The organism is Treponema bryantii, assembly GCF_036492245.1.
GTDB classification, from domain to species: Bacteria; Spirochaetota; Spirochaetia; order Treponematales; family Treponemataceae; genus Treponema_D; species Treponema_D bryantii_C.
Genome location: NZ_AP025286.1, coordinates 2127096 through 2357781 on the forward strand (window position 1 = coordinate 2127096; position 230686 = coordinate 2357781).

General features: G+C 39.7%; 198 protein-coding genes, 3 tRNA genes and 1 pseudogene (1 of these 202 running past the window's edge). 73 read left to right on the forward strand and 129 right to left on the reverse strand.

The window, feature by feature from the left end; genetic code table 11:
* The 5 genes from AABJ44_RS09465 to AABJ44_RS09485 form a co-directional block, all read right to left on the reverse strand.
* A protein-coding gene (locus AABJ44_RS09465; protein ID WP_338368669.1) for an HD family phosphohydrolase crosses the window boundary here: on the reverse strand, positions 1–107 show its beginning. Its footprint begins 1684 nt before the window's first position; the window shows 107 of its 1791 coding nt (coding positions 1–107); its start codon is at positions 105–107; its stop codon lies off the left edge, out of view.
* Entirely contained in the window at positions 88–1029 is a 942-nt protein-coding gene (locus AABJ44_RS09470) for a PhoH family protein (protein WP_074640151.1), read from the reverse strand. The genes AABJ44_RS09465 and AABJ44_RS09470 overlap by 20 nt, the downstream gene beginning before the upstream one ends.
* Positions 1030–1181: 152 nt before the next feature.
* A complete protein-coding gene (locus tag AABJ44_RS09475; protein ID WP_338368670.1) occupies positions 1182–4535 on the reverse strand; it encodes an LPS-assembly protein LptD in 3354 nt (1117 codons plus the stop codon).
* 15 nt (positions 4536–4550) lie between these two features.
* Positions 4551–7385: an excinuclease ABC subunit UvrA gene (gene uvrA, locus AABJ44_RS09480; RefSeq protein ID WP_338368671.1), complete on the reverse strand. Its 2835-nt coding sequence runs from the start codon at positions 7383–7385 to the stop codon at positions 4551–4553.
* Positions 7386–7621: 236 nt separating this feature from the next.
* A complete protein-coding gene (locus AABJ44_RS09485) occupies positions 7622–9127 on the reverse strand; it encodes an IMP dehydrogenase (RefSeq protein ID WP_338368673.1) in 1506 nt (501 codons plus the stop codon).
* Positions 9128–9408: 281 nt separating this feature from the next.
* Between AABJ44_RS09485 and purA the strand changes: the two genes are divergently transcribed.
* The 3 genes from purA (at position 9409) to AABJ44_RS09500 (ending at position 14660) form a co-directional block, all read left to right on the forward strand.
* Positions 9409–10635, forward strand: a complete 1227-nt coding sequence (gene purA / locus AABJ44_RS09490; protein ID WP_338368675.1) for an adenylosuccinate synthase — start codon at positions 9409–9411, stop codon at positions 10633–10635.
* A 192-nt stretch (positions 10636–10827) separates the two neighbouring features.
* Positions 10828–12057, forward strand: coding sequence for a CapA family protein (locus tag AABJ44_RS09495; RefSeq protein ID WP_338368676.1), 1230 nt, complete (start codon positions 10828–10830; stop codon positions 12055–12057).
* Positions 12048–14660, forward strand: a complete 2613-nt coding sequence (locus AABJ44_RS09500; RefSeq protein ID WP_338368677.1) for a helicase-related protein — start codon at positions 12048–12050, stop codon at positions 14658–14660. Before AABJ44_RS09495 ends, AABJ44_RS09500 begins: the two co-directional genes overlap by 10 nt.
* On the opposite strand, the gene AABJ44_RS09505 is transcribed toward AABJ44_RS09500, so the two are convergent.
* The 12 genes from AABJ44_RS09505 to rpsO form a co-directional block, all read right to left on the reverse strand.
* Positions 14657–16057 (reverse strand): PP2C family protein-serine/threonine phosphatase, encoded by a 1401-nt coding sequence (locus tag AABJ44_RS09505; RefSeq protein WP_338368678.1) that lies wholly within the window; start codon positions 16055–16057, stop codon positions 14657–14659. The two genes, AABJ44_RS09500 and AABJ44_RS09505, sit on opposite strands and share 4 nt — an antisense overlap.
* Entirely contained in the window at positions 16023–17510 is a 1488-nt protein-coding gene (locus AABJ44_RS09510; protein WP_338368679.1) for a HEAT repeat domain-containing protein, read from the reverse strand. The genes AABJ44_RS09505 and AABJ44_RS09510 overlap by 35 nt, the downstream gene beginning before the upstream one ends.
* Before the next feature lie 3 nt (positions 17511–17513).
* The gene (gene tgt, locus AABJ44_RS09515) at positions 17514–18653 is read right to left on the reverse strand and encodes a tRNA guanosine(34) transglycosylase Tgt (protein ID WP_338368683.1); all 1140 of its coding nucleotides are present in this window, start codon (positions 18651–18653) and stop codon (positions 17514–17516) included.
* A gap of 9 nt (positions 18654–18662) precedes the next feature.
* The gene (locus AABJ44_RS09520; protein ID WP_074640134.1) at positions 18663–19739 is read right to left on the reverse strand and encodes an LptF/LptG family permease; all 1077 of its coding nucleotides are present in this window, start codon (positions 19737–19739) and stop codon (positions 18663–18665) included.
* 16 nt (positions 19740–19755) lie between these two features.
* Positions 19756–20976: an LptF/LptG family permease gene (locus tag AABJ44_RS09525; protein ID WP_256210221.1), complete on the reverse strand. Its 1221-nt coding sequence runs from the start codon at positions 20974–20976 to the stop codon at positions 19756–19758.
* Between the two features lies 1 nt (position 20977).
* On the reverse strand, positions 20978–21424 hold the full coding sequence (gene dut / locus AABJ44_RS09530; RefSeq protein WP_338368689.1) for a dUTP diphosphatase: 447 nt from the start codon (positions 21422–21424) through the stop codon (positions 20978–20980).
* A complete protein-coding gene (locus AABJ44_RS09535) occupies positions 21424–22314 on the reverse strand; it encodes a DUF4349 domain-containing protein (protein WP_338368692.1) in 891 nt (296 codons plus the stop codon). The genes dut and AABJ44_RS09535 overlap by 1 nt, the downstream gene beginning before the upstream one ends.
* A gap of 92 nt (positions 22315–22406) precedes the next feature.
* On the reverse strand, positions 22407–22826 hold the full coding sequence (locus AABJ44_RS09540) for a hypothetical protein (RefSeq protein ID WP_338368694.1): 420 nt from the start codon (positions 22824–22826) through the stop codon (positions 22407–22409).
* Positions 22827–22851: 25 nt separating this feature from the next.
* The gene (locus AABJ44_RS09545) at positions 22852–23760 is read right to left on the reverse strand and encodes a tetratricopeptide repeat protein (protein WP_338368695.1); all 909 of its coding nucleotides are present in this window, start codon (positions 23758–23760) and stop codon (positions 22852–22854) included.
* A 197-nt stretch (positions 23761–23957) separates the two neighbouring features.
* The gene (gene pnp / locus AABJ44_RS09550; RefSeq protein WP_338368698.1) at positions 23958–26057 is read right to left on the reverse strand and encodes a polyribonucleotide nucleotidyltransferase; all 2100 of its coding nucleotides are present in this window, start codon (positions 26055–26057) and stop codon (positions 23958–23960) included.
* A 197-nt stretch (positions 26058–26254) separates the two neighbouring features.
* The gene (locus tag AABJ44_RS09555) at positions 26255–27472 is read right to left on the reverse strand and encodes a TDE2508 family outer membrane beta-barrel protein (RefSeq protein WP_338368701.1); all 1218 of its coding nucleotides are present in this window, start codon (positions 27470–27472) and stop codon (positions 26255–26257) included.
* Positions 27473–27697: 225 nt separating this feature from the next.
* Entirely contained in the window at positions 27698–27967 is a 270-nt protein-coding gene (rpsO, locus tag AABJ44_RS09560) for a 30S ribosomal protein S15 (RefSeq protein WP_074640118.1), read from the reverse strand.
* A 235-nt stretch (positions 27968–28202) separates the two neighbouring features.
* Between rpsO and AABJ44_RS09565 the strand changes: the two genes are divergently transcribed.
* Positions 28203–29873 carry a putative bifunctional diguanylate cyclase/phosphodiesterase gene (locus AABJ44_RS09565; RefSeq protein ID WP_338368706.1) on the forward strand — a complete coding sequence of 557 codons (1671 nt, stop codon included), beginning with the start codon at positions 28203–28205 and terminating at the stop codon, positions 29871–29873.
* On the opposite strand, the gene AABJ44_RS09570 is transcribed toward AABJ44_RS09565, so the two are convergent.
* The gene (locus AABJ44_RS09570; RefSeq protein WP_338368709.1) at positions 29874–30635 is read right to left on the reverse strand and encodes an FAD synthetase family protein; all 762 of its coding nucleotides are present in this window, start codon (positions 30633–30635) and stop codon (positions 29874–29876) included.
* Positions 30636–30733: 98 nt separating this feature from the next.
* On the opposite strand from AABJ44_RS09570, the gene AABJ44_RS09575 reads away from it, so the two are divergent.
* Complete coding sequence (locus AABJ44_RS09575) at positions 30734–31759, forward strand: branched-chain amino acid aminotransferase (RefSeq protein ID WP_074640113.1); 1026 nt, start codon at positions 30734–30736, stop codon at positions 31757–31759.
* Between the two features lie 58 nt (positions 31760–31817).
* On the opposite strand, the gene AABJ44_RS09580 is transcribed toward AABJ44_RS09575, so the two are convergent.
* Together AABJ44_RS09580 and AABJ44_RS09585 are read right to left on the reverse strand one after the other, a co-directional pair.
* The gene (locus AABJ44_RS09580) at positions 31818–33488 is read right to left on the reverse strand and encodes a hypothetical protein (protein WP_338368718.1); all 1671 of its coding nucleotides are present in this window, start codon (positions 33486–33488) and stop codon (positions 31818–31820) included.
* Between the two features lie 14 nt (positions 33489–33502).
* Entirely contained in the window at positions 33503–34009 is a 507-nt protein-coding gene (locus AABJ44_RS09585) for a hypothetical protein (protein WP_074640110.1), read from the reverse strand.
* A gap of 127 nt (positions 34010–34136) precedes the next feature.
* Between AABJ44_RS09585 and AABJ44_RS09590 the strand changes: the two genes are divergently transcribed.
* Genes AABJ44_RS09590 through AABJ44_RS09610 form a run of 5 tightly spaced genes read left to right on the forward strand, consistent with a single transcriptional unit; the run spans position 34137 to position 40508 of the window.
* Positions 34137–35654, forward strand: coding sequence for a polysaccharide biosynthesis protein (locus AABJ44_RS09590; protein ID WP_338368720.1), 1518 nt, complete (start codon positions 34137–34139; stop codon positions 35652–35654).
* A gap of 9 nt (positions 35655–35663) precedes the next feature.
* Positions 35664–36905, forward strand: a complete 1242-nt coding sequence (locus AABJ44_RS09595; protein WP_338368723.1) for a DegT/DnrJ/EryC1/StrS family aminotransferase — start codon at positions 35664–35666, stop codon at positions 36903–36905.
* Positions 36905–39211 (forward strand): molybdopterin cofactor-binding domain-containing protein, encoded by a 2307-nt coding sequence (locus tag AABJ44_RS09600; RefSeq protein WP_338368724.1) that lies wholly within the window; start codon positions 36905–36907, stop codon positions 39209–39211. The genes AABJ44_RS09595 and AABJ44_RS09600 overlap by 1 nt, the downstream gene beginning before the upstream one ends.
* Entirely contained in the window at positions 39208–39684 is a 477-nt protein-coding gene (locus AABJ44_RS09605) for a (2Fe-2S)-binding protein (protein ID WP_074640104.1), read from the forward strand. The genes AABJ44_RS09600 and AABJ44_RS09605 overlap by 4 nt, the downstream gene beginning before the upstream one ends.
* A 26-nt stretch (positions 39685–39710) precedes the next feature.
* On the forward strand, positions 39711–40508 hold the full coding sequence (locus tag AABJ44_RS09610; RefSeq protein WP_074640102.1) for an FAD binding domain-containing protein: 798 nt from the start codon (positions 39711–39713) through the stop codon (positions 40506–40508).
* Between the two features lie 20 nt (positions 40509–40528).
* Here the strand turns inward: AABJ44_RS09610 and queA are convergent, their stop codons facing one another.
* Positions 40529–41602: a tRNA preQ1(34) S-adenosylmethionine ribosyltransferase-isomerase QueA gene (gene queA / locus AABJ44_RS09615; RefSeq protein ID WP_338368729.1), complete on the reverse strand. Its 1074-nt coding sequence runs from the start codon at positions 41600–41602 to the stop codon at positions 40529–40531.
* Positions 41603–41763: 161 nt separating this feature from the next.
* Here queA and AABJ44_RS09620 point away from each other — a divergent pair, with 161 nt between their 5' ends.
* Both AABJ44_RS09620 and AABJ44_RS09625 read left to right on the forward strand, forming a co-directional pair.
* Positions 41764–43110 carry a TldD/PmbA family protein gene (locus AABJ44_RS09620; RefSeq protein ID WP_338368731.1) on the forward strand — a complete coding sequence of 449 codons (1347 nt, stop codon included), beginning with the start codon at positions 41764–41766 and terminating at the stop codon, positions 43108–43110.
* Positions 43111–43122: 12 nt separating this feature from the next.
* Complete coding sequence (locus tag AABJ44_RS09625) at positions 43123–44346, forward strand: metallopeptidase TldD-related protein (protein WP_338368732.1); 1224 nt, start codon at positions 43123–43125, stop codon at positions 44344–44346.
* Here the strand turns inward: AABJ44_RS09625 and ruvB are convergent.
* A complete protein-coding gene (ruvB, locus tag AABJ44_RS09630) occupies positions 44343–45392 on the reverse strand; it encodes a Holliday junction branch migration DNA helicase RuvB (RefSeq protein WP_338368734.1) in 1050 nt (349 codons plus the stop codon). The two genes, AABJ44_RS09625 and ruvB, sit on opposite strands and share 4 nt — an antisense overlap.
* 54 nt (positions 45393–45446) lie before the next feature.
* Here ruvB and AABJ44_RS09635 point away from each other — a divergent pair, with 54 nt between their 5' ends.
* On the forward strand, positions 45447–46340 hold the full coding sequence (locus AABJ44_RS09635) for a YkvA family protein (RefSeq protein ID WP_338368737.1): 894 nt from the start codon (positions 45447–45449) through the stop codon (positions 46338–46340).
* An 18-nt stretch (positions 46341–46358) separates the two neighbouring features.
* Here AABJ44_RS09635 and ruvA read toward each other — a convergent pair whose 3' ends face one another.
* Positions 46359–46976 carry a Holliday junction branch migration protein RuvA gene (gene ruvA / locus AABJ44_RS09640; protein ID WP_338368740.1) on the reverse strand — a complete coding sequence of 206 codons (618 nt, stop codon included), beginning with the start codon at positions 46974–46976 and terminating at the stop codon, positions 46359–46361.
* Between the two features lie 282 nt (positions 46977–47258).
* On the opposite strand from ruvA, the gene AABJ44_RS09645 reads away from it, so the two are divergent.
* The 5 genes from AABJ44_RS09645 (at position 47259) to AABJ44_RS09665 (ending at position 51878) form a co-directional block, all read left to right on the forward strand.
* Positions 47259–48644, forward strand: coding sequence for a FliM/FliN family flagellar motor switch protein (locus tag AABJ44_RS09645; RefSeq protein WP_338368743.1), 1386 nt, complete (start codon positions 47259–47261; stop codon positions 48642–48644).
* A gap of 94 nt (positions 48645–48738) precedes the next feature.
* Positions 48739–49170 carry a Fur family transcriptional regulator gene (locus AABJ44_RS09650; protein ID WP_338368744.1) on the forward strand — a complete coding sequence of 144 codons (432 nt, stop codon included), beginning with the start codon at positions 48739–48741 and terminating at the stop codon, positions 49168–49170.
* Positions 49163–49462, forward strand: coding sequence for a hypothetical protein (locus AABJ44_RS09655; protein WP_338368745.1), 300 nt, complete (start codon positions 49163–49165; stop codon positions 49460–49462). Before AABJ44_RS09650 ends, AABJ44_RS09655 begins: the two co-directional genes overlap by 8 nt.
* Before the next feature lie 85 nt (positions 49463–49547).
* Complete coding sequence (locus AABJ44_RS09660) at positions 49548–50705, forward strand: CobW family GTP-binding protein (protein ID WP_338368748.1); 1158 nt, start codon at positions 49548–49550, stop codon at positions 50703–50705.
* A 114-nt stretch (positions 50706–50819) separates the two neighbouring features.
* The gene (locus AABJ44_RS09665) at positions 50820–51878 is read left to right on the forward strand and encodes a metal ABC transporter substrate-binding protein (protein ID WP_338368749.1); all 1059 of its coding nucleotides are present in this window, start codon (positions 50820–50822) and stop codon (positions 51876–51878) included.
* Positions 51879–51975: 97 nt separating this feature from the next.
* Here the strand turns inward: AABJ44_RS09665 and AABJ44_RS09670 are convergent, their stop codons facing one another.
* Both AABJ44_RS09670 and AABJ44_RS09675 read right to left on the reverse strand, forming a co-directional pair.
* The gene (locus AABJ44_RS09670; RefSeq protein WP_338368751.1) at positions 51976–54072 is read right to left on the reverse strand and encodes a methyl-accepting chemotaxis protein; all 2097 of its coding nucleotides are present in this window, start codon (positions 54070–54072) and stop codon (positions 51976–51978) included.
* 14 nt (positions 54073–54086) lie between these two features.
* Positions 54087–55625 carry an ABC transporter substrate-binding protein gene (locus AABJ44_RS09675; RefSeq protein WP_338368753.1) on the reverse strand — a complete coding sequence of 513 codons (1539 nt, stop codon included), beginning with the start codon at positions 55623–55625 and terminating at the stop codon, positions 54087–54089.
* Positions 55626–55732: 107 nt separating this feature from the next.
* Between AABJ44_RS09675 and truB the strand changes: the two genes are divergently transcribed.
* Entirely contained in the window at positions 55733–56746 is a 1014-nt protein-coding gene (gene truB / locus AABJ44_RS09680) for a tRNA pseudouridine(55) synthase TruB (protein WP_338368755.1), read from the forward strand.
* On the opposite strand, the gene ruvC is transcribed toward truB, so the two are convergent.
* Both ruvC and AABJ44_RS09690 read right to left on the reverse strand, forming a co-directional pair.
* Complete coding sequence (ruvC, locus tag AABJ44_RS09685; protein ID WP_338368756.1) at positions 56719–57339, reverse strand: crossover junction endodeoxyribonuclease RuvC; 621 nt, start codon at positions 57337–57339, stop codon at positions 56719–56721. The two genes, truB and ruvC, sit on opposite strands and share 28 nt — an antisense overlap.
* A gap of 118 nt (positions 57340–57457) precedes the next feature.
* Positions 57458–58201 (reverse strand): YebC/PmpR family DNA-binding transcriptional regulator, encoded by a 744-nt coding sequence (locus tag AABJ44_RS09690; protein WP_074931130.1) that lies wholly within the window; start codon positions 58199–58201, stop codon positions 57458–57460.
* A gap of 149 nt (positions 58202–58350) precedes the next feature.
* On the opposite strand from AABJ44_RS09690, the gene AABJ44_RS09695 reads away from it, so the two are divergent.
* Positions 58351–60018 carry a nucleoside kinase gene (locus tag AABJ44_RS09695; protein ID WP_338368760.1) on the forward strand — a complete coding sequence of 556 codons (1668 nt, stop codon included), beginning with the start codon at positions 58351–58353 and terminating at the stop codon, positions 60016–60018.
* 104 nt (positions 60019–60122) lie between these two features.
* On the opposite strand, the gene fliJ is transcribed toward AABJ44_RS09695, so the two are convergent.
* The 9 genes from fliJ to AABJ44_RS09740 form a co-directional block, all read right to left on the reverse strand.
* A complete protein-coding gene (fliJ, locus tag AABJ44_RS09700) occupies positions 60123–60557 on the reverse strand; it encodes a flagellar export protein FliJ (protein WP_338368762.1) in 435 nt (144 codons plus the stop codon).
* 66 nt (positions 60558–60623) lie between these two features.
* Positions 60624–62042: a FliI/YscN family ATPase gene (locus AABJ44_RS09705; protein WP_074640073.1), complete on the reverse strand. Its 1419-nt coding sequence runs from the start codon at positions 62040–62042 to the stop codon at positions 60624–60626.
* Positions 62043–62057: 15 nt separating this feature from the next.
* A complete protein-coding gene (fliH, locus tag AABJ44_RS09710; RefSeq protein ID WP_074640072.1) occupies positions 62058–62990 on the reverse strand; it encodes a flagellar assembly protein FliH in 933 nt (310 codons plus the stop codon).
* 19 nt (positions 62991–63009) lie between these two features.
* The gene (fliG, locus tag AABJ44_RS09715; RefSeq protein ID WP_022930906.1) at positions 63010–64122 is read right to left on the reverse strand and encodes a flagellar motor switch protein FliG; all 1113 of its coding nucleotides are present in this window, start codon (positions 64120–64122) and stop codon (positions 63010–63012) included.
* Between the two features lie 3 nt (positions 64123–64125).
* Entirely contained in the window at positions 64126–65829 is a 1704-nt protein-coding gene (gene fliF / locus AABJ44_RS09720) for a flagellar basal-body MS-ring/collar protein FliF (RefSeq protein ID WP_074640070.1), read from the reverse strand.
* Between the two features lie 115 nt (positions 65830–65944).
* Positions 65945–66325: a flagellar hook-basal body complex protein FliE gene (gene fliE, locus AABJ44_RS09725; RefSeq protein ID WP_338368766.1), complete on the reverse strand. Its 381-nt coding sequence runs from the start codon at positions 66323–66325 to the stop codon at positions 65945–65947.
* A gap of 31 nt (positions 66326–66356) precedes the next feature.
* Positions 66357–66815 carry a flagellar basal body rod protein FlgC gene (flgC, locus tag AABJ44_RS09730; protein ID WP_338368769.1) on the reverse strand — a complete coding sequence of 153 codons (459 nt, stop codon included), beginning with the start codon at positions 66813–66815 and terminating at the stop codon, positions 66357–66359.
* Between the two features lie 12 nt (positions 66816–66827).
* A complete protein-coding gene (flgB, locus tag AABJ44_RS09735) occupies positions 66828–67244 on the reverse strand; it encodes a flagellar basal body rod protein FlgB (RefSeq protein WP_338368771.1) in 417 nt (138 codons plus the stop codon).
* A 90-nt stretch (positions 67245–67334) separates the two neighbouring features.
* The gene (locus AABJ44_RS09740; protein WP_338368772.1) at positions 67335–68042 is read right to left on the reverse strand and encodes a PrsW family glutamic-type intramembrane protease; all 708 of its coding nucleotides are present in this window, start codon (positions 68040–68042) and stop codon (positions 67335–67337) included.
* A 199-nt stretch (positions 68043–68241) separates the two neighbouring features.
* On the opposite strand from AABJ44_RS09740, the gene AABJ44_RS09745 reads away from it, so the two are divergent.
* The 3 genes from AABJ44_RS09745 (at position 68242) to AABJ44_RS09755 (ending at position 71289) form a co-directional block, all read left to right on the forward strand.
* Positions 68242–69426 carry an iron-containing alcohol dehydrogenase gene (locus AABJ44_RS09745; RefSeq protein WP_338368773.1) on the forward strand — a complete coding sequence of 395 codons (1185 nt, stop codon included), beginning with the start codon at positions 68242–68244 and terminating at the stop codon, positions 69424–69426.
* Between the two features lie 103 nt (positions 69427–69529).
* On the forward strand, positions 69530–70525 hold the full coding sequence (locus AABJ44_RS09750) for an NAD-dependent epimerase/dehydratase family protein (RefSeq protein ID WP_338368774.1): 996 nt from the start codon (positions 69530–69532) through the stop codon (positions 70523–70525).
* Between the two features lie 17 nt (positions 70526–70542).
* Positions 70543–71289, forward strand: coding sequence for an SDR family NAD(P)-dependent oxidoreductase (locus tag AABJ44_RS09755; protein ID WP_074640055.1), 747 nt, complete (start codon positions 70543–70545; stop codon positions 71287–71289).
* Positions 71290–71378: 89 nt separating this feature from the next.
* On the opposite strand, the gene hslU is transcribed toward AABJ44_RS09755, so the two are convergent.
* The 19 genes from hslU to mraZ form a co-directional block, all read right to left on the reverse strand.
* Positions 71379–72908, reverse strand: a complete 1530-nt coding sequence (gene hslU, locus AABJ44_RS09760; RefSeq protein ID WP_338368777.1) for an ATP-dependent protease ATPase subunit HslU — start codon at positions 72906–72908, stop codon at positions 71379–71381.
* Positions 72909–73008: 100 nt separating this feature from the next.
* On the reverse strand, positions 73009–73554 hold the full coding sequence (gene hslV, locus AABJ44_RS09765) for an ATP-dependent protease subunit HslV (protein WP_074640051.1): 546 nt from the start codon (positions 73552–73554) through the stop codon (positions 73009–73011).
* A 64-nt stretch (positions 73555–73618) separates the two neighbouring features.
* Complete coding sequence (locus tag AABJ44_RS09770) at positions 73619–74518, reverse strand: tyrosine-type recombinase/integrase (RefSeq protein ID WP_338368779.1); 900 nt, start codon at positions 74516–74518, stop codon at positions 73619–73621.
* Between the two features lie 21 nt (positions 74519–74539).
* Positions 74540–74932 carry a DUF1667 domain-containing protein gene (locus tag AABJ44_RS09775; RefSeq protein WP_338368781.1) on the reverse strand — a complete coding sequence of 131 codons (393 nt, stop codon included), beginning with the start codon at positions 74930–74932 and terminating at the stop codon, positions 74540–74542.
* The gene (locus AABJ44_RS09780; RefSeq protein WP_338368783.1) at positions 74932–76209 is read right to left on the reverse strand and encodes an NAD(P)/FAD-dependent oxidoreductase; all 1278 of its coding nucleotides are present in this window, start codon (positions 76207–76209) and stop codon (positions 74932–74934) included. Before AABJ44_RS09780 ends, AABJ44_RS09775 begins: the two co-directional genes overlap by 1 nt.
* Positions 76210–76220: 11 nt before the next feature.
* Positions 76221–77690 (reverse strand): NAD(P)/FAD-dependent oxidoreductase, encoded by a 1470-nt coding sequence (locus AABJ44_RS09785; RefSeq protein WP_338368785.1) that lies wholly within the window; start codon positions 77688–77690, stop codon positions 76221–76223.
* An 82-nt stretch (positions 77691–77772) separates the two neighbouring features.
* The gene (glpK, locus tag AABJ44_RS09790) at positions 77773–79272 is read right to left on the reverse strand and encodes a glycerol kinase GlpK (RefSeq protein WP_338368786.1); all 1500 of its coding nucleotides are present in this window, start codon (positions 79270–79272) and stop codon (positions 77773–77775) included.
* Positions 79273–79327: 55 nt separating this feature from the next.
* Positions 79328–81454 carry a type I DNA topoisomerase gene (gene topA, locus AABJ44_RS09795; protein WP_338368788.1) on the reverse strand — a complete coding sequence of 709 codons (2127 nt, stop codon included), beginning with the start codon at positions 81452–81454 and terminating at the stop codon, positions 79328–79330.
* Positions 81455–81486: 32 nt separating this feature from the next.
* Positions 81487–82551 carry a DNA-processing protein DprA gene (locus AABJ44_RS09800; protein ID WP_338368790.1) on the reverse strand — a complete coding sequence of 355 codons (1065 nt, stop codon included), beginning with the start codon at positions 82549–82551 and terminating at the stop codon, positions 81487–81489.
* Complete coding sequence (locus AABJ44_RS09805) at positions 82532–83251, reverse strand: tetratricopeptide repeat protein (protein WP_338368791.1); 720 nt, start codon at positions 83249–83251, stop codon at positions 82532–82534. The genes AABJ44_RS09800 and AABJ44_RS09805 overlap by 20 nt, the downstream gene beginning before the upstream one ends.
* 22 nt (positions 83252–83273) lie before the next feature.
* Positions 83274–84152, reverse strand: coding sequence for a tyrosine recombinase (locus tag AABJ44_RS09810; protein WP_338368792.1), 879 nt, complete (start codon positions 84150–84152; stop codon positions 83274–83276).
* Positions 84153–84160: 8 nt separating this feature from the next.
* Positions 84161–85513 (reverse strand): cell division protein FtsZ, encoded by a 1353-nt coding sequence (gene ftsZ, locus AABJ44_RS09815; RefSeq protein ID WP_074640020.1) that lies wholly within the window; start codon positions 85511–85513, stop codon positions 84161–84163.
* A gap of 62 nt (positions 85514–85575) precedes the next feature.
* Positions 85576–86847, reverse strand: a complete 1272-nt coding sequence (gene ftsA, locus AABJ44_RS09820) for a cell division protein FtsA (RefSeq protein WP_074640018.1) — start codon at positions 86845–86847, stop codon at positions 85576–85578.
* Positions 86848–86866: 19 nt separating this feature from the next.
* Complete coding sequence (locus AABJ44_RS09825; protein WP_338368793.1) at positions 86867–87712, reverse strand: cell division protein FtsQ/DivIB; 846 nt, start codon at positions 87710–87712, stop codon at positions 86867–86869.
* 15 nt (positions 87713–87727) lie between these two features.
* Entirely contained in the window at positions 87728–88915 is a 1188-nt protein-coding gene (locus AABJ44_RS09830; RefSeq protein ID WP_338368794.1) for an FtsW/RodA/SpoVE family cell cycle protein, read from the reverse strand.
* Between the two features lie 2 nt (positions 88916–88917).
* The gene (locus tag AABJ44_RS09835) at positions 88918–90384 is read right to left on the reverse strand and encodes a UDP-N-acetylmuramoyl-tripeptide--D-alanyl-D-alanine ligase (protein WP_338368796.1); all 1467 of its coding nucleotides are present in this window, start codon (positions 90382–90384) and stop codon (positions 88918–88920) included.
* Positions 90381–90683: a septum formation initiator family protein gene (locus AABJ44_RS09840; protein WP_074640011.1), complete on the reverse strand. Its 303-nt coding sequence runs from the start codon at positions 90681–90683 to the stop codon at positions 90381–90383. Before AABJ44_RS09840 ends, AABJ44_RS09835 begins: the two co-directional genes overlap by 4 nt.
* Positions 90684–90686: 3 nt before the next feature.
* Positions 90687–91673 carry a 16S rRNA (cytosine(1402)-N(4))-methyltransferase RsmH gene (rsmH, locus tag AABJ44_RS09845; RefSeq protein WP_074640010.1) on the reverse strand — a complete coding sequence of 329 codons (987 nt, stop codon included), beginning with the start codon at positions 91671–91673 and terminating at the stop codon, positions 90687–90689.
* Between the two features lie 28 nt (positions 91674–91701).
* On the reverse strand, positions 91702–92145 hold the full coding sequence (gene mraZ / locus AABJ44_RS09850) for a division/cell wall cluster transcriptional repressor MraZ (RefSeq protein WP_083379651.1): 444 nt from the start codon (positions 92143–92145) through the stop codon (positions 91702–91704).
* A gap of 162 nt (positions 92146–92307) precedes the next feature.
* Here mraZ and AABJ44_RS09855 point away from each other — a divergent pair, with 162 nt between their 5' ends.
* The gene (locus AABJ44_RS09855; RefSeq protein WP_338368801.1) at positions 92308–93057 is read left to right on the forward strand and encodes a DUF8091 domain-containing protein; all 750 of its coding nucleotides are present in this window, start codon (positions 92308–92310) and stop codon (positions 93055–93057) included.
* 55 nt (positions 93058–93112) lie between these two features.
* On the opposite strand, the gene AABJ44_RS09860 is transcribed toward AABJ44_RS09855, so the two are convergent.
* Positions 93113–93835 (reverse strand): flagellar filament outer layer protein FlaA, encoded by a 723-nt coding sequence (locus AABJ44_RS09860; RefSeq protein ID WP_074640007.1) that lies wholly within the window; start codon positions 93833–93835, stop codon positions 93113–93115.
* Positions 93835–94593: a flagellar filament outer layer protein FlaA gene (locus tag AABJ44_RS09865; protein WP_074640005.1), complete on the reverse strand. Its 759-nt coding sequence runs from the start codon at positions 94591–94593 to the stop codon at positions 93835–93837. The genes AABJ44_RS09860 and AABJ44_RS09865 overlap by 1 nt, the downstream gene beginning before the upstream one ends.
* Before the next feature lie 339 nt (positions 94594–94932).
* Between AABJ44_RS09865 and AABJ44_RS09870 the strand changes: the two genes are divergently transcribed.
* Positions 94933–95931, forward strand: coding sequence for a class II fructose-bisphosphate aldolase (locus AABJ44_RS09870; protein ID WP_074640875.1), 999 nt, complete (start codon positions 94933–94935; stop codon positions 95929–95931).
* Positions 95932–96012: 81 nt separating this feature from the next.
* Here AABJ44_RS09870 and AABJ44_RS09875 read toward each other — a convergent pair whose 3' ends face one another.
* The 7 genes from AABJ44_RS09875 to AABJ44_RS09905 form a co-directional block, all read right to left on the reverse strand.
* The gene (locus AABJ44_RS09875; protein WP_074640003.1) at positions 96013–96591 is read right to left on the reverse strand and encodes a hypothetical protein; all 579 of its coding nucleotides are present in this window, start codon (positions 96589–96591) and stop codon (positions 96013–96015) included.
* A 99-nt stretch (positions 96592–96690) separates the two neighbouring features.
* The gene (locus AABJ44_RS09880) at positions 96691–97512 is read right to left on the reverse strand and encodes a type I phosphomannose isomerase catalytic subunit (protein ID WP_074640002.1); all 822 of its coding nucleotides are present in this window, start codon (positions 97510–97512) and stop codon (positions 96691–96693) included.
* A gap of 80 nt (positions 97513–97592) precedes the next feature.
* Positions 97593–98507 (reverse strand): hypothetical protein, encoded by a 915-nt coding sequence (locus AABJ44_RS09885; RefSeq protein WP_338368805.1) that lies wholly within the window; start codon positions 98505–98507, stop codon positions 97593–97595.
* 27 nt (positions 98508–98534) lie between these two features.
* Positions 98535–99236: a purine-nucleoside phosphorylase gene (gene deoD / locus AABJ44_RS09890; protein WP_074639998.1), complete on the reverse strand. Its 702-nt coding sequence runs from the start codon at positions 99234–99236 to the stop codon at positions 98535–98537.
* A gap of 23 nt (positions 99237–99259) precedes the next feature.
* Positions 99260–99832, reverse strand: coding sequence for a chromate transporter (locus AABJ44_RS09895; RefSeq protein ID WP_338368809.1), 573 nt, complete (start codon positions 99830–99832; stop codon positions 99260–99262).
* Entirely contained in the window at positions 99832–100416 is a 585-nt protein-coding gene (locus AABJ44_RS09900; protein WP_338368811.1) for a chromate transporter, read from the reverse strand. The genes AABJ44_RS09895 and AABJ44_RS09900 overlap by 1 nt, the downstream gene beginning before the upstream one ends.
* Complete coding sequence (locus tag AABJ44_RS09905; protein ID WP_338368814.1) at positions 100406–102499, reverse strand: substrate-binding domain-containing protein; 2094 nt, start codon at positions 102497–102499, stop codon at positions 100406–100408. Before AABJ44_RS09905 ends, AABJ44_RS09900 begins: the two co-directional genes overlap by 11 nt.
* Positions 102500–102546: 47 nt before the next feature.
* Here AABJ44_RS09905 and AABJ44_RS09910 point away from each other — a divergent pair, with 47 nt between their 5' ends.
* Both AABJ44_RS09910 and AABJ44_RS09915 read left to right on the forward strand, forming a co-directional pair.
* Complete coding sequence (locus AABJ44_RS09910; RefSeq protein WP_074639991.1) at positions 102547–103197, forward strand: response regulator transcription factor; 651 nt, start codon at positions 102547–102549, stop codon at positions 103195–103197.
* A 17-nt stretch (positions 103198–103214) separates the two neighbouring features.
* Positions 103215–103961: a hypothetical protein gene (locus AABJ44_RS09915; protein ID WP_338368817.1), complete on the forward strand. Its 747-nt coding sequence runs from the start codon at positions 103215–103217 to the stop codon at positions 103959–103961.
* 41 nt (positions 103962–104002) lie between these two features.
* Here AABJ44_RS09915 and AABJ44_RS09920 read toward each other — a convergent pair whose 3' ends face one another.
* From AABJ44_RS09920 to AABJ44_RS09935, 4 genes are all read right to left on the reverse strand, one after another.
* Complete coding sequence (locus AABJ44_RS09920) at positions 104003–104437, reverse strand: response regulator (protein ID WP_074639988.1); 435 nt, start codon at positions 104435–104437, stop codon at positions 104003–104005.
* Between the two features lie 22 nt (positions 104438–104459).
* On the reverse strand, positions 104460–104942 hold the full coding sequence (locus AABJ44_RS09925) for a chemotaxis protein CheX (RefSeq protein WP_022930957.1): 483 nt from the start codon (positions 104940–104942) through the stop codon (positions 104460–104462).
* 25 nt (positions 104943–104967) lie between these two features.
* Positions 104968–106299, reverse strand: coding sequence for a CheR family methyltransferase (locus AABJ44_RS09930; RefSeq protein ID WP_422100128.1), 1332 nt, complete (start codon positions 106297–106299; stop codon positions 104968–104970).
* A 101-nt stretch (positions 106300–106400) separates the two neighbouring features.
* The gene (locus tag AABJ44_RS09935; protein ID WP_074639984.1) at positions 106401–108875 is read right to left on the reverse strand and encodes a chemotaxis protein CheA; all 2475 of its coding nucleotides are present in this window, start codon (positions 108873–108875) and stop codon (positions 106401–106403) included.
* Between the two features lie 169 nt (positions 108876–109044).
* Between AABJ44_RS09935 and AABJ44_RS09940 the strand changes: the two genes are divergently transcribed.
* Together AABJ44_RS09940 and AABJ44_RS09945 are read left to right on the forward strand one after the other, a co-directional pair.
* The gene (locus AABJ44_RS09940) at positions 109045–110274 is read left to right on the forward strand and encodes a hypothetical protein (RefSeq protein WP_338368824.1); all 1230 of its coding nucleotides are present in this window, start codon (positions 109045–109047) and stop codon (positions 110272–110274) included.
* Between the two features lie 42 nt (positions 110275–110316).
* Entirely contained in the window at positions 110317–111612 is a 1296-nt protein-coding gene (locus tag AABJ44_RS09945; RefSeq protein ID WP_338368826.1) for an OFA family MFS transporter, read from the forward strand.
* A 98-nt stretch (positions 111613–111710) separates the two neighbouring features.
* On the opposite strand, the gene AABJ44_RS09950 is transcribed toward AABJ44_RS09945, so the two are convergent.
* From AABJ44_RS09950 to AABJ44_RS09960, 3 genes are read right to left on the reverse strand one after another with little or no spacing between them, the layout of a single operon-like run.
* Complete coding sequence (locus tag AABJ44_RS09950) at positions 111711–115145, reverse strand: EAL domain-containing protein (RefSeq protein ID WP_338368829.1); 3435 nt, start codon at positions 115143–115145, stop codon at positions 111711–111713.
* 7 nt (positions 115146–115152) lie between these two features.
* Complete coding sequence (locus AABJ44_RS09955; RefSeq protein WP_338368831.1) at positions 115153–116265, reverse strand: FIST signal transduction protein; 1113 nt, start codon at positions 116263–116265, stop codon at positions 115153–115155.
* 14 nt (positions 116266–116279) lie between these two features.
* A complete protein-coding gene (locus tag AABJ44_RS09960; protein ID WP_338368833.1) occupies positions 116280–118028 on the reverse strand; it encodes an ATP-binding response regulator in 1749 nt (582 codons plus the stop codon).
* 78 nt (positions 118029–118106) lie between these two features.
* Between AABJ44_RS09960 and AABJ44_RS09965 the strand changes: the two genes are divergently transcribed.
* Positions 118107–119393 carry a deoxyguanosinetriphosphate triphosphohydrolase family protein gene (locus AABJ44_RS09965; RefSeq protein ID WP_338368836.1) on the forward strand — a complete coding sequence of 429 codons (1287 nt, stop codon included), beginning with the start codon at positions 118107–118109 and terminating at the stop codon, positions 119391–119393.
* On the opposite strand, the gene AABJ44_RS09970 is transcribed toward AABJ44_RS09965, so the two are convergent.
* The 6 genes from AABJ44_RS09970 to mnmL form a co-directional block, all read right to left on the reverse strand.
* Positions 119390–121321, reverse strand: a complete 1932-nt coding sequence (locus AABJ44_RS09970) for an EAL domain-containing protein (protein WP_338368837.1) — start codon at positions 121319–121321, stop codon at positions 119390–119392. The genes AABJ44_RS09965 and AABJ44_RS09970 overlap by 4 nt on opposite strands.
* A 67-nt stretch (positions 121322–121388) precedes the next feature.
* Positions 121389–121658, reverse strand: coding sequence for an ACT domain-containing protein (locus AABJ44_RS09975; RefSeq protein WP_074639971.1), 270 nt, complete (start codon positions 121656–121658; stop codon positions 121389–121391).
* Positions 121659–121680: 22 nt separating this feature from the next.
* On the reverse strand, positions 121681–122673 hold the full coding sequence (gene argF / locus AABJ44_RS09980; protein ID WP_338368841.1) for an ornithine carbamoyltransferase: 993 nt from the start codon (positions 122671–122673) through the stop codon (positions 121681–121683).
* 86 nt (positions 122674–122759) lie between these two features.
* Positions 122760–123992: a condensation domain-containing protein gene (locus AABJ44_RS09985; RefSeq protein WP_338368843.1), complete on the reverse strand. Its 1233-nt coding sequence runs from the start codon at positions 123990–123992 to the stop codon at positions 122760–122762.
* A gap of 87 nt (positions 123993–124079) precedes the next feature.
* Positions 124080–126347: a toprim domain-containing protein gene (locus AABJ44_RS09990; protein WP_338368846.1), complete on the reverse strand. Its 2268-nt coding sequence runs from the start codon at positions 126345–126347 to the stop codon at positions 124080–124082.
* A gap of 141 nt (positions 126348–126488) precedes the next feature.
* Positions 126489–127421 carry a tRNA modification radical SAM protein MnmL/YtqA gene (gene mnmL / locus AABJ44_RS09995; RefSeq protein ID WP_338368849.1) on the reverse strand — a complete coding sequence of 311 codons (933 nt, stop codon included), beginning with the start codon at positions 127419–127421 and terminating at the stop codon, positions 126489–126491.
* A 37-nt stretch (positions 127422–127458) separates the two neighbouring features.
* Here mnmL and AABJ44_RS10000 point away from each other — a divergent pair, with 37 nt between their 5' ends.
* Genes AABJ44_RS10000 through AABJ44_RS10010 form a run of 3 tightly spaced genes read left to right on the forward strand, consistent with a single transcriptional unit; the run spans position 127459 to position 129372 of the window.
* Positions 127459–128466: a hypothetical protein gene (locus tag AABJ44_RS10000; protein ID WP_338368852.1), complete on the forward strand. Its 1008-nt coding sequence runs from the start codon at positions 127459–127461 to the stop codon at positions 128464–128466.
* The gene (locus tag AABJ44_RS10005; protein ID WP_338368854.1) at positions 128463–128903 is read left to right on the forward strand and encodes a LytTR family DNA-binding domain-containing protein; all 441 of its coding nucleotides are present in this window, start codon (positions 128463–128465) and stop codon (positions 128901–128903) included. Before AABJ44_RS10000 ends, AABJ44_RS10005 begins: the two co-directional genes overlap by 4 nt.
* A 1-nt stretch (position 128904) precedes the next feature.
* On the forward strand, positions 128905–129372 hold the full coding sequence (locus AABJ44_RS10010) for a hypothetical protein (protein WP_074639952.1): 468 nt from the start codon (positions 128905–128907) through the stop codon (positions 129370–129372).
* 51 nt (positions 129373–129423) lie between these two features.
* Here the strand turns inward: AABJ44_RS10010 and AABJ44_RS10015 are convergent, their stop codons facing one another.
* From AABJ44_RS10015 to AABJ44_RS10030, 4 genes are all read right to left on the reverse strand, one after another.
* A complete protein-coding gene (locus AABJ44_RS10015; RefSeq protein ID WP_338368856.1) occupies positions 129424–130233 on the reverse strand; it encodes a M28 family peptidase in 810 nt (269 codons plus the stop codon).
* A gap of 9 nt (positions 130234–130242) precedes the next feature.
* Complete coding sequence (locus tag AABJ44_RS10020) at positions 130243–131007, reverse strand: class I SAM-dependent methyltransferase (protein WP_338368859.1); 765 nt, start codon at positions 131005–131007, stop codon at positions 130243–130245.
* Between the two features lie 148 nt (positions 131008–131155).
* Positions 131156–132265: a Gfo/Idh/MocA family protein gene (locus tag AABJ44_RS10025; protein ID WP_338368862.1), complete on the reverse strand. Its 1110-nt coding sequence runs from the start codon at positions 132263–132265 to the stop codon at positions 131156–131158.
* 10 nt (positions 132266–132275) lie between these two features.
* A complete protein-coding gene (locus AABJ44_RS10030; RefSeq protein WP_338368864.1) occupies positions 132276–133097 on the reverse strand; it encodes a sugar phosphate isomerase/epimerase family protein in 822 nt (273 codons plus the stop codon).
* A 115-nt stretch (positions 133098–133212) separates the two neighbouring features.
* On the opposite strand from AABJ44_RS10030, the gene AABJ44_RS10035 reads away from it, so the two are divergent.
* The 5 genes from AABJ44_RS10035 (at position 133213) to AABJ44_RS10055 (ending at position 138336) form a co-directional block, all read left to right on the forward strand.
* A complete protein-coding gene (locus AABJ44_RS10035) occupies positions 133213–134031 on the forward strand; it encodes an AraC family transcriptional regulator (protein WP_338368866.1) in 819 nt (272 codons plus the stop codon).
* 96 nt (positions 134032–134127) lie between these two features.
* Positions 134128–135627, forward strand: a complete 1500-nt coding sequence (locus tag AABJ44_RS10040; RefSeq protein WP_338368868.1) for a glycine hydroxymethyltransferase — start codon at positions 134128–134130, stop codon at positions 135625–135627.
* A gap of 135 nt (positions 135628–135762) precedes the next feature.
* Positions 135763–136809: a lysylphosphatidylglycerol synthase transmembrane domain-containing protein gene (locus tag AABJ44_RS10045; RefSeq protein WP_338368870.1), complete on the forward strand. Its 1047-nt coding sequence runs from the start codon at positions 135763–135765 to the stop codon at positions 136807–136809.
* A complete protein-coding gene (locus AABJ44_RS10050) occupies positions 136806–137513 on the forward strand; it encodes a CDP-alcohol phosphatidyltransferase family protein (protein ID WP_338368872.1) in 708 nt (235 codons plus the stop codon). The genes AABJ44_RS10045 and AABJ44_RS10050 overlap by 4 nt, the downstream gene beginning before the upstream one ends.
* A 10-nt stretch (positions 137514–137523) precedes the next feature.
* Complete coding sequence (locus AABJ44_RS10055) at positions 137524–138336, forward strand: phosphatidylserine decarboxylase (protein ID WP_338368873.1); 813 nt, start codon at positions 137524–137526, stop codon at positions 138334–138336.
* A gap of 169 nt (positions 138337–138505) precedes the next feature.
* On the opposite strand, the gene AABJ44_RS10060 is transcribed toward AABJ44_RS10055, so the two are convergent.
* Positions 138506–139825 (reverse strand): IS4 family transposase, encoded by a 1320-nt coding sequence (locus tag AABJ44_RS10060; protein ID WP_026655762.1) that lies wholly within the window; start codon positions 139823–139825, stop codon positions 138506–138508.
* A 348-nt stretch (positions 139826–140173) separates the two neighbouring features.
* A complete protein-coding gene (locus AABJ44_RS10065) occupies positions 140174–141142 on the reverse strand; it encodes an alpha/beta fold hydrolase (protein WP_026512991.1) in 969 nt (322 codons plus the stop codon).
* Between the two features lie 456 nt (positions 141143–141598).
* Here AABJ44_RS10065 and AABJ44_RS10070 point away from each other — a divergent pair, with 456 nt between their 5' ends.
* Both AABJ44_RS10070 and AABJ44_RS10075 read left to right on the forward strand, forming a co-directional pair.
* Positions 141599–142111: a hypothetical protein gene (locus AABJ44_RS10070; protein ID WP_051563075.1), complete on the forward strand. Its 513-nt coding sequence runs from the start codon at positions 141599–141601 to the stop codon at positions 142109–142111.
* Positions 142112–142114: 3 nt separating this feature from the next.
* Positions 142115–142912: an IS4 family transposase gene (locus AABJ44_RS10075; protein WP_218141017.1), complete on the forward strand. Its 798-nt coding sequence runs from the start codon at positions 142115–142117 to the stop codon at positions 142910–142912.
* Positions 142913–143128: 216 nt separating this feature from the next.
* Here AABJ44_RS10075 and AABJ44_RS10080 read toward each other — a convergent pair whose 3' ends face one another.
* From AABJ44_RS10080 to hisIE, 9 genes are all read right to left on the reverse strand, one after another.
* Positions 143129–143557 carry a hypothetical protein gene (locus tag AABJ44_RS10080; RefSeq protein ID WP_338368882.1) on the reverse strand — a complete coding sequence of 143 codons (429 nt, stop codon included), beginning with the start codon at positions 143555–143557 and terminating at the stop codon, positions 143129–143131.
* Positions 143558–143674: 117 nt separating this feature from the next.
* Positions 143675–145048 carry an RluA family pseudouridine synthase gene (locus AABJ44_RS10085; protein ID WP_338368883.1) on the reverse strand — a complete coding sequence of 458 codons (1374 nt, stop codon included), beginning with the start codon at positions 145046–145048 and terminating at the stop codon, positions 143675–143677.
* A gap of 15 nt (positions 145049–145063) precedes the next feature.
* Positions 145064–145792: a ribose-5-phosphate isomerase RpiA gene (gene rpiA / locus AABJ44_RS10090; protein WP_338368885.1), complete on the reverse strand. Its 729-nt coding sequence runs from the start codon at positions 145790–145792 to the stop codon at positions 145064–145066.
* A 38-nt stretch (positions 145793–145830) separates the two neighbouring features.
* Complete coding sequence (locus tag AABJ44_RS10095) at positions 145831–147336, reverse strand: type I 3-dehydroquinate dehydratase (RefSeq protein ID WP_338368886.1); 1506 nt, start codon at positions 147334–147336, stop codon at positions 145831–145833.
* Positions 147337–147345: 9 nt separating this feature from the next.
* Positions 147346–148419 (reverse strand): PASTA domain-containing protein, encoded by a 1074-nt coding sequence (locus AABJ44_RS10100; protein WP_338368888.1) that lies wholly within the window; start codon positions 148417–148419, stop codon positions 147346–147348.
* 15 nt (positions 148420–148434) lie between these two features.
* Positions 148435–149382, reverse strand: coding sequence for a methionyl-tRNA formyltransferase (gene fmt / locus AABJ44_RS10105; RefSeq protein ID WP_338368891.1), 948 nt, complete (start codon positions 149380–149382; stop codon positions 148435–148437).
* A gap of 19 nt (positions 149383–149401) precedes the next feature.
* Positions 149402–149977 (reverse strand): peptide deformylase, encoded by a 576-nt coding sequence (gene def / locus AABJ44_RS10110; RefSeq protein WP_338368893.1) that lies wholly within the window; start codon positions 149975–149977, stop codon positions 149402–149404.
* Positions 149974–151341: a histidinol dehydrogenase gene (gene hisD / locus AABJ44_RS10115; protein WP_074639920.1), complete on the reverse strand. Its 1368-nt coding sequence runs from the start codon at positions 151339–151341 to the stop codon at positions 149974–149976. Before hisD ends, def begins: the two co-directional genes overlap by 4 nt.
* Before the next feature lie 116 nt (positions 151342–151457).
* The gene (gene hisIE, locus AABJ44_RS10120) at positions 151458–152753 is read right to left on the reverse strand and encodes a bifunctional phosphoribosyl-AMP cyclohydrolase/phosphoribosyl-ATP diphosphatase HisIE (protein WP_074639918.1); all 1296 of its coding nucleotides are present in this window, start codon (positions 152751–152753) and stop codon (positions 151458–151460) included.
* A 258-nt stretch (positions 152754–153011) separates the two neighbouring features.
* On the opposite strand from hisIE, the gene AABJ44_RS10125 reads away from it, so the two are divergent.
* The 3 genes from AABJ44_RS10125 to AABJ44_RS10135 are packed head-to-tail and all read left to right on the forward strand — an operon-like array spanning position 153012 to position 156799.
* Positions 153012–154862, forward strand: a complete 1851-nt coding sequence (locus AABJ44_RS10125; protein ID WP_338368894.1) for a glycoside hydrolase family 35 protein — start codon at positions 153012–153014, stop codon at positions 154860–154862.
* A gap of 60 nt (positions 154863–154922) precedes the next feature.
* Entirely contained in the window at positions 154923–155729 is an 807-nt protein-coding gene (locus tag AABJ44_RS10130) for a histidine phosphatase family protein (protein WP_338368896.1), read from the forward strand.
* A gap of 38 nt (positions 155730–155767) precedes the next feature.
* A complete protein-coding gene (locus AABJ44_RS10135) occupies positions 155768–156799 on the forward strand; it encodes a LacI family DNA-binding transcriptional regulator (protein WP_338368898.1) in 1032 nt (343 codons plus the stop codon).
* Here the strand turns inward: AABJ44_RS10135 and AABJ44_RS10140 are convergent.
* Positions 156780–157871 (reverse strand): SGNH/GDSL hydrolase family protein, encoded by a 1092-nt coding sequence (locus tag AABJ44_RS10140; protein WP_338368900.1) that lies wholly within the window; start codon positions 157869–157871, stop codon positions 156780–156782. The two genes, AABJ44_RS10135 and AABJ44_RS10140, sit on opposite strands and share 20 nt — an antisense overlap.
* Before the next feature lie 179 nt (positions 157872–158050).
* Here AABJ44_RS10140 and AABJ44_RS10145 point away from each other — a divergent pair, with 179 nt between their 5' ends.
* The 5 genes from AABJ44_RS10145 to AABJ44_RS10165 all read left to right on the forward strand — a co-directional run bounded on the left by AABJ44_RS10145 (position 158051) and on the right by AABJ44_RS10165 (position 163586).
* Complete coding sequence (locus AABJ44_RS10145; protein ID WP_074639908.1) at positions 158051–159070, forward strand: glycoside hydrolase family 130 protein; 1020 nt, start codon at positions 158051–158053, stop codon at positions 159068–159070.
* Between the two features lie 154 nt (positions 159071–159224).
* Positions 159225–160271, forward strand: coding sequence for a Gfo/Idh/MocA family protein (locus AABJ44_RS10150; RefSeq protein ID WP_338368902.1), 1047 nt, complete (start codon positions 159225–159227; stop codon positions 160269–160271).
* Between the two features lie 10 nt (positions 160272–160281).
* Positions 160282–161808 (forward strand): GH39 family glycosyl hydrolase, encoded by a 1527-nt coding sequence (locus AABJ44_RS10155; RefSeq protein ID WP_338368903.1) that lies wholly within the window; start codon positions 160282–160284, stop codon positions 161806–161808.
* A 48-nt stretch (positions 161809–161856) separates the two neighbouring features.
* Complete coding sequence (locus tag AABJ44_RS10160) at positions 161857–162741, forward strand: alpha-hydroxy acid oxidase (protein WP_338368904.1); 885 nt, start codon at positions 161857–161859, stop codon at positions 162739–162741.
* Between the two features lie 23 nt (positions 162742–162764).
* Positions 162765–163586, forward strand: coding sequence for a sugar phosphate isomerase/epimerase family protein (locus AABJ44_RS10165; RefSeq protein ID WP_338368905.1), 822 nt, complete (start codon positions 162765–162767; stop codon positions 163584–163586).
* Here AABJ44_RS10165 and AABJ44_RS10170 read toward each other — a convergent pair.
* From AABJ44_RS10170 to AABJ44_RS10180, 3 genes are read right to left on the reverse strand one after another with little or no spacing between them, the layout of a single operon-like run.
* The gene (locus tag AABJ44_RS10170; protein WP_338368907.1) at positions 163583–164218 is read right to left on the reverse strand and encodes a thiamine diphosphokinase; all 636 of its coding nucleotides are present in this window, start codon (positions 164216–164218) and stop codon (positions 163583–163585) included. The genes AABJ44_RS10165 and AABJ44_RS10170 overlap by 4 nt on opposite strands.
* 23 nt (positions 164219–164241) lie before the next feature.
* The gene (locus tag AABJ44_RS10175) at positions 164242–164853 is read right to left on the reverse strand and encodes a hypothetical protein (RefSeq protein ID WP_338368909.1); all 612 of its coding nucleotides are present in this window, start codon (positions 164851–164853) and stop codon (positions 164242–164244) included.
* A 2-nt stretch (positions 164854–164855) separates the two neighbouring features.
* Positions 164856–165275 (reverse strand): acyl-CoA thioesterase, encoded by a 420-nt coding sequence (locus AABJ44_RS10180; RefSeq protein ID WP_074640870.1) that lies wholly within the window; start codon positions 165273–165275, stop codon positions 164856–164858.
* 118 nt (positions 165276–165393) lie between these two features.
* Here AABJ44_RS10180 and sufC point away from each other — a divergent pair, with 118 nt between their 5' ends.
* Positions 165394–166131 (forward strand): Fe-S cluster assembly ATPase SufC, encoded by a 738-nt coding sequence (gene sufC, locus AABJ44_RS10185; protein WP_074640869.1) that lies wholly within the window; start codon positions 165394–165396, stop codon positions 166129–166131.
* 86 nt (positions 166132–166217) lie between these two features.
* On the forward strand, positions 166218–167630 hold the full coding sequence (gene sufB, locus AABJ44_RS10190; protein ID WP_338368912.1) for a Fe-S cluster assembly protein SufB: 1413 nt from the start codon (positions 166218–166220) through the stop codon (positions 167628–167630).
* Between the two features lie 67 nt (positions 167631–167697).
* On the opposite strand, the gene AABJ44_RS10195 is transcribed toward sufB, so the two are convergent.
* Positions 167698–170211, reverse strand: a complete 2514-nt coding sequence (locus AABJ44_RS10195; RefSeq protein ID WP_338368914.1) for a putative bifunctional diguanylate cyclase/phosphodiesterase — start codon at positions 170209–170211, stop codon at positions 167698–167700.
* 88 nt (positions 170212–170299) lie between these two features.
* Between AABJ44_RS10195 and AABJ44_RS10200 the strand changes: the two genes are divergently transcribed.
* The gene (locus AABJ44_RS10200; RefSeq protein WP_338368915.1) at positions 170300–171385 is read left to right on the forward strand and encodes a SufB/SufD family protein; all 1086 of its coding nucleotides are present in this window, start codon (positions 170300–170302) and stop codon (positions 171383–171385) included.
* 18 nt (positions 171386–171403) lie between these two features.
* The gene (locus AABJ44_RS10205; RefSeq protein ID WP_338368917.1) at positions 171404–172648 is read left to right on the forward strand and encodes an aminotransferase class V-fold PLP-dependent enzyme; all 1245 of its coding nucleotides are present in this window, start codon (positions 171404–171406) and stop codon (positions 172646–172648) included.
* On the opposite strand, the gene AABJ44_RS10210 is transcribed toward AABJ44_RS10205, so the two are convergent.
* Complete coding sequence (locus AABJ44_RS10210; RefSeq protein ID WP_338368919.1) at positions 172645–175470, reverse strand: InlB B-repeat-containing protein; 2826 nt, start codon at positions 175468–175470, stop codon at positions 172645–172647. The genes AABJ44_RS10205 and AABJ44_RS10210 overlap by 4 nt on opposite strands.
* 129 nt (positions 175471–175599) lie before the next feature.
* Here AABJ44_RS10210 and AABJ44_RS10215 point away from each other — a divergent pair, with 129 nt between their 5' ends.
* The 3 genes from AABJ44_RS10215 (at position 175600) to AABJ44_RS10225 (ending at position 176565) form a co-directional block, all read left to right on the forward strand.
* Entirely contained in the window at positions 175600–176004 is a 405-nt protein-coding gene (locus AABJ44_RS10215; RefSeq protein WP_143064132.1) for a GNAT family N-acetyltransferase, read from the forward strand.
* Positions 176005–176023: 19 nt separating this feature from the next.
* Positions 176024–176464: a Fe-S cluster assembly sulfur transfer protein SufU gene (gene sufU, locus AABJ44_RS10220; protein WP_338368920.1), complete on the forward strand. Its 441-nt coding sequence runs from the start codon at positions 176024–176026 to the stop codon at positions 176462–176464.
* A gap of 27 nt (positions 176465–176491) precedes the next feature.
* Positions 176492–176565 (forward strand) — tRNA-Arg (locus AABJ44_RS10225).
* A 39-nt stretch (positions 176566–176604) separates the two neighbouring features.
* Here AABJ44_RS10225 and AABJ44_RS10230 read toward each other — a convergent pair.
* From AABJ44_RS10230 to rpe, 14 genes and pseudogenes are all read right to left on the reverse strand, one after another.
* Positions 176605–177354 carry a hypothetical protein gene (locus tag AABJ44_RS10230; protein ID WP_338368921.1) on the reverse strand — a complete coding sequence of 250 codons (750 nt, stop codon included), beginning with the start codon at positions 177352–177354 and terminating at the stop codon, positions 176605–176607.
* A 24-nt stretch (positions 177355–177378) separates the two neighbouring features.
* Positions 177379–178053 (reverse strand): tetratricopeptide repeat protein, encoded by a 675-nt coding sequence (locus tag AABJ44_RS10235; RefSeq protein WP_338368923.1) that lies wholly within the window; start codon positions 178051–178053, stop codon positions 177379–177381.
* A gap of 28 nt (positions 178054–178081) precedes the next feature.
* Positions 178082–178984, reverse strand: a complete 903-nt coding sequence (locus tag AABJ44_RS10240; RefSeq protein WP_338368925.1) for a sigma 54-interacting transcriptional regulator — start codon at positions 178982–178984, stop codon at positions 178082–178084.
* A gap of 30 nt (positions 178985–179014) precedes the next feature.
* Positions 179015–181379, reverse strand: a pseudogene (rpsA, locus tag AABJ44_RS10245) (30S ribosomal protein S1).
* Between the two features lies 1 nt (position 181380).
* A complete protein-coding gene (locus tag AABJ44_RS10255; protein ID WP_338368929.1) occupies positions 181381–182082 on the reverse strand; it encodes a phosphatase PAP2 family protein in 702 nt (233 codons plus the stop codon).
* 1 nt (position 182083) lies between these two features.
* The gene (locus AABJ44_RS10260) at positions 182084–182830 is read right to left on the reverse strand and encodes a pseudouridine synthase (RefSeq protein ID WP_338368930.1); all 747 of its coding nucleotides are present in this window, start codon (positions 182828–182830) and stop codon (positions 182084–182086) included.
* Complete coding sequence (gene scpB, locus AABJ44_RS10265) at positions 182820–183359, reverse strand: SMC-Scp complex subunit ScpB (protein WP_074639870.1); 540 nt, start codon at positions 183357–183359, stop codon at positions 182820–182822. The genes AABJ44_RS10260 and scpB overlap by 11 nt, the downstream gene beginning before the upstream one ends.
* 8 nt (positions 183360–183367) lie before the next feature.
* Entirely contained in the window at positions 183368–184189 is an 822-nt protein-coding gene (locus AABJ44_RS10270; RefSeq protein ID WP_083379613.1) for a segregation and condensation protein A, read from the reverse strand.
* The gene (gene folK / locus AABJ44_RS10275) at positions 184167–184721 is read right to left on the reverse strand and encodes a 2-amino-4-hydroxy-6-hydroxymethyldihydropteridine diphosphokinase (protein ID WP_338368935.1); all 555 of its coding nucleotides are present in this window, start codon (positions 184719–184721) and stop codon (positions 184167–184169) included. Before folK ends, AABJ44_RS10270 begins: the two co-directional genes overlap by 23 nt.
* Positions 184722–184739: 18 nt before the next feature.
* The gene (gene recA / locus AABJ44_RS10280) at positions 184740–185867 is read right to left on the reverse strand and encodes a recombinase RecA (protein ID WP_074639866.1); all 1128 of its coding nucleotides are present in this window, start codon (positions 185865–185867) and stop codon (positions 184740–184742) included.
* 109 nt (positions 185868–185976) lie between these two features.
* Positions 185977–187068, reverse strand: coding sequence for a hypothetical protein (locus tag AABJ44_RS10285; protein WP_074639865.1), 1092 nt, complete (start codon positions 187066–187068; stop codon positions 185977–185979).
* Between the two features lie 6 nt (positions 187069–187074).
* On the reverse strand, positions 187075–188451 hold the full coding sequence (locus AABJ44_RS10290) for a hypothetical protein (RefSeq protein WP_338368937.1): 1377 nt from the start codon (positions 188449–188451) through the stop codon (positions 187075–187077).
* Positions 188448–189392: a tetratricopeptide repeat protein gene (locus tag AABJ44_RS10295; protein ID WP_074639863.1), complete on the reverse strand. Its 945-nt coding sequence runs from the start codon at positions 189390–189392 to the stop codon at positions 188448–188450. The genes AABJ44_RS10290 and AABJ44_RS10295 overlap by 4 nt, the downstream gene beginning before the upstream one ends.
* Before the next feature lie 5 nt (positions 189393–189397).
* The gene (gene rpe, locus AABJ44_RS10300) at positions 189398–190027 is read right to left on the reverse strand and encodes a ribulose-phosphate 3-epimerase (RefSeq protein WP_074639862.1); all 630 of its coding nucleotides are present in this window, start codon (positions 190025–190027) and stop codon (positions 189398–189400) included.
* A gap of 216 nt (positions 190028–190243) precedes the next feature.
* Here rpe and AABJ44_RS10305 point away from each other — a divergent pair, with 216 nt between their 5' ends.
* From AABJ44_RS10305 to AABJ44_RS10315, 3 genes are read left to right on the forward strand one after another with little or no spacing between them, the layout of a single operon-like run.
* On the forward strand, positions 190244–191176 hold the full coding sequence (locus tag AABJ44_RS10305) for a tetratricopeptide repeat protein (protein WP_074639861.1): 933 nt from the start codon (positions 190244–190246) through the stop codon (positions 191174–191176).
* Positions 191177–191202: 26 nt separating this feature from the next.
* Positions 191203–193956, forward strand: coding sequence for a transcription elongation factor GreA (gene greA / locus AABJ44_RS10310; protein ID WP_074639860.1), 2754 nt, complete (start codon positions 191203–191205; stop codon positions 193954–193956).
* 45 nt (positions 193957–194001) lie between these two features.
* The gene (locus tag AABJ44_RS10315) at positions 194002–194961 is read left to right on the forward strand and encodes an MBL fold metallo-hydrolase (protein WP_338368938.1); all 960 of its coding nucleotides are present in this window, start codon (positions 194002–194004) and stop codon (positions 194959–194961) included.
* A gap of 97 nt (positions 194962–195058) precedes the next feature.
* On the opposite strand, the gene deoC is transcribed toward AABJ44_RS10315, so the two are convergent.
* Positions 195059–195796 (reverse strand): deoxyribose-phosphate aldolase, encoded by a 738-nt coding sequence (gene deoC, locus AABJ44_RS10320; RefSeq protein WP_074639858.1) that lies wholly within the window; start codon positions 195794–195796, stop codon positions 195059–195061.
* 121 nt (positions 195797–195917) lie between these two features.
* Between deoC and AABJ44_RS10325 the strand changes: the two genes are divergently transcribed.
* The 6 genes from AABJ44_RS10325 to AABJ44_RS10350 all read left to right on the forward strand — a co-directional run bounded on the left by AABJ44_RS10325 (position 195918) and on the right by AABJ44_RS10350 (position 202272).
* A complete protein-coding gene (locus tag AABJ44_RS10325; protein WP_022931029.1) occupies positions 195918–196088 on the forward strand; it encodes a DUF362 domain-containing protein in 171 nt (56 codons plus the stop codon).
* Between the two features lies 1 nt (position 196089).
* Entirely contained in the window at positions 196090–197106 is a 1017-nt protein-coding gene (locus AABJ44_RS10330) for a M23 family metallopeptidase (protein WP_338368942.1), read from the forward strand.
* Positions 197103–198098, forward strand: a complete 996-nt coding sequence (locus tag AABJ44_RS10335) for a hypothetical protein (protein WP_338368944.1) — start codon at positions 197103–197105, stop codon at positions 198096–198098. The genes AABJ44_RS10330 and AABJ44_RS10335 overlap by 4 nt, the downstream gene beginning before the upstream one ends.
* 658 nt (positions 198099–198756) lie before the next feature.
* A complete protein-coding gene (locus AABJ44_RS10340) occupies positions 198757–201300 on the forward strand; it encodes a penicillin-binding protein 1A (RefSeq protein ID WP_338368945.1) in 2544 nt (847 codons plus the stop codon).
* Positions 201301–201320: 20 nt separating this feature from the next.
* The gene (locus tag AABJ44_RS10345) at positions 201321–201719 is read left to right on the forward strand and encodes a ParB N-terminal domain-containing protein (RefSeq protein ID WP_338368946.1); all 399 of its coding nucleotides are present in this window, start codon (positions 201321–201323) and stop codon (positions 201717–201719) included.
* Positions 201720–201729: 10 nt separating this feature from the next.
* The gene (locus tag AABJ44_RS10350) at positions 201730–202272 is read left to right on the forward strand and encodes a hypothetical protein (protein WP_338368947.1); all 543 of its coding nucleotides are present in this window, start codon (positions 201730–201732) and stop codon (positions 202270–202272) included.
* Here AABJ44_RS10350 and AABJ44_RS10355 read toward each other — a convergent pair.
* Complete coding sequence (locus AABJ44_RS10355) at positions 202232–203125, reverse strand: 23S rRNA (adenine(2030)-N(6))-methyltransferase RlmJ (protein ID WP_338368949.1); 894 nt, start codon at positions 203123–203125, stop codon at positions 202232–202234. The genes AABJ44_RS10350 and AABJ44_RS10355 overlap by 41 nt on opposite strands.
* A 69-nt stretch (positions 203126–203194) precedes the next feature.
* On the opposite strand from AABJ44_RS10355, the gene clpB reads away from it, so the two are divergent.
* Positions 203195–205783 (forward strand): ATP-dependent chaperone ClpB, encoded by a 2589-nt coding sequence (clpB, locus tag AABJ44_RS10360; RefSeq protein ID WP_338368951.1) that lies wholly within the window; start codon positions 203195–203197, stop codon positions 205781–205783.
* Positions 205784–205796: 13 nt separating this feature from the next.
* Here the strand turns inward: clpB and AABJ44_RS10365 are convergent, their stop codons facing one another.
* The 6 genes from AABJ44_RS10365 to AABJ44_RS10390 all read right to left on the reverse strand — a co-directional run bounded on the left by AABJ44_RS10365 (position 205797) and on the right by AABJ44_RS10390 (position 215235).
* Positions 205797–206972: a hypothetical protein gene (locus tag AABJ44_RS10365; protein ID WP_074639849.1), complete on the reverse strand. Its 1176-nt coding sequence runs from the start codon at positions 206970–206972 to the stop codon at positions 205797–205799.
* A 168-nt stretch (positions 206973–207140) separates the two neighbouring features.
* Positions 207141–207359, reverse strand: a complete 219-nt coding sequence (locus tag AABJ44_RS10370) for a hypothetical protein (RefSeq protein ID WP_074639848.1) — start codon at positions 207357–207359, stop codon at positions 207141–207143.
* A 42-nt stretch (positions 207360–207401) separates the two neighbouring features.
* Complete coding sequence (locus AABJ44_RS10375; RefSeq protein ID WP_338368954.1) at positions 207402–210452, reverse strand: insulinase family protein; 3051 nt, start codon at positions 210450–210452, stop codon at positions 207402–207404.
* Between the two features lie 13 nt (positions 210453–210465).
* Positions 210466–211701, reverse strand: coding sequence for a flagellar motor switch protein FliG (locus tag AABJ44_RS10380; RefSeq protein WP_338368955.1), 1236 nt, complete (start codon positions 211699–211701; stop codon positions 210466–210468).
* Between the two features lie 22 nt (positions 211702–211723).
* On the reverse strand, positions 211724–213490 hold the full coding sequence (locus tag AABJ44_RS10385; RefSeq protein WP_338368956.1) for an ABC transporter ATP-binding protein: 1767 nt from the start codon (positions 213488–213490) through the stop codon (positions 211724–211726).
* A 20-nt stretch (positions 213491–213510) separates the two neighbouring features.
* Entirely contained in the window at positions 213511–215235 is a 1725-nt protein-coding gene (locus AABJ44_RS10390) for an ABC transporter ATP-binding protein (protein WP_338368957.1), read from the reverse strand.
* A 92-nt stretch (positions 215236–215327) separates the two neighbouring features.
* Here AABJ44_RS10390 and AABJ44_RS10395 point away from each other — a divergent pair, with 92 nt between their 5' ends.
* Positions 215328–216200: an AraC family transcriptional regulator gene (locus tag AABJ44_RS10395; RefSeq protein WP_338368959.1), complete on the forward strand. Its 873-nt coding sequence runs from the start codon at positions 215328–215330 to the stop codon at positions 216198–216200.
* Positions 216201–216264: 64 nt separating this feature from the next.
* Here AABJ44_RS10395 and AABJ44_RS10400 read toward each other — a convergent pair whose 3' ends face one another.
* The 3 genes from AABJ44_RS10400 to AABJ44_RS10410 are packed head-to-tail and all read right to left on the reverse strand — an operon-like array spanning position 216265 to position 219881.
* Complete coding sequence (locus AABJ44_RS10400; protein ID WP_338368961.1) at positions 216265–217965, reverse strand: extracellular solute-binding protein; 1701 nt, start codon at positions 217963–217965, stop codon at positions 216265–216267.
* A 35-nt stretch (positions 217966–218000) separates the two neighbouring features.
* Positions 218001–218894 (reverse strand): carbohydrate ABC transporter permease, encoded by an 894-nt coding sequence (locus AABJ44_RS10405; RefSeq protein ID WP_338368963.1) that lies wholly within the window; start codon positions 218892–218894, stop codon positions 218001–218003.
* Positions 218895–218906: 12 nt separating this feature from the next.
* Positions 218907–219881 carry an ABC transporter permease gene (locus AABJ44_RS10410; protein WP_256210217.1) on the reverse strand — a complete coding sequence of 325 codons (975 nt, stop codon included), beginning with the start codon at positions 219879–219881 and terminating at the stop codon, positions 218907–218909.
* A 190-nt stretch (positions 219882–220071) separates the two neighbouring features.
* Here AABJ44_RS10410 and AABJ44_RS10415 point away from each other — a divergent pair, with 190 nt between their 5' ends.
* The 7 genes from AABJ44_RS10415 to rpsU all read left to right on the forward strand — a co-directional run bounded on the left by AABJ44_RS10415 (position 220072) and on the right by rpsU (position 224216).
* Complete coding sequence (locus AABJ44_RS10415) at positions 220072–220746, forward strand: GntR family transcriptional regulator (RefSeq protein WP_074639841.1); 675 nt, start codon at positions 220072–220074, stop codon at positions 220744–220746.
* Positions 220747–220845: 99 nt separating this feature from the next.
* On the forward strand, positions 220846–221847 hold the full coding sequence (gene dctP / locus AABJ44_RS10420; RefSeq protein ID WP_338368967.1) for a TRAP transporter substrate-binding protein DctP: 1002 nt from the start codon (positions 220846–220848) through the stop codon (positions 221845–221847).
* A 66-nt stretch (positions 221848–221913) separates the two neighbouring features.
* Entirely contained in the window at positions 221914–222405 is a 492-nt protein-coding gene (locus AABJ44_RS10425; protein ID WP_338368968.1) for a TRAP transporter small permease, read from the forward strand.
* Positions 222402–223691: a TRAP transporter large permease gene (locus AABJ44_RS10430; RefSeq protein ID WP_074639838.1), complete on the forward strand. Its 1290-nt coding sequence runs from the start codon at positions 222402–222404 to the stop codon at positions 223689–223691. Before AABJ44_RS10425 ends, AABJ44_RS10430 begins: the two co-directional genes overlap by 4 nt.
* An 81-nt stretch (positions 223692–223772) precedes the next feature.
* Positions 223773–223846 (forward strand) — tRNA-Asp (locus AABJ44_RS10435).
* A gap of 46 nt (positions 223847–223892) precedes the next feature.
* A tRNA-Pro gene (locus AABJ44_RS10440) sits at positions 223893–223965 on the forward strand.
* A gap of 44 nt (positions 223966–224009) precedes the next feature.
* A complete protein-coding gene (rpsU, locus tag AABJ44_RS10445) occupies positions 224010–224216 on the forward strand; it encodes a 30S ribosomal protein S21 (protein WP_022931060.1) in 207 nt (68 codons plus the stop codon).
* A gap of 52 nt (positions 224217–224268) precedes the next feature.
* On the opposite strand, the gene AABJ44_RS10450 is transcribed toward rpsU, so the two are convergent.
* The 6 genes from AABJ44_RS10450 to AABJ44_RS10475 form a co-directional block, all read right to left on the reverse strand.
* Positions 224269–226365 (reverse strand): methyl-accepting chemotaxis protein, encoded by a 2097-nt coding sequence (locus tag AABJ44_RS10450; protein WP_074639837.1) that lies wholly within the window; start codon positions 226363–226365, stop codon positions 224269–224271.
* A gap of 21 nt (positions 226366–226386) precedes the next feature.
* Positions 226387–228039 (reverse strand): peptide ABC transporter substrate-binding protein, encoded by a 1653-nt coding sequence (locus AABJ44_RS10455; RefSeq protein ID WP_338368971.1) that lies wholly within the window; start codon positions 228037–228039, stop codon positions 226387–226389.
* Between the two features lie 201 nt (positions 228040–228240).
* Positions 228241–228804, reverse strand: coding sequence for an elongation factor P (locus AABJ44_RS10460; protein ID WP_256210216.1), 564 nt, complete (start codon positions 228802–228804; stop codon positions 228241–228243).
* A 45-nt stretch (positions 228805–228849) separates the two neighbouring features.
* Positions 228850–229968: an elongation factor P maturation arginine rhamnosyltransferase EarP gene (gene earP / locus AABJ44_RS10465; RefSeq protein WP_338368972.1), complete on the reverse strand. Its 1119-nt coding sequence runs from the start codon at positions 229966–229968 to the stop codon at positions 228850–228852.
* A 42-nt stretch (positions 229969–230010) separates the two neighbouring features.
* Positions 230011–230481 carry a hypothetical protein gene (locus tag AABJ44_RS10470; protein ID WP_074639833.1) on the reverse strand — a complete coding sequence of 157 codons (471 nt, stop codon included), beginning with the start codon at positions 230479–230481 and terminating at the stop codon, positions 230011–230013.
* A gap of 2 nt (positions 230482–230483) precedes the next feature.
* Positions 230484–230684 (reverse strand): hypothetical protein, encoded by a 201-nt coding sequence (locus tag AABJ44_RS10475; protein WP_074639832.1) that lies wholly within the window; start codon positions 230682–230684, stop codon positions 230484–230486.
* Between the last annotated feature and the right edge of the window lie 2 nt (positions 230685–230686).

Below are 230686 nucleotides of genomic sequence, written 5' to 3' on the forward strand. Positions count from 1 at the left end.
ATGATGAGGAACGGATAATTTTTCCTCATATAGTTTCCTATTCCCTGTACAATATAGTTTGCTGAAACAGGCCTGTTATTGTCTTTTTCAGAATTGTTCTTTTTCATTTTCATACGCCTTTACTATTTTTTTTACTAATGGATTTCTAACTACATCATCTGCAGTCAGTTCCATAAATCCAATATCTTCTATTTTATTTAATATGCTGATTGAATGCATCAGCCCGGATGTTACTTTTTTAGGAAGGTCAATTTGAGACGGATCTCCGGTTACAAAGACCTTTGTATTCTCGCCCATTCGGGTAAGGAACATTTTCATCTGTGCACAGGTTGTATTCTGAGCTTCATCAAGAATTACAACTGCATTATTTAAGGTTCGTCCGCGCATATAGGCAAGCGGCGCAACCTCTACAATTCCAGCTTCAAAAAGCCGTTTTACAGATTCTGGAGGAAGAATTGTTTCCATTGCATCACGAAGAGGACGAAGATACGGGTCAATTTTATCTTCCAGATCACCTGGTAAAAAGCCCAGACTTTCACCTGCTTCTACAACAGGTCGTGTAATTATAAGCTTTGTTTTTTTATGAGTAAGAATTAAACGTAATGCTTCTGCCACTGCAAGATATGTTTTTCCACTTCCTGCAGAACCTGTACAGAACACCATATCACGATTCTGAAGTAAATCAACATATTCTGCCTGTCCCTGAGTTCTTGGATAAACCCTGCGAACCGCACCAGGAACCATAATTACCATTTCATCGGCATCTACTTTCCGCTTTGTATTGAGAACGGAAAGTATTATATCATCACTGTTTTTACCTCCAGACTGTACCTCGTCTACGATACGGTCCACTATAAACTGGAATTTCTGGCAGATTTCAGGAGCGGCATTTTCCACAGAGAGCTCGTTTCCTTTTGAAAAAACAGGAACTCCCAGATGTTCTTCTATGAGCTGTAAATTTTTATCATTAGTTCCACAAACACAGGAAAGTACATCATTGTCTGGAACTACAATAGTATATTCGTTCAAAAAAACCTCTGTATATATTATTGATTATCATATAATTATTGTCAATCTTAATTAAATCGGCTCGCATAATCTCGCCTCTGAGCCGTTTTTTCGATAATCCTAAACTGGCCCGCTGTCGCAGCCCAGTTTTTAACGGATTTTCGATTTTAGGCTTATTCCAGTTTCCATTCCCCATATTCATCAATAATAGTAGTTTTCATACTCTCCATTGGATTCCATACAACACCAATTGTTATATATGGCTTAAAGTCATAAGTCTTTTTACCGTTTTCAGAAATAATTCTCGGTTCAATCTTCATTGTCATATTAGCCTTCCAGTCATGAAGGTCATGAGAAATTGTCATATTCAGAGATTTCAGCTTAAATCCCGAGTTCTTTCGTAAATCCTCATTATCAAATCTGAAGGAATCAAACAAATCCTTAAAAATATTTCCCGGGAAGCCGCCCCACTCGCTGTACAAATCTCCCTCATTATTATGGAAATACCAGTAAAGTACAGAGTTTCGTGAAGTTGCAGAAAAGGTAATATCCAGAAACTCAAAAATCTTAAACTTTATGGAAGGAGAAAACAGGAAATAACTGTTTGTAGGACGCAGTAAATCTGCAACTATACTTGTATTCAGCCCCAATGCAAAAGAAACTCTGTTAAACCATCTGTAATAAGTCTTTGCAGGCAGAGAATACGATAGAGAGAAAGAATATGGAAGAAATTCTTTATCTGGCCGGATAGTCCAGCCTGTAGAAGAATCAAAATCATATCCCTGAACGTACGACTGAATATAAGATAACTGAACTCCAAATATAGAAGCTGAAAGTTTTAAACTGTCCGGATTATCATCTTCCAGATTATATGTGAAGGTTTCTGACAATTTCAGTTTTGAATTAAAAAGAGTAAGAGAAAAGTTTTGTGTCAGCGGTGATTTTTTCCATTTCTTGTCTTCTTCACCTGCAGTTTTAGTATCATCCTCTCTAACTTCTATAAAACCTGTACTAATTGAAGCACTTGCATAAGGAACGCCAAGGGTTAAAGTTGTTGTATACTTTTTTCTCAGCGGCGGCATAATCACATCAAAACGAAGTGACTGAGTAAACTTATTATTCAGTTCCTTTGCCTTGATATCTGCGGAAAGTGAGTTTGCCGTTACACTGTCTTCATCAGACCAGTCTGCGAAATGATCTTCCCAATCCGGATTATCAGCATCTCCTGTATATGTTCTTCTGAATAATTTTATAGAAGAATTCCAGGCAAAACTTGTATCACTGAATATCGGATAATAAATAAACGGTTTAAGCGTTACTGAGTTTGTATTTACAATATCACGAGTTTCAGATTTCATATCTGAATATTTGAGTTTTTTGATTTCATCTTCTGTATAGCCGTATTCTGAATCGTCTGAAAGGTACGGATGCTTCTGGAAAACAGGTGAATAAGAAAATTTATTCTCTACAGAAAAGAAGTTTCCGCCGTAATTCAAAAGGCTTGTAAGCGAAAGCGGAACCTTAATGTTATACATTGTAGATCTGATATTGCTCCAGTCAAAATCATCGGCTGTCTTTAAGTTTTTATCTGAATAAGCAATCTGATTTGTAAGATTCAAAGCTGCGCTGTAAGAAAGTTTATAGGTTATTCCATCATTAACAGTTTCTTTTGTGGTTGTATAATCAAGATCCGGAAGGTAATAATCAAAAACCTTATTCTCCTTATCCGTCTCACTATTGTCTGGTGTTTTATCTTCAGTTGTTTTAGAAGTTTCTTCTCCAGCTGATTTTCTTGCTTCCTCTTCTGCCTTTTTACGTTCTTCTTCGAGCTGCTTTTCTGTTTTCAATTCATCCGGCTTATTAAGAGTAATTACATAAGAAGGTGTTTTGGCTGTACTGTCTTTTTTAATTGGCCATGAAAAAATAGTTCCGCTGGCAGAAATACTCATAGAAACAGGTGTTACCAGAGAAGGATAATAAAAGCGTCTTAAAGGAGTATTATTTGTCCATCCTGAAGAAACCTCTTCTGAGTTAGATGCATAAGAAAAAACTGTACTCTTTGCCGAAATATTTACAGAGTTATTCATAGAAAAAGACAAAGAAGATACATAAGGCTTCATAAATGAAGGAAGTGTCGGCGAATAGGATGCCTGAGTTTTCCACTGAAAAGACGAAACCTCACTGATTGTTGTAGAAGTATCAGATGAAGAATCTTCATTTGCAGAATCCAGAAGATAAGAAATCCAGTCCATAGTTTCCTGACGATCTTTCAGGAAGTCATTAGAAAAGAACGGATCTGAATAAACAGGAAGCGACAGAGAAAATGAAAACGGTTTTGAAAGCTGAAATTCAATATCTCCGGCATATCGGAAAGGCATCTTAAGGCCTAAGAAGTTTGATTCATCTTTATATTTTACACCAGTTGAAGAATACGGATAATATGTAAGGCTTGAACCAGTTCCCCTAAATACCGTATTACTAAAGCCTAAATAAGTATTTACATTGAGCTTTGAAATATATTTTGGTAGAGGATTCAAAACAGAATCTACACCAACCATATATCCCAGATTTGAATACCAGTCTGCCAGAAGTTTTACATAATGAGATGAATCACCTTTAAAATCTTCATCGAGGTTATGAAGAATCAAACCTTCCCTAACCTGTTCCTTCAAGGTATTTGGTCTTACGAAATTATAAACGGCCCTTAATGATTCAGCTGATGTACTGTCTTTTGATGAATCTGAACTTGAGGAACTCGAAGAACTTGATGAGTTCTTATCCAGAGGCTTTCTTCCCCATAAATAAGTTGTAGTCTGAACTGAATAACCGCCGCGTTTTGTATAATTAAACACGGGATTAAAAATCAACTCATCTTTTGGATAATAAAAGGCCGGGAAATAAAGTACCGGCACAACACCTACATACAGCAGGGCATTAAAAAACGCAAATTCACCGCCAGGTAACAGCCAGGTTCGTGTTGCATCAATATGCCAGTGCGGAGGATCTTCATCACAAAATGTAAGACTTGAGTTTTTAAAGGTTATGACAGTTTCATTACCCTTTCCAAAAATATCAGAAAAAACTATAAGAGTTGAACCAGAAGGAAGATTCAGGGCATCCGACTGTTTTTGTACAATTCGGCCGTCATCAAAAACACCTTCAAGGGTTGATGTATTTAAAATAAGCGAAGTTGCTGTAGCAGTATCGTTTCCAGAACCGCTTTTCATTATGATTTCAACATTACCGTCGGCATAAAGCATTTCTGTACTTCGGTCATATACAATCTTATCTGCTTTAATTTCGTTTGTAGTATTTCCTTTTTGAACAGTAAGAGACACTGAACCTTCGAGAACTATACAATCATTTCCGGTATCTTCATCTTTCTTGTAAGAAGACTGTCTTGCATTATTGATTGTAATTACTGTAACTTCAGGTGCTTTTGATGCAGAGTCACTTTTCTCCTGTGCGAAAACTGAAAAAACTGAGAAACAAAAAATAACTGCTGCAAAAAAGAAACGCTTAAACATCTGAATCTGCTGCCTCTAAAGCCCCAGCTGCTTTTTAATAAACTGGCCGGTATAGCTTTCCGGCACCTGAGCAACCTGCTCCGGAGTTCCAGTTGCAATTATATTACCGCCACGGAAACCACCTTCAGGACCAAGGTCAATCAGATAATCTGCCTGACAGATTACATCAAGGTTATGTTCAATCATAACAACTGTATTACCCTGATCTACAAGGCGCTGAATTACAGTCATCAGCTGTTTAACGTCTGCAAAGTGAAGTCCTGTTGTAGGCTCATCCATTATATAGAGAGTTTTTCCTGTAGAAACACGGGCAAGCTCGTTTGCAAGCTTAACGCGCTGAGCTTCACCACCACTGAGGGTAAGCGCATTCTGTCCAAGCTGAATATAACCGAGTCCTACAGACTTCATGGTTTCAAGCTTACGGGCAATATGAGGAATGCTTGCAAAGAAATCGCAGGCTTCATCAATACTCATATTGAGAACATCGTTTATAGACTTACCCTTGTAGGTAACCTCAAGAGTCTCTTTATTAAAACGCTTACCTCCGCAGACTTCACACTGAACATATACGTCTGGCAGGAAGTTCATTTCGATTACGTTTTCACCCGCGCCCTGACACGCTTCACAACGGCCGCCTTTTACGTTAAAGCTGAAACGGCCCTTAAGATAACCACGGGCCTTACTTTCAGGAAGACTCGCAAAAAGGTCTCTTATAGAATCAAAAACACCAATATAAGTTGCAGGGTTACTGCGTGGAGAACGACCAATTGGGCTCTGATCAATATTGATTACCTTATCGATAAACTTTTCACCTTCAATACTTTCGCATTCACCAACATCATAATTTGTACGCATGATGCGATTACTGAGTGCCGGATAAAGTACATCACTCATAAGGGTAGATTTACCACTGCCACTTACACCGGTTATACAGGTAAAGGTTCCAAGAGGAATCTGAATACTTACATTTTTGAGGTTGTGCTCTGTAACGCCGTTTACCTTGATAAAGTTGCCGTTACCAGAGCGGCGTTCTGTCGGAACATCCATTTTTAGGGTTCCGGCAAGATACTGTCCTGTAAGACTTTCCTTTACCTTAGCAACCTCTTCCGGAGTTCCGGCCGCTACAACCTGCCCGCCATTAACGCCCGCGCCCGGACCGATATCTATAAGATAATCTGCAGTACGCAAGGTCTGTTCATCGTGTTCTACGACGATTACGGTGTTGCCGTTATCACGAAGGCTGAGCAGTGTATCAATAAGACGCTGATTGTCGCGCTGATGGAGACCAATTGAAGGCTCATCAAGGATATACATAACGCCACAGAGGGCTGAACCAATCTGAGTTGCAAGACGGATTCGCTGTGCTTCACCACCACTAAGGGTTTCTGCAGCACGCTCCATTGTAAGATAATCAAGTCCTACATCGCGAAGGAAGCGCAAACGGGCACGAATCTCTTTAAGAATCTGAGTTGCAATTGTCTGTTCATTTTCTGTAAGTTCCAGTTCATCAAAGAAGGTGATGGAATCAGCAACAGAAAGACAGCAGAGTTCCCATATATTTTTACCGCCCACAGTAACACCAAGGGCTTCTTTACGAAGGCGCTGTCCGTTACAGCAGGAACAGTGTCCAACCTTCATAAACTTTTCTTCTATATTAGCACGCATTGAATCGCCCCAGGCTTCTGCATGACGGCGCTTCATTTCGTTTAATACTCCAGGCCACGGACGGTTATATTCGCTGTAGCCTTCTCCGCTCTGCTTTTTATATACCCAGTGGATTTTGCGCTCAGGATCTCCGTTCCATAAGTAATCAAACTGCTCGGCAGTCAGACGGCTGATTGGTGTGTCCAATGTAAAGCCTTCTGCTTCAGCAACAGCCTGGAACATAGTGTGGTTCCATTCACTATCCGGATTAAAGAAAGGGAAAGCGCGCTCGTTGAAAGACAAAGAGCGGTCCGGAAGAATCTTATTGAAATCCCATTCCATTTTTTCGCCAAGACCTGTACATTCCGGGCAGGCACCAAACGGGTTATTAAAAGAGAAAAGACGAGGCTGCAGATCTGGAATAGAAATTCCACAATCCGGGCAGGCATTTTTCTGACTGAAGAAAACCTCTTCGTCCTTGTCGCCGACACGACGGGTAACAATTACAATTCCGTTTGCGTTTTTCAATGCAATTTCAATAGAATCTGCAAGTCGGCTTCGTACATCATCGCCTTTTATAATTCGGTCTACAACAATTTCAATTGTATGTTTTTTCTGTTTATCCAGTTTTATTGCATCATCAAGCTCTGCCATAACTCCATCAATTCGAGCACGAACAAAACCTGAAGCCTTAGCATCATCTAAAATCTTCTGATGTTCACCTTTTTTACCACGAATAACAGGGGCAAGAATCTGCATCTTTGTGCCATCTTCCCAGCCCATAACAGTATCAATAATCTGATCAACAGACTGTTCACGGATTTCACGTCCACATTCAGGACAATGTGCATGTCCGCAGCGTGCAAAAAGAAGACGATAAAAGTCATATATTTCTGTGATTGTACCAACAGTTGAGCGCGGATTCTTATTTGTTGATTTCTGTTCGATTGAAATTGCAGGTGAAAGTCCTTCTATTATATCAACATCAGGCTTGTCCATTCGTCCAAGGAACTGACGTGCATAACTAGAAAGGCTTTCCATATAACGGCGCTGACCTTCAGCAAAAAGTGTATCAAAAGCCAGCGAAGACTTTCCCGAACCCGACAAACCGGAAATTACAACCAGTTTATCTCTCGGCATAGTAACATTTATATTTTTAAGATTATGCTCCCTCGCCCCACGGATTACAATCATATTGTCGTTCATATAAAGCAAATTATATCAAAATACAGTTATTATTGAAAGATAAACGTTAAATCAAAACGAAACAGAAATTGCGGGTCCCAGCGACGGCAAAAAAAATGAGGGTCTCCCCCCATCATTCGCTTGTCGCTGTAGCTTCGCCAGCTCCTGCGCTGATGGGTCCTCCCTCATTTTTTCTTGCCTGCGTCCCACAATTTCTGTTTCGTTTTGAAAATCGTTGACGTCTAAATTATTTTAATTTAATTTGCTTTTACAGTGTTTTTAACAATAACATCATGTGCGCCGCCCTCGCGGAGAGAAGCTGCACTTACAAGTGTAATCTTTGCGTTCTTCTGCAAATCAGGGATGTTTGTAACACCACAGTTACACATAGCGTGGATTACCTTGCTTGTTGTAAGAGTTACGTTGTCGTGGAGTGAACCAGCGTATGGAACATATGAGTCTACACCCTCTTCGAATGCCATACCCTTCTTTCCACCGAGGTCATAACGCTGCCAGTTGCGGGCGCGGTTTGAACCTTCACCCCAGTATTCCTTTACGTAGTTGCCATTTACGATGAGCTTGTTTGTAGGAGACTCATCAAAACGAGCAAAGTAACGGCCAAGCATTACAAAGTCTGCACCCATTGCAAGAGCAAGAGTAACGTGATGGTCGTAAACAATACCACCATCAGAACAGATAGGAATATAAATACCAGTTTTTTCGTAGTAAGCGTCACGAGCTTTAGCAACTTCAATAGTAGCAGTAGCCTGACCACGGCCAATACCTTTCTGCTCACGTGTAATACAGATAGAACCACCGCCAATACCAATTTTTACAAAGTCTGCACCAGCTTCAGCAAGGAAGTTGAAACCATCAGCATCAACTACGTTACCTGCACCGATCTTTGCATTAGGCCACTTTGAGTGGATATCCTGCAAAGCACGGCGCTGCCATTCTGTAAAACCTTCAGACGAGTCAAGAGTCATTACATCAACACCAGCTTCAAGCAATGCTGGAACGCGGTCCATATAATCACGTGTGTTAATTCCGGCACCTACGATATAGCGTTTCTGGCTGTCGAGGAGCTCAAGAGGATGCTCTTCGTGGCTTGCAGCATCCTTACGGAATACGAGGTACAAAAGCTTTCCGTCTTTATCTACAACAGGAAGCTGATTAACCTTCTTTTCCCATATCAAATCATTTGCTTCATCAAGAGTGATTCCTTCTTTTCCCATTACAAGAGAAGAAAGAGGAGTCATGTAAGCACTTACCTTTTCACTCATTTCACAGTGACCGATGCGGAAGTCGCGCTCAGTGATAATACCAACAAGCTTACCGTTTGCAGTACCATCTTCTGTTACAGCAACAGTTGAGTGACCAGTCTTTTCAATTGCTTCAACCAGTTCACCTAAAGTCTGCTCGGGGCGGATATTTGTATCAGAAGAAACAAATCCAGCCTTGTAAGCTTTAACACGGGCAACCATAGCTGCCTGATTTTCTATAGTCTGAGAACCAAAAATAAAAGAAATGCCGCCTTCCTTAGCAAGAGCAACAGCAAGCTTATCATCAGAAACTGCCTGCATAACAGCCGAAGTCATCGGAATATTCATCGTAAGCGGACACTTTTCGCCAGCCTTCTTGTTATAGCGGACAACAGGTGTCTGCAAAGTAACATTAGCAGGAATGCAGTCAGGACCGGTGTAGCCCGGAACTAAAAGGTACTCATCAAAAGTGTGTGATGGTTCTTCAAAAATGTAAGCCATTTGGTTCTCCTAAAATTATGATATATAAACCGCCATGCGGATTTTTTATAAAAATATTAATCGGGAATTATACTATAGAATCAAAAAAATTGGAAGTACAGACAGATTTATTACTCAAAAAATCAAATTATCGGGGTTTTGAAACCCAAAACCACCGCTACACACAAAATTGGTTTTGTGATATATTATTGTAGTAAAAACTGCTGAGATGATTCGTCGGCATTTTTTATGTTCAAAAAAATCTCTTTAATCCGCGATGATTCTGCGGAAGGAAGGAAACCATGAACGTTGTTGTTATGGGTGCCCAGTGGGGCGATGAAGGCAAGGGAAAAATCGTTGACTACCTTGCACAGGATGCAAAATACGTTGTTCGTTTTGCGGGCGGCGCTAATGCAGGTCACACAATTGTAGTAGATGGAAAGAAGTACGCTCTCCATCAGGTTCCGTCTGGAATCCTCTACCCAGAGAAATCAGTTTTCCTTGGTAGTGGAATGGTAATTGACCCTGAAGCTCTTTTCAAAGAACTCCAGATGCTCAAAGACAATGGCATTAACTGGGAAGGACGCGTATTCATTTCTGACCGCGCTCACCTCACCCTTCCAGGATACCGCGAAATGGATAAGGCTCGCGACGCAGCTCGTAAGCGCCCTATCGGTACAACAGGCCGCGGAATCGGAACAACTTATTCTATGAAATCTGAACGCGACGGTATCCGTCTTGCAGACCTTGACTGGGATGAAAAGTGGAACGACCTCGACGATGCAGATAAGAAATTCCTTGAACAGTTCAAAGACAAGCTCCTCTCTATGCGCGTAAATATCGCTGCAAAGATGTATGAGTTCCGCAACGACAACATTCTTTTCGAAGGTGCTCAGGGTGCTATGCTCGACCTCGATTCAGGTACATATCCATATGTATCTTCTGGCGCTTCTTGTTCAGCTGGTGCTGCTACAGGTTCTGGAATTGGTCCTAAGGCTCTCGACAAGATTTATGGTGTATTCAAGGCTTATGAAACTCGTGTAGGAAACGGTCCTATGCCATCTGAGTTCGATGCTGATACAGAAGGCGAACTCTGTGATTACGTTCGTAACACAGGAAACGAATTCGGTGTAACAACAGGACGTCCACGCCGCTGTGGTTACCTCGACCTCGTAGCACTCCGCTATGCATGTCACGTAAACTCAATTGACAACCTCGTTCTTACTCACCTCGATATTTATGATGATATGAATGAAATTGAAGCTTGTGTTGCTTACAACATCGATGGAAAAATCGTAACAGACTTCCCTGCTTCAATTCCAGAACTCAACCGCGCAAAACCTGTTCTTCAGAAGTTTGCAGGCTGGAAGGCAGACATCACAAAGTGTACTTCTTACAAGAAGCTTCCAAAAGCTGCCCGCGAATATGTTGAGTTTATTGAAGACTTCACAGGTACAAAAGTTGGTATCGTTTCTGTAGGTGCAGACCGCAACCAGACATTTGTTCGTGAGAAGATCTGGAAAGCCTAAAATCGAAAATCCGTTAAAAACTGGACTGCGACAGCGGGGGATGTAGTAGAGCTAAAAATTGCTTTCGCAATTTTCTTAACGCTCTGCTATAGAACACCGCTCGCCAGCGAGCTTACACATTTAGGATTATCGAAAGAACGGCTCAGAGGCAAGCTGTGCTTGCCGACTTTTTTTTATTTTTCAGGAGCATGAGTGAAACTATATAAATACATCACAGTTTTCTTCATCATTCTTTTCACAGTGCTCCTTATTGCCTGTGGCACTACATCACAAATCAAAAATAAAACAGCGGAAAACACACCTCTTGAAGAATTACCACAGGAAGCCGCTTCTAAAAAGAATCACGATAAAAATACAATCAATCTCCTTTTCGCCGGCGACATTATGGCGCATTCGGTAAATTACTATATCACAACCTACTCAAAAATCTGGCGCGATGTTAAATATCTGATTGAAGAACCAGATCTTGCCTTTGCAAATATCGAAGCACCGATAGACACAACCCGTGAAGCCACTTCTTACCCGAACTTCAACATGACACAAAAATTTGTTCAGGCTGCAGTAGATGCAGGCTTTGACGTTTTTTCACTCTGCAATAATCACTCGAATGACCAGTACAAAAGTGGCATTCTTGAAACTATAAAAACAACTCAGACAATTACACAGGAAACTCTTGAACAGACCGGACATCAGGTTTATTTTTCCGGTCTTAAAGCTTCCCCCGACGCTGCCCTTACCTACAATTATTTTGAAGCAAATTCCTGGAAAATTCTTTTCCTGCCAATTACTGAACTTCTGAACAGACCAGATGCATCTGAATACATAAACTTTATAAAACCAGATGACGACTCACGCAAAAACTTTCAGAAACTTGTTACTGACCTGCGTGCAGAACACCCCTGCGATCTTTTTATAATTTCAGTCCACACAAGCGAGCCTGAATACACCCGCGTTATCACAGACAGACAGAATGAATTCTACATGAATCTGCTGGATTCAGGAGCTGATGTTGTATGGGCAAATCATGCACACATCATTAAAGACAGAAAAATCGTAGTTAACACAAAGACAGGCCGCGATAAACTTATTATGTATGCCAACGGAAACACAATAAGCGGCCAGCGAACAAAACCAGAACTTACATCAAAAAATCCAACTGGTGAACGCGAAAACACCGGAGACGGACTTTTTTACAAAGTAACTTTCACTAAAGAAAAAGACGGTTCAATCAAAATCAAAAAATGCGAACCTCAATTTATAACAACCTACATTAACACTGCAAACGAGTATGTAATAAAACCACTCAATCAGGATTTTGTAGATTATCTTTACGACGTTCCACGCACAAACTGGGCAAAATATATTGAACGCCGCATCAAAATCAATAAGGAAGCAACAAAGGATTTAATAGAATGGCAATAGATTATAAGTCTCTTCCAGTTTACGAACAGAAACAGAAAATTTTAGACTGCCTCGAAAACAATCAGGTAGTAATTGTAGAAAGCCCTACTGGCTCAGGAAAGACAACTCAAATTCCAGTAATTTTGTATGAAGCAGGTTATGCAACCAACGGAATGATTGGTGTTACTCAGCCTCGCCGTATTGCAGCCCTCAGTGTAAGTGAATTTATTTCAAAGCAGCTCGGTACAACTTATCCTGGACTTGTCGGCTACAAGATGCGTTTTGAAGATTACACAAACTCAGACACACGTATCAAAATCATGACAGACGGTATTTTGCTGCAGGAAATGAAACTTGATCCGTGGCTTTCTAAGTACAGCGTACTTATGATTGACGAGGCTCACGAGCGAAGTCTGAACATTGACTTTGTTCTTGGTCTTGTAAAACGTGTACTTCGTGAGCGCAGCGACTTCCGCGTAATCGTAAGTTCTGCAACAATGAACACTCAGGTTTTCAGCGAGTATTTTGATAACGCACCTATCGTTTCAATTGATACAGTAACATACCCGGTTGCATTAGTTTACGATCCAATTCCGGGAGGTTCAACTACAACCACAGACTCTGGCTGCGACCAGATTCTCAACAAGATTTACAATACTGTAGACCGTGTTCTCGACAACGATGAAGACGGAGCAATCCTCATCTTCCTCCCTGGTGAAAAAATCATCAAGGATTGTATGGATAAACTTTACTACTCTCCTATTGGCCGAAAACTTCATATTCTTCCGCTTTACGGCCGCCTTCCAAAAGAAGAACAGGAACGCGTTTTTGAAAAAGCACCTGAAGGAAAACGCAAAGTTGTAATTTCTACGAATATTGCTGAGACCTCGGTTACCATCAGTGACGTAACAACTGTAATAGATTCGGGCCTCTGCAAGCTGAACTTTTACAACCCGAAAAACTTTACTTCAAGTCTTATTGAATCTACAGTTTCTCGTGCTTCATGCAATCAGAGAAAAGGCCGTGCAGGACGTACTCAGCCGGGTACCTGCTATCGCCTCTACTCACGCAAAGATTTCGATACCCGTCCGGAATATACAACAGAAGAAATCTATCGTACAGACCTCAGTGAAGTTGTTCTCCGCATGAGCGAACTTGGCATTACAGATTTCTACGACTTTGATTTTATTGCAAACCCGGGCCGCGAAGGAATTATCGGTGCAGTTGATACCCTGCACATCCTCGGCGCTCTTGAAGATGACAACACACTTTCAAGTATCGGTCAGATGATGGTTAAGTTCCCGCTGGAGCCGCGCATCAGCCGTATTATTGTCGAAGCAATTATGCGATTTCCGGACGTACTTGATAAGGCACTTATTGCAGCTTCGTTCCTTAGTGCAAACTCACCTTTTGTTCTTCCGCCAAATGAAGAGATGGAAGCCCGCAAGGCCCATCACCGTTTCCAGGATATTCAGGGCGACTTCTGTACTTACCTTAATATTCTCAAAGCCTTCAAGGATACAGATAACCGTGAGAAGTTCTGTAAGAAGAATTATCTTGATGAACGCGTAATGGCCGAAATCGAAAATATCAACGAACAGCTTATAGAAATTGTAAGTGAAAAAATGGGTATTCCTGTTGTAGAAGGTAAAGGCAATATGCAGGATTATCTTTGCTGTGTTGCTGCAGGTATGATGCAGTTTGTCTGTATTCGTACCGGCCGTGAAAGTTACCGCTCACTTACAGCAGATCATATTTCAATTCACCCTGGCAGCGTAATGTTTAAAAAGGATCCGGTATTTATCGTTGCCGGAGAAATCATACGTACAAGCCGTATTTTTGCATCAAGCGTTTCACCGCTTACCCGCCCTATGCTCGATACAATCAATCCAGATTTATTTGAGCGACTCATGGCCTGTAAAAAAGAACGCGACAGCTCAAGAGAAGCCCGCATGCTTGAGCAGGAAAGAAACCGTAACGCAAAAGCACTGCGCCGTCAGGAAGCAGAACAGCAGAAAAAGAAAGGCAAAAAAGGAAAAGCCGGCGACAGCGAAGACCTCCCTGTTCCAGAAGATTCACTTTCACTCGGCGGATTCCTCTTCCCTACAAAAAAAATCAAGGGAAAGAAAACTGCCCTGCTTCCACTGGAACAGCTGCTTGAAGCAATCAAAATTGAAAAGAATAAAAACAAGCTTAATAATGCCGGACAGATGAGAGCGTCTGTTATCACAAGCGACAACGGCAGTCTCTTAAGCGGAGAAAAACTTTCATTGATATTTGAGCTTGCAAATAATCTTGATCTTCGTCCGGTTGCAGAAAAAAAATGGAACCGCCATATGAATGTAAACATCAATGATCCTATTCAAAAGGAACAGCTCATAGATTCACTGAGTTTCATTCTTCGTACCGCTATTGCAAAGCAGAAAGGCCGTGAATATGGTTTCATCACACTTTACAACAATGGAAACGGCAGCTATTGGTTTAAGGTATCAAGAGGATTCTCAACTGCGCTTATAGAAACTCATTCTAGTCTGGAAACTTTGATTGAAGAGAATGTTGAATTCAGTAAAGAGGAAACAGCCGCAATAAATAAGGCTCTAGCTCTTGTAAATAACTTCGACTAACTCTGATAGCGGAGAACCATGATTGTCATATCATCCTTTGAAGGCTCCATACCTTTAAAGGATGCAATTCCGGAAATTACATCATTCAACTGTTCATCTGCCGGCTTATTGATATTCGCAGCAAGAATATTTATAAAGCCCTGCTGACCAAGTCTTCTTCCGCCTGGTGCGCAGCAGTTAATTACACCATCAGTATAAAGAATCAGCTCATCACCTTTAGACATTGTAAGTTCAATTGAATCATAATAAGGCTCTATGGAACTTAAACCGATTGCTCCTACAGAGAGCGTAGAATTATTGATCAGTTCAAAAGATTCATTTTGCTTTCTATAAATTATCGGAGACTGATGTCCTGCATTTACAAATTCAATATGACCATTACCCTTTGAATCTACTTCTTTCATTCTTAAAAGAATACCGGTCATATATGTATCAACTTCGCCCTTTTCAACATTAAAACGAACATTGATATTTTCAACCAGGTCTACAATACTTTTATTTTCACTCTCATAAAATTCCTGCTTGAAAATATTTTTTGCAAGCATTGTGATGATTCCGGTTGTAATTCCATGTCCAGAAGAATCAAAAATACCAAGTCCTTTTATTTCTTCTTTTTCATTAGCTTCAGATTTCTTTTTAGTTGTTTTCTTTTTATCAGTCTTTTCTAAAGAAACATGCTTCGGATACAAATCATATAAATCACCTGAAATTCCTGCCAGTGGAATCAATGAACAGGCAATATCCCAGCCTTTGAAAGAACTCATTTCCTGCTGAAAAAATGACTTTTGAATTAAAGCGGCCATTTTATTTTCAGACGCAAGAATATCTTTTTGTTCAAGCAATTCATTTTCAGTCATAAATATTCTATGCTTAAGGAAGATAGAAAATATAAACTCAAAAAGATAAAGCAGAGGAAATCTTGTTTTGAATGCATTGTTAAAAGCATAAACTAATTCTGTATCACCAAGCGGAGACCAGAGTCCTGCCATCAGTAAAACAAGTACTACAAAGTTTATGCACAAAAAGCACTTATATGGAATTAAATAAAGTGTAAATAGAGGAATAACTGCAATCCAGATAATTCCAAAACCTTCTGTTCCGCCCGAGTATAAAAACCAGACAGTAAGACAGATTACCATAATCGAAGCAGAAATATAAAAAAAGGTAAGCTTTTTAGTAAGCTTCGTATAAATAAATGTTGCAAGCATTAAAAGAGCATAAGCAAGTGTAGTAAGAACTATTACAAAATTTGAATCAATTAAAGAAACGATTGATAAAATAAATCCTTCAATTGCAATTGCCAGAGAAATTAAACTGGCCATGTGATAATTCTTTTGTGCATTATATTCAGAATGCTGACGGTTACTTGGCATCAGCTGCTTCAGCAGATTTTTCATTTTTTAACTCTTCATCCTCAATCGAAAGCATTTTCTTAATACGGTTTTTTACTCCGGAATTTACTTTCTTATCTGCATAGATATTTCTCATCACAGGAACTGCAGATGAAAATTTATTTGTTTTATACATATCAAGGCCAAGGCTCTGGGTTGTTGAATCCTTAGAACCGAGATATTTCAAACATATCTCATCATAAGCCGAGTTTTCATATTTAGCAAGTTCTTTTCCAATGGCATATCGTAAATCCTTGCGTCTATCATCATTGAGACATTCTTCAGCAAGTGCAAGAATTTCTTTTTCCCCGGTGTGACCTTCTTTTAACAGAACTTCAACAATCTTCTTTTTTGTTCCATCACCAACTTTTTTTTCTACAAGCTGAGAAACAAGAAATTCATTTGCCTCTTTTGTATTCACTGCTGCAAGGCTGGAATAAGATTCATCCTTAATGATTTTCTCGCTGTCATTCTTTGCCCTGTAAATCAGATATGGAACAGCATCAGTCATATTATTTTCTTTAACAGTTTTGATTGCTTCCTGTCTTACACGCCAGTGCTCATCTCTGATTCCCTGAAGAATCGTTTCCTGAGCTTCAACTACATCAGGAAAATGAGAAAGCCCCTTTATTACATACTGACGTAGATTCGGATCGTTCTCTGAAAATAACTGCACCAGAACAGGAATTGATTCCTTTTTTTCCATAAGACCGAGAGATTCTGCTGCATACATTCGAACATAAAGATTTTCATCTTCATCTTCAGCAACTTCTACTACCTTATCCCAGGTCTGTACTGCATGCATTTTTCCACAGGTACGCATAAGAGTCTGACGCTGAGCATCACTGAGATCTTCACGCTCCAGATATTCAACAAGGAACATTGCTTCTTCCGGACCACCGATTTCACCGATTGCAGCAATTGCATCATTGAAGTACGAATCATTTTCACTTTCAATGAGCGAGAGAACTGCAGGAATTGCTTCTTTAGTTTTTACTGCAGCAATATACTGGAAACAGGCTTTTACAAGATCATTTTTCTCATCATAAGGATCATTAAGAACTTCGACAGCGTAGTCTTCAAGACATGGATCTTCCTGCTGCTTAAAATAATTAAGAACCTTCTGTTTAATAGAAGTATTTTTTGTTACCTGAAAAACGTCATAGATTTCCTCTGTAAAACGAGGATCATCATTTTTAATAAGCTCGTCTATTAAGGCAGAGATTTCCGAAGGAACTCCATATTTTATTGTATTTGACTTATTCTCATAATCTTTATCGGTTTCATCTTTTTCGGCTGCATTCTGTGCCTTTTCTTTATCGATTGGCTTAGGGCGTTTTGACGCCGGAATTTCTGAAATACCACCTTTTGAAGCCTTAAAATCAGAATCTTCAGCTGCAATAAAAGGTGTACACAAGAATGTCATCAAAAAGAATGCCATTATAGAGAGCTTTTTCATTTATTATACCCCCTGATGAAATTTCTCAAGAAAGTCTGTCCTATACTGCTCAAAGCGGTCTTCATCTATTGCTACACGAATTTCTTTAAGCATGTTATTTAAGAAATACAGATTATGATAAGACGCAAGTATACTGCTGAGTATTTCCTGTTCCTTAAAAAGGTGTCTTAAATAACTTCGGGAATAAGTGCGGCAAACTTTACAGTTACATTCAGGATCTACCGGTCCAAAATCATGAATCCATCTTTCCTGTTTTATACTGAGCATTCCACGACGGGTAAAATATGAACCGTTTCTGGCATTTCGGGTTGGAAGGACACAGTCAAACATATCAATTCCAGCCTGAACCGCATCAAGAATATATTCCGGAGTACCAATACCCATTACATACTTTGGCTTATCTTCCGGAAGATACTGTACTGTATAATTCAAGTATTTAGTAAACTCTGCAGGAGGCTCACCTACACTCAAACCGCCAATGGCAATTCCCGGCATATCAAGTGAGCTTACGAATTCCGCACTCTTCTGTCGAAGGTCTTCAAAAAAGTTTCCCTGTACAATAGGGAAAAGAATTCCTTCGTAACCGGCTTCACGCTGTTTTTCCCACTCACCTTTTGCACGAAGCAGCCAGTCACTTGTAATACGAAGTGCTTTTTCTGCTTCCTTGCGATCAACACCCCAGCCGGAACAAACATCTAACTGCATCTGAATATCAGAATTAAACTTTGTCTGAGTCTGAACTACATTTTCCGGGGTGAACATGTGGTAACTGCCGTCAATATGACTCTGAAAGCGTACACCTTCATCTGTAATTTTTCGAAGTTTGCTTAAAGAGAAAACCTGAAAGCCGCCGGAATCTGTAAGGAAGTTTTTCTTCCACTGAGAAAACCCGTGAAGACCACCGGCCTCTTTAATTAAATCCGGTCCTGGACGCAAAAAAAGATGATAGGTATTTGCAAGGATAATATCAAAATCAATTTCTTCAAGAAAATCTTTTGGCATTGCCTTTACAGTTGCGTTAGTTCCAACCGGCATAAAAACTGGAGTTCTTACATCTCCATGTGGAAGATGAATTGTTCCTGTTCTTGCACGGCTTCCACTAGCCTTATGCTTTATATCAAAAATCTTTAAAACTTCATTCATATCAATTCCTTATGTTCGGGCGTATCTTAAAAGCACCACACTTATTATAGTAAAGAAAATAACTGGAGACCAGGCTCCAGAAAAAGCCGAAATATAACCATGTTTGGCAAGAACCATTGTTACCATCATTGTAACATAAAAAAGTACAGATGCACCAATACAAGAAGCAAGACTTATAAGAAGAACATTTTTACGGGTTTTACCAGTAAGTCCGATTGAAAGAAAAACTACAATAAACACAATAAAAGGAAAAGCATATTTTTTGTAATATTCTGAAAGTTCCTCATTATACGGAAGTCCAGCCTTTTTCAAATGTTCAATATAAATCTTAGCATCAGAAGCAGATACAGACTGAACATCCACATTTGTTTTACGGAAGATTTCGTATGATTCTGTAAGCTGGTCTGTATATTCAGATTTCACCTTAGTCATTTTCAAAGTATCATCAACCATCTCATATTGTTCAGGCTCTTCCAGATCCCAGCGGTTATGCTCAGAATTCCAGAATGCCTGTTTACTGCTGATAATTGCAAGAAGTTCTTTATTATCGCCTCTGAAAATGAAATAACAGTTACGAAGTCTTTTAGCTTTTTCTGTATAGCGCGCAGCAGAATAAATTATTTTTCCATTATCAGAAAGAACAATTACATTGCTGTTATTTTCATTTTTAGTTTTCTGCAGCAGAGTGGCCTGCAAGGTTGTTTTCTTTTCATAAGTCTGTACAACAAATTTGTTTTCAAAAACAAAAAGACCATAAGCCATAAGCAGACTTATAATCAAAAGCGGAAGTGTAAAACGGAAAAGAGAAACTCCAGAAGCAAGAAGAGCCTGAATCTCATTAGATGCATACATTTCACTCAGCGCATAAGAAGTTGAAAACAGAATGGCAACTGGAACTGCATACCATATAGTTTTTGGGACATAATAAGCCATAACCAGCCCGATATCTTTTGCAGAACAGTTATTCTGAAGATAAGTTGCAATATTCATAAAAAGATCAACCAGATTCAGTACCAGCGCAAAGAAAAACATAGCACCAAAAAAAAGAGGAAGAACCTTTTTCAAAAGATAAATTATAAGCTTCATATAATCCTTATAAACCTTATTTTTTAATCAGACGAGTCAGGAAAATCAATCCGAATAATCCGATAAGAATATTCGGAGTCCATATACACCAGAACGCATTCAGCCCTACTTTAGTTACAAGCAGCTGTCCGACAATCTGAACGGCCCAGTATAAAACGCAGATTACAATTCCGAGAAAAAGTCCTATCATCTGACCGTTATTTTTTCCAAACAGAAATGCCATCGAAAAAGCCAGCAAAGCAAAGAAGATAGAACCGAATGGAATTGCAAATTTCTTATGCCATTCCATTCCCCACAGATTTATTTTACGAATCAGAGATTCATCCTGAGAAGCCTGAGATTTCATCTGATTAAGCCGTTTTGTAAGATCATAGGTTGTCATCTCGCGTGGAGACTGAGCCCAGGTTCCAAGGAAGGTTGAATCAAAAACATTCATAACAGTTCGCTTTGAATGAAGAATATCATAATTCTTTTTATTATCAGCCTTAAGAGTCAGGATAGTTGAATCATTCATATCAAACTGCATCAAAACACCTTCTTCTTTTGCACCAACAAGAACTGATTCACCTGCTACAATCAGACGGTCTTCATCATTTTTTGAATCAATGATAACTACATCAGAAACCTTATTTCCATCTACATTTCCAATTACAATATTTGCCGTATCAAGATGCTTTACACTGTTTGATTCAAGCTCAATAGAAGGAGTAGAATTTACTATCTTTCGCATAAGCTGATTGTATTTTATCTGGCCGAGAGGAAGCAGATAGTCGTTCACAAAGAAAGAACCGATAGAAATACAAATCCCCAGCAAAGCTACAGGCACAAAGATTCTGAAAAATGAAAAACCAGCAGCACGGAAAATTAAAATTTCATTACTGGTCATCATGCCGCCAAGACTCATAAGAAAACCTACGAGCGTTGCAAACGGTGCCGACTGAGCAATGATAAATGGAAGACTGTAAACCATAATGCGCATTACATCTGCAATAGGTGCAGATTTAGCAAGCAGTTCCTCTACAACAAGAAGAATCTGATTTACAAAGAAAACCATAAAAAAGAAAAAGAATGAAACAAGAAAATAAAGGAAAAGATCCTTAAAAAGATATTTTATGAGAATATGATTTTTAAGAGTTCCGCGCTTAAGTACACGAACCTGAAACTTATCATAATACATATGAATAAGTCTGAGAGTATGATTTCTCTTTATTTTCTGAATCAAATCTCTGGTTGTCATATTACTTTGAAATACCTGTTGAACCGAAGCCACCGACCCCACGTTCAGTTTCACTTAAGCTGTCTGTAATAGAAAAGGTTGCCTGAGTTACAGGAGCTACTATCATCTGTGCAATGCGGTCACCTGAATTGATTGTAAAATCTGCATCACCAAGATTTATGAGGATTACTTTGATTTCGCCACGGTAGTCACTGTCTATTGTGCCGGGTGTATTGAGAACTGTTACACCGTTCTTTGCCGCAAGTCCTGAACGAGGTCGTACCTGAACCTCATATCCTTCAGGAATCTCAAAGAAAAGTCCTGTCGGCACCATTGCGAACTTGCCGGCTGGAATTGTGAGAGATTCATTAAGCAGGGCACAGAGGTCTGCACCTGCCGCACCCGCAGTTTTATATTCAGGAATTACAGCACCCTTAGATGCCACACATTTTATATTGATAGTTTCCATTATTTTTTTCCTCTTAAACGTGCAAACAGTTTTTTCAAGAATCCGATTTTTCCAAAAAGCAGCCAGTACAAAACCGCAGCAATTGCGACTAAAGGAATACCGAATACTATTACATAAATAATAATTACAAATAACTTAATAAAGAAGTTTATAATATTTGAAAAGACTTCTTTCCATTTAATAGTTTCAATATAGTAATCAATTCCGCGTTCTGTAGAAATCGCAGTAAGATAAATCTCAATTGTTGAATATGATATTTCGTGTGAAAGGCGTTTCATCTGCCCTTCCATAGATTCAATTTCAGAAATTACATTATTAAGTTCTCTTTCAACTTCAAGCAAATCCTTCATATTATCTGCTTTTTTCAGATACTGATTATACTTTTCCTGAAGGATTTTCTTTGTTTCAAGACGTCCCTGTAAATCATAAAACTGCTCTGTAACATCTTTTACTTTAACAGAACGATTTCTAACCTTTCCAAACCCGGCAACTGAATTCATTGCCTCATCAAAATTTTCCTGTGGAATTTTTACAGTATATCTTCCACCACTTTCATACATATTTGAACTTGAAATATATCCGCCGAAACGTTTTGTCCAGGCTTCAATATTTTTATCTGATTCTTCAAGTGAATTTACATTAAGTTCAATGTTTCCGGTTTTAATAAGCTTACGTTCAATTACAGGTTCATCATTTATTTCTGGCTTTTCGTAATTTCCAGCATCAATATAAACACTTTTTGCACGAGCTGAAGTCTGAACATAACTATCGTTTTCTTGAAAAGAGGCTTCTTCCATATCTGCAAAAAGAGCAGACTCATATTTTTTAGATGATTTTGAGCATGAAACAAAAATTACAGAAAATAAAACGAATAATAAAATTTTTCTCATAAGATATAATTATACTGTAAAAAATCAAAACATTCTATAAAAATAAGGCTGCCGGAATTCACCAGCAGCCTTAATGTATTTGGTCAGTTTTCTTATCTGATAGAAAGAAGACCACCAATAATCAGAAGATCTTTTGCAACATTCAGAATCCAGAACATTGCATTTCCGTCAAGTTTGTTTACGCCAAATGAACGGCTGAAAACATCTGCAACAACTGCAATAACAATCCAAAGTACAGTAAGAATAAGCATTACTGTATTATCCCAGCTTCCAAGATCACGGAAAATTGTGATTGCAATACAAACTCCACCAATAAGCAGAAGAATTGCTACTACAATTACAAGAATCTTTGCAAGATCACCGCTGAAAATCTCATAAATTGCAGCTCCAGCTTCGCTTGCTTTAACCGATCCGCCAACCCCGAGCATACAAAGCCCTGTGATGATGAAATAACAAGCCAGTGCAATTCTGATGAAAAGTGCACCGAGCCCTCTGTTACTTGTTTTTGCCATTTGGCCCTCCTATAATTTAGAAAAATTATTGATTTCTTGACTTAAAGATTTCTGTTTCAGCTCTGTCCTTTTCAATATCTTCAAGAGCTCTTTTGAAAGCCTTATTTTTTGGATCCTGCTCAGCAAACTTCTTTATAAGAGCTTCTGCATTATCAAAATCCTTTCTAACCTGAAGCATAATAGCATAATTATAACCGGCAGCAATATCATCTGTAGATTCATAAATCTCTTTATAGATTTCTTCTGCAGCAGCATAATCAAGATTTTTTCCACTAAGCATTTTCTTTGCAGACTTCATTTTTTCTTTAATAGCCTTATCTTTTGATTTTGTATCAAGAATTGTTACAGCCTGATTATAGGGTGTATCAAAAATGATTTCTGATATCTGATATGCAAAACTTGAAATCTGATCCTCAACAATCTTTTCAGGAGACATAAGCATTGCTTTTGGAGTAGGATTTGAATTTACACCGAAAAACTTATATTCTTCTGTTACAAGAACAGAATTATCTTCTGTCTTTAAAACCATTACTTCCATTAAAGCTGAAATCTGACGAGTCCATTCATCTTTAACAGTAACAGTATTTCCTGCACTATCTTTAGATTCAATTGTAACACCAGAATCTTTTACATCAAAACTCTTGAAAGAAACCTGAATTGCAATATCAGACTTTCCGTTAAGAATTACAAATTTTCCATCTTTTGTTCCATAATCTGACAAAGCAGAAATAAACTTTTTTCCCAAATCGTTCTGCTCTTTATCAAATGTTTCACCTTTCTTTGGTGCATAAGTAATAACTGGGTAAAAGGCAATAGAATTTGCAAAAGTCAAATCTAATTTTGCAGGCTTTTTTCTTTGAAATACAGCAGTTGCAGCGAACATAGGTAAAATTATAGCTGCAACCATAATCAAACTAATCAATTTCTTTTTCATTAGTAACTCCATAAAATTATATAAAATATAAAAAAAATATTTCTCTCAGAGAGCACAAAGGACACAAAGAGAAATTTTATAATTTTACCCTCCGTGTCCTCTTAAACTCTGTTAGAAATTCTTATTTATTTCTCCCCTTTTTCGATAATCCTAAAAAGCTGCACTGTCGTACAACTTTTTTTAACGGATTTTCGATTCTAGGCATCCAGAGCATCAATGTAACTAAGGTTCAATCTTCCCTGCTTGTCTACTTCGAGCAGCTTAACTGGGATTACCTGACCTTCTGTAAGAACGTCAGTTACCTTGTTTACGCGCTGTTTTGAAAGCTTAGAAATGTGGCAGAGACCTTCTTTTCCAGGAAGGATTTCTACAAAGGCGCCAAAGTCCATAATGCGCTTTACAGTTCCCTGATAGATTGTTCCAACCTCTGGATCTTCTGTAATGCCCTTAACAGCCTTCTTAGCAGCCTCAGCATTCAAGCCGTTCTTAGAGTAGATTGTTACAGTTCCGTCATCATCAGTGTTGATTGTTACATCATACTGAGAGCAGAGAGCCTTAACATTCTTTCCGCCAGGTCCAATGAGAGCGCCAATCTTGTCTACAGGAATCTTCATTGTTAGAATCTGTGGAGCATTCTTAGCAAGTGGAGCCGGCTTGTCAATGCACTTCTCCATGATTGAGAGGATGTGGAGACGACCCTGGCGAGCCTGTTCCATAGCCTTCTTCATGATTTCAGTTGTTACACCGGCAATCTTAATATCCATCTGGAAACCGGTAATACCGTCTTTTGTTCCGGCTACCTTAAAGTCCATATCACCAAGGTGGTCTTCTTCACCAAGGATATCGCTCAAAATCTTATAGCGGCCATAAGGATTGTCTCCCTCTGGTTCTGTGATAAGCCCCATAGCAATACCTGCTACCATCTTCTTCATTGGAACACCGGCAGCGAGCATACAGAGTGTACCACCACAAGTAGAAGCCTGAGATGAAGAACCGTTAGATTCCATGATTTCAGATACTACGCGGATTGTGTATGGGAACTCTTCACGGCTTGGAACCATAGCAGCGAGTGAGCGGCGAGCGAGGTTTCCGTGACCAATTTCACGACGACCTGTTGTGAGCTTACCTGTTTCACCAACTGAGTATGGTGGGAAGTTATAGTGAAGGATGAAGTGCTCTGAGCGGTCTCCATCGATATCGTCATAAGACTGTTCGTCCATTGCAGTACCCAAAGTACATACAGCAAGAGACTGAGTTTCACCACGAGTGAAAAGTGCGCTTCCGTGTGGAGTTGGCAATACGTTTACTTCACAGGTGATTGGACGGATTTCATCAACCTTACGGCCGTCAACACGAACACCTTCGTCAAGAATAGACTTGCGGAGCAGCTTGTACTGGATGTCATCCATCAAAGTACAGAAAAGCTTGGCCTGGATTGGGTCAGAAAGCTGTTCAGCATATTTTGCAGCGAGGTCTCTCTGAACCTGAGCAATTGCCTTACCACGGCTAATCTTGCTGTCTTTGAAGCAGGCTTCTTTCAAAAGTGGAGTTGCTTCAGCTTCGATTGCTTCTGCATTGTCCAAAGTTACATCAAGAGGGTTCAAAGGAAGCTTTTCCTTACCAGCCTTCTTAACAAGTTCTTCCTGCAAGAGACACATATCAGTAATGAACTTCTGAGCGCGCTCCAAAGCACCAAGCATAAGCTCTTCAGAAACTTCGTTAGCACCACCTTCTACCATTGTAAAGCCGTCTTTAGTTCCGGCAACAACGATTTCAAGTTCACCCTTTTCAATCTGTTCGAAAGTTGGGTTGATAATGTATTCGCCGTTCAAGTATCCAACACGACAAGCAGCAACTGGTCCGTGGAATGGAATATCAGAAATACAAGTAGCAGCTGAAGCGGCAATAACAGCAAGAATATCCTGAGTATGAACACCGTCGCAAGAAACACAAGTTGGAACAATCTGAAGTTCGTGACCAAAAGACGGTTCAAAAAGTGGGCGCATTGGGCGGTCGATAAGACGAGATACGAGAATCTCCTTGTCCTTAGGACGTCCTTCGCGTTTTACAAAGCCACCAGGGATTTTTCCGGCAGCATAGAATTTTTCATTGTACTCAACAGTAACAGGAACGAAATCCTGACCTTCTGTAACAGAAGATGAAGCACAAATTGTTGCAATAATAGCGGCTCCGCCCCACTGAGCGTAAACACAACCATTAGCCTGCTTACCGATTTTTCCTGTTTCCAAGATGAGATCGGCATCTCCAAGTCGGTAAGTTACTCTTTCTACTGACATAAAATTTTCTCCTACATACGTCACTACATCCGACGCATGTTTTTATCTATTTATTAGTAAAACTAATATACAAAAGTGTAATATCTAATTTTAGACCATAAAATGATAATAATCAATGCAAATATATAGAAGATATAAATAAAAAAAATCCCGCCCGGCAAAATGCCAGGCGGGCAATGTCTAAGCTGATTTTAGACTTAGAATTTTACAGATACTTCAAATCCAAATTTATGAATAAGAATCTGATTTACAGTGGTCCAGAAATTTTGATTTGTGTTGAAATTTACAGTTGTATTATTACCAAAGAGGTCTGCAAGGATTTCATAAGAACAGTCTATACAGATATTCTTTGTTGGTTTGATAGCAAATCCTGAATTGAAGTGTAATTCAGCATCTTCACCATTCCATTCTGCTATAGATTCATTATCATTCTTTGAATAGGTAAAAGAAGGAACATCAAATGCAACACCAGCATTAAGATCGATATTCTTTTTTGTTGCATATGTAACACCAGCAGCAATTGAAGGAGTCAAACCAAATCCAAATGTACTTGCATCTCCAGACTTTCCAAACTTAACGTCAGATTTAAGACCTGCAGAGAATCCAAAAGAAAGCGCATTTGTTGATTTTAAGATTGCCTTATAACCAAGTGGAATAGTAATTGTAAAATTACTATACTTTAAATCAGAGTCTACAGGTTTATTAAGATCCATCTCTAAACCAACATTAAATGTCTGTTCTACATTTTTAACTTTTCCGTATGGAATATCAGCTCCAACAGCGAGTTTTAAATCCCAGTCACGAGAGTCTACAGTTATTGTAGAACCACCTGTAGTTACATCTTCTTTAAGACCACCAATCAAGAAATTAATTTCTGCATAAGGAATAATTTTTGTCTTTTTGATTGCATACTCTTTCAGACCTGCTTTCAAAGCAACATCAATATATTCATGTTTTATTGTATTTTGAGAACCATTGTCCAAATAGTACAAATTAAAAGCAAGACCTACATTACCGAAACCATATGTATTGTTAAACTGGAATTCAGAAAGAGTTGTTTCTGTTGTTTTATCACCATCAGTTGGTTTTGTTGTTTTATTCAAACCAAAATTTCCAGAGAAATAAGTACCCCAATAGAACTTTTTCAACTGTTTAGCAAAACCGATATTATAGGTATTACCAACATTTTTAGATGATCCCATACCAAAATAAGCAAAGAACTGCTTTGGTGCAACATTAGACCAATAGTTCACATCTGTAAAATCATCAACATCATTACTAAACAAACCTGCAGTAGATTCTTTTGTTTTTGAAACAGGTGTTCTTGGCTCCGGTTTTGGATTTGCCTGTGCAAACAAACCAAAACTGAGTACAGCAACTGCTGCAACTGTTGTAATTTTCTTAATAGAAATCATATTAATCTCCTTTTCAGAGTTTTGCCCTATATACAAATAGCAAAACTTCTAAATTGTTGGAAAACTATATAACATTAAGAAAAATAAGTAAATACTTGTGAAATTATAAAAAAGTTTTATATTTAAGAAAAAAAATCCCGCGCAACGTGAAGCTGGCGGGATTTGTTGAGATGCTGATCCTGAAACAAGTTCAGGATGACATTCAGCATGACACGAAGGTAAAAACTACTTTCTGAGTCCGAGCTCTTTAATGAATGCACGGTAACCCTCGAGGTCTGTGCGTTCGTAGTAACGGAGCATCTTGCGGCGCTGTCCTACAACCTTGAGGAGAGCACGTTTTGCATTAGCGTCCTTTGGGAACTGCTTGTTGTGCTCTGTGAGCTGCTGAACACGCTGTGTCATGATAGCGATCTGAACCTTTACATTACCTGTATCAGTTTCTTTTGCGCCGTACTTCTTTACTGTTGCTGAAGTAGCTTCTTTTGTAAGTGCCATATTGGAACCCCTGAAAAATTATATGATTTCCAGCCAGGCCGGAAACTCTGTCTGAGCGGAAGTTCTGCAGGTCAAATCCTGGGTTTCTAGGAAGTAATCACAGAACATTCGTAAAACAGATTTTATTATTTTATTGGAAATGAATAATTTAATCAACATATTCGATTTTAATTTACATCAGCTTTTTATTGTCTTATACTTTTAGTATTGCTTTTTAATATTTTTGGAGAACTGGATGAAGTATTTGACTCGAAAAAATCTGCGGCTTTTGATTTTATCACTTTTAGGAATCGGGTGTATCATTGCACTTAGATATTCGGGAAAAAATCCAGCACCGTTCTTCCAGTTTTTATCATTAAAAATCCCTTCCAATACTAAAAATGGAATTATTTCTGGTTCATTATCGCTTATCTGCTTTCTTCTTGTTTTTACAGATTATAAAAAAGGATTTAGAATCGGTCTTGCACTTAATTTAATTTCCGGAGCAAATCTACTTTTTGGAATGATTATGAGCAATTCCATTATATCTATGCCGGGCCTGGTAACCAGCATAGTATCACTGGTAACCCTCGTAACTTTTTATTCTTTCTACAGACGACTTGCAGTAAGTAACCTTACAGACTATATTACATCACAAGGAAACCGCCGAAGCTATGTAAAAGAAATCAATGAACATATAGAAGCAAAAAAATCCTTTACCCTGGCTTGTATTGAACTTGAAGATTTTAAACATACAAATGATGTATATGGTATTCAGACTGGAGACTACCTGATTAAAAAGACAGCAGAAAAACTTTCTTCTATATTAGATAAGAAAGATAAGATGTTCCGTATTACAGGTTCAAAACTGGCTATTCTTTTTGAACCAGGAGAATCTCCAGAAGAACGGCTGAAAAGTGTAATAATTCCGGAAACTATTATTGTTCCATCTGAAGATGAAACTTTAACCGAAACAACCTGTAATATTTCTTTAGGAGCTGGTGTAGTTTATTCTCACCCTCCATACAATTATAAAAACACAGCCTCTTCTATTCTGAGAAATGCTGAAACAGCTCTTGCTGCTACCCGTAACCTGGCCGATAACAGAATCTGTATTTTTAATGAAAATATGGAAAACAATGATGCAAAACAGCGTGAAGCAGAATTCCTTGTAAAAGAAGGTCTTAAAAATAATTATTTTTATCTTGTATATCAGCCTCAGTTTACAACTGCAGAAAAAAAACTTCGCGGCTTTGAAACTTTAATCCGCTGCAGAAAACCTGATTGCTCTATTGTCAGTCCTGTAGACTTTATTCCTGCCGCAGAAAAATCAAATCTTATTATGAAGATTGATGATTTTGTGCTTCAAACTGCCATGAGGGAATTTAAACCTGTGCTAGAAAACAATGAAAAAGAATTGATTATTTCTATAAATATATCTGCTAAAACCATGGGCAGCAAAGACTTTGTAAGCAGACTAAAATCTTTTATTGATGAAATTCAGTTCCCTACAGATAGTCTTGAACTGGAAATTACTGAATACTCTTTCTTTGAATCTTTAGAAACAACCATTTCAAATATCAAGCAGCTTCGGGAAATGGGAGTACATATTGCACTTGATGATTTTGGTACCGGTTATACTTCTATCAAAACCCTTATGACACTTCCTATCAATATTCTTAAGATTGATAAGAGTCTTATTGATGATATTGAAACAAGTCAGAGCATGCGTGATGTTGTAGACTCTGTTATTTACATGGGACATGTTATGAATTGCGAAGTTGTATCTGAAGGTGTTGAAAAAGAATCTCAAATTGATATTTTGAATGAACATAAATGCGACTTTATTCAGGGCTTTATCTGGGGTAAGCCTATTGATTTTGAAGAAGCAAAGACTATGTGCAATCAGGAAGAGTTTGGGATATAATTATATAAACTTTACGGAATTACAGTCCGGGAGTCCTACAATCTTTCCATCTTTTATTTCCAGTCGGACAAGCTCCCCTTTTTCATTTTCGGTACGATAAAGACCATCCGGTGGAAGCAGCTGAGAACAATTTGAATCACGTTTAAAAGCTGCAACATCAAGTTCAAAAGGCCTTTCCAAAAGTTCCTGAGCAGTTGTAAAAAAGCCTCGGCTGAGCATTGTTCTGATATAAGATGAACTTATGCGTTCTTCTTCATCAGTTCCTTCTCTAAAATATACAGGATCTACAAAAATTGTCTCAACATTATTTTTTTCTGCCCAGTAACGGATAGCCTGAGCATCGGTTGCCCCCTTAAAGCCGCAGCGGAAATCAATACCTTCTGCCAGAAGCTCCATATTGCAAACATTTAACAGAATATTCAGATAATCAGCACCCATCATACAGGCAAAAGAATCATCAAAATCTACTATAATAACAAAATCAATTCCCAAGTCTTCAAAAAGTTTAAGACGCTGGTTCAGTGTTGTGATATCGCCCTTATAATCGCTGCTATGTTTTATACCTGGCAGCGGGCGTGAAAATGTAACAACTCCGGCAGAAAGCCCCTTAGAACGGCATGCCTCAATAAGAGCTGAAAGCAGTTTTCTGTGTCCCTTATGAAGCCCGTCAAAACATCCCGTAGAAAGGCCAGTTTTTGGGAACTCAGCAGAAGATTCTCCGTTCAAAATTGCTAAAATATCATTCCATGTGTAGATTTTCATATATTTATAATATAACACTTTACTAATAAATAAAATAGTTATATAATATTTAGTGTAAATAAACTTCTTTAGTATTTCTAAAGTTTTGGAGGCTAATAATGGCAACTAAAAAATTGGACTGGGGCAACTTGCCTTTCGGCTACATGGAGACTTCTAAAAGTTATGTAGCAAACTGGAAAAACGGTGAATGGGATGAAGGAAAACTCACTTCTGACCATACAATCAAAATCAATGAATGTGCCGGCGTATTGCAGTACGCACAGACCTGTTTTGAAGGCCTTAAAGCATATACAACTGAACACGGCGATATCGTAACATTCCGCCCTGATTTAAACGCTGAGCGTATGGAAAACTCTTGTAAGCGTCTTGAGATGCCAGTTTTCCCAAAAGAGCGCTTTATTGAAGCTGTTCTTCAGACTATTGAAGCAAATAAGGATTGGGTTCCACCTTATGGAAGCGGTGCTACTCTTTACATTCGTCCATATATGTTCGGTTCAAGCGCAGTTATCGGTGTAAAACCAGCTGATGAATATCAGTTCCGCATTCTCGTAACTCCTGTTGGCCCATATTTCAAAGGCGGAGTTAAGCCTATTAAGGTTCGCCTTTCAGACCTCGATCGTGCAGCTCCTCACGGAACTGGTGATATTAAGGCTGGTTTGAACTATGCTATGTCTCTGCATAACATCGTAGACGCTCACAACAACGGCTATGCAGAAAATATGTATCTTGATCCTGCTACTCACACTTACCTCGAGGAAACAGGTGGAGCAAACATACTCTTCATCACAAAGGACGGAAAGCTTGTTACTCCAAAATCTGATTCTATTCTTCCTTCTATTACTCGCCGCTCACTTGTAATTGTTGCAAAAGAATACTTGAAGATGGAAGTTGAAGAACGTAAGATTAACAAAGATGAACTTGCAGACTTCGTAGAATGCGGTCTTTGTGGTACTGCAGCTGTAATTTCTCCAGTTGGCGAAATCGATGATCACGGAAAGCAGATTATCTACAACGAAGGAAAACAGGAAATGGGTCCAAAGTTGAAGGAAATCTATGATACTTTGACAGGTATTCAGATGGGTAGACTCCCTGCTCCTGAGGGATGGGTTTATACAATCAACTAAAATAAATTAAACTCTGTGAGAGACATAAAAAAACGGTGGCTAAGCCACCGTTTTTTGTTTAGCGTACCTTTCTTAAGAACGCATCTTTGAATCCATAGCTCTTAAATCTTTCAAGAACTACCTTATATTCATCCATAGTTACAGGTCCAACGAGAACCTGCTTTTTATTACCACCTGCCATTGGCACGATTGTAATCGGATAATTTGTTCCATACTTATTTATTACTTCAAGAATGTTATCATCAGAAGCATAAACTGCAATCTGAATATAATACTTTCCAGATTCAAGGTCTTTCAGGCTTGGAACCATGTACTTCTCATAAGAAGTTGCATCACCAGTTGAAAGTCTATTTTCTACAGGATTTACAGGAATAACAGGCGTAACAGCCTTTGTACTTTCAGAAGGAAGTGGTGTCAGAGTAATTGCTTCTTCAATTTCATCAATATCATTTTCAGCAATTAAGTCTTCAACTTCATCTTCTTCTGCTGGTGTTTCCGGAGGATTTGAATCTGCAGGAACAAGTACAATTGCTTCATATTCATCAGAATCAAGAGATTCTTCATCGAAGGCTTCTTCTGCAGGTGTTTCTTCCTCTGGTAATTCCTCAGGCAATTCTTCCGGTAACTCTTCTGTTATAGATTCCTCTTCAAATGCTTCTTCAGCTGGAGATTCTTCTTCTAATTCTTCTGCAGCAGGAACATCTTCTTCTGTAAACTCTTCAGCAGGAGTTTCTGCTTCTTCTGCAGGAAGTTCATCTAATCCTTCATCATCAAATGCTTCTTCTTCGGCTTTTTCTTCTTCTGCAAGAGCATCTAGAGTTTCTTCTGCATATTCTTCTGAAGCATCAGCTTCTTCAGTCTCTGCTAACTCTTCAGTTTCTTCTAATAGTTCTTCCTCAAGAGCTTCCTCATCAGGAGTTTCTTCTTCCTCTGCAGCTTCAGATTCCTCAGCTACAGCCTCTTCTTCAGCAGGTTCTTCTTCTGGGATTCCTTCATCATCAAAGGCTTCTTCTTCAAACGCTTCTGCTTCCTCTTCAGGTTCTTCAAAGTTTTCTTCAGATTCTTCAGTTTCCTCTGATTCTTCTAGAGTCAGGGCCTCTTCTTCAATAGCTTCAGATTCTTCCTCTTCAAAAGCTTCTTCTTCCACTGATTCTTCTGCTTCTTCAGCAAAATCAGCATTTTCTTCTGTTTCTGGTTCAGCTTCTTCCTGTTCAGCCTCTGCTTCTTCTTCCGAAGCTTCTTCTGCAGGAACTTCAGCTTCAGCTTCCTCTGTTTTATCATCAAAAGCATCTGAATTTTCTTCAGTGCTTATATTTTCAAAGTTTTCATCATCCCAGTCTTCAATCTCAGAAGCAGACTTAGAAATCACTGCGTTACCATAAACACGCTCATCCTGACCAGAACGCTTTGTAATCTTTACGATATTATTTGCGCCCTTATCAATTCCCATTGCATCAGCTGCTTCAGGAGAGAGCATAATTGCAACACCTTCAGAAGGGTCAAGTGCACCAATTACAAGCAGATCAACTGTTTTATCTCCTGCAATATTTGTTACACTGATTATATCACCCGGAAGGTAGCCTACAGTTTTAGCAAAAAGTCCCTGTGGGAAAACTCCTTCTTCAACAACTATAGCCCTTCCATCTAAAGAAGGACTGAATGATGCGAACATAAGACATCCTGCAGTTACTACAAGAATTCTGAAAATGTTTTTAATTTTATTTTTCATACCCCTACCCATCCTTAGGCTTTATATGCTCTTAATTCTTTACTTATCGCATTAACCAAATCTGATGAAATCTTCGCCAGATTATTTTTCTTTGTACGGTCAATTTTTATATTTTTCATTGATTTATCTGCAAACTTTTTTCCAGTCTTTACGGAAGTAATTGAAAAACCTATCTCACAAAGATCTGAACTTGCACTTAAAGTATCATCGTTGCGCTCATAATAAAGTCTTATCTGAATGAAGAAATCAGAATAACCATTAAAGGCATCGCCCTGACCGATTTTATAAAGCTTTTCATCCTGTGCGGCAGATTCAGAAATTGCTGCATCTGAATTAGTTACTATAAAACCGTACTCAAAGAAATTATTGAGCACTGAATCTTCTATTGTCATTGAATCTTCCGAAACGCAGTCCAGGCAATCGTCATGCTGAACAATCTGAAAAGAAATCTGATTGGCAAAGCACAGCGAAGTTCCGAAAAGCAGAACGGCTAATATACTAAGTCTTTTAAGTTTCCCCATGAAACACCCCGAATATTTATCGACTATCATTATTTTCATCGGAAAAAAAAAGAGTCGGGTTTAGAGTTTTTTTACAACGTTGCGAAATTAGCATGCATGTGGTAAAATATTCAAAAGGGTTGGGAAAATGGATAAACGTATCTACATCATCGGAGCTGGCTTTGCCGGTCAGACTATTGCCGATGATATCAAGCGAAAAAAGATATTTGGAAAAGTAAACGCCTTTATTGATGATAATAAGGAAATAATCGGTACCACAATTGATGGCATTCCGGTTCTTGGTCCTATCAGCGGCGTTACATCCATTCTTTCCAATTCAGATTTAGATGAAGCAATTATTGCAATTCCCTCTGCCCCAACCGAGCGAATCCGCGAAATCTACGAAACCCTTACAAAAAACGGCTTTAATCATATTAAGATTCTTCCTGGAATCAGCCAGGTAATAGAAGGAACTGCGCACCTTGTTCAAACCCGTGAAATTGATCCTCTGGATATTCTTGGACGAACTCCTGTAACAATTTCTCTAAAAGAAAGTCTGGGCTACCTTCGCGGTAAACGTGTATTTATTACAGGTGCCGGCGGCTCTATTGGTTCTGAACTTTCCCGCCAGCTTTTGAGCGGTGGTGCTGAACGACTTTATCTTTTTGGTCACGGCGAAAATTCAATCTGCAGTATTTACCGCGAACTCCGTCTTCTTCAGGCAGAAGGAGTTGGTGAAAAAGCAACTATTGTTCCTATTATTGGAGATATGCGTGACCGCGAGTACGTTGATTATATTATCCGTCAGACACGCTGTAATGTAATTTTCCATTGTGCAGCATACAAGCATGTTCCTATGATGGAAGAAAATCAGGTTGCTGCTGTTGAAAATAACGTATTCGGAACAAAAAATCTTCTGGACGCAGCACTAAAACATAAGGTAGACCGCTTTGTTTTGATTTCGACTGATAAAGCTGTTGCTCCTGTAAGCGTTTACGGTGTTTCAAAAATGCTGTGTGAAAAGCTTGTACTTGATGCGGCTAAAAAGACCGGAAAAACTGCAGACGGTAATGCACAGTCCTTTATGTTCGTACGTTTTGGTAATGTACTTGGAAGCCGCGGTTCAATTCTACCGCTTTTCCAGAATCAGATAAAAACCGGCGGCCCTATCACAGTTACAGATGATAAAATGGAACGCTTTTTTATGACAATTCCAGAAGCCTGTTCTCTTGTTTTACAGACTGGCGGTGTCGGAGAAAATGGAAAATCATATCTTCTTGATATGGGCGAACCTGTAAAAATCATAGACCTTGCAAAACAGATTATTAAGTTTTCCGGACTTGAACCATATAAGGATATTGATATTAAGATTGTGGGTGCACGCAAGGGAGAGAGGCTTATTGAACCGCTCTGGCTTAAAGAAGAAAATCCAACTCCAACAAAATACAAAAAACTTTTAAGACTGGATAATAAGGAATATGAAAGTGAACGTCTGGAACGATTACTCACTGAGCTCCGTCCGATTTGTTTCTGGACAGAAGGTCAGGAAGAAAAGTTCCGCGACAAGACACTTCTTGTAAAACTTTTGTGTGATGACTGCGAAAGTCTGCGAGACTTTTACGAAGAAATAAAAAATGACAATCAGCTGAGAACTGATTTATTATAGGACAGAAATATGGCAGAGATAAAGGTTCCGTTCCACAGAGCGGCTATTACAAAAGCAGAAGAAGATGCTGTACTTGATGTATTGCGCAGTGGCTGGCTAACTACCGGTCGTTATGCACTGGAGTTCGAAAAAAAGTTCAGTGCTGCTGTAAGCGGCGATGACTCTTCTAAGGGCCGTGCCCCTGTCATCTCCCTCGCCGTTAACTCAAACACAAGCGGAATGATTCTTGCAATGGAAGCCTGCGGCGTTCGCGAAGGTACTGCCGTAATCACAACACCTTATACCTTTGTTTCAACTGCAGCCTGCGCACGCCATCTTAACGCAGACGTTTTCTTTGCAGATGTTGAAAAAGATACCTACAGTATTGATCCGGATAAAATAGAAGAAATCTTAAAAAAAGACAGTCAACCGGGCGGTGTTGATGGAAAAGGTGCAAACCGGGTTCGCGCAATTGTCCCGGTTCACATAGCGGGCAACGTGTGCGACATGGCTCGCATTATGGAGCTGGCAAGAAAGTATTCAACACCGGAGCGCCGCATCCGAGTAATTGAAGACGCCGCACATTCATTCCCGTCCCCAACCGCCCTCGGTTATGCCGGCACTATTGGAGACGCCGGAGTCTTTTCATTTTACGTAACAAAGACAATCACAACAGCAGAAGGCGGAATGGTCTGTACGCGCGATCCCGACCTTGCCCGCCGTATGACAGTAATGCGCATGCACGGAATGGACCGCACAACCTGGGACCGCTACACAAGTCCAAGAGCCAGCTGGGAATATGACATTATTGCACCGGGCTACAAGTTCAATCTTCCGGATGTACTTGCCGCAATCGGCTGCTGCCAGGTCGACAGAGCACAGCTTTTTTATGAACAGAGAAAACGCATAGTAGAAAAATACAACAAGGCATTCAGCAGCCTCGACTTTATAAAACTTCCACCAGACGGAGAAGGAAATTCCTGGCACTTATACCTTATGCGCATAATTCCTGAAAAACTTAAAATCGGCCGTGACGAGTTCGCAAAAAAACTTCAGGAATCAGGACTTGGAATCTCCGTACACTTTATTCCAATTTTCCACTTCACCTACTGGAAAGAACTGTATCCGGATTTTACCGCTGAAAATTTTCCGAATGCAGAACATCAATATAATACTACAATTTCAATTCCTCTTTACCCGGATATGACCGATGAACAAGCCCAGCTTGTAATAGATACAGTAACTAAAATTGGAGTTGAAGTAAAGAAATAATGGCAGTAAAGAAGACAAATACGAAAACTAATTTACGTTCTCTTGAAGCCAAAGGCTTTTACAGTGATGTTGAAAAAGACGGTTGTCTTTATGCAGCACTCGTCCGCAGCCCTGCCCCAGCTGGAAAAATCAAAAGCATTACTGCGCCAGATTTACCGGAAGGTTATTTCTTATACACCAGCCGCGACATTCCCGGCACAAAAACTATTACTGCAAATAAAACAGTTACAAAAGTCTTTGGATATGGAAACGTTTCTTACAGTGGTGAACCGGTTGGAATTCTTTTTGGTCCTGATGAAGAAACCGTTTACAAACTTTTAGATACTGTAAATATTAACTTCGACGTTGAAAACCTCGAATCAGCGCTTCATAATGTAATCAATAATCAGACAGATGAAGCTTCGAACTTTAAGGAGTTCGTTGATCAGATTAACGAAATGCCTTCTCTTGATACGGTTATTGATAAATCTCATGTTGAAGAAAATCCAAATGTAATTGTCGCAACCCGCGAAATCAAATACGGTCTTTACGAAAGTCTTCCTCTGGCTCAGGCTGATACAAAGCTTTTTGAAAATGCCGATTACACCTCTACCGATACCTGGAAAGAAAAACTGCTTACTCCAAAATGGCAGGAAACAGAAGGAGCCTTTGCCTATACCGAAGGTGAAAAGATTCACGTATTTGCACCAAGCCGCTGGGCTTCGTTTACCCAGAAATCTGTAGCAGCCGCACTTAATATTGATGAAGCGAGTGTTTTCATTCATAAAACTAAATCAGCAGGAATCTATCCTTCAGGATTGGCACGCACTACACAGCTAGCAGTTCAGATTGCAGCGGCAGCATGGCTTTCTAAAAAGCCGGTAAAACTTATTCTTTCTCAAACTGAACAGGAAAGTTTTATGGTGCCTGGAGTTGTAACAGAAATTACTTATCGTTCGGCCCTTAATAAAGATGGCAGGCTTAAAGCACTTAAGATTTCTATTGATATTGACATCGGCTGTTCAAATCCTTTTGCTCAGGAAATCACAGACCGCATTGCAATTGCGGCAGCTAGTTATTATAAACCGGAAAATCTTTATATAAATGCAAAGGCACATACTTCAAAAAATCCGCCGACTTCAATTTCCATGCAGATTATTGAGTCGCAGGCTTTCTTTGCAATTGAAAATGAGATTCAGAAAATCAGTAATCTTTCCATGATTTTCCCGGATGAATTACGTCTTTTAAATGCTGAACCTCCAGTTCCAGCTCCAGAAGAAAAACCGAAGAAAACTAAAAAAACAACTGACAAGAAAACAAAGGCTGCTCCTGTTTCAACAGAATTTCCTTTTGACATTCCAACTGGAGATGTTCGCAGTGTTATTCAGACGGCCCTTTCTGAGAGTGATTTCAATAGAAAATACGCTTCGTTCCATATGGATGCGATTGACCGCGCAGAAAAAGACAGTAAGCCTTTCTTCGCTCTCCCGCTCCGTGGAATTGGAGTTGCAACAGCTTACATTCCTTCAGGCTATTCGGGCCAGACAAGTTTCAGTAATGATGCAAAAATTGAAGTGACTCTTAGTGCAGATGAAAAACTTGTAATTCATACTATAAAACCTTCTGATGTAATTCAGGATATCTGGAAAAACTCTGCCGCGGAGATTCTTCAGATTCCAAAGCAGAATATTCAGATTAATTCAGAATTCCCGTATAACGAATTACCTGAGGCCCCTGAGGATTCTTACAGCTCCATCAGTATTGTCAATGAGCTTGTAAAAAAGTGCTGTAATGATATTCAGAAAAAGCGATTTCATCAGCCGCTGCCGATTACTGCAAAACGCGGGGGGACGGCCGCCACGGCTAAGCCAAAATGGAATAAGGAGAAATTTTGCGGAACTCCTTTCTACACCACATCTTTTATAACTACTGTTGTTGAAGTAGAACTCGATACTTATACCTACAACGAAAAAATTAAGGGTATCTGGGTAACTGTAGATTGTGGAGAACTTTTTGATGAAGCAGCTGCGCGTAGAACAATCCGCCTTGAAATCCAGCAGGAACTGACAATGCTTGTAAAAGGAAAAACAGTTCCTTGTGATGCAATCAACATTAATTTTATTCAGTCAAATAACCGCTCCGGTCAGGTTGGAGGACTCATTCATAATTCACTTCCGGCAGCTTTCTCTTCTGCACTTTCACTTGCGCTTACAACGCAGCTTACAGAAATCCCTTGTACAGAAGACCTGCTTTTCCAGCTGATTCGTGACCGCACAAAAGAAAAAACTGAAACAAGAAAATCAGAAAATCAAGGAGCGTCTGAATGAAAATACCAGTAACCTTGAACGGAAATAAAATAATTCTCGATGCTCATGCAGATGAAACACTTATGAAAGTGCTTCACAAAAACGGCTGTACCTCAGTTAAGAGTGGCTGCAGCGGTGGATTCTGTGGAGCATGTACAATCTTACTTGATGACCGTCCTGTAGCTTCCTGCAAAATACCGGCAGGTATTGTACGCAACAGCGATATTGTAACCTTGGATTATTTTGTAAAAACAGAAGAATATATAACAATTATAAGCGGCTTCCAAAAGGCAGGAATTAAACTCTGCGGTTACTGTACTGCAGGAAAAGTTTTTTCTGCCTATCAGATTATGAAAATGCCGAAAATGCCAACCCGTCAGGAAATCACAGATTACGTAAAGGCACTCTCTCCTTGCTGCACAGACCTTGAAACTCTGGTAAATGGAATTATTTACGCAATTCAGATTTCAAATAAACGACAGAAGAGAACCTGATTCAGGCTGATACAAAGAGGGATTAAATGGGAAAGACAATATTATATGCAAAAAATGCAGCCGAACTCATAAAGATTCTCAGCAATAATCCGGGAACAAAGGTTGTCGGCGGCTGTACCAGAATAGAAACTCTTCCGGATAAATTTATTTCAACCCGTGGAATTAAAGATCTTTCCTATATCTCACGCCACGAACGTTACATAGATGTAGGACCTGGAACTACACTTTCAGAATTACTTGCAATCGGTCAGACTCATCTTCCTCCGATTTTATATGAAGCACTTACCTGTATTGCAAATCCTCTTATAAGAAATACAGCTACCATCGGTGGTAACATCTGTTCAGAAAATCACAAGCTTACATTGTTCGCACCATTGATGGCTTTAGACGCTAAACTGGAATTCAAAAATCAGACAGAAACAAGAACTGAAAACATCAGAAATTTTAAATCAATTCCAGATGGCTTTATTTTATCGAATATACGCATTCCGCTCGTTGATGCAGAACTTTCTATTTTCCGTCGAATCGGTCATGAACACTCAATTACACAACAGTCAGCTTCGTTCGCTTTCCTGGCCGACACAGAAAAGAACTCCCTGTTAAATGTTCATCTTGCCTTTGCAGGTCCGTTTACCTTCCACAGCAAGGAGTTCGAAAACTTTATGAGTGGCCGCCGACTTCCTCTTACCCAGCGCGACATCTCCCAACTGGAAGAAGCCGTTGCCGAACATTTCCAGAAAGCCGCCACCGACCAGATGATTACCGACGTTATGCGCCAGCAGTTCTTTAATCTTGCGCGTTATAGTTTTGAACAGTTGACTTAATTAAAATTTCTCACAGATTTTTATCGTATGAACATACAGTCGCCATACGAGAAGAAGCGATATCTATTGGCAACTGCAGTGTTATAGGCATTCAGAATGTGTTCACGGCCGGCAAAAGCTGACACCAACATAATCAGTGTACTCTCTGGAGTATGGAAGTTTGTAAACATCTTATCTACAACCTTAAACTTAAAGCCCGGGTACATAAAGATGCTTGTTGAATTTGTGCCGGCTCTAACCCATTCGTTATTGGCACCGACAACACCACCATCCTGTTCTATCTTCTGAGCAACACTTTCTAGAGTACGCACACTGGTAGTTCCCACCGCAAGAATTGGTCTTCCCTCTGCCTTTGCCTTGTTAATTGCATCAGCAGTTTCTTTAGGAACTGTATACCATTCTTCATGCATTTTATGATTTTCAATATTCTCTTCGCGGACAGGAAGGAATGTTCCAAGTCCTACATGAAGAGTTACAAAGCGGCGCTCAATTCCCTTTGCATCAAGACGGGCAAGCATTTCTTCTGTAAAGTGAAGGCCTGCTGTAGGACACGCAGCAGAACCGGTATCAGTAGCATAAACATTCTGATAGCGTTCAGAATCTTCTTCTGTATCGCCGCGCTTAATATATGGAGGAAGAGGAATATGACCGTTTCTTTCAAACCAGTCTTCATCTATTGCAAAATCAAATTTGAGGGCACGGAATTCTGTTCCGGCATTCCCTTCGTGTTCTACAATTTCTGCAACAGTTCCATCAGGAAATTTATAATGCATTCCAGGCTTCTGCTTTTTTGCAGACTTTACCATAGTATTCCAGATACAGCAGTCTTTATCGATTGTGTTGAGGAACATGAATTCAGTTTCACGGCCGGTAGTCTCTTTAATTCCATAAACGCGGGCGCGTCGTACACGGCTGTTATTAAAAATCATGAGTGTGCCCGACTCAATTAAATCTGGAAGGTCGTCCATCATGTGATGTTCTACTTCGCCGGTAGCACGATTCAAAAGCATAAGTTTATCCTTCCCGCGCACTCCACTCGGATGCTGCGCAATCAAATCTTCAGGCAGGTCAAAATTAAAATCTGATGTTAACATAGGCTTATAATAACAGAAAACAGAAAAGTTTGAAATAAGGTAGTTTCGACAGGCTCAATCACAGTTGTCATTGAGAGAGGCATAGCGACTTTACAATTTAATTTTTTTCCATTTAAACAATATCCGTGTTATAATTAACTAATAAAAAACAGGAGGATTTAATGAAGTATAAATTTCCACAAGATTTGTATACAGAAGTCCGAATTGAAGACACTAAAAATGCCTGCTACAGTATGCAGAATGATGATGTTCTTGCAAACAGTGAAACATTAATAAAAGGCGCAATGATTCGTGTCTTCGATGGAAATCTCTGGTACACAGCTCAGACAAATGATACAGACACCAAATCAATTCAGAAAAAGATTGATGAACTTGCAGCAATCGCAAAACCAAACAAGGCTATTCTTGAAAATCCTATAGTAAAAAACTTTTCTGTAAACAAGGCAGAAATCTTAAAATTCCAGGGTAAAAACAGTCTTCGTAATCTCACTAAAAAAGACAGAGAAGACATTGTAAAACATTACAGGAAGAAATGTATTGATAAATCGATTCCAGAAATCAAAGTTACTTATCCAACCTTTTATTACTTTTCGAAAATCAAAGAGCTTTATACCAGCAAAGGTACAGAGCTCAAACAGGATTATCAGCGCTGTCGTTTTAGTCTCTGGTATGAAATTACCGGCCGCGAAGGAGTTGCCTACGGCGGAGGTAAACAGCTCTGGGGCTTTAATTTCAATGAACTGAAAAAACATGAAGCAGAAATTATTGAAGCAAGAGACCGCGCAGTAGACTTTGCAAAGAATAATACTCCTGTTGTTCCTGGCGAATACGTATGCGTACTCGCCCCTACTGTTACTTCAGTTTTCACACATGAAAGCTTTGGACACAAGAGTGAAGCAGACTTTATGCTCAACGATAAAACACTTCAGAAAGAATGGACAATGGGAAAGCAGGTTGCAAATCCTAAGGTTTCAATTGTTGATGAAGGCGATACCCTGCACCATGGTTACTGTCCTTATGATGATGAAGGCAATAAGAAAAAAGAAGTTTATCTGATTAAAGATGGAATCTTAAGTGGACGTCTTCATGATGCAAAATCTGCAGCTGCACTTGGCGAAGAGCCAACCGGCAATGCACGCGCACAGGACTTCAATTACGGTCCAATGGTTCGAATGACTAACACTTATATGCTTGCCGGTAATGACAAACCGGAAGACATAATAAAAGGTGTAAAAGACGGTATTTATGTTTACGACTGGAACTATGGAACTGGTCAGTCAACCTTTACAATTCAGCCTCAGAAGTGCTATAGAATCCGAGATGGTAAACTTGCAGAACCGCTCTTAGTAAATGTTGTTACAGGAAATGTTTTCCAGACTCTATTTGATATTGATGCAGTTGGAACTGACCTTGAATTCTTTAGCGGTACCTGCGGCAAAAATGGACAGAGCATGCCTACAGCCACAGGCGGTCCAACTATCAGAGTAAAAAAACTGACCATAAACTAAGGAGATTTAAAAATGCAGAAAGAAAAATATTTTTGTCAAACTACATATTCAACAGTTAAGATAGAAGAAAGCAAGATTGTTTCTTTCAATAAGATAGATCACACTTCAACCAGTTTCCGGGTTTACAAAGATGGTTTTGTTGGTGTTCATTATCAGCAGGGAAAAATGAGTGACAAGGAAGGCTATGCCCTTGCTGAAAAGAATCTTGAATTACAGCGACCTTACCCGTTTAAACTTGAAGGTGGAAAAAGAAGCCGCGATAAAAAACGAAAGCTTCTTTCTGATTCAGAACTAATGTCAAAAACTAAAAGTATTCTTTCTTATCTTACAAAAACATATCCAGACTTTATTTACTCTGGTACAGTTTATGCCCAGAACGAAACTAATACTCAGAAAAACAGTGCCGGTATGGACTATTCAACATCAGACGGACACAATGGACTTGAAATAAGTTTTAAGCACAAAAAGAGTAAAGATATTTATAACGGTTATTTTTCTGTAAATCTACGAAACTGGAGTACAAAGACTATTAAAGGAATTGCAGATAATTATCTTGCAAATTACTCTACAAAAGTAAAATTTCCAAAGGACTGCATTATTATGATGCCAACCTGGGAATTAACAGGAATGCTTAAACAGAGTCTGAATGCAGAAACTCTTGCACTTGGAACTTCCCTGCTCTCCGGCAAAGTCGGCGAAAAAGTCTTTTCTGACAAACTTACTGTTTCACACAACGTTTCTGATTCAAAAATGTGGATGAATACTTTCTGGGATGCAGACGGAATTGTTCACAAAGGAGACAAACTAACGTTCATTAGCAAAGGAAAGATTCTTCGCGGATACGCAGATAAAAGAATTGCAGAGAAATACAAAGTTGAATGTACTGGAAGTGCCTGGCATGATTATCAGGATATTCCAAAGAATGGCTGGATGAACTGTACCTTAAAAGATACCGGAAAATCTCCGAAAGAAATTCTCCAGGAAGCCGGAAAACAGTATGCGATTCTTCCTTTACTTTTCAGTGGCGGTGGATTCAAAGAAGACGGAACTTATGCAATGCCAGTCCAGGCATCTTACCTCACAGACGGTGAAAAGATTTTAGGACTTCTCCCACCATTCACAATGCGCAGCAATATGTTTGACATGTTTGGAAAAGATTTTCTGGGTTCTTCTAAAATCACAAAAATCTGGAACAAAGGAATGATACTCGTAAAAATGGAAAGGGGTAAACTTTAGAACAAGGTTCCCTGAGCGCCACCGTCTCTTGAGTCGGCGGCGTGTGTAAGTCCGAGATGAGTATACGCCTTCTCTGTCACCATTCTGCCACGCGGAGTTCTCTGCAACAGGCCGCACTGAATTAAATAGGGCTCATAATAATCTTCCAAGGTATCCATACTCTCGCCAATAGAAATTGCCAGAGTCTCAGCACCAACAGGGCCGCCTCCAAAGTTCTCAATAATTGAGCGGAGAATTTCGCGGTCATACTTTTCAAGACCGATGCCGTCTATCTCAAGGCGCTTTAAGCCGTCATCAACAATATCAACAGTAATAACATTACTTCCCGCTACCTGAGCAAAGTCGCGCATACGACGGAGAACACGGTTTGCAACACGAGGAGTTCCGCGGCAGCACTGTGCCAGCAGCATAGACGCATCCTCTTCAATTCCAATTTCAAGAATCTTAGCAGAACGCTTAATAATAGAAGAAAGCTCTTTTTGTGTATAAAACTCAAAACGAGGAATAAAACCGAAGCGGCTTCTCAGAGGACTCGAAACTGAACCGGCCTTTGTAGTTGCCCCAACCAGAGTAAACGGAGGAATCGGAATACGTACAGTACGTGCAGCCGCCCCCTGTCCGATAATCCAGTCCAGCTCAAAATCTTCCATTGCAATATAAAGCATTTCTTCAATGGCTGGCTTAAGGCGGTGAATCTCATCAATAAAGAAAACAGTTCGCGGAGTTATTGTCGAAAGAATACCGGCGAGGTCTTTTGGCTTGTCGAGGGCCGGAGCGCTGGTTACCTTAAAATCAACGCCAAGCTCGTGAGCGGTAATCTGTGCAAGAGTAGTTTTTCCAAGACCCGGAGGACCAATCAAAAGCAAATGATCCAATGGCTCTTCGCGGAGCTTTGCGGCTTCAATAAAAGTAGAAAGATTTTTCTTTACACTCTCCTGACCAAGAAAATCCGAGAGCATAGTCGGGCGCAGCTTGTTGTCCTGTTCATCATATCTGTCTCTTAAATCTGCGCGTACAATAGCAGAAAAATCTTCGTTTTCACTCATGCTTTTATTATAGCATATTTTATGGTAGATTTACAGTAAGTTAGATTAAGAAGCATGAAAAAGACAAAGCTTAAAGAAATAACTACATCTCAAAAGGCTCTGGAACTTTCTGAAGAACTCGGACAGAAAGCAGCAGACACAGAATCCCTGCCACAGGCCCAGGCAGAACTTGAAGAAAAGCTTCCCGCAATGAAGCGCGGGCCAATCAAAAAAGTCTGGGACAAGGTTCTTTTTCTCTGGGAAAAATACAAGTCTCCCGAAGTTCCGCTTCGTCTTAAAATCACAATCGTTGGCGCCCTTCTCTATCTTATTCTTCCAGCCGATGTGCTGCCGGATGTAATTCCAGGCATTGGCCTTGTAGACGATCTTTCTGTAATTCTCATAGTTTTCCGTGAAGTCTCAAAATACGTGCTTCCAAAAATCGAAAAGAAAATTGAACAGAAAATCTACGACACCTGTTACGAAAAAATAGACGAAAAACTTTCACTCATTTTTAAAGCAACACTGCTGAACACGCTCTGGACATTCCTTGCAAACGCACTCGGCTGTGCAATTCTGGTAATAAAACCTTTCGGCACTCCTTACTCGCGTTATGTAGCATACGTAGTCTTTGGCCTCACCGCCGCCTGGACATTTTTCCGCATAATCCGCTACCTGGTTCAGTACGGTGCAACAACAAAAAAAATTGCCGCAGCAATATGGCATCGCCGCAGCATTTCAAAAGGTCTTTCAGATTTTGTAAAAGAAGAATATATTTACATCAATTATATTTATGCCGGAATAGAAATTGCAAAAAGCTTTGTTCCTGAAATGCCAGAAATCCCAGATCTTCCGCAGATTATCAAAACTTTTGAAAAGCATTACAAAAAGCGCGTACTCTTATTTGTAATTCTTCTTGCTTTATATACCGCACTAATCTGGCTTACAAAATTCCTTCTGCTCAGATAGACGAAAGATCACCGCCCGCTACGCCAGTTCAACAATAACACGACGGAACAGAATATCCTCACGTTCTTTCTGAGACTTCCCTGCAAAGTCAGCCTCGTTGGTAAGCACTTCAACAAGCTGAGCAAGCTTCTGCTCAACAAGGCGTTTATCATAGCCCATTCCAACAAGAGAAGTCACAACATCAGAATAAGGAGAAGCAGCCGCAACACGAACAAGGCTTCCTTCTTCTTCACGAAGCTTAAGCTTGCCTTTAAGAGTAAGCAGCAATTTGCCGGCAGTTTTCTTTCCAACCCCCGGAATCTTTTCGAGCATCTCAAGGTCACCCTTTTCAAGAACATCCATAAGACGCGCAGAAGAAACCGCACTCATGATTTTTACAGCGCCCTTAGGACCAACACCGTCAACCTTCAGAAGGTCAAGAAAAACACTGCGTTCATCGGCACTCGCAAAACCATACAGACCCATAAGCTGGTCTGTGTGCTGCAGCCAGGTGTAAATCTTCGCCTCATTGCCAACCGGCGGCAGCATGTCGAGGTTAGAATCCGGCACGCAGAGATCCCATTCCACGCCATTCGTATCTATAAAAACCTGTTTCGGAAACTTTCCAGTAATAATTCCAGTAAGTGAGTTAAACATAAATTTATTATAGTTGAAAATCTTCTTTTCGTTAATAAGGATTCAAGGCGTTCCCATGCTTCGCATGGTCGGCTGTTCCGCACTTCGCTACGCTCACCGTCCTCGAAAACGGTAGTTTCGACAAGCTCAACCACCGTTTCCTGCGGTCGGCTGCTTCGCAGGTGCTCCATAGCCTAACGCAGAGAATTCTACTTACAAACAGTAGAATTCTACTATATCCTACGAAAAGTCGGATGACAATTTCAGATTCTCCTCTTATACTTAAATCATAAGGAGATGCTTATGGACGCACAGAGAACTGGAAAAATCATCAATTACCTCAGATCAAAAAAAGGGCTCACACAAAAAGAACTTGCCGCGCAGATAAACGTAAGCGATAAAACCGTAAGTAAATGGGAACGCGGAGACGGCTGCCCGGATATAGGCACACTCCCTGCCCTTGCAGAAGCACTTGGCACAGATGTAGATTCTCTTCTTAAAGGTGAACTAAAAGAAATAGATGACCCTAACAAACCAATAACTGCTTCTGAAATTGAACAATTACTTCACTCAATAAGTACAGAACAAGACACAGATACATCAAAAAGTCTTTTGAAAAATCCTAACTGCAGAATAAAGCTTTATGATTTTAAGCGTCCTGATTTATTTGGAAAATACGAGCTTCGCAAAATTTTCAATATGTTTCAATTACTCTGTGAAAAAATCCGGAATGAATTATTCAACAACAGAACAGATTTACTTAGAATTCAGGTTCTATCAGTTGATCAGCTTACAAACGAGGAGTATATACGAAGCCTGCCACAAAGAACTTTCTTCTATACTTATGATTATAATAACGCAGGTTTTACAGCTGAAGTGGATCCTTGTATCGGAAAAGTTTTATTAAAACAAGATTATGAAAAACATCCTGAGCTTACACAAAACGACAGCGACTGTTTGAAACTTACTTACGTTAATCATTTTATTCAAACAATGCAGGATTTAATTTACCAGAACACAGATAAATCTATTCCATGGGAAGAATTCGAGAAAAGCTTTAGCAGCGAAATTAACACACTGCTCCCAGGCTCCACAGGTCAGATTCCGGGGGAAATGTGTGTTCTTGTTACTCTTGAAATCACAAGTGACAACGATGGTGGTATGGTAAACATACAGTTTAATTATGCTTATTTTTCACATCTTTGCCGTAAAGCAGGTCTTTTTGGCAAGGACAATACAAATCTTCAGGAACTGACAGATATAAAATCACGTCCTCACGAAAACAATGTATATGCTGAATTTGGACGCTTTATTTCCGACACAGTAAACCTTGAACCAGGAACAATTCTGATGACTTCAATTAAATATAACACACCACTAAATGTAGTTGTTGATAATAAAGTGATGTTCACAGGTGAAGTATGTGTAGCAGATGAAAATTTTGCCATCAGAATCTACGACGAAAAAAAAGAAAACGCAATTTCTTATGATGAAGAACACTATATTGCGCTAAGGCTTGGAGGAACATACCTGCCATCAGAAAAGATACAGAGGCTTCATGAAGGTCACATAATTCCTTTAGACACAACTCCCGGTAAACCAGTCTCAATTATCAAAGACGGAATAAGTGTTGCGCGAGGCGAAGTTTTAGTTATCGATGAAATGTATGCAATAAAGATTATTGATTAATTTCAAATTTGATAATTATTCTCAAATTCAATTGACATTTTTTAAGCAATTCGTATAATTTGAGAATCGTTATCAAATTGGAGCTTTTCATAAAATGCAGAAAGCAGCATATAAAACAAAACAGCAGGAACTTCTTTTTTCGTATCTCCGCGAAATGCAGGGACAGCATTTTACTGCCGAAGATGTTCATGCACACTTTGAAGCAAAGAATATCTCCATTGGAATTGCAACAATTTACCGCCAGCTTGAAAAGCTTGTAAATGAAGGCAAGATTCAGAAATATTTTATAGATGACCATTCTGCTGCCTGCTTTGAATACTCCGGTGAAGCTTGCAATAAAAATGACCATCACTTCCATTTGAAGTGTGAACTCTGTGGCCGCCTTATTCATCTTGAATGTGATGAACTTGAAGAACTCGGCGGCCACTTAAAGACAGAACATGGTTTTGTTATCAATCCACTTCGTACAGTTTTTTACGGGCTTTGCACAGACTGTGCAGATAAGAAGGTAAAAGAAGATGAATAATCAAAAGCTTTTCCGCCTTCTTCGCGTTGCGGCACTTCTTACAGCTCTCTCACTTTTTGCAGAACTCACCTTTGAAGCTTTTCATACAGGACACGAAGCAGCCTGCCACGAAGAAGACTGCCCTGTCTGCCTTGTACTTCAGATAATTCATAACACAGAAAAAATCAGACAAAATACAGTTTCGGCATCGGTAGAGTTTACTTCAATCTTCTATATTAACATCATTCTTCTTTCTGCCCTTCTCCTCGCACCTGCAACTCTCGTAAAGCAGAAAGTTAAACTTGTGATTTAGATCCCCTGTCATGCTGAACCAATTTCAGCATCTATTAATAAGATCCCGAAACAAGTTCGGGATGACATCAAAAGGAAAAATCACAATGAACAAGAATATAAAAAATAAAAAACCCGTAGTCCTTATCACAGGCTACCTTGGTTCGGGCAAAACTACACTGCTTAACAACCTGCTTCGTCAGGAAACACGCCGCGTTGCCCTCATAGTAAATGATATGGGAAGCATTAACGTAGATGCTTCAATTTTGAAAAAGGAAGGCGCAAATGTTGCAGAATGCCCTATGTTCGAACTTCAGAACGGCTGTATCTGCTGCACCCTCCGCGATGAGTTTATTAAACAGATAGAAAAGATTTCTGCAATCGACAGTGTGGAAGTTATTTTCGTAGAAGCTTCGGGAATCAGTGACCCGGGTGCTGTAAGTGCCAGCTTCCTTGCCTACGAGGAAGACAATCCTGATACAAACGTTTATCTTACTTCGGTTGTAACAGTAGTTGATGCAGACAGAATCTACCGCGAGTTCCTGGACGACCTTAAGAAGCAGAAAGATGAAAAAGTTGATGAAAACAATCTTACAGCAGAGGAGATTTCCACTCTGATTGTTGACCAGATTGAGTTCTGTAACTTTATCGTATTAAATAAATGTGACCTGCTGGATGAAATTCAGCTGGCCGAGGTAGAAAAAATTGTCCGCGAGTTCCAGACCCGCGCTCCAATCTACCACAGTATAAACGGCAATATTGAACTTGAAAAAATTACAACCCGTGAGCCGTTCAACTTTGAACAGATAGATTCCTCTTCTGCAATTCAGAAGGCAATCAACAGCCTTAATGAACCAAACCGTGCTCAGCAGGGCTGTACCGGCGAATACGGAATCTCAAGTTTCGTTTACGAAGAAAAGCGTCCGTTCAACCGCGAAAAGTTTGCAGACTTTGTGAATAACAATTATCCAAAGGAGCTTATCCGTGCAAAGGGCTACATCTGGTTTTCTGATGCTGATGCAGACGTTCAGCTTTTTGAACAGGCCGGCCGTAACTCTTCTGTAATGGAAGTGTCTTACTGGATAGATGCCCTCGTTGAGGAGCAGAAAAAAGCCTTCCTTGAACAGAATCCCGACATAAAGGAAAACTGGGACGAGGAATTCGGAGACAGAGAAAATCAGATTGTATTCATTGGCAAGGGATACAATCAGGAAGAAATTAAAAAGGCACTGGAAAGTTGTCTTGATGAGAAGGCCATAGCGTAGCATACAGGAGGGGGAAGCCTCCCCCTCGCTCGCACTGCGTCGCTCGCTACCCTCTCTGCGGGGCACATCCCCGCAACGCCCCTGTAACTTTGAAATTACTTAAAGGAGAATAAAATGAAATTAAAGAAAACAATTTTAGGATTAATAATTCTTACATTACTCACAACAACTGTTTGCGCAAAAGCAAAGAAAAACGACAAGAACTCAAATAAGCTCAAAGTCGTAACCACCATTTTCCCAGAGTACGACTGGACCCGCGAAATCCTTGGAGACAACGCAAATAATGTAGAGCTCACCCTTCTTCTTGGAAACGGTGTAGACCTCCACTCTTACCAGCCATCAATTCAGGACATCGCCAAAATTTCCACCGCAGACATTTTCATCTACGTTGGCGGCGAAAGCGACGGATGGGTAGCCGATGCACTCAAAAATGCAAAGAATAAAAATATGAAGGTAATCAACCTTCTCGAAACACTCGGCGACAAAGTAAAAGCCGAAGAAATAAAGGAAGGTATGCAGGCCGAAGAGGAAGAAGAGCACGAACATCACCATCATGACAGCGACCACGATCACGATGATCATCATGAAGCAGAAGAACACCACCATCATCACCACGACGATGATGAAGAAGAAGTTGAATACGACGAACACGTATGGCTTTCTCTCCGCAATGCAAAAATCCTGAGTGCAGAAATCGCCGCAGCTCTCTGCGAAAAAGATGCAGCAAACGCCGCAGCTTACAAATCAAACCTTGCAGCATACACAGCCCGCCTCGATGCCCTCGATGCAAAATACACCGCAGCTGTAAATTCAGCATCAAAGAAAACAATTCTCTTTGGTGACCGTTTCCCATTCCGCTACCTCGTAGACGATTACAACCTCGACTATTTTGCCGCCTTCGTAGGATGTTCCGCAGAAACAGAAGCACGTTTTGAAACTGTAATCTTCCTTTCTAAAAAGGTAGATGAACTTGGACTCAACACAGTTCTTAAAATTGAAAGCGGTGATGGTAAAATTGCACGCACAATCGTACAGAACACAAAGAACAAGAATGCAAAAGTCCTTACAATGGATTCTATTCAGTCTACAACTGCAAAGCAGGCTGCAGCTGGAACTACATACCTTAAGATTATAGAAGACAATCTCAAGGTTCTTGAAGAAGCATTAAAATAAGTTAAAAAAACTAAGGTGATTTAGATCCATGAGCAGACTGGCTGCTTAGCACAGCCGGAGCGTCGAAGGAATCTAAACCACCTTAATTCATATTCAATTAAACTTCAAACTGATCAATCTGAGAACTAATCTGACCGATTGTCTCACCTACCTTTGTTGCTATATCAATCAATTCAGAACTACTCTTATCAATCTGTTTAGTATTAGAATCCATAAGATTGATGAAGGCCTGCATTCTGTCAGCACTAGATTTAAGACGTTCAACCTGCTCAAGAATCAACTGGTTCCCCTGAGCCATTTCTTTAGAGGCAGAACTTACTTCAGATGAACTGTCATTCATATCACGCAAGGCCTCAATAATCTGAGAAGAACCAACCTTCTGTTCAGCCATAGCATTTTGAATAAGCTGTACAAGTTCGTCGGTATTTTTAATTCCGTTTTCTACAGTACTAAAGGCTTCACTCGACTGTTTAGAAGCAGCTACTACCTCTTCAATAGAAGCACGGATATGCTCAAGTCGTTCACCAATAGTTGATGACTGGATTGTAGAGTTTTCAGAAAGCTTACGGATTTCATCAGATACGACAGAGAAGCCCTTTCCAGCTTCACCAGCATGAGCCGCTTCAATTGCGGCATTCATGGCAAGCAGGTTTGTCTGACGTGCAATATTTGCAATTACCTGGTTTGCTTCAAGAAGCAGCTTAGAATCAGATTCAATCTTCAAAAGCATCTCATTTACACCAGACTGTTTCTGATAACCATCGCGGGCACTTTCAGAAAGTATATTAAATGAACCTACCATCTTCTCTACTGTATTAGTAACAGAATCAATATTACCAATCATCTGTTCAACAGCACTGGAAGCCTCTGTTACACCTGCTACCTGATTTGTAATCATTTTCTCAAGTGATGTAATATTAGAAGCTATTTCATTTACAGCAGTTGATGTTTCATTTATACCATCTGTCTGTTCCTGAATACCGGAAGTAGTTTCAATAATACTGTCTTTAATATTTTCAATTGCATCAGCAGAAGCTTCTGTTGTCTTTGCAAGAATATCACCCGCACTTGAAAGAGTAATCTGGGATTTCTTTAATTCAGAAACTATAGACTGCAGCTTTTCTGTAAACCGGTTAAAGCCAACTACAATTGCACCAATTTCATTATTCGAAGAAATACTGATTCGTTTTGTAAGATTTGCATTTCCAGAAGCAATTTCATTGATTGTCTGCTCAACCTTCTTAAGAGGATGCAATAATGAGAATAAAAGAAGTCCTGTAATTAAAAGAAGAACAACAACAATAACACCAAACGAAATCAGCATAATTTTTCGGATAGAATGACCGGCAGAATAAATCTGGCTTTCAGAAATATTAAAACCAATACTCCATGGAGCATTATGAACCGGTGCATAGGTTACAAATAAACGTTCATCAGATGTCAGTGATTTTATCCAGCCGGAACCGATTTTTCTGGCTGTCATATTCTGGGCAATTTGTTTTAAATCTGCATGGTCGTTGGAAAGGTCTGCAATAAAATTTTTCTTCATGGAATAACCATATTCAGGATAACTGATAACAGTTCCATTTCCATCAAGCATCCAGGCATTACCAGTTTCACCAAGCTGAATATCACTAACCATTTTCTGCATTGTACTTAAAGGATATACTCCGGCAAATATACCAAGTTTTTTTCCATTTACAATTAAAACATGCGCAACGTAAAAAATCGGCTTTTTAATTACTTCATCCATTTTCGGATTACTTACATATTGATAGTTTCCATCAACAGCAATAGCCTTATAAATTTCTTCATTACGAAAATCTGCAATAGTTCCATCATCACGATAGGCAGTACCATCAAGAGTTACAAAATACATAGCATCAATATTCGAACTCTTTTTTTCATTTCGGGCACACATCCATGCAATAATCTTATCATTATCAAGTGACTGAACAATATCTGCATCAACATAAGTTCTTATTTCACGCAGATACATATTCAGACGGTTAGTAAGCATCATAGAATAAGCCTGAGTAATTTCACTACAGTTTTCTCCATAACTCTTACCAGTAGATTTATTTGAATAATTAGTTATCAGAAAAAGCTGTCCTGCAGTAAGAACAATAAAAACTAAAGCGATGGTTGCAATCAAAACGCCGATAAGGCTTGTTTTTCTATTGGAATTCTTCATACACATCACCCCGCTTATTTGTTATTTGAATAGAAGGAATCAAGCTGCTTCTGTAATTCAGAAATGATTTTTTCTATTCCCGCTTTTCGCAGATCCTGTCTAAAATCAGTCACATACTGTACCGGATTAGGATTCTGACCGTAACAGATATTTCCCATATACTGACCATAAACATCAGCAACAGCATCAATTTCTGAACTTATATTCGACAAATCCCAGACAATCTGACCGAACGGATAGTCAATCTTATACTTACTGTAAGTGGCATTAATGCTATCAAAAACTTCCCAATTGGTACCGGTATCACGAACTTCAAGCTGATCATTTCGGCCCCACCAGTAGTTAGTAGTAATTCCAGGCACTCCCGGAACAGGCTCTCTTAAACCTTCCAAGTTTCTTGTAAACTGCACACCTTCGATACCATAGTTAAACAGCTTATAACATTCTTCATCATTACGAATTAAATCATAAACCATTAAAGCGCGTTCCGGATGTTTTGAAGCAGCAGAAATAGCCATAGCACCATGAGTAATTGTCTGATAAACGATATTTCCAGATTCCTCACCAAACCAGAAGAAACCTGAATCAGCACCCGGAACATTTTTCTTAAGTTTATTGTAAACCTGAGTATACCAGGTCTGTGTATGATGCTGTTCTACACCGACAAGACCTTCACAGAATTCATCGCGGTTACTTCTGTTGCCGTTACCATTAGTCATTATGTCCTTTGGCCAGAACCCCTGCTGATTCCATTCCCTCATAAGCTTTGCATATTCAACAAGCTCATTTCCTTCAAATAAAGGTGAATAGATTTTCTTCATGTTTGATTTTCTTGTTCCAAACATGTTTGTTGAAGTAATACCATCGGCGATTATAAAATCACTCTTAGACTGAATATAACCTTCCGGATGGAAAGAACTGGAAGCACCATCACTATCCCAAGGCATTACATTTTTATTTTTCTTTACGAAAGAAAGATATTTAGTCAGATCTTCCCAGCTGTGAACACCATTAAGGCCTGCTTCTTTAGCCCAGTCAGTTCGATACATAAAACCGTGGTTAGTCCACTGAGTAAAGTTATCTTCCGGCATAAGGTAAATCATTCCATTTACACGGCAGACATTCCAGTGCTCTTCCGAAACCTGAGCCCAGGTCTTTGGCGCATAAGTTTTAAGCATTTCGTCTGGCAACGGCATAAAATTACCAAGATTAACGTTTTTCCAGGCATCCAGCCAGTCAGTTGCAGTACCAATAAGATCCAAAGAACCATCTTTTTCTGACAGCTTAAGGTTATAATTGGTTTGATAGTTATTCCACGGAATGTAATAAATTTCCAGCTCGGCATTCACAAGTTCATTAAGCCTTTCATTCAACTTCTCCAGCATTTCTGAAGTTCCGCTGTCTTTTGGCTTATTACCTGTTGTAAGATATGTAATAATTACATGGTGATTAGCGATATCCGATTCCTGTGTCTGTTTATTATTTTTTCCACAAGAAATCAGACTAAACAATAATGTAAGTAAAAAGAAAGTCTTTAAATATTTCCGTTGCATACAAACTCCCATAAAGAAAAATAACAACTTCTTAATATTTAATATTAAATCCTGTTATAAATTTTCGCAACTTTTATTTTCCAGTTTTTTCTGATATGATTTACGGCATGTCACAGAACGGAATCTTATTATTTGCAAAACAACCTGGTCCAACTTCTTTTTCTGCAATAGGAACAGTAAAGAGAGCCCTTAAAACGACAAAAGTAGGACACACTGGAACTCTGGACAGTTTTGCACAGGGACTTCTTGTAGTTTGCATTGGTTCCCTTACAAAACTGGCAGGCAATATTACAGCCTTCGATAAAACATACAAAGCAGTAATAAGATTTGGAGAAGAAACTGATACACTGGAATTTACGGGAAAAACTGTAAAAACAGCTCCACTTCCTGCAAAAGAGCAGCTGGAAACGGCCGTTATAAAGTTCACCGGAAATATAATGCAGACTCCACCGCTTTTCAGCGCAATTCATATTGATGGAAAACGTGCCAGTGATCTTGCACGCGAAGGAAAAACAAAAGAGCTTCCAGCCCGTCCTGTTACAGTGTTTAAAGCTGAAATTGAAGACCTTAAACTTAATTCAGAAGGCCTTGTTGAATACGCTCTTATCAGTTTTTCAGTTTCAAAAGGAACCTATATAAGAAGCCTGGCCCGTGACATTGCAGCAGAATGTGGAAGTGCTGCTCATTTGCTTGGTTTATACAGAACTCAGGTAGGAAACTTTAATATAGAAGATTCTGCAGGTTTTTCTTTACTTGAAGATTTTTCAATTGATAATGTAATAAAGACTGCAGATGAGTTTCTAAAAAACAGTGAAACTCCAGTCACACAAAAAAAGGATTCAGAAGAGTTATACGCCGAAATAAAAAGCCATATGCTTGATTTTGATGAAGAAACCGCAAAAGTCTGTGGTTTTGAAACAACAAAAACAACCTCAGTCGAAGCAGATGCAAACTTTAAGAACGGCAAAAAACTACTGAGCGCAATGTTCACTACAAATCTCCACAGTTTTAAACCAGACACACAAATTGCAGTTTTTAGTCAAAACGAAAAGTTTTTAGGCTTGATATACAAAAATCCAGAAGGTCGGGTATCTTATAAATTTGTCATTCCGGCAGAATAATGAAGATGAGTTATTGCTCCGGCCAGTGCATCGGCCGCATGATCCGGCTTCGGCTCAGTTTTTAACCCCAGCAGAATTTTAACATACCGCTCCACCAGTTCCTTATCAGCAGCGGCCGTTCCCGTTACCGCCTGTTTAATCTGGTTCGGCTGGTACTCACCGAGTTTTATATTATGCTGCACAAGGCACAGTGTTACCACACCCTTCGCCTCTGCAACGCTCAATGCAGAAGTTACGTTTCGCGCAAAATACAGAGTTTCCATTCCAGCTTCATCCGGCTGAAACTCGTCAATCACCGCACATAAACGACTATATATAGTAAGAAGTCTCTCTCCATGCGGCTGGTCAGCTTTTGTAGTGATGCAGCCATAACTAACCATACGGTAGCGGCCATCATAAAAGTCAACAACACCAAAACCGGTATTCGCAAGTCCAGGGTCAATACCTAGAACACGGCGGATACGACGTCTTTCGCGCGTTCCCGGCCCTTTACTGGAACTCGCCCCATTAACACCAGCCACGGCTGCATTATGAGAACTCAAACAATCTTCAGCTTTTTCACTTCCCGGCAGAGAAGAAAACTTTTCACTCATAAAACTATTATCGGACAAAAAAAATCCGCTCCTTAAGAGGAACGGATTCTTTACCTAAGCAAAATGGTAAATGCTAAAAAATTGCTCCATGTATTCGCAATTTTTTTTAACGCATTTTCTATGCTTCAGGCTCGAAGTCATCAGGATATTCAGCTGTGTGGTATACGTTCTGAACATCATCGTTGTCTTCAAGACGATCGATGAGGCGCTGAACCTTAGCAGCAGTATCCTTATCAACTGGAGTATAAGCATCTGGAACCATTCCTACGTCAGCAGAAAGTGTTTCAAATCCTTTTTCCTGAAGAGCTTCAGCAACACCAGAGAATGCATCTGGAGTTGTTGTTACAGTTATGATTCCATCTTCGTTTACGATATCATCAGCACCTGCTTCAAGAGCAACTTCCATTACTTCGTCTTCGTTTACCTTTTCAGCATCAAGTTCAATTGTACCTTTGCGCTGGAACATACGAGAAACCGAACCAGAAGTTCCAAGGTTTCCACCGTTCTTAGCAAAAATGTTTTTAACGTCAGCAGCTGCACGGTTCTTGTTATCAGAAAGAACTTCAACCATTACAGCAACTCCACCTGGAGCATATCCTTCGTAGAGATACTCTTCGTATGCTGCTCCACCGTCTTCACCAGTACCTTTCTTGATAGCACGTTCGATGTTATCTTTAGGCATGTTTGCAGCACGAGCTTTAATAATTACAGTTCTCAAGCGAGGGTTAGAGTTAGGATCCCCTCCGCCCATACGTGCAGCAATAGAAATTTCCTTAATAAATTTTGTGAAAATCTTACCACGCTTTGCATCGGCCAAACCCTTTGCATGTTTAATGGTGGCCCATTTACTATGTCCTGACATTAGGAACTCCTTTAAAATAAATTACAGTCTTATCCATATAAAATAACATAAATGTGAAATTTGTTCAATATTATACATTTTACAAATCAGAATTTACCCCTTATAATAGAAGAATCGAAGAGAAAAATAACAACTGAGAGGTGACTATCATGAATGATATCAGCATTACATTTATAAAAGACGGAAATGAAATAACTAAAAAACTTGTTCCTTATGGTACTCCGGTTTCTGTACTAACCGGAAATTTTGGTATTCCAGATAGAGAAATTTATGCAGTACGAATAAGTAACGAAATCTGCCCGCTTGATATGCCGCTTACTTATGATGCAATCCTCGAAGCAATTCCTGCTAAATCAAAAGATGGAGCTGCCGTTTACAGACGTTCACTTTGTCTTATGCTTGCGGCTGCTGCTCACAATCTGTTTCCAAAGGCTCGACTTCTTGTAGGACACAGCCTTGGTTACGGCTACTACTACACTCTTGAAGGTGCCAAGAAAATCACAGAAAAGGAAATCAAACAGCTTACAGATGAAATGAAATCTCTTGTTGAAAAGGATATTCCTATCACAACTGAATCAATTCCATATGCAAAGGCTGCAGAACTCTTTGAAAAACTCAATCTTGTTGAAACCCGAAAGCAGATTAAATACAACTGTCCGCCTACAATCAAAATCAATACAATTGGAGATTTTTCTGATTTGTATTTTGGACCTCTTGTACTTTCTACCGGTGTTCTAAAAACATTTGAACTTATGAAATACGGCGAAGGTTTCTTACTCCGCTTCCCTAAATCATCAGATCCGGACAAGCTCACAGAGTTTAAGGACCAGCCAAAGCTTTTCGAAATCTACAGTAAGTATAAGGAATGGGGAAAGCGCATGAATGTAACTTCTGCAGCTTCTCTCAACGAGCTTATCGGAAGCCGTAAGATTAATGATTTTATTGAAATCACAGAAATCTATCAGCAGAAAAATATTTCTAAGATAGCTTCACAGATTGTAGACCGCAAGACAGTCCGCGTAGTTTTAATTGCAGGACCTTCTTCTTCAGGTAAAACTACATCTGCTAAAAAACTTGCACTTGAACTTCAGGCTATGGGCTACCAGCCTAAGGTAATCAGCCTGGACTGCTATTATGTAGGCCACGACAAAACACCTCTTGATGCAGACGGAAAACCAGACTACGAATGTCTTGAAGCTCTGAATATTGAACTTTTGAACAACCAGCTTGTAGATCTTTTTAATGGAAAAGAAATTACAGTTCCAACTTATGACTTCCACACAGGAACCGCATATTTTGAAGATAAGAATAAGATGACTCTTAAAGACAATGAGATTCTTATTATGGAAGGAATCCACGGTCTGAACGACAAACTCACTCCAAAGGTTGCTCCAGAACTCAAGTTTAAGATTTATCTTTCTGCCCTCACCCAGCTCAACCTTGATGACCACAACCGCATTTCTACTTCAGATAACCGTCTTATCCGCCGTATTGTCCGCGATAACAATTTCCGCGGCAAGCCTGCTGCAGGAACTATCGAAATGTGGCCAAGTGTTCGCCGCGGCGAAGAGCTTCACATCTTCCCATTCCAGAACAATGCGGATGCAGTTTTGAATACAGCGCTTGATTACGAATTGTCAGTTTTACGAGTATACGCAGCTCCACTTCTCCGTCAGGTTACTCCAATGCAAAAGGAATACGCCGAGGCAAGACGTCTGCTGCAGTTCCTCGAGAACTTCGCAACAATTTCGCCAAGTGCGGTGCCGCCAAGATCAATTATCCGTGAGTTTATTGGTGGATCAGCGTTTAAGTATTAATAAAATTCCTCACAGAGCAAAAGAGGACACAGAGTTATAATTTATAATAAAAAAACTCCGTGTCCTCTGTGCTCTCTGTGAGAAATTCTTTTTTTGTGAAGTCTTTAGTTCTGTGAGAAATTTATTTTATTTTTGACTTCGTCCAGTAATTCTGCTTCTTCGTAATCGGCAGCAGCTTTCCAGTCGGCGAGCTGCTTTTCTTTTAACTTTTCAAGGGCTGTTGTTTTTTTCATGCATTCGCGAAGGACTTCGCGTTTCTGTTCGGTAACGAGTTTTGCTTCAGCAAGCTGTTTGAGCAGTTCTTCTTTCTGATATTCCAAAAGATTGTTGTACTGGCTTTGAGCCATCATATCCTGAAAATTCAGAGAACCCTTCATCTGGGCTTTTACTGAGGCATAATTCTGTGCGATTTTTTTTAGATTATCATTGATTTCGGTTTCTACAGCGAGAGCCTTTGCAAGTTCGCCTTCGGCCTGCTGTTTTTCGAAGTTGCGGTATTCGAGGACTTTCTGTAATTCAAAAACAAATTTCTTTGCCATATGGATTGCTTCGCTGCGCTCGCAATGACGAGGCCATTTATCACTTCTCTGCCACTCGAAATGACGCTAGGCTTCCGTTTGCTTAATACTATCTGTAATTTGGGCAGTGTATGGAATATCTAATGCTGGCGCTTCAACATATTCACTTTCTGGAATCTCAATTCCTGTAAGAGCAGAAAGTTTTTCCAGAGTTTCTTTCATTGGACACGGCTCGTATTCTTCCTGCTTAAGGAATTCCTCAATTTCCATGTGCTTATCTATAGCCTGGTCGATTTCTGGAGAATTACCCTTCTGATAAATTCCAGCTGTAATCATTGTTTCGTTTTCACTGTAAGTTGCCATCCAGGTGCGGAGTCGTCCAACAGCCTTACGGGTTTGTGCACCACTTACACGCTTAGAAAGTCGAGAAATAGACTGCAGAACATCAATTGCAGGATAATGATAAGCCTGAGCAAGTTTACGGTTCAAAACGATATGTCCGTCGAGAGTACCGCGAACCTTATCTGTAATCGGCTCGTTCATATCATCACCATCAACAAGAACTGTATAGAAAGCTGTAATAGAACCTTTCTGATTTGTACCAGAACGTTCGAGCAGCTTTGGAATCATATCAAATACACTTGGCGGATAGCCCTTCTGTGCAGGAGGCTCACCGTTTGCAAGTCCAATCTCGCGCTGTGCATGAGCAAAACGTGTAACTGAATCCATCATCAGCATAACGTCTTTGCCCTGGTCACGGAAATATTCTGCAATGGCTGTACAAACCTGTGCGGCACGAAGACGGCAGATTGAAGGCTCGTCACTGGTTGCAACAACGAGTACGGAACGCTTCATTCCTTCTTCACCAAGGTCGCGGTTTACGAAGTCCAGAACTTCGCGGCCACGTTCACCAATCAAACCGATTACGTTTATATCAGCATCTGTATTACGAGCAATAATACTGAGAAGTGTTGATTTACCAACACCAGAACCTGCAAAGATTCCAAGACGCTGACCTTTTCCAACTGTAAGAAGAGAGTCGATGGCACGCACACCTGTAGAAATGCGACGGTTAATATCTGTACGCTCATTAGGAGCTGGCGGATTTGCAACTGCAGGATAATAAGTTTCCGGAACAATTTCTCCCTTATCATCACAAGGACGTCCAGAAGCATTTATCATTCTTCCTAAAAGCTTTGGTCCAACAGGTACCATAAGACTTCGGCCGGAAGCAACAACCTCGCAGCCAACTTCTATTCCTTTTGTTTCACCGAACGGAGCAAGTTTTACGATTTTTTCATCAAGACCAACAACCTCTGCCTGAAGTAGTTTTCCGTCACGCAGTTTGATTGTACACATTTCGCCGATTACAGAACGAGGTCCTTCACTTTCAACTTCAAGACCTTTAACTGCAACTACACGGCCAGTGTAAAGGATGGTCTCTGCATCAACAACTTTTTCGAGATATTTATTAAAATCAAAATCACCGGTATAGGTAGAACGCACAGTACACCCCCTTCACTACTCAGCCGAAGTAAGAGGATCCTGGCGCTTGATATTTTTTACAGGAGAAACTTCAAGAATCTTATTTTCAAGTTCTGTAAGCTGACTTGAGATACGTGCATCGATAGCGCCGAAATCTGTTTCAACAATACAGCCGCCCTTTTCAACAGCAGAATCTTCCTGAACTGTAATTCCCTGAACATTTTCAACATGCTGAATAAACTCGTCTGCGTGTGCTGTAGTAAGCTTTACATCTTCAATATTAACACGAAGAGTTACGTTACCACGGGTCTTTACCTTGCGCAAAGCAGCAACAGTATTTGCCATAATAACGTTCTTCTGATTTTCAGAAAGAATCTTAATAACCTTGCGGGCCATCAAAATTACAAGTTCAACAATCTGGCTTTCTGTATCCTGCAGGATTTCCTCACGGCGCTGCATTACAGCTTCGAGAACTTTGTGCATTCTTTCAATAAGGCGCTCAACTTCAGCTTTACCCTTTTCGTAGCCCTCAGAACTTCCCTGCTCAAAACCTTCTGAGCGTGCATCTGCAACAAGTTTATCATGCTGAGCCTGAGCTTCAGCGACAATCTGTGCAGCTTCTGCTTTTGCTTTTTCTATGATTGAAGCAGCTTCATTTTCTGCATCTGCTTTTATAACGGCTGCCTGATCTGTCTGGCGTTTTACTTCTGCAAAGGCTGTATCTTCAGCAGCTTTAATAATGCGTTCTGCTTCCTTCTGAGCATCTGCTTTAAGCTGCAGTTTTTCCTGCTCGAACTGAAGTTTATACTCTTCAGCTTCGCGTCGCAGATCTTCTGCAGTTGGACCTGTATAAACTTCTTCCTCTTCAACTTCGACATCTTCAATCGGAGAATAATCTTTATAAAGAGGAAGCATTACTTTTTCTTCAATATTTTTTGCTTCACCAGGTCTGAAAACTGCCTTTGCCATACTTTATTCCTTCTGCAAATTATGATACAAGTTCGTCTTCGCCAGAACGAGCAATTACGATATCACCATTGTCTTCGAGACGACGGATGATAGATACAATCTTCTGCTGAGACTCTTCAACGTCCTTCAAGCGGACAGGTCCCATGAATTCCATATCTTCCTTAAGCATAGATGCGGCACGCTTAGACATGTTACGGAAGATTTTATCCTGTACTTCGGTATCAACTGATTTAAGCGCTTTTGCGAGTTCCTGCTGGTCGACATCGCGAAGTACCTTCTGAATAGCACGGTCGTCGAGCATAACGATATCTTCGAATACGAACATTCGCTTTTTGATTTCCTCTGCCAGATCCGGATCGTCCTCTTCGAGAGATTCGATAATAGACTTTTCAGAAGAACGGTCAACAAGGTTGAGGATTTCAACGATTGCTTCAACACCACCGGCAGCAGTGTAGTCTTCTGAAGACAGTGTAGAAAGTTTCTTTTCCAATACGCGTTCAACGTCGCGCAATACATCTGGAGATGTACGGTCCATTGTTGCAAGTCGCTTTGAAACTTCGGCCTGCATATCTTCTGGCAGGTTCTGCATGATTACGGCAGCCTTTCCAGGTTCAAGGTAAGCAAGAATCAAGGCAATTGTCTGCGGATATTCCTGCTGAATAAAGTTCAAAAGATGTGCCGGGTCTGTACGGCGGATAAAGTCGAACGGACGAACCTGAAGACTTGAAGTAAGGCGGTTGATGATATCGATAGCTTTCTGAGAACCAAGAGATTTTTCGAGGAGCTCGCGGGCATAGTCGATACCACCGGTTGTGATGAAGTTCTGAGCATTCATGAGCTCCTGGAACTCTTCAAGTACGGCGTCTTTAAACTCAGGATTTACTTTTTCCTGACGTGCAATTTCAAATGTAAGTGTCTCAACTTCGTCTTCGCGAAGGTGCTTCATGATTTCAGCAGAAACTTCTGGTCCAAGCGAAATGAGGAAGATGGCAGCCTTCTGGCGACCAGTTAAACTTTTATAATCCTTATTGCCTTTTTTTGATGATGAACCAGAACCGGCCGGCTTAAGCTGACCTGGTTTTGGTACTGGCTTTGGATTTGATTTCGGTGCTTCTGTAGCTTCGTCTGACATAAACTATTCCTCCATCAACCATGTTCTTATGAGCATAGCAACATCTTCCGGATGTTCCTTTGCCATGGAAATTGCATTTTCCTGGAGTTCCATACGTCTTGTCTCTTCGACAGACATTGTAACTTCCATTCCATCGTCTTTTGCTTCCCAAAGTGCACGCTCGCGGGCTGCCTGCTGCTCTGCAAGAAGGCGGGCTTCTCTTTCGCGGCGGCGGCGTTCCATTTCGCGGCTGATAATACGGAAGAGGATAAAGCCAACAAGAACAACAACAATTGCAATAAGAATAAGAAGTATTGTACGTTTTCTCTGAATTGCTGCAAAGTATTCTGCATCCTCTGCTTCAAACTCATCATCACGGTCATAAGCGATGTTTGTAACTTCTACACGGTCACCGCGGGTTCTGTCATAACCGATTGCACCCTGAATAAGGCGAACAGCTTCTGCCATTTCTTCTGTAGAAACCGGAGTATATTCACGCTTAATTGCACCGTCTTCAATAATGAGATTTCCATTATTATCTTTTACCTTCTTCCATTTTCCGTCGAGGTTGACAGAAACCGAAATCTTATCGATTTTTGGAGAAGAGATTTCTGAAGTCTGTTTTGTGTTAATTACATTGTTCTGTGTAACTCCAGTTTCTGTTGAACGGCCGATTACATTTGACATATCAGAATAAACAGGAGGAGTCTGACCTTCTACACCTGCTGGTCCTTCCGGATTATAACCAGTTCCCTGCCATTCCTTAGTAACAGTCTGCTGACTGATTGGAAGTGTATCACGGTATTCTGAGTCATCATATGGTGTATCAGGATTATCCGGCTTAATTACGATTGGAGAATATTCTGTTGCTTCACTTGTTTTCTGCGACATATCCATTTCAATGGCAACGTTCATGTCGCGGCAGCGGTCTTCACGGAATGTTTTCTGAAGAGCTTTAAGAATCTTTGCACGAAGTTCAACTTCCTGCTTACGGATAAGCTTCTGCTGCTTTTCGATAATGCTTACACGGTCACTTTCAGCCATGCCTTCAAAATCATTTACCTGATTACCATCTACGTCTGTAATGATAAGATTTTCTTCTCTCAAGCCTTCAACAGCAGAAAGAATAAGGCGCTGGATTCCAAGAACGCGTTTTCTATCCTGAAGCAGTGTACTCTGAGGGGTTGTTTTAATAATTACACTGGCAGTTACAGGATTCTGATCTGCAGTAAAGAGCTGATTTTCAGGCAAAACAATATTTACATCTGCAAGCTGAATTTCGGCAATTGATTCGATATGCTGTTTCAACTGCTTTTGAATAGTATTTTTAAGTTTTACGTTCTGATCTGCATCTGTTGTAGACCAGCTTCTGTCATAGAAACCTGCCCAAGGATCAACCGATGACGGAACAAGGTTTTCACTAATAAGAATCTCTCTCATGCGGCGGGCAGTTCTATCGTCATCTACAGAAATGTAACCGGCATCATTTGTATATGCATTTACATTTTCCTGCGACAAACGGTCAAGAATTTGAGTCAAAGAAGTCTGATCTGTTACTGGAGCATTAAAGAGTCGGACAGTGGAAGGCTTTGCAGAAAGCTTCACGGACGCAACTATGACTATGATTACTATTACGATTATGCCAACTAATATGACTTTTTGAATCGGCTTCCATTTGGACCACATATTTTTGAGTCCATCTGTTACCTTTTTAAGCCATTCGTTCATCTGTCCCCTCCCGTGAACGAATTTTAAAGAAATTTATACTAAATTTAATTAAGTATAACATAGGAAGAGAAATTTGACAATAAAAATGTTAACTAACGTTAATTATTTTGAAAAACTATCGGGTAGTAGTAATCTCGTTCCATCCGGTAACCAGACGGTCAATTACAGTCTGCGCAAGGTTCAGGCTCTGGCGGGCTTTTGCCATTGCAATTGTTACATCATGAATATCAACATCATCAGGATCTGTAATGAGCTTTTCCTGAACTGCAGTAACATCCAGCTGCTGGCTGTTTACAGTGCTCAAGGCATCAAGAAGATATGACTGGAAAGATTTTGACTCACCTGCACGTTGAATCGAAGCAGCTTCTGTTCTGTTTAGTTTTTCGATTGGCGACATGCCGGGAATATTTGCAGTAAGAGGCTGAATCTTTCCCTGTCCAAAATGAGCTTTATCTGTGCGCACCATCTGAAGGGTGCCGAAATCTTGAATCTTCATGTTTCCCTACCCGTTTATAATTCTACACCCGTTATCGTCCGATTTCAAGTGCTGCAGAGAACATATCCTTTGCACCGTCAACAACTGTTGCATTTGCTTCGTAAGCACGTGAGGCAGAAATCAAATCTACCATTTCGTTTACGATATTTACGTTAGGATATTCAACATAACCTTTATGAGGGCCACTCTGATATGCATCAGGATGGGTTGGATCATAAACAAGACGTCCCTCAGAAGTATCTTTTGTAATCTCCAAAACCTTTACACCTTTTCCAGGACCATTGTCGAGGCTTGAAGGAGTAAATGGTGTTCTCCACTGTGGATTTGCATCTGCAACAGGACGCATTACAACGGTAGATTTTTTGAAAGGACCGCCGTCCTGTGTACGTGTAGTCGAAGCGTTTGCAATATTATCAGAAATTACATCTGTTCTGAGTCTTTCAGCAGCCATTCCGGTTGCGGCTATGTTAATACTAGTAAAAAGTCCCATATTTTAGCTCTCCTATTTCTTCATTGCGGTCGATACCTGATCAAACTCAAAGCTTGTGAGCTGGGTGAGCATGCGGTACTGCATCTGAATCTGGAGGATATTGTTTGCTTCAGTTTCTGCATCTACGTTGTTACCGTTTGCCTTTGCTGTAGTTGTGTAATCGAGAACACGACGAGGCTGAACATCACGGTAATCGTATGGAACATTTACCTGAATATGGCGGGAATCTGTTGTTGTAAGATGAAAAGCATTCTTAGCTTCTTTTTCAGAATCAAGAGCACGCTTAAGTTCACTTTCAAAGTTTACTGTTGAACGCTTAAAATTAGGAACCTCACTGTTTGCAAGGTTATTTGCTGTAACCTGATAGCGCAATGAAGTTACGTCCATTTCACGCTGAAGCAGGTCAATTGAACGGGTGAAACTGTTCATAAACTATTTTTTCCTCCTCTGATTTTTGTTTACATCTAGTTGATTTTCGGAATCTGGAGGAAAAGGTTTAGGAATTTTTATCAGAAAGATTTACAGTGGTCTATCTGTACGGAATTCATGCTTAATAATGCGCCATGCAAAGAAATCAAGCAGAATAACATAAATATAGAAGACATACTGATATCCAAGCGCTGCTACCTGTTCAGAAAGGAGGAAATCATAAGCTCCATGAATCAGCATAGGAATACCCAATGCAAGAAGTTTACAGAACTTCATTCTGCCTGTTTTACCATCCAGCCAGAAAGTTTTTGCACGGCTGAGCCAGTAGCCCATGAAAACGCCGAAGGTTGCATGTCCCGGAATAGCAAAGATAGCACGTCCAATAGAAACGCCTGTTCCATAAGAAACTACATACAAAATGTTTTCCAGCGCTGCAAATCCTAAAGAGGCAGAAACTGCGTAAACAATTCCATCATATCTGTAATCAAAATTCCTGTTTTTCCAGACAATCAGCATAAGAACAAGCCATTTAGAAAATTCTTCTACCAGAGCAACACCAACTGTATTTTCCATCCATACAAACAGAATTGTTGCAGGATCATAATACATACTGATCATTGAAATAAGAAAACGTTCTGCAGCAGCACAAGGAATAGAAAAAATTGCCCCGTAAATAACAACCTTCAGAACAAAGTTTAATGGCTCACGCTCGTTTTTATCGAGTAAATATACATATCTTAGAATCAGAAAAACCGGAAGCAAGGCCGGAATCAGAATAAAATATAAAATGAATTTCATGATTTTATTGTACAACGAAGATTTAGCGAGGTCAATTTATCAGGCCACAGGTGGGAATTTTATGAGCCGGCGGCGGACAATTATATAGATTTATACAATTTAATCAGAGATGATTTATTTTTGATTTTGCGAAAAACGGGGTAAAATGATTGTACAAAATATAAATCACCGTAAACGCGGACTTTTAAGGAGATTTTTGATGGATAATTTTACATTTTATAGCCCAACTAAGTTTGTTTTTGGAAAAGATACTGAACAGCAGGCAGGTGCACTTGTAAAGGAATTTGGTGGAAGCAAGGTTTTGCTTCATTTTGGCGGTAAATCTGCAGAAAAATCAGGTCTTCTTGGAAGAGTTCGAGAATCTCTGAAAGGAGCCGGTGTTGATTTTGTAGAACTCGGTGGAGTTCATCCTAATCCTCTTGATGATTTAGTTTATGAAGGAATAGATTTGTGCCGTAAGAACGGCGTGGACTTTATTCTTGCTGTTGGCGGAGGTTCTGTAATTGACAGTGCTAAAGCTATTGCAATGGGCGTTTGCTATGATGGCGATTTCTGGGATTTTTATTCATATACAGCACAGCCAAAAAAGGCACTTCCAGTTGGAACTGTTCTCACAATTGCAGCTGCCGGAAGTGAAGGTTCCGGTGACTCTGTAATCACTAAAAAAGATGGAATGATAAAACGCGGAACAGGCGGTGAATGTATCCGTCCTAAGTTCTCTATTTTGAATCCTGCATTGACACAGACTCTGCCTGCATACCAGACAGCGTGTGGTGCAACAGATATTATGGCTCACGTTTGCGAGCGTTACTTTACAAACACAAAGGATGTAGAAACTACAGACCGTTTGTGTGAAGCAGTTCTGATGGCTATGATCCACGAAACTCCTAAAGTAATCGCTGACGCAAATGATTATGAAGCCCGCGCTAACATCATGTGGGCCGGAATGGTTGCTCATAACAATATCGTTGGTGTTGGCCGTGACCAGGACTGGAACAGCCACGGAATTGAACATGAACTTTCAGGCCTTTATGACTGTGCTCACGGTGCAGGACTTGCAGTTATCATGCCTTCATGGATGGAATTTGTTTATAAGCATGATGTAATGCGTTTTGCTCAGTGGGCTACACGTGTTTGGGGCTGCAAGATGGATTTTGCTGATCCGGAAGCTACAGCACGCGAAGGTATCAAGCGTTTCCGCGAGTTCCTTCACAGCATCGGTATGCCTATCAATTTTACTGAGCTTGGTGCCAAGGAAGAAGATATCCCTACTCTCGTAAAGAAATTCGGTCTGCCGGAAGGCGGAAGAACCGGCGGATTCGTAAAGCTGAGTTCTGAAGATATTGCTGAAATCTACAAGATTGCGGCTAAAGCTACATTATAAAGGATTTCTCACAGAGGGCACAGAGGCCACAGAGGGATATAATAAAAAAAATATAACTCTGTGTACTCTTTAGCTCTGTGAGGATTTTTTTTCAGGAGGATTCATGAAAGTTCTATTCATAGGCGGAACCGGTACAATCAGCATGGCAATTTCTAAATTGATATTGGAAAAAGGCTGGGAGCTGTATCTTATAAACAGAGGAAACCGTAATAACGATGAGCGTCTTAAAGGTGCGCATTTTATTACAGTTGATATAAATGATGAGAAAGCAGCGGCAGAAAAGCTTGCAGGCATGCAGTTTGATGTAGCATGTGATTTTATTGGCTTTGTACCTTCACAGCTGGAACGCAACTATCGCCTGCTTAAGGGCAAGGTACGTCAGTTTTTGTACATCAGTTCTGCTTCTGCTTATCAAAAGCCTTGTGGAAACTATGTAATCAGCGAAAAAACTCCGCTTGCAAATCCTTACTGGGAATATTCACGCAATAAGATTGCCTGCGAAGACTATCTGATGAAACTTTACAGAGATGAACAGTTCCCTGTAACAATTATAAGACCGAGCCATACTTATGATGAACGTTCGGTGCCACTTGGAGTTCACGGCGACAAGGGCAGCTGGCAGGTTGTAAAGAGAATCAAAGAAGGAAAGCCTGTGATTATTCATGGAGATGGAACTTCGCTCTGGACAATCACACATAATTCTGATTTTGCAAAGGGCTTTGTCGGATTGATGGGAAACATTCACGCAATTGGTGAAGCATTTCAGATTATGAGCGACGAAAGCGTTACCTGGAATCAGATTTACAAGTGCATTGCAGCATCGCTTGGCGTTGAGCTTAAGCCGATTTATGTTTCATCAAGCTATCTTGCAGCACATTCTGATTACGACTTTACAGGAAGTCTGATTGGAGACAAGGCAAACTCTGTTGTTTTTGACTGCAGTAAACTGAAGACACTTGTACCGGACTTTGTTGCAACCAAACGCGCAGATCAGGGAATCAGAGAAACTGTTGAATATGTTCTTGCACACCCTGAATGCCAGATAGAAGACCCGGACTTTGATAAATGGTGCGATGAAATAATCGCAAAAATGAACTAAACATACAGGAGCTGACAATGGTTGACGTAAAAGGAAAATGGGCGCTGGTTACCGGCGCAAACCGAGGAATCGGATATAGAATCGCAAAGTTTATGGCCAGCAAAGGCTGTAATCTGATTTTACACAGCCGCTCACTCGAGCATACTAAGGCCGTACTTGAAGAAGTCCGAGCAATGGGCGTAGAAGCTTACGATATTGCTGCAGAACTCAGCGATCTTTCTCAGGTAGAAGCAATGATGAACGAAATTGAAAAACGCGGAAAGCCGGTTGATATTCTTTTCAACGACGCCGCAGTTCAGATTGCTTACCGCACAGACTACTGGAAAACACCGGTTGAAGATTATTCAAAGAGCTTTGTAATCAACACAATTGCTCCGATGATGCTCTGCTACCGCTTTATTCCAAAGATGATTGAACGCGGCTGGGGCCGTGTAATCAACACAACAAGCGGAATCCGCAACGAACCGGAACAGGCCGGCTACAGCGCAAGTAAAGCAGCCCTCGATAAAGTAACATCTGATATCGGTGGTAAACTCGACGGCACAGATGTCTGCATCAACCTCGCAGACCCGGGCTGGTGTCGCACAGACCTCGGTGGTCCGAACGCTCCAAATGATCCTGACAGCGTAATTCCTGGAATTGTTGTCGGAGCTTTCATTGATGACAAGAAGAGCGGCCGCTGGCTTGGTGCACAAGACTTTGCAGGCCTCACACTTGAAGAAGCAGTAAAAAAAGCTGCAGATTATCCGCAGCTTTTTAAGTAGCAATACACTATATTGAAAAAGTCCTCCTCTCCTTCTGATTCAGCTCGCCTAGGCTGAATCAGTTTCTTTTATGGAGGATTTATCAACTTCTAAAGAATATATCTAGACAAATCCTGATTCTGGCTAATGCCTTCAAGTTTTTCGTCTACATATGCGGCATCAATCTTGATAGTTTCGCCGGCATGTTCATCAGCTTCGAAGTTGATGTCTGCAAGAACCTTTTCCATGATTGTGTGAAGGCGGCGGGCACCAATATTTTCGGCACTTGAATTAACCTCTTCTGCAACCACACTCATGCGGTCCAAAGCATCTTCTGTGATATCGAGTTTAACACCTTCTGTTTCGAGCAGTGATGTGTACTGCATAATCAGGCTGTTCTTTGGTTCGCTGAGGATGCGCTTGAAATCATCTTTGTGGAGAGAATCAAGTTCAACACGCAGCGGGAAGCGTCCCTGAAGTTCCGGAATCAAATCACTTGGAGCAGCAACGCTGAAAGCACCGGCTGCAATAAAGAGAATGTGTGTTGTATCGATTACACCGAACTTTGTATTTACATTGCTTCCTTCAACGATTGGAAGGATATCGCGCTGAACACCTTCGCGGCTTACGTCCTGTCCATGGCTTTCGCCGTGAACGGCAATCTTATCAATTTCATCAATAAATATAATTCCGCTCTGCTCTACACGCTTCTTTGCTTCATCAGCAACTTTATCGTGATCAACCATTCCGTCGAGAACTTCTTCTGTAAGAATCTTACGTGCTTCTTTTACAGTAAGGGTACGCTTTTTACTACGACCCTGACCGTTCATCATATTTAGGATTCCCTGCATGCTGTTCTGAAGGTCGTCGATACTGCCACCGGCAATAATTTCCATATTAGGCATTCCCTGTGGACGGTGAACAACCATGTCTACTTCGCGGTCTTCAAGTTTACCTTCGCGGAGCATCTGGCGGAATTTTTCACGAGTATGATTTTCTGCAGCCTTTTCAGCAGACTCTTCATCAGCTTTCTGCTGTTCTGCAGCTGCCTGATTAGCCTGATTCAAAGCATCCTGCATATCAGCGGCAACCTTGTTTAAGTCAATTGTAATTTCATTTGCACTTGGCTGGCTCAAAAAACCGAGAGGCTTAATTTCAGTTTTCTTGTCTTTTTCGCCATCAGATTTCTTTTTATCGTCTTTTCCAGTTCCAGGTAAAAGCAAATCAAGAAGGCGCTCTTCAACAACGCTTACTGATTTTTCGCGAAGCTGATCTTCCATCTCGGCTTTAACGTCATTGTAGCCTACAGCCATAAGGTCGCGGATCATGCTTTCTACATCGCGGCCAACATAACCAACCTCGGTGTACTTAGTAGCTTCAACCTTTAAGAAAGGTGCACCGCAGAGCTTTGCAAGACGGCGGGCAATTTCTGTTTTACCACAACCGGTTGGTCCAATCATCAAAATATTTTTTGGAGCAACTTCATCACGGATTTCTTCCGGAAGCTTAAGGCGGCGGAAGCGGTTACGGAGCGCAACGGCTACGGCACGTTTTGCCTTTTCCTGTCCGATAATATATCCGTCAAGTTTTTCTACAATCTGTTTTGGTGTAAGTTCTGTTTTATTTTCGTTATTTTCCATAAAAAGTATTCCCAGTTCTTAATACGTCATTGCGAGACCGAAGGTCGAAGCAATCCATATTAATAGATTGCTTCGTCGCTATGCTCCTCGCAATGACGGTTTACTCAAGAGTCTCTATTGTCAGATTCTGATTTGTATAAATACAGATGCTGCCGGCGATATTAAGAGAACGCTCCGCAATCTCCTTAGCGCTCAAATCTGAAGAATCAAGATAAGCGAGAGCCGCAGAATATGCGTAATTTCCGCCCGAACCGATTGCAATTGCATCCTTTTCAGGCTCAATAACGTTACCGTCGCCGCTGATCAAAAGAATCTGTTTTTTATCTGCAACAAGGAGCATTGCCTCTAGCTTCTGAAGAGTGCGGTCTGTACGCCAGGCCTTTGCAAGCTCAACAGCTGAACGCATAATATCTCCGTTATATTCTTTCACCTTGGCTTCAAAGCGGTCAAGCAGAGTAAAAGCATCTGCAACACTACCCGCAAATCCGGTGAGAATCTTTCCATCATAAATCTTTCGAACTTTGCGAGAATTTCCCTTACAAACAGTCTCGCCCAAAGTACACTGGCCATCACCAGCCATAGCAACCTGTCCATTTCTGCGTACTGCAAGAATTGTGGTGCTTCTGATTTTTGTTTTATTTCCCATGAGTTAAAATATAATGATTTACGGAACTTTCGGCAAATAAAAAAGGTGTTTATCGTAAAAGTGATTAAGAATGCGGATGGGCTTTATTGTAGATATCGATGAGTTTTTCGGTAGTAATATGAGTATATCGCTGTGTTGTACTGATAGAACTGTGCCCCAGCATTTCCTGAACAATACGGACATCAGCACCATTTCCAAGCATATTTGTAGCAAAAGTGTGACGGAAAGCATGAGGATTTACATGGCGGTTTGTTCCCTCAACTCCTGAGTATCGGTTAAGAATATATCGGAGACCACCAGTTGTAAGAGGATGCCCTTTAAGATTTATAAAAAGTTCAGCGGGAATCTTTTCAATTTTCAGGTCAATCAGGAGTTTTTTGCGGTCTTTCAGATATTCAGCAAGAGCTTTACGCGATTCCTCAGCAAAATAAACCTTACGCTGTTTATTGCCCTTTCCCGTAACAATAGCTGAACGCCCACCATCCATAAAATCAGAAAGTTTAAGACTAACTATTTCGCTCACACGACAGCCCGAAGAATAAAGCATCAGAAAAAGCGCATGGTCACGGCTTTTCCACAAAAGTTCTTCTTTTACAGGCGCATTACAAATCTCCCCTACTTCAGCCGATGTCATAAAGTTTGGCATACGTTTAGGCAGCTTTACAGTCTTCATTTCCAGCGAAGGATTTTTTTCAACATAACCAAGTTTTTTCGCATAGGCAAACAAAGTACGCACAGCGGCAATAAACCTGTTTACAGTAGCCGCCGATTTATTCTCCGCAGAAAGCCGCCCGATACAAAGCATCAGATTTTCACGAGTGATAGATTTTACATCAAGGTCTGGTGTCAAAAACTCCTGCAGCTGTTTGAGGTCGTTTCCGTACCCTATAACAGTATTATTGGAAAGCCCCCTCACTGCAGAAAGATATAAGAGAAATTCATCTGTAAGCTCGCGTAAAGTCATACTTTGATTATCGGTATGAATTTACGCTTTCGCTACATCTGAACATGCAATTACGTTGATTCCAGTACCCAGCAGATCGTACAGCAGAATGTCACCGCGTTTTACCGGAGCTTTACAGCTGGCACGGCGCACTACTTCCATGCACTGGAGAAGCATATTCTTTGGAACTTCACCTGCAGTTTTTACAGGGACTACCGGCAAAACTCCACCGTTCACTTTGATTGTTGAAGTTAGTGTACGTGTTGGGTTCTGGAGTTCTTTGGCAGCATACTGCTCGCCGCGTTTACAGCCATTGTCTTTTACGCTGAGAACTTTTTTGTTGCCGTCGGCATCGGTTTCAACTTCAACTTCCATTGAACAGCCCATCGGACAGATGATACATGTAAGCGGGATTTTTTCGATTGTATTTTCCATTATTCTGCTACCTCCCCTGAAAGTTGAACTGAAACTGTAATGTCATCGCCGGCTTCTGCAAGCTGGGCCGGAGTAAGTTCTGTTACCTGCATTTCTCCAGGGCGCACAACCTTCTTTCTCACAGATTTCAATATCTTATTATTACTTGAAACTTCGATATAAACATCTTTATAAACATCTGTTGCACGGAACATAATTGAAACATTTCCGTCCTGTACAGCTGATTCAATATACTGAGGCACGGTGTAGCGCACACGGTTTCCAGGGCGCAGGGTGATTTTCTTTCCATCCTGAACAATTTTTCCCTGAACAAACTTTGCTGCATTTTCGCCTGCCCTTAAGCTTTCAGCAGTTACAAAGTCTACGAGGTCATGAACATGAACTGTGTTTCCGCAGGCAAAAATACCTTCTGAAGAAGTCTGCATATGCTCGTTTACAACAGGACCGCTGGTTGCAGAGTCAATTGCAATTCCACAACCTGAAGCGATTTCGTTTTCAGGAATAAGGCCTACAGAAAGCAAAACTGTATCGCACTCAATAAACTCTTCAGTTCCAGGAACAGGCTTACGGTTAGAATCAACTGCCGCTACAGTAACTCCTTCAACACGTTCCTTTCCGTGAATCTGAACAATCGTATGACTGAACTTCAGCGGAATATTAAAGTTCTCAACACACTGAACAATGTTACGACGCAAACCGGAACTGAAAGGCATTACCTCACAGACCAGTTTTACTTCAGCACCTTCCAGAGTAAGACGGCGTGCCATAATCAAACCGATATCTCCGGAACCAAGAATTACAACCTTACGTCCAGGCATATATCCGTCAATATTTACAAAGCGCTGAGCCGCACCTGCAGTAAAGATACCGGCAGGTCTTGTACCCGGAATAATCAGCGCACCGCGGGTTCTTTCACGACAACCGGTCGCAAGAACGACAGCCTTTGCCTTAATGTGCATAAGACCATCTACAGTGTTGATTGCAGTAACAAGGCGATAACCTTCATTCTGCGCAACCTCGAGTACCATAGTATCAGTTTTATATTCAATACCAAGCTTTTCAACTTCATCAGAAAAGCGTGCAGCATATTCCGGACCGGTAAGCTCTTCACCAAAATAATGAAGACCAAATCCGTTATGAATACACTGAAGCAGAATTCCTCCGATTCTTGTATCGCGCTCTAAAATCAAAATGCTGTCTGTACCAGCTTTCTTTGCAGCAATTGCCGCCGCCATTCCGGCAGGACCGCCGCCAATTACAACTATATCGTATTCCATAACAGCGCCCCCTACCTTGTTTTTCCTGTAAGAATATATGAGCAGCCGCCGTTTTTGCGAACGTCCGTCATCGGAATTCCAAGCTCGCGGCTCAAAATCTCAGTTACACGTGGAGAACAGAAACCGCTCTGGCAGCGTCCCATTCCGGCACGGGTTCGGCGCTTAACACCATCAAGATCCACAGCACCGACAGGAGACTTAATTGCCGCAACAATCTCGCCTTCAGTAATCATTTCGCAGCGGCAGATAATTCTTCCATAAAGCGGATTATTTTCAATCAGCTGAGCACGGCGCTCATCATCAGCATCCTTAAAGGATTCAATTCCTTTTCGCACAGCAACAAAGTCACGGTTAGCTTCAAGCTTTACACCAAGTGATTTTTCAACAAGTTCTCGCACATAGCAACCGATTGCAGGAGCCGCAGAAAGTCCCGGCGAACAGATTCCCGCAACGTTTATAAAGCCATGTACCCCACTATCCTCTTCAATAATAAAATCATTTACCGGAGTACCATCCTCATTGTAAGCAAGGGCACGAACACCAGCAAAAGAGTTTATGATATTTCTGCGGGGAATATCCGGAATAGTTTTTCCAGATTTTCTGAAAACTTCATCCTGACCGGCTGCAGTTGTCTCAGTTGCAGTTTTATCGTTTCCATCGGCAGCAGTCGGCCCAGATAAAATATTTCCGTCTACAGTTGGAGTAACCAGAACACCCTTACCCATCTTGTCAGGAGTCTGGAACAAAGTATGACTTGCAAGATATGCACATTTGTTATCAAGCAGATAGTATTCACCACGGCGAGGCACAATTTTAAACTTGCGGGCCCCTGCCATTTCAGAAACAACATCTGCATACAAGCCGGCAGCATTTACTACGCATTTTGCAGAGATGTCGCACTTTCCTGTTCTGATAACAAACAGCCCTGTGCCGTCCGATTCAGAAGCTTTTTCAATTCCATGAACCTCAGTTTCAAGGAAAAGCTTTACTCCATTCATAACAGCATTTTCTGCAAAAGCCCAGGTTGCCATATAAGGACTTACAATTCCTGCAGACTCTGCAAGCAGAGCGCCACAGGCTTCTTCACTTACATTTGGCTCAAGCTTATGAAGCTCCTCACCATCAATAATGCGAAGGCCCGGAACACCATTTGCCACACCACGTTCATACAGCTTTTTGATGTGGTCCATATCTTCATCACAAAAGCCGATAACAAGCGAACCGTTATTCTTATAATCAAAATGAAGAGACTGAGCCAGCTCGGGATACATTGCAGTTCCTTCTACATTAAGCTTAGCCATCAGAGTGCCGGTTTTAGCATCAAAGCCCGCATGAATAATTCCCGAGTTCGCTTTAGAAGTTCCGCAGGCAACATCATCTGATTTCTCAATCATGCACACGTTCAGCCGGTACTTCGCGAGCTCCCTCGCAATGCAAGCTCCTACAACGCCTGCACCAATAATTGCTATATCATAAATCATAAACACCTCAATATGGTAGAGCTAAAAAATGCTTTCGCATTTTTTTTAACGCTCTGCTATTTAACAACGGCCGCCAGCGGCCTTACACATCCTCCCAGTGCTCAGCACGTTCCACGGCCTTTTTCCAGCCTGCATACAATTTCTGTCGCTGGCCGTCATCCATCACAGGCTCGAACACGCGGTCAATTTTGTGATGAGCAAGAATCTCGTCGCGGCTCTCCCAGAATCCTGTTGCAAGACCGGCAAGATACGCAGCACCAAGCGCAGTAGTTTCAACATTAGCAGGACGACAAACCTTAGCATTCAGAATATCAGCCTGGAACTGCATCATTACGTTGCTGACACACGCACCACCGTCTACGTTCAGTGTATTTATAGGAGTACCTGAATCGGCAACCATAGTATCCAGTACGTCGCGCACTTCGTAAGCAATTCCTTCAAGGGCAGCACGGCAGATATGAGCCTTCTTTACACCGCGGGTAAGACCAACAATAGTTCCACGCGCATACATATCCCAGTAAGGAGTACCAAGACCTACAAAGGCAGGTACAAGATAACAGCCGTTTGAATCCGGAACCGACTCTGCCAGGCGGTCAATTTCTGGCGCACTGGAAATCAGTTCAAGTTCATCGCGAAGCCACTTAATAACAGCACCGCCAATGAATACACTTCCCTCAAGCGCATATTCAATCTTGCCGTTCATACCAAGCGCAATCGTAGTCAAAAGCTCCTTAGAGTGAACAGGCTTGTCACCGGTATTCATAAGCATAAAGCAACCTGTACCGTAAGTATTCTTAGCATCACCCTTCTTAAAACAGCCCTGACCAAAAAGAGCTGCCTGCTGATCACCAACAGCCGAAGCCAGAGGAACTTCAAAACCGCAAACTTCAGGATCTGTATTACAATATACACATGAAGAATCACGAACCTCAGGAAGAAGTCCTGCAGGAATTCCAAGCAGGTCCAGAAGCTCCTTATCCCACTCAAGCTTATAGATATTGAAAAGCATCGTACGACAGGCGTTAGTATAGTCAGTCACATGCGCGCGGCCACCGCTCAATTTCCAGATAAGCCAGGTATCAATAGTTCCCGCAAGAAGTTCGCCCTTCTCAGCGCGTTCTCGAACGCCTGGAACATTGTCCAATATCCATTTGATTTTTGTACCGGAAAAATATGCGTCAATGAGAAGTCCGGTCTTCTCACGGATTTTATCCGACCAGCCGTCTGCAATCAGTTTTTCGCAGTAATCGGCCGTACGACGACACTGCCAGACCACAGCGTTGTAAACAGGTTTTCCGGTTTTCTTATCCCAGATTACAACCGTCTCACGTTGGTTGGTAATTCCAATAGCGGCAATTTCGTCATGTCTGATTTCTTTTTCAATTAAAAGACTCTGAAGAACCTTAAGCTGACACTTAAAGATTTCTTCGGCATCATGCTCAACCCAGCCCGGGTGCGGATATATCTGATTAAATTCGCGCTGCTTAGAACCAAGAGGCGAACCGTTCTTATCGTAAACAACAGCACGGCAGGATGTCGTGCCTTCATCAAGAGAAATTACATATTTTTTCTTATTTTCCATGCTTCATATGATAGCATTGCTATCAGTATAAAGCAAATTTTATTGAAAAGTATTTTTACTCTTCGCCTTCTACCGGCATTACAGCTTCTTCTTCGCCGCTTGTGTGGAGGTAATCACAGTCTGGATTAATACAAGACTTGTAAGCACCATTCTTCTTGTCGAACTTTTCAACAAGGAACCAGCCGCACTTAGGACAGTACTGATCGATTGGCTTAAAGTGACTGATAAATGTACAGGTTGGATAATTTGTACAGCCGTAGAAAGCCTTTCCTCGGCCCTTAGTCTTACGCTCAACAATTTCACCACCACAGTCTTTACATGGACACTTAGCAAGTGGAATTGATTTTGTGTTATGACACTCTGGGAATCCGGAACATGCAAGGAAGAATCCAAAGCGGCCAAGCTTCTTAACCATAGGCTTACCACAGAGTTCGCAAACCTTGTCAGTTTCTTCATCAAGGAAGCCCTTAATACTTTCCTGGTGCTCCATTACATTATCAACAGTCTGTTTAAACGGACCATAGAAATCAGCGATAATATCGTTCCAAACAAGCTCGTCTTCTTCTACCTGGTCAAGCTCGTTTTCTACTTTAGCAGTGAACTCTTCGTTAATTACAGCTGGGAAAGATTCAACGAGAATCTTGTTAATCATTTTACCAAGCTGAGTTGGAACAAGCTGCTTGTTACTGCGGGTTACGTAGTAGCGGTCAAGCAATACAGAAATAATTGTTGCATAAGTTGAAGGACGACCGATACCCTTTTCCTCGAGCATTCGTACAATCGAAGCATCAGTATAGCGTGCAGGTCCCTGAGTAAAGTGCTGCTCCGGATGGAAGTTTTCTACGTTCAGAGTCTCACCTTCCTTCATTGCAGGAAGTGAAGAAGATTTTTCTTCTTTTGAAGAAAGCAGCTTAATTACCTGATAGAAACCTTTTTCTGCAATCTTACTTGCAGCAACGCGGAACAAAGCGTCACCGGCTTCAATTTCAACAGAAGTAGTTACCATCTTTGCGTTGTTCATCTGAGAAGAAACAAAGCGCTCCCAGATAATTGAGTACAAGCGGAACTGATCGTGTGAAAGATATTCCTTTACGCTCTCTGGTGTGTAAGTTGTGTATGTAGGACGAATACCTTCATGGGCATCCTGAGCTGATTTTCCAACAGCATAGTGAATTGGTTCAGCAGGAAGTTCTGCCGGATGATTTTTCGAAAGCCAGTCACGAACATCTGCAAGAGCTGTTTCAGAAATACGAACAGAGTCCGTACGCATGTAAGTAATAAGACCGACATGATTTTCGCCAATCTGAATACCTTCGTAAAGCTGCTGAGCAATCTGCATAGTCTTACGTGAAGTAAAACCAAGACGGTTAGCCGCAGCCTGCTGAAGTTTTGAAGTTGTGAACGGAGGCTTAGGACGAACAGTTTTTTCTGTCTTTTTGATTGATGAAACTGTACAAGGAGAGTTTTTGATTTTCTCAATGATTTCGTTTACAGCAGCCTCACTCTTAAGTTCAGGAGCTTCTCCGTTATATTTTACAAGCTGAGCTGTAAAAGAAGATTTTCCCTTTGTAAAGTCTGCATCAAGTGACCAGTATTCTTCCGGCAAAAAGTCTTCTACTTCTTTTTCACGCTCACAGATAAGACGGAGCGCTACAGACTGAACACGGCCTGCAGAAAGACCATTCTTTACCTTTACCCACAAAAGCGGACTTAAGTTATAACCTACAAGACGGTCAAGAACGCGGCGAGCCTTCTGAGCATTTACCTTGGCTTCTACAATTTCACCAGGATGCTTTACAGCTTCTGTAATTGCAGTTGGTGTAATTTCATTGAATACGATACGGCTGATTTTTGCATCAGTTTTATCACGCAGAGCACGGTTCAAATGCCAGGCAATAGCCTCTCCTTCGCGGTCGTTATCGGATGCGAGAAGGACAGCTTCTGATTTTTTTGCTTCCTTCTGGAGTTCTTTTAAGAGCTTTGCTTTTCCGCGCACTGTAATATATTCAGGCTGGAATCCGTTTTCTATATCAATAGCCATTCGAGACTTAGGAAGATCAATAAGATGACCTACAGAAGCTCTAACCACATAGCCAGGCCCAAGATACTTTTCAATAGTGTGTGCTTTTGTAGGAGACTCTACGATTACGAGAGTCTGTGGAGTTTTAGTCTTTTTAGCCATAACAAAATCCTTGTAACAAAATCCTTTAAGTCTTATGTAAATAGTTCTCCCTGAACGGGAGGTGCACTGCGTTCACCAGGCGGTTCTGCCAGAGCGACACAGTAGTCTTTATAATCTTTTATCACCGGGGCTCCAGCTGAAAGGAACTTTTCCGGTGTATTTTCCCTTTTATACCTGCTTACACGGCCTGCAGCAAAGCTCTTTTCCAGATCTTCGCGTACAACCGCAGAAATCCTTGAAGCCGCTTCACCAAACGCTGCTTCATGAAACATCACGTCGCGGCCGTCTTCCAGTGCCAGATCAGCAGTTATAAGCGCTCCGCTGCCAGCCGGTGCTTCAATAACCACCGTAGCTTCAGAGAGCCCTGCAACAATCCGGTTCCGTGCAATAAACTGCCATTTCCCGGTCCCCGAGCCCGGCCCGTACTCGCTCAAAATACAGCCCCCGCTCTGAAGCACCGCGGCTCCCAGCCTCTTATTAGTATGCGGCACTATATCATCAATTGCACTCGGTAAAACCGCAATCGTGTGACCTAGAACGGCACCATCGTAATTACCGTTTTTTTCAGCCCTTTCATAAAAGGCATCAATCGCACCAAGGTGCGCATACGAATCTGCACCCGAAGCAAGGCCACTGACAACATTACAGCCATCTATAGCCGCATCATGAGCAAAACATCTAGCCGCTTCACGGCCAACCTGACTAAGCCGCCTTGTTCCAACAACAGAAACACATCTACCGTTCAAAAGTGACACATCACCGCGTACAAACAAAGCAAACGGCGGATCTGCTATCTGCCGTAAAGGTTCCGGGTATCCCTCATCATCATGAAAAAGAATTTTTATCCCAAGACGCTTGCATTGCCAGGCTTCTGCCTGTGCCAACCGCAGGTTTTCAGGGCCATTCCACACAGCCCGAGGCTTCTCTCCGCACTCTGCAAGTTTTAATATTTCTTCTATAAACTGTAATGCAAGCGAATGAGGACTGTCAAGTTTTTTTAGTAATTTTTTTTTCTGATTAAAGTCTAAAAAGGAAATTCTCGCTACAGAAAGCGCCAGAATAAGCGAATCATCGAAATCAGTTAGAATATGCTGCATCTAAAACTGTTTTTTTGTTCTCCTCTGCGGTTGCTTTTTTCTCGGCGGATTTTGTGGTGTTTATGATTTTATCGTACATTGCAGCAGATTTTTCAAAATCATAATTTGAATAATATGCCCTTGCAAGTACAAACATGGCGTCAATATTTTTGGTGTCTATTGAAAGAGCCTTTTCAAGATGTGGAATTGCCTTTGCCGGTTCATCAAGCTCAAACACATACAGCACGCCAAGTCCGTATAAAGCGCGCACATATCTGTCTTCAATATCAATGGCTCTAAGGTAAGCTTCTTCTGCAAGTTTAAGGTAATTGTATTTTACCTCGGTGCTTCCACTGCCACCAAAGTCCATTGCTGCATGCGACATATAGCCTGCACACACACCTACATAATAATACAAATTCTGATTATTTGGATAGTACTGAAGGGCCTCCTGGAAGCATTTTAAAGCCTCTCCGTACATTTTCTGATCAAGATAACGGGTTCCAAGGATTTTATACCAGATTCCAATCTGACTCTGTGCCAGCTGAATATCTGCTACTCTTTTCTGATATTTTTCAATAGCATCTTTTAGTTCTTCAACAGTTGTCGGGCTTTCAACACCTTCCTCCAGATGCTGCTGACGGATAATCTGTTTATTTGATACCTTACAAGAAGAAAAGACAACAGCACCTAATAAAACTAAAAGAATACCTTTTTTCATATCAGAAATCTCCTTTCCTTAATTACTGAAAATATTTCTCATGCGCATCTTCCAGCTGACGGTCTGTAACATGCGTGTAAATAGTCGTCGTACTTAAATCACTATGGCCCAAAAGTTCCTGTAAGGAACGTAAATCAGCCCCACCACTCAAAAGATGAGTTGCAAACGAATGCCGGAGGGTATGAACCTTTGCTTCTACTCCGCTGAGCGCTTCCAGCTCCTGAAAACGCTTCCATACTCCCTTCCGTGAAATGGGCTGGCCTCTGTAATTTACAAAAAGCTCAGGCACATTACGTCCCTTTACAAGTTCGGGCCGAACTTCATTAAGATACACAAGAATTTTTTCAAGAGCCCGGTCTCCAAAAGGAACAATTCTCTCTTTATCGCCTTTACCCCGCACAAGAATCAGTTTTTCATCAAGATGAACATTTGCCAGCAGCAGTGTACAGGCTTCACTAATACGAAGTCCACAGGAATAAATAAGCTCAAAAAGAGCGTCATCTCTCTTACCGCTTGGAGTGGAAGTATCAATGCAGCCTAAGAGAGAATCAATCTGTTCAACTGAAAGCACCTTGGGAAGATGCTTTGCAGCCTTTGGCTTATCCAGTGCAAGAGCAACATTTTCTTCCCACATACCTTTGCGGACAAGATAGTCGCCCAATGCCCTTATTCCTGAAATATCCTTAGCTATTGTAAGTTCAGAACAACCGTCAGTCTGCCTTTTTATAAGATAATACAATAAGTTCTGGACGGACACATCTTTCAGTTTAATTCTTTCGGTAGCAAGCCAGTCCAGAAATTCTTCTGCAGAAATCTTATATGTTATTGCAGTCTGTTTTGAATCACGTTTTACAAGGAGAAGATCCGTATAAAACTGATTCAAAAAAATATCCTTAGTCATTGAACAAGTTAGTCATCCAGACGGATTGTTCTGCTGTATTCGCTTTTATTCCAGATTGCAGGTTTTACAAGATCATTTTCATCTGGAATGAATCCTGCTGGAGGTGCAAATGAACCAGATCCTGAAGAAGATGTATTTTCTTCGCTGAAGATTCCTTCTACAAGTGAACCTTTCTTTTCTGCATCTGGAGTTTTTGGAATGCTGTGAGATGCAACAAATTCTCCACCAAGAGCAGAACCAGTAGATGAACCTGTCTTATGAAGAATACTGTTCATATCATTAAGGCTGAAAGTATCTTCTCTAACTGGTTTTGGTTCAGATTTTACCTCTGGTACAGCTTCCTGTTTTTCAACAGCAATTCTTCCTGTATCTTCAAAACCTGTAGCAATTACAGTTACGCTGATTTTACCCTCAAGTTCTGGCTGAGTAACCTGTCCCCAGAACATGTTATAATCTTTATCTGCAGAAGCTGAAACAATCTTACAGATTTCTCCAACCTCAGCAAGTGTAATTTCTTCTGATGCACAGATATTAACAAGGAGATTCTTTGCTCCGTCAATCTTAGAATTCTCAAGCATTGGATTATGAATTGCATTGTAAGCAGCGTCTGTAGCACGGTTTTCACCTTCACCAATACCAATTCCAAAGATTGCATTACCCTGTCCAGCCATTGCATTGCGAACATCTGCAAAGTCAGTATTTACATCACCAGGGTTTGTAATGATATTTGAAATACCTTCAACACCCTGACAGAGTACTTCATCTGCCTTTCTGAAGGATTCTTTTACAGTAAGGTTTTTATCAATATTTTTGAAAAGCTGTTCGTTTGGGATAACAATGAGAGAGTCAACCTGTTCGTGAAGTTTCTTAAGACCTTCCTGAGCCTGTCGCATACGAACATTTCCTTCGAATTCAAAAGGAGTTGTAACAACGGCTACAGTAAGACATCCAAGTTCTTTTGCAATACGTGCAACAACTGGAGCAGAACCAGTTCCTGTTCCACCACCCATTCCGGCTGTGATGAATACCATATCTGCACCACGGAGCTCATTTGTAATAAGCTCTTTGTCTTCTTCAGCTGCCTGTTCACCTACTTCAGGTTTACCACCAGCTCCGAGACCTTTTGTTACTTTCTGTCCGATTGCAAGCTTTGTAGCAGCACGTGAACGGCCGAGAGCCTGTAAGTCAGTATTAAGAACGATAAAATCTACGTTGCTAAGCTCGCGGAAAATCATTCTGTTTACAGCGTTTGAACCGCCGCCACCACAACCAACTACCTTAATTACGGTAGGGCTGCAGCCAGAAGCTTCTGCCTCATAACCTGTTTCATCGTCTACGATTGAAATGCCAAGATTTCCCATATTTCCTCCCACTCAAACGCTTCCCCAAGCGTACACTTTTTAAGTGATTTAATTATACAATATCAGAATAATGATTTAAATATCTTCTTCAGAACACTCTCACCCTTCTGCTTTTCCTTATGCACAGGACGACCTTTTGTTCTGCGGCTTCTGTCCTTACCACTTGCAAGAGATTTATTTGCAAGGACCAGACCAATTACTGTTGCAAAATCAGGTCTCTTATAGTCTTCTTCAATTCCACCAAGACTTTCAGGCACTCCAAGACGAACAGAAGTTGTATGGAACACTTTCTGCGCAAGATCAATTACACCTTCCATCATTGCGCCGCCACCGGTGAGAATAATATTTCCAGAGAGTTCTTTAATAGAATCTCCGACATTCTTTTTAAGAGCTACTTTTACAAGAGTAAAAATCTGTTCTACACGAGCCTGAATAATCTGAGCAAGCTGGCTCTTTTTCATGATTTCAGGAGCACGACCTCCAACACCAGGAAGAATTACATCAAGATCTGTATCTTTTGTAATTGAATCTACCCAGCAGCAGCCGTTTTCAATTTTAATTTTTTCTGCAGCGGCAGTTGAAATACCGCCGACAACAGAAATATCATTTGTTACAAGATTTCCACCAACTGGAATTGAGAAAGTTCCGATAGGAGCTCCCTTCAAAAGCAAGAGAACATCTGTAGTTCCCGCACCCATATCAATCAAAATGGAACCAAGTTCCATTTCATCCTGATGACAAACAGACTGAGTCTGTGCAAGAGTTTTAAGCATTACCCCATCAAGAATATAATCTGATCGGGAAATGCAGGAACGAATATTCTGAATGATTGTTTTTGCCGCTGTGACAATATGAACTTCAGCCTCAAGACGGGTTCCCATACGGTGGATAGGATCCTGAATGCCGCCAATTCCATCTACAATATAATTCTGTGGAATTACATGTAACTTTTCACGGTCATCTGGTACTTTAATTGCAGTAGCGCATTCAATTACACGCTCTACATCTGCGCGGGAAATTTCTTTTGTTGATTTATTTGCACTTGAAACCGGAACTGTTCCACGTGAATTCTGACTTTCAATCTGAGAACCGCCGATTGCTGTAATTACAGATTCTACTGTTGTACCCGCATTCTGTTCTGCGGCATCTATTGTCTCTTTAATGGCATTTTTTGCATCTTCAATATTTACAATTACACCGTTGCGAAGTCCTGCTGATTTTCTGGATGCGGTTCCGGCTATGCGGATATTTCCTGTGTCAGGATCTATCTCTCCTATAGCCACGCGAATCATACTTGTTCCAATATCAAGTCCGACTACTTTTCCATCTGCCATTTTCTAAATAACCTCTGAATTATCTTGTGATGTATGAAACAGAACCATAACGCAAATCTACTGCTGCAACATCGGTTCCAATCTGATTCACTACATCAAGTACTACCATCATATACTTTAATGCGTCTTCATTCAATGCACGATCGGTAAGAACTTTAACTTTTGACTGTGCAGGAATCAGAGCAAGTTCGTAGTTTCCAGAATCCTTTGGAAGCACACAAATTTCTGCTACACTTGCAAAATAATGCTGAGGCATTTCGCTGATTTTAGAAATCTGATCGATGAGAGGTCTGTATTTTGCAGGAATTCTCATTCCCTTTGACATATATTCAACAGGAAGTCCTGAAATAATAGGAAGAACTTCTTCTCGTTTTTCAGAAGCGCCTCTTTTTCCAGGGAAAAGAACTCCGTTTTTATCAATCTGAACTGGTGATGTACGGCCGTTTTCCATCACAAAAGTAACAGCAACCGGTTCACGCTCTTCAATATTTACATAAATTTTATCCGGGAATTTCTTTTCTACTGAAACATGACCGATTCCAGCTTCAGAAGACAACAATGCTACAGCCTGTTCTACATCAAAATCAAACCAGCTTGTACTGTTCATAGGAAGCAGCATTCTTGCAATTTCTTCTGCAGAATAATCCTTCTGCCCGGTAACAGTTACCTTAGGACTAGAGAAACTAGGCATAATATACTTATAAATAACAAGCTCACAGAAAAGCGCAAAACAAAGTACACAGAAAATTACCTTAATAAATTTAATTTTCTTTTCAGCCTTGCTGTCTGCCCCTTCATACTCTTCAGAAAGGAAATAATCATTCTCAAGATAGTCTTCAGCAACTAACAAACTCACATCACTCATTTTATCCACCTTTTATTATAAGTAAGAAAGTGACTCTATATTAATTTCGTCACTTTCTGTCATTTTTTCATCTATTTTTTCGCAGCGTGAAGCGTTTACAATAAAGCCGCACATTGCGAGTGTTATAATAATTGAAGTTCCTCCAAGAGAGAAAAACGGAAGGTTAATTCCTGTTGAAGGAAGTACACCACTAACAACCATGGTATTTACAAGAGACTGCAAAACAATTACAGAAACACAACCAAAAGTTGAAAGTGCACTAAATTTATCAGGGTTAGAAAGAGCTGCTTTATAACCTCTGTAAGCAAAGAATCCGAGCAGTACAAAATAAATTACTACACCGATATATCCCATTGATTCAGCCCAGCCTGCAAAAATGTAATCTGCCTGAACCTCAGGAATGCTGTTAATTTTAGAAAGACCTACACCAATTCCACTGCCCCATACTCCACCAGCACTGATTGCACGCTTTGCATTAAGGCTCTGATAGTTAATGCTTGAACTGAATTCATCAGGACTGATCCAGCCGATAAGACGCTGAAGTCTATATGGATTAAGGGTAATCATAAGAAAAGCAGCCGGTATTGCAATCAATGCAAACGGAAATATCCATACAAGCTTAGCACCAGAAACAAAGAACAAAAGAATTCCAATCAGAGTAATGAATACACCAGTAGAAAAATCCTTCTGGGCAAATACGATTCCAGCAAAGACTATAAGGGCAATCACACAAGGGAATACAGTTTTTTCTTCCGGATTCAAAAGCTTATCCTGCTTATCAAAATAATTGGCAAGGAAAAGAACAATTGCAAATTTTACAAGTTCAGAAGGCTGGAATGTAAAATTACCAGGAAGTCTAATCCAGCGGCGTGCACCATTTTTAATAATTGAAATACCTGGAACAAATGTAAGGAAACACAAAACCAGAGAAACAATTACAATTACACTTACAAACTTTCTGATATATCTCATGTCAGTAATCATAAAGCCTGCAAAAAGTACAAAACCAACTGCTGAGCACAAAAGCTGACGCTTTACAAAATACAAAGGATTTCCAAAAGCTCTGATAGCAAAATTCTGTGAACATACATACAGAGTAAAGATTCCAAGTCCCCACAAAAGAAGTATTGAACCAAGAAGCCAGATATCAACTTTATTATAATTCTGCGAAGGTTTATTCGCATAGAAAGTAAACTGATTCATTCTTAGCGAGCCTCCTCATCTGAGCCACAAAGAAGTGGCACGAGCTTTTCAAGCTGCATACTGTGAGAGCCCTTAAGAAGAATTACATCGTTGTCGTTCGCAGTTAAATTAATTGATTCTGCTATTTCCTTAAAATTCTTATCATTTGATTCACTGAACCATTTTACACAAATATTTGAATCAGTCTGAAGAACTTTTTCAGCAACTTTCATTTCAGGCCCAACAAGATATACCTGAGATGCATCAGTTTCACTAATACGTGTACCAACAGTCTCATGTGATTTTTCTGATTCTGCACCGAGCTCCTTCATATCACCAAGAACAAAAATCTTTTTGCCTACATTTTTAAGCTCATCACAGAAATCTATAACCTTCATCATTGAGTCGAGATTAGCATTATAGCAGTCTTTAATAAGAACAACTTTCTTTCCATTGCAAAGTACAGACTGGCAAACTTCCATACGACCTGAAATTGCAGCTACAGTTTCAAGACCGCGTTTAATATCAGCTGATGGAATTCCAATTTCCTTTGCACAGGCAATTACAGAAAGAGCATTCAGATAGTTATAACTTCCAGAAAGAGGAAGATTTACAGTAAGACCATCAAGTTCAAAAGCTGTTCCAAAAAGTCCTTTATCTTCAATAAATTTTACGCCACTCTTGTCAGCAGGAACATCCTTACCAAACTTTACAATTTTACCGCGAACACCTTTTGTACAGTAATCTGCAAACGGATCAGCTGCACCAACAATTGCAGCACCATCAGCCGGAATATAAGCAAGGCTCTTTCTCTTTTCAGTTGCAATGTTCTGCTGGCTTCCAAGAATACCAATATGTGCAGTTCCGATATTTGTGATGATTCCAAAACGAGATTTCAAAACCTTTGAGATTTCACCGATTTCATTTACACGGTTCATACCCATTTCAAAGATTCCGATTTTTTCATCACCACGAATCTTGAATACAGAAAGTGGAAGTCCTGTTTCAGAATTAAGGTTTCCGTATGTATATGCAACACCAGCATCACCAAAATGAGCGCGTGCTACACTTACCATCATTTCCTTAGTAGTTGTTTTTCCACTTGAACCTGTAATGCTTACAAGAATCATATTACGGCATTTCTTTGTAACATAAGCCTCTGCAGCATCCTGTAAAGCATGAAGAGTATTTTCAACACGAACAAAACAAACTCCTGAATTAGCAGCTGCAAGTTCCTCATAATAAGAAACCTTTTCCTGATATTCAGCTTCATTCATAAGAACAACAGATGCTCCTTTTTTTAAAACATCAGGAATATATTTATGGCCATTCTGGAACTCACCCATAAGAGGCACGAACATGCAAGGCTTTTCAGAACTTACATTACGGCTGTCTGTCTGTACGTCGTTAAATAAACATGGAGCACTGCCAATCTGAGTGCCCTTAACCGCTGTAAGAAGCTCTTCTTTTGTAAGCAGACTCTCTGTCATTTTTTCTCTCCCGTCATCTCAACACGAACTATATCTTCAGTTTCAGCCTTGTGCATTCCAAGTTCTTCAACTGCAATCTTTTCAATTCTATCAGCACTTGAAAGCACAGCAATGTCACTGACAAGCTTCTTATTTTCTTCAATCAGCTTTTCCTGCTTCTTTTCCAGCTCTCTGATTTCGCTGGTAAGAGCCATGTATCGCCTTGCCTGAGCTGCGTAAAGACACAAAATCAGAGGGATAGCAAGTACAAATACACAGAAGAAAAACTTAACTATAAAATCCTTAACACCACGCTTCATAAACTAAAAACCTATCACTCCATCCAGATGATATGGAGTATCATCCTTGATTTTTCGGATTACACGAAGCTTGGCACTACGTGAAGGAGAATTCTCCTTAACTTCTTTATCTGTAGGTGCAACAGGCTTACGGGTAATAAGCTCTGCACACTGCTCACCACCGCAACGGCATACAGCAACTTCAGGAGGACATACACACTGCTTGCCGAGATTGCGGAAATAATTCTTAACAATACGGTCTTCAAGAGAATGGAATGTAATTACACCCATTTTTCCGCCAGGCTGGAGACAGCCGAATGCATCATGCAAAGCTTTTGGAAGACGTTTTAATTCGCCGTTTACAGCAATACGCAGAGCCTGGAAAGTTCTTGTAGCAGGATGAATAGGACCATAGCGGTAGTTGGCAGGAACAGCATTCCAGATTACTTCAGCAAGTGCTTTAGAGGATTCAATACGTCCACCATTGCGGGCTTCAACAATAGCACGCGCAATACGGCGGCTGAGTTTTTCTTCGCCATAAAGATAGATTAAATCTGCGAGCTTTTCTTCAGGAAGTTCATTTACTAAATCAGCAGCAGACTCCCCTTCAGAAGAATTCAGACGCATATCAAGTTTTTCATCATAACGGAAAGAAAAACCTCTTTCAGATTTTTCATAATGAAAAACAGAAATACCGAGATCAAAAAGAATAATATTTGGACGCTTATATTCAGAAGGATAATCAGCATAGAAATCCTGGAACCAGCCGTTGTAAAAATGCACGCGCTCGCCAAACTCGCTAAGACGTTCTTTTGCACGTGCCTGAATAACCTTATCAGCATCCAGACCGATTATAGAAAGAGACGGATAGTTTTTCAAAAAGTTATAAGTATGGCCGCCCTCACCCAGAGTCGAGTCAATCATTAAAGCATCAGCTTCGAACGGCTCACCTACTGGAGAAAGATATTCCAGACACTCATTTAATAAAACCGGAGTGTGTACGATTTCCACTTTTTAATCCCACCTAATTTTAAAAAGTTTAAAAATTAATATCGTTGAATTCCTCAGCTGCATCGCGGAACGAATCCTCAGATTCAGCCAGGTAATCCTTGTAAGTCTGAGAATCCCAGAGTTCCATGTACTTTGCAATTCCAAGAACTACACAGTCCTTAGAAAGATTTGCATATTCACGAAGACTCTGAGGAATGGAAAGCCTGCCGTTCTTATCGAACTCTACAGGCTGTGCAGGTGCAACAAAGTGTCGTAAAACTCCTAAACTTTTGCTTTTCATCATAGAAGCATTACTCATAAGCTTCCCCTGAAAAGCTTCCCATTCATCAGTAGTAAAAAGCCATAAGCAGCGATCTAAACCTTTGGTAACCATAAGTACGTTTTGATTAACGGCCGTTCTCAATTTTACAGGAAACGAGACACGCCCTTTTTCATCAATCGTATTATTGTATTCACCAGTTAACAGATTCATACCCACTTACTACCACTTTTTACCACTTTTTCCCACTTATCTATCATTTTATACCAAAAATTCCTAAAGTCAACCACTTTTTTTGACGATAATATAAAAAATTTTTTGATTTTTTATATTTTACTTATACGGTTAAATACTATACTCTTTGACACACTGTATATGGCGTTTTCCACACTAAATGAAAGCAAACTACACAATTCTCTAAAAATCCTTTATCAGGAGATTTATGAAGGCCAGACAGAAACAGAACAGGATGGCTTTATTTACGATATAGTTACTAAAAACAGAAATATAATAGAAATACAGACAAAGAACCTTGCAAAGCTGTTACCCAAGATTCTAAAAACAATTGAGAACGGTCATAATATCAAACTGATTCATCCGGTTCCAACAACAACAAGAATAGAACTAAAAGACGAACAGGGAACAATAATATCAAAAAGAAAAAGCCCAAAAAAAGGAAGTATTTACAACATTTTCCGCGAGCTTACAGGACTTTATCCCGTAATCACAAACCCGCACTTTTCACTGGAAGTTATAGAAATAGAAATGACAGAAGAACGGACACGAACAATAGAACCCGTTCAATCAAAAAATGGCCGCCGCCGATTCCGCCGAAACTGGATCAAAACCGGAAAACGTCTGGACACCATAATAAACACAACAAGATTTTCAAAGCCGGAAGATTACTTAAAACTTCTGCCTCCACTACCCCAGCCGTTTTGCGCAAAAGATCTCAAGCAAGCCTTAGATAAAAATCCAGACATCCCAAAACACACCGCCGACGCACACCTCATCATGTGGGTACTTTCCCATGCAGGCCTCCTCGAACACTCAGAGACCAAGGGCCGTACAAAATATTACAAATTCCTCACAGAGCACATGGAGCCCACAGAGAAAAAATTATAATAAAAAAAGACCGTCCCATTCGGAACGGTCTTTCTTTTGCATGATTTATAGAAGACTACCAGTTATCAGCCATGTCATCTTCATCGTGGTTTTCCATGTCATAAAGGTCTGTTACAACACGAAGGTCATCAAAGTACATATAGTATGTACCACGAGCCTGCATTGGATTACAGTCTACACGGAAACCAAGAATCTTAAGGCCAGGCTTATCACCGTAGTAAGCACTGTTCTGAACAATACCATGTTCTCCATCTGGACTTGGTGGAACTACACAGATAAGCTTTTTCCATCCAGAGAAACCAAGGCTTCCCATGTAAAGCTCATAGTTGCGTCCAAAATAGTCCTGAACAAGAACATAAAGTTCATGATCCTGATTACGTCCACAAACCCATACAGAAACAGTCTTTGTTACACCCTCAATTGCAAGAGGACGTCCAGACTTAATTGTGAAAGAGTTTCTACCACGGCGGAAGAAATCTACTCTTACACCAAGTACATTTACATCTTCTGCTTCTTTACCTTCATCTTCTGGAAGTGGCTCCTTCATAGCAGGATTACCTTCAAAAAGACGACTTGTAATTACACCATCATCAGCAGACATGTGAACGTTCCATGAACCTTCACGCTCAAACTTGTCTACAGAAACTTCGCGCAATGCTGACTCAGCTGAATCTGCACCAACATTTTCCGGATTAGGCTCCTGAAGGCTTGAATTCTGAGCGAAAGCAACACCCATAGCGAGCACAGCAATAATACTAATTGTTACAAGCTTTTTCATTATTTAGCCTCCGAAACATCATCTGAATCCGAACTGTCACCAAAATCAACTTCATTCAACTCATAACCATCGTAGATAAGAGAGAGAGAATTAGATGTGTATTTGATCTGATCAAAGTAAACAACAAAGTTATCAACATACTCTTCAGCATCTGAACGAATTCTGAAACCTACAAATGTAAGGTTTTCAGGACCAGAACGAAGATGTGAACTCTGCTGAATCCAGCCAGGAATATTTACAATAATATTTTTCCAGCCATGGAATGCAAGACTTCCGGCAGGAAGAACCTTTACAGTTCCAAGAGCATCTCTTACCATAACTTCAAGATAGTAGTTATAACCAGCACCCCAGATCCAGAAATCCATCTGAGAAACAGTTCCTACAAAAGGAATCTCGAAAGACTTTCCGTCTGCTGTAGGATAAACTTCGAACCAGTTATCACCCTTACGTTTGAAAGCAGTTTTTACACCGAAAACCTTAAATTCCTTATCTTCACCCTTATGAAGCTGTTTTAAAGAATTTGGAACACCTTCAAAATAGCCTGTTTTAGGATATCCATCTGCAATAAAGCGGCTTGAACCAACTTCCCAGTCCCAGCTGTAAGCTTTACCGTTGTACATATAATTCTGCGAACCGGCAGAATCAAAATCATCCAATACGAATGTCTCAATGCTGCGTGAATTAGGCTGAGCAAAAGCTGGCAAACCTATTACAAACAGACATGCAAGACCAATAAGAACTTTAAGTTCCCTTTTCATGCAAAACTCCTTGAAACTTTTATCAGACCGATAAAAAGATTTATACCCTTTAATTATCGGCAATAACAGTCAAATTTATAACTCATTCAATTATATTTCCTATGATATTATTTGTCAAACGAAATTCTAGGTTTTAGGTGTTAGGTTTCAGGTTCCAGGTTTTAAGCGGGGGGGAAGTCTCCCCCTCGGCCGCACTTCGTTGCGGCCTACCCTCTCTAACGGGGGACACCCCCGTAACGCCCCCAATATATTGAATAAACCTTCAATTTATTTTATTATTTACATCAAAGAAATCTCAGGCGATGTACGTCTGAATAAAGGATGTTAATTATGGCTAACATTATTAGTTACAAAGATCTCGGCCTCGTAAACACACGTGATATGTTTGCAAAGGCTATGAAAGGCGGATATGCTATTCCAGCATATAACTTCAATAACATGGAACAGATGCAGGCTATCATCATGGCTTGTGTTGAAACAAAATCTCCTGTTGTTCTCCAGGTTTCAAAGGGAGCTCGCGCTTACGCAAACGCAAATATCCTCCGCAACATGGCTCGCGGTGCTGTAGAGTATGCTCACGAACTCGGATGTGATATTCCTATCGCTCTTCACCTTGACCACGGTCCAAACTTCGAAGTAGCTAAAGACTGTATCGACAACGGATTCTCATCTGTAATGATCGACGGTTCTTCACTCTCATACGAAGACAACATCGCCCTCACAAAGAAAGTAGTAGACTATGCTCACCAGTTCGACGTAACTGTAGAAGCAGAGCTCGGAGTTCTCGGTGGTGTAGAAGAGGATGTTGCTGCTGAAGAATCTAAATATACAAAGCCAGAAGAAGTAATTGACTTCACTTCAAAGACTGGATGTGACTCACTTGCTATTTCTATCGGAACTTCACACGGACGCTGTAAGTTCACTCCAGAGCAGTGTACACGCCGCGAAGATGGTACTTTGGTTCCACCTCCACTGGCATTCGATGTTCTCGAAGCAATCGAAAAGCAGCTCCCAGGTTTCCCAATTGTACTCCACGGATCTTCTTCAGTTCCACAGATTTACGTTGCAGAAATCGAAAAGTACGGCGGAAAGATTCCTAACTCTGTAGGTATTCCAGAAGAACAGCTCCGCAAGGCTGCTAAGTCTGCAGTATGTAAAATCAACGTAGACTCAGACGGACGTCTTGCTATGACAGCTGCTATCCGTAAGCACCTTGTTGAGCATCCAGAAGACTTTGACCCACGTCAGTACCTCACAGACGCTCGTGCAGAACTCGTAAAGATGTATGCAGACAAGAACCGCAACGTATTCGGTTCAGCTGGTCATGCACTCGACTAGTTCTCTATAATGGTGGTTAAACTTTTCTAAACCACCATAAAAAAAGACTTCGTTGAATAACGAAGTCTTTTTTATTTAACCTTATTCTTTATCCCGAACCGTAAACACGCCAAGTCTGCTTAGAATAAACAGTATCGGCAGTGTTGCACAGAATATTCCGCTGAGCACCAGAATCAAAAAGTAACTCATATCAAGAATATACATAGTTTCCACAACAGATGGAAAAACAATACTTACAACCGCCGTAATAATCCAGATAGCAGCAAAGAAATGTTTTTTAGCAGTTATTGTTTTTTCAATATGCTTGGCACTAAGTCCCAAAGAAAAAATCATAACCGTAAACAGAGTTGGTTTAATAAACAATGGAAATGTTGTAATGATTTTTTCTGAGCCAGACAGAATTGTGTATGGCAGATAAATCAAATAAAAAGAAATCAAAAGTGGAAAAAGAGCTTCTATTTTATAAGAAATTGTATCCTTAGAAATAAGAAAAAATACTCCGTAAAGAACAATTACAGGAAGCAGAGACTGTCGAAGCAGCAGATACCACATATTCAGTTCAAATGAATATGGAATTACTCTGTGTGAATATAAAAAGAAAGCCCTGAAGCCACATACAAGCACGGCAGAAATGAGTCCGGTAAAAATAACAGGAATCATATGCGGGTTTCTTTTATAAAAACACCAGGATGCAAGAATCAATGGCAGTAATAATAACATAAAAAGATACATGCTTAAAAAATACAGTTTAGCACCGGTTTAATCAACCTTTTTAGCGCGGATGCGCATTATGCTTGCCCTGCCCTCCACTGTTATTTTTTCACCAGGCTTTACTGCATAAATTTCTTCTGCAAGAATCTTCTGCCCGATTTTTTCTTCTGATGTACGTATTACAGCCTTATCTTCAGAAAGCACATACAAAAGCTGTACATCTGAAGGCTCCCCTGCATCTCCGGAACAATACATGCTCCAGCCGCCTTTTACATCAATCCGTTCAAGAGAAAAATACTTACAGTCAAAATCACCAGGGAATGGAGCTACAGGCTGCATTTCCTCGCGTTTAATTACTGCAAGACCTTTTTCAATATGAACTTCACGGCCGCGCCCCCAGTCATAAAGACGATATGTCAAATCGCAGGACTGCTGGGTTTCCATAAGTCTCAAACCGCCGCCGATTGCATGAACTGTACCGGCAGGAATATAAACAAAGTCACCAGGTTTTACATTTACAAACTCAAGATACTGTTCAAGATTGTTTTCTGTAATTGCTTTTGCAAGCACTTCGTTTGAGTAGCCTTCTTTAATTCCGTAAACAAGTTTTGCATCAGGAGCGGCATCGAGTACATACCAGCACTCAGTTTTACCGCGGTTACCCTCGCCTTCAAGTTTTACAGCCCAGTCATCATCCGGGTGTACCTGAATGGAAAGAGTATCATTTGCCTGAATAACTTTTATGAGAAGCGGATATTCACCGCCGCAGAAGTTTTTAAACTCCTGCTGGCAGCCATTAGGATGTGTAGATGCAATCCAGAGCTCATAGCCCCAGATTTTATCTGATTTTATTGAATTCAGTTTTAACATAGTAGACCATCCGTCATTGCGAGGAGCGATAGCGACGTGGCAATCTTTTTATAGATTGCTTCGCTTCGCTCGCAATGACGTTATTTCTCCCATAATTTCTCTGGATAGTAGCCGTCTTTAATTTTCTTGGCGATTTCGTCCTTTACAAGCTGGCGGTCTTCAGGATATGTCATACCGAACCAGGTTTCTGTAGAATTAAAGAACTTAATGATTCCCTTATTGTGAGCAATAATATCACTTGCAGCAACAGGAAGAAGAGCCTCAGCCTTAGGAGCCTTTGAATTATTGGCAATAAAGTTTTCCCAGTAAACATGGAATTCTTCAAATGCCTTGGGACTAAAGCCGAACAGATTCATACTAACCCATTCTTTTCCAGTAAAGAGCTTTTTCTCTCCATCTGGCATCTCGCTGATAATCTGATCTTTTTCATCATAATAGATCTTGAGATTTTCAACGATATTTACAAGTTTTTCATCTGCAACTGTACAAACACCACGGCTTACAGAACCAGAACGGCTCATTGTATTACCAAGAATATATCCAACCATTGCATGATCTGTACAATCGTTATCAATTGATGAAAGATATTTACCAAGCACATCAAAAGCCTGACGTCCATAATAGTCATCAGAATTGATAACGGCAAAAGGTGCATGTATTGCTTTTTCTGCACAAAGGACAGCATGAGTTGTTCCCCATGGCTTTTCACGGCCTTCGCTGTCTTTAAGCTGCTGTGGTGTAAGAAGACTTTCGTGCTGCTGGAAAACATATTCAGCATCAAAATTACGTGCAACGCGGTCAAAAAGGCGCTCACGGAAAGCCTGTTCAATATCCTTACGAATAATAAATACAACCTTTCCGAAGCCGCTTTTCATAGCATCATAAGTTGCAAAATCGAGAAGACATTCGTCATGAAGTCCTACTCCGTCTATCTGTTTTACTCCACCATAACGGCTGCCCATACCGGCTGCGAGAACTAACAATGTTGGTTTCATTATACTACCTCTAAGAAATTTAAATAATTAAGCAATTATTGTTTCAAGAGCAAGTTTCATCATGTCCTTAAAGGTTGTCTGACGTTCTTCTGCTGTAGTAGCAGTTCCCTTAAGAATATGATCACTTACTGTAAGAATTGTAAGAGCTTTTCTGTTAAATTCAGCTGCCAAAGTATACAGTTCAGCAGACTCCATTTCAATTCCCTTTGCTCCATATTTTTTCCAGAGCTTCCAGTTTTCATTATCATCATAGAAACGGTCACTTGAAACACACTGTCCTACAACAGTTTTAAGGTTCATTTCTTTTGCTTTATTGAAAGCTGTATACAAAAGTTCAAAATCTGGAACAGGTGCATAATGAAGTCCACCGAATCTCTGATTCTGAAGAGATGAGTCTGTACATGCACCGTTTGCAAGAATTACATCGCGAAGTTCTACATCTTCGCTTACCGCGCCACAAGTTCCAACGCGGATAGCTTTCTGAACTCCATAGCAGTCAAAAAGCTCGTGTACATAAATTGAAAGAGACGGCTGTCCCATACCGGTTCCCTGAACAGAAACCTTTACGCCTTTGTAGGTTCCTGTAAAACCTAACATACCGCGCACTTCGTTATAACATACCGGATTTTCAAGGAAATTCTCGGCAATAAACTTAGCCCTCAGAGGGTCACCTGGAAGCAGAATTTTATCTGCGATTGCTCCTTCGGGAGCGTTAATATGTGTACTCATAACTATGTATTATAATTCAATTCCTATAAGAAAACAATTCCAAACACCGCGCCAAGCAGAATTACTGCAATCGGATGAAGTTTAACCTTAAACAAAAGGAAAACAAATACTCCATACGCAGCAAGACAGATCCAGTTAAAAAGTCCTTTCCAGCCTTCAATTGTTGTAAGTACACTTATCGATTCGGGAACATTTATAAGTGTAAACATAATAACCTGGATAACCGGCACAAGAATAAGACCTGTAGTTACCGGACGTAAAAAGGCAAGAGATCCTTTTACATACGGGTTATCATTAAAGTTTTTTAGAAAACGGGCAATAATCAGGATGATTATAATTGATGGAAGAACCTGAGCACCAGTTACAATAAGGGCACCTGGAACACCATATAATTCATAACCGATATAGGTTGCCATATTGATTCCGATTGGACCAGGAGTACTCTCAGAAATTGCTACCATATTATAAAACTGTGCCTGAGAAATAATTCCGGTAGAAACCAGAGACTGCTGCATAAGTGTAATGGCTACCTGACCGCCGCCAATTGTAAACAGTCCGATAGAAAAGAATGTTAAAGCCAGCTGTAAGAGAGTCATTATTCACCCTCCTTTGCTTCAGCAGATGATTTCTGTTTCTTCTGACGGTAAAGCGTAAGCAGACTTCCGATTATCAGGGCGAAAACAATTATCCACACAGACTGTACTTTAAGAAAATAAATCAAACCAAAAGCAAGAAGCATAAACACTGCATTCCATACGCTTTTAATTGTCTTTTTAGAAAACTTTACAATTACACTTGTAAGAAGGGCCGCAACTGCAACATTTATTCCATGCAGTGCTTTCTGAGCCATCGGATATTTATCAATAGAACTGATGGCACCGGCCAGAAGCATTATGATTACCCAGGATGGAGTTACAACACCAAGAGTTCCTATAATTCCGCCGAACCAGCCGAGTTTTTTATAACCTACAAAGGTCGCTACATTTACAGCAATAATTCCCGGAGTACTCTGACCTATTGCAAAATAATCAATAAGTTCTTCTTCTGTAATCCAGCCTCGTTTCTCTATAAGTTCCCTCTGCATAATCGGCATCATGGCAAGTCCACCACCAAAGGTAAAGGCACCGATTTTCAAAAATGCCAGATACAGCTCCACAAGTTCCCTGAATTTATTTTTCATTTTTATCCTCAAGAAGTTTATTACTCAGAGAAAGCTGAACACAGGTTCCATGAGGTTTATTACTCTTAATCACAAAGCTTGCACCAATCTGATTGGCTCTATACTGCATGGAGTTTAAACCGAGTCCCTTACTATTTCCGCTTTCTTCATTCACAAAGCCAACGCCATCATCAATTACCTTAATAACAGTTTTTCTTGTTTCGGGCATTACACTCACCCATACATTCTTTGCTTTTGAATGCTTAAGAATATTATGCAGGGCTTCCTGAATGATTCTGAATATATTAAGTTTCTGAATCTTATCAAAATGAACACCTTTTGGCATCCCCCATTCATACTGGCAGTTAATTCCAGACTGTGCAGCAAAGGAATTACACAGATTGCTTAAACTATGGTTCATACCAAGGCTTTCAAGCTCAACAGGATATGAGTTATGCGCATACTGACGGGTTGTCTGAAGAGTTTCTCCAATCAGCTGTGCAAGTTCAAGCATCTGACTTTTTTCAACCGGAGTATCCTGATTTGAATAGCTTCGGCACAGCATTGAAATACCGGCCAGACGCTGACAGATATCATCATGAAGGTCGTTACTAAAGCGCTGACGCTCCAATTCACTGATTCGGAGAACCTCAGCCTCAACTTCCATTCGGCGGTTATTTGCTTCTACCAGTTCTTTCGTACGCTCATTTACTTCACGCTCAAGGAACTCAGAATGTTTTCGGCGTTCTTCGGCCATTGTCATTCGGTTCAAACCATGTGCAAGATTGATGGCAATAGAACTGAGGTACGGAAGTACATTTTCATCTGCCTCATAAAAGATACAGCCAATTATTTCGTTACCTACAATAAGGAATTTCAAAATCATTGCAGGCTTAGTATGCGGATCAATATCATAAAACCTTCGGTAAAACTGACCTAAAGGCATTTTCATTTCACGGTCAAATTCATAACACTCATTACCGCTGCGGCGGACAAACAGAGGATCAACCGGCATATTCTTAAGATGACTGCTCTTTAAATCACCATTTGAAAAACGGAGAATTGCAAAGTTATTCATTCCAAGTTCATTAAGATTCTGCCTTACTACATATTTAAGAGCTCCAAAGGTTTCACCGTAATTCAAATCCTGTCCGATATGGCTTACCATTCTAAGCAGGGTTTCTGACTGAACGTAATTTGCCTGCATTGCACGGAACTGATCTTCATCAGTTGCAAAATCATCCTTACTGCCTTTACAACCACAAGACTTTCTGTATACAACACGCGATTCAATAAAAACTTCCTGCGGAACATTCTTTCCTTCGAGAACCTCTTTCATAAGTTCAAGAGATTTTGCACCAATTTCATTCAAAGGCTGATGTACTGTTGTAAGTGAAGGGATTTCAAAGCGTGCCTGTGGAATATCATCGAAACCTGTAACGGCGCATTCCTTAAAACCCGGCTTGTTACAATGAATCTTAAAATACTTATAAACACCAATTGCCATATTATCGTTTGCACAGACAACGACATCTGGAAATTTACTTTCTTCATCCATGTATTCGCCCATAGCACGAATAGCGGCCACTTCGGTAAAATAACCTCGTTTTAATTTATACTGTAAATCAGAAAACCATGGTTTATAGGCTTCCATAGTTTTAGTAAAAATCTGTTCTCGTTCTTCTGCATCCGGATGATCTTCTGCACCGCTGATAAAAAGAAACTTCCGGTAATTGTGTGTAAGAATCAGGTGTTCAACAAGCTGCTTCATGGAATCTTCTGTTTCAATCAAAACCGAAGGAATACCTTCAATTTTCTGTCCGACAGAAACAACAGGAATCTTTCCCCAGATTCTTTCTACATCATCCTTAGTTGTAAAATCAGCGTTTCCTGTAATAACTGATGTAACAAGAATAATTCCATCAAGGTCAAAATACTCTTTTCTAGGAAAGCGCGAAACCGGTTCGTCTTCTGTAATTTTTGCATTTTCCTGCTGAAAACAAACCAGTTCAATTCCAAGACTTTGTGCTTTCTGTTCAATACCTTTGTATACAGAAATCTGATATTCTTCATCAAGAATGTTTAAAACAACTCCAATTCTCATAGAAATATATTATACCCTTATTTTAAAAAATATGATATTATATAGGTATGAGTTGTAATGTAATTATTATTGATGACCATCCTCTTTTCAGCCGCGGACTTGCGCAGCTTATTGAAACACAGAAGGACTACAAAGTTATTGGAATGGCAAAAGACAGAAATGAAGCACTTTCACTTCTTGATACTACTACTCCGGATCTTGCCATAGTAGACTTAAACCTTGGACAGGAAGATGGACTTGAACTGATTAAAGACATCATCATAATTCATCCTCAGACCAAGATTCTCGTGCTTTCAATGCATGATGAACGCTTTTATGCAGAACGTGCCATTAAGGCTGGTGCAAAAGGCTATATCATGAAGGAAGAAGCCGAATCTCAGGTTATCAACGCCATTAAAACTGTTACCAGCGGCGAAATTTATCTGAGCGAAAATGAGAAGAACCGCATTAAGGAATTGTCTCAGGGTAAGCCTGAATCAGGTGAACTTTCAGACCTTATCAGTGCACTTTCTGACCGCCAGCTCCAGATTTTCACTCTTGTAGGAAAGGGTCTCGGAACTGTAGAAATCGCAAAGAAACTGAACCTCAGCATTAAAACAATTGATACTCACAAGGAAAACATAAAAGGAAAGCTTCATTGTGCTTCATCTGCCGAATTACGTCAGATGGCCATTGAATGGACAAACAAAGCTATGTAACAACTGATTTTTAATTTATGAAAGTAATTATTTATTCTCCTGTAAAGGAAATAAGTCACATCATTTCGAAACAGTTGACTTGTCAGGGTCACAAGTGTGTTATCTTTGAATATTTGGAGGACCTTTCTTCGTTGATCAGAAATCTGAAGAAAGGTCCAGACCTGATAATTTTAGACTACCTTTCTTTCAATCATGACCTGTTCAATATTTATACCTACCTGAATAAACTTAACAAACAAATCCCTGTTATATTTTTTAATGATCCCTGCCTTACAAGAAGTACCAGAGCTGCACACTGGAAAGCAATCTTAGAGATGACTCAAACAAAATATCTGACGCAAGGTTTATGCAATTATTCAGAAATCTTTACTACCCTGGAAAAACTTGTTGAATCAGAAGCTCTAGTTCCTTACATTCCTTTACTGCAGCCCCCTAAATTATTTCCCAAGAACTTTCTGAATGAAAACAATCTTCTTAAGCTAATCAACAACGATAACCTTGATTACATTACTTCCTTCAAATTAAGAAATAACCTGCCGAATAATCTATTCTATCTGCTTAATATTTTTGAGGAAAACAAAGATCATCCTATGGAGCTGAGTAAAATTATTGATTGCTATAAAAAAGATGGTAAGAAGATTTCGGAACGTTCACTTAGAGTTCATATTTCAAATTTAAAAAGTATTATCCGAAATGATGAGAAACATGAGTTTATAATTGATCAGGATAAGGGAACCTATCGCTTAATAAGGATTGTAGAATAAAAAAAGCGGCGAGAAATACTCACCGCTTTTATATAAAACTTCTACTGAAGAACCTTAGCAATACGTTCAAGAACCTTCTTGCGATCAAGAGGTTTAATGATATAGCTCTTAGCACCAGTCATGAGAGACTTCTTTACAAGTTCCTCTTTTCCGAGAGCAGAAACCATTACAACTTTTGCATTCTTATCAAAAGCCATAATCTGTTCAAGAGCTGTAATACCGTCCATCTTAGGCATTGTAATATCCATTGTTACAAGGTCAACATTAGGACAAAGTTCCTTGTACTTATCAACGCCTTCTTTTCCATCTGCAGCAGTTGCAACAATCTCATATCCTTCACTTGAAAGAATCTGTCCGAGCTGCTTTGCAACGAACATAGAGTCGTCAACAACTAATACTCTGAAGGATGTACCGTCGTCTTTTCTACCCTCAGGCGGACGCTCGTTAATGTTTGGAAAATCGTTTGTAGTTTTCATTTTCTTACTCCTTTAGAATATTTTATGCACGTTCCCTGATAGAAACGTTTACTTCAATCTTACCACAATCAGAAATAAGAGGAACGATAAGTGCCTCTACACTGTCTGTAGTACCACCAAGAGCTGCAATTTCCATCTTCTGTCCAACAAAGAGAGCTGGTGGTGTAAGGTCAAATCTGAATCCAAGTTCATGAAGCTTTGTTACAGCCTGAGCAGTAATAAGGTTAGCAAGCTCACTGATTGTAGCCTTAGCCAAATCATCAAATTCCGGCAGAGTCTCACCGTTCATTGCAGACGCAATATTCAATGCAGTTTCCATAGTCATATCAAAAAGAACACGACCTTCTACATCTCCAGCAAGACCAACCAATGCAGCAACACCCATAACAGGCATAGCAGTTGATTTCAAATACAAATCACCGCGTTTTACCTCTGCGCCTCCGAGCACTTCCTGTAGTACACGGAATGAAGTTTCAACAAACGGGTTAATATACTCTACTCGCATCTTAATCTCCTATTTATTTGCTTAATTAATCCTTTGTATACGCCACAAGCGTACCAACAGCATTCTCACCAAAACTAAAGGAATCAGGCATGTCCTCGTTTTCTCCGATTACAGCAATCGCATTTCCCTTCATCTTTTCAATAAAGTCGGAAACTACAGATTCCTGAGACTTTTCATCCAGCAGGGAAAGAATATCACGTGCAAAAATAATGTCTACTGTTGGCAGAGCATTAGTGTGTTTACAGTCATGATACTCAAACATAATACTGTCTTTTATTTCCTGATTAAAAGTATACTCGCCATTTGCTTTTTTTGTCAAATAAGGAGCATACCAGTCTGAAGCCAGATTTGCTGGAACTGACATAAGCCCTGCATTAGATACATTAAGAAGGTCTATATCCTGTGCATAGATTCTGATTTTTGCATCAGGATAGCGTTTCTTAAGTATGCATGCCAGAGAATATGTTTCCGTACCTTTTCCACAGCCCGGATTCCATACAACTATCTGCTTCGCAGCATTATCAGGAAGAACCTTGGCAACAGCATCAGCATATTCAGATGACCACCAGTTGTTTGTAAATGGAGACCAGAAAGTCTTGAGGAAATCATCAGCATCATCAGAATTCTGAAGCTGAGTCTTTTTTGTTTCCTTAGACCATTCCAAATATCTGTGCTTTACCCAAGTCGAATTTACTGATGATACAGTGAAATTCTTATAGGTAAGAAGGCTTTCGCTTATGAACTTAATATCAACAGAAGAGTCTTCCTCTTCTGCGGCACCACCAGAAATTCCTCTTGCAATATCCGATGGTGATTTTACCATTCCGCCCTGTACTACAGCTGCAGCCTGATTTTTAGGAACATCTGCAACCGATTGAGGCTGTTTCATTATTTTCTGAGGTTTCTCATAGTTTGCTCCTGGAGCAACAGCTTCTGCAGATTCCTTAGAAGAGAAGATACGTGTTATATCAAGCAGGACATAAAGTCTGTTATTGCTTTCTACAACACCATCAATGTATTTGATATTGATATCACCAAACAATGGATGTGGTGGCTGAATTGTACTCTTTTGAACACCAATTACCTTGTCGATTTTATCTACTACAACACCAAATTTCTGATCTTCTACCTGAAGAATAAGCATATTTTCGAGCTTATTTTCTTCGCGAGGAGGAACTTCGATATTGAAGAAGATTCTTAAATCAAGAATAGGAATGATTTCACCACGAAGGTTATAAACACCAAGCACAAAAGGAAGAGTGTTAGGAACGAACGTAAAGCGTCCAGCCTTTGCAATTTCCTTCACATGCATGATGTCGATTGAATAATCCTTGTCTGCAAGTGAAAAAGTTACCATCTTAAAATCAACAATAGTGGCATTTTCTTTCTTTTCTTCAAGCTGCTGAAGTTGTGTTGCAACTAAAGTCTCATTTTCTGCACTCATAAAAAACACCTCTATTACTGTACATACTGAGCCTGTTCCTGAGCCTGAGCAAGAAGCTCCTGCTTAACACCAAGCTCAAGAAGCTGACCAACATCAATAATCAGTGATACAGAACCATCACCAAGGATTGATGCACCAGCGATTCCCGGTGAATTAGTGAATTGATCCTTCAGAGGTTTAATAACGACATCCTCTTCTCCGATAAGAGCATCGACCATTACACCAATCTTCTTTTCCTGTGTACCTACGATTACAATGTAGCATTCATCCGTCTGAACAGACTCTGTTATACCAAACAGACGTGACAGACGAAGTACACTGATAACCTCGTTACGTACATTCAAAATTTCATAATTATCAATATGATTGATTTCTGAAATATTAATGCACTGACTTTCAATAACGTTTGCAATTGGAATTGAGTAAACTTCTCTTCCAACGCGAACAAGAAGACCCTGAATAATAGCAAGAGTAAGTGGAAGCTTGATAATAAATGAAGTTCCCTTACCTTTTGCAGAGTTGATGGAAATTGTTCCCTTAAGGTTATTAATCATTGTCTTAACAACATCAAGTCCAACTCCGCGTCCTGAAATATTAGAAATCTTTTCTGCAGTTGAGAAGCCCGGCTGCATAATCAAATTGAATGCATCCTGTTCTGTAACTGCTTTATCCGGATGAATAAGACCGCGTTCTACAGCCTTCTTTCTGATTTTTTCAACATCAATTCCGGCACCATCATCTTTAATTTCAATTACAATCTGGTTACCTTCGTTAGAAGCCTTGAGGAGGATTGTTCCTGTTTCAGGCTTTCCTGCAGCAGCACGAACTTCTGGAGTTTCAATACCATGGTCTACTGAGTTACGAACACAGTGCATGATAGGATCGAGAAGATCTTCTACTACAGACTTATCAAGTTCTGTATCCTCACCTTCAATTACCAGGTCAATCTTTTTATTAAGATCGCGCTGGAGGTCGCGAACTACACGAGGGAAACGGCTGAAAATCTGGTTGATTGGAACCATTCGGATTTTCATTACGCCTTCCTGGAGGTCGCCTGCAATTGTACCAAGGTTCTGTGTGTAAGAACGGAACTTACCGGAAATACTCTTTGCTTCTGATTCGTACTCATCAAAAATATTACTGAGTGAACCATATTCTTTAAGAATATTCTTTCTGATATCTACAGCAGCAACACCTTCTTTTATCTGCTCCATGTAATCTGGAAGCTTATCAAAGAGATTATGAAGGCGTTCTTTATATTCTGCTTCAATTGACTGGAAATGAGTAAGTTCTGCTGCATTCTGCATTGCAAGCTGATTGAATGAAGCCTTGTTGATTACAGCTTCAGATACAAGGTTCAAAAGGTTATCGATACGGCGTGAGTCTACGCGGAGGATTGAGCTCTGCTGTGCATGAGCTGCTGCAGCTTCTTTCTTAGGTTCTGCTTTCTTTTCCTCTTTCTTAGGCTCAGGCTTAAGTACATTGTCGTTGAGAATATCACCCAAAAGTTCTGACTGAGCTGCCGTCATATTTCCAGCAGGAACATCGTCTGAAGGAGTGATTGGAGCTGAAGCAACCGGCTTTGGAGCTGCAGGTTTTGGTGCAGCTGCGGCTGCCTTTGCTACTGCAGGATCTGCAAGAGTACCTGTAGTATAATCTTCCAGAAGATGAGCATCTGTTATAAGTGTTACATCACTAAGGAATGCACAGTCTTCAATTTCTGCTCCCTCTGCTTCTGTAGCCACATAATAGAATACATTTTCATAGAACTGATCTTCGTAAAGGGCATCAAAATCAGGAACAGTCTTAAGTACGTTTCCAACATTCTTAAGTGCAGCAAATACCTGAATACCACCAACTGTATTCATTGGATTACTTTCATCAAACTTAACTGCAATACACCAGAGCTTCTGCTTACCTTCGCAGGTCTGCTTGAGTTCCATAAAATCTTCTTCTGTAATATCCGGAAGAATAAGTATATCTGATGAAGAAGCTGCAGGTGCTGCTGCAACCGGTGCAGAAGCTGGCTTTGGCTTTGGAGCTGCAGTTTTTGGTGCAGTGGCCTTTGCCTTAGCAGGTGCCTTTCCATCTTTAGAAGGAATAAGTCCCTGAAGTTTTTCAATAATTGAATCGATATTTTCTTCGTAAACGCTTCCATTCTGGCGTGCTTCAAGCATTGCCTTGATTACGTCTATAGAAGTAAGAAGAAGATCAACTACATCTTCATCTACCTTAATTCTATCGGAACGAATCTCATCAAGCACATCTTCTACAGTATGTGTAAAGTGAGAAAGCTCCATCATCTCTACTGTTGCAGAACCGCCTTTAAGGGTATGTGCGGCACGGAATATCTCATCGATCGCTTCGTGATTAGAAGGATCATTTTCAATAACGAGAATATTACTCTCCAACTGTTCTACCTGTTGTTCTGCTTCTGCGAAGAAGTCCTTCAACAGTTCTTCGTTATTTGGGTCAAGATAATCACTCATATAGAAATATTATACCCCGAAAATCACATATTTCAAGTTAAAACTTATTTTGTATGATAAATTTTATTTTTGCACTTTTTTGCGATTTTCTTCTATAATTAAAGGGATTCTATAGTTTTCCCTCAAGGCAGACTCGTTTTCTGCCGATAAAGAATAAGGAGTTTTATATATGAATAGAAAGCACATTATTATACTGGCAGCAATTTTTTATATCTCTTCAGCACTCTTTGCTGCAACCTCCTTCAGCGGTTATGCAGGCGGAAAGCTTAATTATGCCGCTAATCCAGAACAGGAAGATTACGATCCAGATTTGAAACTTCAGGCATTTTTTGCCGGACAGTTTAATTTTACACAGAATGTATGGAGCCACCTGGAGTTTTCAATCAATACCGGTGACTTATTATCAAACAGTATTTTCCATGCAACTGATGCAGACTTTCAGATTGATGAAATCTCTTTAATCTGCAGAGCTAATTTATACACCAGTGCAAATTATTTCAGTATCTTTATGGGAACTTATGATCCGATTGGTTCAGATATTTTCCTTCAGAGATATTTTAATATTAAACCTATAGATTCAAAACTTACAGAAAGCTATCTTGGAATTGCAGGTTCTATCCTCTACCCTCACTTTGGTCTTGGAATTTCTGATATCGTAAGATTTTATAACAGTCCTATTGCTTTCGGCGGCTACATCTACGTTAATCACGAAAAAGATTTAATTAATGATACTGCTGATTCATACGTCCTCAATGCAGACCTTCGTTTTGCAACAGTATTAAGCTATCTTACTTTTGATTTTGCATGTGGTCTTGGTATTCCTATTGCAAATGAATATCACGGAGAAGAAGCCCTTCTTGTTGTAGAAAAAGTTTACTGGCACGCAGGAACAACAATTCTTCTGGGAAACAATTACACAACTTCTCTTTTCCTTCAGGCAGGAATTTATAACGCAAGCTTTAAAGCAAAAGATGACAGTGCAGTCATTTCTCCAGATGATTTATATCTTCTCGTAGAACCACGTTTTCTCGTTCAGAATGCGCACATGAATATTTCAGTATATTCTTTACCAAAAAACACTGTAAACAAGCTTCTTTTTGTTGATGACACACTGGGTGTTGATTTAAATTTTTACGGAGAATCATCTGTGGGTTCTTCTAACTCAGTTAGTGTCGGTTCGCACATTTCATTCTCGTTTATTGACAAGAGCCTTACAGATTTAAAGGATATCAAGAATATTCTCTCAAATGGTTATAATCTGTCTGTAACACCTTATGTTGAATCTCAGTTCCTTTCAGGTCAGCTTCATATTCAGTCAACTTTACGTTTGATGGAATTTGTCAGAAAGCGCCCAGGACATGCATTCTCATTTGATATTGGCTATCGTACAAAATTCTGATAAAATATAAATTAAGATTTTATATTCTAAGGAATAACAAAAATGAAAAACATTCAGAATAAGTGGATCCGTGGTGCTATCCCGGCTCTTCTTCTCCATTGCAGTATCGGTACTGTATACTGCTGGTCAATTTTCAGCCAGGAAATTGCAGACTACATCGGCTTTTCAAAAGGCGCTGTAGAATGGGCTTTCAGCTTTGCAATCTTCTTCCTCGGTATGTCAGCTGCCTTTCTTGGTGGCCTTGTAGAAAAAAATATCCACAAGTCTTCTTTGATTGCTTCAATCACTTTTGCTTTGGGAATGGCTGGAACAGGTTTCTTTATCTGGTACGGTGGAAATAATCCACACAGCGTTCTTTCTCTTGTAGGAATCTACATCAGCTACGGCTTTATTATGGGTATTGGTCTTGGAACAGGTTATCTTTCTCCTGTAAAGACTTTGATGCTCTGGTTCAAGGACAAGAAAGGTCTTGCAACTGGTCTCGCTGTAGCAGGTTTCGGTGCTGCTAAAGCTATCGCTTCTCCTATCATGAGCCGCATGCTTACAAGTCTTGGAGAAGGCGGTGTATACAAGATGTTCTACATTCTTGCATGTGTTTACTTTGTAATGATGTTCATTGGTCACCTTATTCTTGCTAAACCAGAAGGATGGGTTGAACCACAGACTAAGTCTAAGGACGAAGGAATTATCGCAACTCTTAAGACAGAACCAATTGCTTCTTACATCGGTATCTGGCTTATGTTCTATATCAACATCACATGTGGTCTTGCAATCATTTCTCAGGAAAAGATGATTGTAAAGTGTGTAGGACTTGGAGCTTTTGCAGGAATCATTTCTACAGTTTCTGCTCTGTTCAACGCAGGCGGACGTCTTGGATTCTCTGCATGGGCAGACAAGCTTAAGGACCGCAACACAATCTATAAGTTGATTTTCACACTTTCAATTGTTTCAACTGTAATCGTTCTCTGTACAAAGGGTATTGCTAATGGTGCAGGAAACACTCTTCTTATCATCTTCGTACTTGCTTTGATTTTCATTGTAAACGCAGGATATGGTGGAGGATTCTCTAACGTTCCTACTCTCCTCTCTGACCACTACGGAATGGGTAATATTTCTGCTATTCACGGAATTACACTTTCTGCATGGGCATTTGCAGGTCTTACAGGAAACCAGATGGCTTCTTACATTGTAAAACACACAGGTGCATTTATTGATGTTCACGGAGTTCAGGCTAACCCAACTGGTTATCAGAATGTACTCATCGTAACAACAATTCTCTATGCAGTTGCAATGTGCTTGAGCTGCTTCCTTGTTCGTCCTATGAGCAAGAAAGACTAAAATCGAAGAACCGTTAAAAAATAGACTTACGGCAGTAAGTCTATTTAGGTTCATCGAAAAAACGCCTCAGAGCGGGCTATGCGAGCGATTTTGCTAGCTTATAAATCCAGAACAATATAATTCGTTATAAACAAATAAGACTTATCCGGCTGCTGCACACCTGTTGAAACAAATTTTACATAGAAATAATTTCCATTACAATGACGAGCCCTATAAACATAAGTTGCAGGCTTTTTGAAATTAGAAAGAAAAGCTTTTACCATTGCAACCTTAAATCCTAATCTGTCGTTCGGATGAATAATATCAAAAGCTTCTTTTGCAGTCCAGTTTAATACAGTTTCTTTTGAATATCCGGAAATATCCAGGAAGTTCTGATTTACACGAAGAACATGAATTTTCATACCGGAAACTATTCTCTTAATATCAAAATCAACATGCATCAGAAGTAAACCAATCTGCGTATTTTCAGTCATTAACCCTAGCTGATGATTAGCAATTTCAAGGGTATTTTCTGTTAATTTTTCATTTGTAATATCTTCTGTCAAAATATAGAAAGAATGCTTATGTTCATTACAACTGATTTCTTTGATGTAATTTTTTACATAAAGCGGATTATGCTTCATAAAGGTACGCATTTCTATATAACAGCAGATTTCCTTACGTTCTGAAAGAGAAAGTTCTGACTGTTCAACAAGCCATTTAAAACTTTCCTTACCCATAAGTTTTTTCAGATTTTTTCGAATTTCAGGGAAAACAAGATCATCAAGCTCGAACAGTTTTAGAAATTTCTTATTTGCACGAATCAGAATTAAAGATTTTGCCTGATCATCAAATTCATAAATTGCTGCAGGTCCTGAAAGTTCTTCAAACATAAGGCTTTCGGAAGAATCTGGTGAAAGGAACTTTCTGATATCAATCTGTCCAAAAGTTCTTGGACGGATAATTGAAGCAGCTCCTTTATGAGATTTCAGAAGTTCAACAAACTGATCTTCAGGCATAGGTTTTGCATATAAGAAGCCCTGAATAACATTAACTCCAATACTACGAAGGAAGTCTGCCTGCTCCTGTGTTTCTACACCTTCAGCGACAGTTATATATTCAAGTCCCTGTGCCATTCGCACTACATAGTTTATAATTGTGCCGCCACGGTTCAAGTTATCTTCACCGCGCATAAAGCCCATATCAAGCTTAAGAATATTGATAGGCATATCTTTAAGGGCATTCAAAGAAGAATAACCGCTTCCAAAATCATCCATTGCAATTCTGAAACCTAAATCGCGGAGCTTTTGGATTCTGTCATTTAGTTCTTTATCTGCATTTATAGAAGCGCTTTCTGTTATTTCAAAGTGAATGTATTTTTCTGGAATATTATATCTTTCTTTAAGACGCTTAATTACATAATAAAGCTTGTCTGTTTCAAGGCTGATTCTGGAAATATTTATTGAAATCGGAACAGGGTCAATTCCAACATCCAGCCAGGAACGAACGGCAACAAATACATTTGTCCAGATTTCTTCATCCAGCATACGGATAAAGCCATTCTTTTCTGCAATCGGAATAAATACAGCCGGTGATATAATTGTACCATCTTCCCTTATCCAGCGGCATAAAACCTCCGCCCCGACCATTTCTCCTGTAGCGGCTGAATATTGCGGCTGAAACCAGATTTTAAATTCATCGTCGGCAAGAGCCTGCTGCATCTGTGATGTGATTTCAGCCTCGAGATGTGTATCTTCTATATTTTTTTCTGTAAAGGCAGTAAACGTATTCTGTACAGAAGAAATATTTTTATCCATACACAAAGAAGCCTGGTCCATGGCTGTAGTAATACCCAGAGAAGAATTTGCAATACGGATTCCAAAATGCATTGTAATTGGAAAAGACATATGAACTGAACCGTTATCAAAAACCTTGCAGGCCTGCAGTTTTTGGAGATTGTCCACTGAGTTTTCCATACAAACTGCAAAAGAACCACCTTCCAGTCTTGCAATGAGGCCCTGTTCTCCGACAATCTGTTTTAAGGTTGCGGCAATCTGCTTTAATGCATCATTTCCTGCAGTAAATCCATATAAATCATTTATAATCTTAAGTTTATTTACATCTCCAATAGCAACTATATAGGTTTTCTTTGGATTGTCAGAAAAGAGTTTATTTCCTGCCTGAATGAAAGCCGTTCTGGTCATAACACCTGTTTCAGGATCTGTAAAAATACGTTGTACCAGAAGCTCTTTCATATACTGAATACAGTTTTCTTTTCTACTGTAACCATAGGCAATAGCCCGTGCCATATCTTTACACGAATTATATCCGCAGGAACCGCAGTTAATAGACTGTTTATGAGGAGTGTCTTTAAGCATATCCGTAAAGATTTCATCAAAGGCACTCTTTGGAATTTTAAACTGCTGTCGTGAATAATCAGTATAGCCGCGAGTAAAATCTTCAGAGCGGATATACTTGAACTGAGCACAAATCTGTTTCCAGAATTTTTCAGGATTATCTATATCTGTATAATTTTCGTAGGTCGACCTTCGGATTGTAATTGCATTTGAATAAACGGTTGCCGGGTTATAATCTTTATGATAGACACCTGGTCCGCCGACACAACCGTTTTTACAGGCTGTAATTTCTGCAAAAAGCGGCTGATTATTTTTAAAATTATCATCCAGAGACATATACAGAGAACTCAGATGATCAGATGAAAATCCTTTTAATGCCAGAATAGTTTCTTTATGAGAGAAGAAATAAGAAACAATATCTGAAAATTCCCCGCCAATAGAAACGATTGAACCAAAGCCTTTTCCTTTTAAATCCAGTTCGCTGGAATATTCACTGTCCTCTTCTGTAACTTCAGGCAGATGTTCCATTAAATGGGCAAAGGTTAAATTATAAGAAAGTACATTTTTTGTATTTTCACTGATTGCTTCATCTTTATTTGCAATACAGGCACCAAGACAGGCAAGCTTATTATCATCCCCAAGATACTTATGAATATAAATTGAAGCACAGATAACCGGCGGCTGAACAGGAATCATTTTGTTCAAAAGGAACGGATGATATTTCTGAACAACAGTTACCATAGCAGGACAGGCATTACTGATAAAGCAGCGCTGATCGACAGGAAGTTCCTGTGCTTCCTTCAGATATTTTACAGTCAGATAAGCACCGATTTCGCGTCCGAATGAACCGTCATAAATTTTCTGAACACCAAGCTTACGAAGGCTTTTGATGATTAGAGGCGCACGCTCACCGTAAATCGCAAAAAAAGCAGGCTCAATAATTAAAGATATTTTTTCGCCCTTTTTCAGATCTGCTAAAAACTTGTCAACATCATCACGGAAATCGCGGGCATGGTGAACACAAATATTTATACAGCGGCCGCAGTTATTACATTTTTTAGGGTCAATTTCCATATGGGATTTTCCATTTTTCACAATGGAAACATTAGCACCCATAAGAGAACAGTTATTTATACATTTATTACAACCTATACAGTTTTCATTTGTAAAAATAATACCGTTATTGAATCTGCTCATAAACGCCTCATTCGAACACAATAAGAATCATTGTCTGATTCAGATGTATAAAATTGAGCTGTTCCCCATACCCTGAAACACCTATATATTTTCCGTAATTACGGAGTACATTCACAAACTCTCCAAAAGAAGATTCCTTTTCAAAAAGTTTTGAACGTGAAAGACAGTTAATTGAAATTGTAAATGACGGCTTTTCAAAATCATTTTTTACACGCTGAACAGTTTCATTCCAGACACGCCTGATATTATCTGTTTCAAGCAGCAGCAGTTTTGTATGATTATAAATTGTTGAAAAATATGAAATTGAACCGTCTGGAAAAACTTTATCTGCTTCAGTAATATTGATGGAACCATCAACAATACGTCCCATAGGATGAGAAGATAATTCCTGGCTAAGCTGTTCTACAGAAACATTAAGGGCTCGGGAAATAATTTCTGCAGCCGGTTCATTATTATACTCCATTACAGTTCGTTCTTCACAATCGGCATAAGTTGCAGAAAAACGATATGAAGTTGGTTTGAAAATATTTTCACGGTAAAAACCTATTTTTCCATTCAGATTATGAATAAAAACAAAAGCACAGGTCTGTTTGAATATATCACCATTTAAGGCTACATAAGTCTCACTACGATCCGGCATTGTTCCGGCAGAACCACCAGCCACTGTAATTCCAGTTTCAGAAAGAACTTCTTCAAAAGTATCTAAGACCAGTTCCTCACCTTTTCCAAAGGCAGTCATAAATTCAAGGCAGCAGGTATTTTCTAAAGAAGAGAGTTTATCCATTGCAGCTTTGATATGAGCCTTGTACATATTAGGATGACGGTCAATATCAAAAAGCAGGCCGGCAGAAACTTCAACACCAGAATTGATAACCATTACAGATGCACCGCAATGGCTGTAGCCCTCAGACGTATAATTTACATATGTAGATGAACCAATAACAACAGCGTCCGGATAACGCACTTTCAGTTTCTGCGAAAAGAACCAGAGCATGTCTATTTCACTAAAGAAAATAATCAATTGGGGAGTTACTTCATGGGCATCTAACTGAGTCTGGATTTCTGAATAAGCTTCTTCGTTTACAGAACTTGATGTAAGGGCAACAACACATCTATCCACAAAGCACCTCCTTTCTATGAACGTTTATTTTCTCTGAAGAATAACATAAGAACCTTTAAGAGTGAAGGCATATCTACAGGTTTTACGAGATATGCATTTACACCGCAATTAAATGCGCGGCTTTTTTCTTCTGGAAGGGCATCTGCCGTAAGGGCAACAATAGGAATTTCTGATACCTTAGGATTCTGAAAGTTTCTGATGATTCGTGTAGTTTCATATCCATCCATAACAGGCATCTGCAAATCAAGAATAACAAGCTCATAAGTGCCAGGTTCACTGTCACGGAGTTTTTCAATTGCAAACGAACCATCAATAGCTTCATCAACAACAAAGCCTTCTTCTCGCATTGCTTCAACAAGGATTTCACGGTTAAGCTGATTATCATCAACAACAAGCACACGGCGTCCCTTGAAGTCGTAAATAATAATATCCTGCTCTTCTTCAATTTCTGTAAGCTGAGGAATTGAAAGTGGGATAATTGCCGTAAACTCAGAACCTTTTCCAAGCTCACTTACAACTTCTATTGTACCGCCCATAATTTCCACGAGAGACTTTGCAATGGTAAGTCCAAGGCCTGTTCCTTCTGCAGAAACAGGAGAAGATTTATCCCGCGCAAAAGGTTCAAAAACATGCTCCATAAATTCAGGAGTCATACCACAGCCTTCATCACGAATATGGAATTCATTTACGATTCTACTTTCATCTTCTGTAGAAAGCTGAATTACAGAAATCTGAATTCTACCGCCTTCATAAGAATATTTTACCGCATTGCTTATAAGATTAAGCAGAATCTGCTTTAAGCGTAAACTGTCGCAGGAAAGCACATCTTCATCAAGCATGCTGAAATCAAGATCAACTGTAAGTTTTTTATTATCAATTTCATTCTGAAGAAGCTGGCAGACATTATCTATGATTTCATGGATACTGCACATTTCTTCTTCAACAACAGATTTTCCGCTGTCGATTTTAGAAATATCAAGAACCTCATTTACAAGATTCATAAGATGGTCTGATGCACGTGAAATCTTTTCCAGACTGTCTGCAAGCTTTTCAGGATTATCCATATTCTTTTTTGCAAGCTCAGTAAAACCAATGATAGAATCCATTGGAGTACGGATATCATGAGAAATATTTGAAATAAAGTCCTGCTTCTGCTTAATAGCTTCATTAGCTTCACGTACAGTCTTGATGATGGTTCTCTGCTGTTTCTGATAAATATGAGTCTGATATCTGAAAATAGAAGCAATAATAATAACAACTGCTATCATTGTTATTACCATATCCATCAGGACCATTTTTACGCTTTCCATTTTCATTATTATTTCCGGATGGTAATAAGAATAAATAACTAAAACTATAAACTCGGCAATACTTATAATGAAAACAACAACACAACTTCTTCCCTTAATCAGCAGGAACGGGAATACAAAACCGAGAAGACACCAGAGCGGCATACCGCCTTCAATTCCACCAGAAGAGATAAAAAGACTCGGTAAAATAAAATTATTAAAAAGAATTGAAAAGACTATAATTGCAAGCTGTGAACGTTTAAGGGTATTTGCAATCCAGAAGATCAGAAAAAACAGAATCAGACATGTAAATGAAAGAATCTGTGTCATAGGATTCTGATGCATGACAACTGCAATAAAACAGGCAAATGCAACTCCAAGGATTCCTACAAGCAGGATAATATTGAGAAGTCTGTGTTGAATGTCATACTGTTCACCAAAGAGACGCCTGAGAAGCCTGTTTTTTTTCAGCATATCGTTTTATTATATCACTAGTCAGCAAGTTTTACAAAATCAATTTTTTACCTTATACTATGAATCTGAGGTGAAAAAATGCAGAATTCATTTGTTGACGTACGTACCGGACCAGAAAATTCTAAATGGGAACAGGCAAATAAACGGGAAATTCCTATTTACGGACGAAACAATGAAATCCGCTCAGAATTTGAACGCGATTATACAAGAATTCTGCACTCTCAGGCATACCGCCGCCTTAAACACAAAACACAGGTATTCTTTGCACCTCATAATGACCATATCTGTACAAGAATGGAACACGTTATGCACGTTGCTTCTGTTGCAACAACCATCGCAAAATACCTTGGATTAAATGACCAGCTCGCAGGTGCAATTGCAATGGGACACGATATTGGGCATGCACCTTTCGGTCACCATGGAGAAGACTGTCTGAACAAACTGCTTGAACAGAAAGAAGGACATAATGCTCCAAAGAAATTCTGGCACGAACGCAACAGTCTTTTTTTTGCTGATTTTATTGAGACGCTTCCAGATCCGAATGGCTTTGAACAACCTTTAAATCTGACTTACGCTGTACGAGACGGCCTTATCTGTCACTGCGGAGAAATTGACCAGCAGGCTATTAAACCCCGTGAAGAAGCTATTGACCTGTACTCTATTAAACGGCCGGGAATTATTCAGCCGTACACATGGGAAGGCTGTGTAGTAAAGATTGCTGATAAAATTGCGTACCTTGGTAGAGACATCGAGGATGCCCGCGCTTATCACATTCTGGACATGTCGGCTTATAGAGAGCTCCGGGAAATTGTCGGCAGCACGCTCGGTTTTGAGAGAAAGGGAGCGCGGGCATTACGGAGCGGTAAAGCAGTAAACACCACAACTCTCATAAACGACCTTATTGTAGACCTCTGCGAACAGAGCAGTCCTGAAAAAGGTCTGTGCTTTTCTGAAGAGTATTTCCGCTTCATCATCGAGCTCAAGAAATTTAATTTTGCACATATTTATAAGCACTGGCGTCTTGGAGAATTTGCCATCTACGCCGAGAACATCATAGGAACTCTTTTCCGAACTCTGCAGAAAACTATGATTTATGCAGAAACCGGACGTGTTGCCCAGGCACTGCGCTTTTATCCGAAACTCTGTGCTACCTTTGAAGACTGGCTCATAAAATACACTACTTACAAACCATTTATAGCAGAACGCCACAGTTTTGCAGACCGCAAGCAGGTTTTAAAATATAATACACAGCCTGTATTCGATCTTCACGATAATGAATCTTACACTAAATGTATAATAGAATTTATTTCAGGAATGACAGATCAGTTTGCAATTCAGGTTTACGAAGAAATAATTACATTCTAATTAACAGAAGCAGCAGTTCGTTTCAACAGTTCAATACATTCAACTGCAGGAAGCGGTCTGCTGTATAAAAAGCCCTGAATATAATCAACACCGGCACGTTCAACAAGATAATTCTGATTGTTTGTCTCAACACCTTCAACCAGAATCTTAAAACCTACACCCTTAAAGGTACTTACAAGATCAAAGAAAAGACTGACACCTTTCTGCCCCTCTTCCATTGCAAGCACGAGAGAGCGGTCCATTTTAATAGTAGAAAATGGCAGAGAAATGACGTTTGTAAGATTTGAATAACCTGTTCCAAAATCATCAAGATAGAATTTTACACCTGCACGCGCCAGCGCCAGCATATTATGCATAACCAGCTCATAGTTATCAATGAAAATACTTTCTGTGATTTCCATAATAATATTTGACGGAAGTAGACTAAAACGGCTTATGGTATTCAAAACATTTTCAACAACATTTGGATTCATCATCTGATAAACAGAAAAGTTAATTGAAACTGCATTTACAGTATCCCTATTGTCAGAAATAAATTTACAGACTTTTTCAAAAGCAACAAAACCAAGCATTTCTATAAGACCTCGGTTTTCTGCAACCTGAACAAATTCCTGCGGAGGTATATCTCCAAGTTCTGTATTACGCAGTCGTGAAAGAGCTTCCATGTATTCGAACTTCTTATTATCAATAGAATAAATCGGTTGAAACCAGACCTGAAACTGTTCCGATTCAAGTGTAAGTTCACGTTTGAGAATTTTATAAATACAGCGTTTTCTTTCACGGTCTGCAAAAACAGATTCATCACAAATTTGAAGTGATTTGAGCTGAGCAGCTTTAGTACGCCCCAGCAGATTATTTATCAGATCCATCATTGAATCATAATCATTATCATCTTTTCCAAATTCCAATGCTGCAGAATAAGACTCAATTGGAATCGGAATTACGGAATTTATATCTGAAGAAAGTTTTTTAATATCTTCCATTATTCTCTGACTCTTCTGATGAACTTCATCTACAGAATGTCCTATTGCAGCAAATCTGTTCATTGAAAGTATATATGAATTGCGCTGGAAATACGTCATAAATATTTCACCAAGCTGAAGATAGAGCTGATTTAATTCAGATGCATCCAGACAAGACTGTATCATATTGATATTGTCTATTGTCATTACATATAAAACTCCACCCTTATGCTGAATATGAATGCGCTTACGAAGGCGGCTTTCTGTCATAAGGCCTGTCCTTATATTTATTTCCATTGTGTAAGACTGAATTGTTACATATGCAAACAGAAGAGAAGTAAAAGAAGCAACCCCGGTTAATAAAATTTTGGGGAACAAATATTGAATAATAACAAAATATATTGAAATAAATGGATAGAAGATAAATACCCAGAATATACGCCGCGCAATATTCTTTCTAAGTATGATGACTGTAACTGCAAGAATCACTCCATAACCACAAGCCAGCAGATAAGTAATATTTTTTATTGGTCCACGTATATAACCTTCAACATCATCATAATGGAAAATCCATCCTGTTTTTACGTTGATTATAACAAGCAGAAAATAAAGTGTCTGAACAGCCCCAAGCACAGAATTAAACACTTTCTTTTTTCTTTTATTTTGAAATGCCATATCACAAACATAACTGATCATTATAAAAGGACTTATAAGAAGCGTAAAAAAATAAAGTGATGTAATAAGTGTGCAGAAAGAATGAGAAAGTTCTGTATAATGAGCTATACAATATACAGAAACCATATTAGCAGCAGCACAAAAAAAGGTTGCAAGGGCTGCGTAAAGAAAGAATCTCTGTCTTTTATCATACAGTGCATACGAGAGGATTGTATTAACACCGATAAGAAAAGCGCCCCAGCAGGTTATGAGCTCACCAATAACATAGTAATCTGAAACTCCAAATTCCATTTACTATATGATAGCACACAAAAGCACAGGGCGCAAAATAAATAAATAAACTGTTATATTCAGTAGTTTATACGCGATGCATTGCAGAGAATACTTTCTCGTTCATAATGTTGATTTCTACACCCATATCGGTTGCAAGAGAATTCATATTTGAGCGAAGAGTTTCAATATCAATATCTGCAGCTGTAAGGTCTACCATCATCATCATTACAAAATTGCCGGAAAGAATTGTCTGTGTAATATCTGCAATGTTGATTTTATGCTCAGAAAGATACTGAGAAACCTTAGCGATAATTCCAACTTTATCTGAACCTACTACAGTAATAATTGCATTCATTTTAGTCTCCTTATTTTTTCGGCTAGAAATTGTTACCGAGAGTTGCAGCAATTACTGCCTTGATTGTATGCATACGGTTTTCAGCTTCATCGAAAACTACCGACTGTTTGCTTTCAAAAACCTCATCTGTAACTTCCATAGCAGTAAGACCGAACTTTTCTCCAACCTCTTTTCCAATCTTTGTATTCAAATCATGGAAAGAAGGAAGGTCATGCATAAAGATTGCAGTTGGCTTTGCCTTCTTCATAACTTCTGCATTTACCTGATAAGGCTTAAGGTCGTTAATTCGTTCAGCCCAGATTTCATCTGGTTCACCCATGCTTACCCAGACATCAGTATAAATAATATCTGCATCTTTTGCAGCCTTATCTACATCACTTTCAAGAGTGATTGAACCACCACTCTCCTGATTCCATTTTTCACACTCATCTACGAGAGCCTTATTTGGAAAATATTTTTCTGGTGCACAGAGAGTAAGATTCAAACCAAGTTTTGAACATACAATACAGAGTGAGTTTCCAATATTGTAACGTGCATCACCAAAGTATACGAGTTTAAGTCCCTTAAGTTTACCAAAGTGCTCACGGATTGTAAGCATATCGGCAAGCATCTGTGTCGGATGATATTCGTTTGTAAGTCCGTTCCATACAACTACGCCAGAATATTTAGCAAGATCTTCTACAAGTGTCTGCTCGAAACCACGGTATTCGATTCCATCAAACATACGGCCGAGTACACGTGCTGTATCTGCAATACTTTCCTTTTTACCAATCTGACTGCCTTCTGCAAGATAAGTTGTACAGATTCCAAGATCATGTGCAGCAACCTCAAAAGCACAGCGGGTACGTGTACTTGTCTTTTCAAAGATGAGGGCAATATTTTTTCCACGGTGAATATCCACAGGAATCCCTTTCTTTTTCTTTTCCTTCAAATCTGCGGCAAGGTCAAGAAGTCCGGTAATTTCCGCCGGTGAGAAATCTTTTAATGTAAGAAAATTGCGTCCTTTTAAATCCATAAGACACCTCACAAACAATTATGAAAGCATTATTATAACAGAAAGAAAAAAATTAAACTAGAGTAAAATTCTTAAGTCACATTAATCTAATAATTCATAAGCTTAAAAATATCTGAAATTAATATATCCGGATTATTAATCATGATTTTTAACACTTTTATATAATCATCTATAAAACGAAGAATAGTTTCTTTTTTATAGCAATCTGTTCTGTAACATAACTGTATAGCGGAAGTATCCTTTCGAGCAAAAAAAGAAAGAAAAATATTTTTTTGAGAATCTGTATAGCTGATTGGAGTTATCTTACATACTTTGTCATCTAGTTTGATATTAGAAATCATTTCATTTTGATAAACGAACGAAAATTCAGAAACTTCTTTGTAATCAATTCCTAATTCAGGAATCAATTTTCGCATATTAACATTCTGATGCTTTAACACTTCTTTATGATATAAAAAGATTTCTGCAAGAAACTCTCTTACTGTTTTTTCAGGATTAATTGTATAGCGTAAATAAACAGCTGTCGTAAAAAGACCTATAGCCCTGAAATTTTTTGAATTCCTAGAACAAACATTAGTATTTGAATAAACTGTTGAATCTTTTGTTATCATAGAAATCAAAATATGAAAAGCTGCCGTAGTAAAATTAAATGGTGTTACACATGCGAGTCTGGAAGTTTCTTTTATTTTTTTCATAAAATCTGAATCTATATAACGATATTCAGTAACACAAGGACCAAATTCAGGAATTGATTTATCATTGAAATCATATTTCAAAAAAGTTTTTTTAAGATTTTTGGGAAAGAATTGTTTATAAAATTCGCCATTAATTTTATAAACCTCGTCAGAAACAATCAGATTTTCAACATCTTCACCCTTCGACTTTATTTCATTTCCTTTATAAAACTCATTTAATTCATGAAAAAAGATTCCTAATGAGACACCATCTACAAAAAAATGACTAAAATCTGCATAAACTGTATTCTCAAAAACAGAGATACGAAAAGAAGGTCCCTTACTCAAATCAAAAGGTATAGCAAAATTACTACAAAAAGGTTCTCTTAATCTTGTAATTGTAATGGGAGTATATTTGTGAACAATCTGAAATAAAATATCATTTTCAATAACAAATGAACTTCTTAAATTTGCGTGACGTTGGACAATTTTATTTATTGCCAGTTCTAATCTATCAACATCTAATCCTTCACAAGAAAAAACAATTGGAAGATTATATTCTGTTGTATCAGGATTTTCTAAAATGAGTTTAACATAAGCCTTAAATCTTTGATCACCTTTAAACTTTTTTTCAATATCTTTCATTTTTTACCTCAATCCACTTTGCAATCGACACAAAATCGCATCGATTGCTTTTATGGAAAATAAATATGTATAGTACGCTTGTGCATACTATGCATCAATTTCTTTTGCAAGGTTATGTACAATAAAATCACGGCGTTCCGGAGTATTGTTACCCATATAGAACTTAAGAACCTGAGGAACATTCTTAAGAGACTGTATTGTAACCTGAGTCAAATGCATTCCCTTGTCTTCACTTTCACCTTCTTTACGAGGGAAAATAAACTGGCCGAACTCACTAGGGTTAATTTCACCAAGTCCCTTGAATCGGGTTACCTCGGCAGATTTTCCCATTTTGGCAAGTTCTTTATCACGGCTCTCTTCACTGTAACAATAAACGGTTTTTGTTTTATTTCGAACGCGGAAAAGCGGAGTTTCCAAAATATAAACATGTCCTGTCAAAACAAGTTCTTCAAAGAAAAGCAGTAGATAAGTCATAACAAGATTTCTGATATGGAAACCGTCGTTATCGGCATCGGTTGCGATGATGATTTTATCGTAACGGAGACCTTCAATATCTTTCTGAACACCAAGACTGAAGGTAAGGTTTTTCAATTCCTCATTTTCAAAGAGCGCAGATTTCTTACGGCCATACATATTTTCCGGCTTACCGCGTAGAGAGAAAATTGCCTGATAAGAAACATCGCGGCTGCCGACCATTGAACCAGTCGCAGAATCTCCCTCAGTAATGAAAATCATAGAGTTAGCGCCCTTCTCTCCATCCTGAAGATGATAACGACAATCCTTAAGTTTCTGAATCTTGAGCATAACAGATTTCTCTGCTTCACGAATCTGCTTTTCTGTTACGCTGTTAATTTCGTTGCGGGCTTTCTGATTTTTGATAATTTTATCTTCGAGAGCACCGGCTACATCAGGATTGTGGCGGAGCCAGTCATCAACGGCAGCCTGAACTTCCTTAATGATTGGAGCACGGATTTCTACGTTACCAAGCTTGTTCTTTGTCTGACTGGTAAACATTGGATTATCAAGACCGATTTTGAGAGCACAGATAAGTCCACCACAGACATCCTTTTCATCATATTCTTTTTTGAAGAATGAGTTTACACCTTTTGTAACACCATCAAGGAAGGAAGTAACGTGTGTACCACCGTCTTCTGTGCTCTGGCCGTTTACGAAAGAATAAACAAATTTATCGAGAGAGTTTGTATGTGTAAGAACAAACTCTAAGTTTTCACCTTTATAGCTGAAAATTTTATAGAGAGCCTTACCCTCTCCGTCCATTTCATGAACGAGAAGATCCTGAATACCATTCTGACTGATATATTCCTGCCCATTACATTTAAGCATGAGTCCAGGATTTAGATAGGCATAATTCCAGAGTCTCTTTTCTACATACTCCATGTTGAAGTTATATTTTCCGAAAAGCTCAGTATCTGGTTCAAATTCAAGATAAGTTCCGTTTGGAACACCAGGCTTTGCAGCACCTGTTTTTCCGCTGATTTTTTCACCTTTTGCGAATTCAACAACGGCCATTTTTCCGTCACGTATTGAAGCAGCACGGAAATAAGAAGAAAGTGCATTAGTAGCCTTGATTCCGACACCGTTCATACCGATTGCCTGCTTGAATACGTTGTTGTTATATTTTGCACCGGTGTTTACGTTGGAAACACAATCTTCGAGTTTTCCAAGAGGAATACCGCGCCCGTAGTCACGGATTTTTACGCGGCCTTCCTTAATTTCAATATCAATTTTTTTACCGAAGCCTTGAGAGAACTCATCGACAGAGTTATCGATTCCTTCCTTAAGAAGAATGTAAATACCGTCGTTTTCGTTTGAACCGTCACCGAGGGAACCGATATACATACCAGGGCGCAGACGTATGTGTTCAAGACCTTCGAGGTGCTGAATAGAATTTTCATCGTAAACTGCTGGTGAAGCAGGTGTCTTAGAAGTTTTTGTTGAAGCTGCTTTTGGCTTTGCTGCAGTTGTCTTAGCCGGAGCTTGTGCTGCTGTTGAAGTTTTAACGGCAGCAGTCGTTTTGGATGGAGTTTTCTTTACTGTAGCTTTTTCTGAAGTAGAAGCAGTTTTTGCAGCAGTTTTTGTAACTGTTGACTTTACAGCAGTTGCTTTTGCAGCCGTAGGCTTTGCAGCGGCAGTTTTTGACGCACTTGTCTTAGCCGGAGCTTTAGCTGCGTTTGTCTTTGTTGCTGCTGGTTTTGCAACTGTTTTCGAAGTAGTCTTTGCAGTTGTTTTAACTGTTGTTGATTTTTTTGCAGTTGAAGTTTTTTTAGCTGCAGCTTCTTCTGCAGCCTGCATAGCGGCAATACGTGCCGACAAACCTGTCTTTTTTTCTGACATTTTGATCCCACCCAAAAATGTAATTAATAAATTCTATTATGAGATTTGCGTAAAGTCAAGAGGTCTTATTAAACATACTGATAGTAAACATACGTAAACAGTCTTCATTTTTTCTACATAATTAAGACTGTTTGTCTGCTATTATACATTTAAAAGTTTATGAAGTTCATTAAGAATGCGTTTTTTGTCTGTAGTCCAGCTGGGAGCTATAAGGAGTGATTTCGGGGGATCGCCTGTGAGGCGGTGAATTATACAGTTTTCCGGAAGCAGCGGAAGGGCTTTTTTTAGAAGACTGAAATAGACTTCTTTGGAAACAGGCTGATATTCGTTTCTTTCATACATTGCAGCAAGATGCGTATTTTTTAGTATATATAGGCTGGTGATTTTTATACCGAATGGAATAACTCGATTTTTTTCATCTGTCTCAAACACCTTTGATGCATGACGAACTACAAATCTTACAGAGTTCAGCATATCTTCTTCGCTCTCGTTTGTGAGGCCGAAAATAAGATGAGTAACTATGTGAATTTGAGGTGCTGTTTCGCGGATGCGGTACACAGCTTCAATATAATCTTCGTTAGTGTAGCAGCGATTTATTAGGCGGCCGGTCTTTTCGTTACTTGTCTGGAGGCCTAACTCTATCTGGACAAAATGAGTTCGGGAGATTTCAGCCAGTCCTTGTAAAATTGCTGGACTCAGACAGTCCGGGCGGGTGGCTACAGCAAGCCCCACTACTCCCTCGCAGGACAGGGCTTCCCGATATTTTTCAAGCAATTCCACGGGGTCGCCATAAGTAGAAGTAAAACTCTGAAAATAAACTATGAACTTTCCCCGTCGCTCCCCACTCCTGCCCCGCAGTTTTGATTCAACAAGCTTTTTCCCTTGCTCTATCTGGTCTGGAATTGACAGCTTTCGGCTGGCTACAAAATCTCCACTGCCCGCCTGCGAGCAGAAAATGCAGCCGCCAGTCCCTTTTGTTCCGTCGCGGTTTGGACAGGTGCAACCGGCATCCAGAGAAATCTTATAAGTCTTGCAGCCGAAAACTGACTGGTAAAAATCGGAAAGTGTCTGCATGAATCTTATTATATTGGAAGTGCATTATAATAAACAGATGCTGAAACAAGTTCAGAATATCAGAAGAAATCATTTCAGCATGACCATAAATTACAATGAAAATTCGGCAACTCGTGCATTCAATCCGGCAAGTTGCGAAAAAGCCCCTTCTTTTCTGTATTTTTCTATTATATATTCTGCGGCGGAGGTTGTTATGAAAAGCAACAAAACTTTTAAGTATGTAATGTATGTTACTCTGGTTCACTGTCTGACTTATTTTATCTGCGGTGTATTTTTTTCGAACGTGCTGCGCTACAGCTGGTGGTGGCAGCAGCCGGTAGTTTGTGACTATTTCAGAGATTTCGGCGGAACAGCAAATGCCCTTGGCCCTTTTGTTCAGATTATCAGAGGACTTTTATTTGCCTTTGTTCTTCTTCCCTTCCGGGAATTCTTTAAGGGCAGGAAATACGGCTGGCTTTTTATGTGGCTTCTGTTTCTCGGAATAGGAATTATTGGTCCAATGTCATCTGCTCCTTCCTCAATCGAAGGGATGGTTTACTCAAAGCTTCCACTTGCCTTTCATTTTGTCGGCTGGCCGGAAATCATGATCCAGACTCTGCTCTTTTGTATTTTAGTCTGCAGATACATTAACAGGATTGAAGAAAAAAAATCAATTTTTCAGAATCCTCTTTTACTGGGAGCTCTTCTGTCAATTGGGGCATTTTTTGTTTACACGATTGTTTCAATCATTTTTGCTATTGTTCAAAAGGTCGAGATAAATACAGAACGCGCAGAACTCAAAAACATGCTGCAGTTTTTTCTGCCTGTAATTCTTGTCTTTGTGATGGCAATAATCCAAAAGCCAAAACTGATTTTCAGAACCCTCATTCTCTATGCCGGCTCTGTGCTTATTTTTGCTCTTTATCAGGGACTTGTTTTGAAGGACATGAATTTGATTTACGATTTTGCAGCTCCAGTGCTACCCGCTCTTGTTTATTATTGGGTTGGTTTGATGCGGGAAAAATCTTACCTGAAATCTGAAAAGTCTGATACAATAGAAGAATGAAAATAACGATTCAGACAGATGCTTCTGTTCAGGAAACTACACTGAACATTACCTGCCGGGAAATAACTCCTGAACTGGAGCGTCTTATTGAAGCTTTACGCGTTACAGATAAAAAGCTTTCTGTAAAGGTCAACGGCGAAATTCATCTGATTGATTTAAAAGCAATTTTATATGTAGAAACTGTTGAGCGCTGCACCTTTATTTATACAGAGGATGGAGTTTTTGAAACCGCACTTCGACTGTATGAGCTTGAAGCAATGTTGGCAGAGCACAATTTTTTCCGCATCAATAAGTCTACCCTTTTGAATCTGAATAAAATAGAAAGTCTTAAATCTGATATTGACCGCAAAATTCGTGTAAGACTCAAAAATGGATATCAGCTGATAATTTCGCGCGCTTATTCTGAAGAGTTTAAATCAAAGATAGGAGTTCGTTAATATGAAAAAACGCCTGGTATCATTTATAGAAAGCTTATTAAAAATCTTTGCCGTAATTATTCTGATGTTTGCAATTGCGACAGTACTTATAGGAAAAGAAGCAGAATCATTTCCAAATCTTTTTATGACTGAAAATAAAGGAATTGCAATAACAACTTTCTTTCAGCTTTTTGCATTTTCTTTTTTTATATGTGTATTGAGACTTGTTTTTTTCACAGATGTATTTCTTAAAAAAACAAATCTGATACTCAGAAATATATTCTTTTTTGTTTTGACCATCGTAGTTTTTGTGATTATTGCATTAATCTGCCATTGGATTCCAGACAGACTTCTTATCTGGATTCTTGTTCTCGCATCTTACTCGCTGAGCACTGTAATAAGCATTCTGATTACACATTTCTTTACTAAAAAAGAAGATGAAAAACTCAATGATGCGCTGGCGAAGATTCAGGAAAGAAGTAAAGAATAAGCTTTGATTATGGAAGTCCTTAAAAATGTCGGGGTACCGCGGTAGACTAAACTAACACAAAGTTTTTAGCGCGGCAAGATTATTCAAAATATTATGGAAGATTTCAAAGCTCTTTGGTGTAAGAGAAGCAAGATTGTCGCCCGGAGTGTGAAGGAGCTGCCAGGTCTGAGGTTGCTGGCCCTGAGTGGCGGCAGTGACTTCCAGCGAAGGCAGCATTGTGATGGCCACGGCTGGAATACCATTTGCGATAAAGCTAGCGTTGTCGGAATAGTTACAGGGCAGACAAAACCAGCGGCCATTTGCCGAGGTCTGCAGGAGAGTTGCGGCACGCTGCTCGAGAGCGCTGAAATCTTTTACAAAGCTGGCAGATATCTTAGGCGGAAGAATTGTCTGAGTGAGAATCGGAACGTCGCCGCGTCCCATGCAGTCGAATACGAAGATGTCGTCGTTCGTGATGCCGAGGCGGCGGAACACTTGAGCTAGGGGGAAGGCGCCTTGTTCTGCGACGCCGCCCGCCGCACCAAGTTCTTCGCCGTCGGTGAAAATAAGGCGGATGTTGTGGAATAAAGGTTGCGCAAGTCTCGCAAGTTTTATTGCCCACTCCAACAGACAGAAAACTGCCGCCGAATTATCATTTGCCCCGGGGCTACCCGGAAATCTGTCATAATGAGCAATTACCGTTTTTATACGAAACATTGAGTTATACTGAGTCTGGGGAAATTTTACATAGATATGATTTTTTCCTTCCATCTGTAAAACAGGAGCTTCAAGTCCTGCCCTATTCAGATAATTCTGAATAAAAGCAGCCCTGTCGCAATCAGCTGCAATAAAATCATTAAACTCAGAAGGAATTGTATACATATTTGTATTTTACCCTTTATTTGGCTTTTTTGTCAGATACATAACATAAGTATCATTAAAAACAATTTTGTTTCCATGTGCTAATACTGCCTTGTGCAAACCTTCAAAAAACTTTGTCTTGTAAGGTTCTGCAATTACCATGTGGTCGCAGTGGGTACCGCTAAAGGCAACGTATTCGTCGGCAGTCATTTCACGTTTGCCGTAAAAGTCGCGTTCTTCAAAATCTACATAGCCGTAGTTTGTGGCATTCTGGTAATGAAAGCCCCTTTGCTGATAGGGAGTTTCCGGTTTAAAGTATGCATCATAGATTTTCTGGATATCATCATGAAGAGACGGATTTGTACTCTTATATTCAGACTTTGTAAGCAGCATTGCAAGGGTGCCGCCGGGAGCAAGCAGCTCATAAGTTTTTGAAAAGGCAATGTCTTCGGGAATCCACTGAATTGTTGCGGCAGAATAAATGAGGTCAAACTTTTTCCCTTCAAAATCATGCGTAATAAAATCATCATTTACAATATGAAAATTAGGTCGGTTACCGAATTTTTCCTTCATCTTTGCATAAAGATGTTCTCCCAACTCAATTGCATTGTAGTCGCAGCCAGTGTCCAAAATCGGCTCTGTTGCCTGCCCGGTACCAGGTCCTATTTCCAGCACTTTTTTCCCAGGCCCAATTTTTGTAAAATCAATCAGACTGTCAAAAAGCTCCTTACTGTAGCGTGGTCTGAACTTATCAAACTGCTCCGGGATTGTGTCAAAAATTTTCCTGAATTCCATTTTTTAATTCTCCTTTTATCTTTCATTTACTATAACAAAAAGGTGCTGTTATTTCGAGGGCTTATCTAAACACTTAGTCTCCAGCTATTTCACCAGTGAACTTTCCACTGCTCACGCAGAACTTCCAGTGATTCCGGGTGAGCGGAAATTATTTTTTTTGAGGCTTTCCTTTTTCTTTTTCCCTTAATTGGGCCAGCTTCTTTTCAAAAAGCTCTTCATCAACAGGAAGTTCTGCCCAGTCATCTGTCCAGGTGGAAAGATAAGCTGCATTAGAAATTGAAAGTGAATTTAAGCCTTCTTCCCCTTGGGCAATCAGCTCTGAACCAGTAAGAATTGACTTTGCGAAAGCTTCCAGAACTTCCGGGTGCCCTTCCGGTGCCGGCTCAGAAAATTCTTCATAAGTAGATTCAGGACAAATAAAACCTTCCTTTGCGGTAAAACAGAATTCTCTTTCGGCCTCATCAAGCTTCCACCATTTAAGTTTTCCATCTTCTATTATAATCTTGCCTCTGTCACCTGAAATCTCAAGACGGTTTGTACCAGGTGCTTCACCAGTTGTTGTAATAAAACTTGCTCTAGCTCCGTTTTCGTATTCAGCAAAAATTGTAACATCATCTTCAACATCAATTTTATGGTATTTTCCAAAATCACAGAAAGCCCTGACCCTTTTTGGCATTCCAAAAATCCACTGCCAGAGATCAAGATTGTGAGGTGCCTGATTCAAAAGTACACCTCCACCCTCTCCATCCCAAGTCGCCCGCCAGCTGCCAGAATCATAATAAGCCTGAGTACGATACCAGTTTGTAATAATCCATACCAGGCGTTTCGGCTTTCCTAACTGCCCGCTTTGTACTATTTCCCTGGCCCTTGCATAAAGAGGATTTGTTCTTTGATTAAACATAATTCCAAATTTAACACCGGTCTTTACTGCGGCTTCATTCATTTCCCGAACCTGACGGGCATAAACACCTGCAGGTTTTTCTGTAAGAACATTGACTTTATGTTCAAAGGCCTTAATTGCCATAAGAGGATGCAGATAATGCGGAACTGCAATCAAAACTGAATCTACAAGCCCGCTTTCAAGCATTTTGTCTGCATCTGTAAAGGCTGCAACTTCTCCAAGATTTTCAAGGCGTTGTGGATTTATATCACAAACTGCAGTAACTTCAACGCTCGGACATTTTCCAGCTTCCACATTTCTAAAATGCCCGCTTCCCATATTACCCATTCCGATAATTCCTAGTTTGATTTTTTCCATTTTCATCCTCCTATATTAATTTCTTCAATGCATTAACTGCAGCATCAAAAGCAGCTCGTGATGAAGGATAGCTGTATTCCTGCATTTGTGTTTTTTGTCCGCTCTCCAGATTTTCGAAACCAGAAAAAACTTTTAGATGAGGTTCTATTGTTAAAACTTGTCCCTTGTAATGATTTATAATATATGGAAGATTTCCTTCTCCCTTACCTGCCGGAACAACCGAACCATCAGCCTTTGCATCTTTTATATGCATGTATTCAACATAAGGAGCAAGAAGTCCCCAGGCTTCCTTTGTATCTTGCCCGCATTGAATAAAATTTGCGGGGTCAAAAATCGCTTTTAGTTCAGGAAGTGCCTTATGAATCTCCAGACAGCGAGAAGCGATATCTCCATAAATTCCTTTTTCATTTTCATGACAAAGCATTATTCCGCTGCCCCTTGCCGCATTCAGAAAGGCCTGCAGATTTTGAATTACCTTGTCAAAATATTTTTGAGGCTCTTCTGTAGTTCCGTAAAAACTAAAAAGACGGAGCTTTTTAGCACCAAGAATTTTTCCAATTTCCAGAATATGCTTAAACTTATCAAGATGAGAAGCAAAATCATCATTTATATCTATTTTTCCAAAGGGCGAGCCCAGCGACCAGACTCCAAGTCCGGCATCATCAAGCTTTATGCGAACTTCATTTGCCTTATCCTTTGAAATATCTGCGATATTCTGACCATCCACTCCCCGAATCTCCAGAAGCGAAACAGAATTTTCTTTCATCGCCAATATCTGACCGTCAATACTTGAATCTGCTTCATCTGCAAATGCAGCAAGTTTAAATTTCATATACAGCTCCTTTTCCTTGCGATATAATTATCCTAACACGACTTATTTTGCATTAACATTGCTAATAAAAGCGTTTTATATTGTATTTTCAAGCATATTGAATTATTCTGATTTTATGCTGAACGAATATGACAATCATAACATTTATATCCGCCATGCCATTGATGAAAAGCCAAGGCTTGTAAATGATGACATGCACATTCACAGCCGCTGCGAGATTTACTTTTTTATTTCCGGCAGGGTTGATTATCTGGTAGAAGGTTCTCGTTATCCGCTAAAGCCAGATTCTCTTTTAATTATGCGTCCATCTGAACTTCACATTGCAAGAATTGTAAAAGAAGAATGCTATGAACGTTTTGCAATCAACTTTCCCCTGGATTTTATGAAAGAAGCAGATCCAGACATGCATTTAGCCAGAGCTTTTCTGGATCGTGAACTTGGAAAAGATAATCTTTTTACAGAAGAGCAGCTGGATGTAAAGCTTGTCCGAACTCTTTTTACTAATATGGTGAATGCAAAAAATGATTACGATCGCTATCTTGCCTTAAAAACAAACCTTCCTCTTCTTTTATATATGATAAATCAGGCATTTGTAGACAGAAAACAATCAGAAAAAAATTCACCAGGCTTTGCAGAAAAAGTTGTACCTTACATCAATCAGCATCTTTTTGAAGAAATAACAATTCCTGATCTTTCGGAGCATTTTAATTACAGTACTTCTCAATTCACCCGACTTTTCAAAAAAAATGTAGGCTCAGCTCCCTGGGACTATATTTTAAGAAAACGCCTGACAGCTGCAAGAAGTCTTTTGCATAAAGGTATTTCAACTCAGCAGGCAAGTGAGGAATGTGGCTTTTCAGATTATTCATCCTTCTACCGCTCTTATGTAAAATATTTTAATGAAGCTCCCGGGAAAAGCCGGAATAAAAAATAAAAGTAGCAAAGTGGAAAACTATTCCCTATTCCCTAAGGCCTTAATTTTCGCTAAAATACTTCAATATAATTAAAATCACAAATATGAGGTTATAATATGTCAACACCATTGGAAAACTATCTTGCTGCCACAAACGGTAAGCCAAATGCCGCTATGTGTGCCTATGTTGCAAATCTTCAGCAGGTTGCTGCAGTTGGTCCAGATATCGCTGCAAGCATTGTAAACGAACTTGAAAATCAGAGAAGCCACCTTAAACTGGTTGCCAGCGAAAACTACTGCTCTCTCAACGTTCAGGCTGCTATGGGCAACCTTCTTACTGATAAGTACGCTGAGGGTTATCCTGAGCACCGCTACTACGGCGGCTGTGTAAATATTGACGCTGTTGAAAATGTTGCCGCTCACGAAGCAGAGGCTCTTTTTGGTGCTGACTACGCTTACGTTCAGCCTCACTCTGGTGCTGATACAAACCTCGTTGCTTACTGGGCAATCCTTAGCGCAAAGGTTGAAACTCCTACTCTCGAAGAGCTCGGCGTTAAATCTTTGAACGACCTTACAGACGAGCAGTTCGACGCACTCCGCAAGAAGTTCGGAAACCAGAAGCTTATGGGTCTCGACTACTCTTGTGGTGGTCACCTTACTCACGGATATAAAATGAACGTTTCTGCACGTATGTTCGAATCTCACCCATACGGAGTAGATAAGGAAACTGGTCTCCTCGACTACGATGCAATCGAAAAGCAGGCTATGGAAGTAAAACCTCTCATTCTTTTGACTGGTTTCTCTGCTTACCCACGCAAAATCAACTTCAAGCGTTTCCGCGAAATTGCAGACAAGTGCGGAGCAGTTCTCATGGTAGATATGGCTCACTTCGCAGGTCTTGTTGCAGGTAAAGTTTTCACAGGCGACTACGATCCTGTAAAATGGGCTGACATCGTTACTACTACAACTCATAAAACTTTGCGCGGACCTCGCGGTGCTATGATTCTTTGTAAGAAAGAATTTGCAGACTATGTAAACAAGGGATGTCCTATGGTACTCGGTGGACCTCTCGGACACATCATGGCTGCAAAGGCAATCGCTTTCAAAGAGGCTCGCACTCCAGCTTACCAGGCTTGGGCTCAGCAGGTTGTTAAGAACGCACAGGCTTTGGCAGAAGGCTGTAAGTCTCACAACATTCCACTTCAGACTGGCGGAACAGACAACCACCTTATGCTCTGCGATGTAACTGTTTACGGTCTTACAGGAAAGCAGGCAGAAGCAGCTCTCTTCAAGTGTGGTGTAACTGCTAACGCTAACGCTCTTCCATACGACAAGAACGGTGCATGGTGGACATCTGGTATCCGTATCGGTACTCCAGGTCTTACAACTCTTGGTATGAACGAAGCAGACATGAAAGAAGTTGCAGACATCATCGACTTCGTTCTCAAGAACACAAAGCCTGGCGTAACAAAAGAAGGAAAACCGGCTAAGGGTAAAATCGAAATCAGCGACGATACAGTTGCTGCAGCCCGCGAGCGCGTAAACAAGCTCCTCGGTGCACACGTTCTCTACCCAGAACTTGACCTTGAGTTCTTGAAGAAAGAATTTGTAAAATAAACAACTTTTATAAATCTACGGGGACAGAAAAAGGAACTTTTGTTTCATTTCTATCCCCGTATTTTTTTTAACGAATATCAACTTTTTCAGGTCTATTCCCACCAATCTGATAATATGGTAGAATAACAAATCATTATGAAAAAAAAGGTTTTGTGGGCCGTCATTACAACCATTCTTTCTGTACTGACTATTTACACCCTCTTTTACAACAGCGGACTTTCTCTTACCGAGTTATGGCAGGATATTAAAGAAGCCTCTCCTTTATGGCTCGTACCTGCTGCCCTTTGTATGCTGGGATTTATCTTTTTTGAAGGCCGCTCACTTGTTTTAATTTTACGAACCCTTGGATATCCTGCAAAAAAACGCCGTGGCTTTTTATATGCTTCAGCTGACATTTACTTTTCATCAATTACACCTTCAGCAACTGGAGGACAGCCGGCAAGTGCTTACTTTATGCATAAAGATGGTGTTACTGCAGTTGAAGTTACAGTTTCTTTGATTTTAAACCTTACAATGTACACTCTCGCAATCATCACACTTGGTTTAATTTCTCTGATTTTCTTCCCTAGAATTTTTATTGATTTCGCCCTTCCCTGCAAAATAATGATTTTAATCGGTATTCTTGCAATGGGTTTACTTACAGCATTCTTTATTATTCTGTTGAAAAAACAGAGTATTCTTTTGAAGTTCGGTAATCTGATTATCAAAATCATTCATAAGCTTCATTTCAAAAATACAGCAGAAAGATTTAAGCTTAAGCTCGATACAATGATTGAGAACTATAATGAATGTGTTATAACTCTTGCAGGTAAAAAAAGACTGCTGGTAAAAACATATCTTCTTAATTTACTGCAGAGAACTGCACAGATTCTTGTTACAGTTTTCTGTTATTATGCTATGCACGGAAATCTTGCAAACGGTCTAAAGATTTTCGTAATTCAGACTTATATTGTAATGGGATCAAACTTTATTCCGGTCCCTGGTGCCGTTGGAATTTCAGAATTCCTTATGTATTTAGGTTATTCAATGCTTTTAAGTGAAGAAGGCGCATATACCCTTGCTATTCTTAGTAGAGGTATATCATTCTATACTTGTAGCATTATCAGTATTTTTACTGTAATATTAGGATATATAATGATTCGTTTAAGATCAAATAAACGAAAAAAAGAGGGAATAAAATGATTGGATACTATGATTACACTGTAGTTCTTACTTATCTTTCTATGCTTTCAGCCACTAGCGGAATCATGCTTTGTCTAAATGATATTGGACATCCATATCTTGGAATGTTCTTTTTGATGTTCTGCGGTCTTTGCGATGCTTTTGATGGCAAGGTTGCCCGTACAAAGAAAAATCGTACCGAACAGATGAAGCAATTCGGTATTCAAATTGATTCTCTTTCTGATCTTGTTGCTTTTGGAGTTTTACCTGCCTGTATCGGAATTGCAATGCTTAGAAGCAGCATTGAGTTTTCAATTTTCCCTGACTTTAAATTCCTTCATCTTGCCGATAAATCAGCTATCATAAAAATTGTTCTTACAGTAATTGCTGTTTTCTATGCACTTGCTGCTATGATTCGTCTTGCCTTCTTTAATGTCCTTGAAGAAGAGAGACAGAAAGCTGAAGGCGGCGGAGTTAATAAAACCTATCTGGGACTTCCTGTTACCAGTGCCGCTCTGGTTTTCCCAACTATTCTTTTAATTCATATTTTCTGCAGCGCAGATCTTACCCTTTTATATTTTATTTTCCTTGCAATCGTAGGTTTTCTTTTTGTATCAAGAATTGAGATTAAAAAGCCAACTACAAAGGGCGTTTTAATTATGATTGCAGTAGGTCTTATTGAAGCAATTGCCCTTGCATTTGTTTTCATTGTAATGAAAAAATAGTAATTGAATTATGGATTCACTTACCTTTCTGTATAAGACAATCCCCGGAAGAGTTTTTCTTAAACTTCTTACAACACGAGCTGTTTCAAAAGCAGCAGGGGCATTTCTTGATTCCCGCTGCTCAGCATTTTTAATAAAAAGCTTTGTACAGAAGAACGGAATCAATCTTGATGATTACCAGACAGACGGAATAAAAACTTTCAACCAGTTTTTCAGACGAAAGATAAAGAACGACCGTCGTCCATATGATATGGAAGAATCTCATCTTGCAGCACCATGCGACGGATTACTTTCTGTATGGAAGATTGACGCTGATACTGTAATTCCTGTGAAGCAGTCTCAATATACCATACAAAGTCTTTTAAAAGATGAAAATCTTGCTTCTGAATATAAAGACGGACTCTGTCTTGTATTCCGTCTTTGCGTAGATAACTATCACAGATATGCATATGCAGACAGCGGAAAAAAAGGACCGAATATTTTTATCCCTGGCATTCTTCATACAGTACGTCCAATAGCACTTGAAGACTCTCCTGTTTTTACTGAAAACTGCCGGGAATACACAGTAATTGAAAGCCCTGTTTTCGGAAAACTTGTTCAGATGGAAGTTGGAGCAATGCTTGTAGGCAGAATTGTGAATCTTGAAGGAGAAGGAACTGCTGTCCGTGGAAAAGAAAAAGGTTTCTTTGAATACGGCGGATCTACAATTATTGTTCTTTTGAAAAAAGATGCTGCTGTTATAAATGAAAATATCCTGAAGAACTCTGCCACAGGTATAGAAACCCCTGTAAAAATGGGCGAACAGATTGGTATAAAGGCATAAAAAAACGGCACATTAAAAAATCAATGTCATTAAGTTAACATTGGGATAATGCTTTGGATGAGAGAAACGGGAATGAAGATGATAACCTTCATTCCCGTTTCTTCCTTTTTAGGCATAACAAACAGGCGGATCTAAAATCCACCTACTAATCATGTTTTATTTTGATTATTTATGCTACTCTATATAAGAAACTATGAAATACTTTTCCTGTCAGTATTCGTTTACGATGCCTATTAGGTCTAACTGGAATTATATTTCTAGCTATTATAGTTTCTAAATTAGGTGATGTCGTTTTTTCACGCAAGAATAGTCTGCAGACATGAGCAGCAACGGTAAAGTTCGCTTTGTATGTATATTTTCTTTGCTTTTTTTCAATGACTACGTGCGAGGTAATCATTTCCGCAAAGTTATACATTATCAGATGTGCGTATATTTCTTGCTGAATACACATCACCTTTTTTGAATGAAAATCTAGCATTCCAATAGTATATTTTAAATCTCTAAATGAAGTTTCTATCCCCCATCTGGCTGCATATAACTTTTTTAAATTTGTTGGCGTATATTCCTTAGCGTCCAAGTTAGTAATTACGGTTTCATATGTGTCTTCAGTAATCTTGAATCGTACGATTCTAAATTTAAGCTCATAAAAGGCTACTGAATCCTTTTTCCTTAGCTTTGTTGGGAGATAATCAAACGGATGTGAATGTGCAATCAATTTGTAGTGATTCTTGTCCTTCAAAAATAATTCCTTCATTTCCTTTGTTTGTTTACGCGTAAGTTTTAAATCAATATTTACATCAAATTCTTCTTCATCAGGTAGGTCTAATCCATTCTTAATTCCTCGTGTACCATCCTTAATCCTTATGAGATAATACCAACCTTTTTCTTGGATATGTGCCATACTGTGATAAGATTCGTATCCTCTATCAGCAATTACTAATGCTTTGGGAATAGGCGATCTATCTACCATCTCTTGCAATGCAGAGTGCTCATTTGCATCATGCTTTCCTTGAAGTACTACATCAGTATATAAATGATTTTCTAGATTATAGAGTGCATTTAAATGCAACAAATTGTAGGGCTTTTGTCCATTAACACTGGGATAATAAGATTTTTTATCTTCAGAATTAGTTGGAATTTGAATATCAGAACCATCAACTGCAAGAATAGTTAAATCAGAATGCGAATGATTTTGTAGTTTATTTGTAAACCCTTTAAAGATGTCTCTAAAAAATTCGGGCTTAATCTTTTGTCTTTGCTGAACAAAAGCCGAGGCAGATGGCAATGAACTGACATCATGGAAGATATCAATCATCTCATTGGTTATACTCTTGCTTTCCATCTCGATGATAGCTCTGACTATTTTTTCGAATGGAAGCTTACGATTCCTAGTGAAATCTACTTTGGGATTAACAACATAATCCAACATGTTTTGAGTAGTGGTAGTGATTTCAGATAATAAAAGCTTTTTAATGTGTTTTGGTTTCATATGTGACCTCCTTGCAATCAAGTTTTCCTTAATTACAAGGGCCGCTTTCGCTACCTTTAAAACATCAGTAGCGAAAGCGGCCACACATTTACGATAATCTGTCAATACCTTTTAAGAAAAAAAGACCCCTATGTCATTTCTGACATAGAGATCTTTTGGGCTGTCATCTCAACTTAATGACATTGATTTTCTATCGGCTAGCCTTTTTCATTCTTGTTTCCACTCAACTGATATAAAAAATCATACTAAAAACCGACTAAAAAGAAGTTTTTAGTATGTACACAGGCTTTAGCTTGTGCTAAGCAAAATTTACTTTTGACACTCACATCATTATATAGGGTGATTATATCAATTAATTTCCTTAATAAAATTAACCAGGATATCTGAGCATTTCTCAGGTTTATCCAGATATATTTCATGCCATCCAGGGCACTCTACCATCTGACAATTTCCTAGCTTTTCCATATATGTTGCTTTTATATCAGGATTTTCACTTTCTACTCCATATGTTGTGGCCGCAACATATACTTTAGGTATTTCATTCGTTTTTAAGGTGTCCCAAGTCTTTCTAATGTTGTCTCCAAATAGCTTTTCTTCTGAGTTACAGGCATTTGAACCCATAGTCTTAGATAATACTCTCCAGGCTATATCTCTATGCTTTTCATCCAAGATAGCAAAAGTACTGTCGTCATCATCCTCATTACAGATAGGCTTAATCAGAGCGTTGATTAGACCAAATTTACCAGCTGTATGCATCCAACCAGGGAAGAAGTCCCAAGCACTGTACTGGTCCTCTTCAATCGGATAAACTGGTACGCCATCAAAAATTGCGACACCTTCTATTTCATCAGGATATTTGCTTTCCCAATAAGTAGAATATATACCGCCTAAGGAATGGCCTATAAGAACATATGGAGGCTTCACGCCGGCATTTTTAAGAGCCTTGCGATAGTCCTCAACAACATATTCAACTGTCATATCGTTTTTAGTGTCGTCACTCAAGCCATATCCAGCCCTGTCGATGAAATACAATTCATTATTCTTTTCAATTTCTTTTGTCATTTCTCGCCAGGCTATGACAGCTTCACCATCAATAAATCCCGATAAGCAAACTATTCTATGATTACCATTTTCTTTTCCACACTGATACACATTAAGCGAATAATCACCCACTGAAACTCGATTTTCATAGCCTTCTGTTCTAAGCTGCTTAAGAGCTCCATGCATATTCAAATGCTGATAAACAGCAAATATAGTAATAAACAGGACAATCCCTGCCAAAATAACACCTGTGACACGGCCTATTATCTTCTTCATCTTTCTCTCCCCTATTAATAAAACATATTCCGATTTCTATACTCGACTGCCATAGTATGTCTGACGTAGTATGATATATCATAGGATTTCTTCCCTGTCAAGGATTCAACAAGATAGAGTTTCGCTATGCGAAACTCCCGCAGTGCGAGCCTGCAATTGCTGAAAGCAATTAAGTACATATGCAGGCGAGACACATCTTACAAGCGCAGCTTGTTTTTTATGTAATAGGAGATTCCAGAGGAATTTCCTATTACATAAAAAAGGCTAGCCACGGCTCAATGTCATTAAGTTAAAATAACAAACATAGATTCCTATATCAGAAATGGTATAGGGGTCTTTTTTTTAACACTTGACACGAGCGACAAAATGTGCGGCCGCTTTCGCTACTGATCGAATAGAGAGGTAGCGAAAGCGGCCCTTGTAATTAGCAAGAGTTAATTGCAAGGAGGTGCTTATATGAAACCAAAACACATTAAAAAGCTATTAATGTCGGAAATTGAAACTGTTGCAAATGCTTCTGATAAGTATTGTTCAAATCCAGGGCGTGATTTTTCACGAGAACGAAAACTCTCTTTTAAAAAAGTCGTGGAAAGTATTATCGGAATGGGTAGCAAGGGACTTACAAATGAGTTGATTGACATCTTTAATAATGACCCTGAAATGCCCTCCGCCTCTGCTTTTGTCCAACAACGGAGCAAAATCAAGCCTGAAGCCTTCAGGGATATATTGGCAGGGTTCACAGAAAAGATAACCGAGCAATCTTGCCAATTAAGATTATTGGCAGTAGATGGTTCTGATATTCAAATCGCAACTAATCCAGATGATGAAGATACCTATTTTCCAGGGGCAAATGGTCAGAAGCCTTACAACCTAATTCATTTAAACGCCCTTTATGATCTTGAACAACATATTTATGTTGATTCAAGAATACAAGGGCGTATGAGTGGGAATGAACATATGGCATTGTAAGAAATGGTTGATAAATCAGACATACAGAAGGCCTTAGTCATCGCAGACAGGGGATATGAATCTTATAACAACATGGCTCATATACAGGAAAAAGGATGGTTCTTTTTGATACGTGTAAAAGATGGAAAAGCTGGCATAAAGGACGGATTGCTACTCCCTGAAGAGAATGAATTTGATGTTGATATTTGCTTGAAGCTTGTACGAAAACAAACCAATGAAATAAAGGAACTTATGAAAGATAAAAATAAATATCGATTTATCCCCCATAACGCAAGTTTCGATTATTTACCGGAGAAAACAAGAAAAGCAGATCCTGTTATATTTTATGAATTAAAGTTCAGGGTGGTCCGTTTTGAAATAGGAACTGAGAGTTACGAAACAGTACTCACGAACCTTGACAAAGACGCGTATCCAGCGACAGAGTTAAAGCGACTATACGCTGCCCGTTGGGGAATTGAAACATCTTTCCGAGATTTAAAGTATACATTAGGGATGCTTGATTTTCATTCAAAAAAGGTGATGTGCATCCATCAAGAAATCTATGCACATCTGATTATGTATAACTTTTCTGAAATGATTACCTCGCATGTAGTCATTGCTAAAAAACAAAGAAAGCATACATATAAAGCAAACTTCTCAGTTGCCGTCCATATGTGCAGACTCTTCTTCTATGAAAGAGCATCACCACCCAATCTGGAAACCATAATTGCAAGAAATCTTATACCGATACGGCCAGAACGACATCGCACTCGAAATCTGACTACAAAGATTTTTCATGGTTTCTTGTATAGAGTAGCATAATTATACTTAATTGAATACTTTTTGCGGCAGACTTTCGTCTGTCTTGTTGTGATGCTCAGAAATAAAAAAAGAACGATTGAAGATATAAATACCTCAATCGCTCTTGTTGATTCTTTGGTTAATCCCTTAATTGGTCAATGTTAACTTAATGACATTGATTAAAAAATGTGCCGTTTTTTTCAGAATGTATTCTGGAATAATTTATTTTTACAATAATTAACCACGAGATTTAGATGAGTAATAATATTTACCATCTTCTTTTGTAATTGTAACTAAATTATGTGCAGAAATAAGATGATAATTATCACTAGGATATTCTTCCTCCATAATTCTAATATTTTCACCATTATTTTTAACAAACAATTTGAAATATCCGTATGTAGCTAAAAACTCCTTATTTGAATCACCTGCTTTAAGTGTAATAGTACCAGTTCGTGCTGTTTTTCCTTCATCTACTGTTGTAGGATCCTCTTCATAAATTACAGTAATTTTTTCACCTGTTTCATTTGTTATATAAACTTTATTGTAATCAGTTAATTCGTCACCAACTTCTTTCATTGCTTTGGCCATACCAATTAACTCACAACTTGAAAATAAAACTGCAACTCCAAAAACAATGGCGATTAAACCAAATCTCTTTTTCATATTTTACCTCTTCTATGAAAATAATGTATCAAGATGGTAAAAAATAACTTAATAAAAACATTTTGTCAACATCAATATTTATAAAATTTTATTATTTGCAACATTATTGATTATTAGCTAAAACTCTGGTTTGCAGACAATATGCAGTAATTCACCACTTGTTGGATGATAAAATTTTATTTCTGCCGCATGAAGCATAAGCCGTTCACCGTCCCTGCACTCTCCATACAAACTGTCTCCAACAATTGGGATACCTAGTCCACCGCGTTCTACAGAACAACTCGAAGCAAGTCTCAGCTGATGTGTTCTGCCGGTAAGAGGCGAAAAACCAATACGAGTTACAATCTTTTCCCCGGAACCAGTTTGAAGTTTTTCAACTCCAAGCTTTTTCCATTCTGTAATTCCGAGTTTACCGTTTACCTCATCAAAAATCTGATGCGGTCTGTTATCTGGATCCAGTCGGAAAGGAAGTTCTGTTCTTCCTTCTGTTTTTCCACGCAAGATTCCATCAAGAAGTGCAATATATTTTTTATGAACCTGTCCTGCTGCAAACTGTTCGTTTAATTTTCTGTGTGCTTCGGGATTTAGGGCACAAATCAAAATACCTGAAGTCTCCATATCAAGTCTGTGTACGGCACATTGCACCGGTGCCTCTGGAAACAAGTTACGTACACGCGATTCTACACAATCCTGCTTGTCCTCGCCCTTCCCGGGAACAGAAAGAAGTCCGCTTTGTTTATTTACAACAACTATATCCTTATCCCGATATAAAATTTCAAGTCCTAAAATTGAAGGAAGAATATAACCACAGCGCTCATCACAAGGAGGATAAGAAATCCCATTCTGTTTGTTTTTTGTATCACGACCAAAATAAACTTCATCCATACTAACTGGTTCAAGTTCATGTGCAAAGGCATAACTTAAAAACTTTGGAGCACAGCAGTCGCCCGTTCCTGTCGGCGGAAGATGTCCGCCATGTAGTTTGATTATTTCATCAAGAGTTACAGGCATTCCATCAAAACGTGTAAAAGCATAAAGTGAAAACACATTTTTAAGAGAGGCATCAGTAAGGCAGGTTCGCTGTTCAATAAGCTGTTTTCTTTCAGGAGATGATTTATTAACTAACGTTAGTTTGTTAATCTGATCCGTTAATTTATGAATCTGTAAATCATTTTCTTCAAGCGCTTTATCAATTTTATCTGAAGAAACTATAGAAGGAACAAAGACTGATTTTTCTACAAAAAGATTTTTAAAAGGACGTACAGCTTCAAGCTGTTTATTATTTCCGCTCACAGCATAAAGCACAACCCGATGTCCTGTACCATCTTCATGTTTTTTCCAGCAGACAAGAGCGCCAATCATAACGCCTTGTCCTTTTCGTTCTTCACTTTCCCGCCCGCATTGCTTTAACTGTACATCTCCCCTTTCTATTAAGGAAATGAGCTTCTGGCAGTAATGACGGGCAGATTCCTGCGAAAACGGTGGAAACATTTACAGTGGTACGCCCTATTTAAGATTTCTGATTTCTACTGAGCCGTCTTCTTTTGAAATGAAAACAATCGGCTTATTCTGGGTAAAGAGACCTGTCTCTACAACTCCAACAATAGAATTGATTTTTGCTTCCATCTCAGGAACGTTTATAGGTTCTTTCCATGTACAGTCAAGAATCTGATTTCCATTATCTGTAATTACAGGGCCAGCTTTTCGAACACCTTCACGAAGAACAGCTGTAGCACCAAGAGCACTAAGAGCATTCATTACAGGTACGCGTGCATCACCGATAATTTCTACAGGAACCGGGAACTTAGTACCGATTGTCTGTACCGCTTTTGAAGAATCAGCAATTACGACAAAGATCTTTGCATTATATTCAACAATCTTTTCACGAACATGAGCAGCACCGCCACCCTTAATACAGTTACAGTCCGGATCAACCTCATCTGCACCATCAATTGCAAGATCAAGCTGACCTCCAATTGCTCTGTCGTTCATTGAATAAACAGGAATTCCATAATCCTGGCAGGCATTCTGTGTCTGAAAACTTGTAACTACAGCTTTTATATCTTTAAGTTTTCCACTTGTAATGTGTTCAGCAAGACGTTTTACTGCAGGCATAGCTGTTGAACCTGTACCAAGACCAATCTTCATACCGCTGAAAATAAGACCTTTTTCAATAAGGGTATCAACGGCTGTATTAGCCACCAAAGTTTTTTGTTCTGATTGTGATAAAGACATAGCGGTTATAACCTCCTACAATAATAACCGTAATTGTTTTATTTTTTTTCTTCGTAGTTCAGACCAGTAAACAGCTTAAACTGTTCATAGGCCTGATATTCAAGCATCTTATAACCATTACATACTCTACAGCCTGCCAGAGCAGCTCTCTTCATTACAGGGGTTGTAGACGGCTCATAAACAATATCAAAAAGAAGTTCATTGCCGCGGAAATCATAAAAATAAATCGGATCATTTTCCGCACTGCTTGGACCTTCTGAATTCATACCCACCGAAGTAGTCTGCACGATAAGTGTAGAATATTCATCCAGCTTTGCCATACAATGTGGATCCAGCTGGCAGTAATTAAAGCCATACTTTTCTGCTAACTGGGCTGCGGTTTCCACTGTACGATTAAAAATACAAACTCTCGCCCCCATCTGCTTAAGAACATAAACAATTGCCTTAGCTGCACCACCTGCTCCAATTACAGCAACTTTCTTGTGTTTGATTTTTACAGGGCCAAGAAATTCTTCAAGAGCTCGTCGGAAACCAGGAGCATCAGTATTGTAACCAAGCCATTTATTATTCTTTCGTACAATAGTATTACAAGCTCCAATCTGAGCAACCTCTGGTGACTGCTCATGAATATAATACATTACAGATTCTTTATGAGGAATTGTAACGGAAAGTCCCTTTACTCCAATACCCTCACAGAAAGAAAGAGTATCAGAGATCAGCTGAGAACGATATGGAATATAAACAGCATTTAGTTTTTTAGCTTCGTAACCTTTATTATGAATTTCAGGACTCGAAGTTTTTAATAGAGGCCAGCCTGCAATTCCATAAAGAGAAGTATCCTGATTGATTGATTTGAAATGATACATCTCATTGATTGTCACAGGATCAATATGTCCAATAGCTTTTGTATTTTCTAAAACTTCTTCCGGAGATACATAAGTAAGGAAAGAATTAGTTCTGCTTGCAAGTAAACGAGAAGGAAAACCTTCTGCTCCCATAGCACAGAGAATATGCTCATACTGAGTCATACTCTCACCTTCTTTCAAAAGATTTAATACATCAGAAAGAGAATGAGGCATGAAGGCAATTTTTGGAATTTCATAACCGGTTTTACGCATAATGTCGCAGCGTTCACGTATATTCAGGATCGGTTCTTTCATACTATGGCAGCTTCTGATAATACGAACACCAAAAGCCATAGCCGCATCCTGAATACTTGGAATATGAAAATCTTCTTCAAAATCTACAAAGGCAAAGTTTTTTGATTTATCAGGATTTGCAAAAGCAAGGGCACGTGCAAAAAGATTTGTACGTGCAAAATCACCACCAGTAAACTGACCACCGTCAATGTCGCGGCGGATTGTAAGAATACACGGCTGATATATCATTGCTGGAAAACGGCGGGCGCTTAACTGTTCATCTTCATTAAGATGATCAACCCGCAGCTCAACCATATCAATATATTTTTCATACTTTTTTACAAGCTTAAGATCCTCTTCAAGAGTCTTGCCGGTAAGGGTCATACATATCAGCGGCTGGTTCATGACTTTTCCTTAATTAACTGTCTTTTTTGAAACTACTTTATTTACAACTGTAAGCTCAAGGGTTGTTCCCTTTGGAACTGCATATGGTACGGTAACCATTCCACCCGGATGATTAAAGCTGAGAAGTGTATATGAATTACCCTCAGCAGGATAAGCTTCAATCTTCATTGGAACTGGATATGGATAATCTGCAACCTTTTCCTGATAGATACCATAAATGTTATCGTTATATTCACCAGAAGGAAGAGCCATTTCAACAGCAACACGAGTATAATTTGGAACAAACTCGTCATCGAATGCCTGCTGATCAACAACAGTTCCCGGCTTTTCATCATCGGAAGACTTGTGTGAAGTAATATCAAATACAAGCTTGCTTCTTGTAATAATCTGAAGAAGGTCGTTAACGCTCTGACCAATAAGGTAAGGAGCCTTAGTATTTTCGTAGTTAGGTCCACGGCTTACAACAAGCTGAACTGTAACAGGTTCAGAAATTTTTGTACCAGCAGGTGGATCCTGTTCGAGAATTGTTCCGGCATCAGATGCATCAGGTTTATACTCTGGTTCTGCAAGCACGATAAGAGGTTTAGTCTGTCCGGCAAACAAAGTCTGAAGCTTCATGCGAAGATCTTCAATATTCATACCGGTATATTCATCAACCTTATCAACAATTACACCACGGCTTACAACAAGAGAAACACGGCTGTAGCCTTTTACGATTGCACCTGCATCCGGAGACTGATCAAGAATAGTTCCTTCATCTCCAGGAAGGTCTGAATAACGCAGACTGATTTTTGGATAAAGTTCCTTTACCTGCATCTCCAGAAGTGCATCTTCAAGATTCTTTCCTACAACATTTGGAACAAGAACCTTTTCCGGGCCTTTTACATTTATAAAGAAAATAGCAAATGCTGCAAAACACATAAGTGCAAATGCACAAAGACAGATTCCAAGAAAAGCCGGAATACTTGTCTGAAATTTATCATAAGACTCAGAAAACTTTATGCTTATATGCGGCTTCTTTTTGAATATATTCTTGATTTTAGAAGATTTAGATTCATTTTCGTAATCTTTGTTGTCGTCCATAATTTCCTCTATATATTAAACCAGCACGGTACCGATAAAGTTTCTAGCACCGTTCATAAAACTTTTATAATCCATAGCGTTTTTACCCTGACGCTGCAGTTTCTTTACAGCAAGGATTCCATCGCCTGTTTTTATTAGAATACCGTCCCTCTTGGAAAATTCCAAGACAGTACCGGCAGTACCTTCAAATGTTCCGGAAAATACACTAGCCTCAAGAATTCTCAAAGGTAAGCCATTTTCCATACACCAGCAGCCTGGCTCAGGATAGTAAGCACGGATTTTTGCTTCAATAACTTCCGCACTTTCATTCCAGTTTATACGGCCATCTTCTTTTGTAATAATTCCAGTATAAGAAGCTTCTCCAGACTGGGGACGTCCCTCAGGGAGTTTGCCTTCTGAATTACATTTTTTGATTACTTCAAGAATTAGTTTTGCACCTTCCTCTGCACTGTAATTCAAAAGTGATTCACCAGTTTCTGTTCCATTGAGTTCTACTACAGTCTGCTCAAGAATATCACCCTCGTCCATTTTCAAACCGAGAGTCTGAATTGTAACGGCAGTCTGTTTATCGCGATTCAATATAGCTGCAGGAACAGGGGTACAGCCACGATATTTAGGCAGTAAAGAAGGATGAAGATTTATACCACCGAACGGAAAAAGCTCCAGAAACTTAGGTCCAAAGATATGTCCGTAAGCAAAGCAGACAAGAAGATCTGCCTTAAGCGGACGTACAGCATCGCGTGCCTCTCCATCAAGATGAGCAGGAGTAAGAACAGGAATTCCCTGAGACTCAGCAAAAGCCGCAACCGGAGTTGGAATCAGATCCTTATGACGGCCCTTTGCTGTAGGTGGATTTGAAAGTACACCTGCAATTTCAAAGCCGATTTCGCTTTTTGCGCCATTGAGAATCTCAAGTGTTTTCTTTGCCGTTTCCGGACTTCCTGCAAATAAAATCCTGATCATTCGTTTTGCCTTACGTTATTTATTTTGCTTTTTTTGCTTCTTTTGCAGCAAGTTTTGCTGCAATCTTGCGGGCCTTAGATTCCTTTTCGCGGGCTTTTTCAGCAGCACGTTCTGCACGCTTTTTGAACTGAGCTTCAGTCTTTTCTGCAAAAGCCTTATCACCACGGTCAATGTAAAGAATACCGTCAAGGTGATCATATTCATGCTGAATGATGCGGGCAAGAAGTCCGTCTGCATCAAGAGTAAACGGACGTCCCTTTTCATTCAAAGCCTGAACAGTTACACGAACAGGACGTGTGATTGATTCGTAAACCTGTGGAATACTCAGACAGCCCTCTTCATAATCTGCAACCTCTTCAGAAGTTTTGATAATCTGAGGATTAATGAAAACGCGTTTTACATCATCATCAGCCATAGCAACAAACATTCTGATGCTCTTACCAATCTGAGGAGCTGCAAGTCCAACACCATCAGCATCAACCATAGTCTCAAGCATGTCGTTTGCAAGCTGTCTGATTTCGTCATTTACTTCAACAACAGGTTCTGCCTTCTGACGAAGAACCTCTTCACCAAGCTTTGTTATATTTAAAATCATTTTTCACCTCTGATACGTGCAGCACGTGCGTGTCCTGCAAGACCTTCAGAATCTCCAAGATAGCCAGCTGCAGCTGTAGACTTAAGAGTTCCAGGCTTACCCTTTTCAGCTCTGAGAGTTGTTACAGTCTTAAGGAACATTCTTACGCTGAGTCCGCCTGTGTAGTGAGCTGCTCCAGAAGTTGGAAGTGTGTGGTTCAATCCACCTGCATAATCACCAAGAACTTCTGCAGAATAGTGACCTACAAACAGAGAACCGTAATTATGAACAGCCTTTTCAATCTTATCTCGAACAGCGCCCTTATCCATTGCAAGCTCAAGGTGTTCTGGAGCTTTCATGTTTGCAATTTCAACAGCATCTTCTATTTTATCAACAATTATAATTTTTCCGTAAGTATCAATACTCTGGCGGGCAATTGCCTTAGTTGTAAGAGTTTCAAGTTGATTTTCAATAGACTCACTTACCTTAGAAGCAAAATCCATATCATCTGTAACAAGAACAGGCTGTGCAACAATATCGTGTTCAGCCTGTGCAAGAAGGTCAGCTGCTACCCATTCAGGATTAGCAGACTTATCAGCAATAATCATAACTTCTGTAGGACCAGCCATAAAGTCAATTCCAACTGCGCCAAAAACAGAAGCCTTTGCAGCAGCAACAAATTTATTACCAGGTCCAACAATTACATCAACCTTAGGAATGCTTTCTGTACCAAAAGCCATGGCACCGATAGCCTGAGAACCACCAACTGCATAAAGGTGATTTACACCACAGATATAAGCAGCGGCCATAATTCCTTCATCTGCATAAGGCTTCCCGCCAACATATGCTTTACCAGGAATTCCGCTTCCAGTCTTTCCGGCAGCAACCTTGTCATCCGGGTGAACGCGTGGAGGTGTACACATAATTACGTTTGGAACACCGGCAGCAACAGCAGGAGTAACAGTCATAATTACTGTTGAAACCAGAGGGAAACGTCCGGCAGGAACATAACAGCCCGCTGTATCAACAGGAATTGTTTTCTGACCTGTAAAAAGACCTGGCTCAAGTTCTTCTTCAAAATCCTTGAATGATTTTTTCTGAAGCTTTGCAAAGCGAAGTGCAAGGTCGTGTGAATATACAATAGCGTCGTAAACATCGCGCTTTTCAATTCTGAGTTTTTCAGCAGCAGCCTTAAGCTCCTCCTGAGGAACTTCAAAAGTACCAGGAACTGCAACATCAAACTTCTGACCATAAAGACGAAGTGCTGCATCTCCACGTTTTACAACCTCTTCAAGAACAGAGGTTACTACTTCATTTGTTTCACCGAAGGAACGGCCCTTAAAAAACTCAGGCTCTAAATCGTTATATTTTTGTATCTGTATCATACTAAGTAATCTCCTTTAAAGTCGGCAAGCAAAGCTTGCCTCTGAGCCATTCTTTCGATGAACCTAAACTGGCCCGCTGTCGCAACCCAGTTTTTAACGGTTCTTCGATTTTAGGCTTATTTCTCCTTGTGACGTCTGTCCAGCTCGTCGTAAACGTCCTTCCAGGTTACGCCTTCCTTGTACAACAGTACATTTACAAAATAGATGAGGTCTGCGGCTTCCCAGATTACCTCATCGCGGCCGTCTGCTTCACAAAGCTCTTCTGCTTCTTCTTCAACCTTTTCGCGTACACGCTTAGCATCAAGAGTAGCTGTGTAACTGCCAGGTTTTGGATTAGCAAAACGGTCTGCAATAATATTATAAAGTCTGCCCATGCTTGATTTTTCGCCAGGGTCAGTTGTAAAACAGGTCCAGCTTCCGGTATGGCAGGAAGGTCCTGTAGGAAGTACAGTTGCAAGAATACAGTCGCGGTCACAATCAGCACGCATGCGAACCAACTGAAGGAAATTTCCGCTTGTGTCACCCTTAGTCCAGAGTTCGTTACGAGAACGGCTCCAGAAGGTAAGCTTACCGCATTCAAAACTCTTACGGATTGCTTCTTCATTTGCATAAGCCTGCATAAGAACGTCACCGTTTACACTCTGAGCAATTACAGGAATGAGAGGTGTCTTTTCAAAATCAAGACAGGCAACAAAAGAATCTGTAAGATTGACTTTATTTGTATAAAGAGCCATACCAAGCTGTACATCACAATGAAGTTTTTCAAGCTCTTTGATTTCTTCAACAGAAGAGATTCCACCGGCAGCTACTACGCGGCAATGGACTGCGCTACGGAGTTCACGAACATAATCCATGTTTGTTCCCTGCATGCAGCCTTCTTTTTCTACACAAGTAAAAAGAAGTTCAGAACAGAACTTTTCGGCCTGTTTTGCACCTTCAATCAAAGGAATATCAACAGTTTCGGTCCAGCCCTTTACGGCAATCTTACCGTTTATTGCATCTACAGAAATGATGATTCTATCTTTTCCGATTGCAGCTGCAAGTTCGTTCAAAAAGTCTTCATTCAAAACTGACTCGCCAGGCTGAGGATTAGTTTTCCATGCGCTTGAACCGATAATAACTTTTTCTGCACCAAGACTGATGAGCTCACGTGCGCGTTTAACTGTGCGGATTCCACCGCCGGTACGAACGTTTCCATGATGGAGAAGTGATTTTAAAAGCGGGGTATTAACAGTATTACCCTTTGCATCAACATTTCCTAAAGCTGCATCCAAATCAATAACTGCAACTTCGCCATACATGTCAAACTGGCTGATAAGTGCGTCAGCGTCATCACGCTGCAAAACCAGTTCCTTGCCGTTCTTAAGCTGAACGACATGTCCGTTTTTCAAATCAATAGAAGCTATTACCATATTGGGCATTTTAGCAAATTTTCAGACTTTATACAAACAAATAATATATAGAAGATATATGTTAAAGATTGGCGCTAAAAAAAAGACTGCCGGGAAAGGAGGAAAACGGCAGTCTTTAATTCTGGAGGTATTTGCATCAATTAGTATTGCTTTGGTGTTCACTAATATAACCACTCCGCCCCAAAGGAAGTTACAGAAATTATAAAAATATTTCTTTTTTTATTTGTTTTTTCGCGCCGTTATGATAGTATTACTATCATGAGTAAGGTAGAAATAAAAGACAGATTTTATGTAAATGGAGAGCCACTCCAGATTCTTTCAGGTGCAATTCATTATTTCCGCGTAGTACCAGAATACTGGCGGGACCGTCTGGAAAAACTCAAGAATATGGGCTGTAATACAGTTGAAACTTATATCCCATGGAATTTTCATGAGCCAAAGAAAGGTGTTTTTGAATGGAATGGCATTCATGATTTCTGTAAGTTCATTGAGATTGCTCAGGAACTCGGCCTTTATCTTATTATTCGCCCTTCCCCTTATATCTGTGCAGAATGGGAATGGGGCGGCCTTCCTTCATGGCTTTTAGCTGAACCAGGGATGAAACTCCGCTGTTCGTATGAACCTTACCTTAAGCATATTACAGATTACTATAATCAGCTGATTCCAAAGCTTGTTCCATATCAGATTGATAATGGCGGGAAAATCATTCTTATTCAGGTTGAAAATGAATACGGTTATTATGGTGATGATACTGCTTATCTTCAGTATCTTGCAGACCTTATGAGAAAACTTGGAATTACAGTGCCTTTTGTTACTTCTGATGGTCCGTGGTTCAAAAATATTTTTACCGCAGGCCAGCTCGAGGGCGCCTTGCCAACCGGAAACTTTGGATCTGGCTGTGAGTGGCAGTTCAAGAATATGAAAAAAATGATGCCGGAAAATCTACCGCTTATGAATATGGAATTCTGGGCAGGCTGGTTTGATGCATGGGGAAACAAAAAGAAAAAAGCCTCAAAATTGCCAATTAACAAGCTCGATTATGATTACGTTGTAAAAAACGGCCATAACATAAACATTTACATGTTCCATGGCGGCACAAATTTCGGCTTTATGAACGGCTCAAATTATTACGGTAAACTCACACCAGATACTACTTCTTATGATTATGATGCACCACTAAGCGAAGACGGAAAGCTGACAAAAAAATATTTTGCCTTCCGTAACATCATAAAGAACCGAAAAGGAGATGCAGCCGTACCAGATATTAACTTCTCAACAAAAATTGAAAGCCGCGCCTTCGGTAAAATCAGCTGGACAGAAAAAGCAGATTTATTTGAAAACCTCGACCATATCTCCAGCCCGCTTCACTCAATCTGCCCTCTTTCCATGGAAGAAGCAGGCCAATCCACCGGCTATATTTTATACCGCACAAAAATGAAAGATGATGTTGCCGCAAAGGAACTGATTTTCAAAAAGTGCGCAGACCGTGTTCACGCCTTTGCAAACGGAAAGAAGGTATTTACAGCTTTTGACAAAGAGATTTGCAGCGAACAGAAAGGCCACTGGCCGCTGACTTTTAAAGAAGGCAAAAACTGGAAAATAACCAGCGAACCAGGCGCACAGCTGGACTTCCTTGTAGAAAACATGGGCCGCGTAAATTTCGGTCATAAACTCGAAGAACAGAAAAAAGGCATTTATGAAGAAGTTCTGATTAACACACACTGCCACTATAACTGGGATATCTTTACCCTGCCTTTAGACGAAGCGCAGATGACAGAGCTTAAGAATAAAGGAAAGTGGACAACAAGTTCAGACAGTGCCGCAGCTCAGCATCCGGAAAATCCCGCTTTCTTCCGCTTCAACTTTGACCTCTCCCTCACCGACAGCGTTTATTCAGACACCTATCTTGATTTTGCAGGCTGGGGAAAAGGCTGCGTATTCGTAAACGGCTTTAATATCGGCCGCTTCTGGGAAATCGGACCGCAGAAAAACCTTTATATTCCAGGCCCACTCCTCAAAAACGGTAAAAATGAAATCATCATTTTTGAAACAGAAGGAAAACGAAACAACTCAATTACACTTTGCGATAAAATGAAATGGATAAAATAAAACACTGCTATTATTGCCGTGCTTGACACGGCAAACTATATTTGCACAATTATTGAAGATATGAGACTTATATTTATCCGCCACGGCGATCCTGATTACATACATGATGACCTTACAGAAAAAGGAAAACGCGAAGTTGCACTGCTTACAAAACGCGTATGCTCCTGGAAAAACATTACAGCTTTTTACCAGTCTCCATTAGGACGCGCAAAAGCAACAGCCGCACCAAGCCTTAAAGCCCTTAAACGAAAAGCAAAGACCTGTTCATGGCTTCAGGAATTCAAATATAAAACACGCATGACAGAAAACTATCCGAATAAAAAATGGGTAGGAAAAGATGTTATGTGCTGGGATCTGCTTCCGGAGTTTTTTACTTCTGATAAAGACTTTTTCGATAAAGACCACTGGTATGATTCAAAATTCATGAAAAGCGGAAATATCGAAAAATACTACAAAGAAGTCTGCGATGGAATAGACGGCATTTTAGCTGAATACGGCTACACCCGAAACAATAAAAACTTTTATGATGTAGCAAAACCAGTTCCAAACCATAACTGGCACGAACCGATAGAACGATACCACTTAACCTCTGTAAAAGATGATTACCCTGAAGAGCCAACACTCGTTTTCTTCTGTCATCTTGGAGTAATGTTTACAATAATTGCACACCTTACCGGACTTTCTCCAATGCAATTGTGGCAGGGCTTTTATGTTGCCCCTACTTCAATCACAATCTTGAACAGCGAAGAAAGACTTGCAGGTCAGGCCTGGTTCCGCGTTGAAAGACTTGGTGATACAAATCATCTTACAAATGGTGGTGAACCAATAAGTTCCAGCGGTTATTTCGCAGAAGTTTTCAGAGAATAGCCTTTCTTTTTTACTTAAATTATTTTATAATTTAAGTTATGGCACAAAAGAAGAAAGTTCGTTTATCAGACATTGCAGAAAAGCTTAACACAAGTACCGTTACCGTTTCCAAAGCTCTCGCCGATAAAGAAGGCGTTGGCGATGAACTCAGACAGCAGATCAAAGATATCGCAGAAAGAATGGGATATCAGATAAAGAAAACCGCTGCAACAGCAAGCAGAACATCAGCAGCAGGTACCGGCAACATCGGAATCCTTATTCCTTCCCGTTTCTTCTCGCCAAATGTTTCCTATTACTGGCATATTTTCAATACACTTTCAACAGAACTTTTGAGCCGCGGATACTACAGTATAATGGAGCTGCTCACAAACGAAGATGAACAAGCCAATAAACTGCCACGAATGATTCAGGATAATAAAGTTGATGGACTTATAATTTTAGGCCAGACCAGCGACAGTTTTCTCGAAGCTCTGAATAATGAATATCAGAACTTTATACTTTTTGATTTTTATTCAACAAAGCTTCCATTTGACAGCATTTCAAACGACAATTACTTCTGCTCTTATATGATGACAGATTACGTAATTTCTCAGGGCCATAAAAAAATCAGATTCGTAGGAAACTTTGGAGCAACAACTTCAATTTCCGATCGTTTCATGGGCTTCCAAAAATCAATGCTGGAAAATCACTTACCCTGCTCTGCAGAAGACATCATAAACGACCGCGATGAAAATGGCACTCTTATAAAAATAAATCTTCCACCTGCTAAAAGCATGCCTACAGCCTTTATCTGCAACTGCGATGAAACAGCCGCTAATCTCATTCTTCTCCTTGAAGAAAAAGGCTATAAAGTTCCGCAGGATATTTCCGTAACAGGCTTCGATAACTATCTGCCGCAAAAGAAAACACCCGTAGAACTTACCACAGTTTATATAAAGCCGGAAGATTCAACAAAAATTGCAGCCGAACTGATAATCAGCAAAATTACAGGACAACCATATATAAAAGGCCGCCATCTCGTAAGCGGCAGCCTTGTTATAAGAAATTCCGTTAATTCAATCCGCGGATAAAATCAACAATCCGCTGAGCAGCCTTTTTATGAGTAATCGGCCCCGGATGTCCGCGTGAACCTTTATCTTCATCGCACTTTTCCAGAGCATCTATACTTTCCAGCTCAAGAGTATAAACAGCCTTGTCTCCACTTTCAGACTTATATTCTTCAACACCCTTAGAAATTAAAGCCGGAACAATATCAAGCGAAAGCATACCCCAGGTCCAGATGATTTTAGCACGAGGATTATTCTGTCTGATTTCCCCAAGGAAGCGTTTTACTTCAGACACAAGTGCAATTCCTGCAACCCCTTCTATTCCCTTACCATCATCATGAACCTTAAAACCTAAATTATCATTACTACCAAGATTCAACACAACATAATCAGAACCGCCTTCAAAATCCAGAACATTACAAGTTCCACTAGCCTTCTGAGCATCACCGCCAAGAACACCACAAACCTGTTTGTAGTAAAGTGGAATACGGGAATTAACATCTCCATCCCAGCCCCAGCAGATACCCCAGCCACTCTCACTTATACTCATCCAGTCTGCATCAAGCATTTTAGCCGTCTGCACCGCATAAGTTTTACTTCCGCAGAACCACTGAGTAATCCAGTCCATTTCATCAGGCTTCCCTGCAAGCCCTTCACCAGAAGTAATACTGTCACCAATAAATTCAATTTTACAGCTGTGAGGCTTTGGAGCAACAAAAACACCATTATCATCAAGAGAAACAGAGCTGATTTTTAAAGAGTGTTTATTATCCCCAGGCATAGGCTGAGTATCTTTTAAGATAGAAATAGTATTTTCTTTTTCAGGATCCAGATTATGAGCAAGACAAATAAGAGAAGGTTCCTTTGGAGCCGCAAAACGCGCAATCTGATAACCGTTTACTTCAACAGCAAGCCAGATTTCATGAAAGTCATAATCACTGGAAATCTCAGCCCAAACTTCACGAGCCTTTACACAAAGCTCAAGCGCAGAACCAGCCCAGAAAAGCTGAACCGAACCATCAGCACAAACACCGCCGGGAACATTACGTCCCTGAACACGCATATTTTTAATTTCATTCATTAAATAGTTTTTCATACCGCGATTATAACACAGTCTTTTATAATTTCAAAACTATTTTTTTACTTAATTTAACTATATTTTTAACCTAATATATTTTACCTAATATTACTTAATTTTCTTGACAATTTAAGTTTCCAGCGTTAAATTAAAATCATAAAACAGACCGCAAAGACGGCCTTACACAGGAGTTTCATATGGCAAAAATCATCAGTGGCGGAAATCTGCCAAACATTCCATGGCAGGATAAACCAAAAGACAGCTGGCTTCCAATCTGGCGTTATGACGCAAACCCGGTTATCGGAAGAAATCCATTCCCAGGCATGGCACGTATTTTCAATTCAGCAGTAATTCCATGGGAAGGAAAATTTAAGGGCGTTTTCCGCTCAGAAGATCCGACAGGAAATCCATTCCTCTACCTCGGCGATTCAGAAGACGGTATCCACTGGGAATTCCAGCGTGAAAAAATTCACATGCACGATCCAGATGGAACTCCACATGATCCATACTACGCTTATGATCCACGCTGTGTAAAAGTTGATGATACTTATTACATCATGTGGTGTGGTGATTTTGACGGTGCATCAATTGGTGTTGCAAGCACAAAAGACTTTAAGGATTTTACACGACTCGAAAATCCATTCCTTCCATTCAACCGCAACGCTGTTTTGTTCCCTAAGAAAATCGACGGCAAATTTGCAATGCTTTCACGTCCTTCAGATTCAGGACACACACCATTCGGCGATATCCTCCTTTCTTACTCTCCGGACATGAAGTATTGGGGCGAGCACAGACTCGTAATGCAGAAAGGCGGCGGAGCATGGTGGGAAGGCCTTAAGATTGGTGCAGGTCCAGCTCCTATTGAAACTGATGAAGGATGGCTTTTGTTCTTCCACGGAGTCTGCCAGACTTGTAACGGTTACGTTTATTCTTTCTCAGCAGCAATTCTCGATCATGACAAGCCATCAATCGTAAAATACCGCTGTAAGAATTACATGCTCACACCAGAACTTCCATACGAAACAACTGGCTTTGTAGACAACGTATGTTTCCCGGTAGCAGCCCTCACAGACCAGGCAACAGGCCGCATCGCAATCTACTACGGTTGTGCCGACACAGTTGTAGGCCTCTGCTTCACAACAGTAGACGAAGCCGTTAAATACGTAAAAGAACACAACGAACTTAACGGTCTCGACAAAGACGAAGGTCGTTTCTAAAGCATAAAGGAGGGGAAAGCATTCCCCTCGCCCGCACTTCGTTGCGGGCTACCCCTTCTAACGGGGGCTGCCGCCCCCGTAACACCCCCGCTACATACAATTTTGATAGAGAATTATTCATCCTAAAACAATAAGTCATGTTATAATAATAAACATGAAAAACTACGTTAATTGGGCAATTCTTGCCCCAGGTCGCATTGCCAACAGTATGGCAACTGCAATGAATGGAATCAAAGACGGAAAATTACCAGGCATCAGCGGAGATAAAATCCATCTCTATGCCGTTGCAAGCCGTAATCTTGAACGCGCAAAAGAGTTTGCAGATAAATGGCATTTCGAAAAAGCATATGGAAGTTACGAAGAGCTTTACAAGGATCCGGAGGTTGATGCAGTTTATATTGCAAATCCTCATGCCTTTCACCTGGACTCTGTACTTGGCTGTCTGAATGGCGGTAAGCATGTACTTTGCGAAAAACCGGCCGGCTGTTCCCGTAATCAGCTTGATAAAATGACTTCACTCGCCCGCGAAAAAAATCTCTTTTTTATGGAAGCAATGTGGACAGCATTCAATCCATGTATCAGAGAAATCAAAAAAGAAATTGCAGCCGGAACAATCGGTAACATCATAAATATAGATTCGCGTTTCTGTAACAGAAATCCTTATGACCCGGATGATAGAAATTATGACCCGAGACAGGCCGGCGGTGCCCTGCTCGACCTTGGAATCTACAACATCTACTTTGCTATGATGCTGGCAGACTTCTCTCCAATTACAGCAGAAAGTTCTGCAGTCCGCATGCTTAAGGGTGTAGATGCATGGAACAGTGTAAATCTCACCTTTGAAAACGGCATCGTAACAAGTTTCCAGGATGCAATGGATGTTCCTTCAACAACAGGTACACATGATGCAGTTATCTATGGAACAAAGGGCTTCATTACCGTAGAAAACTTTTTCTGTACTCAGAAGGCAGATGTTCATGTTTACAAAAATATCTGGGGAAGCGATAATGAAGTTGTCCGCGAAATCAGGGAGCCATTTGCCGTAAATGGATACGAGTACGAATGCGCTCATGCAACGGAATTTATTCTCAGCGGCCGCACTGAATCTGATGTCCACACCTTCAAGAAATCAGAAGATTTGATTGATATGATGGACACTCTCAGAAAAGACTGGAATTTTAAATATCCTTTTGAAGATTAGGAGAAAAAAAGTGAATTACAAAATCACCGGTGACGAAAACATCACCTTTAACAACAATGCTTTTTACTGTATCGGCACCGGCCGTATGGGTCTTGCGCTCCAGAAACAGTATTATGAACAGCTTAAGTTTGTGCAGGAAAAAATCGGCTTTGAACATATCCGCGGTCACGGACTTTTCCACAACGACATGGCAATTTACCGTGAATTCCAGCCGGGCGTTCCGGAATTTGGACCACACGCCTGGGAAGGCCGCGACGAGAAAAAAGTTCAGGTAGAATATAACTGGACCTACCTTGATATGGTAATGGATTCCTATAAGGAACTCCACATCAAACCGTTTATTGAACTGGGCTTTATGCCAAAACAGCTGGCAAGCGGAGATAACACAATCTTCTACTGGAAGGGAAATACAACACCTCCAAATAATTATGACCGCTGGGCAAATCTTATAAAGGCTACCCTTCAGCATCTTATGGACCGTTATGGAACAGAAGAAGTTGTTACATGGCCGGTTGAAGTATGGAATGAACCAAATCTTCCGGGCTTCTGGAAAGACGCAAACATGGAAGAATATTTTAAGCTTTATGATGTTTCTTCACGCGCAGTAAAAGAAGTTGATAAACGTTTTAAAGTTGGTGGTCCTGCAGTTTGCGGCGGAACAGACAAGGAATGGATAAAAGCTTTCCTCGAGTTTGTCCGCAAGAATAAGTGCCCTCTCGACTTTGTAAGCCGTCACCACTACACCACCGAGTTCCCTAACTATGACGGTCACTACGGTTACCCGAAACTTCACCCTAAAACAAAGTGTTTTGAACAGCTTGATTCAACCCGCGGAATTGTAGATTCCTTTAAGGAATTTAAAGGAATGGATATAAATGTAACAGAGTTTAATACATCATATATTCCAAATGCACCGCTTCACGACATGAATCTGAATGCAGCATACATTGCACTCATGCTTTCTACCTTTGGCGACAATCATAAATCATATTCATACTGGACCTTCGGCGATATTTTTGAAGAAGGAGGAGTTCCATACACCCCATTCCACGGAGGCTTTGGACTTGTTGCAAACGGACTTATTCCAAAACCAACATTCTGGACTTTTGCATTCTATAAAAAGCTTACAAAGGGCTATGAAAAATGTGTTCTGAAAACTCCTGAATGTATCGTTACAAAATGCAAAGACGGAAGTTTCAGAGGAATTGCATGGAATATTGATGACAAGCTCAGCGGTAAGGAAATCACTCTTAATCTTACACTTCCTATGGAAACAAAAGAAAATGTTCTCATTACAGAACTGGTAGATGAAGAAGTCTGCAACCCGCTTAAAGTCTGGCACGATATGGGAGAACCTGCTAATCCAAGTCAGGATGAACTGGAACTTCTGCGTACAAGTGCACAGCCGTTTGTAAAAACAGAGCGCTGCAAAAACAAAGTAAGCCTAAACCTCAAGGAAAACGCAGTCTGTTATTTTGAAATAAAGTCTGCCCCAATAAAGAGCGACCGCGGCTACACTTACGGAAGATTAAATTAGTAAGGAGGGGGAAGTCTCCCCCTCGTGCCTTTTAATTAAGGAGAACCTATGGAATACACATCCAACTCAGACAAAATCACACGAGACTTCTTTGACTCACTTCTGCTCGAAGCCCGCTATATCGATTCTGACTTACCTTCAACAAAACTTGAGCTATACGACCGCACCTTTGACACACCGATAATGACAGCTGCTCTTTCTCATCTCGGCAACACTGCAGAAAATGGAATGGTAAAATATGCACAGGCCGCAGCAAAGGCAAACGCCGTTCACTGGGTTGGCATGGGAGAAGATAAAGAGCTTGAAGAAATAACCGCAACCGGTGCAGCCACAATAAAAATCATAAAACCGCATGCAGATAATAAGGAAGTTTTCCGCAAAATCGAACATGCAAAAAAGGCCGGCTGTTTTGCAGTTGGTATGGATATTGATCACGCCTTCAACGGAAGCGGTGGCTACGACAATGTCCTCGGCCTTGATATGAAACCGAAGTCTACAGAAGAACTCCGCGACTTTGTTCAGGCCGCTGGCATTCCATTTATCGTAAAGGGCGTACTCAGCACAAAAGACGCAGAAAAATGCCTTAAAGCCGGCTGCAAGGGAATCCAGCTTTCTCACCATCACGGAATAATGCAGTACGCAGTTCCACCGCTCATGATGCTGTGCGAGATTCTTCAGGTAACCCGCGGAGAAATCCCGGTATTCATTGACTGTGGAATCGAAAGCGGAATGGACGTTTACAAATGCCTCGCCCTCGGAGCCACAGCCGTAAGCGTTGGCCGCCATCTCATGCCTCTTTTGAAGAAAGGTGCCGATGCAACAGCCGCACGCATTAAGGAAATGACAGGCGAACTCGCTACCACAATGGCAAGAACCGGCGTCCGAGACCTGAACAGCTTCGACCCGACAGTTATCCATCAGAGAAAATTCTAAACCACCATTATAAGGAGACTACCATGTACTTAGGCATATCCTCATCACTCGCCCACACCACTCCCGAAGACTGGGCTGCAAAACATAAATCCCTTGGTCTTAAAACCGTAAACTTTCCAGTAGACTGTACAGCCGGCGAAGAAAAAATTATGGCCTATAAAAATGCCGCCGACGCTGCAGGCCTCACAATCGCCGAAGTTGGAATCTGGCGCAACACACTTGCCGCTGACCTCTCAGAGCGCCAGCACTGGATAGACTATGCTGTAGAACAGCTTAAAATGGCAGACCGCATCGGAGCACGCTGCTGCGTAAATGTTGTGGGAACACCGTACGGTCCCCGCTGGGACGGCGGCTACCGCGAAAACTTCAGCGAAGAATTATGGACCATGGCAGTCCGTATGATTCAGGAAATAATAGACCGTGCAACCCCTACCAGAACAAAGTTCAGCATTGAATCCATGCCGTGGATGATTCCAAGTTCGCCCGACGAATACCTCCGTCTTATGGAAGAAGTAGACCGTCCAGCCTTTGGAGCCCACCTCGACGTAGTAAACATGATTACCAGCCCAGACCGATACTTTTTCAACGACCGCTTCCTCGAAGAATGCTTCACAAAACTAAAGGGCCGAATCTGCAGTTGTCACTTAAAGGATATAAATTTAAAACAGGAATACACCTTCCAGCTCGAAGAATGTGCCTGTGGAAAAGGAACACTGGATCTCGAGCTGTACGCCTGTCTTGCAAGCGCAGAAGATCCTCAGATGCCGATGATTATCGAACACCTCACCACCGACGAAGAATATCTTGAAAGCGTAAAATATGTAAGAGAAAGACTTGGCTGTTAGGCAACAACCACAACAAGAACCCGCCCGTGCTCAACACTAACCTCAGCAGTGTGGCCGGGCAGCACTTCATTACTAACCCCAAGCTGAAAATCTGAATTCAATCTGGCATTTTCAAGCGGATACTTGGCATTTTTTATTGAAACTCCACTCACATTTCCGGCAATTGTAAGCACAGAAAAATAAGAGCAGCCATCATCGATATAAAGAGGATTTTTACCTGCAACCTGCATGGTAGAATAATCATCAGCTAATACAGCATTTTTTCCAAGACCATCCAGATACAAAAGAATAGAAACATTTGCAAACGCATGATCAAAACGAGCGCCCATCGAACCAAGCAAAAGAAAATCATCAAAGCCTCGTTCAACCGCTAGTTTTACGGCATATAAAGTATCAGTATCATCTTTTTCGCGTGGAAGCTGGATAACCTCACAGCGATCCTGCCATTTTAATAAAACGTCAGAATTACACGAATCAAAGTCACCAACAATAAGATCTGGCTTAACACAAAGACCGTCCGCGTGCGCCAGCCCCCCATCGCAGAAAACAAAAAAATCGCCCTCGCGCAGTAAATCCCTGGCCCTCGCGTAGTCCCTTATCTCACCAGCCGAAATAACTACACAACGTCTCATACCCGACAGCACCACTCCCCGACTCATGACAAACTGCCAGTCAAGATATCCATCCAATGGCGAGAATCACGCTTTGAAATATCTAATCCAAACTGTTCCATAAATTTTTCAAGCGCCTTTCGTACAATATCAGCCGAATTAGTTCCATCAGTTACTTCAACTTCGATATATTTAAGACCGTTTACTTTTTCAAGTTCAAGATGAAAATTACAACCAGGCAGAACATTCGAGTGGCAGTAAACGCCATAGGCATCCTTGTTCTTTTCAAAAAACTGATGATAACCGGAAAACAAAAGAAGATCACGAACAACTTCAGGTTTTTCAACAAAAGTTTCATCCTCGCGGTTAAACTCAATTCCGTTTTCGATTGATTTGCGTTTTATACAAAAATAGGATTTTAGAGATGAGGTTTCTGAAATCTGTTCACTTCGAATACGAATTACCTGTGGCTCGCCGGCAGCCTTACTTTCAGCGCGGGTTTCATAACGCGAAAAATACGAATCAGCTTTAAGAATATGTTCCGGCTGTCCGAGCACTTCAACACCCTCAAGTGTCTCAGCCCCAGAAATCACAGAGAAAATTTTATCATACTGTTCATCCGAAAGTGGAATCTTAATCTCTATCTCACGTCCCATATCTAAGCCTTCTGCCCAGCCAAATAAATCCGTTTCAAATCCGCATAAAATTCCGGATATCTCTTTTCAATCAGAACCGGAACCCCACGGGTATCAAGGAAGCAGTGAGTACTCTTTCCAAGGAAAACAACTTCTCCCTCGCAGGTAAACTCATAAGAAAAAGTTAGTTTGGCAGCAGAAAGCTTTTCAATTCCAACCTCTACCTCAATAGTCTGCGGGAAAGTTGTAGACTTCTTGAACACGCCCTCAACCGACATTACAGGCGATGCCATTCCCTCTTCTTCAAGCTTAATGAAACTCCAGCCCAGCTGATCCAGAAAATCAACGCGGGCCTCTTCCATAAAGCGGATATAATTTGAATGATGGGTAATTCCCATCTTGTCTGTTTCGTAATAATTTATTTTATGCTTGTACTTTTCCATAGATACATTTTCGACAAAAATAAAGAAAATGTCAATGTCATTTTTATCCACTAAATTACTAGGCAAAAATCTTTCAAAAACTGTTGTTTATAAGTCTTTTTTTTACTATATTATAATCATGTTATTAGACGTACAAAACTTAAACGCAGGTCTTGAAGACGGAAAACAGATTCTCAATGACCTTAATATACAGATTGGCCAGGGCGAAACACACGTTCTGATGGGACCAAACGGTGCTGGAAAATCTTCCCTCGGTAATGCCCTTATGGGTAACCCGGTTTACCAGATTACCGGCGGAAAAATCTTTTTCAAAGGCGAAGACATCACAGAGCTCTCAGCAGACAAACGCGCTAAAGCCGGAATGTTTATGTCTTTCCAGAGCCCTCTTGAGGTTCCGGGTATCAGCCTTGAAACATTTATCCGCTCAGCAATCCAGCAGAGAACCGGAGAACGCGTAAAGCTCTTCCATTTCCAGAAAGAACTTCAGCGCTGCATGGAACTTCTGGACATGAAACCTGAATATGCTAAGCGCGACCTCAACGTTGGTTTTTCCGGCGGTGAACGCAAAAAGAGCGAAATCCTTCAGCTCCTTATGCTCAAGCCAGACTTCGCCATCCTCGACGAAACAGACTCCGGCCTCGACGTAGATGCAGTCCGTGTAGTTGCAAAAGGAATCGAAGAATACCGTAAACTTACAAACGGCTCGCTCCTCATCATCACCCATACAACAAAGATTCTCGAAGGCCTCAACGTAGACCACACACACGTACTCGTAAAAGGCCACATTGTAAAAACCGGTGACGGCCAGTTGTTCCACGAAATCAACGAAAAAGGATTCGAGGAGTTTATAGGATAAGAGGGGAAAGCCTTCCCCTGCGCGCCCACTTCGTTGGTCGCTACCCTTTCTGCGGGGGACACCCCCGCAACGCCCCCGAGGAAATCATGGAAGAAAAACAGAAGATAGACGACATAAACAGAGAGTTTTACGACTTCCGCTATGAAGAGACAGAAGAAAATACCTTCCGTCTTGAATCTGGTTTAACTCCGGATATCGTAAAGAAAATCTCAGAAGAAAAAGGCGACCCTGAATGGATGCGCGAATTCCGTCTCAAGTCGCTTGAAACCTATAACTACTTAAGAGTTCCAAAATGGGGTCCTTCAATTGAAGGGCTTCACATGGATAATATTGCAACCTACGTTCGTCCAAAAACTCAGATGAGCGGTAAATGGGAAGACGTTCCTCAGGACATTAAAGACACTTTCGAAAAACTCGGTATTCCTGAAGCAGAACGCAAGTCTCTTGCCGGTGTAGGTGCACAGTACGACTCAGAACTTGTTTATCATAACGTACAGGACGAAGTTGCAAAGCAGGGAGTTATTTACCTCGGCTTTGAAGATGCCCTTAAATCTGAAGAATGGGGCCCGATGGTAAAAGAATACTTTATGACCCTCATCACTCCAAAAGACCACAAGTTTGCAGCTTTGCACGGTGCAGTCTGGTCTGGTGGTTCATTTGTTTATGTTCCAAAAGGTGTTCATCTTTCCTTCCCTCTTCAGTCTTACTTCCGTTTGAACGCACGAGGGGCTGGACAGTTTGAGCACACACTTATCATCGTAGACGAAGGTGCAGACCTCCACTTTATTGAAGGTTGTTCTGCTCCAAAATATAACGAAGCTAACCTGCACGCCGGTGCTGTTGAACTTTTCGTAAAAAAAGGCGCACACCTCAGATATTCTACCATCGAAAACTGGTCTAAGAATATGTACAACCTCAACACAAAGCGTGCCCGAGTAGAAGAAGGCGCAAGCATTGAATGGGTTTCAGGCTCGTTCGGTTCTCACATTTCTTACCTCTATCCGGAAAGCGACCTTGTAGGACGCGGTGCAAAATCAGAGTTCACAGGTATCACCTTTGCTGGTGCCGGACAGAATCTCGACACAGGTGCCAAGATGGTACACCTTGCGCCAGATACTTCAAGTCTTATTTCAACTAAGTCTATTTCAAAAGGCGGCGGAGCAAGTATTTACCGCTCGGCTGTATATATCGACAAGAATGCAAAAGGCAGTAAGACAAGCGTAAGCTGCGAAAGCCTTATGCTCGACGACGAAAGCCGCAGTGATACAATTCCTGCAATGGTAATCAAAACCGATGAATGCGATGTAGGCCACGAAGCTAAAATCGGCCGCATCTCTAACGACGCAATTTTCTACCTGATGTCTCGTGGTATCAGCGAAGACGAAGCACGCAGTATGATTGTAAGTGGATTTGCAAATCCTGTAAGCAAGGAACTGCCGCTCGAGTATGCGGTTGAGATGAATAATTTGATTAGACTTGAAATGAAAGGTTCAATGTAGCAAACTCGTTAAAAAATTTGTGAGCAGTGCTCAGCAATTTTTTCGAGTTTACCTACCTGAATATAAATTACACCTTTCTTATTCCCATAATCAGACGGTTTTCACCGTTTTCTTTTACAAGAACACATCTTACAGAAACCATTACATGCTTATCATTTATCAGCATGTGATGGCGACTTGAAAATACACCATCAGTTTCTATATTCTTCAGAATTGACTCTTTTGTGTGACGTTTCTTAAACACTTCGCGGTCTTCTTCTGCTACTGCGAAATCTGCATTCTTTTGAGTTTCTTCAAAAAAATCTTTTCCTTCTTTTGAAATACCCAGAGAACCAAATTCACTATTTGCCTGAAATTCACTATAGCTGTTATCATCAGGATTTATTACATAAATACAAAGATAATCTTCAGAAAGCGCCATAAGTCTTGAATAAATAATCTGATCCTGGCGGGCCTTATCAACGATTTGTTTCTGTTTTACCTGAGCATCAATATGACTAACACCAATAATCAGATATTTTTTATCTCTGGTCATTCGCACAGCTTTCATATTTACATAATAAGGAAGTCCAAATTTCACCAGACGATAGATATGAACAAAAGTGCCGGTTTCATCAATCTGCTTCAATACATTTTCTTTCGTAAATACTTTTACAAAAGTTTCTCTATCTTCTTCATAAAGATGAGTTAATGCATCTTCCCTCGCTCGTCTAAAGAAATCATCTCCATGACGTTCTGTAGCCAGTTCATCTTTCCCAATATTAGATCTATATTCAATAAAATCTTCTGTCTCCAGATTTATATAAAAAAGATTAAAGTAGTCCGTTGCAAGTGCACGTGCAATATTCGCATAAACTTCCCCCTGAACAGAATCCTTAATAGAAAGCACAGCAACTACAACTGCAATTTTTTTAGTTACAGGATTATCAGCAAGCTTACTTATAAAATAGTGGGCTACAGAACCATCAGGAAGAGTTCCATCTACGAAAAGTCTTTTTCCTTCTTTTGCAGCCTGCTTCAAAATCACCATAATGCCAGCCCCTTCTCCCTGCATTACAACACTAATCGGAACTTCTTCGCCATGCAGATTTATTCCATAATATCTTTCAAAAAATTCATGATATGACTGATTGTACCTTGTAAAGCGGACAGTCTCTTCTCCCACCTCAATAACTATCATAGGTAAAGTACTGAAAAAATTATTAAAGGCATCTTCATTTTGAGAAATTACAGAAAGATCATGAAGATTTACCCTACCTATAGTTTCGCAATAATGCGATTCTTCCGGATTTTCAAAACCAATCTGAATTCCTTTTTCATATTTTTCTATAATCTGTTCCATTGGAATCGGCTTCTGGAAGAAAAAGCCCTGAAGTTTTGAACAGCCTATTTCTTTAAGAAAGCTTACCTGCTCTTCAGTCTCCACACCTTCACAAATTGTATCAACTCCAAGAGAAGATGCCATACGCATAAGTTCACGTAAAATAATTTTACCGTTCTTTCCCTTATCCAGCTGACGCATAAAACTCATATCGAATTTTAATAAATCAAATTGAATCTGCTGTAAAACATCAAGAGAAGAATAACCGCTTCCAAAATCATCCATCCAAACAGAAAAACCAAGTTTCTTAAAGCGGTCAATCTGTAGCTTCATGAATTCAAAATCTTTACCAAGAATACTTTCGGTAATTTCAATGTTGATTTTATTGCGTGGAATTCCAGAACCATCTATACGTTTACAGATTTCTTCAACAATATCACAGACATCAAAATCAGAACGTGACAGGTTGATAGATTGAGAAACCATAAAGTATCCATGGTTTGCCATATACTTAATCTTCTCAAGAACCTGCTCAAGAATATAAAGGTCTACTTTATAAATGAGTTTTGCTTCTTCAAGAATTGGAATAAAATCCGCAGGAGATAAAAATCCTTTTACAGGATCAATCCAGCGGGCAAGAGCTTCTTCATCACAGACACGGAGATTTACACCACGAACAATAGGCTGATAGTAAACTTTAATCCAGTGTTCGCTAATAGCCTTATCAAGATTGTCTATAATATACTGACGTTTTTCATTTGCTTCAGAAATCGTAATATCATAATAATTAAAACCAGATTCATTTGAATGACGGATTGGAGCACAGGCAAGTTTTGCCCTGTCGCAGGCCATGTTTACAGAAACATCTTCTGATTTAAAAAGATAAACTCCAATATGAATAGTAACTTCTACAACCTGCCCGTCAACTTTTACCAGGGCTTTACAGTTTTCTATAAGCTCATGTATAGTATCTTCAATTCCCTGTTCTTCTGTTATGGCAGCAAAATCATCTCCACCAATACGACAACAGCTGGTATTTCCAAAAAGATCTGTAAGAAGCTTTGCAAAACTCTTTAAAAGAATATTTCCGTTGTCAAAGCCATATTCGCTGTTGAATTTTCTCATACCATAAAGGTCGAAAAAGAGAATGGCTGCATTTTGCTGAGCACCTGTCATGATGTCTTTTTTTGCAGAAGCAAGACTCATGAAATAATTCATGTTAGGTAAGCCTGTAAGATAATCTACTAAAGTCACATCCATATCTATAATTATAAATCATATAATAGAAAATACAAAACATTTTAGATATACTAGAAAAATACCTATAAATATGGTAGATTATTGCCGTATGAATAACACAAATATAAAATCTGCTGAAAATGCAGTTATAGATATAAACCCTATTCCATATTTAACATGGACATGGCTTAAAATAAATAAAGACTCTGTTTCTTATGATTTTTCTTTTACAGAAAACAACGGAACTGATATCCAGATTCCTTCAAATGTTTCTGTAAGCACTGGAAAAACTGTAAAAACTGAACTTCCGGAACCGGAATCTTCAATTGGTGCAGAAGCTACACAACTCATTACTTCTGCTGCAACCGGTAAAATCTACACTTTTGAAAAATCAAAAGAAGAAACAAAACCTCTCATCATACGAATTAAAGCTGAATCAAACTCGGCTACATATAATATTATTCATGCAAAAGCCGGTGCTGATGCAAAAGTTATCATCGTATACGAAGGTGCAGCAGCACTTTCCGGTGTTGTAACAAAAATCTACGCCGAAGACGACGCAAACGTACAGATTACTAAAGTTCAGCTTTTCGACAAATCTGTAAATCAGATTGATGATACACAGGTTGTCTGCGGAGAACGAGCAAAGACCAGCCTTATTCAGATAGTTCTCGGCGGATCTCACACAGATGCAAGTTTCCACGCAACACTTGCAGGATATCAGTCTAAATTTATTTCTGATACAGCATATCTTTGCCGTGAAAGTCAGTATATCGATATGAATCAGACAGTTGTTCATACAGGAAAGAAAACCGACTGTAACATGAAGACAGACGGTACTGTAAAAGACAGCGCAACAAAGACTTACCGCGGAACAATTGATATGAGACGAGGCTGTTCAGGCTCAACAGGAAACGAAATGGAGACAACTCTCCTTCTCTCTCCGCAAGCTGTTGTAAAAGCCGCTCCAATTATTCTCTGCGGCGAAGACGACATCTCTGCAGAACACGGTTCAACAATTGGAAAACTTTCTCCAGAAATGCTTTTCTACATGAACAGCCGTGGTATTGATCAGAATACTGCAGAAGCACTTCTTACACGTGCAAAAATCACAGCAACCGCTGCAAACATTCCTGAAGACTCAGTTCGTGAAGAAATCAACCAGTGGCTCAACCGTGAACTCGGAGAAGATTAAATTAACAGGTAATAAAAAATGAATAAATACAGAAAAGACTTCCCTTTTTTCAAGGCAATTGATGAAAAATCTTCCGTAGAAAATAAGGATCTTATATATTTTGATACAGCAGCAACTGCGCAGCGCCCATTTATAGTTCTCAATGCAATGACACACTTTTACGCTACAGAGAACGCTAACCCGCTTCGCGGCCTTTATTCACTTAGTGAACGTGCCACAATGGCATATGAAAATGCCCGCGACACAGTTGCAAAGTTCATCAATGCAAAGGAAGCCGCTGAAATTGTATTTACCCGTAATGCTTCAGAAAGCTTAAATCTTGTTGCCTACAGCTGGGGACTTAATCGCCTTCACGAAGGAGACGAAATCTGCGTTTCTATCATGGAGCATCACTCAAATATCGTTCCATGGCAGATGGTTTGCCAGAAAACCGGTGCAAAGCTTGTATTCATGGAATGCGACAAAGAAACCGGAATTATCAGTGACGAAGAAATCGCTGCTAAAATCAATTCAAATACAAAGATTGTTTCAGTTGTACACGTAAGTAATGTACTTGGTGTAACTAATCCTGTAAAAAAGATTGGAGAAGCTGCGCATGCTGTTGGCGCTATTTTTATTGTAGACGGTGCACAGTCTGCCCCACACATGAAGGTAGATGTTCAGGATTTCAATGCAGATTTCTTTGCCATGAGCGGACACAAACTCTGTGGACCTATGGGAATTGGAGCACTTTATGGTAAACGTGCACTTCTCGAAGAAATGGATCCATTCCTTCGTGGTGGCGAAATGATTGAATACGTTACCCGCGAAAAAGCAACCTGGGCAGAAGTTCCTCATAAATTTGAAGCCGGAACTGTAAGCGCCGGAGATGCAGTCGGAATGGCAGCAGCAATCCGTTATATTCAGTCTATTGGTCTTGAAAATATTGAAGCTCACGACCGTGAGCTTGCAGAAAGAATGATGGCAGGAATCACACAGATTCCACACATCAATATAATTGGTCCAAAAGATGCTTCAAAGAGATGCGGTATCATTACCTTCACACTCGACGGTGTTCACCCACACGACATTGCATCCCTTCTTTCTGAAGAACATATTGCAATCCGTGCAGGCCATCACTGTGCACAACCTCTTGGACAGTATTTAAACCAGACAGCAACCGCCCGCGCAAGCCTTTACTTCTATAATACAGAAGAAGAAGTAGACTGCTTCCTCGAAAAAGTTGCAAAGCTCCGCGAGTGGTCTGGCTTTAAAGATAATTAATTCAAATCTTCCCAGATAGCATACCAGTCTACATCTTTTTCATTGTAGTAAGAATTTGGTGTATAGCCAACTTTGTTTGGTTTTGTAGTATCTGGTGTACTACCCCAACCTGCAAAAGTCTTTCCATCTGGAACTTCAAACATATTTTCTGGAAGAGAATACTTTTCGCGTTGTTTAATAAGTACTACTTGAGTTTCATCTGTATCACCATAATTTGAATGATATGTAATTTTTAAGTATGGGTTCCATACAGCATAAAGTGAATTTCTATCATTCATGGTTTTCTCAACTTTTCCAGTCAGAATAGAGGTAGAATTTTCATTATAGCCCCAACCTAAGAAATAATATCCTTTTTTAGTTTCTTCAAAAGGATAATCAATTTCTTCTGGATGAGTACCAAATGGTACAGTCTTTTCAATCTGAGCTACTGATGCATTTTCATAATTTGCAACCAAAGTAATTGTAACAGGAGCACGCCATTGTGCATATAAATTAAAAATACCCGATCCTGAAGTAGAATTATATGAAAATTCTTCATCCAGTTCGTAATAAACATTGCTGGCTATTGTATGCTTTACATTTGCAACTCCATTCTGGCCAAAACACCAGAAGCCTTTTCCTTCAGGAGCAGTAAATTCATCTACAATATCCTGGGTAAATTTAATCTTTTCACCAATTTCTATTTTATAGGTAATAACCTTATCTTTAGAACCAGTTCCGCTATAATTTGAAATCAAATTCACAGTCTGATAAGGACTCCAGGTGGCATATACATTTAATGGCTCTGGATCAGATTCTCTAAATGTATATCTAGAAACTCTATGTGAATATAAATCATTATGATCTGCTTCTGTTACATTTGCCCAGCCTTCAAAATAATAGCCTTCAGGAACTGCAAAAGGACACTCTGCTAATGTATAAAATTCTTCTCCCTCTGGATGAAATTCTTCAAATGTCTTCTGTTCACCACTCTTATAATTACTATGATAAATTACAGTTCTTTTCTTTGCCCAAACTGCATATAAATCAATATCTTCTGTGTAAGTTACTTCATCCCCCTCTTTTTTTGGACGATAGGTACTGGTAGGAGAATCAGTAAATCCCATAAAGAAATAACCATCGCGAGTAAATGAAATTGCTCCAATAGGAGTAGGAGTATTGTATGGAACAACCTGAGTTTTTATCTCCTCTTCTGCTCCTTCATAATTTGCATGGAATGTAATTACAGGATTTTTCTTCCATATTGCATAATAGGTTGTATCATCTTCCGGAGTAAAATAACTACCAGCACTATGAATATCATTAGTTCTGGTAGTATCAGGATCTTTTGCCCAGCCCGCAAAACCAAAGCCTTCTCTTTGCCATTCACATTCAGGGAATTTCTCAGATTCTCTATAATTTGTAGTTATAAGAATATCATCATATTCTGAACCTTCAAAATTAGCCTTAAATGTTATGATTGGATTTTTTACATGCCAGATTGCATAGTAAAACATATCTGTTGAATCTGAATAAGTTCTTGTCTGATACAATGCAGGATAAGTAGATTTATAACTATCAGATTTATCTCTAACTTCCTTCCAGCCATCAAAGACCATTCTTTCTCTTGTAAATACTTCTGGTGCGAGCCCTATGTCATAGCCCCACTTCTTATAAGGAACTACAATTTTTTCTTCTGCCTCTGTACCTGCATTCTCATCATTAATATAAAATGTATAGTAGATAAGGTCTTCAGAACCTTCTTCGAGCCATACAGCATAAAGAGTTGTATCATGTCTGAAGGAAGAAGACTGTGCACCATGATAAGTAATGCTAGCCATATAAGAAGATGTATTAGAGGTATCTGACCAGCCTACTAGAACATATCCCTCCCTTGAAAAGAGATATGGCTCAAAAATTTTAAAACGTGCATAAGTTGATGAAAAATCAGTTCTTTCAAATTCTTTTACTACAGGTTCGTCTTCGGAACCTTCGTAATTTGCTTTAAAAGTAAGAGTATAAGCAGCTTCTTTCTGCCAGATACAATAATAATGAATTGTTCTCTTATTTGTTATCCAGGTTAATCCTGGCTGAATATAGTTGTCAGAAAGTAAACCTGGTTTTGCATCAGGTTCTTCCGACCATCCCTCAATTCTATACCCATCCCTTACAAATATATCAGCATCTAACATATGAATATTAATATCGTCATAAGAGAAATAAAGAGTTATTGTTTCATCATCTTCAGTATTTGAATGCAGAATTACAGTTCCTGTTTTTGAAGTGTCCAGCCATAAAGCATAAAGATTTATATCATTACTAATAGATACAGAAGCTTTATCTATATAATCTGCACTTGTATGATCTATATCAGAAATCCATCCTGCAAAAGAGTAGCCTGCATTTGTAAAAGAATTTGCTCTTAGATTAACAGGGGTATTTTTTTCTACATACTGAATTAAAGATTCAGTATCATCTTCATTTCTATTTGCCCAAAAGGTAATTGTTGCAGTTTCATCTTCAGACTGCCATACGGCATATAAAGAAAGATTTTCTTTTATTGCAACTGAAGTTTCATCCGCATACTTTACCTGTGCAGAATCAGCCGCCAAAGACCAGCCGATAAAGTTATAACCTTCATACTCAAAAGTGTTTTTTCTTAATTTTGATGATATTCCGGATTCAAGCTTCTGAGTTTCATAATCATCAGTACCATTGTTTGCATAAAAGGTAATTGTAACTTCAGGAATTTCTAGATCTTTTGATCCTGCTCCACAGGAAATTAAAAATCCAGCCAAAACAAATAATGAAAATAACTTTGTGATTCTAAATAGACTTTTCATATTTATTCTCCTTGTCTTTTTATAATTTCCTTATACCTAATAATGTTACTTTATACAACCCTTCAATTAGTGTATACTCTTTATTAAATAAAAATTTATATATCTTAAATTCTATGTTAAAATAATAATATGAATTTAAGCTATCGAATTCTTGATAGTCATATTTTTGAATCATACATGGCTCTTGAAGGCTGGGAAAGTTTTCCTCTGTTAAAGTCCTATACTACAGACGGAGAATTTTCATTTCTCTTAAAAGAATGTAAGTTCATGATTTTTGACTATAAGCCTTCGGATGGACTTTTAAAAGCTGTTTGCATTTACCGCATGATTGAAGACTGTCTTTCAATTGAATTGTTTGAAGTCAATAAAGATTACAGACAGTTAGGAATCGGTACATATGCCATGGAAAGGCTTATGATTGAAACTGGTGCAAAAACAGTGTATCTTGATGCAAAGAATGCAAACGCAGAAATCTTCTGGAAAAATATCGGCATGAAAAAAATCGATAATCAGACTTTCTGCCTGGAAAACTAAAAAAATTAAGGAAATCATAATGGATACTAAAGAACTTTACCGCGAAATCTTAAATGAACATAATATAAATCCTACTCATAAAACAGATATGGATTCTCCTACCTTCTGTCTTGAAGGTGTAAACCCAAGCTGCGGTGACCAGATTACCCTTCAGATGAAACTTGATGAGAATAACGTAATAACAGACGCAAGCTTTACAGGAAGCGGTTGTGCAATCAGCCAGGCCTCTGTAGATATGATGGCAGATCTAGTAATTGGAAAAACAAAGGATGAAGCCCTTGCCCTTGCTGATATTTTTGACAGAATGATTAAAAGCGAAGTTTCAGAAGAAGATCTTGAACGCCTTGATGAAGCCGCTGCCCTTCAGGATATTTCACACATGCCTGCACGCGTAAAATGTGCAATGCTCGGCTGGCGAACCATGAAAGAGATGCTCAGTTCACCCCTTGAAACAAAATAAGATTTCTGATATAGTTAATATCACTTCGGCGCTTTAGCTCAGCTGGATAGAGCAACTGCCTTCTAAGCAGTAGGTCGACAGTTCGATTCTGCCAAGCGTCACTTAAAACTGCCTTATACGGCAGTTTTTTTTATTTTAAATTATTGTATTTTAATAGCAACAGATCCAAGATATAAAATGTTACTATATATACGTGCATAAGTATTATCCTGTGCAACAGCTACTGCAAACATAGCAACATATAAATATTCACCATCTGATGAACCGGAATAATTATAATCAGGATTAGAAGTACTGTCTTCTTGTGGCAGCTGATCGGAAGGTAATTCCTTAAAATTAAAAGAATAATGATTGGTAATGTTTCTTACTGGAATAACTATGTTTGCATCACCAAAAATATTATTATTATTAACTAATATTCTTGCAAGATATTCTTCACCAATATTACTAAGTCTTATATAAACTCTCTGATTTGAACCGGTTGCTGGAAGCAGGATATTTTCACCTGTATGACCGGCAGCTAGTAAAGGCACATATTTATAAGTATCAATTAACTTTGTAGGCGCATTATAAGAAGTTTCTTCATTGTTTGCGATATCACAAAGAACATTAACAGCTGAATAAAGTTCAGAATCACTTTTATAAATTTTATAATAAACCTCAGTACCAATAAATTTTATTCCATCATATTCATGATCTTCAGTTTCAAATTCAAAATAGTTTTCTGTTGGAGTATATTCGAGCTCATCATATTCAGGAGCATGATAAACACGATAGGGAGCATCTATTACATAAAAAGTATCAAGCCCGCAGGCCGTGTTAAATAAAATAAGGTATCCTGTAAGAATAAAAGAAATTAAAAATCTTTTTCTACAGAATACCTTATTCATATATATCAAATTTCAGAATGGTTTTTATTCGATTTTTCCGTCTTTCTTAAGAGCAATAAGTCTTGATTTAGCAAGATCTGCCCATGAATCATCAGAAAAATTGTCATTAAGCTCTGTATAAGCAGCAGCAGCTGTAGCATAGTCACCTTTTGCTTCAAGCAGGCGGCCATAGCTGAACATTGCATGTGTTCTTATAACAAAGCTGTTGTCATCTGCAGCAAGCTTGTAATAAGTTGCAGCATCTTCATTATTACCTGTTTCTTCATAGCAGGCAGCAAGATTAAAATAGCACAAAGGAGCAATATAAGTCTTCTTTGCTTTTTCTGCAGCAGCTTTCCAGAAGTCAGCAGATTCAGAATATTTTTTCTGCTGATATGTAATGTCAGCACAGAGCATGTTTGCACGAGCACCAACAATTCCACCCTTCTTTGTATAAGCAGATGCTTTTTCAAAAGCTGTATTAAGTCTTGCTGAGATTTCAGCTTCTTCAAGTCCAGAACTCTTGTCTGTCATTTCAAAAGTAATCTCATCGATTGCCTGTAAGCCCTTAAGTTTATTATTATTAGCAACACTTGCAAAAATAACATAACCAATCAACAAACAGATAAATACAATAAGTGTTGCAATGAATGCTACCTTGCGTTTTTCAATAAAACCTGCGAGTTTTTTACTTGCAGTCTGTTCTTCAAAATCTGCCATTTTATATAAACCTCAATTCGTTAATTTTTTATTTACGGTCAATATGCAGCTCATTCATAAGCCTTATTACATAAGTTCTTTGTATTCCAAGTACTGCTGCAGCCTTTGTCTGGTTCCAGCCATTCTCAGAAAGAATTCTTATGATGTATTCACGCTTAAAAGCATCTATTGCAGTTTTAAGAGATTTGTCTCCGCCATCCTTTCCAATGGCTTCAACAGTCTCGCCAACAGCAGGAGTTCCAAGCATAAAGCCTAAATCACTTTCACTTATTACAGGCGGTTTACCTACAATAAATGCACGCTGTACGGCGTTTATAAGCTCATCTGCATTTCCCTGCCAGAAGCTGTTAAGCAATGCGGCTTTTGCGCCTTCTGAAAATTCAGTAAAACCTAAACCAGACTTTCTGCTGAAACGTAAAAGATAAGCCTGTGCTATAGGAATTATATCTTCTTTTCTCTGGCGTAACGGCGGAACATTTAATACCACCGTACTAAGCCTAGCATAAAGCTCAGATAAAAAAACACCCGCAGAAACTAATGCTTCTAACGGACGTTCTGCTGCACAGATTATTTTTAAGTTGAGATTTTTTTCTGCTGTTTTCTTAATCATCTCAAGAAAAGCAGTCTGCATAGCCATGGAAAGTGCATCTGTAAAACTGACAAACAAGGTTATTCGCTGACCATACGAAATCATACGGCCTGCATTCTCAAAGCTGTCTATTACCTGCGCTTCTGTAAACGACCTGCAGTTTATCTCAAAAAAATAACCGTCACAATGGGAATGAATGTGTTGAGCTATCAGACGCCTGCCCGTTCCCTTTTCACCAATCAACAATACCGAAGCATTATTACCAGAGAGAGTCTGCACAAGCGTGCTGATTTCCTTTGCAAAACTACTTTGCCCCGCAAAAGGAGTTACTTTCTTTTCCATTCCCACCCGCAGTTTATAACTAATTATTCATTAGTCATTTTTCTGAGACTTCAACATATCTCCAAGTGTATATGCTCCGTCATCATCGTCATTTGAAGTTGACATATACTGAGAGATTTCGTCGCGCTGCTGCTTTCTCTTGAACTCGCGTACAGAGAATGCAACCTGCTCCTTGTCTACTTTTACGTCAACAACGAATACGTTGATTTTGTCGCCAACCTTGTATTTTGTTACAGCCTCTTCAAATGGAACATCCTTATCGTCACTGAGGTTAGCCTTGTTTACAAGACCTTCAATTCCGTTAGGAGCCTTTACAAAGAGTCCGAAATCTGTAATAGAAGTAATCTCACCTTCAAGAGTTGAACCTGGCTTATACTCTTCAGCAAATTCCTTCCAAGGATTGTCTGTAAGCTGTTTTACGCCAATCTTAACTCTGTGAGCCTCAGGATCACATTCAATTACAACTGCTTCGATTTCCTGATCAACAGTAAGCTCACTGCCTGGATGGCGAACTTTCTTTGTCCATGAAATATCATCTGCATGGAGGAAAGCATCGATTCCATCTTCGAGAGCAACGAATGCACCGATGTTTGTAATCTTTACAACCTTACCCTTAATCTTTGTTCCAACAGCATATTTTTCTGCAATTGAATCCCAAGGATTTTCTGTAGCCTGTTTGAAACCAAGTGAAACACGACCAGCCTGGATATCATAACCAAGGATCATTGCTTCAACTTCCTGACCTACAGAAACCATATCACCAGGCTTGTTAACTTTCTTTGTCCAAGAGAACTCAGAAATGTGTACAAGACCTTCAATTCCTTCTTCAAGTTCAACAAATGCACCGAATTCAGTAAGTTTTGTAACCTTACCCTTTACGATGTCATTAACATGATACTTTTCTTCAAAGTGAATCCATGGATCTTCAGCAAAGTGCTTGAGAGAAAGATTGATTCTCTTTTCAGCTGGATCAAGGCGGATAACCTTAAGTTCGATTTCCTGACCTTTCTTTACGAAATCCTTTGGACGAGCTACGTGACCCCAGCTCATATCGTTGATGTGGAGAAGACCATCAAAGCCACCCAAATCAATGAAAGCACCGAAGCTTGTGAAGCTCTTTACTGTACCCTTTACAGAATCACCAATCTGTACTGAGTTGAAGAATGCATCGCGTTTTTCATCGATTTCTTCTTCAAGATACTTACGGCGATTTACTACAGGATTAAGCTTGTTATCTGAATAAAGACGTTCAACATAGAACTTAGATCTTAAACCAATCAATGACTCAGGCTTTTCAATCTTTTCTGCATCAGCCTGACTGATAGGCAGGAACGCTGCACGGTCAATACCAAGATCAACTTCGTAGCCGCTCTTAACAACCTTAACAATAACACCGTCAACAGGTGTCTTGTCTTTCCAGGCTGCCTGAATCTCTTTCATGTAGCGCTTAGAATCAGCCTTCTTCTTTGACAATACAGGACCATTTGCATTGTGTCCTGACAAAAACGCCTGAACCTTATCCCCTTCTTTCGGCAGGTCGCCTGCGAACTCCTCTGTAGGGATCAATCCCTCTGACTTGTCTCCAATGTCAACATAAACATAGTCGTTGGTAATCTGTACTACGATACCTTCTACCATCTGACCAGCCTGTGGTGCATTAAATTCTTTCAGGGACTCCTCTAATTGTGTCTGAAAGTCTCCCTTGGAGTTCTGGGATACTTCCTTTTCCACTTCCATTTCTTCCATTCTAAAACCTTTATTTTTATGAAATTTGTTTTTCTATTATCGCACAAACATTGTCTATCGTCAAGTTAGAAGTATCTATATAAAGCGCATCTTTTGCTATCTTTAACGAACCTTCCTTCTTATTTTTGTCCATTTCGTCGCGTTTTTCGATTGCAGCCTTAATCTCTTCAAAAGTCATGTCACTTACCCCCTGATCAAAACGGCGCTGTGCACGAACTTCAGCAGAAGCATCAAGATAAACTTTAACTTCTGCATTAGGGAATACAACTGTTGTCATATCGCGGCCTTCGCAGACAATGCTGAGAGATTTTGTAATCTCGCGCATAAGGTCATTAACAAGATGACGGATTTCTACAATTGCACTTACCTGCGAAGTGTTTGCTGTAATTCTGTCATCATGAAGATGTGAAGTAACATCAGTTCCATTCAGAATAAAATGACCTTCTTTTGTATATTCAATTTTCTGTTTTTTGCAGAATTCAAGAGTTGCTTTTTCATCTTTATAATCAACTCCTGCATCAAGAACAGCCATTGTAAGAGTTCGGTAAAATCCGCCGCTGTTTAAAAAGGTAATATTTAGTTTTTCTGCAAGCATTTTAGCAATAGTACTTTTACCAGTTCCTGCTGGTCCATCAATTGCAATAATCATCTTATTTTTCTCCTGAATAATCATTTATCTTATTACATAAACACGCCATTCCGTAGCTTATTCCAAATCCGATAACAGCTCCCGAAAGAACATCTGTCAGAAAGTGATTTCCACTCAAAAGTCTCAAAACCATTGTTGTAAGGCACACAAGTAATGAAACTGTAAGAACAGGCTTTTTCAGTTTTGATTCTGCATCACGGAAGGTAAACCATGCAACCAGAAAGCCAAGTACAAGAAAAACATTTGAAGTATGTCCACTTGGCCATGAACGGAAAAAATCACCCTCTGCAATTCCTTCTGCACTTGGATTAGCAAAATACATATACGGGCGGATTCTTCCAACAATTGTTTTCAAGATTCTGTAAATACCATTTGCATAAAAACCGCAAACCATAAAGGTATACACATCAATAACAGCATTATTAAAAGCTTTCTTTTTATCATCAGAAGTAAAAAAAGCAAATGCAATTACACCACAACAGATCAATCCCATAAGACCAACAAAAGCATCTCCAGTTTTGTCGAGAGATTTGTTATATGGCTGTGCCAGCTTTGCATCCACAGGATTTACATTTTCGAGGTTATAAGCTGTTCCATCCCATTCAATTGCTTTTCTATTTTTTTTTGCCAGAGAGGCAGTACACATTAACGCAGCTCCAAAAACAAAAACTGCGATGTATTTAAAAAGAGTTTTTTTATTCATATTATTCACCTTTGCACATTTCAAGTAAACCTTTTACTTCTCTTGGAGTAAGATCCCTGTGTTCTCCAGGTTTTAAATCATCAAGATTTACATTACCAATTCTTACACGAACAAGGGAGCGGGTTCCGATATTCTGGCTTTCAAGCATTTTTCGGATTTCGCGGTTCTTTCCTTCAATCAAAATGATTTTGATTTTGCGAGGCTTAAGAACCTGGCATCGAACACACTTATAAAATACGTTGTCTACACGAACACCTTTTTCCAGAAGTTTTGCAGTTTCTTCTGTTACGTCCTGACTTGTTTCTACTATATACTCTTTTTCAATCTGACTTGAAGGATGGCTGAGTTTTGCAGCAAAATCACCGTCATTAGTAAACAAAATCATGCCCTTGGAATACATATCCAGGCGGCCGACATTATAGAGACGTTCTTTATAGGAATCTTTAAGGAGATCTGCTGCTACCTGTCTGCCCTTTTCATCACTGGCAGAACAGACAAAGCCTGCAGGTTTATTCAAAAGTACATAGCACTTTCTTGCTTCAAGATGAACGGTTTTTCCGTCTACTGTAACCTTATCACCTTCTTTAACCTTAGTACCAAGCTCTGTAACAACAACGCCATTTACAGCTACACGGCCATCAAGAATAATCTGTTCCGATGCACGGCGGCTGGCAACTCCGCAGTGTGCAAGAAAAGCCTGTAATCTGACTTCTTCTTTTTCTTTTTTGATAAAATCACTAGCGGGCAAGTTCGAATCTCTCCTGCTCGTCTTCGTCGAGCTTTGGCAGTTCTGCGATAGAATTAAGACGGAACAGTTTTAAGAATTCTTTTGTTGTACCAAAAAGTGTAGGACGGCCAGGAGCTTCTTTTTTTCCGACTTCCTTAATAAGATTGCGGTCTATTAAAAGACGAATCATATTATCTACACCGACACCGCGAATCTGTTCAATTTCTGCACGGGTAATTGGCTGGGAATAGGCAATAATTGCAAGAGTTTCCATTGCAGATTTAGAAAGACGGCCCTCACGTTTTGAACCGTAAAACTCTTTAAGAACTTCCCAATATTCTTTTTTCGGAGCAAGGCACCAGCCGCCGGTAATCATGGCAAGCTCAATGCCCGAATCCTCTGCTTCATATTTTTCTTTTAATTTTTCAAGGCACTTTTCTACTACTTCCTCTGAAAGCTGTGCCTTATTGGAAAGCACCTTAGCGGTAAGAGGTTCGCTTTCCAAAAATAAAATAGTCTCGACCAGAGCGGTCTCTTTGTTAAAATCCATTATCCAACCTAATTGCTTGTAAGTTCTTCTTCGCTTGGAACATAACCTGAATTATCTTCCCTCGCGCATATTTTTATATCACCAAACAGCTTATTTTGGAAGATGGTAATCATTTTAAATTTTACAGCTTCAAGAATTGCCATGAAGGCACAGATAACGTCCATTTCATTTCCCGGGCGGGTAAGCAGGTCAGTAAACAGACATTCTTTTTTATCTTCAAGAAGTTCATTCATAAGAGTGATTTTTTCATTTACAGAAATCTCTTCGTACATATTCAAAATCTTTTCATTTGAATACTGTTTCATCATTGATTTGAAGATATCCTGCATCTGCTGGAGAAGTTCCCAGGTATCTACTTCTTCCCACATTTCTTCAGACTCATCAAAAGGAAGCATTCTCTGAATCTTTTTACGCTCAAAGTTCCATTCTGAATCATCTTCCTGGTCTTCCATAAGTGCTGAAAGCTTCTTAAATTTCTGATATTCAATAAGTTTGTCTACGAGTTCCTGACGTGGATCTTCTTCATCCTCATCATCATAAGCAACTTCTACAGGAAGAAGCATACGGCTTTTAATATAGATAAGTTTTGCAGCCCAGCTGTAGAACTCAGAGAGGTCTCCAAGATCTGTCTGTACTGCGTAATCAAGATATTCAAGATACTGTTCTGTGATTTGTGCAATAGGAATGTCGTAAATATTTACTTTACTCTCGCGGATAAGTGTCCAAAGCAAATCAAGAGGCCCTTCAAACTCTCCGGCCTTATACTTATGCTTTACTGCAACTGTTGTTTCTCCAGATCCGCCTGCATTACCGTTTTCTATCTGTTCCATTTTCTACCGCCTTAGGGAAAGCCTGCAATTTTATAATTCCTTCTGCCCCACCCTTACTTTCCAGTGCGGCAAGACAATTTATATATTTTTCCCTAACTATTTCATCGGCAGAATATTTTAAAACTTCAACAGAAGGAATCAAAACAAATGCTCTTTCTTCCATTCTGATGTGCGGAACCTGAAGCTCAGGTGTTTCAATCCGCTCGTCCCCAAATAACTCAATATCAATATCAAGGGAACGTGGGCCAAACCGAACCTCTCGGCTGCGGTCACGGCCATATTTTGCTTCTATTTCATTTATCTTATGCAGAAAGTCAAACGCATCTTCATCATCGCTGACCCAGCCAAGTGCTGCAGCATTATAAAAGTCTTCCTGATCTTCTACATACATTGCCTTAGTTCTGTAAACGGAACTGAAATGTACGTCTTTCATAAGACGAGAGAGCTCCTCTCCCGCATGAGAAAGGAGCTCCATTGGAGCAAGACCATTAAATGACTTATTGGAACCAAGTCCAAGCAAGACACGTTTCATCTTTCTATAACAATCCGTCTATTTTCCTTCGTCGAAAAGACTTGATTCTCCAGCAGCAGAAGCAGCTTCAGCTTTTGTTGAAGACTTCTTTTTCTTTTCGTCCTTCTTCTCAATAACCTGGCCCGGGAATACAATCTCGCGAACCTTAGCTTCGATGTTAGCCGCAATCTCAGGATTCTGTTCAATAAACGAAACTGCATTTTCCTTACCCTGGCCGATTTTTTCTTCGCCCATTGTATACCATGCACCACGCTTATCGATGATTCCGTGCTTTACAGCTGAATCAAGAAGTGAAGCACTTGCATTAATTCCCTTTCCAAAGTAAATATCAAGTTCACACTTTCTGAATGGAGGCGCAACCTTGTTCTTTACAATCTTTACGCGTACGCGGTTTCCGATTGCATCCTCATCGCCCTTTCCGTCAATAGTTTCTGTACGGCGGATTTCAAGACGAACAGAAGAATAGAACTTAAGTGCCTGTCCACCAGTAGTGGTTTCAGGATTTCCAAACATAACGCCAATCTTCATACGAATCTGGTTGATGAAGATTACGATACAATTTGATTTTCCAATAATAGCAGTAAGCTTACGAAGAGCCTGGCTCATAAGACGAGCCTGCATACCCATTACTGCATCACCCATTTCACCTTCAATTTCTTTTTCAGGTGTAAGAGCAGCAACAGAGTCTACAACAACTACATCTACCGCGCCACTGCGTACAAGATTCTCTGTAATTTCGAGAGCCTGTTCACCAGTATCTGGCTGAGATACCCAGAGTTCATCAATATTTACTCCAAGGTTCTTTGCATAAACAGGATCCAGAGCATGTTCTGCATCTACGAATGCTGCAACACCGCCAAGCTTCTGAGCCTCTGCAATTGCGTGCAGTGCGAGTGTTGTTTTACCAGAACTTTCCGGACCATACATTTCGATTACACGGCCGCGTGGATAACCACCGATTCCAAGAGCCTCATCCAGAAGAATTGAGCCCGAAGGAATTACTTCAATGCCCGCCACATTAGCCTTGTCGCCGAGCTTCATAATTGCGCCCTGGCCGAACTGCTTTTCAATCTGAAGACGAGCCGCCTCCAGAGCCTTCATTTTTTCCGACTGATCCATCGGACTTGCATTTGCATTTGTTGCCATTTAGCCACCTTCCTCCCACATATAATATGGGCTAAACCTAACGATTTTATGCAATTTTTTAGAAAGATTTTTTAATAAATTTCAAAAAATTTGCATTTTATATGTTTTACTATTTGTAAACACTTTTATATACTGCACGGCCAGCCAAAGAAACTGTTCCGTCTTCCAGAACAATTTTTCCAAGAATGCGCACCGGCTTTCCGGCATCCACACCAGGATCTGCAGTAAAACGAACTCTCACCGTTCCTTCATATTTAGAAAGATTTTCATCACCGACAAGCAGGTCACAGGTGTACGAGCCATCTTCATAAGTAATGGCATTTGAAATCTTTCCGCCCCAGTTTACCCAGCAGTCAAGATACACAAGAGGACTTGCTGCTACATCTGCGTAAGAAGGAACATCTGTTATTGTATCAAAATCCGGGATTTCAAAATAGCCCATAAGCATGCGGGCCTTTTTCTTTACTGCAACAGAGGCATCTGAATTCAAAATCATATTTACCTCTATCTGCGCAGCATTATCCCTGTGATTCTGGAAATACTGAAGTGCGTTATTATAGCGCTTATTTATTTCTTTATTTGAAAGTACAAAGGCATAAGACTGCGTAGAAAGATCTTTTTCCTTTGCGTCTGATTTTTCTTCTGAAGACAGTTCAAGTTTTGTTAAATCTGCACGTGGACCTGTAAACTGCTGCCCTCTCGGGAAAAATATAAAGGTAAAAATTATACCGAGAATAAAAGCCGCACCGGTAATTCCAAAAGCTACAATGCGGTCTGGATTTGATCCTAGCGGCGGATAGAACTGTTCAATACGACCGGTATCTACCCAGCGGCAGATTGTATCATAATTACCATGCACACGGATAAATTCCATTGCGCTGTCGGCAGTTTTATTCAGAGGATCATTTTCTTTGATTTCAAGATAATACTGAAGGGCACGGGCTGTATCACCGCGGCGCAGAAAAATTGCAGCCTGACCAAGAAGAAGTCTTGTATCTGTAAGTTTTATTCTTCGCGCCAGCTGAAAATATGAAGAAGCTGCACCTATGTCGCCAACATAAAGACATGCGATTCCCAGAGTAAGATAATACTCAAAGTTTTCTTCATAAATGTCTTTCTTAGCCTCAAGTCTCTTGATTGCAGTAGCAAAACGTCTGCGGCGCATATCAAGCCAGGCAAGAGTAAGTGCATCCTTTGCCATAAAAAACTACTGCCTCAAATAAGTTAAAATTGCATCAAGCTCAGCATTCAACTGAAGAAGTTCCTGCTTGTTCAAAGAAGAAGAATCCTCTTCCAGCGCTGCAATACGATCCAGCAGAGACTGTATGTATTCAGTAGTCAGATGCTCTTTTGTCATATTCTTAATATAAAAATCAACACCTGAATCTTCTGACATCTTTTCTGTCTGTGAAGGCACAAACGGATCTTTTTCAGTTATCTCTGTAACAGGAGTTCCCTCTACTCCAGGAACACCAGTTATAACTTCTACACCCTGAGGAATCAGTTTTTCCTCTTCCTCTGGAGTTTCTGTATTTTCCTTACTGTAAATAAATTTATCTCCAGTTGCAGGAACTGCTGTTCCAGAAAGTGCAATATAGAAAATGAACTTTTCAGATTCTGATGGAGCAAGTTTTACAGGCTTCCAAACTGCACATACTGCAGAGTTATTATATGAAAGTACAGTGTCAAAAACTCTGTAACTGAGCATATCAGGTTCCCAGGTTTTTCTTTCAAGAGTTGAATAATTTGCCAGTGCTACAAGTAAAGGTTCCGTACAATCTGCGCCTGAGAAGAAGAACTGCATTGAAGCATTTTGATTTTTAGAAACAAACCATTTCTGATTCTGAAGAGTTCTGTAAAGCACTTCGTTTTTCACTGGAATATCTTCAAAAGTATAAAAATGATAGGCTGCTGCTTCTCCAAGCACAGTATCCATAACTGCCTTAAAAGCAAATTCGTCAGTACGGGTACCAACATTCTTAATGCTTGCAGTTACTTTAATCATATCAGCATCTTTGTCTTTTTCAGAAGCAAAACATGAAAAATTAACAGTCATTTGTGCTACTGAAGGGATTTCATACATAATTAAAGCACCATCAGAAGTACGTCTTGCAGCTGAATGAACATTGCCGTCTGTAACAAGATTATAAATCTTTTTAGAAGTTTTCAGATAAAAGGCATTTGTAACATATTCATTTGCTTTAGACAAAACCGAAACAGGCTTTCCATCTTCATTTAAAGCAGAAATAGTATACGAGCCGATTTTTGACTTAATTTTAATCTGAATATTACCAATACTTTCCTTTACATTCTTTCTTGATGACTTAATCCAGCCGGTAAAATCTTTAGGTGTTGCTGAACTTAAATCATAAGTATCTTTTGCCGATTGAGTATCTTCTTTTTCAGTCTCTTCAGCGTCATCTTCAGCAGCGTCAAGTTCATCAGCAGCTTCGGCATCTGTAAGAGTTTCATCAACTACAGCAGCCTCTTCATTTTCAGTCGGAGCCTGTGTTTTTGTAGATTTACAGGAAACTGCAGCGGCAAGCATAAAAACAATTGCTGCAGAATAAATTATCTTTTTCATTTTCCCTCCATCACAGAAGCAGTATTCTTCTCATCAAGTATTCTCTGAGCTTCCAATGCTTTCTGTTTCAGAAGCTTCAACTGATATTTTTTCTCATCAAAAGGTTCTGGATCAGGAATATCTTTTTCACCAGCTTCCCTCAGCTCCTGAATTATACGGTCTGCTTCAGCCTGATTGTCTCTTAATGCAGCAATCTGCAATTCAAGGTCAGCAACCTGTTTTTCAAGACTTTCATTCTTTGCCTGAGCCGCGCTCAGTTTTTGTCTTGTTGAATCAACAGCCTCTGAATTATACAAACGCAGCTGGCGCTCATACTCTTCTTTTGCAGCAAGGTACTCTTCTCCAGTCTGCTTCAGAAGATACAAAAGCTTTTCTTCCCTTCCACGCTGAAGTATTGTTTCAAGACGATACTGAGCAGCAGGAGTTTTTGGCGATTCAGGAAATTCTGTTACAATGCGCTCGTAAATTGAGCCGGCCTCATCATACTTATATCCTGCAAAAAGTGATTCACCAATATAGAAAAGTGCAAAGGAATACAATTCGTCATCCGGATACTGATGACAGAAATCACTCAAAACAACGACAGACTTTTCATATTCACCCAGTGAATACAAAAGCTTGCCTTTCTGGTAATAAACACGGGAATAGTACATTGAATCCGGGAAATTCTCCAGAAAGAAATTACAGTCATCGAGAGCGCTTTTATTATCACCGTCATACACTTCTGCCATTATGAGCATGAAATATGTATCTGGATTCAGATTTTCTTTGTATGAGACAGCTTTTTTCAGCATAAATTTTGCATCTGACCAGTCACCTCTGGTATAAGATCTGCAGGCCTCAACAAAAGCAGATGATGCAGACTCCGATGCCATTGCATACATAAAAACAGATGCACAAATAACTGCAGCAGCAGTATACTTCTTAAATCTTCTTAACAATCTTCTCAACTCCATTTAAGGCTGCCATTGAAAAAACAGGAACCAGAAACAACTATATCAGTGCCGGCATTTATTACAGAGCCCAAAGTCTCATTATTTACACCGCCGTCCACAGAAATCATATAGTTTAATCCATGCTCCTCTCTGTATTTCTTCAGTTGGGCAACTTTCTCCACACAGGAAGGAATAAGCTTCTGTCCTCCCCAACCGGGATTGACAGTCATCACTAATATAATATCGGCACAAGGAAGGATTTCCGACAGTACAGACACAGGAGTTCCAGGGCAGATGGCTACACCGGCCTTTTTACCCTTTTCATGTATCATTTGAATTACACGATGTGCATGTGCTGTAGACTCAAAGTGGAAGGTTATCCAGTCGGCACCAGCCTGTGCAAAAGAATCTACATGAAGCTCAGGCTTATCAATCATGAGGTGAACATCAAAAGGTAGTTTTGTAAGCTTTCTGATAGAACGGATTACCGGTTCACCATAAGTTATTTCCGGGACAAAAGAACCGTCCATAACATCAATATGAACAGCTCCTCCATTATTATTCTCTATTTTTTTAATCTCGTTTCCAAGCTCTGCAAAATCAGCAGAAAGAAGCGATGGAGCTAAAACCTGATTTTTCATTTGAATTTTATTTTAACAGATAATTACACAATCATCAATATTTTCTATATAATCATTACAAAATTGAAACAATACTAAAAAAATGCATAAAGGTTGAAAATTTTTACTTGACAGATTATAACTTTCGCTGTATAAATCTTGTCCCAATTTTCGCAATTTTTCATAAACTTTATTGACTAAAATCCCCGTTCTTGTGTAAAATTAAAAATAGACACTATGGACTTTCAGACAGAAGCTGAACTTAAGGTTGCCCTGGGCTTTCTGCAGCAGGGAAATCCTTTAGAGGCACAGAAAATCATAAGTTCTCTCTTCGAGCATGATCTTGAAAGCACTGAGCTTGTATATACGAACAAGTGCTGCGTCTTCTGGATTGATTCCATTAAGCGTCTTAGAAGTCTTGAAGATTCTTTTGAACGCAGCGAAAACATACTTCTGGAATGGAAAAACTTTCAGGATTACATTTCACGCGAAAGCACTCCTTATGAACCTGCCCTGTTTGCAGTTCAGCAGGGGTTCTTTAAGAACGCATTGGAAGAATACAAAAAGATGCTGGAGGAAAAAGACCCGCTCCAGAAAGCAGAAATCTATAAAAAAACAGGCATCTGTTACAAGAAGCTTGGAGATTTCGAAAATGCACGGGCTTTTCTTACAGAAGCAAACAATATATATCCGAATCTTTCTTCGGTGCTTGCAGAGCTTGCAGACTGTTTCTCACTTTGCGGCGAAGACAGAGTTGGAAAGGTGTTGTACAGAGAAGCTTTTTTTGCAGATCCGGACAGCATCGACCTGGATTTTCTTGATTCAGAGCTCATAAAATGCCTTATTGAAAAGACAAAGAGCAAAGGCTATTCAGGCAAAGCACTTCAATACTGGATTCCGGTTTACGGAGTTCTCGGCGGAGTGTTCAACATAAAGAGAGAGCTGACTTCCCAGGAAGTTGCCAGACTTAAAAAAGACATTTACGCAATGGAAAATGAAATCAAGGATCCATCGTGCAACAGCGAGATTCTTGTACCGCGTATGCTCAACTGTTATTTCTGGCTTATGGATCATTATGATTTGGCAAATGAAACTCAGGCCAAGATTAATGAAGTGTTACTAAGAATTAAACTTCTGGATTCTGCTGTGTACGAAATGTACATAAAATAACACAGCGACCAGACAAGGAGATTACAATGGCAGATTTAATGCAGTCAATTCAGGACATGCTCAAGGAAGAGACTTGGACTCGTGCAACAATCAGTAACTACACACAGAATAACCTCAAGGAACTCGCAGACCTCGTAGAAAAGGCTAAGAGCGAAGGAATTATCAAAGAGGTTCATGAAGTATGTCAGGAGCACCTTTCTCACTCTAAGGACAGTATCATAGCTCTCTATATCTGCGGAATCCTTGATTTACAGAATGGTTCACTTGATAACTCAGCACTTGTAACACTTGTTGATATTTTCCAGAAGAACCACAAGGAAAACATTGTAAATTACCTTTGTGAAAGCATTCTTGCTGATGATGAAAACAATAAATTTGCCCTCAGAACTCTTGCAGAAAGTTACGAAACTGAAAATGACAGCAAGGTTTGGGACCTTTACGAAAAAATCGTACGCATAGACTTTGAAGAAGCTGATATTGCCAAGAAGCTCGCTGAGCACTACGAAGCTTCTGGTGCAGAAGACAATGCAATCAGCTACTACAAGAAAGCTATTCTCCGCTACATCAATGCAAATAACTACAATGCTTGTAAAGAAGTATGGTCAAAGCTCGTACAGCTTATGCCTGAAGAGTTCGACTTCTTCCAGAATCTCAGAAGAAAGATTTCTAAGCAGATTGGCGAACTTAAAACTCCAGCTCTTATGCAGGAACTTTACAACTACTATAAAGACAATAAGAAATGGGATACTGCAATCATCATTCTTAAGCAGAATCTCGAAATAGATCCAAAAGATACATGGGCAAGAAAGGAAATCACAGACTGTTTCCGCGGTAAATATGCTGCACACAGCCACCTCGAAGACTACATCCGTTCTTCAAACCTTTCTGCAAGCTACAGAAACGTATTTGAAGCAATCAGCGACTTTGAAAAACACATCGCTTTTGATAAGGGCGGATTCGTATTCCACAGAAACTGGGGCGTAGGTATCATCAAGAGCCTTGATAACGATACCCTTACAATCAACTTCGGTAAGGCAGCTGGTATCCACGAAATTAAGCTTTCTATGGCTGTAACTGCCCTTAAACCACTTGCAAAAGATCATATCTGGGTACTCAAAGCCCTCAATTATGTAAAAGAAGGCGACAAGAAAGTTCCACTCGCTGACAAAATCAAGAAAGATAAGGAATGGACTCTTAAGACTATCATTAAGAGCTACGACAACAACTGTGACCTTAAGACAATCAAAAACGAACTTGTTCGCACAGTTACAGAAAAAGACGGAAAAACAAAGAAAGAATACGGAATTCTTACTTCCGGCGAATGGACATCATGGAATGCAGCAGCAAAGAAGATTCTTGAAACTAACCCTGTATTTGGTGTAAATCCTAACGACATCAACATGTACACAGTACGTGAAGGAAATATTACTCCTGTTGAAAAGCTTGCCAACGAGTTCAAGGCTCAGAAGCAGTTCTTCGCTCGTGCAGATATCTTCATGAAGTTCTTCAATGATGAAGAAATGGACCGCACAAACGATAACTTTGCAGAAATGTATGCTTACTTCACAAGTTTCCTTAAGAATATTTCAAAGATTACAGAGCAGGTAATTGCTTCATATCTTATCGTTCGCCAGGTAAGCACACAGGATTCACGCTTCCTCTACCCTGTTAGAGAAACATTTGCAGAAATCTATAACCACATCGAAGATCCACGTGAGCTTTTCAAAGAACTCAAAGATTCTAAGAATACTCACCTTAAGGCAGATTTCCTTGAATGCATCAAGATGCTTCCAGACTGGAACGTACAGTACATCCGCCTCTTCCCTACAGTTCTCGATATGAAGCTTATCAACGAGCTTATCAATGCAGGATTCACAGCAGATGTTCAGAAACTTGCTAAGACAAGCTTCGAAGCATACAAAGATTACCGCGAAACAGTACTCTTCTTCTTCGAAAAGTGTCAGGGTTATGACTGGTTCAGACTTGCTGATATTTCTTACGAAAAACAGCTCATTACACTCATCAACATTATTGAGCTTACATTCCGCGAAATCAATAACCACGTTAATACAACAGAAAACAAGAAGATTAACAAGAAAGCAACTGAGCTTCTCTTTGAAAGCGATACAATCTTTGAATACATGTTCTCTAAGGACGAAGACACTGTTAAGAAGATGTACACTCTCATTGATGATATTGCTGATATGGATCCTTCTTACAAATCAACAGCACGCAATAAGATTCTTGAGAAATACCCAGACTTCAAGTTCCGTGTATCTGAAGAAAAACTTACACAGCCTAAGGGCATGATTGTAACTTCTAAGAAGCTTGCAGAAAAGAAAGCAGAAATCGACGACATCAAGAATGTTCAGCTTGAAAAGAACAAGGTTGAACTTGCAGATGCTAAGGCTAAGGGAGACCTTAAAGAAAATGCTGAATATCAGGCTGCTAAGGAAACAAAACACCAGCTTGAACTCAGACTTTCTAAGCTTCAGGAAGAACTTAACCGCGCCGTTATCTTTGACCCTACAACAAGCACAACAGCAATCGTTTCTTTCGCTACAGAAGTTACATTGCATAACAACATCGAAAACAAAGATGAAGTTTATACAATTCTTGGACCATGGGAATCAGATCCAGAGAACAACATCATTTCTTACATGTCACCATTTGGAAATGCTATTCTCGACAAGAAGGTTGGAGACACAGCTAAGTTCGTAATCAACGAACATAACTATGACTTCACAATTAAAGCAATCAACAAGGCAAAGAATTTCTAATATAACGCCCGCATACAGCGGGCTTTTTTAAAGAGGTGTTTTCAATTGGATAACCTTACTGCAAGAATTATTGAATTATCGTCAGGTGTTTATGTAATTCCAGCGACAACAAATGTAGGTGTAATCACAAATGAAGGCAACTCTGGTATTGAAGTTTATCTTGTAGATTCCGGCTGTACAGAAATTGACGGAGAATACGTCTTTGATGTACTCAAGGCATTTTTTGAACAGCTCGGACAGACTTTTACTTTAAAAGCAATTATCACCACACATGGGCACGCTGATCACTGCGGTGCCCATATTTTTTTACGTGAACAGACAGGCTGTCAGGTTTGGGCTGCAAAGCATGAACAGGGAGCAATGGAAACTCCAATTATTCAAAGTTCTGTTCTCTGGGGCGGCTTTCCTCCTCATGAATTGAGGACTCTGTTCTTTATGCCCTCTTCTACTGAAGTAGAACATTTTATTTCAAAAGATGATGTTATTGAATTATCAGGTGGCCGTAAACTTTCGTTCATTGAATTAAAAGGCCACAGCTACGAAGCTTTAGGAGCCATCATAACAACAAAAAATGGTCACAAGATAATTTTCCCAGGTGATAATATTTTCCCTCGAAATGAAATAATGAATCACTGGATTCCTCTTATTATGAATCCTGTTGAATATATGGATTCTCTGGACCAGCTTTGTGCACTTGAAAATGTTGAATGGTGCATTCCAAGTCATGGAGATTTCTTAAAACGCAATATAAATGAAGCTGCAGAGCTTAATAAAATTGCAATTATTTCTACACGAACCTGTATTCTTGATTCTTTAAAATCTAAAAAACGACTTACGGTGGAAGAGATTGTAAAATATGTTGCAGATAAAAATGATATGCAGCTTTCGCTGAGTCAGTATATGCTCGTGCATTCTACAATAAAATCATATATTGCAGTTATGCACGACGCACGTGAAATCAGAATGGAAGTAGATAACAACAAGTTGTATTTCTACTTACCGTGACAGTCGGCAAGCACAGCTTGCCTCTGAGCCATTCTTTCGAGAATCCTAAATTGGCCCGCTGTCACACCCCAATTTTTAACGGATTTTCGATTTCAGGCTAATACTTATTTTCAACCGGAACAGTTTCATCCCAGTTCTCGAGAATCTTTGCACCGCTTGATGTTCCGATTCTGCTTGCTCCTGCTTCGAGCATTGTAATGAGAGTTCTTGCACTTCTGATTCCTCCAGAAGCCTTTACACCCATATCATCACCAACAGTTTCTCTCATAAGCTTAACATGAGATTCACTTGCACCATTTGGAAGAGGCATTCCGTCTATTCCTTTTGGATTTGCAAAACCAGTAGAAGTCTTAACGAAATCTGCACCAGCCTTTTTAGCACAGAGACAGCAGTTTACAATTGCATTATCATCAAGAAGACATGTTTCGAGAATTGTTTTTACAACAATAGTCTTTCCAAGCTTTTTACCGGCTTCTCTACAGGCATCAACAACACCCATAATATCAGTTCCAACTTCAGAAAAACGACAATCCTTAGCGGCACCAATATTGATTACCATATCAATTTCATCAGCACCATTTTCAATAGCATCAACTGATTCACTGATTTTAGCTTTAGTAGTTGTTGCACCAAGTGGAAAACCAACTACTGTACAGATTTTAACACCAGAATCTTTAAGTTCATCTTTAGCTGCAGATACATAAACTGGATTAACACAAACAGAAGCAAATCCATAACGTTTTGCTTCCTGGCACAAAAGTACTATTTCTCTGATTCCTGCCTGAGGAGCGAGAAGTGTATGATCGATATATTTTGCGAGTTCTTCTTTAGTCATAGCTGCATTATACTTTACAACAGAGATTTATTCAAATATCAGTTGCGAATTTTCACCTATTGTTGTATTATTTTACTATATTTATTTATAACCGCTTATGCGGTGATTTATAGGAGCAAATATGGCATTTAAGATTACCGACCAGTGTGTAAACTGCGGAGCTTGTGAACCGGACTGCCCGGTAGGAGCAATTGCTGAAAAAGACGGCGCTCGCGCTATCGATGCTGAAAAGTGCATCAGCTGCGGATCATGTGCAGCTTCATGTCCAGCAGAAGCAATTGTAGAAGAATAGATTGATTTCTATAAACTACGAAACGGGGCTATCTTTTAAAAGACTGCCCCGTTTTTTTAACTTTTTTGTATTTTTCCTCATTTTTACTTTTGCCGTTTCTGCACAGACTCAAAACGAAAGTGCATCCAATGATGACGGCAAAATCAGAATTATAATTGATAAAGAACAACTGCCGGTTATAGAGAGTTTTTTACCTTCACGTGCTAATGTAATTCAGAAGCAATACGACAAAATCATTGAATCAAATAAAAAGGCAGAAAGAGCCGGCCGTGAACCTGAAATCATGTTCTTTCAATATACAAATACAGAAAACTTTGATGTTTTAGGTCTTTCAAGCAGATCATGCATTATTTATGACACACTTGCTACTTTAAATCAGATTGAAAACGCACAGGACGATATAAAAGGAAAAACACTTATTTTACCAGTTGTAGACGGCATTTTTATTCCGATTGAACGCGGAATTAATTCAATTGAAGTACTTTTACAGGAAAATTACAGCACTCAAACCTTAACAAAAAGCAACATATATTATACAATAAATGGAAGAGATTATCTGTTCTTACGCAGCAAGCGATTCACCCCCACAGAAAGAGCTTATTTTCTCGACTCAGCCCTGAGACTTCCGCTGGATAATGATTCATTCTGGGTTTCTTCAGAATTCGGTAAACGAAAAAATCCATTCTCCGGTGAAATGAAGAATCATAATGGTATTGATCTTGCAGCTTCTGAAGGCACTCCTGTTTATGCCATAAAAGACGGTGCTGTTTATGCAGTTATCGAAAACGATTCTGAATTCGGAAATTATTTAATTCTGAGCCATGATCAGGGAAAAATGACAAGTGTTTATGCACATCTTTCAAAGATATTTGTAGACAGATATCAGTATGTAAAAAAAGGTGATGTAATAGCACTTGTAGGACAAACGGGAAAAGCAACCGGCCCTCACCTGCACTTTGAAATAAGACAGGGTGGAAAGGCAGAAGACCCGCGAAATAAACTGAATATTAAAGAATGATGAATAGAATATTCTGTGCAAAAAAAGCTCTGTTTTCTCTCTTCCTGATTTCGGGAATTACCGCATTAAATGCGGAAAGTTTCCGTGTAAGCAAGGTACATGAGCTTACAGTTGTACAGACTGCAGAATCAGAAGGAACAGCAAAACTTGGTATCAACGAAGCTCTTGCCATTACACTTCCTGCAGACCAGACCTTCCTTGAAGGACTGGAATTGAAATTTGAGATTCCAGAAACAGTTGCATCGTGGACAGATTCTGTAGCCTGTTCGGTATATTCAAATATCACTCCTACACCAAAAGCTTCTCAAATTGACTATAGCGGAACAAGGGCTTATGTAAGAACGCTTCCCGGCAAGCTTTCATGGGTACTACAGATTCCGCTTAAAAGCGAAAATTCCATAAAATCAAATAATTATACTACAAAGGCAGATACTGTCATTACGCCTTCCAAAAACATGATTTTTGTAAGACTTCAGCCGGTAATGAAAGGTGTTCCAGAAGAAACTCTTAATGCAATTGTGCCTATTACAGTAAAACCTATTCTTATGAATAAGGGCCAGTTGTCTTTTAAGCTTGTTTCATCTGAAAAACAGCTTGCTCCTTGTACTTTTTTTATTGATGATAAGATGACTTTACTCAATGAACACTCTAAGGTTCTTCTGGACACTGGTGTTCATGATATTTCGATTATTTCAGAAGCTTACAGAAACGAAGTTCGAACAGTTCGCATTGACCGTGCAAAAACTACAGAGCTTACTGTTGAAATGAAGAGTCTTGAGCCTACCCTTCTCATCACTGCGCCAGAAGGAACCGACGTTCTGCTTGATGATGTAAAATGTACAACTTTCGGTAAAGAATTTGTAATTACAGAGGGGGAACATAGACTCAAGGTCAGAATCGGAGACTATGAGATTCTCCGTTCAATAAATGCCATAAAGGGCAAAACTTATACTGCAAATTTCGCTTTAGATTTACAGATAACTGAAGACTAGAGTTATTTCTTAATCAACATCTTTTTATTATTTTCTTTCATATTTTTTTATATTTCGATTAAAGATTTTGAGGGGTGAGGTCGATAATAAATATATCGGGAACATTTTCCCCTCCCACCCATGTTCCCGATTGCCTGATGGGCATGGCTCGGATCTATTCCGAGCCTTTTTTATTTTAAATTCAGACATCTATCCTTGAAAACATTGGAAAAAGCGGGTCCCAGCGACGGAAAAAAAAGTAAGGTATCCCCCATCATTCGCTTGGAGCATACGCTTCGCTCGCTCCTGCGCTGATGGTTCCCCCTTATCGTTTCTTGCCTGCGTCCCACTTTTTTTATGTTTTCAAGGCAATTTCCGTTTAGAAAAAAGTCTCGATCTCTCTCTTGGTAAAAAGTGAAAATCTCGAAATAGTTATTTATGAGATTTCGGATTATTTCTTAAAAATACCAGATGTGTGGGACGCAGGCAAAACGAAAAAGGGGGTCCCAGGGATACGACAAGTTTTTGCGAAGCAAAAACGAGGAGTCTGGGGCACCCTGGGGGATTACTTTTTCGGTTTTGCCGTCGCTGGGACCCGCACATCTGGTATTTTTAAGATATGAGCCTATAAGTTGTAACTATTCACTATTTTGAGATTTTCTACTATAATAGGTAAAATATGATGAAAATTAAGAAATCTGGAATTGTGATCATCTCGTTGTTTTTTCTTGGTTCTATTGTCATGGGACTTTTTCTTGGATGGTCAGTTTCTGAAACCCGCAATATAATTAATTCTGAATATATAACCGATTTTGATACCGCTCTTCCTACAAAGCTGCTTGATATAAATGGTGAAGTAATCACCGAGTTCGCTTCAGATGAAAAGCGTGAAATCATCGCCTACAACAATCTTCCTCAGCAGATGATTGATGCACTTATTACTCGTGAGGATAACGTATTTTTCTCTCACGCCGGCTTTAATCTTAAAGCAATTTTGCGTGGTGTTTCCGGTATACTTACCGGCCGTTCTCTTGGTGGTGGTTCTACCCTCACCCAGCAGATTGCAGGAACCCTTTACTGTGACCGTTCTGATAAATCTGTAATCCGTAAGCTTAAGGAACTCTGGTGGGCTATCCAGATGGAACGTCGCTATTCTAAAAACGAAATCCTTGAACTCTATCTTAATAAAATTTACTTTGGTGGCGGTACCTACGGTGTAAACGCAGCTTCAAAATATTACTTTGGACACGGAGCAACAGAAATCACACCGGCAGAAGCTGCTATCCTTGTAATTCAGCTTTCAAACCCTGCCTTCTATAATCCTTTTGATCATCCTAACCGTGCAATGGATCGTCAGAAATATGTTCTGTCATCTATGGTTGATGCAGGATTCCTTTCTAAGGAAGAAGCAGATGAATCTTTTGAAAATTACTGGGCTAACTTTGACTACACAAGAACTTCTACTTCAGCCTATATGATGCGTGATGATAAAGCGCCATGGTTCTCTGAATATGTTCGCCGTGAGCTTTCCGGTATGATTTACGGTTCTGATGATATTTACACTTCAGGATTTACAGTTAATACAACTCTTAATCTTGCACATCAGCAGATTGCGCAATCTGTAATGGAAAAATATATTGCCGATGCTAACCGCCGCTATAAGAAAGAGCATTCTTCAAAGACAGGTGTTGCAACAAATGTTTATGTTCCAATGACAGAAATGCTTGCCCTTCTTTTTGATATCCCTGAACTTAAGGTTAGTGAGCAGCGTACAGAAATCGTTGCTAATAATACTTATGTAAATAAAATTAACCCTGTGCTTGATGCAATCTCTCTTATGACAGGTTCTGAAAAGCTCAAGGTTAATATCGTAAACCGTGCTACAGCAATCGCTAAGCAGAATGAAGAAAAGACCACAATTGAAGGAACTATGATTGCCCTTGATCATTCTAACGGCTACATAGATGCTCTTGTTGGTGGAAGTAAATTCGATTCTGACAATCAGCTTATTCGTGCAACTCAGGGACTTGTTCAGCCGGGTTCTACCTTTAAGCCGCTTTACTACTCTGCAGCAATTGACTCACGTAAATTTACACCGACAACTCAGATTTCAGACAGTATGGTTGTATTCCACACCGCTGATGGAAAACCATATATTCCATTAAACTTCCGTGGTGAATGGGAAGGTAACGTTTCTCTCTGGTATGCACTTACCCGTTCTATGAACGTTCCATCTCTTAAGATTCTTGATGGAATCGGATTTGAAGCAGCAATTGACAGAGCATCAAAACTTCTTGGTATTCCTCAGAATGAACTTGAAAGCAGAAGTTTCGATCCTGTATATCCTCTTGGTCTTGGTGTTTGTTCTGTTCGTCCTGTTGAAATGGCACGAGCTTACGCAATCTTTGCTAATGGTGGTAAAGATATTACACCAATGGCAATCAGAACTGTTGAAGACAAGAATGGAAATGTAATATTAAATCCTGAACTCGACATAAGAAAGGCTCAGGCTGCAAAGGGTGATAAGATTCAGGTAATTTCACCTCAAACTTCGTTTGTTATGATTAAACTCCTTGAACAGACTGTAAATAACGGTGGTACCCTTGGCGCACAGAAATGGCATTTTGATTACAAGGATGCTAACGGAAGACGCTACACAATGCCAGCCGGTGGTAAAACTGGTACAACCCAGAACTGGGCTGATGCATGGACTTGTGGTATTACTCCTTATTATGCAGCTGCATTCTGGTTTGGTTTTGACAGACCGGGTCAGTCTCTTGGTTTGAACATTACGGGTGCAACTCTTGCCGGTTTTGCCTGGGGTGAATATTTTGATAAAGTACATGCAGATCTTCCTTATAAAGACTGGATTAAACCCCTGGAAGGAGTTATCGAATGTACTGTATGTGCAGACAGCGGTATGATTCTTACAGAATCCTGTGAGCATTCAACAACACAGTGGTATCTTGCAGGAACTCAGCCTACTGAAATCTGCCCTATTCATTCAAGTACTTCTAATTCAGTTCTTTCAATTATTCGTCTTGAAAAAGAAATGTATAAATCTGGTCAGCGTATGAGCTTTGACTTTGATACTTCTCCGCTTACCTTTGATTTGAATGCACCGCTTACTTCAGATTATACATATGACGATGATGAGAACGAAGCTGAAATGGATACTTCAAACTCTGCATCTAAATTTGACTATAACTATCTTATGGATTAGACTAATTATCGGAGAAGACAATGCTGGTACAGATTAAGGACATCAAAATAAAAAAAAGGGTTCGCAAAGATTTAGGAAATCTTGAAGACCTGAAAGACAGTATGAGAATCTACGGACTTATGAATCCGATTACCCTCAACAGCCGTTATGAACTGATTGCGGGCGAACGACGTCTTCAATCTGCTATCCAGCTCGGATGGACAAGCATCAATGCAAATATAATCGACAATCTCACAGAAGTAGATCAGCTTGAAATGGAGATTGAAGAAAATAATCAGCGAAAAGAATTTACAGATGCTGAATTGCTGGAAGGCTATAAGAGACTTCAGAGATTACGAAATCCTAATATATTCTATAAGATTTATCTTTTCTTCAAACATCTGTTCCAGAAAATTGCAGACTATTTCCAGAAAAAATAAAGACACTAAAATGCAGAACTCAAAAAAATCACTCTTTTTAATTGTTTTCCTAATAATCGTTTTCCATGCAAAAATTTTTGCTACAGCTTCCGGTGTTCAGATAAGCGGAAATCCAGGTCTTTTGATAAATGAAGAAGGCACAAAACTTGAAAACTTTACAGGACGTATTACGGGCACTATAAGACTAAACCGTATTCCTGTTGCAACAGGTTTTGGTCTGGAAGCAGGAAAAGAAGATTCTGATTTTGCATACGGATTTTATGGGTTTGCAGATTATTATGCTATAGATCTTCAGCTTAAAAATACCTGGAACTTTTATTCAGGCTTTGGTGCAGAAGCAAGTTTCCTTACCACAGATTTCAAAAACTGGGGAATAACAGCAGGTGCAAGATTCTTTGCCGGAATGAACTGGCTTTTCTGGGATAATTTTATGGAACTTTATATTCAGCAGAATGTAGTTCCCGGCTATGCAAAAAATCTGAGTGATTCAGATTCTAAGGGAGTTTTTATTCTCAGCCTTCCGTTTGACGCTGGAATCCGATTTCATTTTTAATATATCCAATTACTGATTGAATCTCTTCTTCTAGTTTCCATGGAGAATTCAAAACAAGCATTCCGCTGCCATAAAGCCGTGGTGGATTTTTTCCGTTTTCAGCACGGAATTCTTCAAGAGACACTTCCTTATGTTCTGACTTATCAAAAACCTCTAGTCTCAAATCGCAGATTTCAATATTCTGATTTATAGCCCGCGCACCTTCGGTAATTCTGTCAAGCATAGCTTCAATCTCGCCCTCGCGATGGGCAAGCAGCGGATACCACAGCATAATAATACCGTTAGTCCATTTTTTATGAACTGCACAAATTGTATCTGCAGCATTCTCGTAGTCTGAGATTTCTTCATAACTCGGGTCAATAAGGACAGCTCCGCGCTTAGTCTGTGGTGGTGTCAGTGCTTTCAGTATCTCCCAGCCGCTTCTGTTATGCACCTGAACAGCTGGGACTCCCTCGCACAGTCTTTTCATATTTTCACGAAGATTTTCAATTTCCTGTGGATGAAGCTCCGAAAGAATAAGAACATCCTGACTTCTCATAAATCGCCGTTCAATTTCCGGCGACCCCGGATAACGCGAATCAGAAAGATATGACTTTACAAAAGAAAGATAATCAGCAAAAGCAGAAGGAACATCACCATCAGTTTTAGAAAAAACAGAAATCCCCTTCTCCGCCTCTCCAGTTTTCAGGCTGCGGCTATCGGTAAGATCATAAAGTCCGCTACCGCTATGAGTATCAAAAAATGTATAAGGCTTTTCTTTTTTATTTAGAGATTTTATAACCTGAATTAAAACCGTATGTTTCAAAAGGTCTGCATGGTTTCCTGCATGAAAAATGTGCTGATATGAAAGCATGGATGAATAATAACATAAAACTTGCCTTTAGTCACTTTCATTATTATTTTATAAAAGAAGGTGATGATTATGAATTACGAAAATTTTACAATCAAAACACAGGAAGCCTTACAGGAGGCTTCTTCAATTGCCAACAAAAACGATAACTCAGAAATAGGAACCGAACATGTTCTGCAGGCTCTGCTTGAACAGCAGGACGGGCTCATTGCGCCTGTTGTAGAACGAGTCGGAGTTCCTTCAATAGAACTCATCAAAAAAGTTAAGGAACTTGTTTCTTCAAATCCAAAAGTGTCTGGAGCCGCTCAGGTTTATTTGTCAGGTTCAATGCAGAAAGTACTTGCAAAAGCTGAAAATGAGATGACTGCCCTTCACGACCAGTATCTTTCTACAGAGCATATTCTGCTTGCCATGACAGAAGCTGATGACCGTACAGGAGATCTTCTCCGCCGTTCCGGAATAAATCACAATTCTGTTTTTGAAGCACTTAAATCTGTACGTGGAAACCAGACTGTAGACAGTAATGATCCGGAAGCTAAAACACGCAGCCTTGAAAAATACTGCCGCGACCTTACAGCCGCAGCCCGTCAGGACAAGATTGATCCTGTAATCGGCCGTGATGAAGAAATTCGCCGTGTTATGCAGGTACTCTGCCGCCGTACAAAGAATAATCCGGTAATTATCGGTGAGCCGGGTGTTGGTAAGACAGCCATTGTAGAAGGTCTTGCGCGTCGTATTGCTAGCGGCGATGTTCCGGAAAGTCTTAAAAATAAACGACTTCTCGCCCTCGATCTTGGTGCGCTTGTAGCCGGTGCTAAGTTCCGCGGTGAGTTTGAAGAGCGTCTTAAAGCGCTTATAACAGAAGTAACAAAGAGCGAAGGACAGATTATACTCTTTATTGATGAACTTCACACCCTCGTTGGAGCAGGGGCAACAGAAGGAAGCATGGATGCCAGCAATCTTCTTAAGCCGGCCCTCGCCCGAGGTGAACTTCGTGCCATTGGCGCTACTACCCTCGACGAATACCGCAAGTATATAGAAAAAGACGCTGCCCTTGAGCGCCGTTTCCAGCAGGTATACTGTGCAGAGCCTAGTGTAGAAGACACAATTGCAATCCTCCGAGGTCTTCGCGAGAAATACGAAATCCATCACGGAGTTCGTATTGAGGATGAAGCTCTTGTTGCGGCAGCTACCCTTTCTAACAGATATATCACATCCCGCTTTATGCCGGATAAGGCAATTGATCTTGTTGATGAAGCAGCAAGCCGTCTTAAGATGGAAATTGAAAGCCAGCCTACAGAACTCGATCAGGTTGAACGAAAAATGCTTCAGCTGCAGATTGAAAAGCAGTCATTGAGTAAGGAAGATGATGCTGCAAGTAAGGAAAGACTTTCAAAGCTTGAAAAAGAACTTTCGGAAATTACAGGACGCCGCGATGCAATGAAGCTTCAGTGGCAGAATGAAAAGGAAAATATTGATAAGTCACGTAAGATAAAAGAACAGCTTGAACAGGCGCGCTTTGAAGAAGAAAAGTTTACCCGCGAAGGAAATCTTGAAAAGGCTGCCGAGCTTAAATACAGCACAATTCCTGCCCTTCAGAAGGACCTCGATGCAGCCCTAGCTGCAGAAAAGGAACGCGCAGAAGGCGGCAGAGATTCGCTTCTCCGCCAGTCTGTAACAGAAGAAGATATTGCAAAGGTTGTTTCTACCTGGACTGGTATTCCTGTTGCAAAAATGATGACAGGTGAAAAGCAGAAATATCTTGAACTTGAAAATGTACTTCACAAGAGAGTTGTCGGACAGGATGAGGCTGTTAATGTTGTAAGTGACGCAATCCGCCGTAACCGCAGTGGTCTCAATGATCCAAACAAGCCGCTCGGAAGTTTTATGTTCATAGGACCAACAGGCGTTGGCAAAACTGAGCTTGCAAAAACTCTTGCAGACTTCCTTTTCAACGATGAAAAGGCTCTCACCCGAATTGATATGTCTGAGTACATGGAAAAGTTCAGTGTGACACGTCTTATTGGAGCACCTCCGGGATACGTTGGCTACGATGAAGGTGGTCAGCTCACAGAAGCCGTTCGCCGCCGACCATACAGCGTTATTCTTTTTGATGAAGTTGAAAAGGCTCACCCGGATGTATTCAATGTATTGCTGCAGGTACTCGATGACGGCCGTCTTACAGACGGACAGGGCCGTGTCGTAGACTTTAAGAATACGATTATCATCATGACAAGCAACCTTGGAAGTGACCTTATTCTCGAAGCTGCAGAAAAAGGTGAAACAGGCGACAGCGTTAAAGACAAAATAAACGTTCTTTTGCGCCAGACCTTCCGTCCAGAGTTCCTGAACCGTATTGACGAAATCGTAATGTTCCAGCAGCTAGGTAAAGAGCATATTGCCTCTATCATTAAGCTGCAGCTTGAACGAGTACAGAGCCGTCTTGCAGACCGCAAAATTACTTTGGACTTTGACCAGAGTGCAATGGACTTCCTGTGCGAAAAAGGCTACGACCCGACAATGGGCGCACGTCCGGTTAAGAGAGCAATTCAGACTTATGTTGAAAATACTCTGGCTCGAGAATTACTTGCAGGTAATGTACGGGACGGAGATGTGATTAAGATTAAGTCGGATGATGGAAAGCTGATATTCAGCAGATAAATAACCGCAGAACTTAGAACTCGCCATCTTCGATATGACCGAACTCGCAGAACACTTTCTGAAGTGTAGCGTGTTCGATCTGTTCGAGGGTGCTGCCAATATGCTTATAGAGTTTTATTTCGCCTGTACCAGAACCACCTTCAAGAACGTTCAGAATTTTTCTCTGTCCTTCAGGCAGCTCAATAGTACGGTTATTTAATTCACGGATTTTGCAGAAAACATCAATATCAATAACCCATTCCTTGCTGTTCAGGCTTGCACTCCAGTGAAGCAGATTTTCTTCCGGATTATCATTCTCTGGCATCTGGGTACAATCCCACACAACAGAGAACTGACGCTTAGAACCATCAGCACAAAGCTCAATATCAATATCTTCAAATTTTCCTACAAATGAAACACGGTCATCAAAAATACCTTTTACAGCAAATGAAGATTCAAAAAGAGTTTTTCCAGAAATCACACTTGTAAGATTTGCAGAAGAAAGATGGAAGAATGGTTCTGGTATTCCTTTGCCCCAGAAACGTTCCGAATAACCATTACATCGCTTTGGATCAATCGCATATTCATCACCATCAAAATGAATTGAACCGGTATATACTGTCTGAAGTCCAAAAGGAAACCATCTTATTAAATCAGATTTATAACCGTTGGTATAATCTTTGGTAATTGTATAATTGATATCCCATTTAGCATAGCCATAATCACACAATAGTTCCGGATGGGCTGCATGCTCTTCCTGAGGAACATTTATAAAACCGCCGATTTTATTTTCGTTGAAGTATTTGTTATCTACAATGATTTCAAAAGGTTTATTACTGAAATGAACTTGTTTAACCGGATAATAAGAACAGAATTGCTTTCCTTCTTTGCCAAAAGCACCGACTCTTACAGCACAGTAAGAAGGCTGAACTATAGCTTCTGTTGAAAGATCTTTTGCAGAATCAGTACCGGCAAGTGCATATTGCAAATCTTCTGCAGAAATACTTACCCGTGGCTTAAAACCTAACTGAACAGCATCGCTTGAATTCCAGGGATTGAGCATTTCGAACTCAATATAGAACATCTGTTCTGCCCCAGTAGAAGTATTAACGGCATTAAAAACAAAACGCCAGAAATTAAGTCCAAGCTTTTTCTTTGCGCCTGTAAATCCGAATTTATAATCATTTGAAAGTTTTGTATTCGACTTCATGTTAAAAAACCTTTATAAGAAACCTATTCTCTTATATTGTCGACATTTATAGATAGAACTTGATTGAAAAACAAAAAAAAGCCGTCTGAATCCAGAAAGGAATCAACGACAGCTTTTTTTCTATAAAATAATTATACTTTTATCTATCAGGAATGATTTTTCCCAAAACTACTTAAAGAGTTTATCGATGGACTTATTAAGTTCCTTCTGTTCTTCTGGGAAATTGTCGTTCAAGTACTCAAAGCACTCTACGGCTGCACGCTGCGCATGCTCATACCAGATTTCATAAAGCTCACTCTTAAGTTCTCCACCTGGAAAAGGAGCTCCCTGAACATCCGAAACCAAATCTCTAAGCATTTTGACGCATTGTTTTGTCTTTTTATCCATAACCTGTATCTCCTTTCCATATTATGGAATGCTTTAAAAATATTATAAAGGAATTTTTATATTATTTCCAGCAGAATTTTTTGTTTTAGCAGAATTATTACTGAATACAGCTTTTGAACATTGTTTTTGAGCTGATTCGTAAAATCTGTCGCAAGCCTTTTCTACATCCTCTTCCGTAACTTCAAGAAGATTATCAACACGCACCTGTTTAAATCTCTGAGGATTACCATACAGCATACCTTCAAAACTTCTGGCTCCCCTATCCTTCGGACTGGCAGGAACTATAGCATTTCCGTAATTAGATACTATAGTTTTTTCAACTTCTTCCTTAGAAATTGGTGTACTGCATAATTCTTTCAAAGACTGAAGATAAACTTCAATTGATTTTTCCGGGGTTGGATCACGATACGTTGTCATGATAACCTGCTTTTCAATACTGTCTACCCAACAGGAAGCACCGTATGCACCACCAGTTGTACGGATTTTATCCCAAAGTGTATGATTTGAAAGCCATGCCGCAAAAACATTTTCTGCAGAAGCTTCTTTTGTTAGATAACTTGATGAAGGTATAATTGCCGAAGCATAGCCGGTTTGTCCCGGAACATTCAGAAATTGTATTTTATCATCCTTACAAGCTTCAAAATCACTAATATATGGAGAAAGCTCATCCATTGTATAATGATGGCCTGGAAGCAGTTTTGTAAGCTGTGCCTTTTTAGCAAAATCAGAAAGCAAAGGTTTAAGTTTTTTGAGTGAATCACTATCTGAAGTAATATGTATTATACCACCTGCTTTTAAGCATTCTTTATACATATAACTGAACATTTTCAGCATTTTTTTAGCATCATGCTTTTTATAGCTTTCTACTGTATGAAGCTGACTCACACCCCACATAATTTCATTCAATGCCAGATTTTCATTCCAGCCGGCACGGGCACGTTTTTGAGTGTAATCACGGCCATTAGAAATAATGCTGTTTTTCTTTTCAGCTTTAAGCTCTGTCATCAAAGTTTCAAGATGTTTTTTATCATCAAAATCCATCTTTGTGATTATTTCTGCAAGCATATCCAAGGCTTCTTCTGCACGTTCTGTCAAAGCTTTACAGATTAATCCAACCCAGTTTCGGCCACAGAAATTATAAGCTCTGTATTTATCAGCTTCTGCAATACAATCTGGAGCATCAGGTATTGAACCGGAAAGCGTACGCCCCCAGATATCTCCCATTACGCAGGAAGATTGAGCTGTACACTTATCCCAGCCTTTTCCATTCCAACCGAGATTAGTAAGTACATCTGCAAAGAAAGGTATATGCTGAAGATATTCTGCAGGCAGCCTGTCAAACGGAAATAAAACATCAACATAGAAAATACCGTTGGTGTCTTCCTGACTGATAAAAAGAGGAATATCAGAATCATCTGCACCAGTAATAAACTCCAGTGTTGTTTCTGGGATATCTATTGAACGCTCAAGTTCGCAGATTTTTGTTGTTGGGATGCAGGCTGTTTCTTCAGAAGTCTCAATATGCTGCTGATAAGCATGCAATTCATCGAGATCTTTCTTAAGCTGAACCTTATCAAGATTCTGTTCAAGGCGTTCAATGAGCAGTTTTTCTGCTGCTTCACGTTCCTTAAAATAGTTCTCTGAAGGCTCTGAAACAAAACGCACCTTAACAGACGGATCTAAGAAGTATTTTTTGATAAGTTTTTTTGTATATTCCGGGTCCTTATGCAGTTCAGCCTTAACTCTTTCAAAAGATGTAATTGGAGCGAGATGTCTTGAACAAACATCTCCGTTACACCAGCCCTTCAAAGTTTTTTCCATAAGCTGAATAGAGAATGGTCCCCAATATCTGTTAACTTCGCGCAAGGTAAAATCAATACCCATTACAGCAGAATCGATATCTTCCTGTGAAACCCCATTCTCGTAAATTTCGTTTAGCGTTTTTTCTACAAGGTTAAAGACCTTTTCTTCATTTCCCTTTTTTACGCCCCAGAGACCTGCACAGAAGAACTCCTCACGGAATTGACCAAAACTCTGAAACTGTACATCATCACCAAGTTTTGAATCTTTTAAGGCGCGAGCAAGCGGTGAACTGTCATTTCCACACAACACTTCACATAGGAAAAGTTTTTCAATATCAGCTTTACCGGCATACCAGTTCAGAGAAACAAAGCTTCCTGTAGAGCCTGTTTCTGGAGCTAAGGTTTTTAGCGAGCATGATTCCTGCAGAAAATTCAAAGTTTGAAGATTCTTTATATCCATCTTTATGACAGGCTTTTTAGAATCAATATCAATATTGCAGATTGCCCCACCCTCGCGGCAGTCATATTTCTTTATGAGACGGCCGATAAAACGTTCATCAATAAAATCCAGCTGCTGATAGGTTGGAATATCACCATACAAAAATAAAAGACAGTTATCCGGACTATAAAACTTCTGATGAAAATCAAGAAACTCCTGGTAAGTCAGTTCAGGAATGTGCAGCGGATCTCCACCAGAATCAAATGCAGGATAACTGTTTGGGAACATTGCAAAAATAAGATCACTGAAAGCAATAGGCTGGAATGAAGAATAATTTCCCTTCATTTCATTATAAACAACGCCCTGAATGCTGAGTTTTCCCTCTTCGTCCATTTCTACACGATGCCCTTCCTGAATAAAGGTTGCGTGATCCAGTTTTGGGAAGAATACTGCATCACCGTAAACGTCCATCATATTAAAATAATCAGCGCGTACTACTGAAGCTCCCGGATAAACAGTTTTATCCGGATATGTAAGGGCATTCAAGAAAGTATTAAGGCTTGTCGAAGCAAGTGTAATAAATGGCTCTTTTAAAGGATATTTTTCACTTCCGCACAAAACTGAGTGTTCCATAATATGTGCAACACCACGGGAAGTTTTGTCGAGTGTACGGAATGCATAAGCAAAAAGATTTTCTTTATCGTCTTTGATAATATGATAAACTTCCAGACCGGTAATCTTATGGCGCAGATATACAGCTCGGGCCTTGTAATCAGGAAGTTCATCAATAGCAAGCAGTACAAAGTCCTTGTAAGCTTTGCCAATATTGGCTGGGTCAGTAAAATTAAACATGTATAAACCTCAATTAAACGAAGACGTCATCGTTCCTGTCTTTTATGATAAGATGTCCCTCTTCGAATGCACGACGCAGTTTGCTGAAGAATTCCGAAGTTATACGTTCACAGTCACTTCGGCGCATAGGCTTTAAGATATCTTCCTGTGCGCGAACTTCGGCACGACGACCTGCAGAAATATTGCTGAGGATTTTTTCACGGAAATCATCCGGTTTTGCAGCTATAAGATAAGCAATATCTACTTCTGTCATTTCACGGAGTTTTTCCTGAACAAAGCGGTCGTCTGATTTTACAACATCATCCATTGTAAAGAGACGGCTTCGTAAATCCTGTCCTAAATCAGGATCATCTTCAGAAAGATAAGTAAGTATATCATTTTCAGCTCCTGCATCCATCTTTTTAAGAATCTGTGCAAGTGCGTTACGTCCATCTATATTCTCTGCTTTTTCAACAGTCTGATTCAAAGATTTTTCGTGCATAGCCTGATCTACACGGCGAAGAACATCCGGGCTCACAGGCTCCATTTTTGCAAGCCGCATAACAACTTCTTTCTTCTCTTCTGGAGTCATAAGGTTGATGATTTTTGCAGCTTTTTTCGGATTAAGATGAGAAAGAACCATACTCTGCACACCAGGATTTTCATCTTTTATAAGCAGATATACACGTTCATTGTCAGCATCTCTAAGATAGGTAAAAGGAACCTTACCTTCGAGCGGCATAGCTTTTTTAAGCAGCTCGTCTGCACGCTTTTTTCCATATGCTTTTTCAAGCATTTCTCTGGCAGTTTCTACGCCGCCTTCTTCACGGGCCTTATTAAGAAGTCCGTTAAATTCCTCCATAATAACGGCAGCTTCTTCTTTGCTTACTGTTCTTATAGAGGCAATTTCAGGAATTATTTTTTCAATCTGAGATTCAGAAAGATGTGGAAGAATTTTAGCAGCTTCATCTTCGCCAATGAGCAGAAGGAATTTTGCAACCCGGCGGTAAACGGAATCTTTTCCGTCTGGAGTCTGTTCAACAGGAACCTTTAACAGGCCGCCGGTTTTAAGATAATCAACAGTATTATCCAGTGCCTGCGATGGAGACTGCTTTTTTTGTGTAAGATCTTCTGCCTTTATATCTTTTGTGAAAACTGTCTTCTGAAAATTGTTTTCTGATTTTTGTACTGAGGGAGTCTCATTAACAGGAACTGGAATTCCCTCAGTATTTTTAGTATAAGCTTTGGCACGAAAATCCTTAACATTCATAATGTTAATATTTTATCACATATCACGCAAAAACGCCACTCACCATTTTTGCATAATGACCATTCAATGCAAGAAGTTCATTATGATTTCCGCGTTCAACAATTTCTCCATGATCTACAAAGAAAATCACGTCTGCATTGCGGATTGTTGAAAGTCGGTGTGCAATAATAAAACTTGTTCGTCCTTTTAGAAGTTCACCAAGCCCCTGCTGTAAAGCTTTTTCAGTATGAGTATCAACTGAAGAAGTTGCTTCATCAAGAATAAGAATTCTAGGATCACTTAAAAGAACTCGTGCAAAGCTTATAAGCTGTTTCTGGCCCTGTGAAAGACCACCACCGTTTGCACTAAGCACAGTATTATAGCCATCAGGGAATGCAGAAATAAATTCGTGAGCCTGTACAGCCTTTGCGGCAGCCATACATTCTTCATCAGTTGCTTCAAGACGACCATAACGGATATTCTCCATAATTGTTCCGCTGAAAAGGAAACTGTCCTGCAGCATAACACCAACCTGTTTTCTGATTGACTTAATCAAAAGCTCCTGAATATCAATTCCATCTATAAGAATCTTACCCTTCTCTGCATTATAGAAACGGCTCAAAAGATTTACGATTGTGGTTTTACCTGCACCCGTTGGGCCTACAATAGCAACTGTCATACCCGGTGTTATTGTAAAATCGACATCTTTTAAGATTGGATTTCCCGGCTCATAAGAAAAATCAACATGATCAAACTGCACATGTCCACGGATTGGAGGAAGTTCTCTAGCACCAGGTTTATCTGTTATATCGTCCTCTTCATCAAGAAGTTCAAAAATACGTTCGATATATGCGCCTGTAGTAACCATAGAATTATAAAAGTTACCAAGGTTCTGAATAGGCTGCCAGAAACGCCAGATATAGCCTGCAAACGCAACAAGAGTACCGATTGTTACAGTTTCTCCAAGCCAGTTAATACCTGCAAGATAAACAAGAGTAACACCCAAAGTTGAAAGAATATCTACAGAAGGCCAGATAATATTATTGATGTTTACAGCACGAATCCAGACTGTTTTACATTTCTGACAAAGTTCATTGAAAATCCCCTGATTTACTTCCTCGCGTGCAAAACTCTGGGTAACCTTCATTCCGTTCAAACTTTCAGAAAGATATGCTGTAAGATTTGAACGCTTATAACTTTCCTGTTTCCATGCCTCATGCTGCTTTTTCTTCATTGAAATAAGAATGATAAAAAGCACTGGAAGCACAGCCATACACACCATAGTAAGTTTTACATCAATTGCAATCATAAAGACTATGATAACAACAAGCGTAAACAAATCAGAAATCAGCTGAATTATTCCGTTGGAAAGCAGATCAGAAAGCGAGTTTACATAGTTTACAACGCGGATAAGAATCTTTCCGTGTGGTCTGCTGTCAAAATAACTGAATGGCAGAGACTGAAGTTTTGTAAAAACATCATGACGGATATTAACAATAATTTTCTGTGCTACACGAGTCATTATCTTAAGCTTCTGAGCAAGCAGAATTCTTACTATCAAAGTTGAAAACAACAATACTGCCGCAATAATAACTAACATCTTATAGTTCGCAGAAGGAATTGCCTTATCAATTGCCATTCTGGTAAGGTATGGGCTTGTAAGTGAAATTGCAGAAGACACCAGCATTATCACACAGGAAAGTACCATCCATTTTGTATAAGGTTTAATCCATTTTGCAAGACGCATTATAATATGAGGATTAAACTTCTGTTCTATTTCTTCATCTGCATCAAATTTATTTCTTGCCATAATTTACCTCAATAATCCTCTTAGCCGCGCTGTTCCAGCCATACATCATGGTAATAACCGTCACGAGAAATAAGCTCCTGGTGACTTCCCTTATCAATAATCTGTCCATCCTGAATAACAAGAATTACATCGCAGTTTTCAAAAGATGAAACTCTGTGGCTGATAATAAAAGCAGTGTGTCCTTTACTGCGGCTTTTAATAGACTGACGGATTTTATACTCCGTGTCATTATCAACAGCACTTGTAGTATCATCAAGAATCATAATCTTTGGATCTGCAAGGAAAAGACGAGACAATGCAATTCTCTGTTTCTGTCCGCCACTCAAGCCGACACCACGTTCACCGACAATTGTGTCATAGCCGTCTGTGAGATCTCCAATAAATTCCTTCACCCGCGCCAATTCAGCGGCAGCTTCAACATCTTCAAAAGAAGCCTCTGGTTTTGCAAAAGCGATATTTCCTTCAACTGTATCACTGAACAAGAATGCTTCCTGCATTGTAATTCCGACATTTTTTCTCAAATCCTGCAGATTGTACTCACGAACATCCTTTCCATCTATCAAAACCTGGCCGGAATCTGCATCATAGTAACGGCACATAAGATTTGCAATTGTGGATTTACCGCTTCCTGTTGGACCTAAAATTCCAACTGTAGTTCCCGGCTCGATCACAAAACTCATATTTTTGATTACTGGAGTTTCATTATAGGCAAAACTTACATCACGGAACTCTACACGCCCTTCGACAGTTGTAGCGTCCTTACTGTCATTTCCATTTTTGATTTTCGGTTCTGCTTTATAGAGTTCAAAAAGTCTGTCGGCAGAAGCTCCGAAATTCTGTGTATTATCAACAAGAGTTCCAAACATATTGATTGGCTGAATAAAAGCCCACATAAGGCCGTTAAAAGTTACCAGCTGACCAATTGTCATTTCATTATTGATTACAAGGTAACCGCCGAACAAAATCAGAATTACAGGCAAAACCTGACACAAAGCATCTATCCAAGGCATAAAGCGTACACGCATATCTGCATTGGCTACTGATACATCGCGGTACCCTTCATTTTCTTTTTCAAAACGTTCTGTTTCATAGCCTTCACGAACAAAAGCCTTAACGACACGATTTCCTTCAATATTTTCACCAACACGTGTATTCAATACTGCAAACTGATCTCGTACACGCATATGAGCCGGTCGGATATGTACCTTGAATTTTCTTACAAGGATAAGCACTGGAGGTGCAATAACCATAAATGCAAGGGTTAGCTTCCAGTTGATTGAAGCCAGAGTAATAATTGAAAAAATATATATGAGACTGTTTTCAAGAATCTGATACAAAACCCAGGCAACAAAGTGACGGACTTTATCCAGATCTGAAGTAAGTAGTGTCATTACGTTTCCGGAAGGAGCATTATCATACCAGGAAAAATCAAGCTTCTGAATGTGAGCATATAAATCTTCCCTCATTTTCAAAATTACGTTCTGTGAACAATGCTCAAAAATGACCTGATAGCTGTAGCGGAAAATAGATTTTCCAACTACAACACAAATCATAATTCCAATTAATTTAAATAAAAGCTCATGCTGGCTGCCTTTAATAACCTTATCTACGATATTTCCGGTAACCAGAGGATTCACCATATTCATTGCAGCAACTATTACACTTAAAAAAAGTCCTGCCGCCATACCAAAACGATATTTTCGCACGTATGACCATACCCAGGAAAATGCTGTTTTTTCTTTCATAAAAACCTCTATTTTACACTAGCATTACTCGCAATTCCGTGCTATAAAAAAAGGGGAAGATAATTGTACAATTCTCTATCCCGGAGGACTCCATGGATGACCTTTTTGAATATAGTGACAGTCTTAATGCCCCTTTTCAGGCATTTTCTGGCGACTGGAAATTCGTAAAACCACACTGGCATTATTTTACCGAAATGGTTTATCTTGTAAGTGGAGTTTTGTATGCAGAGGTTGATGGCAAACAGTTTACCATGAATCCCGGAGATATGATTATCTTCCATCCAAAACAGATTCACGCCTTTCTTGATTACCCAGTAAAGGAAGATTATTCAGAAAAACCTCTGTTCTATGTCATTAAGTTTGATGACATGATTCTCTCAAATACAACACCGGGTTCTCCAAAACTTCCAAAACTTCTTGATAACGCAAATAATGCTTCTGAAGCAACCAATCTTCTTACTGCACGAGATCTTCGCTTTAATCCGGTAAAAATGTATTTTGAATACTGTATGTGGGAAACAAAAAACAAACAGTTCGGCTATGATATTAAGGTTGCTTCAATGATCAGCCTTATTGTAACTGAAATAATCAGAATATGGCTCCATCACGGATTTCAGTTTTCTACAAAAACAACCTTCGACCAGTTTTCTACAAAAGATTTTTCTGTTCTTGAATATATCGACAAGCATTCGTCTGAAAATATCAGTATAGAAGACCTTGCCTCAAAATGCGGTATGTGTTATTCAAATTTCGCAAAACAGTTCAAAACTCAATTTGGAAAAACCTGTAAGGAATATATTGAGTTCATAAGAATCTGTAAGGCAGATACTCTCCTGCTCTACACCGATAAGACTCTCGATTACATCAGTCAGGAAACTGGCTTTACTGATGCCAGTCACTTTATAAGAACGTATAAGAAAATTCGAGGTATTACGCCTAAACAAAGACGTAACTCTCAGCTCTAAAAAAAAGAGTCCAATTCCTTACACTCAGGAATTGGACTCTTTTTTTTATTTAATTTATCACAAACTATTTAGTCTGCTTCTTATAGATATCGTTAGAAAGTTTTACAATCTTATCTACATTAAGGTTCTGACAGCTCTTTACATATTCATCCCAGTCTCTATTGATATCTTTCTGTCCTGTAACAAACTTAAGTGTCCAGGCATTGATATTATCAATAAGAGGAGTTGCCCAGAGATTCAACTGCTCACGCTGATCTTCAGTTGGCTTAGCCTTTGGATCAACTACAGCAACAGTCTTGTATTTTGCATAGCGGGCATAAAGATCCTGTACTTCTGGAGTGAATGCATCTGTTGATTCAGCTGTTGAGTGACCATAGAAGTAGTTACCACCAGCATATCCCCACTTAAGACGGATATCAATATCGCTATCTGCACCTGGAAGACCAAGACCACCACACTTATAACCTGGAAGAAGTTTCTTAATCTGTTTTCCATTTACAGTTGCATAATCCCATGTCTTACCCTTTGGACCCCACTTACAGAGTGTATAAGCCTCTTCTGAATAGAACATCCAGTCTACAAAGCGCATAAGTTTTACAAATTCTTTTTCTCCAAGTTCATCAAGAGCTTTCTGAGAAATCATTACACCACATTCAAGACGTGAAGTTTCTGCAAGATTCTTGTTTGTTCCAGATGGATAAGCTGTTACATAACACTTAGCCTTATCTCCAACAATCTTCTTTACACCAGCAATATCGTTAGCCATCTGAGAGCGGTTTGTAGACATAATTACAGTCTTTCCGCTGTAGAACTTATTATGAGCAGTATCATCAGTCTGTGTGAAAGTTTCAGGATCAAGAAGTCCGTCTTTTATAAAACTGTTAGCAACAGTAATAAATTTCTTGAAATCTGGGCTGATAGAAGATGAATAGAACTCTTTCTTCTTATAATCATATTTGATACCACCGTTAGAGCCTTCAATTGCCCATCCAGAAAGAACATTGTAAGAAGCACCCATCAATTTAAGAAGGTTACCGCCCTGTCCTTTTCCTGATTCGCCACACCAGAGGTCAGACCAAATGTAGTCAGACTGTTTACACATTCCCTGTGCAACCATGTACTTCTTTACACCAACGAGAACATCGTGCAATGTTTCCCATGTCCAGTCTTTTTCAAGTTTGCGAACATCATAACCTGCAGCTGTGAAAATATCATCACGAACCATGATTGTATAGTCCTGAAGAGCTGCCTGATGCATACCTGGGAGACGATAGAATTTTCCATCATTCTGACGGATTGTATCAAGATCAGGATTCATATTGTATTTATTAACGAATGCAGTAAAGTTAGGCATGTACTGAGTATAGTCAGAAACAGCAACCACACCGCCACCAGCTACGTACTGGCTTTCATCATATACTTTTGGAATGATGTATGTAGCAGAACCAGAGTTAATTGCAAGGTTAATCTTCTGATTATAATCACCACTGTCATAAGATGTAATATCAAGGTGAACGTTTGTTACTTTTTCGATATCCTTGAAAACACCTTCTGTCTTCCAGGTATCCTGCATTGCATACCATGATGCATCACTGAAAGAAATTGAGTATGTTACAGGCTTATCAGAATGGAATGTTTTTCCTTCACCGTAAGTATAACCAGATGCAGCTATATCTTTCTTAGCCTTTGTTTTTTTTGACCAAGGCGCAGCGAACATAGCAGCAACACACATAATTGCAACAGTTGTTGTTACAACTCTTTTCATAGTTTTATCCTCCTATTAATAATAAAACGTTTTTTTTATTCTTTAACACCACCAAGCATCATACCCTCAACGTAGTATTTCGAGATGAATGGGTAAACACAGATGATTGGCAGAGCCATAAGAACCATAGAACAAGACTTGATGTTTGCAGCAATCTGCATCTTTTCTGCACTAGCCTCTCCAGGGTCTGCAGAAGTTGATGCACCGGAAATAACAGTCTTAAGATAATAAGCAACCGGCCACATTTCCTTTTTATCAAGATAAAGGAAAGCATTATACCAGTTATTCCAGTATCCAACTGCATTGAACAGAATCATAGTTGCAATGATAGGCATAGAAAGAGGAAGCACTATTCGAACAAAAATGCCTATAGGACTCAATCCATCAAGCTCACCTGCTTCTTCAAGCTCATGAGGAGTTTCTGAGAAGAAGGATTTCATAAGAATGATGTAATAAGTACTGAGCAGAGATGGAATGATAAATCCTGCTACCTTATTTACAAGATGAAGTTTCATCATCAAAACGTAATTAGGAATCAAACCACCACCAAAGTACATTGTAAAGATTACAAACTTTGTAAGAATCTTGTATCCCTTTAATTCTTTTTTTGAAAGCGGATAAGCCATACAGCAGCTGAACACAAGGGAAAGAATTGTACCAAGTACAGAATAAACAACTGTGTTCTTATAAGAATGCATGAATTCGCCTTTTGCAAATACAGACTTATAAGTTTCAATATTAAAACCAATCGGAATAAGATTTACCTTTCCAAGAGTGATTGCTTCTTCAGATGAAAAAGACTGTGCTACCAGGTATAAAAACGGATACAAGGTCACCACACAAACCAGAATCATAATTGCAGTATTAAACCACTTGAAAACGATATAACCTGAAGACTCTCTTACTTTTACGCCAGTTTTCTCAGCCATTTTATTCCTCCATTACCACAAGCCTGTGCCCGAAACTTTTTTAGAAATCTTGTTTGCCATTGTAAGCAGGAACAGATTCAACAGAGCTTCAAACAAACCTACGGCAGTAGCATAGCTGTAGTTACCGGAACCAAGACCCATTCTGAATACGAAGGTAGAAATAATATCAGCCGTCTCATAAGTCATCGGGTTATACAAAAGGAATACTTTTTCGAAGGCACCGCCGGAACCGACAAGTCCTCCGATATCAAGAATAAGCAAAGTTGTAATAGTAGGCAGAATGCAAGGAATAGTTACATGCCATACACGCTGAAAATGATTAGCACCATCAACTTCAGCAGCTTCATATAAGGAAGGATTGATTCCCGCAATAGCTGCAAGATAAAGAATAGTACCCCATCCAAGAGCCTGCCATACACCAGAAATTACAAAGATTGGATTAAAATACTGAGGGAAGGCAATGAAAGAAACCTTTTCACCGCCAAAATGTGCAATAAGCTGATTAAGCGGACCACTTGTAGAAACCAGCTCACGAATCATACCAGTAACGATTACCATAGAAATAAAGTGTGGAAGATAAGAAACAGTCTGTACAAACTTTTTCCACCACAAAGCTTTTATCTCATTAAGCAGAAGTGCAAAAATCAAAGTAAGAGGGAATCGTACTACAAGATATGAAATATTAAGCACCAGCGTATTTCTGAATGCACGCCAGAAAGTTCTATCTCCAATAAACTGCTTAAAATACTTTAAGCCACTCCATTTATCGCCAAAAAGACTTCCACCTGCACGATAACGGCGGAATGCGATGATATTTCCGGCCATTGGAATATAGCGGAATATAATATAATAAAGCACCGGAATCAAAAGCAGTAAATAGAACTGCCAGTACTTGCGAAAATACTTCTTAAAATTCTGTGCTTTTGTAACAGAATTTAATTCAGTACCCTGTTTTTTTTGAGTTTTCTTGAACATTTTTTTTCCCATTATTAAAAATTCTCTGTAATATAAATAAGTCCCACTAGTATACTAGAACACTTGACTACAATGGTAGTATAATATTTTTAAAAGTCAAGGGGTGTCAAAAACAAAAAAAAAAGATAAGGGATTTTCCGTATGCCATTAAGACAATAAGGGATTGACCGTTAATTACTCTATCCTTAAAATATGAGAGAATATGAAGAATACAGAAAAGCATGAAAAAGAGACAAACAGAGAATATGCACTACGTGTTATAAAAGATAACATTGTAAATCTTGAACTGGCTCCAGGAAGCATGATTAGCGAACAGGATATTGCAAACGAATTAAACCTATCACGAACTCCTGTTCATGAAGCAATGCAAGAATTATCTTCTACAAAAATAATTGAAATTCTTCCTCAGAGAGGCAGTCATGTAAGTCTCATTGATATGGCTCATGTAGATGAAGCAGTATTTGCCCGTACAACTATTGAATCAGAAATAACTATGATGGCTTGTCAGCAGGCATCGGAAAAAGATATTCAGGAGATGGAAGAAAACGTTACACTACAGCGTTTTTATTATGAAAAGCACAATCTTGATAAAATAATGGAACTGGATAATGCTTTCCACGAAATCATGTACAAGATTACCAACAAAATGCAGTGTCATTATATGGTTCGTCTTATGAGTATTCATCTGGACAGAATCCGAGAACTGACAATTCAGGCTTTCAATCCAGAAAGAATTATTAAAGAACATGAAGAACTTCTTGAGACCTTTAAGAAAAAAGATCCTGCTGCAGCAAAAGAAGTATTAAATAAACATCTTTCCCGTAAACATTTTCAGGAAGATGAGCTCAGAAAAGCATTTCCACAATATTTTGCATGAAAGAAGAATAATAAAAAAAATTTGACATATGCATTTTTTACAAATATACTAGTATACTAGCTAAGGGATTCCCCTTATGCCTAATATTAGGAGTAAAAAATGAAAAAATTATTCAAAATTTCAAGTGTAGTAACAATCGCATTAGTTCTTTTGTTATCATCATGTTCAAAAAAATCTGAATCTTCTGATAAAAAGATTCCAGTAACCTTCGCAGGAACAGAAGCCGCAACTACAGGACAAAGCCGTATGATGCAGGCTGTTGCCGACAGACTCAACGCAACCGGCCGTTTCAGCGCTACAGTTCAGGTTGCCGGAGCCTTATCCGGTGATACAGATGCTCTGGTTACACAGGCAAAACTTGGAGTTAGCCTTGTAGTTCCAAGTGACCCTGGTCGTCTTGCAAGTCAGTTCAAAATCCCAGATTTGAACATTCTTATGGCTCCATATATTCTTACAGATCCAGCATCTTTGAAAAAACTTCCAGATACTGCACTCTTCAAAGAATGGCAGGCAGAATTAGAAAAGCAGGGAATTGTTTATATCACAAATATGTACAACGGTTTCCGCTGCTTTTACACAACAAAACCTGTAGCTCATGTTGGTGATTTGTCAGGACTTCGCATCCGTGGTTTTGGAAATGCAATTGGAAATAATCTTGCAAAATACTTTGGTTTTGCAAACATCGGTATTTCATGGGGCGAAGTATTCCCTGGAATTCAGCAGAAAACTCTTGATGGTTGTGAAGTTCAGGTTGCAACAGCAGATGGTTCACGCCTTTATGAAGTTGTAAAGAACATTGCCATGACAAAGCACTATATGCTTCAGTCTGCATTCGTTTGTTCAGCAAACTTCTATAACAGCCTTTCTCCAAGCGACCGCGATATCTTTGTAAAGACAATGCGCGAAGCTGCTCTTGAATATGGCGAAATCATCAGAAACGAAGAAGCCGGATATTATGACAACATGAAGAATCATGGAGTTACAATTACTGATGTAGATATCGCAGAATTCCAGAAAGCAATTGAACCTTTGTATACAAATAATGATTTAGGATTTTCAGCAGGTTTGAAAGACAGACTTTTCAAAGAGTTGAACGAATAAATTATTTGTAAATCAATAAGAGGGTGCATCATTTTTGACGCATCCTCTTTTTTTAAGGTGCTATTTATGAAAAAAATTTTAAAATATTTAGATTTGGCAGAAAAAGCAGTATGTGGAGGAGGATTTGTTCTTCTTGTTCTGCTGGTTTTTATGTCTGCCATATTACGTTTCTTAAGAATATCAATGTCCTGGAATATTGATCTTGCAATGCTCCTTCTTGCCTGGACTAGTTTTTTGGGTGCTGATATTGCCTGGAGATCTGGCCAATTGATAGGAATTGATATTTTGACCAGACATTTACCTCCTATAATTCAAAAGATTTTGTCACTGATTATTTATATAATCATTTTCTTTTTGACATGTGTAATTTGTGTATATGGTGCACGCCTTGTGTGGGTAGAAAGATTAAGAACATATCAGTCTATACCTATTCCTTACTCTGTTGTTACTTTGAGTCTTGTAGTTGCAACCTTCTCAATGGCTTTATCAACAATAGGTAAAATCAAAAAAGTAATATTTTCATTTAAAGAAGAAAAATCTGTGGAGGTATCAGAATGACACTTCTGCTTTTATGTTTTGTTTTATTTCTTATTTTGGGAATGCCGATTGCCTATGTAATTGGACTTGCCGGATTTGCTTACTTTTTAAGTCAGCCGGTTTTGCCTTTTGAAGCAGCTACGCAGATGGTTGTTCTGCAGAGTCAGTCCTTCGCTTTCCTGGCTGTTCCCTTCTTTATTTTTGCAGGAAACTTAATGAATGTTTCTGGAATTACAGAACAGCTTTTGAGTCTGGCCCGACTCCTCACCAGGAGAATGTATGGTGGTACAGCTCAGATTTCTGTAGTTATGTCTACAATGATGGGTGGCGTATCTGGTTCAGCAACTGCCGATGCTGCAATGGAAACAAGAATCCTAGGTCCGGAAATGCAGGCCCGGGGTTATACAAAAGGCTACATCACTTCGGTAAACTGTCTTACAGCACTTATCACAGCAACAATTCCTCCTAGTCTTGGTTTGATTATTTTTGGATTTGTCGGTGAAGTTTCTATCGGACGTCTTTTTGCAGCTGGTATTATTCCCGGCATTTTGATGATGATTTTCTTGATGGCAACAGTTTCTATCACAAGCCGAATCAGAAAATTTGATCCCCCAACCCACAATGCCACAAGATTAACTTTCAAAGAGCTTTTCCAGAATCTTAAGGTTTCTGTATGGGCTCTTTTATTCCCAATTATTCTTATTGTGGGAATCAGATTTGGACTCTTTACTCCATCTGAATCAGGCGCTTTCGCTGTTATTTATGCCTTGATTGTTGGAAAGTTTGTATATAAAAAGCTTACATGGGAAAATTTCAAAGAAGCACTCATTACCAGTGTAAAAGATACTGGAGCCATCATGCTTATTATTGCGATGTCTGGCCCATTCAGTTATGCCATTACCTGGGTAAAGCTTCCTGCTGTTCTTTCTAATTTCATTTTTGGAATTACAGAAAATCCACAGTTATTAACACTGTTAATGCTGGGCTTCCTCTTTATTTCAGGAATGTTTGTAGACAGCAACGTAAATTTCCTTCTTTTAACACCTATTTTCCTTCCAATGGTAACAAGTGTTGGTATGGATCCGGTTCACTTTGGGGTTCTTATGGCCACAATCGTAACACTTGGAGTTATGACACCTCCTGTAGGTTCTGCACTCTATACTGTATGTGGAATTATAAATTGCCCTCCCGAAGAATACACAAAAGAAAGCATTCCTTTCTTTATAGCTATTTTGCTTGAACTAGCAATACTTGTATTCTGTCCAAAGCTGGTATTATTTATTCCAAACTTGATTTTTGGAGCATAAAAAAAAATTAATTTTTTTTGAAAAAAAGTGATATTTGTTATTGACATAAATCAGTGTTTCGTATAATATAACAAACATCACGCGGGCGTAGCGAAGCTGGTTATCGCGCTGGCCTGTCACGCCGGAGATCGCGGGTTCGAGCCCCGCCGCTCGCGCTAAGCCTTCCGCAAAACGGAAGGCTTTTTTATTTAGAACACAGAACGGGTATTAGCGCAGCTGGTAGCGCGCGACGTTCGGGACGTTGAGGTCGCTGGTTCGAATCCAGTATACCCGATACGTAATAAGACGGAACCACCGGAAAAAGGAGGTGAATACAGTATGGCAACAATCATGGTTGATGATTCAGAGAACCTTGAAAAAGCAATCAAACGCTTTAAGCGCATGGTTGAAAAAGAAGGCATTATCCGCGAATACAAAAAGCGTGAATACTTCGAAAAACCTTCTGCTACCCTCCACCAGAAGAAGACAACTCTCGAGAGAAAGCTTCTTAACAAGAGACGTAAGACAGAAAAGAAGGACTATTAATCTAAGTCCTTCATAAAAAAAAGCCCGGTTAACCGGGCTTTTTTATTTAACCTTATACAGTAAACAGATTTATCTGCTCACCAATCTGACCTACCGCCGCTTCTACGCTGTTTGCAATTTCGGTAAGTGCATTACTTGATTCCTTGATTTCACCCGCACTTGTAGAAATCTTTTCCATACTGTCTCGGATTTCTCCTGTTGTAGTTCGCAGATGATCAATTTCTTCAAGAATTGCCTTATTACCTTCTGCCATTTCATGTGACGCAGCCCTAACCTCACTGGTATTATCATTCATAAGCTTAAGCGCATCACCAATCTGTTTAGAACCTTCCTGCTGTTCTTCCATTGCACCTTTAATCTGAAGTACCAGCTGCTGAGTCTGCATGATAGAATTACTTACAGAAACAAAGGCCTCTGTAGAAGCCTGAGATACACTTGCTACATCATTGATAGAACCTTCAATCTTCTTAAGCTCTTCACGAATAGTCTTAGACTGAGCACTCGAGGTTTCAGAAAGTTTACGGATTTCATCTGCAACAACAGAGAATCCCTTACCAGCTTCTCCAGCATGAGCCGCCTCAATTGCAGCATTCATGGCAAGAAGGTTTGTCTGAGCCGCAATATCACTGATTGTCTTATTGGCAGCCTGAAGAGCCTTTGACTGATCTTCAATCCCATGAATACGCTGGTTTACATCATTCTGTCGCTGAATACCTTCTTCTGTATTCTGAGCAAGTGAATCAAAAGAAGAAGCCATATAACCGACAGAATTATTTACACTACTGATATTTCCAATCATTTCTTCTACGGCAGCACTTGCTTCAACTACACCACTCGACTGCGTTTCAATCATCTTCTCAAGAGATTCGATATTCTTTGAGATTTCTTCAACTGAACTTACTGTCTGAGAAACACTATCAGCCTGGTTCTGAACATGAGTACCAATATCGTGCAAATCCTGAATAATTGCTTCTATTGAATTACCATTTCCTTCAATTCGCTGCTGAAGCCCTGTATTTACATCTCCCAGCATCTCTTCAGAATCTTTTACTCCACTGATAATCATGCGGAGTTTTTCCATAAAGGCATTGAATCCATCTCCAAGAGCACCAATTTCATTATTACTCTTAACTACAATCTGCTGTGTAAGATCTGCCTCGCCGGATGCAATTTCATGAATAGATTCCTGTACAACCTTAAGTGGCTTAACGGCAGCAATCATAATCAAAGAACAGACAATAGAAATAATTACACCGATTAATGCAGTAATAATTATAATCAAAGTTCTCATTCTGTTTCCTACAGCTTCAATCTGAGACTGAGGAATAGTTAAAATTGCCGACCATGGAGTTCCCTGAACCGGAACATAAGAAGCAAAGGTAAGCACTCCGTCAGGATCACGATAATAACCTTCTCCAGACTTTCCCGAACAAGCCAGAGAAGCAATTTCATCAAGCCCGGAATATCCGGCTTTATCACTATAAGAAAGATCCATATATTTACTCATACCACGTATATGAGAAATAAGCACTCCATTCGAACCCACAAGGATTGCCTTTCCATCTTTACCCATGGAAAGTTCTCCAACCATCCTATCAATTTCATCAAGTCTTACAGCACCGGCAAAAACACCAATAAGACTTCCTGCTGAATTATAAGCAGGTCGTGCAATATAATAGCAGACAGAACCATCTAACTGAAAGTCAATATCAGAAACATAAACCTTCTTTTTATCTTTCATTATCGAACGGAAAAACGGCTTTGAAATTACTGTAAGGATTTTTCCATCACTTGCATAACCAACTCCATCCGGTGTACAGAACATTACATAATTAAAAAGTGAGTTTTTGATATTTTCATGACTTAAAAGCCAGTTGATAATATTGTTTATATTACCTGTCTTTGTAACATCATTATCAGAATAAATTCTAAGGTCATTTACAAGAACCTCGTTCCAATACTGAATCTTTCCTGCATCTTCAGCAATTACCTTTTCACTGAAATCTGAATAATCACTCCGAGAATAAGATTTTACACTCTTTACAATAAAGATAGTCAGAAGTACAAAGAATACTGCAAGAATAGCAAGAATATATAATGAGAACTGTGTGGCAAGATGCCCATATTTTTTCTTCTTTACATCGTCCATAACCTTTACCTCTCTTAGTTCCTATTTTGTAGTATTCTTATATATCTTATTGATAGCAACTGCATGGAAAGCAATTCCCTTTACATTACTCCTTATAAGATTTGCATTACACTTCTGATAAATTGGAGAAATAGCCGCATCTTCCATAATCATAATTTCAGCTTCTTTCATTGCAGCCCAGCGCTCTGCAATCTTTGTACAAAGCTCACCATCTGTACAATCTGCAATAATTGCATTATAGGCTGGATTAAAATAATTACCCATATTATTTGAGTTTCCGGTTACCCACATCGCAAGATAGGTCATAGGATCTGCATAGTCTGGTCCCCAGTTATTAAGACCGAACTGGAAAGCACCGGCACTCATAATCTTACGTCTTTCCTTTTTAGGAACAACCTTTACATTGATTGTTACTCCAGGAAGATTTCGTTCTACCTGACGTTTAATTGATTCAGAACAGATTACCTGTGTTTCACCATCTGCAGTAAGAAGTTCAATTTCAAAATTTTTCTTACCTAATTCCTGTTGAGCTTTCTCATAGAATTGTCGGGCTAAAGCAGGATTATAGGAACACAAATCAGGAAACTCAATTCCAGCCGGTGTAAAATCCTGCCCAGACTGAGAGAACGCATAACCTCTTGGAATAGCACCATAAGCTGCAGCAGAGCCATCTGCCATTTCCTTTACAATCAGTTCGCGGTCTATAGCATTTGCAAAGGCAAGTCGCATGTTTTTATTTGCAAAAATCTTGTCATCAAAATTGAAGGTGAGGAAGTATAAGAAGCCTGAATCAACCGGTCTAAACTCCGGAGAATTTTCCATCTGAACAACAGCATCACCAGAAAGCTCAACAAAATCCAGCTGACCACTCTGATATTTCCTTAAAGCCTCTTCTCCACTACTGATTACTTCATAATGAATACCACCAAGTTTTACTCTTGCAGCATCATAATAAGCAGTATTTTTTATAAACGAAATTGAAGTTGCATTAACTGAATAATCAGTCAGAATGAACGCACCATTTGAAAGACAAGTATCTGGACTTGTTGCATATTTATCGCCACAAGCTTCAATAAACTTCTGATTTGCGGGATAGAAGGTACAGAAATAAAGAAGCTGATCAAAATAAGAAACCGGCGTCTGGAGCTCTACCTCAAAAGTATAATCATCAGGTGCGCGAACTCCAAGCTGATTCGGATCCATCTGTCCTGCCTGAATAGCTGTAGCATTTTTTATCTGTGCAATATCACTGAACATAAATGCGTATTCCGATTCTGTTGCAGGATCAATACCACGCTGCCAGCCATATACAAAATCATGGGCTGTAACCCTGTCTCCATTTGACCAGTACACATCATCACGCAGCTTGAACGTATAATGAAGTCCATCATCCGACACCTGCATATCTTTTGCGACAGCATATTTTACAGAACCGTCATCTGCCATCTGCATAAGACCATCTATCATATTTCCAATAAGCTCGAAAGAAGTTGCATAAACAGATACCTGCTGATCAAGAGTATCTATTGTAGCATCCAGTGACACGTTTAATACCGGGCCACTAACCTTTTTTTCTGGCAGAGGGCCAGTCGGACCTGTCATTACCTGTTTACCACATCCAGTTAACGATAAAGACAAAAAAATCATACACGCATAAGTAGATAGATGCTTCATAATAATCTCCAGTTTGCATAAGAGTAAATGATTATGTTTTTAAATGATTTTTTTTAATGGGGAGTAACGATTAGATGATTATTATAATTTTAACATACATATAAGCATTTCGCAAATTTAAAAAAAATAGACCGCAGGTATTATCACCATGCGGTCTTATATAAGTCGGCAAGTACAGATTGCCTCTGAGCTGTTAGAAGCTTAGTTCTTAGCACGCTCGAGGAATGATCCGTCGCGTGTATCGATTACGATTCTGTCGTCTGTGTTGATGAACAATGGAACGCGAACTTCGATTCCTGTATCAAGTGTAGCAGGCTTCAAAGACTTTCCAGAAGTATCACCCTTAACACCTGGCTCACAGTAAGTTACTGTACGTGTAACGCGAACTGGAAGATCGATACCTACTGGCTTTCCTTCGTAGAATGTAAGGTTTACTTCGAGGTCATCATCTGGAGTGATGTATCCTGCATAGTCACCAAGGTCTTCCTTAGCAAGTTCGAACTGCTCATATGTATCCTGATCCATGAATACAAATGTGTCGCCGTCAATATAAGAAAGCTTTGTTACGTGTGATTCAAGATCTACTTCATCAAACTTTTCACCTGCATCAATACCGAGATCCATTGTTGAGTTTGTAACAAGGTTCTTTACACGGAAGCTTGTAACCATTCCGGCACGACCTGAACGCTGTCCGAGCATCTTCTGAACGATAAGAGCATTACCTTCATACATGAAGGCTGTTCCAACTTTTAACTGTGATGTCATTAACATAATATAAAACCTCTAAAAAAGAATTTACAATAATAGTTTCTATATTATAGCAAGTTTTTCAATGTATGTCATTAAGTTAGCAGCGAGGTCACCGTTTTTTCTGAGAGAGCATGCAAAGTCATCAAAAGACGGAGCAAGGTGATCAACAGCAGAAAAGAAGTCTGAATATGGATTGCTTCGTCGCTCCGCTCCTCGTAATGACGGCTCTGACGGAGAATTTATATCTAGCCAGGTACGTTCAACGATTTCAAAATCTTCTTCTGAAAAATGCCGTCTCATACGCTCCAGGAGCGCATTCACCTTCACAAGCTGATATTCATCGCTTTGCGGATAAGCGTGCCAGATAAACGGAATACCCGAAAGACAGGCACGCGACATAGATTCCTCGCCGCGAATTACAAGGGCTGAACAGGACTTCATAACCTTATCCCATTCAGTCTGATTCAAATACGGAAGTTCTTCTACAAGGCCGTCCGCACCACAAGCCTTCACGGCAGACATAAAACTTTCCTTGCCGCGCCCCTGTGCAACGAGAAGTTTCGGCTCATAAGGCGGGATCGCACTACGAGCGCTCAACCACCCGTCCACCAGATCCCGCCAGTCCTTCTCATACGTAAACACAAGCACCGGCCCATCAGCCTTACGCTCCGGCACCTCATGCCATTCTTCTTCAATTACAAGCCCGCCGGTTTTCTCAGTAAAGCCCGGCATAAAGTTCACCTTCTGAACCTTTGCACTGCGGGTAAGCGACTGCAGGCAGTGAAAATCCTCGGCATACTGCTCAGCTGTCAAATAATCTATCATTATAATGTGAACAGTACGCGAAAGTTTTTCTTCGAATAAAATATTTTCCATCCAGTCCGGCCGTCCGCACTGAAAGCACTCGAGAATAACTGGCATCAACTCGCCGTCATTACGGCTAAACGCCTCATGACAATAATCCGCAGCATTCCAGTTAAAAACCCGAAGCCCTTCAACTTCCTGCTCACTTACATCACACTGCACAAGATTACAAATCTTATTAAAACTAATAAGATCATCAACAACGAGGTTAATCTGATTTTCTGGATTGATTTTTTTAAGCTGTTTTGAAAGACGGTAAACAACTCCGATGTCTCCGAAGTTATCTACCACCTTGCACAGAATAGTTATATACATGGGAGCACCATTGTCATTGCGAGCCGAAGGCGTGGCAATCTATTAATTGATTTTACTATATAATCCGCTAAGTTCTTCGCGCCATTGAGACTGCTCTTCGCGGTTTTCCCATTCGATTATTTTTTTGATTGTAAAATGACGCTGATCACGGATATTTTCATACTGAAGAACTGCAAAACGTCCCTGACCAATATAAGCTACTTTTTCATTTTCTCCGGTAGGCTCAGACTGCTTTACCTGATTCAGAACACAGTCAAAATGAAGAGGCTGTCCGGTAGTCTTATCAGCAATAGCACTGGCAATGTCAGTAATCGGCTGTCCGCATTTTGGACAGATGATTTCACGTGCCTTAACATCCTGAATAGCTGCTAATCTCTGTCTTTCAGCATCCTGGTCTTCATATAAAGCCTTGTTAAACTGAAAAGACTTCTGTTTATTTTCGCGAGACTGCTCATTATTTCTTTTCTGATTATTCCAGTTGTTCGAATGTTTTCTATTGCGACGTCTATCCATAATTAATCCCGGAATTTCAATTCATCAGGATCATCAATCAGATGATTACTAATAACCTGTGCAATTCTTTGAATTGCATTATCAAGATATTCCTGATTTTGAATTTTCTCCCTTAACTCCAGTATTCTTGGAGACAGATCGACAGTTTCGGTCCGTTCAAGAACAAGAGTTGCTGCCCCTGTAGATTTTCCACCAGAAATCATAA

Bases quoted from the DNA above. Each gene is read 5' to 3' on its own strand.
- def (WP_338368893.1), bottom strand. From the start codon at position 149,977: ATGATTTTAAATATAACAAAGCTTGGTGAAGAGGTTCTTCGTCAGAAG.
- folK (WP_338368935.1), bottom strand. From the start codon at position 184,721: ATGAAACGTGTCTTGCTTGGACTTGGTTCCAATAAGTCATTTAATGGT.
- flgB (WP_338368771.1), bottom strand. From the start codon at position 67,244: ATGAACAGTTTCACCCGTTCAATTGACCTGCTTCAGCGTGAAATGGAC.
- AABJ44_RS10030 (WP_338368864.1), bottom strand. From the start codon at position 133,097: ATGAAATTTAAACTTGCTGCATTTGCAGATGAAGCAGATTCAAGTATT.
- AABJ44_RS09930 (WP_422100128.1), bottom strand. From the start codon at position 106,299: ATGGTAACTTTTTCACTTGCAGACAAGGATTATTCAATCGACATCATG.
- fliJ (WP_338368762.1), bottom strand. From the start codon at position 60,557: ATGGCAAAGAAATTTGTTTTTGAATTACAGAAAGTCCTCGAATACCGC.
- AABJ44_RS10130 (WP_338368896.1), top strand. From the start codon at position 154,923: ATGAGACTTATATTTATCCGCCACGGCGATCCTGATTACATACATGAT.
- AABJ44_RS10005 (WP_338368854.1), top strand. From the start codon at position 128,463: ATGAAAATAACGATTCAGACAGATGCTTCTGTTCAGGAAACTACACTG.
- AABJ44_RS10015 (WP_338368856.1), bottom strand. From the start codon at position 130,233: ATGTATACAATTCCTTCTGAGTTTAATGATTTTATTGCAGCTGATTGC.
- AABJ44_RS09535 (WP_338368692.1), bottom strand. From the start codon at position 22,314: ATGAGAAAAATTTTATTATTCGTTTTATTTTCTGTAATTTTTGTTTCA.
- AABJ44_RS10140 (WP_338368900.1), bottom strand. From the start codon at position 157,871: ATGAAAAACTATTTAATGAATGAAATTAAAAATATGCGTGTTCAGGGA.
- AABJ44_RS09780 (WP_338368783.1), bottom strand. From the start codon at position 76,209: ATGGAATACGATATAGTTGTAATTGGCGGCGGTCCTGCCGGAATGGCG.
- AABJ44_RS09925 (WP_022930957.1), bottom strand. From the start codon at position 104,942: ATGCGAGTAGAGTATATTAACCCGTTTGTTGAAACTTCATTCCGTGTA.
- AABJ44_RS09960 (WP_338368833.1), bottom strand. From the start codon at position 118,028: ATGCTGAAAAAAAACAGGCTTCTCAGGCGTCTCTTTGGTGAACAGTAT.
- AABJ44_RS09605 (WP_074640104.1), top strand. From the start codon at position 39,208: ATGAAAATACCAGTAACCTTGAACGGAAATAAAATAATTCTCGATGCT.
- AABJ44_RS09865 (WP_074640005.1), bottom strand. From the start codon at position 94,593: ATGAAAAGGGAACTTAAAGTTCTTATTGGTCTTGCATGTCTGTTTGTA.
- AABJ44_RS09915 (WP_338368817.1), top strand. From the start codon at position 103,215: ATGAAAGTAATTATTTATTCTCCTGTAAAGGAAATAAGTCACATCATT.
- AABJ44_RS10405 (WP_338368963.1), bottom strand. From the start codon at position 218,894: ATGGCTGAGAAAACTGGCGTAAAAGTAAGAGAGTCTTCAGGTTATATC.
- AABJ44_RS10150 (WP_338368902.1), top strand. From the start codon at position 159,225: ATGAAAAACTACGTTAATTGGGCAATTCTTGCCCCAGGTCGCATTGCC.
- AABJ44_RS10370 (WP_074639848.1), bottom strand. From the start codon at position 207,359: ATGGATAAAAAGACAAAACAATGCGTCAAAATGCTTAGAGATTTGGTT.
- AABJ44_RS10270 (WP_083379613.1), bottom strand. From the start codon at position 184,189: ATGGAACAGATAGAAAACGGTAATGCAGGCGGATCTGGAGAAACAACA.
- AABJ44_RS10335 (WP_338368944.1), top strand. From the start codon at position 197,103: ATGATGAATAGAATATTCTGTGCAAAAAAAGCTCTGTTTTCTCTCTTC.
- AABJ44_RS10095 (WP_338368886.1), bottom strand. From the start codon at position 147,336: ATGAACCAGCCGCTGATATGTATGACCCTTACCGGCAAGACTCTTGAA.
- sufC (WP_074640869.1), top strand. From the start codon at position 165,394: ATGTTATTAGACGTACAAAACTTAAACGCAGGTCTTGAAGACGGAAAA.
- dctP (WP_338368967.1), top strand. From the start codon at position 220,846: ATGAAAAAATTATTCAAAATTTCAAGTGTAGTAACAATCGCATTAGTT.
- AABJ44_RS10470 (WP_074639833.1), bottom strand. From the start codon at position 230,481: ATGGATAGACGTCGCAATAGAAAACATTCGAACAACTGGAATAATCAG.
- AABJ44_RS09805 (WP_338368791.1), bottom strand. From the start codon at position 83,251: ATGAAAAAAGGTATTCTTTTAGTTTTATTAGGTGCTGTTGTCTTTTCT.
- AABJ44_RS09475 (WP_338368670.1), bottom strand. From the start codon at position 4,535: ATGTTTAAGCGTTTCTTTTTTGCAGCAGTTATTTTTTGTTTCTCAGTT.
- AABJ44_RS10180 (WP_074640870.1), bottom strand. From the start codon at position 165,275: ATGGAAAAGTACAAGCATAAAATAAATTATTACGAAACAGACAAGATG.
- AABJ44_RS09940 (WP_338368824.1), top strand. From the start codon at position 109,045: ATGAATAGAAAGCACATTATTATACTGGCAGCAATTTTTTATATCTCT.
- AABJ44_RS10455 (WP_338368971.1), bottom strand. From the start codon at position 228,039: ATGAAGCATCTATCTACTTATGCGTGTATGATTTTTTTGTCTTTATCG.
- AABJ44_RS10080 (WP_338368882.1), bottom strand. From the start codon at position 143,557: ATGAAAAAGAGATTTGGTTTAATCGCCATTGTTTTTGGAGTTGCAGTT.
- ruvB (WP_338368734.1), bottom strand. From the start codon at position 45,392: ATGAGTGAAAACGAAGATTTTTCTGCTATTGTACGCGCAGATTTAAGA.
- AABJ44_RS09970 (WP_338368837.1), bottom strand. From the start codon at position 121,321: ATGGAATTTGGAGTTTCAGATTACTATGTTATTGGTGAGCTCATAACC.
- AABJ44_RS09895 (WP_338368809.1), bottom strand. From the start codon at position 99,832: ATGACTCTCTTACAGCTGGCTTTAACATTCTTTTCTATCGGACTGTTT.
- fliG (WP_022930906.1), bottom strand. From the start codon at position 64,122: ATGTCAGACGAAGCTACAGAAGCACCGAAATCAAATCCAAAGCCAGTA.
- AABJ44_RS09880 (WP_074640002.1), bottom strand. From the start codon at position 97,512: ATGTTAAAACTGAATTCAATAAAATCAGATAAAATCTGGGGCTATGAG.
- AABJ44_RS09655 (WP_338368745.1), top strand. From the start codon at position 49,163: ATGAATAATCAAAAGCTTTTCCGCCTTCTTCGCGTTGCGGCACTTCTT.
- AABJ44_RS10350 (WP_338368947.1), top strand. From the start codon at position 201,730: ATGCAGAACTCAAAAAAATCACTCTTTTTAATTGTTTTCCTAATAATC.
- fliF (WP_074640070.1), bottom strand. From the start codon at position 65,829: ATGAACGAATGGCTTAAAAAGGTAACAGATGGACTCAAAAATATGTGG.
- AABJ44_RS09635 (WP_338368737.1), top strand. From the start codon at position 45,447: ATGAAAAAGACAAAGCTTAAAGAAATAACTACATCTCAAAAGGCTCTG.
- AABJ44_RS10200 (WP_338368915.1), top strand. From the start codon at position 170,300: ATGAATAACACAAATATAAAATCTGCTGAAAATGCAGTTATAGATATA.
- AABJ44_RS10100 (WP_338368888.1), bottom strand. From the start codon at position 148,419: ATGGACGACAACAAAGATTACGAAAATGAATCTAAATCTTCTAAAATC.
- AABJ44_RS10390 (WP_338368957.1), bottom strand. From the start codon at position 215,235: ATGAAAGAAAAAACAGCATTTTCCTGGGTATGGTCATACGTGCGAAAA.
- AABJ44_RS10425 (WP_338368968.1), top strand. From the start codon at position 221,914: ATGAAAAAAATTTTAAAATATTTAGATTTGGCAGAAAAAGCAGTATGT.
- sufU (WP_338368920.1), top strand. From the start codon at position 176,024: ATGGATACTAAAGAACTTTACCGCGAAATCTTAAATGAACATAATATA.
- AABJ44_RS09565 (WP_338368706.1), top strand. From the start codon at position 28,203: ATGAAGTATTTGACTCGAAAAAATCTGCGGCTTTTGATTTTATCACTT.
- mnmL (WP_338368849.1), bottom strand. From the start codon at position 127,421: ATGCAGACACTTTCCGATTTTTACCAGTCAGTTTTCGGCTGCAAGACT.
- AABJ44_RS10070 (WP_051563075.1), top strand. From the start codon at position 141,599: ATGAAACCAAAACACATTAAAAAGCTATTAATGTCGGAAATTGAAACT.
- AABJ44_RS09675 (WP_338368753.1), bottom strand. From the start codon at position 55,625: ATGCAACGGAAATATTTAAAGACTTTCTTTTTACTTACATTATTGTTT.
- AABJ44_RS09650 (WP_338368744.1), top strand. From the start codon at position 48,739: ATGCAGAAAGCAGCATATAAAACAAAACAGCAGGAACTTCTTTTTTCG.
- rpiA (WP_338368885.1), bottom strand. From the start codon at position 145,792: ATGTCTTTATCACAATCAGAACAAAAAACTTTGGTGGCTAATACAGCC.
- AABJ44_RS09975 (WP_074639971.1), bottom strand. From the start codon at position 121,658: ATGAATGCAATTATTACTGTAGTAGGTTCAGATAAAGTTGGAATTATC.
- fliE (WP_338368766.1), bottom strand. From the start codon at position 66,325: ATGAAGATTCAAGATTTCGGCACCCTTCAGATGGTGCGCACAGATAAA.
- scpB (WP_074639870.1), bottom strand. From the start codon at position 183,359: ATGGATTTTAACAAAGAGACCGCTCTGGTCGAGACTATTTTATTTTTG.
- hisIE (WP_074639918.1), bottom strand. From the start codon at position 152,753: ATGGTAATAGCTTCTATTGATTTGAAAAACGGACATGTCGTTCAGCTT.
- AABJ44_RS09875 (WP_074640003.1), bottom strand. From the start codon at position 96,591: ATGATTCCTGTTATTTTTACCGGACTCATTTCTGCCGTGCTTGTATGT.
- greA (WP_074639860.1), top strand. From the start codon at position 191,203: ATGGCAGATTTAATGCAGTCAATTCAGGACATGCTCAAGGAAGAGACT.
- topA (WP_338368788.1), bottom strand. From the start codon at position 81,454: ATGGCTAAAAAGACTAAAACTCCACAGACTCTCGTAATCGTAGAGTCT.
- AABJ44_RS10020 (WP_338368859.1), bottom strand. From the start codon at position 131,007: ATGGAATTCAGGAAAATTTTTGACACAATCCCGGAGCAGTTTGATAAG.
- AABJ44_RS09945 (WP_338368826.1), top strand. From the start codon at position 110,317: ATGAAAAACATTCAGAATAAGTGGATCCGTGGTGCTATCCCGGCTCTT.
- fliH (WP_074640072.1), bottom strand. From the start codon at position 62,990: ATGGCAAAGGCAGTTTTCAGACCTGGTGAAGCAAAAAATATTGAAGAA.
- AABJ44_RS09600 (WP_338368724.1), top strand. From the start codon at position 36,905: ATGGCAGTAAAGAAGACAAATACGAAAACTAATTTACGTTCTCTTGAA.
- AABJ44_RS10160 (WP_338368904.1), top strand. From the start codon at position 161,857: ATGGAATACACATCCAACTCAGACAAAATCACACGAGACTTCTTTGAC.
- AABJ44_RS10040 (WP_338368868.1), top strand. From the start codon at position 134,128: ATGTCAACACCATTGGAAAACTATCTTGCTGCCACAAACGGTAAGCCA.
- AABJ44_RS10215 (WP_143064132.1), top strand. From the start codon at position 175,600: ATGAATTTAAGCTATCGAATTCTTGATAGTCATATTTTTGAATCATAC.
- AABJ44_RS09855 (WP_338368801.1), top strand. From the start codon at position 92,308: ATGGCGTTTTCCACACTAAATGAAAGCAAACTACACAATTCTCTAAAA.
- AABJ44_RS09510 (WP_338368679.1), bottom strand. From the start codon at position 17,510: ATGAAAAAGCTCTCTATAATGGCATTCTTTTTGATGACATTCTTGTGT.
- AABJ44_RS10165 (WP_338368905.1), top strand. From the start codon at position 162,765: ATGTACTTAGGCATATCCTCATCACTCGCCCACACCACTCCCGAAGAC.
- AABJ44_RS10045 (WP_338368870.1), top strand. From the start codon at position 135,763: ATGAAAAAAAAGGTTTTGTGGGCCGTCATTACAACCATTCTTTCTGTA.
- AABJ44_RS09825 (WP_338368793.1), bottom strand. From the start codon at position 87,712: ATGAGTGATGTGAGTTTGTTAGTTGCTGAAGACTATCTTGAGAATGAT.
- tgt (WP_338368683.1), bottom strand. From the start codon at position 18,653: ATGAATGAAGTTTTAAAGATTTTTGATATAAAGCATAAGGCTAGTGGA.
- AABJ44_RS10210 (WP_338368919.1), bottom strand. From the start codon at position 175,470: ATGAAAAGTCTATTTAGAATCACAAAGTTATTTTCATTATTTGTTTTG.
- AABJ44_RS10035 (WP_338368866.1), top strand. From the start codon at position 133,213: ATGCTGAACGAATATGACAATCATAACATTTATATCCGCCATGCCATT.
- AABJ44_RS09540 (WP_338368694.1), bottom strand. From the start codon at position 22,826: ATGGCAAAAACAAGTAACAGAGGGCTCGGTGCACTTTTCATCAGAATT.
- AABJ44_RS09485 (WP_338368673.1), bottom strand. From the start codon at position 9,127: ATGGCTTACATTTTTGAAGAACCATCACACACTTTTGATGAGTACCTT.
- AABJ44_RS10205 (WP_338368917.1), top strand. From the start codon at position 171,404: ATGAATAAATACAGAAAAGACTTCCCTTTTTTCAAGGCAATTGATGAA.
- rpe (WP_074639862.1), bottom strand. From the start codon at position 190,027: ATGAAAAATCAGGTTTTAGCTCCATCGCTTCTTTCTGCTGATTTTGCA.
- AABJ44_RS10375 (WP_338368954.1), bottom strand. From the start codon at position 210,452: ATGTTTAATTTTACTGACCCAGCCAATATTGGCAAAGCTTACAAGGAC.
- pnp (WP_338368698.1), bottom strand. From the start codon at position 26,057: ATGTCAGTAGAAAGAGTAACTTACCGACTTGGAGATGCCGATCTCATC.
- AABJ44_RS09690 (WP_074931130.1), bottom strand. From the start codon at position 58,201: ATGTCAGGACATAGTAAATGGGCCACCATTAAACATGCAAAGGGTTTG.
- mraZ (WP_083379651.1), bottom strand. From the start codon at position 92,145: ATGAATCTGTTAACTGGTGAATACAATAATACGATTGATGAAAAAGGG.
- truB (WP_338368755.1), top strand. From the start codon at position 55,733: ATGTCACAGAACGGAATCTTATTATTTGCAAAACAACCTGGTCCAACT.
- AABJ44_RS10415 (WP_074639841.1), top strand. From the start codon at position 220,072: ATGAAGAATACAGAAAAGCATGAAAAAGAGACAAACAGAGAATATGCA.
- AABJ44_RS10285 (WP_074639865.1), bottom strand. From the start codon at position 187,068: ATGGCAAAGGATGCACTTACTCTTGCCTGGCTTGATATGCGCCGCAGA.
- AABJ44_RS10450 (WP_074639837.1), bottom strand. From the start codon at position 226,365: ATGGACGATGTAAAGAAGAAAAAATATGGGCATCTTGCCACACAGTTC.
- AABJ44_RS09695 (WP_338368760.1), top strand. From the start codon at position 58,351: ATGAATGATATCAGCATTACATTTATAAAAGACGGAAATGAAATAACT.
- AABJ44_RS09745 (WP_338368773.1), top strand. From the start codon at position 68,242: ATGGATAATTTTACATTTTATAGCCCAACTAAGTTTGTTTTTGGAAAA.
- AABJ44_RS09905 (WP_338368814.1), bottom strand. From the start codon at position 102,499: ATGAGAATTGGAGTTGTTTTAAACATTCTTGATGAAGAATATCAGATT.
- hslV (WP_074640051.1), bottom strand. From the start codon at position 73,554: ATGGGAAATAAAACAAAAATCAGAAGCACCACAATTCTTGCAGTACGC.
- AABJ44_RS10000 (WP_338368852.1), top strand. From the start codon at position 127,459: ATGCTGAAACAAGTTCAGAATATCAGAAGAAATCATTTCAGCATGACC.
- AABJ44_RS09770 (WP_338368779.1), bottom strand. From the start codon at position 74,518: ATGACTTTACGCGAGCTTACAGATGAATTTCTCTTATATCTTTCTGCA.
- ruvC (WP_338368756.1), bottom strand. From the start codon at position 57,339: ATGAGTGAAAAGTTTTCTTCTCTGCCGGGAAGTGAAAAAGCTGAAGAT.
- AABJ44_RS10475 (WP_074639832.1), bottom strand. From the start codon at position 230,684: ATGATTTCTGGTGGAAAATCTACAGGGGCAGCAACTCTTGTTCTTGAA.
- dut (WP_338368689.1), bottom strand. From the start codon at position 21,424: ATGGAAACTATCAATATAAAATGTGTGGCATCTAAGGGTGCTGTAATT.
- AABJ44_RS09595 (WP_338368723.1), top strand. From the start codon at position 35,664: ATGGCAGAGATAAAGGTTCCGTTCCACAGAGCGGCTATTACAAAAGCA.
- recA (WP_074639866.1), bottom strand. From the start codon at position 185,867: ATGGCAACAAATGCAAATGCAAGTCCGATGGATCAGTCGGAAAAAATG.
- ruvA (WP_338368740.1), bottom strand. From the start codon at position 46,976: ATGTTTAACTCACTTACTGGAATTATTACTGGAAAGTTTCCGAAACAG.
- AABJ44_RS10135 (WP_338368898.1), top strand. From the start codon at position 155,768: ATGGCACAAAAGAAGAAAGTTCGTTTATCAGACATTGCAGAAAAGCTT.
- sufB (WP_338368912.1), top strand. From the start codon at position 166,218: ATGGAAGAAAAACAGAAGATAGACGACATAAACAGAGAGTTTTACGAC.
- AABJ44_RS09590 (WP_338368720.1), top strand. From the start codon at position 34,137: ATGGATAAACGTATCTACATCATCGGAGCTGGCTTTGCCGGTCAGACT.
- AABJ44_RS10075 (WP_218141017.1), top strand. From the start codon at position 142,115: ATGGTTGATAAATCAGACATACAGAAGGCCTTAGTCATCGCAGACAGG.
- AABJ44_RS09670 (WP_338368751.1), bottom strand. From the start codon at position 54,072: ATGAAGAATTCCAATAGAAAAACAAGCCTTATCGGCGTTTTGATTGCA.
- AABJ44_RS09500 (WP_338368677.1), top strand. From the start codon at position 12,048: ATGGCAATAGATTATAAGTCTCTTCCAGTTTACGAACAGAAACAGAAA.
- AABJ44_RS09585 (WP_074640110.1), bottom strand. From the start codon at position 34,009: ATGGGGAAACTTAAAAGACTTAGTATATTAGCCGTTCTGCTTTTCGGA.
- AABJ44_RS09800 (WP_338368790.1), bottom strand. From the start codon at position 82,551: ATGCAGCATATTCTAACTGATTTCGATGATTCGCTTATTCTGGCGCTT.
- AABJ44_RS09900 (WP_338368811.1), bottom strand. From the start codon at position 100,416: ATGAAAAATAAATTCAGGGAACTTGTGGAGCTGTATCTGGCATTTTTG.
- AABJ44_RS09660 (WP_338368748.1), top strand. From the start codon at position 49,548: ATGAACAAGAATATAAAAAATAAAAAACCCGTAGTCCTTATCACAGGC.
- AABJ44_RS09520 (WP_074640134.1), bottom strand. From the start codon at position 19,739: ATGAAGCTTATAATTTATCTTTTGAAAAAGGTTCTTCCTCTTTTTTTT.
- uvrA (WP_338368671.1), bottom strand. From the start codon at position 7,385: ATGAACGACAATATGATTGTAATCCGTGGGGCGAGGGAGCATAATCTT.
- AABJ44_RS10010 (WP_074639952.1), top strand. From the start codon at position 128,905: ATGAAAAAACGCCTGGTATCATTTATAGAAAGCTTATTAAAAATCTTT.
- AABJ44_RS10380 (WP_338368955.1), bottom strand. From the start codon at position 211,701: ATGAATGTTAAGGATTTTCGTGCCAAAGCTTATACTAAAAATACTGAG.
- AABJ44_RS10085 (WP_338368883.1), bottom strand. From the start codon at position 145,048: ATGTTTCCACCGTTTTCGCAGGAATCTGCCCGTCATTACTGCCAGAAG.
- glpK (WP_338368786.1), bottom strand. From the start codon at position 79,272: ATGGAAAATAAGAAAAAATATGTAATTTCTCTTGATGAAGGCACGACA.
- AABJ44_RS09570 (WP_338368709.1), bottom strand. From the start codon at position 30,635: ATGAAAATCTACACATGGAATGATATTTTAGCAATTTTGAACGGAGAA.
- AABJ44_RS10055 (WP_338368873.1), top strand. From the start codon at position 137,524: ATGGATTCACTTACCTTTCTGTATAAGACAATCCCCGGAAGAGTTTTT.
- AABJ44_RS10340 (WP_338368945.1), top strand. From the start codon at position 198,757: ATGATGAAAATTAAGAAATCTGGAATTGTGATCATCTCGTTGTTTTTT.
- AABJ44_RS10410 (WP_256210217.1), bottom strand. From the start codon at position 219,881: ATGGGAAAAAAAATGTTCAAGAAAACTCAAAAAAAACAGGGTACTGAA.
- AABJ44_RS10305 (WP_074639861.1), top strand. From the start codon at position 190,244: ATGGACTTTCAGACAGAAGCTGAACTTAAGGTTGCCCTGGGCTTTCTG.
- AABJ44_RS09665 (WP_338368749.1), top strand. From the start codon at position 50,820: ATGAAATTAAAGAAAACAATTTTAGGATTAATAATTCTTACATTACTC.
- purA (WP_338368675.1), top strand. From the start codon at position 9,409: ATGAACGTTGTTGTTATGGGTGCCCAGTGGGGCGATGAAGGCAAGGGA.
- clpB (WP_338368951.1), top strand. From the start codon at position 203,195: ATGAATTACGAAAATTTTACAATCAAAACACAGGAAGCCTTACAGGAG.
- AABJ44_RS09920 (WP_074639988.1), bottom strand. From the start codon at position 104,437: ATGAAAACTACAAACGATTTTCCAAACATTAACGAGCGTCCGCCTGAG.
- AABJ44_RS09645 (WP_338368743.1), top strand. From the start codon at position 47,259: ATGGACGCACAGAGAACTGGAAAAATCATCAATTACCTCAGATCAAAA.
- AABJ44_RS10170 (WP_338368907.1), bottom strand. From the start codon at position 164,218: ATGAGACGTTGTGTAGTTATTTCGGCTGGTGAGATAAGGGACTACGCG.
- argF (WP_338368841.1), bottom strand. From the start codon at position 122,673: ATGGATTTAAAAGGACGCAATTTTCTTACATTAAAAGATTTCTCACCG.
- AABJ44_RS09840 (WP_074640011.1), bottom strand. From the start codon at position 90,683: ATGAAGCGTGGTGTTAAGGATTTTATAGTTAAGTTTTTCTTCTGTGTA.
- AABJ44_RS09830 (WP_338368794.1), bottom strand. From the start codon at position 88,915: ATGAATCAGTTTACTTTCTATGCGAATAAACCTTCGCAGAATTATAAT.
- AABJ44_RS10025 (WP_338368862.1), bottom strand. From the start codon at position 132,265: ATGGAAAAAATCAAACTAGGAATTATCGGAATGGGTAATATGGGAAGC.
- AABJ44_RS10255 (WP_338368929.1), bottom strand. From the start codon at position 182,082: ATGAATAAAAAAACTCTTTTTAAATACATCGCAGTTTTTGTTTTTGGA.
- AABJ44_RS10175 (WP_338368909.1), bottom strand. From the start codon at position 164,853: ATGGGACGTGAGATAGAGATTAAGATTCCACTTTCGGATGAACAGTAT.
- AABJ44_RS09860 (WP_074640007.1), bottom strand. From the start codon at position 93,835: ATGAAAAAGCTTGTAACAATTAGTATTATTGCTGTGCTCGCTATGGGT.
- AABJ44_RS09625 (WP_338368732.1), top strand. From the start codon at position 43,123: ATGCAGAAAGAAAAATATTTTTGTCAAACTACATATTCAACAGTTAAG.
- AABJ44_RS10395 (WP_338368959.1), top strand. From the start codon at position 215,328: ATGGATGACCTTTTTGAATATAGTGACAGTCTTAATGCCCCTTTTCAG.
- ftsZ (WP_074640020.1), bottom strand. From the start codon at position 85,513: ATGGGAAATCTTGGCATTTCAATCGTAGACGATGAAACAGGTTATGAG.
- AABJ44_RS10460 (WP_256210216.1), bottom strand. From the start codon at position 228,804: ATGACATCACAGTTAAAAGTTGGAACAGCCTTCATGTATGAAGGTAAT.
- earP (WP_338368972.1), bottom strand. From the start codon at position 229,968: ATGTATATAACTATTCTGTGCAAGGTGGTAGATAACTTCGGAGACATC.
- AABJ44_RS09990 (WP_338368846.1), bottom strand. From the start codon at position 126,347: ATGTCAGAAAAAAAGACAGGTTTGTCGGCACGTATTGCCGCTATGCAG.
- deoD (WP_074639998.1), bottom strand. From the start codon at position 99,236: ATGAGTACACATATTAACGCTCCCGAAGGAGCAATCGCAGATAAAATT.
- AABJ44_RS10125 (WP_338368894.1), top strand. From the start codon at position 153,012: ATGAGTAAGGTAGAAATAAAAGACAGATTTTATGTAAATGGAGAGCCA.
- AABJ44_RS10050 (WP_338368872.1), top strand. From the start codon at position 136,806: ATGATTGGATACTATGATTACACTGTAGTTCTTACTTATCTTTCTATG.
- queA (WP_338368729.1), bottom strand. From the start codon at position 41,602: ATGTTAACATCAGATTTTAATTTTGACCTGCCTGAAGATTTGATTGCG.
- AABJ44_RS10065 (WP_026512991.1), bottom strand. From the start codon at position 141,142: ATGAAGAAGATAATAGGCCGTGTCACAGGTGTTATTTTGGCAGGGATT.
- AABJ44_RS09910 (WP_074639991.1), top strand. From the start codon at position 102,547: ATGAGTTGTAATGTAATTATTATTGATGACCATCCTCTTTTCAGCCGC.
- AABJ44_RS10430 (WP_074639838.1), top strand. From the start codon at position 222,402: ATGACACTTCTGCTTTTATGTTTTGTTTTATTTCTTATTTTGGGAATG.
- AABJ44_RS10230 (WP_338368921.1), bottom strand. From the start codon at position 177,354: ATGAATAAGGTATTCTGTAGAAAAAGATTTTTAATTTCTTTTATTCTT.
- AABJ44_RS09775 (WP_338368781.1), bottom strand. From the start codon at position 74,932: ATGGAAAATACAATCGAAAAAATCCCGCTTACATGTATCATCTGTCCG.
- AABJ44_RS09885 (WP_338368805.1), bottom strand. From the start codon at position 98,507: ATGAAACCAACATTGTTAGTTCTCGCAGCCGGTATGGGCAGCCGTTAT.
- AABJ44_RS10365 (WP_074639849.1), bottom strand. From the start codon at position 206,972: ATGAAGTCGAATACAAAACTTTCAAATGATTATAAATTCGGATTTACA.
- AABJ44_RS09620 (WP_338368731.1), top strand. From the start codon at position 41,764: ATGAAGTATAAATTTCCACAAGATTTGTATACAGAAGTCCGAATTGAA.
- AABJ44_RS09950 (WP_338368829.1), bottom strand. From the start codon at position 115,145: ATGAGCAGATTCAATAACGGTATTATTTTTACAAATGAAAACTGTATA.
- AABJ44_RS09525 (WP_256210221.1), bottom strand. From the start codon at position 20,976: ATGACAACCAGAGATTTGATTCAGAAAATAAAGAGAAATCATACTCTC.
- AABJ44_RS09575 (WP_074640113.1), top strand. From the start codon at position 30,734: ATGGCAACTAAAAAATTGGACTGGGGCAACTTGCCTTTCGGCTACATG.
- AABJ44_RS10355 (WP_338368949.1), bottom strand. From the start codon at position 203,125: ATGCTTTCATATCAGCACATTTTTCATGCAGGAAACCATGCAGACCTT.
- AABJ44_RS09810 (WP_338368792.1), bottom strand. From the start codon at position 84,152: ATGACTAAGGATATTTTTTTGAATCAGTTTTATACGGATCTTCTCCTT.
- AABJ44_RS09985 (WP_338368843.1), bottom strand. From the start codon at position 123,992: ATGAAAGATATTGAAAAAAAGTTTAAAGGTGATCAAAGATTTAAGGCT.
- AABJ44_RS09740 (WP_338368772.1), bottom strand. From the start codon at position 68,042: ATGAAATTCATTTTATATTTTATTCTGATTCCGGCCTTGCTTCCGGTT.
- ftsA (WP_074640018.1), bottom strand. From the start codon at position 86,847: ATGGCAGATGGAAAAGTAGTCGGACTTGATATTGGAACAAGTATGATT.
- AABJ44_RS09555 (WP_338368701.1), bottom strand. From the start codon at position 27,472: ATGATTTCTATTAAGAAAATTACAACAGTTGCAGCAGTTGCTGTACTC.
- AABJ44_RS10235 (WP_338368923.1), bottom strand. From the start codon at position 178,053: ATGGCAGATTTTGAAGAACAGACTGCAAGTAAAAAACTCGCAGGTTTT.
- AABJ44_RS10385 (WP_338368956.1), bottom strand. From the start codon at position 213,490: ATGGCAAGAAATAAATTTGATGCAGATGAAGAAATAGAACAGAAGTTT.
- hslU (WP_338368777.1), bottom strand. From the start codon at position 72,908: ATGGAAAATAACGAAAATAAAACAGAACTTACACCAAAACAGATTGTA.
- AABJ44_RS09965 (WP_338368836.1), top strand. From the start codon at position 118,107: ATGCAGAATTCATTTGTTGACGTACGTACCGGACCAGAAAATTCTAAA.
- AABJ44_RS09750 (WP_338368774.1), top strand. From the start codon at position 69,530: ATGAAAGTTCTATTCATAGGCGGAACCGGTACAATCAGCATGGCAATT.
- AABJ44_RS10345 (WP_338368946.1), top strand. From the start codon at position 201,321: ATGCTGGTACAGATTAAGGACATCAAAATAAAAAAAAGGGTTCGCAAA.
- rpsU (WP_022931060.1), top strand. From the start codon at position 224,010: ATGGCAACAATCATGGTTGATGATTCAGAGAACCTTGAAAAAGCAATC.
- AABJ44_RS09610 (WP_074640102.1), top strand. From the start codon at position 39,711: ATGGGAAAGACAATATTATATGCAAAAAATGCAGCCGAACTCATAAAG.
- AABJ44_RS09785 (WP_338368785.1), bottom strand. From the start codon at position 77,690: ATGATTTATGATATAGCAATTATTGGTGCAGGCGTTGTAGGAGCTTGC.
- AABJ44_RS10290 (WP_338368937.1), bottom strand. From the start codon at position 188,451: ATGAAAAAGATAATTTATTCTGCAGCAATTGTTTTTATGCTTGCCGCT.
- deoC (WP_074639858.1), bottom strand. From the start codon at position 195,796: ATGACTAAAGAAGAACTCGCAAAATATATCGATCATACACTTCTCGCT.
- AABJ44_RS10325 (WP_022931029.1), top strand. From the start codon at position 195,918: ATGGCATTTAAGATTACCGACCAGTGTGTAAACTGCGGAGCTTGTGAA.
- AABJ44_RS09580 (WP_338368718.1), bottom strand. From the start codon at position 33,488: ATGAAAAATAAAATTAAAAACATTTTCAGAATTCTTGTAGTAACTGCA.
- AABJ44_RS09935 (WP_074639984.1), bottom strand. From the start codon at position 108,875: ATGAGTGATTATCTTGACCCAAATAACGAAGAACTGTTGAAGGACTTC.
- AABJ44_RS10240 (WP_338368925.1), bottom strand. From the start codon at position 178,984: ATGGAAAAGAAAGTAACTCCTTTTGCGGGGCAAAGTAGTTTTGCAAAG.
- AABJ44_RS10060 (WP_026655762.1), bottom strand. From the start codon at position 139,825: ATGAAACCAAAACACATTAAAAAGCTTTTATTATCTGAAATCACTACC.
- AABJ44_RS09835 (WP_338368796.1), bottom strand. From the start codon at position 90,384: ATGACAGAGAGTCTGCTTACAAAAGAAGAGCTTCTTACAGCGGTTAAG.
- hisD (WP_074639920.1), bottom strand. From the start codon at position 151,341: ATGATACAGATACAAAAATATAACGATTTAGAGCCTGAGTTTTTTAAG.
- AABJ44_RS10400 (WP_338368961.1), bottom strand. From the start codon at position 217,965: ATGAAAAGAGTTGTAACAACAACTGTTGCAATTATGTGTGTTGCTGCT.
- flgC (WP_338368769.1), bottom strand. From the start codon at position 66,815: ATGGGACTTTTTACTAGTATTAACATAGCCGCAACCGGAATGGCTGCT.
- AABJ44_RS10195 (WP_338368914.1), bottom strand. From the start codon at position 170,211: ATGGATGTGACTTTAGTAGATTATCTTACAGGCTTACCTAACATGAAT.
- AABJ44_RS09755 (WP_074640055.1), top strand. From the start codon at position 70,543: ATGGTTGACGTAAAAGGAAAATGGGCGCTGGTTACCGGCGCAAACCGA.
- AABJ44_RS09505 (WP_338368678.1), bottom strand. From the start codon at position 16,057: ATGAAAAATCTGCTGAAGCAGCTGATGCCAAGTAACCGTCAGCATTCT.
- rpsO (WP_074640118.1), bottom strand. From the start codon at position 27,967: ATGGCACTTACAAAAGAAGCTACTTCAGCAACAGTAAAGAAGTACGGC.
- AABJ44_RS09545 (WP_338368695.1), bottom strand. From the start codon at position 23,760: ATGAAAAAGAAATTGATTAGTTTGATTATGGTTGCAGCTATAATTTTA.
- AABJ44_RS10145 (WP_074639908.1), top strand. From the start codon at position 158,051: ATGGCAAAAATCATCAGTGGCGGAAATCTGCCAAACATTCCATGGCAG.
- fmt (WP_338368891.1), bottom strand. From the start codon at position 149,382: ATGATCAGGATTTTATTTGCAGGAAGTCCGGAAACGGCAAAGAAAACA.